The organism is Bradyrhizobium frederickii, assembly GCF_004570865.1.
GTDB classification, from domain to species: domain Bacteria; phylum Pseudomonadota; class Alphaproteobacteria; order Rhizobiales; family Xanthobacteraceae; genus Bradyrhizobium; species Bradyrhizobium frederickii.
Genome location: NZ_SPQS01000001.1, coordinates 1 through 230,686, shown reverse-complemented (window position 1 = coordinate 230,686; position 230,686 = coordinate 1). Strand labels below are relative to the sequence as shown.

Annotated in this window: 195 protein-coding genes, 1 tRNA gene and 11 pseudogenes (1 of these 207 cut by a window edge); 57 read left to right on the top strand and 150 right to left on the bottom strand. The window is 61.8% G+C overall.

Annotation, left to right across the window (positions count from 1 at the left end):
• From E4K64_RS01020 to E4K64_RS00935, 18 genes and pseudogenes are all read right to left on the bottom strand, one after another.
• A pseudogene (locus E4K64_RS01020) lies at positions 1–1,514 on the bottom strand (xanthine dehydrogenase family protein molybdopterin-binding subunit) (it extends 795 nt beyond the left edge of the window).
• 2 nt (positions 1,515–1,516) lie between these two features.
• A complete protein-coding gene (locus E4K64_RS01015) occupies positions 1,517–2,008 on the bottom strand; it encodes a (2Fe-2S)-binding protein (protein WP_209311924.1) in 492 nt (163 codons plus the stop codon).
• 21 nt (positions 2,009–2,029) lie between these two features.
• Positions 2,030–3,136 (bottom strand): ABC transporter ATP-binding protein, encoded by a 1,107-nt coding sequence (locus tag E4K64_RS01010; protein WP_135161754.1) that lies wholly within the window; start codon positions 3,134–3,136, stop codon positions 2,030–2,032.
• A 2-nt stretch (positions 3,137–3,138) separates the two neighbouring features.
• Positions 3,139–4,044 carry an ABC transporter permease gene (locus E4K64_RS01005; protein WP_135161753.1) on the bottom strand — a complete coding sequence of 302 codons (906 nt, stop codon included), beginning with the start codon at positions 4,042–4,044 and terminating at the stop codon, positions 3,139–3,141.
• Positions 4,041–4,919, bottom strand: a complete 879-nt coding sequence (locus tag E4K64_RS01000; protein ID WP_135161752.1) for an ABC transporter permease — start codon at positions 4,917–4,919, stop codon at positions 4,041–4,043. Before E4K64_RS01000 ends, E4K64_RS01005 begins: the two co-directional genes overlap by 4 nt.
• 83 nt (positions 4,920–5,002) lie before the next feature.
• Complete coding sequence (locus tag E4K64_RS00995) at positions 5,003–6,352, bottom strand: ABC transporter substrate-binding protein (RefSeq protein ID WP_135161751.1); 1,350 nt, start codon at positions 6,350–6,352, stop codon at positions 5,003–5,005.
• 466 nt (positions 6,353–6,818) lie between these two features.
• Positions 6,819–7,853, bottom strand: coding sequence for a Gfo/Idh/MocA family protein (locus E4K64_RS00990; RefSeq protein ID WP_135161750.1), 1,035 nt, complete (start codon positions 7,851–7,853; stop codon positions 6,819–6,821).
• A gap of 6 nt (positions 7,854–7,859) precedes the next feature.
• Positions 7,860–8,309 (bottom strand): type II 3-dehydroquinate dehydratase, encoded by a 450-nt coding sequence (gene aroQ, locus E4K64_RS00985; RefSeq protein ID WP_135161749.1) that lies wholly within the window; start codon positions 8,307–8,309, stop codon positions 7,860–7,862.
• Between the two features lie 13 nt (positions 8,310–8,322).
• Positions 8,323–9,069 (bottom strand): amino acid ABC transporter ATP-binding protein, encoded by a 747-nt coding sequence (locus tag E4K64_RS00980; protein WP_135161748.1) that lies wholly within the window; start codon positions 9,067–9,069, stop codon positions 8,323–8,325.
• A gap of 57 nt (positions 9,070–9,126) precedes the next feature.
• On the bottom strand, positions 9,127–9,954 hold the full coding sequence (locus tag E4K64_RS00975) for a transporter substrate-binding domain-containing protein (RefSeq protein ID WP_135161747.1): 828 nt from the start codon (positions 9,952–9,954) through the stop codon (positions 9,127–9,129).
• Positions 9,955–10,006: 52 nt separating this feature from the next.
• Complete coding sequence (locus E4K64_RS00970) at positions 10,007–10,663, bottom strand: amino acid ABC transporter permease (protein ID WP_135161746.1); 657 nt, start codon at positions 10,661–10,663, stop codon at positions 10,007–10,009.
• A gap of 10 nt (positions 10,664–10,673) precedes the next feature.
• Positions 10,674–11,342 carry an amino acid ABC transporter permease gene (locus tag E4K64_RS00965; RefSeq protein ID WP_135161745.1) on the bottom strand — a complete coding sequence of 223 codons (669 nt, stop codon included), beginning with the start codon at positions 11,340–11,342 and terminating at the stop codon, positions 10,674–10,676.
• Between the two features lie 51 nt (positions 11,343–11,393).
• On the bottom strand, positions 11,394–12,248 hold the full coding sequence (locus E4K64_RS00960; protein ID WP_135162063.1) for a shikimate dehydrogenase: 855 nt from the start codon (positions 12,246–12,248) through the stop codon (positions 11,394–11,396).
• A 12-nt stretch (positions 12,249–12,260) separates the two neighbouring features.
• On the bottom strand, positions 12,261–13,088 hold the full coding sequence (gene aroE / locus E4K64_RS00955) for a shikimate dehydrogenase (protein ID WP_135161744.1): 828 nt from the start codon (positions 13,086–13,088) through the stop codon (positions 12,261–12,263).
• Between the two features lie 3 nt (positions 13,089–13,091).
• Complete coding sequence (locus E4K64_RS00950; protein WP_167771731.1) at positions 13,092–14,333, bottom strand: CaiB/BaiF CoA transferase family protein; 1,242 nt, start codon at positions 14,331–14,333, stop codon at positions 13,092–13,094.
• Positions 14,330–14,800, bottom strand: coding sequence for a MaoC family dehydratase (locus tag E4K64_RS00945; protein ID WP_135161743.1), 471 nt, complete (start codon positions 14,798–14,800; stop codon positions 14,330–14,332). The genes E4K64_RS00950 and E4K64_RS00945 overlap by 4 nt, the downstream gene beginning before the upstream one ends.
• Before the next feature lie 19 nt (positions 14,801–14,819).
• A complete protein-coding gene (locus E4K64_RS00940) occupies positions 14,820–15,206 on the bottom strand; it encodes a VOC family protein (protein ID WP_135161742.1) in 387 nt (128 codons plus the stop codon).
• Positions 15,207–15,210: 4 nt separating this feature from the next.
• A complete protein-coding gene (locus E4K64_RS00935; protein WP_135161741.1) occupies positions 15,211–16,155 on the bottom strand; it encodes a ketopantoate reductase family protein in 945 nt (314 codons plus the stop codon).
• A gap of 102 nt (positions 16,156–16,257) precedes the next feature.
• Between E4K64_RS00935 and E4K64_RS00930 the strand changes: the two genes are divergently transcribed.
• Positions 16,258–17,238: a LysR family transcriptional regulator gene (locus E4K64_RS00930; RefSeq protein ID WP_135161740.1), complete on the top strand. Its 981-nt coding sequence runs from the start codon at positions 16,258–16,260 to the stop codon at positions 17,236–17,238.
• A 136-nt stretch (positions 17,239–17,374) separates the two neighbouring features.
• Here the strand turns inward: E4K64_RS00930 and E4K64_RS00925 are convergent, their stop codons facing one another.
• Complete coding sequence (locus tag E4K64_RS00925) at positions 17,375–18,016, bottom strand: helix-turn-helix domain-containing protein (protein ID WP_235884449.1); 642 nt, start codon at positions 18,014–18,016, stop codon at positions 17,375–17,377.
• Positions 18,017–18,411: 395 nt separating this feature from the next.
• Here E4K64_RS00925 and E4K64_RS00920 point away from each other — a divergent pair, with 395 nt between their 5' ends.
• Complete coding sequence (locus E4K64_RS00920) at positions 18,412–19,470, top strand: carbonic anhydrase (protein WP_235884446.1); 1,059 nt, start codon at positions 18,412–18,414, stop codon at positions 19,468–19,470.
• 195 nt (positions 19,471–19,665) lie between these two features.
• Here the strand turns inward: E4K64_RS00920 and E4K64_RS00915 are convergent, their stop codons facing one another.
• From E4K64_RS00915 to E4K64_RS00885, 8 genes are all read right to left on the bottom strand, one after another.
• Entirely contained in the window at positions 19,666–20,418 is a 753-nt protein-coding gene (locus E4K64_RS00915; protein ID WP_135162060.1) for an outer membrane protein, read from the bottom strand.
• Positions 20,419–21,200: 782 nt separating this feature from the next.
• Complete coding sequence (locus tag E4K64_RS00910) at positions 21,201–21,710, bottom strand: Spy/CpxP family protein refolding chaperone (RefSeq protein WP_135161738.1); 510 nt, start codon at positions 21,708–21,710, stop codon at positions 21,201–21,203.
• Between the two features lie 155 nt (positions 21,711–21,865).
• Entirely contained in the window at positions 21,866–22,534 is a 669-nt protein-coding gene (locus tag E4K64_RS00905) for a helix-turn-helix domain-containing protein (RefSeq protein ID WP_135161737.1), read from the bottom strand.
• A gap of 516 nt (positions 22,535–23,050) precedes the next feature.
• Entirely contained in the window at positions 23,051–23,326 is a 276-nt protein-coding gene (locus tag E4K64_RS00900) for a hypothetical protein (RefSeq protein WP_135161736.1), read from the bottom strand.
• Between the two features lie 151 nt (positions 23,327–23,477).
• On the bottom strand, positions 23,478–23,762 hold the full coding sequence (locus E4K64_RS00895) for a hypothetical protein (protein ID WP_135161735.1): 285 nt from the start codon (positions 23,760–23,762) through the stop codon (positions 23,478–23,480).
• 293 nt (positions 23,763–24,055) lie between these two features.
• Positions 24,056–24,211, bottom strand: coding sequence for a hypothetical protein (locus E4K64_RS40125; protein ID WP_167771730.1), 156 nt, complete (start codon positions 24,209–24,211; stop codon positions 24,056–24,058).
• A gap of 111 nt (positions 24,212–24,322) precedes the next feature.
• Positions 24,323–24,985 (bottom strand): hypothetical protein, encoded by a 663-nt coding sequence (locus E4K64_RS00890; protein ID WP_135161734.1) that lies wholly within the window; start codon positions 24,983–24,985, stop codon positions 24,323–24,325.
• 97 nt (positions 24,986–25,082) lie between these two features.
• Positions 25,083–25,682 (bottom strand): DUF2252 family protein, encoded by a 600-nt coding sequence (locus tag E4K64_RS00885; RefSeq protein ID WP_235884505.1) that lies wholly within the window; start codon positions 25,680–25,682, stop codon positions 25,083–25,085.
• A gap of 213 nt (positions 25,683–25,895) precedes the next feature.
• Here E4K64_RS00885 and E4K64_RS00880 point away from each other — a divergent pair, with 213 nt between their 5' ends.
• The 4 genes from E4K64_RS00880 (at position 25,896) to E4K64_RS00860 (ending at position 30,398) form a co-directional block, all read left to right on the top strand.
• Positions 25,896–27,602, top strand: coding sequence for a SulP family inorganic anion transporter (locus E4K64_RS00880; RefSeq protein WP_135162059.1), 1,707 nt, complete (start codon positions 25,896–25,898; stop codon positions 27,600–27,602).
• 81 nt (positions 27,603–27,683) lie between these two features.
• The gene (locus E4K64_RS00875; RefSeq protein ID WP_135161733.1) at positions 27,684–28,775 is read left to right on the top strand and encodes a transporter substrate-binding domain-containing protein; all 1,092 of its coding nucleotides are present in this window, start codon (positions 27,684–27,686) and stop codon (positions 28,773–28,775) included.
• A 131-nt stretch (positions 28,776–28,906) separates the two neighbouring features.
• Positions 28,907–29,446, top strand: coding sequence for a hypothetical protein (locus E4K64_RS00870; protein ID WP_135161732.1), 540 nt, complete (start codon positions 28,907–28,909; stop codon positions 29,444–29,446).
• A gap of 514 nt (positions 29,447–29,960) precedes the next feature.
• Positions 29,961–30,398, top strand: a complete 438-nt coding sequence (locus E4K64_RS00860) for a hypothetical protein (RefSeq protein WP_135161731.1) — start codon at positions 29,961–29,963, stop codon at positions 30,396–30,398.
• Positions 30,399–30,421: 23 nt separating this feature from the next.
• Here the strand turns inward: E4K64_RS00860 and E4K64_RS00855 are convergent, their stop codons facing one another.
• Both E4K64_RS00855 and E4K64_RS00850 read right to left on the bottom strand, forming a co-directional pair.
• On the bottom strand, positions 30,422–32,524 hold the full coding sequence (locus tag E4K64_RS00855; protein WP_235884503.1) for a tetratricopeptide repeat protein: 2,103 nt from the start codon (positions 32,522–32,524) through the stop codon (positions 30,422–30,424).
• A 454-nt stretch (positions 32,525–32,978) separates the two neighbouring features.
• On the bottom strand, positions 32,979–33,347 hold the full coding sequence (locus tag E4K64_RS00850; RefSeq protein ID WP_135161729.1) for a hypothetical protein: 369 nt from the start codon (positions 33,345–33,347) through the stop codon (positions 32,979–32,981).
• Between the two features lie 177 nt (positions 33,348–33,524).
• Here E4K64_RS00850 and E4K64_RS00845 point away from each other — a divergent pair, with 177 nt between their 5' ends.
• From E4K64_RS00845 to E4K64_RS41010, 4 genes and pseudogenes are all read left to right on the top strand, one after another.
• Positions 33,525–36,026 (top strand): arylsulfatase, encoded by a 2,502-nt coding sequence (locus E4K64_RS00845; RefSeq protein ID WP_135162057.1) that lies wholly within the window; start codon positions 33,525–33,527, stop codon positions 36,024–36,026.
• Positions 36,027–36,287: 261 nt separating this feature from the next.
• On the top strand, positions 36,288–36,539 hold the full coding sequence (locus tag E4K64_RS00840) for a hypothetical protein (RefSeq protein WP_135161728.1): 252 nt from the start codon (positions 36,288–36,290) through the stop codon (positions 36,537–36,539).
• Between the two features lie 273 nt (positions 36,540–36,812).
• Positions 36,813–39,323: an arylsulfatase gene (locus E4K64_RS00835; RefSeq protein ID WP_135161727.1), complete on the top strand. Its 2,511-nt coding sequence runs from the start codon at positions 36,813–36,815 to the stop codon at positions 39,321–39,323.
• Positions 39,324–39,423: 100 nt separating this feature from the next.
• A pseudogene (locus E4K64_RS41010) lies at positions 39,424–39,555 on the top strand (phenol degradation protein meta); the annotation flags it as partial.
• 35 nt (positions 39,556–39,590) lie between these two features.
• On the opposite strand, the gene E4K64_RS00825 reads toward E4K64_RS41010, so the two are convergent.
• The 11 genes and pseudogenes from E4K64_RS00825 to E4K64_RS00775 all read right to left on the bottom strand — a co-directional run bounded on the left by E4K64_RS00825 (position 39,591) and on the right by E4K64_RS00775 (position 50,557).
• Positions 39,591–39,740 carry a hypothetical protein gene (locus E4K64_RS00825; protein ID WP_235884444.1) on the bottom strand — a complete coding sequence of 50 codons (150 nt, stop codon included), beginning with the start codon at positions 39,738–39,740 and terminating at the stop codon, positions 39,591–39,593.
• Positions 39,741–39,913: 173 nt separating this feature from the next.
• Positions 39,914–40,186 (bottom strand): annotated as a pseudogene (locus E4K64_RS41005) (Rieske (2Fe-2S) protein); the annotation flags it as partial.
• Complete coding sequence (locus tag E4K64_RS00815) at positions 40,158–40,862, bottom strand: ABC transporter ATP-binding protein (protein ID WP_167771729.1); 705 nt, start codon at positions 40,860–40,862, stop codon at positions 40,158–40,160. The gene E4K64_RS00815 and the pseudogene E4K64_RS41005, both read right to left, overlap by 29 nt.
• Positions 40,855–41,637, bottom strand: coding sequence for an ABC transporter ATP-binding protein (locus E4K64_RS00810; protein WP_167771728.1), 783 nt, complete (start codon positions 41,635–41,637; stop codon positions 40,855–40,857). Before E4K64_RS00810 ends, E4K64_RS00815 begins: the two co-directional genes overlap by 8 nt.
• Entirely contained in the window at positions 41,637–42,683 is a 1,047-nt protein-coding gene (locus E4K64_RS00805; protein WP_135161724.1) for a branched-chain amino acid ABC transporter permease, read from the bottom strand. Before E4K64_RS00805 ends, E4K64_RS00810 begins: the two co-directional genes overlap by 1 nt.
• Positions 42,680–43,552 carry a branched-chain amino acid ABC transporter permease gene (locus tag E4K64_RS00800; RefSeq protein ID WP_164718350.1) on the bottom strand — a complete coding sequence of 291 codons (873 nt, stop codon included), beginning with the start codon at positions 43,550–43,552 and terminating at the stop codon, positions 42,680–42,682. Before E4K64_RS00800 ends, E4K64_RS00805 begins: the two co-directional genes overlap by 4 nt.
• 69 nt (positions 43,553–43,621) lie before the next feature.
• Positions 43,622–44,776 carry an ABC transporter substrate-binding protein gene (locus tag E4K64_RS00795; RefSeq protein ID WP_135161723.1) on the bottom strand — a complete coding sequence of 385 codons (1,155 nt, stop codon included), beginning with the start codon at positions 44,774–44,776 and terminating at the stop codon, positions 43,622–43,624.
• A gap of 76 nt (positions 44,777–44,852) precedes the next feature.
• On the bottom strand, positions 44,853–46,049 hold the full coding sequence (locus E4K64_RS00790) for a xanthine dehydrogenase family Fe-S subunit (RefSeq protein WP_135161722.1): 1,197 nt from the start codon (positions 46,047–46,049) through the stop codon (positions 44,853–44,855).
• Entirely contained in the window at positions 46,046–46,882 is an 837-nt protein-coding gene (locus E4K64_RS00785) for an FAD binding domain-containing protein (protein WP_135161721.1), read from the bottom strand. The genes E4K64_RS00790 and E4K64_RS00785 overlap by 4 nt, the downstream gene beginning before the upstream one ends.
• Positions 46,879–49,170, bottom strand: coding sequence for a xanthine dehydrogenase family protein molybdopterin-binding subunit (locus E4K64_RS00780; RefSeq protein WP_235884442.1), 2,292 nt, complete (start codon positions 49,168–49,170; stop codon positions 46,879–46,881). The genes E4K64_RS00785 and E4K64_RS00780 overlap by 4 nt, the downstream gene beginning before the upstream one ends.
• A gap of 109 nt (positions 49,171–49,279) precedes the next feature.
• On the bottom strand, positions 49,280–50,557 hold the full coding sequence (locus E4K64_RS00775) for an amidohydrolase/deacetylase family metallohydrolase (protein WP_135161719.1): 1,278 nt from the start codon (positions 50,555–50,557) through the stop codon (positions 49,280–49,282).
• 156 nt (positions 50,558–50,713) lie between these two features.
• Here E4K64_RS00775 and E4K64_RS00770 point away from each other — a divergent pair, with 156 nt between their 5' ends.
• Entirely contained in the window at positions 50,714–51,208 is a 495-nt protein-coding gene (locus E4K64_RS00770; protein WP_235884440.1) for a MarR family winged helix-turn-helix transcriptional regulator, read from the top strand.
• A gap of 244 nt (positions 51,209–51,452) precedes the next feature.
• Complete coding sequence (locus E4K64_RS00765) at positions 51,453–52,871, top strand: cytosine permease (RefSeq protein WP_167771727.1); 1,419 nt, start codon at positions 51,453–51,455, stop codon at positions 52,869–52,871.
• Between the two features lie 85 nt (positions 52,872–52,956).
• Here the strand turns inward: E4K64_RS00765 and nikE are convergent, their stop codons facing one another.
• From nikE to hydA, 8 genes are all read right to left on the bottom strand, one after another.
• Positions 52,957–54,627 carry a nickel ABC transporter ATP-binding protein NikE gene (nikE, locus tag E4K64_RS00760; protein ID WP_135161718.1) on the bottom strand — a complete coding sequence of 557 codons (1,671 nt, stop codon included), beginning with the start codon at positions 54,625–54,627 and terminating at the stop codon, positions 52,957–52,959.
• Entirely contained in the window at positions 54,624–55,472 is an 849-nt protein-coding gene (locus tag E4K64_RS00755; RefSeq protein ID WP_135161717.1) for an ABC transporter permease, read from the bottom strand. The genes nikE and E4K64_RS00755 overlap by 4 nt, the downstream gene beginning before the upstream one ends.
• The gene (locus E4K64_RS00750) at positions 55,469–56,503 is read right to left on the bottom strand and encodes an ABC transporter permease (protein WP_135162055.1); all 1,035 of its coding nucleotides are present in this window, start codon (positions 56,501–56,503) and stop codon (positions 55,469–55,471) included. Before E4K64_RS00750 ends, E4K64_RS00755 begins: the two co-directional genes overlap by 4 nt.
• A 27-nt stretch (positions 56,504–56,530) precedes the next feature.
• Positions 56,531–58,150 carry an ABC transporter substrate-binding protein gene (locus E4K64_RS00745; RefSeq protein WP_135161716.1) on the bottom strand — a complete coding sequence of 540 codons (1,620 nt, stop codon included), beginning with the start codon at positions 58,148–58,150 and terminating at the stop codon, positions 56,531–56,533.
• Positions 58,151–58,269: 119 nt separating this feature from the next.
• Positions 58,270–59,706: an NAD(P)-binding domain-containing protein gene (locus tag E4K64_RS00740; RefSeq protein WP_135161715.1), complete on the bottom strand. Its 1,437-nt coding sequence runs from the start codon at positions 59,704–59,706 to the stop codon at positions 58,270–58,272.
• A complete protein-coding gene (locus E4K64_RS00735; protein WP_135161714.1) occupies positions 59,703–60,452 on the bottom strand; it encodes an SDR family oxidoreductase in 750 nt (249 codons plus the stop codon). The genes E4K64_RS00740 and E4K64_RS00735 overlap by 4 nt, the downstream gene beginning before the upstream one ends.
• Position 60,453: 1 nt before the next feature.
• The gene (locus E4K64_RS00730) at positions 60,454–61,428 is read right to left on the bottom strand and encodes an NAD-dependent epimerase/dehydratase family protein (protein ID WP_135161713.1); all 975 of its coding nucleotides are present in this window, start codon (positions 61,426–61,428) and stop codon (positions 60,454–60,456) included.
• 16 nt (positions 61,429–61,444) lie between these two features.
• A complete protein-coding gene (gene hydA / locus E4K64_RS00725; RefSeq protein ID WP_135161712.1) occupies positions 61,445–62,914 on the bottom strand; it encodes a dihydropyrimidinase in 1,470 nt (489 codons plus the stop codon).
• Positions 62,915–62,970: 56 nt separating this feature from the next.
• Between hydA and E4K64_RS00720 the strand changes: the two genes are divergently transcribed.
• Complete coding sequence (locus E4K64_RS00720; protein ID WP_135161711.1) at positions 62,971–63,633, top strand: aspartate/glutamate racemase family protein; 663 nt, start codon at positions 62,971–62,973, stop codon at positions 63,631–63,633.
• Here E4K64_RS00720 and E4K64_RS00715 read toward each other — a convergent pair.
• From E4K64_RS00715 to E4K64_RS00650, 15 genes and pseudogenes are all read right to left on the bottom strand, one after another.
• On the bottom strand, positions 63,630–64,289 hold the full coding sequence (locus E4K64_RS00715) for a flavin reductase family protein (RefSeq protein WP_209311922.1): 660 nt from the start codon (positions 64,287–64,289) through the stop codon (positions 63,630–63,632). The two genes, E4K64_RS00720 and E4K64_RS00715, sit on opposite strands and share 4 nt — an antisense overlap.
• A gap of 5 nt (positions 64,290–64,294) precedes the next feature.
• Complete coding sequence (locus tag E4K64_RS00710) at positions 64,295–65,227, bottom strand: N-carbamoyl-D-amino-acid hydrolase (protein ID WP_135161709.1); 933 nt, start codon at positions 65,225–65,227, stop codon at positions 64,295–64,297.
• A 103-nt stretch (positions 65,228–65,330) separates the two neighbouring features.
• Positions 65,331–67,013, bottom strand: a complete 1,683-nt coding sequence (locus E4K64_RS00705) for a long-chain-fatty-acid--CoA ligase (protein ID WP_135161708.1) — start codon at positions 67,011–67,013, stop codon at positions 65,331–65,333.
• On the bottom strand, positions 67,010–68,305 hold the full coding sequence (locus E4K64_RS00700) for a class-III pyridoxal-phosphate-dependent aminotransferase (RefSeq protein WP_135161707.1): 1,296 nt from the start codon (positions 68,303–68,305) through the stop codon (positions 67,010–67,012). The genes E4K64_RS00705 and E4K64_RS00700 overlap by 4 nt, the downstream gene beginning before the upstream one ends.
• A gap of 10 nt (positions 68,306–68,315) precedes the next feature.
• The gene (locus tag E4K64_RS00695; protein WP_135161706.1) at positions 68,316–69,896 is read right to left on the bottom strand and encodes a hydantoinase B/oxoprolinase family protein; all 1,581 of its coding nucleotides are present in this window, start codon (positions 69,894–69,896) and stop codon (positions 68,316–68,318) included.
• Complete coding sequence (locus E4K64_RS00690; protein ID WP_135161705.1) at positions 69,893–71,902, bottom strand: hydantoinase/oxoprolinase family protein; 2,010 nt, start codon at positions 71,900–71,902, stop codon at positions 69,893–69,895. The genes E4K64_RS00695 and E4K64_RS00690 overlap by 4 nt, the downstream gene beginning before the upstream one ends.
• A 426-nt stretch (positions 71,903–72,328) precedes the next feature.
• Positions 72,329–73,804, bottom strand: a complete 1,476-nt coding sequence (pdxR, locus tag E4K64_RS00685; RefSeq protein WP_235884429.1) for a MocR-like pyridoxine biosynthesis transcription factor PdxR — start codon at positions 73,802–73,804, stop codon at positions 72,329–72,331.
• A gap of 1,190 nt (positions 73,805–74,994) precedes the next feature.
• Positions 74,995–75,123 (bottom strand): annotated as a pseudogene (locus E4K64_RS00680) (carboxyl transferase domain-containing protein); the annotation flags it as partial.
• A 104-nt stretch (positions 75,124–75,227) separates the two neighbouring features.
• The gene (locus E4K64_RS00675; RefSeq protein WP_135161703.1) at positions 75,228–76,019 is read right to left on the bottom strand and encodes a class II aldolase/adducin family protein; all 792 of its coding nucleotides are present in this window, start codon (positions 76,017–76,019) and stop codon (positions 75,228–75,230) included.
• A 293-nt stretch (positions 76,020–76,312) separates the two neighbouring features.
• Positions 76,313–76,441: a hypothetical protein gene (locus E4K64_RS41575; RefSeq protein WP_283812301.1), complete on the bottom strand. Its 129-nt coding sequence runs from the start codon at positions 76,439–76,441 to the stop codon at positions 76,313–76,315.
• Between the two features lie 116 nt (positions 76,442–76,557).
• Entirely contained in the window at positions 76,558–77,907 is a 1,350-nt protein-coding gene (fahA, locus tag E4K64_RS00670) for a fumarylacetoacetase (RefSeq protein WP_135161702.1), read from the bottom strand.
• Positions 77,904–79,594: pseudogene (gene actP / locus E4K64_RS00665) on the bottom strand (cation/acetate symporter ActP). Before actP ends, fahA begins: the two are co-directional and overlap by 4 nt.
• Complete coding sequence (locus E4K64_RS00660) at positions 79,594–79,914, bottom strand: DUF485 domain-containing protein (RefSeq protein WP_167771726.1); 321 nt, start codon at positions 79,912–79,914, stop codon at positions 79,594–79,596. Before E4K64_RS00660 ends, actP begins: the two are co-directional and overlap by 1 nt.
• Positions 79,915–79,956: 42 nt before the next feature.
• Complete coding sequence (locus E4K64_RS00655; RefSeq protein WP_135161700.1) at positions 79,957–81,249, bottom strand: CaiB/BaiF CoA transferase family protein; 1,293 nt, start codon at positions 81,247–81,249, stop codon at positions 79,957–79,959.
• A gap of 11 nt (positions 81,250–81,260) precedes the next feature.
• Positions 81,261–82,106 (bottom strand): enoyl-CoA hydratase/isomerase family protein, encoded by an 846-nt coding sequence (locus E4K64_RS00650; protein WP_235884427.1) that lies wholly within the window; start codon positions 82,104–82,106, stop codon positions 81,261–81,263.
• 70 nt (positions 82,107–82,176) lie between these two features.
• Here E4K64_RS00650 and E4K64_RS00645 point away from each other — a divergent pair, with 70 nt between their 5' ends.
• Positions 82,177–82,848, top strand: coding sequence for a GntR family transcriptional regulator (locus E4K64_RS00645; RefSeq protein ID WP_167771725.1), 672 nt, complete (start codon positions 82,177–82,179; stop codon positions 82,846–82,848).
• A 45-nt stretch (positions 82,849–82,893) separates the two neighbouring features.
• On the opposite strand, the gene E4K64_RS00640 is transcribed toward E4K64_RS00645, so the two are convergent.
• Both E4K64_RS00640 and E4K64_RS00635 read right to left on the bottom strand, forming a co-directional pair.
• Entirely contained in the window at positions 82,894–84,456 is a 1,563-nt protein-coding gene (locus tag E4K64_RS00640; protein WP_135161698.1) for a fatty acid--CoA ligase, read from the bottom strand.
• Between the two features lie 164 nt (positions 84,457–84,620).
• Positions 84,621–85,568 carry a LysR family transcriptional regulator gene (locus E4K64_RS00635; RefSeq protein ID WP_135161697.1) on the bottom strand — a complete coding sequence of 316 codons (948 nt, stop codon included), beginning with the start codon at positions 85,566–85,568 and terminating at the stop codon, positions 84,621–84,623.
• Between the two features lie 197 nt (positions 85,569–85,765).
• Between E4K64_RS00635 and E4K64_RS00630 the strand changes: the two genes are divergently transcribed.
• The gene (locus E4K64_RS00630) at positions 85,766–86,224 is read left to right on the top strand and encodes a MaoC family dehydratase (RefSeq protein WP_135161696.1); all 459 of its coding nucleotides are present in this window, start codon (positions 85,766–85,768) and stop codon (positions 86,222–86,224) included.
• 58 nt (positions 86,225–86,282) lie between these two features.
• Here the strand turns inward: E4K64_RS00630 and E4K64_RS00625 are convergent, their stop codons facing one another.
• From E4K64_RS00625 to E4K64_RS00580, 10 genes are all read right to left on the bottom strand, one after another.
• Positions 86,283–87,074, bottom strand: coding sequence for an SDR family oxidoreductase (locus tag E4K64_RS00625; protein ID WP_135161695.1), 792 nt, complete (start codon positions 87,072–87,074; stop codon positions 86,283–86,285).
• Between the two features lie 53 nt (positions 87,075–87,127).
• The gene (locus E4K64_RS00620) at positions 87,128–87,919 is read right to left on the bottom strand and encodes a crotonase/enoyl-CoA hydratase family protein (protein WP_135161694.1); all 792 of its coding nucleotides are present in this window, start codon (positions 87,917–87,919) and stop codon (positions 87,128–87,130) included.
• A 180-nt stretch (positions 87,920–88,099) separates the two neighbouring features.
• A complete protein-coding gene (locus E4K64_RS00615; RefSeq protein WP_135161693.1) occupies positions 88,100–89,200 on the bottom strand; it encodes an NADH:flavin oxidoreductase in 1,101 nt (366 codons plus the stop codon).
• Between the two features lie 69 nt (positions 89,201–89,269).
• The gene (locus tag E4K64_RS00610) at positions 89,270–90,469 is read right to left on the bottom strand and encodes an ABC transporter substrate-binding protein (protein ID WP_167771724.1); all 1,200 of its coding nucleotides are present in this window, start codon (positions 90,467–90,469) and stop codon (positions 89,270–89,272) included.
• Positions 90,470–90,548: 79 nt separating this feature from the next.
• Positions 90,549–92,141, bottom strand: a complete 1,593-nt coding sequence (locus E4K64_RS00605) for a class I adenylate-forming enzyme family protein (RefSeq protein ID WP_135161692.1) — start codon at positions 92,139–92,141, stop codon at positions 90,549–90,551.
• 232 nt (positions 92,142–92,373) lie between these two features.
• Positions 92,374–93,153, bottom strand: coding sequence for an SDR family oxidoreductase (locus E4K64_RS00600; protein WP_135161691.1), 780 nt, complete (start codon positions 93,151–93,153; stop codon positions 92,374–92,376).
• A gap of 92 nt (positions 93,154–93,245) precedes the next feature.
• Positions 93,246–94,337 (bottom strand): alkene reductase, encoded by a 1,092-nt coding sequence (locus E4K64_RS00595; protein WP_135161690.1) that lies wholly within the window; start codon positions 94,335–94,337, stop codon positions 93,246–93,248.
• Positions 94,338–94,374: 37 nt separating this feature from the next.
• Positions 94,375–95,163, bottom strand: coding sequence for an SDR family NAD(P)-dependent oxidoreductase (locus tag E4K64_RS00590; protein WP_135161689.1), 789 nt, complete (start codon positions 95,161–95,163; stop codon positions 94,375–94,377).
• Positions 95,164–95,231: 68 nt separating this feature from the next.
• Positions 95,232–96,236, bottom strand: coding sequence for an NADP-dependent oxidoreductase (locus E4K64_RS00585; protein WP_135161688.1), 1,005 nt, complete (start codon positions 96,234–96,236; stop codon positions 95,232–95,234).
• A gap of 34 nt (positions 96,237–96,270) precedes the next feature.
• Positions 96,271–97,101, bottom strand: coding sequence for an alpha/beta fold hydrolase (locus E4K64_RS00580; protein WP_209311930.1), 831 nt, complete (start codon positions 97,099–97,101; stop codon positions 96,271–96,273).
• A 192-nt stretch (positions 97,102–97,293) separates the two neighbouring features.
• On the opposite strand from E4K64_RS00580, the gene E4K64_RS00575 reads away from it, so the two are divergent.
• On the top strand, positions 97,294–97,725 hold the full coding sequence (locus tag E4K64_RS00575; protein WP_135161687.1) for a winged helix-turn-helix transcriptional regulator: 432 nt from the start codon (positions 97,294–97,296) through the stop codon (positions 97,723–97,725).
• 75 nt (positions 97,726–97,800) lie between these two features.
• Here the strand turns inward: E4K64_RS00575 and E4K64_RS00570 are convergent, their stop codons facing one another.
• From E4K64_RS00570 to E4K64_RS00555, 4 genes are all read right to left on the bottom strand, one after another.
• Entirely contained in the window at positions 97,801–98,622 is an 822-nt protein-coding gene (locus tag E4K64_RS00570) for an enoyl-CoA hydratase-related protein (protein WP_135161686.1), read from the bottom strand.
• Between the two features lie 70 nt (positions 98,623–98,692).
• Positions 98,693–99,397, bottom strand: coding sequence for an SDR family NAD(P)-dependent oxidoreductase (locus E4K64_RS00565; protein WP_135161685.1), 705 nt, complete (start codon positions 99,395–99,397; stop codon positions 98,693–98,695).
• A gap of 16 nt (positions 99,398–99,413) precedes the next feature.
• Positions 99,414–101,735 (bottom strand): molybdopterin-dependent oxidoreductase, encoded by a 2,322-nt coding sequence (locus E4K64_RS00560; protein ID WP_135161684.1) that lies wholly within the window; start codon positions 101,733–101,735, stop codon positions 99,414–99,416.
• Between the two features lie 14 nt (positions 101,736–101,749).
• Positions 101,750–102,373 (bottom strand): TetR/AcrR family transcriptional regulator, encoded by a 624-nt coding sequence (locus E4K64_RS00555; RefSeq protein WP_135161683.1) that lies wholly within the window; start codon positions 102,371–102,373, stop codon positions 101,750–101,752.
• A 162-nt stretch (positions 102,374–102,535) separates the two neighbouring features.
• Here E4K64_RS00555 and E4K64_RS00550 point away from each other — a divergent pair, with 162 nt between their 5' ends.
• Together E4K64_RS00550 and E4K64_RS00545 are read left to right on the top strand one after the other, a co-directional pair.
• Positions 102,536–103,732, top strand: a complete 1,197-nt coding sequence (locus E4K64_RS00550) for an acetyl-CoA C-acyltransferase (RefSeq protein WP_135161682.1) — start codon at positions 102,536–102,538, stop codon at positions 103,730–103,732.
• A 95-nt stretch (positions 103,733–103,827) separates the two neighbouring features.
• On the top strand, positions 103,828–105,030 hold the full coding sequence (locus tag E4K64_RS00545) for a multidrug effflux MFS transporter (RefSeq protein WP_235884425.1): 1,203 nt from the start codon (positions 103,828–103,830) through the stop codon (positions 105,028–105,030).
• Between the two features lie 125 nt (positions 105,031–105,155).
• On the opposite strand, the gene E4K64_RS00540 is transcribed toward E4K64_RS00545, so the two are convergent.
• The 7 genes from E4K64_RS00540 to E4K64_RS00510 form a co-directional block, all read right to left on the bottom strand.
• Positions 105,156–105,809 carry a flavin reductase family protein gene (locus E4K64_RS00540; protein ID WP_135161681.1) on the bottom strand — a complete coding sequence of 218 codons (654 nt, stop codon included), beginning with the start codon at positions 105,807–105,809 and terminating at the stop codon, positions 105,156–105,158.
• Positions 105,810–105,934: 125 nt separating this feature from the next.
• The gene (locus E4K64_RS00535) at positions 105,935–106,948 is read right to left on the bottom strand and encodes an NAD(P)H-dependent flavin oxidoreductase (RefSeq protein ID WP_135161680.1); all 1,014 of its coding nucleotides are present in this window, start codon (positions 106,946–106,948) and stop codon (positions 105,935–105,937) included.
• 22 nt (positions 106,949–106,970) lie between these two features.
• Positions 106,971–108,158, bottom strand: a complete 1,188-nt coding sequence (locus E4K64_RS00530) for an acetyl-CoA C-acyltransferase (RefSeq protein WP_135161679.1) — start codon at positions 108,156–108,158, stop codon at positions 106,971–106,973.
• Positions 108,159–108,173: 15 nt separating this feature from the next.
• Positions 108,174–109,304, bottom strand: a complete 1,131-nt coding sequence (locus E4K64_RS00525) for an acyl-CoA dehydrogenase family protein (protein ID WP_135161678.1) — start codon at positions 109,302–109,304, stop codon at positions 108,174–108,176.
• 23 nt (positions 109,305–109,327) lie between these two features.
• Positions 109,328–110,509, bottom strand: coding sequence for an acyl-CoA dehydrogenase family protein (locus E4K64_RS00520; protein ID WP_135161677.1), 1,182 nt, complete (start codon positions 110,507–110,509; stop codon positions 109,328–109,330).
• Positions 110,510–110,523: 14 nt separating this feature from the next.
• Complete coding sequence (locus E4K64_RS00515) at positions 110,524–111,261, bottom strand: SDR family oxidoreductase (RefSeq protein ID WP_135161676.1); 738 nt, start codon at positions 111,259–111,261, stop codon at positions 110,524–110,526.
• A 17-nt stretch (positions 111,262–111,278) separates the two neighbouring features.
• Entirely contained in the window at positions 111,279–112,883 is a 1,605-nt protein-coding gene (locus E4K64_RS00510; RefSeq protein WP_135161675.1) for a class I adenylate-forming enzyme family protein, read from the bottom strand.
• A 235-nt stretch (positions 112,884–113,118) separates the two neighbouring features.
• On the opposite strand from E4K64_RS00510, the gene E4K64_RS00505 reads away from it, so the two are divergent.
• Together E4K64_RS00505 and E4K64_RS00500 are read left to right on the top strand one after the other, a co-directional pair.
• Positions 113,119–113,862, top strand: a complete 744-nt coding sequence (locus tag E4K64_RS00505) for an SDR family NAD(P)-dependent oxidoreductase (protein ID WP_135161674.1) — start codon at positions 113,119–113,121, stop codon at positions 113,860–113,862.
• Position 113,863: 1 nt separating this feature from the next.
• Entirely contained in the window at positions 113,864–114,541 is a 678-nt protein-coding gene (locus E4K64_RS00500; protein WP_135161673.1) for a glutathione S-transferase family protein, read from the top strand.
• A 25-nt stretch (positions 114,542–114,566) separates the two neighbouring features.
• On the opposite strand, the gene E4K64_RS00495 is transcribed toward E4K64_RS00500, so the two are convergent.
• Both E4K64_RS00495 and E4K64_RS00490 read right to left on the bottom strand, forming a co-directional pair.
• The gene (locus E4K64_RS00495) at positions 114,567–115,766 is read right to left on the bottom strand and encodes a CaiB/BaiF CoA transferase family protein (RefSeq protein WP_135161672.1); all 1,200 of its coding nucleotides are present in this window, start codon (positions 115,764–115,766) and stop codon (positions 114,567–114,569) included.
• A 100-nt stretch (positions 115,767–115,866) separates the two neighbouring features.
• Positions 115,867–116,499, bottom strand: a complete 633-nt coding sequence (locus tag E4K64_RS00490) for a 2-hydroxychromene-2-carboxylate isomerase (RefSeq protein ID WP_135161671.1) — start codon at positions 116,497–116,499, stop codon at positions 115,867–115,869.
• Positions 116,500–116,741: 242 nt separating this feature from the next.
• Here E4K64_RS00490 and E4K64_RS00485 point away from each other — a divergent pair, with 242 nt between their 5' ends.
• Positions 116,742–117,257, top strand: a complete 516-nt coding sequence (locus E4K64_RS00485) for a winged helix-turn-helix transcriptional regulator (protein ID WP_060735362.1) — start codon at positions 116,742–116,744, stop codon at positions 117,255–117,257.
• A gap of 174 nt (positions 117,258–117,431) precedes the next feature.
• Here the strand turns inward: E4K64_RS00485 and E4K64_RS41000 are convergent.
• Positions 117,432–117,613: pseudogene (locus tag E4K64_RS41000) on the bottom strand (helix-turn-helix domain-containing protein); the annotation flags it as partial.
• 83 nt (positions 117,614–117,696) lie between these two features.
• Between E4K64_RS41000 and E4K64_RS40850 the strand changes: the two are divergent.
• The 3 genes and pseudogenes from E4K64_RS40850 (at position 117,697) to E4K64_RS00460 (ending at position 119,857) form a co-directional block, all read left to right on the top strand.
• Positions 117,697–117,930: a hypothetical protein gene (locus E4K64_RS40850; protein WP_209311921.1), complete on the top strand. Its 234-nt coding sequence runs from the start codon at positions 117,697–117,699 to the stop codon at positions 117,928–117,930.
• A 513-nt stretch (positions 117,931–118,443) separates the two neighbouring features.
• Positions 118,444–119,013, top strand: a pseudogene (locus E4K64_RS00470) (SDR family oxidoreductase); the annotation flags it as partial.
• Between the two features lie 535 nt (positions 119,014–119,548).
• Entirely contained in the window at positions 119,549–119,857 is a 309-nt protein-coding gene (locus E4K64_RS00460) for a site-specific integrase (protein ID WP_235884423.1), read from the top strand.
• A 35-nt stretch (positions 119,858–119,892) separates the two neighbouring features.
• Here the strand turns inward: E4K64_RS00460 and E4K64_RS00455 are convergent, their stop codons facing one another.
• Positions 119,893–120,795: a LysR substrate-binding domain-containing protein gene (locus E4K64_RS00455; RefSeq protein ID WP_135161670.1), complete on the bottom strand. Its 903-nt coding sequence runs from the start codon at positions 120,793–120,795 to the stop codon at positions 119,893–119,895.
• 757 nt (positions 120,796–121,552) lie between these two features.
• Here E4K64_RS00455 and E4K64_RS00450 point away from each other — a divergent pair.
• A complete protein-coding gene (locus E4K64_RS00450; RefSeq protein WP_167771723.1) occupies positions 121,553–122,959 on the top strand; it encodes a sugar ABC transporter ATP-binding protein in 1,407 nt (468 codons plus the stop codon).
• Between the two features lie 41 nt (positions 122,960–123,000).
• Positions 123,001–123,642: a cyclase family protein gene (locus E4K64_RS00445; protein WP_235884422.1), complete on the top strand. Its 642-nt coding sequence runs from the start codon at positions 123,001–123,003 to the stop codon at positions 123,640–123,642.
• 47 nt (positions 123,643–123,689) lie between these two features.
• Here E4K64_RS00445 and E4K64_RS00440 read toward each other — a convergent pair whose 3' ends face one another.
• Entirely contained in the window at positions 123,690–124,589 is a 900-nt protein-coding gene (locus E4K64_RS00440; RefSeq protein WP_135161667.1) for an AraC family transcriptional regulator, read from the bottom strand.
• A gap of 171 nt (positions 124,590–124,760) precedes the next feature.
• Between E4K64_RS00440 and E4K64_RS00435 the strand changes: the two genes are divergently transcribed.
• The 3 genes from E4K64_RS00435 to E4K64_RS00425 all read left to right on the top strand — a co-directional run bounded on the left by E4K64_RS00435 (position 124,761) and on the right by E4K64_RS00425 (position 127,739).
• Positions 124,761–125,435 (top strand): glutathione S-transferase family protein, encoded by a 675-nt coding sequence (locus E4K64_RS00435; protein ID WP_135162049.1) that lies wholly within the window; start codon positions 124,761–124,763, stop codon positions 125,433–125,435.
• 3 nt (positions 125,436–125,438) lie between these two features.
• Positions 125,439–126,053, top strand: a complete 615-nt coding sequence (locus E4K64_RS00430; RefSeq protein ID WP_135161666.1) for a cysteine hydrolase family protein — start codon at positions 125,439–125,441, stop codon at positions 126,051–126,053.
• 933 nt (positions 126,054–126,986) lie between these two features.
• Entirely contained in the window at positions 126,987–127,739 is a 753-nt protein-coding gene (locus tag E4K64_RS00425) for an SDR family oxidoreductase (RefSeq protein WP_135162048.1), read from the top strand.
• Between the two features lie 251 nt (positions 127,740–127,990).
• Here the strand turns inward: E4K64_RS00425 and E4K64_RS00420 are convergent, their stop codons facing one another.
• The 15 genes from E4K64_RS00420 to E4K64_RS00350 form a co-directional block, all read right to left on the bottom strand.
• Positions 127,991–129,007, bottom strand: a complete 1,017-nt coding sequence (locus E4K64_RS00420) for a TRAP transporter substrate-binding protein (protein ID WP_135161665.1) — start codon at positions 129,005–129,007, stop codon at positions 127,991–127,993.
• Positions 129,008–129,051: 44 nt separating this feature from the next.
• Positions 129,052–129,837 (bottom strand): SDR family NAD(P)-dependent oxidoreductase, encoded by a 786-nt coding sequence (locus E4K64_RS00415; protein ID WP_135161664.1) that lies wholly within the window; start codon positions 129,835–129,837, stop codon positions 129,052–129,054.
• A 19-nt stretch (positions 129,838–129,856) separates the two neighbouring features.
• Entirely contained in the window at positions 129,857–131,239 is a 1,383-nt protein-coding gene (locus E4K64_RS00410) for a four-carbon acid sugar kinase family protein (RefSeq protein ID WP_135161663.1), read from the bottom strand.
• The gene (locus E4K64_RS00405) at positions 131,236–132,495 is read right to left on the bottom strand and encodes a ribulose-bisphosphate carboxylase large subunit family protein (protein WP_135161662.1); all 1,260 of its coding nucleotides are present in this window, start codon (positions 132,493–132,495) and stop codon (positions 131,236–131,238) included. Before E4K64_RS00405 ends, E4K64_RS00410 begins: the two co-directional genes overlap by 4 nt.
• A gap of 113 nt (positions 132,496–132,608) precedes the next feature.
• Positions 132,609–134,489: a TRAP transporter large permease gene (locus tag E4K64_RS00400; protein ID WP_135161661.1), complete on the bottom strand. Its 1,881-nt coding sequence runs from the start codon at positions 134,487–134,489 to the stop codon at positions 132,609–132,611.
• Positions 134,490–135,171: 682 nt separating this feature from the next.
• Positions 135,172–135,804, bottom strand: coding sequence for a 2-hydroxychromene-2-carboxylate isomerase (locus tag E4K64_RS00395; RefSeq protein ID WP_135161660.1), 633 nt, complete (start codon positions 135,802–135,804; stop codon positions 135,172–135,174).
• An 85-nt stretch (positions 135,805–135,889) separates the two neighbouring features.
• On the bottom strand, positions 135,890–136,585 hold the full coding sequence (locus E4K64_RS00390; RefSeq protein ID WP_135161659.1) for a glutathione binding-like protein: 696 nt from the start codon (positions 136,583–136,585) through the stop codon (positions 135,890–135,892).
• A gap of 10 nt (positions 136,586–136,595) precedes the next feature.
• Positions 136,596–138,932: a N,N-dimethylformamidase beta subunit family domain-containing protein gene (locus E4K64_RS00385; RefSeq protein ID WP_135161658.1), complete on the bottom strand. Its 2,337-nt coding sequence runs from the start codon at positions 138,930–138,932 to the stop codon at positions 136,596–136,598.
• A gap of 59 nt (positions 138,933–138,991) precedes the next feature.
• Positions 138,992–139,357, bottom strand: coding sequence for a N,N-dimethylformamidase alpha subunit family protein (locus E4K64_RS00380; protein ID WP_135161657.1), 366 nt, complete (start codon positions 139,355–139,357; stop codon positions 138,992–138,994).
• A 77-nt stretch (positions 139,358–139,434) separates the two neighbouring features.
• Positions 139,435–141,756 (bottom strand): N,N-dimethylformamidase beta subunit family domain-containing protein, encoded by a 2,322-nt coding sequence (locus E4K64_RS00375; protein WP_135161656.1) that lies wholly within the window; start codon positions 141,754–141,756, stop codon positions 139,435–139,437.
• 63 nt (positions 141,757–141,819) lie between these two features.
• Positions 141,820–143,469 carry a branched-chain amino acid ABC transporter permease gene (locus tag E4K64_RS00370; protein ID WP_135161655.1) on the bottom strand — a complete coding sequence of 550 codons (1,650 nt, stop codon included), beginning with the start codon at positions 143,467–143,469 and terminating at the stop codon, positions 141,820–141,822.
• A 3-nt stretch (positions 143,470–143,472) separates the two neighbouring features.
• Positions 143,473–144,354, bottom strand: a complete 882-nt coding sequence (locus tag E4K64_RS00365) for a branched-chain amino acid ABC transporter permease (protein WP_135161654.1) — start codon at positions 144,352–144,354, stop codon at positions 143,473–143,475.
• Between the two features lie 2 nt (positions 144,355–144,356).
• Positions 144,357–145,124, bottom strand: a complete 768-nt coding sequence (locus E4K64_RS00360; protein ID WP_135161653.1) for an ABC transporter ATP-binding protein — start codon at positions 145,122–145,124, stop codon at positions 144,357–144,359.
• Positions 145,121–145,897 carry an ABC transporter ATP-binding protein gene (locus tag E4K64_RS00355; protein ID WP_135161652.1) on the bottom strand — a complete coding sequence of 259 codons (777 nt, stop codon included), beginning with the start codon at positions 145,895–145,897 and terminating at the stop codon, positions 145,121–145,123. Before E4K64_RS00355 ends, E4K64_RS00360 begins: the two co-directional genes overlap by 4 nt.
• Positions 145,897–147,276: an ABC transporter substrate-binding protein gene (locus E4K64_RS00350; protein ID WP_235884420.1), complete on the bottom strand. Its 1,380-nt coding sequence runs from the start codon at positions 147,274–147,276 to the stop codon at positions 145,897–145,899. Before E4K64_RS00350 ends, E4K64_RS00355 begins: the two co-directional genes overlap by 1 nt.
• 549 nt (positions 147,277–147,825) lie before the next feature.
• On the opposite strand from E4K64_RS00350, the gene E4K64_RS00345 reads away from it, so the two are divergent.
• On the top strand, positions 147,826–148,863 hold the full coding sequence (locus E4K64_RS00345; protein WP_135161651.1) for a response regulator transcription factor: 1,038 nt from the start codon (positions 147,826–147,828) through the stop codon (positions 148,861–148,863).
• Positions 148,864–148,878: 15 nt separating this feature from the next.
• Here the strand turns inward: E4K64_RS00345 and E4K64_RS00340 are convergent, their stop codons facing one another.
• Positions 148,879–149,769, bottom strand: a complete 891-nt coding sequence (locus E4K64_RS00340) for an MFS transporter (RefSeq protein ID WP_347338617.1) — start codon at positions 149,767–149,769, stop codon at positions 148,879–148,881.
• Positions 149,770–150,149: 380 nt separating this feature from the next.
• Positions 150,150–152,108 (bottom strand): primary-amine oxidase, encoded by a 1,959-nt coding sequence (locus E4K64_RS00335; protein WP_135161649.1) that lies wholly within the window; start codon positions 152,106–152,108, stop codon positions 150,150–150,152.
• A 304-nt stretch (positions 152,109–152,412) separates the two neighbouring features.
• Between E4K64_RS00335 and E4K64_RS00330 the strand changes: the two genes are divergently transcribed.
• Together E4K64_RS00330 and E4K64_RS00325 are read left to right on the top strand one after the other, a co-directional pair.
• Positions 152,413–154,062 carry an acyl-CoA synthetase gene (locus E4K64_RS00330; RefSeq protein WP_135161648.1) on the top strand — a complete coding sequence of 550 codons (1,650 nt, stop codon included), beginning with the start codon at positions 152,413–152,415 and terminating at the stop codon, positions 154,060–154,062.
• A gap of 110 nt (positions 154,063–154,172) precedes the next feature.
• Positions 154,173–155,123 carry an autoinducer binding domain-containing protein gene (locus tag E4K64_RS00325; protein ID WP_347338620.1) on the top strand — a complete coding sequence of 317 codons (951 nt, stop codon included), beginning with the start codon at positions 154,173–154,175 and terminating at the stop codon, positions 155,121–155,123.
• An 825-nt stretch (positions 155,124–155,948) separates the two neighbouring features.
• On the opposite strand, the gene E4K64_RS00320 is transcribed toward E4K64_RS00325, so the two are convergent.
• A complete protein-coding gene (locus tag E4K64_RS00320; RefSeq protein WP_235884508.1) occupies positions 155,949–156,659 on the bottom strand; it encodes a sulfotransferase in 711 nt (236 codons plus the stop codon).
• Between the two features lie 799 nt (positions 156,660–157,458).
• Between E4K64_RS00320 and E4K64_RS00315 the strand changes: the two genes are divergently transcribed.
• Both E4K64_RS00315 and E4K64_RS00310 read left to right on the top strand, forming a co-directional pair.
• Positions 157,459–159,762: a hypothetical protein gene (locus tag E4K64_RS00315; RefSeq protein ID WP_135161647.1), complete on the top strand. Its 2,304-nt coding sequence runs from the start codon at positions 157,459–157,461 to the stop codon at positions 159,760–159,762.
• Between the two features lie 3 nt (positions 159,763–159,765).
• Positions 159,766–161,277: an MBOAT family O-acyltransferase gene (locus tag E4K64_RS00310; protein ID WP_135161646.1), complete on the top strand. Its 1,512-nt coding sequence runs from the start codon at positions 159,766–159,768 to the stop codon at positions 161,275–161,277.
• Between the two features lie 35 nt (positions 161,278–161,312).
• On the opposite strand, the gene E4K64_RS00305 is transcribed toward E4K64_RS00310, so the two are convergent.
• From E4K64_RS00305 to E4K64_RS00275, 7 genes are all read right to left on the bottom strand, one after another.
• Positions 161,313–162,080, bottom strand: a complete 768-nt coding sequence (locus E4K64_RS00305) for an ABC transporter ATP-binding protein (RefSeq protein WP_235884416.1) — start codon at positions 162,078–162,080, stop codon at positions 161,313–161,315.
• Positions 162,081–162,142: 62 nt separating this feature from the next.
• On the bottom strand, positions 162,143–162,916 hold the full coding sequence (locus tag E4K64_RS00300) for an ABC transporter permease (RefSeq protein WP_164718347.1): 774 nt from the start codon (positions 162,914–162,916) through the stop codon (positions 162,143–162,145).
• 168 nt (positions 162,917–163,084) lie between these two features.
• Entirely contained in the window at positions 163,085–164,053 is a 969-nt protein-coding gene (locus tag E4K64_RS00295; protein ID WP_135161644.1) for an aldo/keto reductase, read from the bottom strand.
• Positions 164,054–164,074: 21 nt separating this feature from the next.
• Complete coding sequence (locus tag E4K64_RS00290; protein WP_126255411.1) at positions 164,075–166,057, bottom strand: B12-binding domain-containing radical SAM protein; 1,983 nt, start codon at positions 166,055–166,057, stop codon at positions 164,075–164,077.
• A 2-nt stretch (positions 166,058–166,059) separates the two neighbouring features.
• Positions 166,060–166,653, bottom strand: coding sequence for an NUDIX hydrolase (locus E4K64_RS00285; protein ID WP_135161643.1), 594 nt, complete (start codon positions 166,651–166,653; stop codon positions 166,060–166,062).
• 265 nt (positions 166,654–166,918) lie between these two features.
• Positions 166,919–167,893, bottom strand: coding sequence for a GDP-mannose 4,6-dehydratase (locus tag E4K64_RS00280; protein WP_126255409.1), 975 nt, complete (start codon positions 167,891–167,893; stop codon positions 166,919–166,921).
• A 4-nt stretch (positions 167,894–167,897) separates the two neighbouring features.
• Positions 167,898–168,428, bottom strand: a complete 531-nt coding sequence (locus tag E4K64_RS00275) for a dTDP-4-dehydrorhamnose 3,5-epimerase family protein (RefSeq protein ID WP_135161642.1) — start codon at positions 168,426–168,428, stop codon at positions 167,898–167,900.
• A 314-nt stretch (positions 168,429–168,742) separates the two neighbouring features.
• Between E4K64_RS00275 and E4K64_RS00270 the strand changes: the two genes are divergently transcribed.
• The 5 genes from E4K64_RS00270 (at position 168,743) to E4K64_RS00250 (ending at position 173,196) form a co-directional block, all read left to right on the top strand.
• The gene (locus E4K64_RS00270) at positions 168,743–169,594 is read left to right on the top strand and encodes an NAD-dependent epimerase/dehydratase family protein (protein ID WP_164718346.1); all 852 of its coding nucleotides are present in this window, start codon (positions 168,743–168,745) and stop codon (positions 169,592–169,594) included.
• A gap of 170 nt (positions 169,595–169,764) precedes the next feature.
• A complete protein-coding gene (locus tag E4K64_RS00265) occupies positions 169,765–170,529 on the top strand; it encodes a class I SAM-dependent methyltransferase (protein WP_135161640.1) in 765 nt (254 codons plus the stop codon).
• On the top strand, positions 170,529–171,311 hold the full coding sequence (locus E4K64_RS00260) for a transketolase (protein WP_135161639.1): 783 nt from the start codon (positions 170,529–170,531) through the stop codon (positions 171,309–171,311). Before E4K64_RS00265 ends, E4K64_RS00260 begins: the two co-directional genes overlap by 1 nt.
• A complete protein-coding gene (locus E4K64_RS00255) occupies positions 171,295–172,185 on the top strand; it encodes a transketolase family protein (RefSeq protein ID WP_135161638.1) in 891 nt (296 codons plus the stop codon). The genes E4K64_RS00260 and E4K64_RS00255 overlap by 17 nt, the downstream gene beginning before the upstream one ends.
• Positions 172,186–172,269: 84 nt before the next feature.
• Entirely contained in the window at positions 172,270–173,196 is a 927-nt protein-coding gene (locus tag E4K64_RS00250) for an NAD-dependent epimerase/dehydratase family protein (protein ID WP_167771722.1), read from the top strand.
• Positions 173,197–173,213: 17 nt separating this feature from the next.
• On the opposite strand, the gene E4K64_RS00245 is transcribed toward E4K64_RS00250, so the two are convergent.
• The 4 genes and pseudogenes from E4K64_RS00245 to cysD form a co-directional block, all read right to left on the bottom strand.
• A complete protein-coding gene (locus tag E4K64_RS00245; protein WP_126255403.1) occupies positions 173,214–174,002 on the bottom strand; it encodes a class I SAM-dependent methyltransferase in 789 nt (262 codons plus the stop codon).
• A 161-nt stretch (positions 174,003–174,163) separates the two neighbouring features.
• A pseudogene (locus E4K64_RS41570) lies at positions 174,164–174,315 on the bottom strand (DUF5989 family protein).
• A 540-nt stretch (positions 174,316–174,855) separates the two neighbouring features.
• Complete coding sequence (gene cysC / locus E4K64_RS00240; RefSeq protein ID WP_430642456.1) at positions 174,856–176,685, bottom strand: adenylyl-sulfate kinase; 1,830 nt, start codon at positions 176,683–176,685, stop codon at positions 174,856–174,858.
• A gap of 52 nt (positions 176,686–176,737) precedes the next feature.
• Complete coding sequence (gene cysD / locus E4K64_RS00235; protein WP_135161636.1) at positions 176,738–177,643, bottom strand: sulfate adenylyltransferase subunit CysD; 906 nt, start codon at positions 177,641–177,643, stop codon at positions 176,738–176,740.
• A gap of 234 nt (positions 177,644–177,877) precedes the next feature.
• Here cysD and E4K64_RS00230 point away from each other — a divergent pair, with 234 nt between their 5' ends.
• On the top strand, positions 177,878–179,725 hold the full coding sequence (locus E4K64_RS00230) for a hypothetical protein (protein ID WP_135161635.1): 1,848 nt from the start codon (positions 177,878–177,880) through the stop codon (positions 179,723–179,725).
• On the opposite strand, the gene E4K64_RS00225 is transcribed toward E4K64_RS00230, so the two are convergent.
• From E4K64_RS00225 to E4K64_RS00200, 6 genes are all read right to left on the bottom strand, one after another.
• Positions 179,712–180,644, bottom strand: a complete 933-nt coding sequence (locus E4K64_RS00225; protein ID WP_167771721.1) for a glycosyltransferase family 2 protein — start codon at positions 180,642–180,644, stop codon at positions 179,712–179,714. The genes E4K64_RS00230 and E4K64_RS00225 overlap by 14 nt on opposite strands.
• Positions 180,645–180,709: 65 nt before the next feature.
• Positions 180,710–182,161 (bottom strand): sulfotransferase family 2 domain-containing protein, encoded by a 1,452-nt coding sequence (locus E4K64_RS00220; RefSeq protein ID WP_135161633.1) that lies wholly within the window; start codon positions 182,159–182,161, stop codon positions 180,710–180,712.
• A gap of 52 nt (positions 182,162–182,213) precedes the next feature.
• Positions 182,214–183,788 (bottom strand): coiled-coil domain-containing protein, encoded by a 1,575-nt coding sequence (locus tag E4K64_RS00215; protein ID WP_135161632.1) that lies wholly within the window; start codon positions 183,786–183,788, stop codon positions 182,214–182,216.
• A gap of 96 nt (positions 183,789–183,884) precedes the next feature.
• The gene (locus tag E4K64_RS00210; protein ID WP_135161631.1) at positions 183,885–186,644 is read right to left on the bottom strand and encodes a hypothetical protein; all 2,760 of its coding nucleotides are present in this window, start codon (positions 186,642–186,644) and stop codon (positions 183,885–183,887) included.
• Between the two features lie 3 nt (positions 186,645–186,647).
• Positions 186,648–187,592 carry a glycosyltransferase gene (locus tag E4K64_RS00205; RefSeq protein WP_135161630.1) on the bottom strand — a complete coding sequence of 315 codons (945 nt, stop codon included), beginning with the start codon at positions 187,590–187,592 and terminating at the stop codon, positions 186,648–186,650.
• Positions 187,593–187,673: 81 nt separating this feature from the next.
• On the bottom strand, positions 187,674–189,014 hold the full coding sequence (locus tag E4K64_RS00200) for an O-antigen ligase family protein (RefSeq protein ID WP_167771720.1): 1,341 nt from the start codon (positions 189,012–189,014) through the stop codon (positions 187,674–187,676).
• Between the two features lie 237 nt (positions 189,015–189,251).
• Here E4K64_RS00200 and E4K64_RS00195 point away from each other — a divergent pair, with 237 nt between their 5' ends.
• From E4K64_RS00195 to E4K64_RS00180, 5 genes are all read left to right on the top strand, one after another.
• Positions 189,252–190,508 carry a glycosyltransferase gene (locus E4K64_RS00195; RefSeq protein WP_135161628.1) on the top strand — a complete coding sequence of 419 codons (1,257 nt, stop codon included), beginning with the start codon at positions 189,252–189,254 and terminating at the stop codon, positions 190,506–190,508.
• A gap of 319 nt (positions 190,509–190,827) precedes the next feature.
• Positions 190,828–191,253: an SxtJ family membrane protein gene (locus E4K64_RS00190; RefSeq protein ID WP_135161627.1), complete on the top strand. Its 426-nt coding sequence runs from the start codon at positions 190,828–190,830 to the stop codon at positions 191,251–191,253.
• A 74-nt stretch (positions 191,254–191,327) separates the two neighbouring features.
• Positions 191,328–193,157: a carbamoyltransferase family protein gene (locus tag E4K64_RS00185; protein WP_135161626.1), complete on the top strand. Its 1,830-nt coding sequence runs from the start codon at positions 191,328–191,330 to the stop codon at positions 193,155–193,157.
• Positions 193,158–193,279: 122 nt separating this feature from the next.
• Positions 193,280–193,567, top strand: coding sequence for an AraC family transcriptional regulator N-terminal domain-containing protein (locus tag E4K64_RS41840; RefSeq protein WP_430642455.1), 288 nt, complete (start codon positions 193,280–193,282; stop codon positions 193,565–193,567).
• On the top strand, positions 193,479–193,961 hold the full coding sequence (locus E4K64_RS00180) for a helix-turn-helix domain-containing protein (protein ID WP_167771719.1): 483 nt from the start codon (positions 193,479–193,481) through the stop codon (positions 193,959–193,961). The genes E4K64_RS41840 and E4K64_RS00180 overlap by 89 nt, the downstream gene beginning before the upstream one ends.
• A gap of 128 nt (positions 193,962–194,089) precedes the next feature.
• Here E4K64_RS00180 and E4K64_RS00175 read toward each other — a convergent pair.
• From E4K64_RS00175 to E4K64_RS40995, 3 genes and pseudogenes are all read right to left on the bottom strand, one after another.
• Positions 194,090–194,311 (bottom strand): annotated as a pseudogene (locus E4K64_RS00175) (6-aminohexanoate hydrolase); the annotation flags it as partial.
• A gap of 13 nt (positions 194,312–194,324) precedes the next feature.
• Entirely contained in the window at positions 194,325–196,097 is a 1,773-nt protein-coding gene (locus E4K64_RS00170; RefSeq protein WP_135161624.1) for an SGNH/GDSL hydrolase family protein, read from the bottom strand.
• A gap of 171 nt (positions 196,098–196,268) precedes the next feature.
• Positions 196,269–196,448: pseudogene (locus E4K64_RS40995) on the bottom strand (carbamoyltransferase C-terminal domain-containing protein); the annotation flags it as partial.
• 271 nt (positions 196,449–196,719) lie between these two features.
• Here E4K64_RS40995 and E4K64_RS00160 point away from each other — a divergent pair.
• Complete coding sequence (locus tag E4K64_RS00160; protein WP_135161622.1) at positions 196,720–199,245, top strand: fused MFS/spermidine synthase; 2,526 nt, start codon at positions 196,720–196,722, stop codon at positions 199,243–199,245.
• Positions 199,246–199,272: 27 nt separating this feature from the next.
• Here the strand turns inward: E4K64_RS00160 and E4K64_RS00155 are convergent, their stop codons facing one another.
• The 3 genes from E4K64_RS00155 to E4K64_RS41835 all read right to left on the bottom strand — a co-directional run bounded on the left by E4K64_RS00155 (position 199,273) and on the right by E4K64_RS41835 (position 200,887).
• Complete coding sequence (locus E4K64_RS00155; RefSeq protein WP_167771717.1) at positions 199,273–200,205, bottom strand: SGNH/GDSL hydrolase family protein; 933 nt, start codon at positions 200,203–200,205, stop codon at positions 199,273–199,275.
• Between the two features lie 95 nt (positions 200,206–200,300).
• Positions 200,301–200,453 carry a DUF5989 family protein gene (locus E4K64_RS40115; RefSeq protein WP_164718342.1) on the bottom strand — a complete coding sequence of 51 codons (153 nt, stop codon included), beginning with the start codon at positions 200,451–200,453 and terminating at the stop codon, positions 200,301–200,303.
• 281 nt (positions 200,454–200,734) lie between these two features.
• A complete protein-coding gene (locus tag E4K64_RS41835; RefSeq protein ID WP_135161620.1) occupies positions 200,735–200,887 on the bottom strand; it encodes an HlyC/CorC family transporter associated domain-containing protein in 153 nt (50 codons plus the stop codon).
• 40 nt (positions 200,888–200,927) lie between these two features.
• Between E4K64_RS41835 and E4K64_RS00145 the strand changes: the two genes are divergently transcribed.
• Together E4K64_RS00145 and E4K64_RS41830 are read left to right on the top strand one after the other, a co-directional pair.
• Positions 200,928–201,548, top strand: coding sequence for a site-specific integrase (locus tag E4K64_RS00145; RefSeq protein WP_135161619.1), 621 nt, complete (start codon positions 200,928–200,930; stop codon positions 201,546–201,548).
• Positions 201,505–201,783 carry a tyrosine-type recombinase/integrase gene (locus E4K64_RS41830; RefSeq protein ID WP_135161618.1) on the top strand — a complete coding sequence of 93 codons (279 nt, stop codon included), beginning with the start codon at positions 201,505–201,507 and terminating at the stop codon, positions 201,781–201,783. The genes E4K64_RS00145 and E4K64_RS41830 overlap by 44 nt, the downstream gene beginning before the upstream one ends.
• A 234-nt stretch (positions 201,784–202,017) precedes the next feature.
• Here the strand turns inward: E4K64_RS41830 and E4K64_RS00135 are convergent.
• The 5 genes from E4K64_RS00135 to E4K64_RS00115 all read right to left on the bottom strand — a co-directional run bounded on the left by E4K64_RS00135 (position 202,018) and on the right by E4K64_RS00115 (position 206,605).
• Positions 202,018–202,093, bottom strand: a tRNA-Lys gene (locus E4K64_RS00135).
• Between the two features lie 180 nt (positions 202,094–202,273).
• On the bottom strand, positions 202,274–202,879 hold the full coding sequence (locus E4K64_RS00130; protein WP_135161617.1) for a Spy/CpxP family protein refolding chaperone: 606 nt from the start codon (positions 202,877–202,879) through the stop codon (positions 202,274–202,276).
• Positions 202,880–203,068: 189 nt separating this feature from the next.
• Positions 203,069–204,073 (bottom strand): TRAP transporter substrate-binding protein, encoded by a 1,005-nt coding sequence (locus E4K64_RS00125; RefSeq protein ID WP_135161616.1) that lies wholly within the window; start codon positions 204,071–204,073, stop codon positions 203,069–203,071.
• 280 nt (positions 204,074–204,353) lie between these two features.
• The gene (locus tag E4K64_RS00120; protein ID WP_135161615.1) at positions 204,354–205,916 is read right to left on the bottom strand and encodes a 2-isopropylmalate synthase; all 1,563 of its coding nucleotides are present in this window, start codon (positions 205,914–205,916) and stop codon (positions 204,354–204,356) included.
• A gap of 425 nt (positions 205,917–206,341) precedes the next feature.
• Positions 206,342–206,605, bottom strand: a complete 264-nt coding sequence (locus E4K64_RS00115) for a hypothetical protein (RefSeq protein WP_126255383.1) — start codon at positions 206,603–206,605, stop codon at positions 206,342–206,344.
• Between the two features lie 322 nt (positions 206,606–206,927).
• On the opposite strand from E4K64_RS00115, the gene E4K64_RS00110 reads away from it, so the two are divergent.
• From E4K64_RS00110 to E4K64_RS00095, 4 genes are all read left to right on the top strand, one after another.
• Positions 206,928–208,145, top strand: coding sequence for an SMP-30/gluconolactonase/LRE family protein (locus tag E4K64_RS00110; protein ID WP_135161614.1), 1,218 nt, complete (start codon positions 206,928–206,930; stop codon positions 208,143–208,145).
• Between the two features lie 270 nt (positions 208,146–208,415).
• On the top strand, positions 208,416–209,546 hold the full coding sequence (locus E4K64_RS00105) for a calcium-binding protein (RefSeq protein ID WP_347338616.1): 1,131 nt from the start codon (positions 208,416–208,418) through the stop codon (positions 209,544–209,546).
• Between the two features lie 153 nt (positions 209,547–209,699).
• Entirely contained in the window at positions 209,700–212,207 is a 2,508-nt protein-coding gene (gene uvrA, locus E4K64_RS00100) for an excinuclease ABC subunit UvrA (protein WP_135161613.1), read from the top strand.
• A 155-nt stretch (positions 212,208–212,362) separates the two neighbouring features.
• On the top strand, positions 212,363–213,673 hold the full coding sequence (locus tag E4K64_RS00095) for an ABC transporter substrate-binding protein (protein ID WP_135161612.1): 1,311 nt from the start codon (positions 212,363–212,365) through the stop codon (positions 213,671–213,673).
• Positions 213,674–213,830: 157 nt separating this feature from the next.
• On the opposite strand, the gene E4K64_RS00090 is transcribed toward E4K64_RS00095, so the two are convergent.
• The 9 genes from E4K64_RS00090 to E4K64_RS00050 all read right to left on the bottom strand — a co-directional run bounded on the left by E4K64_RS00090 (position 213,831) and on the right by E4K64_RS00050 (position 222,764).
• Positions 213,831–215,000: a Gfo/Idh/MocA family protein gene (locus tag E4K64_RS00090; RefSeq protein WP_135161611.1), complete on the bottom strand. Its 1,170-nt coding sequence runs from the start codon at positions 214,998–215,000 to the stop codon at positions 213,831–213,833.
• A gap of 45 nt (positions 215,001–215,045) precedes the next feature.
• Complete coding sequence (locus tag E4K64_RS00085; RefSeq protein WP_135161610.1) at positions 215,046–215,360, bottom strand: septal ring lytic transglycosylase RlpA family protein; 315 nt, start codon at positions 215,358–215,360, stop codon at positions 215,046–215,048.
• Between the two features lie 101 nt (positions 215,361–215,461).
• Positions 215,462–216,307, bottom strand: coding sequence for a CmcJ/NvfI family oxidoreductase (locus E4K64_RS00080; RefSeq protein ID WP_135161609.1), 846 nt, complete (start codon positions 216,305–216,307; stop codon positions 215,462–215,464).
• Positions 216,308–216,655: 348 nt separating this feature from the next.
• The gene (locus E4K64_RS00075) at positions 216,656–217,594 is read right to left on the bottom strand and encodes an ABC transporter substrate-binding protein (protein ID WP_135161608.1); all 939 of its coding nucleotides are present in this window, start codon (positions 217,592–217,594) and stop codon (positions 216,656–216,658) included.
• A complete protein-coding gene (locus E4K64_RS00070; RefSeq protein ID WP_135161607.1) occupies positions 217,591–218,691 on the bottom strand; it encodes an LLM class flavin-dependent oxidoreductase in 1,101 nt (366 codons plus the stop codon). The genes E4K64_RS00075 and E4K64_RS00070 overlap by 4 nt, the downstream gene beginning before the upstream one ends.
• Positions 218,692–218,712: 21 nt before the next feature.
• The gene (locus E4K64_RS00065; RefSeq protein ID WP_135161606.1) at positions 218,713–219,885 is read right to left on the bottom strand and encodes an acyl-CoA dehydrogenase family protein; all 1,173 of its coding nucleotides are present in this window, start codon (positions 219,883–219,885) and stop codon (positions 218,713–218,715) included.
• On the bottom strand, positions 219,879–220,670 hold the full coding sequence (locus tag E4K64_RS00060; protein ID WP_135161605.1) for an ABC transporter ATP-binding protein: 792 nt from the start codon (positions 220,668–220,670) through the stop codon (positions 219,879–219,881). Before E4K64_RS00060 ends, E4K64_RS00065 begins: the two co-directional genes overlap by 7 nt.
• Entirely contained in the window at positions 220,664–221,686 is a 1,023-nt protein-coding gene (locus E4K64_RS00055) for an ABC transporter permease (RefSeq protein WP_135161604.1), read from the bottom strand. The genes E4K64_RS00060 and E4K64_RS00055 overlap by 7 nt, the downstream gene beginning before the upstream one ends.
• A complete protein-coding gene (locus E4K64_RS00050) occupies positions 221,664–222,764 on the bottom strand; it encodes an ABC transporter substrate-binding protein (protein WP_135161603.1) in 1,101 nt (366 codons plus the stop codon). The genes E4K64_RS00055 and E4K64_RS00050 overlap by 23 nt, the downstream gene beginning before the upstream one ends.
• A 477-nt stretch (positions 222,765–223,241) precedes the next feature.
• Here E4K64_RS00050 and E4K64_RS00045 point away from each other — a divergent pair, with 477 nt between their 5' ends.
• Positions 223,242–224,219, top strand: coding sequence for an ABC transporter substrate-binding protein (locus tag E4K64_RS00045; protein WP_135161602.1), 978 nt, complete (start codon positions 223,242–223,244; stop codon positions 224,217–224,219).
• Positions 224,220–224,346: 127 nt separating this feature from the next.
• On the opposite strand, the gene E4K64_RS00040 is transcribed toward E4K64_RS00045, so the two are convergent.
• Entirely contained in the window at positions 224,347–224,766 is a 420-nt protein-coding gene (locus E4K64_RS00040; protein WP_135161601.1) for a hypothetical protein, read from the bottom strand.
• Positions 224,767–225,097: 331 nt separating this feature from the next.
• Between E4K64_RS00040 and glgC the strand changes: the two genes are divergently transcribed.
• From glgC to E4K64_RS00025, 3 genes are read left to right on the top strand one after another with little or no spacing between them, the layout of a single operon-like run.
• Positions 225,098–226,360 carry a glucose-1-phosphate adenylyltransferase gene (glgC, locus tag E4K64_RS00035; RefSeq protein ID WP_135161600.1) on the top strand — a complete coding sequence of 421 codons (1,263 nt, stop codon included), beginning with the start codon at positions 225,098–225,100 and terminating at the stop codon, positions 226,358–226,360.
• A complete protein-coding gene (glgA, locus tag E4K64_RS00030) occupies positions 226,357–227,811 on the top strand; it encodes a glycogen synthase GlgA (RefSeq protein WP_135161599.1) in 1,455 nt (484 codons plus the stop codon). The genes glgC and glgA overlap by 4 nt, the downstream gene beginning before the upstream one ends.
• Before the next feature lie 36 nt (positions 227,812–227,847).
• Positions 227,848–228,108 carry a SemiSWEET transporter gene (locus E4K64_RS00025; protein ID WP_126255374.1) on the top strand — a complete coding sequence of 87 codons (261 nt, stop codon included), beginning with the start codon at positions 227,848–227,850 and terminating at the stop codon, positions 228,106–228,108.
• 97 nt (positions 228,109–228,205) lie between these two features.
• Here E4K64_RS00025 and E4K64_RS00020 read toward each other — a convergent pair whose 3' ends face one another.
• Positions 228,206–229,000: a DODA-type extradiol aromatic ring-opening family dioxygenase gene (locus E4K64_RS00020; RefSeq protein ID WP_135161598.1), complete on the bottom strand. Its 795-nt coding sequence runs from the start codon at positions 228,998–229,000 to the stop codon at positions 228,206–228,208.
• Between the two features lie 155 nt (positions 229,001–229,155).
• Here E4K64_RS00020 and E4K64_RS00015 point away from each other — a divergent pair, with 155 nt between their 5' ends.
• Complete coding sequence (locus tag E4K64_RS00015) at positions 229,156–229,335, top strand: hypothetical protein (protein WP_126255372.1); 180 nt, start codon at positions 229,156–229,158, stop codon at positions 229,333–229,335.
• A 20-nt stretch (positions 229,336–229,355) separates the two neighbouring features.
• Here the strand turns inward: E4K64_RS00015 and E4K64_RS00010 are convergent.
• A pseudogene (locus tag E4K64_RS00010) lies at positions 229,356–230,399 on the bottom strand (carboxylesterase family protein); the annotation flags it as partial.
• 52 nt (positions 230,400–230,451) lie between these two features.
• The coding region (locus tag E4K64_RS00005; RefSeq protein ID WP_135161597.1) for an integrase core domain-containing protein at positions 230,452–230,686 on the bottom strand (235 nt) is incomplete at its 5' end.

The window sequence follows — 230,686 nt, the reverse complement described above, 5'->3', positions numbered from 1 at the left end:
GACATTCTCGAAGGCGACGCCAAGCTTCTCCGAGACGATCTGCGCGAAGGTCGTCTCGTGCCCCTGGCCGTGATTGTGGGTGCCGATCATGACCGTGACCTGGCCGGTCGGATGCACGCGCACCGTGGCGCTCTCGTAGAGGCCGCCACGCGCGCCGAGCCTCCCTGCGAAGCGCGAGGGCGCAAGGCCGCAGGCCTCGACATAGGTGGAATAGCCGAGCCCGCGGAACTTGCCCTTGCTGGCCGAGGCCGCCTTGCGCACGCCGAAATTCTTGACATCGGCCGCCACCAGCGCGCCGTCGAGGCAGCCCATGGGATCGCCGGAATCGTACTGCACCAATACCGGCGTCTGGTACGGATAGGCTTCCTTCGGGATCATGTTGCGGCGGCGGATCTCGACGCGGTCGATGCCCATCTCGCTGGCTGCGACATCGACGATGCGCTCCAGCACGAAGGTTGCCTCGGGCCGGCCCGCGCCGCGATAAGCGTCGACCGGCACGGTGTTGGTGAAAACGACCTTCACATTGCAGTAGATCGCTGGCGTGGTGTAGACGCCGCCGAGCAAGGGACCATAGAGATTGGTCGGGATGTTCGGTCCGAAGGTCGAGAGATAGCCGCCCATATTGGCGAGCGTGTTCACGCGGAAGGCGAGGAATTTACCGGTCTCATCCAGCGCCAGCTCGGCCTCAGTGACGTGGTCGCGGCCGTGACGGTCGGAAACGTAGCCCTCCGAGCGGCTCGCCACCCATTTCACCGGCCGTCTGACGCGCTTGGCGGCCCATGTGATCACGGCCTCCTCGCCGTAATGGAACTGCTTGACGCCGAACCCGCCGCCGACATCGGGCGCCACCACCCGCAGCTTGTGCTGCGGAATGTTCAGCACCAGCGCGCCCATCAGGAAGCGCACCACGTGCGGAAACTGGCTGGTGGTCCACAGCGTGAAGCGATCGGTGCCCGGCTCGTATTCGGCAATGGCCGCGCGCGGTTCCATGGGGTTGCCGATCAGGCGGTTATTGACCAGGCTGAGCTTGGCGACATGCGCAGCCTTCTTGAACGCGGTCTCGACCGCGGCCTTGTCGCCGAGCTCCCAGTCGCAACAGATGTTGTTCGGAACATCGTCGAAAAGCTGCGGCGCATTCGGCCTGACAGCCTCGAGCAGGCCGACCACCGAGGGCAACACCTCGTAGTCGACCTTCAACAGCTCGGCCCCGACATTCGCCTGCTCCGGCGTCTCGGCGACGACGAAGGCCACCATGTCGCCGACGAAGCGCACCTTGCCCTGCGCCAGCATCGGGAACGGCGGCTCCTTCATCGGAACACCCTTGGCGTCCGAGATGCCCCAGCCGCAGGGTAACGAGCCAAGCGCAGGACCGCATGCCCGTGCGGCGAGCGCACGAAGACGCCTGCGGCCATGCCGGGGCGCTTGATGTCGGAGACGTAATTGCCGCGGCCAGTGAGAAAGCGCTGGTCCTCTTTCCGCTTCGGCGCGGCGCCAATGCCGATCACATTGCCCATGGTCACTCTCCCTTGGCGGCGTTCATGGCGGCAGCGCCGGCCATCACGGAAACCACGATGTTCTGGTAGCCGGTGCAGCGGCAGATATTGCCTTCGAGGCCGTGACGGACCTCGGCCTCGGTCAAATCAGGCTTCTCGGCAGCCAGCGCGACCGCCGTCATCAGCATGCCCGGCGTACAGAAGCCGCATTGCAGGCCGTGATGCTCGCGAAACGCCTCCTGCATCGGATGCATCAGGTTCGAGCCCGGCGCGCCTTGCAGGCCTTCGATGGTCAGCAGCGTCGCGCCGTCGAGCGCGGGCGCCAGCAGCGTGCAGCTCTTCACCGGCAGGCCGTCGAGATGCACCACGCAGGCGCCACATTGGCTGGTGTCGCAGCCGATATGGGTGCCGGTCAGGTTGAGCTGCTCGCGCAGCAGCTCGGCGACGAGCGTCGCCGGTTCGACATCCACGGTGGTGGGGCGGCCGTTGAGGGTAAAGGATATCTGCACGGTCATGCTCCTGTGCGCGACGGGTCTTCAGGCGAGTGGCAACGCGCTGCCGGTGGCCCATGTGGCCATCACGACATCGCCTACGGCGAAGGGATCTGCGAAGAAGGTCTTTTCCGGCACGTAGGCGACGAACTCGTCGTCCGGCACCGTGTCGAGCATGACCTTGACGAAATAGCCCTGGTATTCGATCGCGAGCACGCGGCTCGGCAGCGAGGTTGTGCAACCCGGAGGCAAGTCTCTGCCGGGCCGGACCAGCGCGACGTCGTCGCGGCGCACCGCGATATCGACCTTGTCGCCGACGCTGACGGCCGAGCGTGGCCGCAACGGCACCTCGATGCCATCAGGTGCGGCCCGCGCGAGCGTGAAGCTCGCGCCGTTGACCTTCTCGACGCGGCCCGACAACACGTTCTGCCCGCCCATGAACTCGGCGACATAGCGATCGTGCGGATGCGCGTAGACCTCGCGCGCCGGGCCCGCCTGCTTGATCTTGCCCTGCTCCATCACGACGACGAGGTCGGCCAGCGCAATCGCCTCGAGCTGGGTATGGGTGACGTGGATGAAGGTGATGCCGAGCTCCTGCTGCATCCGCCGCAGCTCCTGGCGCATCTGGACACGGAGCTGCTCGTCGAGCGCTGACAGCGGCTCGTCGAGCAGCAGCACGCGCGGCTCGGTGATCGCGGCCCGCGCCAGCGCCACACGCTGCTGCTGGCCGCCGGAAAGCTGGGCCGGCAAGCGGTCGGCGAACTGCGTCAGCCTGACCTTCTCGATCATGGCATCCGCTGCGCGCAGCCGATCGGACTTGGACTGGCCGCGCACGCGAAGTGCAAAGGCGATGTTCTCCCGCACGGTCAGATGCGGGAACAGCGCGTAAGACTGAAACATCATCGCGGTGCGCCGTTGCACCGGCGCAAGCCCGACGACGTTCTGGCCGCCGATCACGATCTCGCCGGCGGTCGGGTCGTCATGGCCGGCGATCATGCGCAGGATCGTGGTCTTGCCACAGCCGGACGGGCCGATAAAGCAGCAATAGGCGCCGTCCGCGATCTTCAGATTGACGCCGTCGACCACGTAGGTCGCGCCGTCAAAGCTCTTGCAGACGCCCGCCAGTTCGATATCGCCGCGATCGCTCTTCATTCCTAACCCTTTGTCGCGCTGCCGCGCCTTTTCTGGATCAGCACGATGGTACCGAGGCTCGCACCGATGACGACGAAGGAGACGATGGTGGTCACCGTGCCGAGCGCGTAGAGCGAGGGCGAGGTGACGTTCAGCGTCATGCTCCAAATTTCCAGCGGCAAGGTGTTCATCGAACCCGCGGTCTGGAGGCTGCGCGCGAACTCGTCATAGGACAGCGTGAAGCCGAACAGCGCCACCGCGACGAGGCCTGGCGCCAGCACCGGGATCATCACCAGCCGGATCGACTGCCAGCGGCTGGCGCCGAGATCGTAGGCCGCCTCCTCCCAGACATGGTTGAAGCGCGACATCACCGCGAACATCACGAGCACGCCGAACGGCAGCGTCCAGGAGAGCTGTGCGCCAAGTGCCGAGGTGTACCAGCTTGCGTTCAGCCCGAGGGCCTGAAACAGAAGACCCGTGCCGAGGCCGAGCACGAGACCTGGCGCGACGAGGCTGCCGATCATCATGTAGAAAACAAAGGTGTCGCCGCGAAAGCGCTTGCGGAAGCCGAGGCCAGCGAGGAACGAGACCACGACGGTGATGATGGTGACGATGATTGCGAGCTTGATCGAGCGGTCGAACGAGCCCTTGACGTCGCCGGTCCGCACCTGAGTGAAGAGATCGACGAACCAGTGCAGCGAGTGGCCTTTCATCGGGAAGACGAGACCGCCGCGGATATCCTGGAACGACAGGATGTAGATACAGAACATCGGGCCGTAGAGCGCGATCACGTATGCAGCGAACAGCGTCGCCAGCACGTAGAACGTCCAGGGACGGCCGCCCATGCTGGGCGCGATAGCCTTGGTCGTCGCGGGCGCGACCGTCTTGGACATATCGCCTTTCGGCATGTCGGCGAGAACCGCGCTCATCGCGTAATCTCCTGCCTGATGTCGACGGTGCGCAGGATCAGCGAGACGATCGCGACCAGCACCAGCGTCAGCAGCACGGCGCTCGCCGCCGCGGTCGGATATTGCAGCACGCCGACGTCCTCGTAGAAGGCACTGACCACCGAGGCCGAGCCACCGCCGGACATCACTTTCACCACGAAGAAATCGCCCATCACGATCGAGACCACGAAGATGGTGCCGAGCGCGATGCCGCTCTTGGACATCGGCACCACGATCAGGCGCATGATGTCGAAACGGCTGGCGCCGGCGTCTATCGCGGCCTCGATCAGCTTCTTGTCGATCCGCGCCATGGAATTGAAGATCGGCACGACCATGAAGATCGTGAGCTGGTGGACATAGGCGATGACGACAGCAAGATCAGAGAACAGCAGCACTTCCAGGGGCTGACGGATCACGCCCATTCCAAGCAGCGCCTGGTTGATCAGACCCTCTTTTCCGAGCAGCGGGATCCAGGAAATCATGCGGATAATGTTCGAGGTCCAGAACGGCACGGTGCACAAGAGGAACAGGCCGATCGCGAGCAGCTGGTTGCGGACGTGAAACACCAGAAAGTAGGCGACGAAGAAGCCGATGATCAGCGTGCAGATCCAGGTCAACACGGTGAACTTGATGGTCGCCAGATACAGTTTCAGCGTCAGCGCTGAGTGCAGCACCTCGACGTAGCTTGCGAGCGTGAAGCCGGGTGTCAGCCCGCCAAAGCCATCGGTGGCGAAGAAGCTCGCGGCTAGCACGACCAGGATCGGCGCTACGAAGAACGGCACGAGCACCAGGACCAGCGGCGCGACATAGAACCAGCCGGCGAGATTTGCGCGTGGCGGAGTTTGACTGGACTGCATAGCGGCAAACGCCTCGAAGTCGGTCTTCTCGCACCGGCGCGTGACGGCGCCGGTGCATCGCTTCAGGTCAGGGAAAGCAGATTTCAGGCCACCTTGAAGTCGTTCCAGCGCTTGTTCATGTAGGCGGCCTCGTCCATCAGCGTGTTCCAGCACGAAATGTTCTTGACGCGGTCGAGGAACGAGCCGCCGTCACGCTTGGTGCCGGCCTTCTCCATCGCGACACCGTAGGGATCGTTGACAACCTCGGGCGCGGGCTGGCCCTCGTACCAGAACGCCCATTCCGCCGGCGTCAGGAATTTCTTCGCGGTCGAGGGCACCGGGCTGTAATAGCCGTAGCGCGCGACGAAGCCGCCCTGCCAGCCCGAGAGATACCAGTTGAGATATTCATAGGCCGCGTCGAGCTTCTTGCCGGACAGATGCTTCATCAGGCCCATGCCGTTGCACCAGCCGCGATAGCCTTCCTTGCCGTTTTTGACGTTCACAGGCGCGTAGACGCAGGGGATTTCCTTGACGCGGACGGCCGCAACCGCCGGCGACCACATCGACTGGATGACCACTTCCCCCGCCGCCATCAGCTGCACCGACTGGTCAAAGGTGGTCCAGGTCGCGCGGAACTGACCCTGCTTCTTCAGCTCGATCAGCTTGTTGCAGGTGAAGTCGATCTCCTCCTTGGTCATGTTGCCCTTGTTTCCGTACTTGATCAGCCCGGCGCTTTCGAAGCAGAGGGCGGCGTCCATGATGCCGATCGCGGGCACGTCGAGGATCGCGGCCTTACCCTTGAACTTGGGATCGATCAGATCCTTCCACTCGGTCACTTCATGGCCGACCAGGTCGGGCCGATAGCCGATGGAGTCGGCGTTGTAGACCTGCGGCAGGAAGGTCGCCCATTCCGTGACGCCGTCGTGCAGATCGGTGGCGTCGGGCTTGGAGATGTACATGGCCTCATAGGGCGAGATGCCCTGACGCGGAATCTTGTGGCCGTCGATCTCGCCCTTGGTGAAGATCGGCAGGATGTTGTCGAACTCCTTGATCTTCTTGACCTCGATGCCCTGGATCACGCCGCGCTTGGCCGCGAGCTTGGCTTGCCAGCCCTCGAGATCGGCGATGTCGACCGTATTAGGCTGGCTTATGAAGCGATTGATGGCCGCGGAGGTGTCGAGGTTCTGCATCGTCACCTTGAAGCCGAGATCCTTGGCGGCCTGGTCGCCGATCGCCTTCACCACCGAGTAGGAGACGCCGACATGGCGCAGCTCGATATCCTTGATCTCCTGCGCCCAGATGGTCGGGAAACCGCGGATCACGTCCGATCCCGCTGCTGCGCCTGCAACGGCCGCCGCGCCCTTCAACAGCGTGCGCCGGCTCGGCTTTTTCACAGATCTCGCTTCCGTTCCCGCCGGATCGGAAGTGGATGTCTCCTTAATCCTGTCAGACATGGCAACCCTCATTGGTTACGATGAACGTTCGCCCCGATCGCCATTGACCGGCTGCGGATGTGATCAGTTGTGCGTGAGGCTAAGGGCGGGATTTTGCGAAGTAAAATTGGAAGTGAAAATTTGCGACATAAACGAGATTAATGGTCTGCTCGAATGCATCTTGCTTCAGCACAGCGCATAAGACGGCGGCAGTGTCGTGCTCGCCAGCGCTCCAAAAACAATCCGTCGCGTCGATATTGGGATCGGAGACGAAGATCGGGACTCCGCTGATTAAGAGACAGCCACGGGTAAAGAACAATCAATGGCTTATTCGTCGTACCACCGGGCTTCTCTGACCGAAATGGGCATTCGTCGCGCGATCATAGTGCTTGGTTGCACTTCCTATTGGCGGGGCCTTGATCGTCCGCCAATGTCGAGTGCGCGATAATCTCGATGCTCCGACGTTGATGCCTGTACTTTCCGGATATCAAACCGACACGAACTCTCCAGTTTCCGCCGCGCGTTTGACGGCGTCGATCACTCTGAGGGTTTTCAGCCCCTCGCGCCCGCTCACCACAGGCGCGGCCGTACCGCGGATAATCCCACAGAAATTGGCGATCTGCAGGCCAAGCGGGTCTCCCATCTCGTACCTCAACCGCTCCCGCTCAATCGGTGCCCACCAGCTGGGCTCGCTTGGGTGATGCCACAGATCGAGTTGCGGAATAGCCAGCGATGCCCTCGTGCCGCCGATCTGGTAGCAGGTCTCCTGCGTATGACTGTACGCCGGGTTCTCACCAGCCGTGAATTCCCAGCTCCAAGGCGACTGGATGGTATCGGAGACATTGACCGTTCCCAACGCGCCGGAAGCGAAGTGCAGGATGATCACCGCGGTCTCTTCGACCGCATTTCCACGCAGCCGATTGGATTGGGCAGCCTGTACTGCGACGATATCCCCGCACAGATACCGCAACAGGTCGACATCGTGGATGAGATTCAGGAAAATGGGCCCCGCTCCTTTCTCGCGGCGCCAGGCCACATCGAAATAATCGTCCGGCTTGATCAGCCAGAACATGCCATGCACCGATACGATTTGACCGAGCTTGCCGCTGTCGATCTCCGCCTTGGCGCGCTGGATCATCGGGTTGTGGCGGCGATGATGGCCGGTGAGCAGCGGCACGCCCACACGCTCGGAGGCTTCGACCAACGCCTGTGCAGCCACGACGTCATCCGCTAACGGCTTCTCGATCAGCGCCGGGATGCCTGCAGCGATACAATCCATGCCGTTGGCCACGTGCATCTGGTTGGGGGTCGCCACAACCACCCCCTCCGGCCGGTTTCCGGAGAGCATGTCCTGAAAGGACGGAAACCAGTTCACGTTCAGCGAAAGCGCCAGCTCGCGTGCCGCCGGAGCCGGATCGACGATCGACGACAGTACCGCCTCCGGCCGCGCGAGAATGTGCTCGATGTGTCGCCTGCCGATGAGACCTGCTCCCATCACCGACAGGCGGACGGGTGCACTCATAGGATGCTATCCCTTTTTCTCGTCAAGCAGCTTGGCCACACGACGCAGACCGAGCAGATAGCCCTGTGTGCCGAACCCGGCGATGACCCCGTCAGCCCGTTTGGACACGAACGAGTGGTGGCGGAATTCCTCGCGCTTGTGCACGTTGGAAATGTGCACCTCGATCACCGTCCCCTCGAACGTGTTCAGAGCGTCCAGGATGGCGACCGACGTATGGGTGAAGGCGGCGGGATTCATCACGATGCCGGCCGCAGTCTCGCGCGCCTCGTGGATCCAGTCGATCAGCTCGTATTCCTTGTTCGACTGGTGAAAGCGTAGCTCCAGTGCGAGCTCCTTGGCCAGCGCCCGGCAATCCCGCTCCACGTCCGCAAGCGTCTCGTGACCGTAGATGTGGGGCTGGCGCTTGCCAAGCAGATTGAGATTTGGCCCGTTGAGGACGTAGACGAGACGACTCATAGAAGAACTCCGTTCAGTGATGGGCGAGGATTTCGCCAAGGAACTGCTTGGTGCGGGCGTGCTGTGGATTGCGGAAGAACGCTTCGGGCGCGCCTTCCTCGATGATCTGCCCTTCAGCCATGAAGATGACGCGATCGGCAACCTGGCGAGCAAAGCCCATCTCGTGGGTGACGCAAATCATGGTCATGCCGTCATTGGCGAGGCCTATCATCGTATCGAGCACCTCCTTGACCATCTCAGGGTCAAGAGCCGAGGTCGGCTCGTCAAACAGCATCACCTTGGGCTGCATGCAGAGCGCACGCGCGATCGCGACGCGCTGTTGCTGACCGCCCGAAAGCTGAGCCGGATATTTCTCGGCCTGATCACCGATGCGCACGCGCTCGAGATATTTTCGCGCGGTCGCCTCCGCCTCGGTTTTGCTGATGCGGCGCGCGCGGATAGGCGCGAGCATGCAATTCTGCAAGACCGTCATATGTGGGAAAAGGTTGAAGCTCTGAAAGACCATCCCGACATCCTGACGTACGACATCGATTGCCTTGATGCTGTCGTCCAGCCGATGGCCGTTCACCACGATACTGCCCTGCTGGATCGCCTCCAGGCGGTTGATACAGCGGATCAGCGTCGACTTGCCCGAACCGGACGGACCGCAGAGCACGATCTTTTCACCTCTGCGCACGGTTAGATCGACGTCGCGGAGAGCCTGGTACCCGCCGTACCACTTCTGCACGCCCTTCATTTCGATCAGGATCTGGTCCTGCATGCTGGTCTCCCCCGTTGGGCGGCGGCCAACGCAGATCGCGTCGGCCGCTCGCAGTGACTACTGGACGGTGAAGGGAACGCCGGGAACGGAGTCGGGGAAGACCGGCACCGGGACCTTCATCCATTTGGCGTAGAAAGTGGCCAACTTGCCGTTCGACTTGATCTGGTCGATGAATGTGTTGACCGTCTCGTTCCACTCCTTGTCGCCTAGGCGCGTGCAGGCCCCGTTGTACAATGCGGTGAAGTGAAGCTTGGGCCCGAAGCCAAGTTCCGGCTTTGCGGCGTTGAGACGCTGGGGATAAAACAAGTTCGCACCGACGGCCTGGACCTGGCCGGAAAGCAGCGCCTGGATCGTGGCCGCGTCATCGTCGAACCTGCGGATCTCGGTCCCGGGCGGGGCGTTGTTGGTCACCTGAGTATCCTGCGTGGAAGACCTGGGAACGCCGATGACGAATTTGCCCATGTCGGTATTGCTGTTGATCGGGGTCGCCTGGGCGGCGACAAGCGTGATCTCGTTGGCGACATAGGGCTTGGAATACTGCACCGCCTTTGCGCGCTCGGGCAGCATGGCCATGGTTGCGAACAGGATGTCGACGCGGCCTGTGGTCAGCGCCGGAATGCGATTGGCCACGGCCAGCGGGACGAACTCGGCCTTGACACCGAGATATTCAGCGAAGGCGCGGCCCATGTCGGCATCGATGCCATCCTGCTTTCCCGAGCTATCGACATAGCCCCAGGGCGGATTGTCGCCCTGAATGCCGATGACGACGACGCCCTTTTTCTTGACATCTTCCAGCGTGCCCGCCTGCGATTTACCTGCGACGGCGATGGCCACCAGCATCAACAGCGCAATGCCGAACTGGCGACGGTTGAGTGAAAACAACATGAACTTCCTCCTCCTGGTGATGGCTGTGTTTGATTGGGCAGGTGCGCCGTTCCTACCTTTGACCGGCCATGGCGAGCCGGGCCTCCATCCGACTGCCCCACCACGACAGTGGCCAGCAGAGGATGAAATACATTGCGCCGACCACGCCGAAGACGAGCAGCGGCTGGAAGGTCTGGTTCGAAACGATCTGACCGGCGCGGGCGAGCTCGATGAAGCCGACGATGGCGGCGAGCGAGGTGCCCTTGATGAGCTGAACGAGATAGCCGATGGTCGCCGGCAGCGAGATGCGGATCGCCTGCGGCAGCACGATGTCGCGCATCCGCGACGAATAGTGCAGTCCGAGCGCCATCGCCGCCTCGGTCTGGCCGCGCGGCACGGCCTGGATCGCGCCGCGCCAGATCTCGCCGAGAAAGGCTGAGGCGTTCACGGTGAAACCGATCGCGACCGCGACGAAAGCGTCGAGCTTCAGCCCGGTCAGCGCCAATCCGTAATACACGACGAAAAGTTGCAGCAGCAGCGGAGTGCCCTGGAATATCCCGATGTAAATGCGAGTGATCCATTCCACGCTCCTGTGACCACAGGTGCGCAGCAACGCGACAGCCAGCCCCGCCGTGCAGCCGCCCGCAAACGCGACCAGCGTCAGCAGCACCGTCCATTGCAGCCCACGCAACAGGAAGCCGAACTCGGGAAGGCCAAAATGCGGCGTCATGATCTCCCCCTCAGCGTGTCGGATATGAGAAGAAGCGGTGAGAGACGAGCGCGAAGCCCAGCATCAACATCCAGGAGATCGCGAGGTAGAGGAAGGTGACGGAGAAGTAGACCTCGAAGCTGCGGAACGTGTCGCTTTCGATGCGCTGTGCGACCGACGTCAATTCGTAAGCCGATACGGCCGAACAGATCGACGAGGTCAGAGTCAGCATGATGAACTGCCCCGTGAGCGAGGGGTAGATCGCGCGAAGCGCGGGCTTGAGCACAATGAACCGGAATACCTGTCCTTTGTGCAGGCCGAGCGCGTAGCCGGCCTCCACCTGTCCCTTGTGAATGGACTGCACCCCGCCGCGGATGATCTCGATGGCATAGGCGCCGCCATTGACGCCGAGCGCGATGATCGCCGTGGCGGTCGGATTGAGCTTCAATCCGATCAGCGGCAGGGCGAAGAACAGAAAGAAGATCTGCACCAGGAAGGGCGTATTGCGCACGATCTCGACGAAGCCGATCACGAGGGCGCGCAACCAGGCCGCCTTCGAATCGCGTGCCGCAACGCCGGCAACGCCGATGATCATCGCGAGCGTCATTCCGGCAAGCGCGAGGCTCAACGTACCCACGCAGCCCCACAGCAGCGCAGGCATTGCATGCCAAACCACCGAGAAATCGAGCGTGTAGCCCATCTTGCGTTTCCTCTCGGGCGTTGTGCGTGCCGCTCGCCCATCGGCCGGGTGTCACCCTCCCAGGGATGCAAAAGTCGCGAAGAAGACGTCTGGATCAGGTGAGATGCCCGTGAACAGGCGGAATGCTTCCGTGCCCTGGAAGATCGCCATGCCACCGCCATCGACGGTACGGCAGCCGAGGCTACGTGCCGCGCGCAGCAGTGCGGTTTCCAGCGGGAAGTAGACGATTTCGGCGACCCACAGATTGGGCCGCAGCAAGGCCACCGGCAGCGGCGTGCCCGGATACTTATCCATCCCGATCGGCGTTGCGTTGACAATTCCGTCCGCGGCAGCCACGGCCGCCGCGACATCCTGGCCGGCCCTCAAGCGTCCCTCTGCAAACCGAGGCGACAGGCTATCCACCAAGCTCTGCGCCTTGGCCGCGTCGACGTCGATAATGGTCAGGTCCTGCACGCCGAGCTTCATGAGCGCGAAAGCGACCGCCGAGCCTGCGCCGCCCGCACCGAATTGGACGACGCGACCAAGTGATGCACCTTGCATGTTACGGCGAAAGTTCTCGGCGAAGCCGAACCAGTCCGTGTTGTGGCCGGTCATTCGACCGTTCCTGATGACCACGGTGTTCACCGCGCCAAGCGCCTCCACGTCAGGCGAAAGCTCGTCCAAGAGCGGAAGGATCGCCTGCTTGCAGGGATGGGTCACGTTCAACCCGTCAAAGCCCATCCGCCTTGCTGCCGTGAGCAATTCGGGCAACGCCTCCGCACCGAGTTTCAACTCTGCCAGATCGATCTTCTTGTAGAGATAGCGGATGCCGACGGCGTCAGCGGCCGCTTCGTGCATCGGCGGGGTGCGCGACGCAGCGATGCCGCTGCCGATCAGGCCGACGAGAAAGCTGGGTTTTGGATGCATGCTCGGCATCGGTCAGTTCAAGGGGACGGTCAGCTCGGCGATGACCCGGGCCGTGCCCGGTCGAACGCCGCGCCACCAGTCAAAAGCTTCGGCCGCCTGCTCGACCAGCATGCCGACGCCGTCGGCCAGCTTGGTGACGCCTTCGGCGCGGGCTGCTTGCAGAAAGGGAGTCAATCCCTTGCCATAGGCGAGTTCATAGGCCAGCTCCGCACCGCGGAAGACATTGCCCGGAAGCGGCGGCATTTCACCGCGCAAACTGGCGGACGTCGCGTTGACTACGACGTCGTAGCCCTCGGCAAGATCGGCGAGTTCAGCGTAGCCGCTGACGATCAGGGGACCACAGCCGGCAAACTCTTCGGCCAGCGCCACCGCTTTCGACAGCGTTCGGTTGACGAGAACCAGCTCAGACGGCTCCTGGCGCAGGAACGGCAGCAGCGCTCCACGCGCTGCTCCCCCAGCGCCGAGCATCAGGACGCGCCGGCCGGCCATCTTGACGCCGAGATTGAAGGTGATGTCACGCACTAGGCCGATGCCGTCGAAATTCTCGGCAATGATCCGATCGCCCTCGAACTTCAGGCAGTTTGCGGCGCCTGCGCGTTTGGCGCTCTCCGAAAGCTCGTTTGCATAGGCGAAGGCATCGAGCTTGAACGGGGCGGTGATGTTCAGCCCCTTGGCGCCCGCCGTCCGGAATTGATCGACCCGTTCGTTGAAGCCATTGAGGGGTGCCTCGATGGCCTCGTACACGAGGTCCTGTCCCGTCATCTTGGCGAACGTGCCATGGATAAGGGGTGATTTGCTGAAGCCGATCGGATTGCCTATCACTGCATAACGATCGCTCATGGCTCACTCCTGCACGGCGGCTTCGTTGTAGAGCACGCCATCGCGCACCATCACCTCGACGAGCTCGGCCGACAGACCCAGCGAGGCGGCGATGCGACGATTGTCCTGGCCGAGCAGTGGCGCCGGCGTCCGCACCGTGGTGTCGCAGTCGGAGAAGCGGAAAGGCAGGTTCGGCAACGTCACCTTGCCCAGCACGGGATGCTGCTGCTCGACCAGCATGCCGCGCGCGTGGATCTGCGGATCCTTCACGACCTCTTCGATGGTCTGCACGGGAGCGGACGGCACACCCGCTTCCTCGAGTGCGGCAAGGCAGGCATCCCGCGACGGCTGCGACAGCGTCCAGTTGCGCACGATGTCCATCGCTTCGGCATAATGGGCGTTGCGCGCGGCAGGCGCGGCGAAGCGTTCGTCGGATGCCAGGCTGCTTCCTCCGATCAGCATCGCCAATCGCCGCCACGCGTCATCGACTTGCGCGGCAATGACAAGATTGCCGTCCCTGGCCGGAAAGACGCCATAGACGGTCGAATCCGGCTGGCCGCTGCCGGTCTGCTTCGGCAGGTCGGTACCGCCGGAGAGGAAGTAGCGCTGCACCGCATAGTCGTGCATCGAGACCATGCAGTCGTACAGCGCCAGATCGATATGCTGGCCGCGCCCGGACGACACGCGGCCGACCAGCGCCGCATTGATGGCAGCCACACCGTGAATGCCGGTGTACATGTCGGCCAATGGCATCCGCAGCAGCGGCGGCGCTTCGCCTGGAGAGCCCAGTTGCGCCAGGGCGCCCGACATCGCCTCTGCGATCAGGCCGAAGCCCGGACGGTCGGCATAGGGACCGGTGTGGCCATAGGCGGAGACCGAGCAGTAGATCAGTTTGGGATTCCGCGCCGACAGCGCCTTGTAGCCGAGCCCGAGGCGATCGAGCGCGCCGGGGCGGTAATTCTCGATGAAGACGTCTGCTGTGTCGATGAGCTTCATCATCATGTCGAGACCGCGCTGATCGCGCAGGTCGATGCACAATCCCTGCTTTCCCATGTTCTGCTGCAGGAAGTAGCCGGATTGTCCGTCCTTGAAGTAGCCGTGGGCGCGGCCGGCATCGCCAGCTTTCGGACGCTCCACCTTGATGACCTCAGCGCCCATCGCAGCTAGGCAGCGGCCCATGAACGGGCCTGCCAGGAAATGGCTGTAGTCGATGACGCGAATGCCTCTCAGCGGCAAATCCTGGAGCGGCAGATCTTGCGCGGTCATGCCTGCTCTCCTGCGGCGTTGGTCTTCGGGCGCATCGGAATCATCAGCCGATGCTCACCGAGTTGCACCACTTCGCCGCGCTGATTGATCAGCTCCGAGGGCAGCACCACGATGCCCCACCCATCACGCTTGGTGGTGCGCATCGACCCGACGCGGAACTTCACGTGCACGGTGTCGCCGAGCTTGATCGGCAGCTTGAAATCCCAGGTCCAGCCCAGCGACATTCCCGGCAGGAAGCGGTAGTCGGCACGGGTCTTCAAACCGTCGGCCAGCGACAGGCCAAACAGCCCGTGCGCGACGCGCGTGCCGAACGGTGTGGTTTTGGCGTATTCCTCGTCGACATGAACAGGCGTGAAATCCCCCGTCAGTTCGGCATAGGCATTCACCATCGCTTCGGTGACCGTCATCGAGGGGGTGACGCATTCGTCACCGACCTTGGCATCGTCCCAGTAGCGCTCATCGGTCATGTCGCGTCTTCCTCTCACTCTAGGCGCGGGGATTGATCGCCAGGGCGGCTTCCACGGCGCCTGCGCTGGCTTGCAGGATCTCGACGTTCAGGCCGCCCGGAAGCTCGAGCCAGTTCGGCCCGGCGGGCAATGCCTTGGCGCCCCAGGCGGCGGCACGGGCGAGCACGCCTTCGTAATCATCGACCATGATGCCGAGATGGGCGAGACGCCCTTCCGGTCCGGCAAAATGCGGATCCTCGATCAGTTGCACGCTTCCGAGCACCCATACCTGACGCGGGCGCGCGCCGTCGGCGGGTTGCTCGTCGCGAACGGCAAGACCGAGCACCTCACGAAAAAAGCCAACGTGATGATCGACATCAGGCACGCGGATCGCGACGTGTTCGACGTAAGCGCGGGGCAACGACATCGTGTCAGGCCTTTCCCGGATAATCGTTGCGGGCGTATTCGAGGCCCTTGACCAGCGCGACGAGGGTCGCGTTGACGGGGGTCGGCACGTTGAGCTTGGCGCCCCAGCGCACGACCGAGCCGTGGATGTAATCGACCTCGGTCAGATTGCCGGATTGCAGGCTCTGCAACATCGAGGTCTTGAACTCGGGCGGGAGTCCGGCAGAGGCCATGGTCCAGGCCCGGCGCGGATCGGCGATCGAGATCTTCACGCCGGCCGCCTGAGCGACCGCGATGCCCTCCGAGATCGCGGCCAGCGCGCAATCTTCCAGGATCGGCAGCGAATAGAGCCCGCCATAGGTCAGCCCGGTGACCGCGGTAATCCCTCCTCCGGCGACGTTGATGAACAACTTGTCCCACATCGTGCCCAGGATGTTGTCGCTGAGCAGCGTCAGAATGCCGGCACGATTGAAAGTCTCGGAAATTCGCTGTGCGCGTTCCGTCAAGCGTCCATCGAGCTCGCCGATGATGGTTTCCTTGCCGACGACCCCGGAGCGGACATGGCCGGGACCGAGCAGCACGCCGCCGACATAGGTCTTGCCTGCCATGACCCGGTCACGCCCGACTTCCTCGGACAGGATGTCCTCGTGACCAAGACCGTTCTGAAGCGACATCACAACCGTCTGCGGCCCGATGATCGGCGCGGCCGCCCGGATCGCATCGCGCGTGTGATAGGATTTGACGAGGACGATGACGAGGTCCGCCACGATGCCAACCTGGCCCGCGGAGGTGCAGGCAGAGACCCTCACGACGGTCTCGGCGTCACCTTCGAGCATCCGCAGACCACCGGCGTTGATCGCGTCGACATGAGCCTGGAACGGATCGATCAACCAGACCTCGGCACCACCACGCGCCAGCGTGCCGCCGATGGTCGAGCCCAGGGCTCCTGCTCCGATAAAGCAGATCCTCATCCGAACGCTTCTCCCTCGCCCATTTTGGCGTTGGAGGAGTGCTAGCAGGCCACCCTGTATTTGGATATGCTATGATCCTTATAACCATTATTGCGAATCGCAATGAAGCACCCGGACCTCTCCGAGACGAACCTGCTGGAGCCCCGCCTGCTCCGGCTGTTTGACGCATTGTTCGCCACCGGCAGCGTCACCAAGGCAGCCGAGAAGCTCGGTCAAAGCCAGCCGACCATTTCGATCTGGCTGGCGCGCCTGCGAAAGGAGCTGGACGATCCGCTCTTCATCCGGTCGGCGGAGGGAATGCTGCCGACCCCCCGGGCCGAGGCGCTCATCGGCACGGTCAGGCAGGCGTTGGAGATGCTGCGGAGGCTGGCGGAGCTTCGTTCCGAGTTTGATCCGGCGACTGCGAAGCGCCGCTTCGTCATCTGCATGACGGATGCAAGCCACATCACGCTGCTTCCGGCCATCCTCGCCCACGTTCGCCGCGTTGCGCCGGGCATCCGCATCGAGGCGGCGCGGATCGGCGGCGATACCCCACGAATGCTGCAGGCCGGCGAGGCCGATCTGGCGCTCGGCTACATCACCGATCTCGACGCTGGACACTTCCAACAGGCACTCTTTCCGCAGGATTGGGTCTGCCTGGCAAACCCAAAACACGCTCGGATCCGTGACCGCATCACCGCAAAGGATTTCAAGCGCGAGGCGCACGTCCTCATTCGTTCCGGCACCGGACATCAATTGCTCGCGGATGCGCTGAGGGAGCAGCAGATCGTCCTTGATGTCGCACTCGAGCTGCCCGGCTTCCTGGGGCTACCCGCAATCGTCGGAACGACTGACCTGATCGCCACCCTTCCGAGGCACATCGGCGAAACGCTGGCCCACTATTACGGATTGCGCGTGCTCGACTGCCCACTCGCGATCGCCGGCTTTACGGTGAAGCAATATTGGCACGCCCGCTTCCATCACGACCCCGCAAACCAATGGTTGCGTGACGTCTGCGGGGAACTCTTTCAACAGCAGGAAGTGCGGGGTCTACATCGTTCCGGTCGGCCAAAGAAACGAAGGCCACGCGATTTGACGTCGTAGTCGAGCGTCTGATAATGCGGAAGCTAAACGTTCGGTTTGCGCAAAATGGCTGCCGATGTCGTGTGTCCGGGCCTCGAAGCCTTGGTTGGTGAGTGATCGCGTGCCGACGCAGACCCTCCATCAGCGAGGAAGGTCATCAGGCGAGCTGCGCAAGCCCGCCCCGGTCCAGCAACACCAGCTGTCGCTGGGTTTGTCCATCGAACCGTAGCATCTTATCATCACGCAGGATCGAAAACGCGCGCGACACGGTTTCGAGTGTCAATCCAAGATAATCAGCGATGTCGCGGCGATTCATCGGCAAGCTTATGACGTTCGGATGAGCAAGCCGCTCGTCCATTTCGAGGAGGAATGCGGCTAACTTCTCGAGCGCCGTCTTTCGTCCGAGGAGAAGCATGTGGTTCTCGGCGTGCTGAAGATTGCGCGTGACGAGGCTGAGAAGGCTTGCCTGGCCCTGTTCCTGGTGCGCGATGGTATCGAGCAGGCTGCTTCGGCTCGTGATGCGAACGTTGGCATGAGTCACCGCTTCGGCAGTGAAGCGGTGACTTGTCCCGTTCTCCAGCCCGAACATATCGCCCGCGAGATGGAACAAGTTGATTTGTCGGCGGCCGTCGGAGAGCATCTTATAGGTCCGGATCGCACCGGAGACGATCTGGTAAACGTAATCGGCCTCCTCTCCCTCACCAAATACTTCCGTCCCTCTGCGATAGGTGAACTCGCTGCAGGTGATCTGCTCGCCGGCAAGGGCTGCCAATTGCCCATCAACCGCGGGGCGGCTCATCGTGGTAGTCCTGATCAACATTGCAGAACTCCGTACAAAATGGACAGGCAATGAATTCGGGAACTTTAGGCAATGGGCGCATGAGCGCACTTGATCTGGCGCAATTTCAAGGCAGCCTACGTCGTTGCCGCAGTCGTGGGCTCAGCAACGGATATCTGATGCTCGAAAAGACGAAGTTCGCTCCCCTTTGCCCGGAATGCAGAGCGGCTGGCCACACCGGGCGCCATGACACCGCCGCGAACTGCATGTTGACCAGCCTCAGTGCCCACTGAGCACCTTACGAATGCCTATCTTCATGGGAGACGTCGAACCGGCCTTGCGCAGCCCGGTTCAAGGCCATTGTGGTGCTCTCATCACGTTCGCGGACCGTTGAGTTTCGCAAGGTGCTCTGCGTGATGGACGCCTCGACCACGCATTTGCTGCCGCAATTGCGGTCTCAGGCCTCGTTGACACAGATCAATAGGTGCAAGGCGATTTGTCGGGAGCATGCCCGGTGTCGGCCTGCCGATACGATGCTCTCCGGCGGGCGGATTTCTTTGGATCACGTCGCAAGTCATGCGCAAGGCAGTTCGGCCAACGGAGTCAAATTGAAAAAGGTCGATATAACCTACCGCTACGAGGCACGAGACGATCAGCCCAGGCTCCTGCCCCCGGATAGCACCGCGGCACTAGTTCGCTTGGACGGCGGAAACCGGGAGTTCGCCGCGCTTCTCGACCAGGTCACCGACGAGACCGGTGCGATACAGCGGGTCATCCCAGTCGATCCACGAGACTTAGGTCTCCTACAGGACAGCGGTGCGACACCAAGACAAACTCCGTTCGCCGCCGTAGTCGGCTGCTCGGATGCGCGAGTGCCGGTCGAACTCATATTCAATCAGGGCCCCAATGATCTCTTCGTGATACGCGTAGCCGGCAATGGCTTGGGTCCAGATGTGCTGGGAAGCCTGAAATACGCAACCGAGAACCTCGGCGGCAGCCTCAGGCTTATTGTTGTCCTGGGGCACAGCGGATGCGGCGCGCTGACAGCGGCGGTCGATGTGTTCCTGAATCCAGTCGACTACCTTCCGCTCGCCACCAAATCCTCACTCCGGAATATTCTCGACCGGCTGCTGATCGTAGTACAAACGTCAGCAAAGAGACTACTCGCTGCCTTCGGTCCCGATATTGCGCAACGACCCGGCTATAGACAGGCACTTATTGAGACCTCAATTGTCACCAATGCAGCACTCGCGGCGCACTCGATAAGCGAGTTCGCCCCCAACGATCCTTCAAGATTGAAGGCCGCGTACGGTGTCTATCTGCTCGAAACCCGCGAGGTATGGGCTCCACGTCCTGGCGAGCTCAAGGGAACGGGGCTGGCCGAGGCGCCTCGCGACCTCGCCGGATTTGTCGAGCTTGGCGATGCACTTGTTCAATCGGAGCGAATCATTTCCTTCCTGAAATCGCAGAAATAGCTTTCCCGCGGAAAGAGGAATCCGCATGCAGACATTTTCACTTCCTGTCAGCATGGGACCGCCTAGATCTCGCGCCTCGAAATCTCCCTGACGTCGAAAGAGTCGGTCCACGTAAAAAGCGCAGAAGGCAACTCGTGCTCCCAGGCCGGCATTCCTGCCGGCCTGGGTCATGGAGAAAGCACAAGCTCGGTGGGATCAGTACCTCGCGACAACCGGCTGGCCGACCGGGCCGAAGCGGTAGTTGAAGCGCAGGGTGAGCATGTCCACGTCCTGACTGACCCGATTGAGAGCGCCCGCGACGATTGGATTTGCGACCGAGAAGGAGTTGTTGGCGTCACCCATGAACAAGTGATCGTATTCGATGCCTGCCGACCAATTCGGCGTGAAGCCATATTCAAATCCAACGCCCACGACCCCACCCCAACGGGTTGAGCTCGCCGAGGCCAGGGTAGTACCCCCAGCTGTGGTGAATATGTCGAACTTATTGCTCGTGACGGCAGCGCCGCCCTTCACATACAGCAGCGCGGCGTTCCAAGCATATCCGATCTGGCCGGTGAAAAGGCCTATGCCATCGGTCTTGACGCGTGTCGAGAACGCTGGCGCGATCACGCTAACGCGTGAGCTGTTGAGATCAGCCCAATCGCCCTGTCCTTCCAGGCCGAAAACGAATTGGCCGGCTTGCCAACGATAGCCAAGCTGTCCGCCGATGATGCCTCCGGACCGATCCCGGCAGCCGTCTGCAACGACTCCCCCAGGCGTAACGAAATCCCAGCAATTGTGGCTTTGACCCCAACCACCATTGCCGCCGATATAGAAGCCTGTCCAGTTGTAGATCGGAGCCATAACGGGGAGCGGTGCGGCCTTGACGGCCATATCGGCCGCGGAGGCGGGAGCTGCCACACCCAGCAATGCGACCAGAGCGACAGTAGCCAGCAGAAACTTTTTCATTTCAGTCTTCTCCATGCTGGCCGCCTTACGATACGGCGACCGATTATTTTTTCGCAGTGCGCTTGATTCCAATTCCGCCTCAACCCTAGGACGCGCGACTCCCATCCCCCGTGCCCAAATGGCAACAGCCGGGAAGATTCGGCAAAGCAATGGTAAGTAATACGTACCCTTTTGGATGAGGAGCGGCTGTGGCTGCGCCGGCACCAGATCCGCAAAAGCGTCGTCACCGAACGTCGCTGCCTATCGCGCAAAAGGCAAATATTCGGTCTAACGGGGCCACTCAGGAGTTCAACAACGCCTGCGGGCGCGCCTCGCTTCTTCTTGATGATCCACCCTGGTCGGGGGCATGAAGGCAGGCTTCGATGCCGCCGACATCAAGCTTGAACTCAATGTCTCGGAGAGGCGAAAGGCGGTGCGGGAGTTCGGCGGCACGGCTCGGGCCGCCGAGTTGGTCGGGGTCTCGCCTAGGTCAAGCCGACGGCCCGAACATGATGATTGCTTTTTGCCAAGGCGGACTCGACCGCGTCAGATGGCAATTCCAGGAACAGCCCTTCACTGCTGCTATCGTCGAACGTCTTCCGACGCCAGGGCTCGATCTGGGCAAGGCCTTCCGCTTCGTCAGCAGCGCAGGAAGGAAGCCGAGGCAGCTGTGGCCAGGGCTTTAGCCGACAAGCAGGCCGCCGAGAAGGCGCTCGCCAACAAGATTGCGAACGACAAGGCGGCGGCCGAGCTTGGCGCAAAACAGGCAACCGACCGCGAGGTACGAATCGAACTACTTCGCCTCAATCCTCGTCCTCGGACTGCGCACGGCGCCGGTCTACCGCATCACTCATATCGTGGAGTACCAAGACCGCGATGGCTGCCATGCGCTGCCTCTGTTCGGGACTAAGACTTTTGTAGAGTGGCTGCCACGCCTCGGCGAGTTTATCCAAATCGGCTGATCGTTGAGCCAATGCTTCCGAGCGTCGCTGCAAGAAGGTGATGGGGTCACGATTGCGCAGGGCTTCGACACGGTTTTCGTCGGCCCGTCTACCCACTGTTTCTCCGATTTTTGCAAGACGGGCTTTCCGATCCTCCGCCCTGGCACGAATGGCGCTCTCCACAGCCGGCCAGTACTTTTCCTGGTCAGGTGTCAGCTGCAACGCGGCCTTTACCAGATCAATCCTCATGTCCGTCAGCGTATTCCGGTCGGCTGCATTTAGCCGCTCCGGAGTCGAAGAGGTTTGCGCGTGGGCAATCGGAGATGCAGTAAGGAAGAGTGCGGTTGTTCCAGCAACTACTATTTTCAACATCGGCGATCTCCTAGGTAAGTTGCCCCCGCACCGCATAATGGTGACGCACTGCGAGGTCACCATTGACCTGAGTCAACGAACCAGTGGCACACCGGAAGAGGTTGGCGCCGCCGCCGAATGACGCGACTGCCCGGACCAGTCGCGCCAAATTCCGTTTAATGATCGAACTCGGCCAGTCTTGCTCGATCACGCAGTATGATTTGTCGATGGGATCGCCCGGTGAAGGTGAGGACATCACGTTCCCTAAGCTGTGACAGAGCGCGTGACACGGTCTCCAGCGTCAGCCCAAGATAGTCGGCGACATCGCGACGGTTCATCGGGAGATTCAATACTCCCGCCGCACTCAAACGGGCGTCCATTTCGACAAGGAACGCTGCGACCTTCTCAATTGCTGTTTTCCGCCCGAGTAACAGCATGTGAGTTTCGGCATGTTGAAGGTTGCTCGTGACAAGTCTCAGTACATTGTTGGTTCCGGCCGCGCGGCCACCCTCTTCGCCGACAACATTCAGCCGATCGGTCAGGCTGACGGTCGTTTCGACAATCGCTTCGGCGGTAAATCGGTGAACTCCACCGTTCTCAACGCCGAAGATGTCGCCCACCAGATGAAAGGCCATGATCTGCCGCCGACCATCAGCCAACATTTTATAGCATCGAACCGCTCCGCTCTTGACTTGGTAGAGGTAATCGACCGGCTCCGCCTCTCCAAAGATTTCGGTACCGCGCTGATATTTGAATTCGCTGCAAGAGACAGCGTGACCGGCGAGCGCATTCAACCCGCTTGAGCCCGACCTTTGGGGCGCCTTTTCTTGCGTCATTACGAGCATTCGTCCCTCCGCCCTGGCCATGGAAACCAACGAAGGTAGGGAGACGTCGCCAAGTCCGATCGAGGGAGATCGCACTGCGCTTTCGGGCGTCCCTTGTATCCGGGAAACTCAAACACGCAGAAGTCATCGCCTGAGAACACTCCTGCCGCCATTGCGAAGCGGCACCACAGCTCGACAGGCTGAACTTGCTGGACTGAATTTCCGACTTGATGTGTCACAACACTCTCAGTCACAAATGACTGCCGACAATAAGAGCGGTAATCGGAATATTATGCCGCAGGGCGATTGCGAGCGTATGTTCAAAATTGCTCACCGGCGCAGACTTAAGAAACGTGCCACAGCATGGGACGGCATCACTCGTCACAATGTAGCCTTTTGGCCCAACTCGGACCTGGGGTGAGGTGCGCCACCGCGCCGCTATCATGGCCAGAGCGGGCCTCTTACGAAGTGCAGCGCTGATTTATAATTACACGCCGTTAGCCTGCCGTCGTAGACATCAACAGCCGCTCTCGCCTGCTACGACTTGAACACCTTGGTGGTGTCTGGATCGGCGAATTCCCGATCTTTCTCGTTCTCAAGCCAATGCAGGATGCCTCCAGAAGCAATCAGTCGTCTCGGCGAAGCTGGGTTGATAGTGCCGGCATAGACCACCAGCCCCTCGTCGAGTTTGGCTTGCGCAAAATTCTTGGCCTGCGCTTCTGTCTCAAACGTTCTGGTCTCTCGAGGGCTTCGCCTTCTGGGGAAGACACCTCGTTTGTGAGCTTCAAACGTAACGTACCAAGTGAAGACCATCTAAAGCGCCAGGATGCGATCTTTGCTATTGCGGCGCAAGCTGCCGCTACATCAACCTGCCCGGAGGGAAGGTCCCCAGATTGATACGCATCAATGGTCAGGGCCGTTGCCATGATGATGACCGGAATTGTCGAAAGAATGAGCATACTGGTCATGACCTCGGGACCGCGACATCGCTCCTGCGGGATATGCCCAAACCCTGACGATCCTCCACTCTTGCCGTCGCGCGATCCTGAGGATCAAAGGTGGAGCGATCAATGCTCGAATCCAGGTGCTGCAGATAGACACCCACCAGTTCCGCGCGATCGCCGTCGACAAACTGTGCCAGCTCGCCCAATGCCGCACGGAGCCGCCGAATAACCTGTGCGAGGCTACCCGCGATGGCGGATACTTCAAAAACGGAGAAGACCGCCACTTGGGGGATGGCGGTCTCCAATCCGACGCACCGGGGGGTAGGTGCGCCTTCTCTGGCAGGGGGGGCCAGAGTTTCAGAACCTTCGGGCAACGCGCCAAATGAAGTGTTGACCCATATCAAACTCCGAAGCTGCTGATGCAAAAGGATTGCTTCGCGATCAGCGACAGTCGCGGCCGCAAACTCTCGCGGGCTGCGGCAAAGCGCTCGCTAGAACTTGCATCTCGCATACTTCAACGTCATTCCCGGGATCTCCGGAAACGCCCGCGATATGTTATCGTCGTCGATGATTGTCAGGCTGAAATGGAGGTCCTGGGTCATGATGCTCGGATGGTCAGAAAGACGATGCCAAGCATCACCACGCTCGCAATGGTGAATACCACCATGATATTGAAGAGCACGTCGGTATTGCCCGGCGCAGTGACGAAGAAGGGAAGGTGTTCGGTCGCCACCGGATTCGGTGCAGCGGTCATAGAGGTCACTCTCCCTTACAAGCGCGCGACGCCGAAAATTCCAAGGTGAGACGATTCCGGCGTGCCTTGTTGATGCAAATCAAGCTCGCCAAACAGGGAAACGGGCTGCCGCTAGGCCCGCTTTTGGCGCAGATTGTCCGTCAAGATATAGATGCTGATCAGGGCGACCCAGGCGGGCAATATCGCAAAACTCCAGCTGATGTAGTAGCTGCCGATCAGAAGTATCGCAGCCAGCAGGTATCCGATAAAGGCGATCCAGCGCGGCGCGATGCCGGTGTAGATCACAACGGTCGACATGGAGATCATGAAGACCGCCGCCATCTTGATCGCATACACATTCATGACGATGTAGGTGGAGGCGCGGGCGAAGCGGAAGGTGGCCGATTTGATCAGTTCATTCGGTTCGGAAGTAGCGGCTACCAGGATGACTGCACCTGTTACCGCAGCCGCAACGAACAGCATGGCCAGGAACAACAAGGCACTCCCGAAAAACACCGAGGCAAAGAAGCGATCCTCCTGCACGCCAAGACGGTCACGCAGCACCCCGATGAACCACAAGAAGGCAACGCCGGCAAACGGGACAAGATTGAGCGCCAGTGCAATTCTTCTCGCGTCGGTGGCAAGCCATGCTCCGGACTCCAGCGGATCGGCGGGAATCGATCGCCAAAGCAGCCAGAAGATCGCGAACATGAGAACGGAAAAGGCAATTCCCGCTATGGCGGCAGCCTTCGGTGTTTTCAGCCGCGCGTGCGCAAGTGCGGCGTCCTCCAACATTGCGGTCGGTCCTTGTCGCATCGGTACAGTTGACGACGTAGGCTCAGCCTCGACTGGCTGAGGTCACACGCCTGCTATGGCAGCGCCAAACGCCCGGCTAGGATTCTTGATAGACCTTTATCTTGCCCTTCCTCACGGCAGCTTTCATTGCCGTATAATCGCGTTCCGCCTGGTCTGCATAGGCCAAGGCGAATCTGCCCATCGCCTTGTCGAAGACATCACTCGAGCCGAGATAGCCACTGATCGTCGAGGATAGCTCGCTGACCTTCGAATGCGCGCGCGCAAGCACCCAACCACAGATCATTCCATAGATATCCAGCACTTCGGCGTCGAATGTTTCGACCATTGGCTTGATCTTGGCGTCACGCAACTGCCGCACATAGAGCGATTGCCCCGTCCGACCCGTCACCCAGCCCAGGAAAATATCCGAAGCCGGCTGCATCATGCGCTGCCCTACGACCACGCGCTGACCATGATGCTTGTAGACGCTCTTGCCTGCGCAAGGCTCGAGCACGGACTCTCCCGCTTCCTTGCATTGAAGAAATAGCGGATCGTTCGCCTCGGACATCAGCAAGACAATCGAACACATTCGGCCGACGCTGCCCACGCCGACCACCTTGATGACGACATCTACCAACCTGTACCGATCGAGCAGCATGCGCCGATCATCAGCCAACGTCTCACGATAGGCCTGCAGGACTTTTTCGAGTCCGGCGGGACGATATGGACGGTGCTGACGGGAATCGGGGGTCTGGAAATCTTGTTCGCGCGCTTCACGGCGATCCCCCTACAGGGTTTGCACCGCAAAAGCTTTGATCAGGAAACATCAAATGCATTGATGCACATCAATCTAACCGACTCGACGGCCGATATTTGTGGTGGCGGCGATCGGCTGACCAGGCGGTGCCCAATGTCGGATTTAACGAGGGACAGGGAAGAACCGATCGAGCTGAAGAATTGGCTTTGGTGGTTTCCGCCGTCCCGCTGGCTGGCTGAGTACCGCGCTGCCTGGCTGCCTGGCGACATCGTCGCGGGCGTGACTTTGGCGGCCTACGCCATCCCAGTCTCGCTCGCCTATGCAGGCCTTGCAGGTCTCCCGCCGCAGGTGGGGATCTATGGTTACATGCTGGGTGGGCTCGGCTATGCCCTGCTAGGCTCCTCGCGCCAACTTGCCGTCGGGCCGACATCCGCGATCTCGCTGATGATCGCGGGGACGGTGGGGGCAATGGCCGCCGGAGACGTGCAACGCTATGCGCAGATTGCCAGTCTCGCGGCCTTCACGGTAGCGATACTCAGCCTTCTCGCATGGATCCTGCGGCTAAGCGTGCTGGTGAAGCTGATCAGCGACAGCATCCTCGTCGGTTTCAAGGCTGGCGCCGGCCTGACCATCGCCATGACTCAGCTGCCGAGTCTGTTCGGCGTCAAAGGCGGCGGCCACAACTTCTTCGAGCGGGCTTTCCTGCTGGCCGGGCAGCTCGGTCAGATGCAGCTCCTGGTTCTCGCAGTCGGGCTCGTCGCGATCGCGCTGATCGTGTTCGGCGAGCGTCTGCTGCCGGGAAAACCGGTTGCGCTCGGCGTCGTCGTGCTGGCGATCGTTGCCGCCACCCTGTTGGGGCTTCCTGCGCAAGGGGTGCCAATAACGGGAGAAATTCCACCTGGCCTGCCCACCCTATCAGGTCCCGCACTAAGGATCGTCGATATCGAGGGAATAGTCCCTCTCGCGGCCGGCTGCCTTCTGCTGGCCTATATCGAGGGCGTCTCGGCGGCTCGCACCTTCGCGGCGAAGCACGGTTATCCGCTCGATCCCAGACAGGAACTGCTCGGCATCGGGGCGGCCAATCTCGCGGCGGCACTCGGGCACGGCTACCCGGTTGCCGGGGGACTGTCGCAGTCGGCGGTAAACGACAAGGCTGGGGCACGCACCCCGCTGGCGCTCGTCTTTGCTTCGATCACGCTGGCGCTCTGCCTGCTGTTCCTGACCGGCCTGCTCGAAAATCTGCCCAAAGCCGTGTTGGCCGCCGTGGTCTTGACCGCGGTATATGGCCTGCTGGACTTTCCTGCGCTGCTCCGCATGTGGCGCGTAAGTACGCTGGATTTCCTCGCCGCGTCGATCGCTCTCATCGGCGTGCTGCTTCTTGGCATCCTTCAGGGCATCCTGCTCGCAGCGCTGGCCTCCGTTGTGCTGCTGCTCATCCGCGCCTCGCGCCCGAACGTCGCGTTCCTCGGTCGCATTCCCGGTACCAACAGCTATTCTGATATCGATCGCCATCCCGAGAATGAGACGTTGCCTGGTGTGATCATATTTCGTCCCGAGGCATCCGTAATCTACGTCAATGCCGACACCGTGCTGGAAGCCGTAGTCAACCGCCTTCGCGTAGCAGCCAGCCCTGCCATACGTCTGGCCATCTGCGATCTATCCGCCGCACCCTACATCGATCTCGCCGGATCGCGCATGCTGCACGAACTGCATGCTGAACTCGCCAGTCGCGGCATCAACCTGCGCATCATCGGGGCCCACGGAACGGCGCGCGATTTATTGCGAGCCGACGGCGTCGAGGAAAAGGTCGGGGGTCTCGACCGCGCTGCGACACTCGATGGTGTGCTTCGCGCTTTGTGAGCCACTCCTATCGCAAAGCTCTGCTGAAGGATCACAACTCGATCTGCACTGTGTCGCTGGCGCACTTCGAAATGGATCACCATGATCGTCGCCATTCGATCTTACGCTGCCGTGCTGTTGGCGACATTTGTTTTCGTTACTCCTGCGCTGTCGCAGACCGTACCGGCCAAACTCCGCGTGGGGACGTTCGTTTCACCGCCCTTCGTCATTCAACAAGACGGCAAGCTGACCGGATTTAGCATCGATCTCTGGGAAGAGGTTGCTGCGCGTCTGAGGACAACGGTGGACTATCAGATCGCACCTGAGGTAGCCGCCGGCTTCGATGCCCTGCGGTTCAAGAAGGTCGATTTCATCGTCTCTGCCGTCCTCATAACCCCGGAACGCGACAAGGAGTTTGATTTCTCCTACGCGATACTGGAAGCAGGCCAGCAGGTCATGGTGCGGGATGCCGGTGCTTCCTTTGTGCCAAACCCACTACTGGATCTGCTCGGTCTGCTGCTGACGACGACAACCCTGTTGTGGCTCGGGATCGCAGCGCTGATCATGCTGATCCCCGCTCATCTCGTCTGGCTTCTCGAGCGGAGGTACAAGGACGGCATCATTCCAACCGAGAACTACATCCCGGGCATATTTCATGCGATGCACTGGTCGGCGGCAACTCTCTTGACGCAGGCCGAGCAAGCTCCACGCCAGCCATTGGCGCGCGTCGTCTCATTCGTATGGATGTTCGTGGGCATAGTCTTCGTTGCGCTCTATACCGCGCAGCTGACCGCAAACCTGACCGTTCATCAGATCCGCGGTGCCATTAATGGTCCCGAGGACCTGCCGGGAAAGCAGGTCGGGACGGTCAAGGGAGCCAGTATTCCCATCAACTATCTTCGCGGGCATAACGCAAGGGTTCAGGAGTTTTCGAAAGTCGACGAGATGTTTCAAGCCTTGCTCGACAAGGAAGTAAGCGCAGTGCTCTTTCCCGCGCCAGTGCTTCGCTATTATGCGGCGCACGAAGGCAAAGGGCTGGTAAGGCTCGTGGGCACCGAGTTCGACAAACGGGAGGCTGGCTTCGCCTTTCCGGAAGGAAGCCCGTTACGCAGGCCGATCAACGGTGCGCTGGTCGCAATCCGCGAAGACGGCACCTATCAGCGAATCTACGAAAAGTGGTTTGGAAGTCAGTAATATGGCTGGTGACCGTCATCGCCGGGCACAAAGCGGACGTCAGCCGCGTGTGTCTCGTCGCAGAGCTTTGACAGCGCGCATCGGGCTGTTATCGTAGAACTAAGCGACCACATGATCTGCGGAGGACTGCGATGGGCCTCGTTCGAAGAAAGGTGCCAAGTCATCTGATCCGGATCCATCCGCATAACGTCACGAGCAAGGACTGGGTCATCGTGCTCGAGGCGGGCACGATTATCGGGCCCTCACCTGAAAGGCTTCGTGTCGCCCGAGCGACGCAAGAACGAAAAATAGCAAAAAGATTCAATATCTGGCTTCGAGCGGAGCACTTCCTTGTCGTGGAAGGATATGATCCGCGAATTCACGCCGTATTCTTTTGCCCTCAGCTTTATAAATATGATGCTGAGAAGAAGCTTGTGCCTCTGCAAGGCGACGAGATTGGCAGGTTGATCGCGAACGCCCTTGAGAGCGGAATTGTAGACCGGCGGCCATGGTATGAGCCGGCGGAGAAGCTGCCTGATCAGCCGGTCATCAGTTCGCCATTGCAGACCGAGTATGACTCGCTTGTTGTTGAGATGCCCGCGAGGAATTCCAGCACACCCGGCTTGAAGGACGGGAAAGCCAACCGTCCATCGAAGCTCGATCGCGGCGCGTCATCGGCTGATAACGCCTGACCACAATCAGTCTCGCTCATTGTTCTAGATCAATTCGAACCTGCACTTGAGGACTACCGTGAACAATTGATCAACCTTGGAAAGGAGATCAATTATGTCACGGAGAACCATTATCACTCTTACTGCATCTGCCATTATTGGAATGGGCTGTTTCGCGATGGTTTCAACTGACGCGCTGGCGCGCGCTGGTCGGGGCGCCGCGGGCGTCGGTCGCCCCGGAGTTGGTGTCGGGGCTCCTGGTGTGGGCGTCGCCCGAGCACCGGTACGCCGCGGAGTGGCGGTGGGCGTCGGGGCAGCTGCCGTCGGAGCCGCAGCGACAGGAGCCTATGGACGCTGCGGATATGCTCCCTACCCGCCGTGCTACTAGGATATTGCAGCGGGCCGGTCTCCGGTTGAGGGGGACCGGGCTGCAGTTGGCACCGCGATACTCGTCGCGATTGAGATATCGGCATCACCGCTCGATCGACGCGCAGATGACAATGTCGTCAGCCTAGGCGGGGATGAAAGAGCCAAGATGCCGTTGGCACGATATTTTCTCGTTGTCGGCGCAGCGTTGTATGCGCTGTTGCTCATTTCCAGCGCATATCTGGCAAAGTCGCAAGGCGCCAGAAACGCAGAGAACGAAACGTCCATCATCCGCATTCATTCCGATCGGCAATGGCCGGAGCGCATCGTTTTTGATACCCCCGCCCCGACAATCATTCCTCCGCAAGTCGCGCGTACGGAGCCCACCGTCGCCGCACCGATTGACATAGTTCCCGCCAAAGCGCCGGAGCGCGAGGCAATGGCGCAGTTGCGGTCGTCTGACACTTTCGAGCTACAATCGACCACGCCAAGGCATCGAGAGCTGCAGCCGGAACGCCACAAGCTTGCGAAAAGACACGCGATGCCACGCACGTTTCGAGTCGCGCGACAATCGAGATTTGATTGGTTCGGCAGGGGCGTCTGGTAGCCTTGCTGGCCGCGCATGCAAGGTCATGGTTTTCTCGCCTGGAGGATCGCGAGCTGCTCCGCATAGCCGGCTGCCGCTGTTTCATCTCCTGCCATCCGGCTGAACGAGACGAGAGCTTCAAGGACTTCGCGGTTACTGGGATGGGTGCGCAGCGCTTCCCTTAAAACGGCCATGGCTTCGCTTCGGCGGCCTCCGGAATGCAGGGCGACGGCATAGACATAGGCATACCGCGGCGAGCCCGGCTCCAGCTCGGTCGCTCGACGCAACTCATCGAGCGCGTCCTCCGCACGCTTCAACCTCGTGAGCGTCAGGCCGAGCGCATGATGGAGGGCTGCATCGCGCGGTGAAGCCGCAATCGCGGTACGAAGGGTAGCTTCACCTTCGTCATCCCGGCTGGTTTGCCGATAGAGATCGGCCAAGTTTATCGCAGCCGTCGCATATTGCGGACTGAGTCGGAGGGCAGCTTCGTATTCGGCCTCGGCCCGTTGTATCTGTCCGCGCAGGGCGAGAAAGTTCCCGAGCGCGGCGTGCGCTTCCGGCCGCTCGGCGTTGGCGCGCTGCGCGGCGATGAACTCGGCTGCTGCCCGATCAAAGGACGCGCGGTCCTGTGGAGGCTGACTTGCCGTTGGCATCGCCGCCAGCAGCGAGGCGGCCCTGATGCGGACGCCGCGAACGGGATCGGATAACAGCGGAGATACGACGGGCCATGTCTGATCGGCAGGCAAGTTCTCCAGCATGTCGAGCGCGCCGATCCGCACCATCGGATCGGGATCGGCAAGGGCGATGCGCGCCGTCGGGATATGGGCGGGAGCCACGCGCGAGGCGAGCTCGCCGAGCGCGCTGGCGCGCGCCACCTCCGGTGCTCGTCGATCCGACGCAAGAAGGGAAAGAAGCGCGGCGGCATCGGCTCGATCGGTGCGGGCGGCGTCAAATGCCGGCCCATAGGTCTGAAGACCCTTTCGGGCAGGCCCGAACCATTCCTCGATCGCCTTGACCGCCCATTGTGATGGTTTGTCGCGGTGGCAGTCGTTGCAGGCGTTAGGCGTTGCCAATGTGGATGAAAGATCGGGCCTCGGGACTCGAAAGGCATGGTCATGCCGGCTATCGACCACCATGTAGGTTCGCTCCTGCATATGGCACGACATGCAAGTCGGCGCCCGATCGACGCCTGCATGGTGGCGATGCCGCACATCGGCATACTTTTCCCCCGCGTGGCATTGCAGGCAAACGCCTTCCCCCGGGCTGCGCAGTTTTGCGCTATGCGGTTCGTGGCAGTCGCTACAGCTAACGCCGGCCGCAAACATCCTGCCCTGCTTGAACGGCGTATAATTATATGGCTCCTCGACATCGCGGATCTGACCGTCGGCGTAATAGGTGTGGCGCGCCAGCGCTTCGACTGCATGGGTCTGCGACAACGACTGTCCCGGTATCCAGTCTTCATGGAACGCCTCACGCCGCGCGTGGCAGAGGCCGCAGGTCTCGACTTCCTTGCGTAGCAAGGCTGGTGCCGCGGAGCGTTGGGCATTTCCCGTCCTGGGATCGACCGGCCAGGTGACGCCTCGGCGTTCGTCAAAACGCACCAGCAAGCCCTTGCTGTCATCTTCGCGACGGCCAAAGGGCCACCAGCTCTGTTGATCGCGCGCCCAGGTGGTGTGGCGTGAGCCTTGACCGTGACAGGCCTCGCAGCCGACGCTGATTTCCGCCCATGTCGTCGCAAAGCGATCAGCCTTGGCATCGTAGTTCTTGCGCAGGCCGGTCGAGTGGCATTCCGCGCACATGAAATTCCAGTTCTGGTTCAGCTTCGTCCAATGAAGGATATCGTCGTGCCTGATCTCTTCATTGGGCGAGAGATGAAACCAGCGCTGGCCGCCCCTCTCTGCTGGCCGGCTGTCCCACGCGAGCGACAACGCTTGAATCCGGCCGTCGGGAAATTCCACAAGGTATTGTTGCAGCGGATCGACGCCAAATGTGTACTTCACCTCGAACACGGCAAGCTTGCCGTCGGCGCCATCGGTCTCGACCAAGAACCTGCCGTCCTTGCGGAAGAAGCGGGACCTTACGCCATAATAGTCGAAGCCTGCGTCGTCGAAATTTCCGAGCACGGTCTTGTCGTTGGCGTGCTGCATTGCCGCCTTGTGCTGCGAGGAATTCCACAGCTTTGCTTCGGCTTGATGGCAGCCAGCGCAAGTCTCGCTGCCGACGAAGCTTACCGCGGACGAGGGCCGCGCCGTCGGGGCTGATGGGCTGCGATTGAGGAACTGAAAGGCGAGACCAAAGGCAAAGACGGCGATCCCCATGATCGAGGCCATCGCCCAGAGCCGACGCTTCGACAGCGATGCGGCTTCCACCTTGCGGTTGGCAGGCTCCTGTGGGGACATAACTTGCGGAATGCCATCCGCGGAATCCCTCCGTGGCCTGGCCTTGCTGCCGGATTTCCGTCGCCTGCGTGCCAACGGTCGCCCCTCAGCGCTGAAATCGCCGAACCATAATCGAGCGAGCCTCGATCGGGGCGATCGTGCGCATCATCGGCTTGACTCCCATCAAGTCAAGTGCAGCCCGCCGGTAGCAGCCGTGATGAGACTAATTGTTGCGGTTCTTGCTCGCGCCTCTCAGCTTGGGCGCGGTCGAAGACGATTTTGCCCAATCGGCCATCTGTATGCAGGTGAGCAGGTCAACGTAACTGTCGCTCCCACCCGCAGTCGCCTCGCCTTCGCATCTGTTTTTGAGTTCGGCCGAATTCGAGAGCCAGATGGTGCCGAGTTGCTGCTGAGCGGCGCTCTCGTCGCGCATGCAATCATCGAAGCTCTGGGAAAGGTTCAGCCCCATCGCCTTGTCGGTTGCGACCGTCGCCTTGCATGTCGCTTCGACATTCAGCTGGGGCACGCGATCGCCGATGGGGATCACCAGTTGACTTCCAAGCATTGCCATCGATAGCAGCGCGATCTTCATTGGGAAGCTCCCCGTGAACGGCCTCTCGTGGAATTCAACTCCTGATCTTCAGCGCAGTCCGACGTTGGGAGATTGAGGCCTCCCCTCCGGAGTACGTTGACATGGATCAACGAGAGACCTGCTCGATGCCGACAGGCTGGCGGTTTCCAGTGCGTACCATCCCACCGGGAGTTCGCCATGAAAGCAATTTGCAGCGCACTCGCGGGTGCATGTTTGATCGCCTTGAATTGTGTCACGGCATCGGCTCAGCAGGTTACCGGCACCCCCGGTTCGGCCGGCGCCACCACCACGATCGACGGAAAGCAGCTCCCGCCGCCCGATCCGAAATTCGGTGGCGTGATCAAGGAGAAAGCCTCGGAGTCGAAGCCCTGGTGGGCCCCGCGCGTCGTGCCGCCGAAGGGCGCACCGAACGTGCTGTTGATCATGACGGACGACCAGGGTTTCGGTGCACCGAGCACGTTCGGCGGCGTTATCCCGACGCCTGCCATGGATCGCATCGCAAAAGCTGGTTTGCGCTTCACGAATTTTCACTCGACTGCACTCTGCTCACCGACGCGGGCGGCACTCATCACGGGACGCAACCATCATTCGGTAGGCTTCGGAGTGGTCGGCGAAATCGCGACGGGATTCCCGGGGTACGACTCGATCATCCCAATCGAGAAGGGCACGGTCGGTACGGTCCTGAAGGCGAACGGGTACGCGACCTCATGGTTCGGCAAGAACCACAACACACCTTCTTACCAGTCGAGCCAGGCCGGGCCATTCACTCAATGGCCCAACGGCATGGGGTTCGATTATTTCTACGGCTTTGTCGGCGGTGACGCCAGCCAGTGGCAGCCGAACCTGTTCCGCAACACGACGGCCATCTATCCGTTCGAGGGTAACCCCAAGTGGAATCTCGAGACGGCGATGGCGGACGACGCGATCCAGCACATGAAGCAGCTCAAGGAGATCGCACCGGACAAGCCGTTCTTCGTTTACTACGTCCCGGGGGCAACCCACGCGCCTCATCATCCAACGCCAGAGTGGATCAAGAAGATCAGCGACATGCACCTGTTCGATGACGGATGGAACAAAGTGCGTGAGACCATCTTCGCCAACCAGAAGCGATTGGGCATCATGCCCGAGATCGCCAATCTGACGCCATGGCCGAAAGAGCTGCCGCAGTGGGACACCCTCGGCCTCGAAGAGAAGAAGCTCTTCATCAAGCAAGCTGATGTGTACGGCGCTTACCTCGCCTACGCCGACCATGAGATCGGACGGGTTATCCAGGCCGTCGAAGACCTCGGCGAGCTCAACAACACCTTGATCATCTATATCGGCGGCGACAACGGCGCGAGCGCCGAAGGTATGCTCAACGGCACACCGAACGAGTTCACGACATTCAATGGCATTCCCGTGCCGGTCAAGGATCAGTTCCTCTGGTATCCGTTCTGGGGATCGGAACGGACATTCCCGCACTTTGCGGCGCCGTGGGCCTGGGCGATGGGCACGCCATTCAAGTGGGTCAAGCAGGTGCCATCGCACTTCGGCGGCACATCGCAGGGCATGGTCATGTCCTGGCCCGGCCACATCAACGATTTGGGCGGCATCCGCCGCCAATTCCATCACGTGATTGACATCGTGCCGACCATTCTCGAGGCAACCGGCATTCCGCAACCCGACACGATCAACGGCATCAAGCAGATCCCCATCGAGGGGGGCAGCATGATGTACACGTGGGACAAGGCAAACGCCAACGCGCCGACCAGGCACACGACGCAATATTTCGAAATGCTCGGCAATCGGGCGATCTACCAGGACGGGTGGGTGGCGGCGACGACGCCGGCGACGCTCCCCTGGGAGCTCAGCTCGGCCACGCCGCCGGATGTGATCAGCGGCTACAGCTGGGAGCTCTACAACGTCGACCAGGACCCGACCCAGTCCAACGACCTGGCGGCCAAGATGCCAGACAAGCTCAAGCAGATGCAGGCTCTCTTCTATTCGGAGGCCGCCAAATATAACGTGCTGCCGCTCGACAACTCGTCGCTCGCGCGCTGGAATACGCCGCGCCCGAGCCTCACGGCGGGACGGACGCTGTTCACCTATTCGGGCGAACTGAGTGGCGTGCCCGCAAGTGCGGCTCCGAGCATCCTGGGCAAGTCCTACACCATCACCGCCGAGGTGACGATTCCCGACGGCGGTGCCGAGGGCATGATCGTCACGGAAGGCGGGCGCTTCGGCGGCTACGGCCTGTTCCTGAGCAAGGGCGACTTCGGCATCGGCCGCGGCAAGGTGGTGTTCCTCTACAACCTGCTCGACCTCAAGCGCACGATATGGGAAGGCCCCGAGCTGGCAGCCGGCAAGCACACCGTCGTCTTCGATTTCAAATCCGACGGCCCGGGTTTGGGAAAAGGCGGGACGGGTATCCTCTCTGTGGACGGAAAGGAAGTGGCCAGGAATTCGATGGAGCACACCATCCCGGTCACCTTCCCGGAGGACGAGACCTTTGACGTCGGCCTGGACACGCGAACCGGCGTCGCAATGGTCGAGTATCGCTACGAGCCTCCGTTCAAGTTCACCGGAAAGATCGACAAGCTGACCGTCAAGCTCGAACCCTTTACACCGGAGCAGGAGGCGAAGGCAGCAGCGGCCGACCAACCAGTAGGGCCCGCCCCATCGGTAGGGAAGGCGAAATGACGTGGAGGGCCGTCGACATCGTCCACGACCTGGAATGAGCAATTGGCCGTCCTGATCGATAGGAGACTTCGATGACTACGAAGGACAACCCCAGCGCATTGCTGCGTCGGCGAGACGTTTGCGTTGGTACGCTGAGGGATTGGCGAGCGGAGCCGGGGTGCCGAATGCCTACACGACGCTCCGACCGCGATGCATGATCCATATCAACGTGAGGGGCGCGATTGAGCATAGCGTCGCAACCTAACAAAGGGAGGAAATGAGATGAAAATGTCGATCGCAATGTCGGCGCTTCTGACCACCGGGCTCGTCGCTGGCTTCGTTGCCATGAGCACTGAAAAAGCGGCCGCGATAGTTTACTGCCAGTATGTCGAATATCCCGTCGGATGCGTCGCCCGAGCCGGCGTCGTCCTGCGGCCCCGGCCGGTGGCGCGCGCCGTCGCAACGCCCGGCGTCGGCGCCGCCGGAACGCCGATGAATCGAGGCGGCCCGGTCAATCGCGCTGGCAGGCGCTAACTGTATTCCTTTCATCGATATTCGCCACACAGAGCAGAAGCCAATGACAATTATCCTGGCGCTCTAGTTCTCATGGTGTCGCTTCGCTGACATTGTTCTCAACTTTGGAAGGGGGGACCAAATGGCGAAGTTCGAGCCGGAAATTGAAGACGTGATCAGTGATGTTGGTCAATCGCGTGCCCCCCGCAACGGCGGCGGAAGTAGATTTTTCGCGTGGAATGAGTCGCACGTTTTCTTAAGTTGCCGATCGCAGCAACGCCAGGGAGTGTCTCCATGAAAGCGCATTTGTCAGCCTTGATTGTCTCAAGCGCCGCGTTGCTGGTTTCGGTTTCTGCGCCCGCTCAGCAGGTCAATGGCGTCCTCGGTTCTCCCAGCGCCAGCTCCACCATCAATGGAAAGCAACTCCCGCCGCCCGACCCGAAATTCGGCGGCGTCATCAAGGATGATTCACTGCAGTCGAAGCCCTGGTGGGCCCCGCGGGTCGTGCCGCCGAAGGGTGCGCCCAACGTATTGCTCATCATTACCGATGACGCTGGCTTCGGCGTTCCCAGCACTTTCGGCGGCGTGATCCCGACCCCGACGATGGATCGTCTTGCGAGCGAGGGCTTGCGCTATAACCGGACGTTCTCCACCGCGCTGTGCTCGCCGACGCGGGCAGCCTTGATCACCGGGCGCAATCATCATTCCGCGGGCTTCGGCGTCATTTCGGAGCAATCGACAGGCTACCCCGGCTACAGCAGCATTCTCGAAAAGGACAAGGCCACGATCGGCCGTATCCTGCTCGACAACGGCTACGCGACGTCGTGGTTCGGCAAGGACCACAATGTGCCGGCCTTCGCGGCCAGCCAGGCCGGGCCCTTCGACAAGTGGCCAAACGGCATGGGATTCGAATACTTCTATGGCTTCATCGGTGGCGACGCCAACCAATGGCAGCCGAACCTGTTCCGCAACACGACCCAGATTTATCCGTTCGAGGGCAAGGAGGCGGGAAGCTGGAACCTGGTGACGGCGATGGCCGACGATGCCATCGACTACATGACGCGAATGCACCAGATCCAGCCGGACAAGCCCATCTTCATCAAGTATGCGCCCGGTGCCACGCACGCGCCGCATCACCCGACGAAGGAGTGGGTCGACAAGATCAGCAAGTTGAAGCTGTTCGACGAAGGCTGGAACAAGGTGCGCGAGCGCATCTTCGACAACCAGAAGCGGCTCGGCGTGATTTCAATGGACACCAAGCTGGCGCCGTGGCCGAAGGACGTCCTGAAGGAATGGGATCAGCTGACCGCAGATGAAAAGAAGCTGTTCATTCGACAGGCTGAAATCTTCGCCGCCTACGCTGCCTATAGTGACCATGAGATCGGGCGCGTCATCAAGGGATTCGACGATCTCGGCAGGCTCGATAACACGCTGATCATCTATATCAACGGCGACAACGGCACCAGTGCCGAGGGGGGCCCGATGGGTACGCCGAACGAGGTGGCCTTCTTCAACGGCCTCAACGAGTTGCCGATCGATGCGCAGATGAAATTCTACGACGTTTGGGGTACCGACCTGACCTACAACCACATGTCGGCCGGCTGGTCGTGGGCGTTTGATGCACCGTTCCGCTGGTTCAAGCAGAACGCCTCGGCGCTCGGCGGTATCAACCAGAACATGGTGGTGTCGTGGCCGGCGCGGATCAAGGACAAGGGCGGCCTGCGCGAGCAGTTCGTCCACGTGATCGACGTTGTGCCGACGATCCTCGAAGCCGCGGGCATCAGCGCGCCTGACGTCGTCGACGGCATCAAGCAGAAGCCGATCGAGGGTATCAGCTTCGCCTACACTTTCGACGCCAAGAATGCGAAGGTGCCAACTCGGCACAAGACGCAGTATTTCGAGATGATGGGCCAGTGGGCCTTGTATGACGACGGCTGGTTCCTGAGCACCAAGGTCAATCGCGCGCCCTGGGAGGCGTTCGGCCCTGCCAACACCGATCCCCTGAATAATCAGACGCTTGAACTCTTCAACCTGAACAAGGATTTCAGCCAGACCGACGACCTCGCGGCGAAGAACCCGGAGAAGGTCAAGGAGATGAAACAGAAGTTCATCGCGGAAGCCAGGAAGTACCAGGTGTTCCCGATGGATGCCTCTGTGGCGGCTCGAGTCATTGCGCCGCGGCCCAATATCACCGCCGGACGCAGCGAGTTCGTCTACAAGCGGCCGATGGTGGGTCTGCCACAAGGCGATTCGCCACTGCTTCTGAACACGTCCTACACGATCACTGCCGATATCGAGGTGCCCAATGGCGGCGCCGAGGGCATGATCCTGACGTCAGGCGGACGGTTCGCGGGCTACGGCTTCTATCTGCTGAAGGGCAAGCCTGTATTCCTTTGGAATATGGTCGATCTCGAACGCATCAAGTGGGAAGGCGCGGACGCGTTATCACCGGGTCGTCACACCGTCGAATTCGACTTCAGATATGAGGGTATCGGGGTCGGCACGCTTCAATACAACAACTTCAGCGGCCTCGGCCAACCCGGCACCGGTACCCTGAAGGTGGACGGCAAGGAGGTCGCGACCAAGCGCATGCCGAAGACGCTGCCCATGATCCTGCAATGGGACGAAAGCTTCGACATCGGCTCCGACACCCTGACCGGCGTCAACGACGCCGATTACACGCCGCCGTTTATGCTCACTGCCAAGCTCAACAAGCTGACGGTCAAGGTGGATCGCCCGCAACTGTCGCCCGCCGACATCAAGAAGCTGCAGGCGGCGATGAACGCAAAGGCAAAAGCCGATTGATTGCGGCCTCAGTGCAAAAGTTCAGGGCTGAAGAAGCAGGCTGAGTGCAGCGCCTTGCATGACGGGATATTTGGGAGGGGCGGATGGCTCGAGATAGAGCCTGGCATTCTTGCCTCAGATATCCAGCGCCGACGAAAGCGGCATATCATTCTGGCTATCCGGACTGTACGGCAGTCTCGCCGCAACGCCGGGCACACCGGGCTGGTCGATTGCTGCGATCTACTATCATACGATCGGCCGATATCTCCGAGTGCAACTCCTGTCAGTTCATTGCGCCGGCTGCTCCTCTTCACCATGCTGTCGAAAGAGCTCGAGCAAACGCTTGCGCATGATCATGCCGGGGCAGTCGGACGGCATATGCATCTCGATCTTGCGACCCATATCGACGATGGCGTCCGGATCCGTCGATTCCAGCATGTCGCGATCCTCGGCGATGATGGCGGCGTCCCAGTCTGACCCGTCGGGCAAACCAGGGGCATGATGCCATCATCGCGGCGCTTGCCGCTCCCGGGCCTCCACGCAGATTTGCTGGCCGTGATCCGTATGGCGTAAAGTCGCAACGGCGGGCTCGACCATCCCGGATTGATTGCCCCGTCGCGCAAATCGAACGATGCCGCGTGACGCGGACAGAACAGCCGGCCTGCTCTCACCTCTCCGAGAGCCAGATCAGCTTGTTCATGCGGACAGGCGCGGTCGCATGCGACGACATCGCCATCGTTCCAGATCACGAGCAGGTCGAGGCCTGCGACGTTGACGCGAACGATCGTCTCGGCTTTCAGGCGGTCGAGATTGCAAACCGGCGTCCAGCCCAAGCCAGCTGAACCGGCGGCATCATCATCCACCGAGATAGGCCTTTCGCACATGCTCGTTCGCGATCAACTCGGCACCGGCGCCGGACAGCACGATGCGGCCACTCTCCAGCAGATAGGCGTAGTCACACATCTCCAGCGCGGCGAACGCATTCTGCTCGACCAGCAGCACCGTGGTTCCGGCATCGCGGATTCCGCGGATGATCGCAAAAGTCCGCTCGACGATGTTGGGCGCGAGCCCGAGCGAGGGTTCGTCGAACATGATCAACCGCGGCCGCGACATCAGCGCCCGGCCGATCGCGAGCATCTGCTGCTCGCCACCCGACAGGGTACCCGCGGCTTGCCGGCGCCGCTCTGCGAGCCGCGGAAATTCCGCGTAGATGCGGTCGCGGTCGGCCGCGATCTCACCCGAACCACGACGAAGGTAAGCTCCCATGTCGAGATTTTCTTCGACGCTCATGTGCGGAAACACGCGCCGGCCTTCCGGACAATGTGCAATTCCGCTGGCGAGCACGCGCGGAGGTCTTGCCCCGGTGATGTCGATTCCCTCGAAACGCATTTGCCCTGCGCGCGGTGGCACGAGCCCGGAAATTGCGCGCAGGGTCGTGCTCTTGCCAGCGCCGTTCGCGCCGATCAGCGCGACGAGCTGCCCGGCCTTCACGTCGATCGAGATGCCGCGCAGCGCGGTGACGCCGCCATAGCCACACACCATGTCCCGTATCTCAAGCACGGGCAGCTCCATGTCCGAGATAGGCCTCGATCACCGCGGGATCGTTGCGGATCACGTCCGGCGTCCCTTCGGCGATGATGCGGCCGTAATTGAGCACCACGATGCGGTCCGAGACGGTCATCACCATCGGCATGTCGTGCTCGACCAGGAGAATCGTGATGCCTCGGTCGCGGATGCTGCGGATCAGTTCGACGAAGCGGTGGGTCTCCGAGGCGTTCATGCCCGAGACGGGCTCGTCGAGCAGCAGCATCGACGGTTCAGCCGCGAGCGCCAGCGCGACGCCGACCAGCCGCTGCTCCCCGTAGGACAACGAGCCGGCCGCGTCATGGGCGCGGCGTTCGAGCCCGACCCATTCGATCAATTCGCTCGCGCGCTGCCGCAGCATCCGCTCCGAGGCACGCGCGCTTGGCAAACCGAGGAGGGAGTCGATCAGCCGAACCCGGCCCTGTCGATGCAGGCCGATCAGGAGATTGTCGTGGACGGTGTCATTCGGGAATACGCTGGTGCGCTGGAAGGTCCGGACCAGGCCGAGATCGGCAATCTCATGCGGCTTCAGGCCAGCGAGCGCAGTGTTGCGGTAAGTCACGCGGCCCGCGCTCGGCGTCAGGAAGCCGGTCATGACATTGAAGGCCGTCGTCTTCCCGGCCCCGTTCGGCCCGATCAGGCTGACGATCTCGCCCTCGCCCACGGTGAAGCTCATGTCTGAGATCGCGACCAGACCGCCGAAGCAAACCGCGACCTGGTCGATGGTCATGGCAACGCTGCGCGCCGTCATCACGCCGGCTCCTTGGCAGCTGTCTCCGTGAGAGCCACCGGGGCCCGCGCCGACGTTCTGCCCAGCCGACGGCCAAGTCGCTGCGTGAGCGACGGCACGATTCCGCGCGGCAGCAAGAACAGAATCGCAATCAGCACGCCGCCATAGGCGATCCATTGCGCTTCCGGCGCCATGACCGGACGGAGCGCAACCGGCAGAAGCCCGAAAATCAAGCCACCGACGACCGGCCCAGCCAGCGAGCCCTTGCCGCCGCTGATCACCATGATCACCATGGTGACGGTGTTGATGAAGGCGAAAACCTCGGGGTCAATGATCCTGATGTAATGGGCATAGAGGCTGCCGGCCGCACCCGCGATCGCAGCCGAGATCACCGCGGCGATCGTCAGAGTCCTGGTGACGTCGATCCCGACCGAGATCGCGAGCGTCTCGTTTTCCATCAGCCCCCGCATCGCACGGCCGAAATGGGAATGAACGAGGCGCGCGATCAGAAGATAGGCGATGAGTGCCACCACCAGCACGAGGTAGTAGTTGTGCATCTTGGTGCGAAGGGTGAATTCACCAAAGCCGGGCAAAGGCAACGCGATAGACGGGATGTTGGTCAGCGCCAGGGGGCCCTGAGTCAGCTCGACCCAGTTCAGCGCAACCAGCCGGACCACCTCGGCAAACGAGATCGTCACGATGACGAAATAGGCGCCCCGGACGCGGAACGAGAGCAGCCCGACGAAATAGCCGCACAAGCCGGCGACCACGACCCCCAGCACGAAGCCGGCGATCGGCGGCCAGGGCGCATGGACCAGACGGAAGTCTCCGGGCAGGCCTACATCGAAGCCGAGCGAGGTCAGTGCGCTGACATAGGCGCCGATGCCGAAGAAGGCAATGTGGCCCAGACTGAGCTGGCCGGTGAACCCGAGCAGCAAGTTCAGGCTCATCGCACCGATAATGAAGATTCCGGTCGTGATCAGCGCGTTGAGAAGGTAGGGATCGCGCAGCCAGAGCGGGACCGAGGCAAGCGCCGCGACGGCGACAATGGTGCTGATTGCTCTCATCCGACGCGCTCCGCCCGCGCGAACAGTCCGGTCGGCCGAAAAATCAACACCGCGATGATGATCAGAAAACCCATGGCGTCGCGGTAGCCGGAGGAGACATACCCGGCTCCGAGCTCCTCGGCGAGCGCCAGGATGAAGCCGCCGATCACCGCCCCGGTAATGTTGCCGAGCCCGCCCAGGATGACGATGGCGAAGGCCTTGACGGCGGCGAGGTCGCCCATCTGCGGGAAGATCACGTAGACCGGCCCGAGCAGAGCGCCCGCGGCGGCGGCAAGGCTGGAGCCGATCGCGAATGTAGATGTGTAGATCATGTCGACGTTGACGCCCATCAGCGAGGCCGTGTCGTGATCCTGGAATGTCGCGCGCATCGCGCGGCCGAGACTCGTTCTGTTGATGAGGAGGTAGGTCACCAGGATCAACAGCGCTGCGGCGATGAGAACGAACAGGCGCAGCCAGGACACCGACACGGGCCCGAGCACCAGGGGCGCCTCGGGGAATGGCGTGGCGACCGCTTTTGCGACGCCGCCCCAGATCCACAGCGTGCCCGACTGCATCGCGATCCAGGCGCCGATCATGACTAGCATCGTTGTGTCGATGTCGGAGCCGCGTAACGGCCGCAGCAGGGTCAGCTCGATTGCCGCGCCAAGCAGCCATCCCGCCAGCACGGCAACCGGCAATGCGAGGAAGAAGTTGAGCCCGAGCTGTTGCACCACCATGAACATGACGTAAGCGCCGAACGTGTACAGCACGCCGTGCGTGAAGTTCACGACGTTCATGATGCCAAAGATCAGCGTCAGCCCGATGCCGAGCAGCGCATAGGTGCCGCCGAGCACGAGCATGTTGACGAGATGCTGGAGAAATTCGCTCAAGGCTGTTCCCGCGGGTTTTGGACCTCGCGAGGGCCGCGATGTGCCGCCCTCGCCCGGAATTGACGAAGGCTAGAGCGTCTTCATCTCGATCTTTCCGTCGTTGATCTCGATGAGATAGACGTTCGGCTGGCTCTGTCCGCTCTCTTTGCCCTCGGGACCGGACTTGCGGAACACGATGTCCCCGTTGAGCCCCTTGACCTTGATGTCCCAGAACGCTGCCTTGATCGCCGCCGGCTCGGCCTTTCCGGCCTTCTCGATCGCGGCGACCACGGTGCGGATGCCGTCATACCCGCGAAAACTCTCGGTGCAGCCGGCGAAGTCGAAACCGCGCTTCTTCCATTCGGAGACGAAATAGTTGGTCGCTTCCGGATTCGGGGTCTTTTCGGGGAACCACGGCAGGAACGTGGTCAGATGCATGGTGCCGTTGGCGGCAGCTCCCGCCTGGGCGATGATCTGGTCGGGATTTTGCGAGCCGCCTGTGGTGATGATGCGCTTCTTCAAGCCCAGCGCTGCAGCCTGCTTGAAGATCAGCGTCAATTGATCGACCGCGGTGGTGACGATGACCGTCTCGGAATCCGACCCCTTGATCTTGGACAGCTGTGCGCTCATGTCCTGCGCGCCCTGGTCCATGGTTTCGACGAGGCCGACGGCGATCCCCTTCTCTTTCATCATCTTGCTGAAGTCCTCGGCGGTGCCGCGGCCCCAATCATTGTTGATCACGAGGAAATCGACCTTCTTCAGGGCGAGCTTGTCGACGATGCCCTTGAACGCCGCGGCCTCGATTGCCGAGGGCGGCGAGATGCGGAAGATGAAGGGATTCCCTGTCGTCGTGATCTTGCCCGAGGACGAGGTCTCGACCACCATCGGCGTCTCGTACTCCATCAGCTTCGGCATCACAGCCAGCGTCAGACTGGAGCCCCAGGCGCCCATCAGCACCGGCACCTTGTCGCTGGTAATGAGCTTTTCGGCGACGGCGGCGGCTTCCGTCGGGTTGCTCTTGTTGTCTTCGATCACAAGCTCGATCTTCTTGCCGAGGATGCCGCCCTTGGCGTTGATCTCGTCGGCGGCGATCTTGGCGCCATTGACGACGTAGGTACCAGACGCTGCAAAAGCGCCGGTGAGCGGCTCGTTGACGCCGATCTTGATGGTCTGCGCCTGTGCGGCGGCGCCAGCCAAGGCCACTGCCAGCGTGATGGTCGAAACCAGTCCGAGTGCTCGTGTCATATCATCTCTCCAAATCCAACGCTGTTGATCGTCATGGCAGTCCAGACTTCGTCACTCCGCGGCGCCGGCGCGCCGATCATTCCGCGCCTTTCGTCTTGCTGATGCGGCTAAACATGCGCGCGAGCCGGGCTCGCAAGACGTCCGATGCAATCGACCAGAAGCTGAGCTCCGCCGGACGTGGCCGCCCCGGCGACCCGCCGGACATGTGGCGGTCGAGATTTGCGGCGAACTCCGCAACCAGGCGTTTGGCGAGATCCCTGACGAGGCCTGGACGGCCGACTTGCGCGAACATCCCGGTGAGGGTGTAGCCGATCGAAAGTTCGACGGCGGTCACTGCTCCGCCCTCGAGCGGCAGCAGGCGATAGCGGATTTCGCCCTGCGTCGCCGAATGGCTGCGCTGATCGTTGCCAATGCCGACAATGCGGCCGGACAGCGTCGCAGGATCGCGTTCGACGCGTGCCGCTCCCTGGAACGCTGCCGCGATCGGCCCGAGCCTGACACGAAATCCGCCTTCGACACGTTCGGGGCTTGGTGTCCCCCTCAGCGACACGCCCGGGAGGCAGGATGCAACACCCGCGATGTCGTCGAACATCGCGAAGACCTTGGCCGGCGGGTGCGCCAGCGTGAAACTCTGGGCGAGGACCACCGCGGGGGTGAAGTCTTGAATGATGTCGCGCGCAACGCTGTCAGGCGCCGGAGCCAACGCCATCCGCGCAGCTGATGGCTCACTTCGGCCGGGCGCAGCGCGCCCCGAGCCGGCGGGGCCAAGAATGGTTCGGCCGCCGTCGGCCAGCGCCGCGATATTGCGCGCCCGTCTTGCTTCGATCACGAACTGCACCGCCCGCACGATCCCGACATAGCCGGTGCAGCGGCAGAGATTGCCGCTCAAGCCGACACGAATCCGACGCTCGTCGGCGTCCGGCAGGCGCAGCACCAGGTCGCGCGCGGACACCAGCATTCCCGGCGTGCAATAGCCGCACTGCAAGGCGTGCTCCCGGGTGAACGCTGCTCGCAGCTCAGCCGTGATCTCGTCCTCGTCGAGACCCTCGATGGTGGTGACGTCGGCGCCTTCGCATGCCACCGCATAGGTGATGCAGGAACGCGCCGGCACGCCATCGAGCAGCACGGTGCAGGCGCCGCAGACGCCGTGCTCGCAGCCGAGATGGGTGCCGGTCAGGTCGAGCCTGTCGCGCACGAAATCGGCGAGGCTGGTCCGCGGCTCGGCCACCACCTCCACCGCGCGCCGGTTGACGCTGAGCGCGATCGTGGTCATGCCGCGGCCTCCTGAACGGCGCGCCTCAGCACGCCGACATGAATGTGGCGCTGCGCGGTGTCGTCGATGCCGGCTTTGACGAGAAGAGCATCGGCGACGCGGACATCGAACCGCTGCTTGTAGTCCGCGGTAATCCGTCCGCCGAACAGCTCGGCCGCATCGCTCACCACGATGGGTGCCGCATCGATGGCGCCGATCACGATGCGTGCCGAACCGGCGGCCGGATCGATCAGAGCCGCGCCGATCGCATGCGCGAACTCGCCGGTCTTGCGGCAGCTCTTGGCATAGCCCCAATGCGCCGAGGCAGCGCGGGCCGGCACATGGATCGCCTCGACGATCTCGCCGGCGTGAAGGGCCGATTCCAGCGCACCTGTGACGAACGCCTCGATGGCCATCGCGCGGGTCCCGGAAAAGCTGCGTAGTGTGAGCCGCGCGCCCAGGGCAGACAGCGCCGAAATCCAGTCCGCGGCGGGATCGGCATGGCTGAGCGAGCCGCCGATCGTCCCGCGATTGCGCACGGCGCGATAGGCGATGTTGGCGGCGACGGCGCGCATGGCACCGCGCGTCACGTCGGCGATGCGCCCGTCCTCGATATCGGCATGGGTGACCAGAGCGCCGAGCACGAGTTCGTTGCCGGAGACCTCGGCGCGCTTGAGTTCGGCAATTCCGGAAATATCCACGATCAGCTCCGGCTGAACCAGCCGCAAATTGAGCATGGGGCCGAGCGACTGTCCGCCGGCGATGATCTTGGCCGATCCGCTGCCGGCCGCCAGCATCGAGAGTGCCACATTGAGATCGCGCGGGCGCTCGTAAGCAAAGGGAGCGGGCTTCATGCCGCGCTCCTTTCCGCCGCACGCGCGGCCAGCACGGCGGCGACGACGCGATGCGGCGTGATCGGCGACTGCATCAGCTCGACGCCCAGCGGGCGCAGGGCATCGTTGACGGCGTTGGCGATCGCGGCAGGCGGCGCAATCGCTCCGCCCTCCCCGATGCCCTTGACGCCGAACTGCGTATAAGGCGACGGCGTCTCCATGTGATCGAGACGGGCCGCAGGAACCTCGGTTGCCCCAGGAAGCAGGTAGTCCGCAAGCGTCGTCGCCAGTGGCTGCCCGGACGCGTCGAACGGCATCTCCTCGTAAAGTGCGGTGCCGATGCCTTGGGCGAGACCGCCATAGATCTGGCCGTCCACGACGAGCGGATTGACCAGCACACCGCCGTCCTCGACGATCACATAGTCGAGGATCTCCACCTCACCGAGATCGGGATCGACCGCCACGACAGCCGCATGCGCCGCATAGCTGAAGGTACCGCTGTCACGCACGGGCTTGTAGCCTTGCGTGACCTCCAGCCCGCCCGGATCGACATCGGCCGGCAGGTCCTGCGGACGGCGATACCAGGTGTAGGCGATCGCCTTCAGTCCGACGCTGCCATTGACGCCGCGCACCTCGCCATTTTGCAGGACAACGGAGGCCGGATCGTGCTGTAGGAGCTTCGCGCCGATCCGCCGGGCGCGTTCGCCGAGCTCGCGGCAGGCGGTGGCCACCGCGCCGCCCGCCATCACCATGGAGCGCGAACCCCAGGTGCCGGTCGAATAAGGCGTCATCGCGGTATCGCCGAGGACGATGCGAATGTTCGCGACATCGATGCCGAGGATCTCATGCGCGACCTGGGCGAGCGTCGTTTCCATGCCCTGACCGTGGGAATGCACGCCGACGCGCAATTCGAGGCCGCCGTCCGGCGTGAGGCGCGCCGATGCCTGCTCGTGGCCCGGCACCATCGGGATGCCCCAGCCGGAATAGACGGACGTGCCGTGCGCGGCCTGCTCGCAATAGATTGAGACCCCGACGCCAACCCGCCGGCCGGCGGCGTCGCCTTGGCGCTGGCGCGCGCGAATGGCATCGATATTGATCGCAGCGAGCGCGCGTCGCATCGCCTCGGGATAATCGCCGCTGTCAAAATGCTTCTTGGTGATGTTGTCGAACGGCATCTGTTCCGGCCGCACCAGATTACGCAGCCGCACCTCGCCCGGTTCGAGACCTGCCTCTTCCGCGACGAGATCCAGCATCAATTCCAGTGCAAAGCACACGCCGGTGCGCGCCACGCCGCGGTAAGGCAGGATTGGGCATTTGTTGGTAGCCACCGAGAAGGTGCGGCAGCGGTAGGCCGGCATCTTGTAGGGACCGGGCAAAATACTCGCGACTTGCGCGGCCTCGAGGCAGGCCGAGAACGGATAGGACGAGTATGCGCCGGAATCCACCGTCGCCTCGCAATCGATGCCACGCAAGGTGCCGTCGCGGTCGGCATAGACCGTGATCTTGTAGTGATGCTCGCGGCAATTCGAGCTGGCCACGAGATGCTCGCGGCGGTCCTCGGTCCAGCGCACGGGATAACCGCATTGCATCGTCAGCCAGGACAGGCAGACTTCTTCCGGCAGCAGAATGCCCTTGTGGCCAAAGCCGCCGCCGACATCCGGCGAGATGACGCGGATCTGGCCTTCCTCCATATTCAGGCATTCGGCGAGGCCGCTGCGCGTGATATGCGGCATCTGCGCCGCGGAATGCAGCGTGAGCTGATCGAGGCGGCGGTCGAAGGTCGCGACCACGCCACGGCCCTCGAGCGGCGACATGCATTGCCGCGCGGTCGAGATCTCGCGCGTCACCTTGATCGGCGCGTCGAGCGCGGCGGAGATGTCGACCTCGTAATTGGTCTCAAGGAAGACATTGTCACCCCAATGCTCATGCACCAGGGTCGAGCCGGGCTGGCGCGCCTTCAGCATGTCGTATACGGCGGGGAGTTCCTCGAGATCGAGCATCACCGAGGCCGCGATGTCCTCGGCTTCGGCGCGCGTCGGTGCAACACACATCGCAACGAGTTCGCCGACCTGGCGTACCTTGCCGGTCGCCAGCACCGGCTGCTCCGAGATCTTGAAGCCCGGCAGCCCCGAGACCGCGCGGATCGGCTTGACGCCGACGAGATCGGCTGCCGTGAAGACGCTGCTACGATAGCGTTCAGGCACGTGGATGCTGCGGATGCGCGCATGCGCCAGCGGGCTGCGCACGAAAGCGACGTCGCGGAGGCCAGCGAGGCGGATGTCGGCGACGTACTGGCCGCGGCCGCGCATCAGGCGGTCATCCTCCTTCCGCGGAAGCCGTGCGCCCACACCCTGCCCGGATCTGCCGGAAGGAAATTCTCGCTCGTTGCGCACGCCGGCGTCCTCCTTCACCGCAGCCCTACGCCGCAACGGCCTGGGGCAGGATCGGCGCGACCGCGTCGAAGCGCGTGCCGGCGCGCAGGCAGAACACCGGTTGCAGCAGACGCTCGGCGATCACCTCGTTGTTCTCGTTGTCCCTCAGGACAAACCGGCCGCTCTGCTCCGTGAGCACGGAGACGTCGGCGTCCATGCCGACCTTGAGGGCGCCGATCTCCCCGCTCCGGCCGAGCATTTTGGCGGGATTGGAGGTAACCATCGGCACCACCTGCTCGAGCGACAGGCCCAGCGCCATCATCGAGCTCATCGCCTGGACCAGGCTGAACTTGGCCTGACCGGCAAAGGGATGATTCTCATCATCCTCGTGCTGGTCGGGCGTTCCGGCCGGCGCGGGCACATGAGTGTTGTAACCGTGGATGTCGGCGCCCAGCGTGGTCGGGATGATGCCGGCCGCGATCGCCTTCTTCGCCAGCCGATAGGAGAAATGGCTGCCGTGGCCGACATCGACCTTCAGGCCGCGATCGAGCGCGGCCTGGATCACCGGATGCACCTCGCCCTCGCGGTTGACGAAGCCGCCGGGATGGCGCGTGAAGGGATGGGCGAGGACATCGCCCTCGCGCAGCAGCGGGATCACGCGCGTGAGGATCGTGTCGGCATCTTCGCCATTGGCACCGCTCTCGGGCAGACCCCAGAGCTGGCCGAAATGCACATAGACCGGCAGATCGGCACGCTTGCCGATCTCGGCCGCCATCTCGATGACGCGGATGCCCCAGCGCGCGAAACCGCCGATCTCAGCATGGGCCTTGATGCCGCGCACGATGTCGAGATTGGCCGTCGCCGCCTTCACCGTTGCATCGATGTCGACGCCGTCGGGACTATAGAGCTGCGGATAATAATGCCCCTCGAGGCCGCCGACGAGATAGGCAGAAAGGAACGCGTAGACCCGCGAAGCCGAAGGCTCCACGATGAACTGACGGAAACCGGGCAGCGTCATGCAGGACGGGCCACCCTGATCCACCAGCGTCGTCACACCCGACTGCACACCGACCATGTCGGGATTCATGCCGAAGCGGCCGGTGACATATTGATAGACGTGGGCGTGGGTGTCGATCAGCCCGGGCAGCACCAGCTTGCCGCCGACGTCGACGACCTCTCTCGCGCTGGTCGGAAGGATGTCGGACGCGACCGCCGCGATCTTGCCGTTGCGCACGGCGATATCCCTGATGCCGTCCACGCCCGAGGCCGGGCAGATCACGCGGCCGCCTCTCAGCAGAAGGTCAAAGCTAGCACTGACGGACATGGCGCTCTCCTCAATCGCGTGCGGGCGGTTGCACGCCCTTGAATTACGAAGCATGCTTCGTATTTGACCGAAGCAAGCTCCGTGCCATGATCTGGAGGTGGCGAGCGGGTTCGAATCGAGCTAAGCGCGGCAGGATTTCAAATAGGAGAGTGTGCATTGCGACAGGCGAAGACACGTCGCGGCGGGAGCAGGCACCGCCCCTGGCCTTTGTCGCAACGACCCGGATACCTGATCCGCCGGCTGCACCAGATTCACGTCGCACTGTTCCAGGAAGCCTGCGGCGCGTTCGAGGTCACGCCGCTGCAGTACAGCCTCCTTTCGGCGCTAGCTGTGCGCGAAACCGCCGATCAGACCACTCTGGCGGCCGATATCGCCCTCGATCGCACCACGACGACCGGCGCATTGAAGCGTCTCGCGGCACGAAACCTGGTCGAGCGCGCGGTCAACAAGGACGATCGCCGGGCGCGTCTGTGCCGATTGACGCCCGCGGGTGCAGCCCTGCTGGTCAAGATCGAGGGCGCGGCGCGACGGGCGCATCGCGCGACATTGGGGGATCTCAGCGAGCGGGAGCAGGCGCAGTTCATCGAAATGATGCAGCGCATCGTGGCCGGTAATCCCAGTCGCGACAGTGCCGCTGCCCTATTCGACTAGACGCAGCTGCTGCGCTTTTGAGTTGGCCTGCTCAACTTATCATCGTAGCTGTGCCCGCCGATGCACGCCGCCTGGCTCTCGCCGGCAAGTCAGATGCGCCGGCGCGCATGACCTGCGCGCGCTTGAAAACCCAGCGGCAATCTGCCGCGAGGCATGCCGCGCCAGCCTCGGCGCACGACCTTCCAGGGGAATGGCACGATTTATGCTGCGATGATGCGAAGCGTGCTTCGTATTGGGGGATGCCATGACGGATTCCGAACTTCGCGCTGATATTCACAGCATCGAGCCGATTCCCGATGCGGACCGGGACTCGACCGGGCCGCAGCAGATGTGGATCTGGGCCGGCGCCAACATCGCGCCGGTGAACTGGGCCCTCGGCGCGCTCGGCATCATCCTCAAGCTTGGCCTGATGGAGACGATCGCGGTCATCGTGCTCGGCAACATCGTCGGCTGCGCGATCTTCGCGACCTTCACGGTGATGGGGCATAAGACCGGCGTCAACCAGATGGTGTTGAGCCGGTCCGCGTTCGGCGTACGCGGCGCCTATCTGCCGAGCATTCTCATGTTCCTGATGACGCTGGGCTGGATCGGGGTCAACACCTACTTCCCGGTCAAGGTCTCGATGGGCATCCTCGGACAGTTCGGCGTTCCCGACACCTGGCCGGTCGAGCTGGTCGTCATTACGCTGGTGATGGCCGTGCAGGTGCTGATCGGAATCTACGGCTTCTATGCAATACGCACCTTCGAAAAGTACACGGTGCCGCCCACCATCGCCGTCATGGTGCTGATGAGCATTTTGGCGTGGACGCGCCCTGGTGTCGTCAACTGGAACCTGACTACCTCGCTCGCTCCCGGTGCGCATCTGGCGATGCTGACACTGCTTACCACCGCGATCGGGGTCGGCTGGGGCATTTCCTGGGTGACCTGGGCCTCCGACTATTCTCGCTTCGTGCCCAGAAGCGTGCCGTCGAAATCCGTGTTCTGGTACAGCTATGTCGGCATGTTCGTGCCGACGGTCTGGCTCGGCATTCTCGGCGCAACCATCGCCTCGACGACCCTGGATACCGACCCTGCCAAGATGGTCAGCGCGGTGTTTGGAGGTCCCGTCAGCATCCTGGTTCTCCTGATGGTGCTGCATGGCCCGATCGCCACCAACATCCTCAACGTCTATTCGGCGACGTTGGCGGCGCTGAGTGCGGGACTGAGATTGTCGCGCTTCTGGCTCACCGTCATCGTCGGCATCGCCGGCTACCTGGTTACGCTGTACTTCATCTTCGCGCCATCTTTCGCGAAAGCGTTCGACAACTGGATGATCAGCCTGTTGCTGTGGATGAGCTCGTGGGCCGGAGTGGTGCTGGCCGACTTCTTCATCAAGAGGAAGAGCAGGATCGACGTCGCCGAGCTTTACCGCTCGCCGCAGACCAGCGCCTATGGTGACATCAACTGGGTCGGCATGGTTGCGTTCTTTGCGGGCCTGGCCGCCGGATGGCTGGTGCAAGACGGCTTGGTCGGCGCGCTTCAGGGGCCGATCTCGATCAACCTGCTCGGCGGCGCCGATCTGAGTTGGCTGTTCGGCATCGGTGTTGCGGGGCTCGTCTATCTCGGGCTCGACAAGCTCGTGACGTCGCCCTCCTCCATCGTTGCGAGCGGCGCAGGGCGATAGCGACCTCGCCAATCCCGCATGCCGCAGCGAACGTGAGGTTCAAGCCTTGCCCGGTTAGACGCTGGCCCACGTCGGCCTGCAGGGCCTAGAGGGCCGCCGCGAGCACCTCGCCCGTCTCGATATGCGGAATCGCCTCGACCAACTTGCGGGTGTAATCGGTCTTCGGATTATCGAACAGCGACCGGCTTTCCCCCTGCTCCACGATGCCGCCATTGCGCAGCACGATGGTGCGGTCGCACAGCATCCGCACCACGTTGAGATCGTGGCTGACGAACAGCAGCGCGATGTCATCGTCGCGCCTGAGGCGATCGAGCAGTTGCAACACCACCGCCTGCACCGAGACGTCGAGCGCAGCGGTCGGCTCGTCCAGCACGAGGAGCCGCGGCCGGCAGGCGACGGCACGGGCAATGCCGACGCGGGCCTTCTGGCCGCCGGAGAGCTGATGGGGGAAACGCGGCAAGAGATCGAGCGGCAGCCCCACGCGCTCGGCGCATTCCTCGACGCGCTTGCGCAGCGCGTCGCCTGCCCGCATGCCATCGAGCCGCATCAGGGGGTGGGCGATGCAGTCGAACGCGGTGAAGCGCGGATTGAGGCTCTCATTCGGGTCCTGAAAGACCATCTGGATGTCCTTGCGCAATGGCGAGCGGTGAAAGTCACGCGACGCCACATGGCCGATCGACTGCCCATCGAACACGATGTCCCCTTCACTCGGGTCGATCAGGCGGCAGATCATGCGCGAGGTCGTACTCTTGCCCGACCCGGATTCGCCGACAAGCCCGACACTCTCGCCCCCGGCCATCGTCATGGAGAAGTCGGCGACCGCCGCAGAGCCCTGGTCGAAACGTTTCGCGAGCTTGCGCACCTCCAGCAACGGCGGCGTCCCGTGTGCGGGCTCCTGCCTGGGCCTGCTGACCACAGTCGCGTAACGCTCCCGCTCCTCCCTGGTCACGAGATCCTCGATCCGGGACGTCGCGGTCGGCGAGGCCGCGACGAGGCGCTTCGTATAGGAATGCTTCGGCGCGCTGAAGAGCGTCCTCGGGCTCGCCTCCTCGACGATGCGGCCGCGCTCCATCACCGCGATGCGGCGGCAATAGCGCGCCGCGAGTCCCAGATCATGCGTGATCAGGATCGTCGCCATGCCGCGTGCGGCGGCGATGTCCGCCAGGAGATCCATCACCACCTTCTGCGTGGTGACGTCGAGACCGGTGGTCGGCTCGTCCGCAATCAGGAGCGCCGGATTGCAGGAGATCGCGATCGCGATCATGACGCGCTGGCACATGCCGCCCGACAGTTCGTGCGGGTAGGCGTTCATTCGCGCTTCTGGATCGCGAATCTGGACCGCGCGCAACAGTTCCAGCGCCTCGGCACGCGCAGCCTCTTTCGAAATGCGCTTGTGCGTGAGGATCGCATCCGCGATCTGCAATCCGATCGCGCGGATCGGATTCAGCGCCGACCGCGGGTTCTGAAAGATCATCGACATCGCGGCGCCCTGGAGCTGACGGAGATCATCGCCGCGGAGCTTCGTCACGTCCCGGCCGCGAAACAGGATCTTGCCGCCGGTGACGCGCCCGGCGGCATCGAGCAGGCGCGTCGTAGCAAAGCCGGTCACCGACTTGCCCGAGCCGCTCTCCCCGACGAGACCGAGCATTTCGCCGGCCTGCACCGTCAGGGTCACGCCGCGCACGGCCTCGACCATGCCGCGCCGCGTCGAGAACGCGACGTGGAGGTCGTCGATCCTGAGCAGTTCCTCGCTCACGTGCGCATACGGGGATCGAGAATATCCCGCATCCCATCCCCGAGGAGATTGAAGCACAGCACGGCCAGCATCAGTGCGAGGCCCGGAAAGGCCACCAGCCACCACCGACCCGTCGAGATGAAGCGCGCACCCTCCGCCACCATGATGCCCCATTCCGGCGTCGGCGGTTTGACGCCAAGGCCGATGAAGGACAGGCCGGCCGCGTTCAATATGGCCCAGCCGAGATTGAGCGAGATCTGCACCGCCATCGCAGGCAGGATGTTCGGCAGCAGGAAACGGAGCACCACCGAGAAATGACTCTCGCCGCAGGCGCGCGCGGCCTCGACCCAGCCGACATTGCGGCGGACGTTCACTTCGGCGCGCGCGAAGCGGATGTAGAAGGGAAGATTGATGATCGCGGTTGCGATCACGATGTTCTCGACGCGGTTGCCGAGGGCCGCGACCATCGCCATTGCCAGCACGAACAACGGAAAGGCCATCATCACGTCGACAAAGCGGCCGACGGTGCGATCGAGCCGGCCACCGGCGTAGCCGCAGAATGAGCCGACGACGGCGCCGATCACGAAGGAGATGCCGACCGCAGACACCGCAATGGCAAGATCAAGCCGCGCCGCGATGATGAGGCGGCTGAACACGTCGCGCCCGAGCTGGTCGGTGCCGGCGAGATGGGCCGCGCTCGGCGGCTGCAACGCTTCGGACACGTTGGAGGCCACGGGATCATAAGGCACGATCCAGGGGCCGAAGATCGCAAGCAGGACGAACAGCGTCACCCCGGCCGCGGCCACCGCCGTGAGCGGATTGCCGCGCAAAATCCAGACCGAATGGCGGAGGGTTGCACTGGTCATCCGATGGAAACCCTGGGATCGGCGATTCCGTAGCAGATATCGACCACGAGGTTGACCAGCACGAACAGGCTCGCCATCAGCAGCACGAAGCCCTGTACCGGCGCATAGTCTGACGAGAGCAGCGCATCGAGTGCATAGGAGGCGACGCCAGGCCAGGAGAACACCTTCTCCACCAGCACATTGGCGCCGAGCATGGTCGAGAACACGATGCCGGCGATGGTGATGACGGGAAGGATCGCATTCCTCAATGCATACGTGACGACCACCTTGCCCCAAGACAATCCGACCGATCGCGCGGTACGTACGAAATCGCTCCCAAGCGACACCAGCATCGAGGCGCGGGTGATCCGCGCGAGCGGCGCGATGACGAACAGGGCCATACTCACTGCCGGCAGAGCCAGCTGCTTGCAGGCCGCCCACCAACCCTCGAAATCTCCAGCCAGCAGGAAATCGATCGAGAGAAAGCCGGTTCGTTGCGGCGGCAGCGAGGTGAACACGTCGATCCGACCGGTCGGATCAGGCGCAAGCCCGAGCAGGTAATAAAAAACGTAGATCAGCAGCAGGCCCGAGACGAAGGTCGGGACGCAGACGCCGAGGGCGCAGAACAGCCGGACGCCATGATCGATGATCGATCCCGGCCGCAGCGCCGCGACCACGCCGAGCGGAACCGCCGCGATCAGCGCGATCAGGAGCGCGGTCAAGGTGAGCTCCAGGGACGCCGGCAGACGCTCGCGCAGGTCCTTCAGTACCGGCTGCCCCGTCATCATGGAGCGGCCAAGATTGCCGCGACCGATGTCGGAGAGATAGAACACGAGCTGCTCCGGCACCGATTTGTTGAGCCCCATCTGTTTGCGAATCTGCTCGATCTCCTCCTTGCCGGCATTGGGGCCCGAGGCGAAGAACACCGCGGGGTCGCCGGGCAACACGCGCATCAGCAGAAAGGTGAAGACCAGCACGCCGAACAGCGCCGGCAGCGACGACAAGAGCCGCCTGCCCGCCCGCACCATCGTTGCACCAAGACCGGTCATCACCATTCAGCGCTCTCGTTGATCACGATGTCACTTCCGGCTGACATCGCGATAGTCCACCTGGCGATGGAACTCGTAGGTGTAGCCTTCGATCGACGGCGCCATGACCGCGTCCTGGTTCGGTTGCCACAGCATGATCTGCGGCATCAGATCGAAGTGCATCGCATTGAGCTTGCGGCCTGCTGCCTCATACTTGGCCTTGTCCGGCTCGAAGCGGGCTTCCTGCGCAATCGCGGCAAGCTCCGGGTTGTTGATCGAGCTGTAATTCCAGCGCTGGGTGCCTGTGTAGAAGTTGCGGTAGAAATAATCAGTCGACGGCAGCCAGGCGACGATGCCCTCCGTGAAGAAAGGCAGCTTCTTCTCGTTGATCTGCGTCGACATCTGCGCGTCCGGCAGCTTCTGAATGTCGACCTTGATGCCGATCTTGGCAAGCGACTCCTTGACAAGGGCAGCCATCGGCTCCGCCGTCGCGGACTGGCCGACATTGAAGCTGAACGTTGTCGAGAAGCCTTCCGGCAGACCGGCCGCCTTCAGATATTCCCTGGCCTTGTCGAGATCCATCTTCACCGGCTGCTGGAACGGATAAATGCCATTCAACGGATTGCCATCCGGCCATGTCGCGCCGAACAGCGGCGCGCCCCGGCCGAACAGGGCAGCCTTGAACATGTCGTCATAGGGCAGCGCGTAAGCGATAGCGCGGCGCACATTCACGTTGTCAAAGGGCGGCAGCTGGTTGTTCATCGAAACGTAGGTGATCGCATTGTATTGCGGCGTCGAGATCACCTTGAGCTTGCCCTTGGCCTCCAGCGACTGCACATCGCTGGCCTGGAGATCGACAACGAGATCGGCATCCCCGCGTTCGACCAGATTGGCGCGGGTTGCCGGTTCCGGAACCGATTGCACGATGACGCGCTTGAAGAAAGCCGGCTTGTTGGCCGAGCCGCGGTTCCAGTTCTCGTCCCGCTTGAGGATCACCTGCTCGCCGGGCTTGAAGTTCTCGACCACGTAGGCGCCGCTGCCTGCGGTGTGCTCCTTCAGCCATGCAGTGGCCCAGGGATCATCCGGCGTCGCGTGTGCCTTGGCGACCTTCGAGTTGATGATCATGGGATAGACCGTGGCCAGGTTCGGCAGCGCGAGCTTGTCGGGCTTGGGCAGCGTCACCTCGATGGTGAGAGGGTCGATCACCTTGAACTGATCGGCCGAGGTCAGCGAGCCCGTCAGCAATTGCGCCTTGCCGAGGATCGGCGCGGTGACGCAGCGATCGAGCGACCATTTCACGTCCTCGGCGGTCACGGGCGAGCCGTCCTGGAATTTTGCGTCCTTGCGCAGACGGAACGTGAGCTTCAAACCGTCGGGGCTGACGTCATAGGATTCGGCCAGCTCGCCGGTGATCGTGTCGAGATCGAACACCCATTTGCCATTGAGCTGCTTGCGGCCAAATGCCACCAGCCGGTCATAGGTGCTCATGCTCAGCGCGAAAGATTCGCGCGTCGAGCCCGGGATGTTTGGATCGAGCGTGTTGACGGAGGCGCCGGTGACATAGCGTAATGTCTCCGCCCTGGTTTGCGCCTGCGACGGCGCGGTGGCGATCGACAACAGCGCAGTGGTGGCGAGAACTGAGGCCGCAGACCTGAAAGACACAAAACGCATTGGTTTTCCTTGAATTTCCGAAGAGGAAGGCCGGCTAGACTGGTCAAGAAAGAAGCAAGTTGCGCGCCAGTCTCACGGCGTGCTGGTGGGGACGCCTCGTCGCGGCGGCGCATGGATGATCATCGCGTTTCCCCGATTTTTCGCGCCGGCCTCGTAACCACGGCCTGCGGCACGTCATAGGCGCAGAGCGAAGTCCAGTGCCGCTCGACATCGGCGCGAAACAGGCCGCGTGTCAGGCCGTTCACGAGCTTTGGAACGGCCGTCGTCATCGCATTGATCGACGATCCAGACGGGCCAAAGCTCATGGTTGAGGCGATGGCGAAGAGATGGATGTCGGAAATCCACGGCGTCTCGCCGGCTACGCGCTCGGTGAAAGCGTAATCGTCGGCGAGGTAGGGAAAGCGGCCGAGCCGATCGTTGCGCTCGCTCTCCGGCGGTTGATAGCGGTCGGCCCAGGTCGCGATGTTGGCAGCGAATGCGGAGAGCTCGCCACGACTGGAAAAGTTCATGTCGATGCCGGTGCCGCAAATGAGGAAATCCGTCGCGATGGCGCCACGCGGCGTCTGCAATTCGATGCCCCTGTCGGTTTCGCGGGCCGTCTCGACCGGTGCGCCCTCGTGCAATGTGAAATTGACGTAGCGCGCGCAGCGATCATAAGTCGGTTGCGGAAAGCCTTCCCGCATTTCGAGGATCGCCCTCATGAAGCGCCAGCGCCATGCATCGTCGAGATCGCTGAGGTGGCGCAGGAAGCCGCGAAAGGTCAGCCAACGATAGGGCTGGATCACCTGGATCTGCGACCGGCGACACAGCAGATGCACCTCTGCCGCGCCCGCCTCCAGCGCGGTCGCCGCATTGTCGAAGGCGGATGCACCGGCACCGATCACGGCCACGCGCTTGCCACGAAGCTTCTCGAAGTCGATGTCGTCGGCGACGGTCGCGACCGAACTCGCCGGCAGATGCGCTAGCTGCTCCGGGACCATCCAATCGCCCATGCCCTCCTGCCCCGTCGCGAGCACGATCTTGCGGGCGTAAAGCGTCCCGATCTCGCCTGCCCGTTTCACGCGCGCGACCAGTAGGCCGTCGGATGCAGGCACGATCTCCAGAAGCTCGGAATTGTTGCGCACGGGCAAGCCGATCGTGCGCCGCAGCCACAGCAGATACTCCGCCCAATGGCAACGTTCGATCAGGCCGAGCTGTTGCCAGCTTTCCTTGCCGAACCGGGCTTCGTGCCAGGACTGGTAGGTGAGGCTCGGGATGTCGAGATCGGGGCCGGTATAATCCTTCGGGCTGCGCAGCGTCGGCATGCGGGCATAGGTTAGCCACGGGCCTTCCTTGCCATCTTCCGACTTGTCGATCAGCAGGATGTTGCTGACGCGCGAGCGCATCAGGCCGAAGCCGATGGCGAGGCCGGACTGGCCCGCGCCGACGATGAGGACATCCAGCGCCGGTCTGCCATCGGGTCCCGTCTTCGGTTCGAGCCATGCGGCATGAGGATGCGCGATCTTCGCGAGATCGGCGCGCACGTTCGTTTCGAGCGTCGTCAGCCCATCACTCATGCCGCGAGCCAGCCTCCGTCAACCACCATCACGGTGCCGGTCGTGAATGAGGATGCATCGCTGGCGAGATGCAGCGCTGTCTGCGCGATCTCCTGCGCCTCGCCAAACCGCTTCATGGCATGGCGGTTGCGCGAGGCCTCACGCACCTCGTCCGAATTGGCGTGACGGGCGAAGCTGCGGCGAAGCATCGGCGTATCGATCGCGCCCGGCGCAATCGCGTTGACGCGAATGCCGTCGGTGGCGAAATCCACCGCCATGGTGCGCGTCAGGCTGACGATGGCGCCCTTGGCGGCGATATAGGCGCTGTTGCCCTTGCCGCCGGCCATCGCGAGCTGCGAAGCCAAGGTGATGATGGAGCCGCTGTTCTGCCGCTGCATGTGAGGCACGGCGGCCCGCGCCCACAGCCAGGTGCCGCCGACATTGGTGCGAAACACCGCGTCCCAGTCGTCCAGGCTCGTCGTCAACACCGTGCCGCCGCAGGAGAAGCCGGCCGCCGTCATCAGGATGTCGAGGCGACCGTGGCGCGCGACGACCTCGCCGACGACGGTCTCGGCGAAACCGGCATCGCCGACGTCGCCGACGTGAGTCGTAGCCTCGCCGACCAGGCTCACCGTCTCCTTTAGGCCGGCGGCATCGCGATCGACCAAGGCAAGGCGCGCGCCCTCCTCCACGAACAGCTTTGCGCTGGCGCGGCCGATCCCCGAGCCTGCTCCCGTGATGATCGCCGTGCGCCCCTGCAGCCGCATCTCAGATCGTCTCCTTGTGCTGCATCCACCAAGCGCTCATCGCGGCCGCCGACTCCGCGCAACCGAACCGGGCGCGCCAGCCGAATTCATCGGCCATCCGCGCAACCGACATCGGCGCACGATCGCCGCCGTGGAGCTTGATCTCGGTTTTCTCTCCCGGCGCTGCGAGCCGGCATTGCAAGCCCCGATGCAGCGCCGCAAACGCCTCACCCCATTGCAGCGCCGACCAGGCTGTCCCGCTGGAGATGTTGTAGAGACGATGGCGTGGCCGTTCAGCCTCGATCAGCTTCGCCACGGCTTCGGCGGCGTCCGGCGCGTAGGTCCAGTCTTTCACTCCGGCATCCGGCAAGATCGCCGGCTCTCCGCGCGCGAAGGCGGCCAGAATCTGGAACTGGAGGCTTGGCGTATCGCGCACCGCCCCGGGCCGCTCCCATGGACCGAATACGGCGCTCAGCCGCACGCTCAGGAAATCGCCGCCAAAGAGCTCGGCATGGCGCGCCACCGATCGCTCGGACGTGAACTTGCTGACGGCGTAGAACGAGACGGGATCGCAAGGCGTCTCCTCGTCCAGGACGTCGAACCTCGTCCCCGATGCGCCATAGGCCGATGCAGACGACAGATTGACGACCCGCCGAACACGATGGCGGATCGCCGCAAGCAGAATGGGAATCTGCGCCATCACGTTGATTTCGAGCACGCGCGCAGTCGATGCCCGCTCGAGCTCCTCCCCAGCCGTAATCGCCGCGCCGAGCACGATCGCATCGTATCCACCGGCAATCAGGCCCTCGATGCCTTCCGCGTCGGTAATGTCGCCCTGGACGACCTTGAGCCGCTCCCGATAATTGGGCAGCGACCGCTGTGCCGCCGGCGCAAGAGGCGCGCAATCATACAGCGTCACGTCATGGTCACGCGCGAGCAGCACCTCGGCGAGATTGAGGCCGATAAAGCCGGTGCCGCCGAAGATGATGATCTTCATCGCGTGCAATCCATCATCACAGCAATTTTGCTCCGAAATTCCGTTCCGGATCCATGTCGGCCACGAGCCTGCCGGTCGGCTTTGCCGCCTCGCCGCCGCTGCGCGCGAGGAACTTTCCGCTGCCCGGCTTCCCGAAACATTTGTTGCCGTCGATGATCATCCGGCCGCGCGAGAGCACCGAAACCGGCCAGCCCTTCAGCTTGCGGCCTGCGAACGGCGTATAGCCGGCGAGATCGTGCATCATCTCGTCGGCGATCGTGACCTCGCGGTCGGGATCCCAAATCGCGATATCGGCGTCGGCTCCGACCGCAATCGAGCCCTTGCGCGGATGCAGATTGTAGATCTTTGCCGGCGCGGTCGCGGTCAACTCGACGAATTTTTCGAGGCCCAGCCGACCCTTCGACACCATCGCATCGAACAGCAGCGGCAGCCGCAGCTCCAGTCCGGGCAGGCCGTTGGCGACCTGCTTGAAATTCGGATTGGGACCGGCGCGCAGCTTGCCTGTCTCGTCGTAGCGATAAGGCGCGTGGTCCGACGAGATGGTCTGGAGATCGCCCAGCGAGAGCGCCTGCCAGAGTGCCTCCTGGTCTGCATGCGTCCGCGGCGGCGGGCTGCACATCCATTTGGCACCTTCCGAACCGGGCTTGTCGAGATCGTCCGCAGTGAGGAACAGATATTGCGGGCAGGTCTCGGCGAAGACCTTGAGGCCTTGCCCGCGCGCGTCGCGGATCACCTTGGCGCCCTCGGCGGTCGAGACGTGGAAGATCATGATCGGCTGGTCAATCAGCGCCGCCATGCCGATCAACCGCGTGAACGCCTCGGCCTCCGAGACGCGGGCGTGGCTGACGGCATGATATTTCGGCAAGGTGTAGCCGCGCGCGAGCAGGCGCTTGACCATCCAGGCGATGATGCCGTGGTTCTCGGCATGGGCGCACAGCATCGCGCCAGACTGGCGCGCGGCGAGGAGGATGTCGAGCAGCGGCTCGTCGTCGACCTTGAGCCTGTCATAGGTCATGAAGATCTTGATCGACGCATGGCCCTGCTTCACCAGCGCCGGGATGTGCTCCTCGACCGCCTCCTTGGTCGCATCCGCGATGATCATGTGAAAGGCGTAGTCGATCACCGCACCCTTCCTAGCCAGGGCATGATAATCCTCGACGACCTGCGTCAGCTTCATGCCGACATGCTGGGCGGCAAACGGGATCACCGTGGTGGTGCCGCCGAAAGCGGCAGAGACCGTCGCGCTCTCGAACGTATCGGCATTCATGATGCCGGCAGCGGACAGCTGCTCGATATGAGCGTGGCTGTCGACACCGCCGGGCAGCACCAGCTTGCCGCGCGCGTCGATCTCGCGTTTGGCCGCGGGCAGGCCCTTGCCGACAGCTGCGATGGTCTCGCCGGAAATTGCGACATCGGCCTCGAACACGTCAGTCGTCGTGGCAACGCGCCCGCCGCGAATGATCAGATCGTAAACTGGTTCAGTCATGAGGCACTCCATGATATGCCTGAAACGAGTGATCGCCATTTTGCAGGAAGACCATCATGTCCCGGCCGCGCATTCTCGTCATCAACCCCAATTCCAATCACAACGTCACGCAAGGGCTGGAGGATGCGCTGAAGCCGCTCGACTTCGAGGGCGGACCGGAAGTGATCTGCCAGACGCTGGCTGACGGCCCCTTCGGGATCGAGAGCCAAGCCGACGTTGACAGCGTCGCGATGCCGCTGCGCCGCCTGGTCGAAAGCGACAACAGCTCGGCCGCCTTCATCATCGCCTGCTACAGCGATCCCGGGCTTCAGGTCTGTCGTGAAGGCACCGACCGTCCCGTGTTCGGCATTGCCGAGTGCGGCGTGCTCACGGCGCTTGCCCGTGCCGAGACCTTTGGCGTCATCGCGATCGCCCAGCGCTCGATCCCGCGACACATGCGTTATCTCAGACAGATGGGGCTGACCGACCGCCTCGCCGGCGAGCGGCCGCTGAACATGAGCGTTGCGGAGACGGCGTCCGGCGAAGGGACGCTCGCCAAGATGATCGAGGTCGGCCGCGCGCTGCGCGACGAGGACGGCGCCCGCGCCATTGTGATGGGCTGCGCCGGTATGGCGCGCCACCGCCGCCCGCTGGAGGACGCGCTGCGCATTCCCGTGATCGATCCGACACAGGCGGCCGTCACCATGGCGCTGGGCACGGTGCAGTTCTCGGCTCACTAGGCGTCCTTCAACTCTTTCTTGTCCTGACGAGCGAGCCATTGCGCATGGCTCTCGCGGACAAGCGCGAACGTATCCCGCTGCGTCGTATAGAGATTGCCGAACATGCGCCCGATCGGCCGGTACGCATCGAAATCGACATACATATTGCCGGCATCGACGAGGCCCTCACGGGCGTGGACCCTGAGCACCTCGCCGATCAACAGCTCGCGATCCGGCGAGAAGTTCAGCACGACGTGGCGCCGGCATTCCAGCGCAAAAGGCGCCGCGGCGAGGCGCGGCACCTTCACGTCCACCGATGAAAGCGTGGCAAGGCCGGTCGCGGCGACCTCGCTGTCGCCGGAGGGAAAATCGATCGCGCAGTCGTTCATTGCCGTCGACAGCGCCTCGTCGACCATGTGAACCACGAACTCGCCGTCGCGATGGATGTTACGGGTCGTGTCCTTTGGCGAATGATCCGGCTTGTGCTGCAGCCCGAGTACGATCAGCGCAGGGCTCTCCGAGAAGACGTTGAAGAAGCTGAAGGGCGCGGCATTGACAGCTCCGTTCTCGTCCAGCGTCGTCACCAGCGCGATCGGCCGCGGCACCACAACGCCGCAGAGCAGCTTGTAGCGGTCACGCGCGTCAAGCTCGCGCAGGGAGATGCCCTTGTCAGCCATCGGCGTCACGTCTCCGGCGGCGGCACCGCGCCGGTCTGGCTGGTGATCAGGCCGTAATGCTCGATGCGGCGATGCCGGGCGAAATCGAAGATCGTGGTCTTGCCGAAGGTGGTGGCATCGAGGTCGCAGGGATGGACCAGGACCTCGTCTTCCTCCGTCTTCGCTTCGGCCACGATCTCGCCGTTGGGATCGACGATCAGGCTGCCGCCGAACAGCGGGTGGCCGTCCTCGATGCCGGCCTTTGCCACCGCGACCACCCAGGTCGCGTTCTGGTAGGCGCCAGCCTGCACCGAGAGGCGATTGTGGAACAGGCGCTTTTCGACGCCCTCTTCGCTCTTCTCGGCATTCACGGATGGCGTGTTGTAGCCGATCAGCACCATCTCCACGCCCTGCAAGCCCATGACGCGATAGGTCTCGGGCCAGCGGCGGTCGTTGCAGATCGCCATGCCGATGATGCCGCCCAGCGTACGCCAGACCTTGAAGCCGAGATCGCCCGGCTCGAAATAGCGCTTCTCCAGATGCTGGTGCGAGCGTTTGGTGTCGTATTCCACATGGCCCGGCAGGTGAACCTTGCGGTATTTGCCGACGATCTTGCCGGACTTGTCGGTGAGAACCGCGGTGTTGAAATGATGGCCGTCCGGCGTCAGCTCCGCATAGCCGAAGTTCATCGCCATTCCGTGCTGCGCGGCACGCTCGAACAGCGGCCTTGTCGCCGCGTTCGGCATCTCCCGCTCGAACCAGACGTCGAACTCGGCCCGGTCCTCGACATACCAGCGCGGGAAGAACGTCGTCAACGCCAATTCGGGATAGACGATCAAGTCGGCGCCTTTGCTCTTGGCCTCGTCCATCAGCGCGATCATGCGCTTGACCACGGCCTCGCGGCTGTCGGCTTTCTGGATCGGGCCCATCTGGGCGGCGGCGACATTGACGATTCGCATCAGCGAGTTCCTGGTGATCTCTCGGGGGAAGCAGCGGCTTCAAGGTTGTTCCGGCGCACGCAGCATAACGTAGCCCAGCGCCGATTTCCCAGCCAAGCAGCTTTCATGCCGTCCGTCCCCATTCGGCGTCCTGCAAAAGCCGCCAGTTGACCTTGTTGCTTGCAGTGCGCGGCAGGGACTCGACGAAGACGACGGCTCGCGGCGCCTTGTAGCTCGCCATCGCGCCCCGCGCCCAGCCAATGATGTCGTCGGGCGATGTCGTTGCGCGCGCGGTCTCGTCCAGAACCACCAGTGCCTTGACGGTCTCGCCGCGGTAGCCGTCCGGCGCCGAGACGATGCAGCATTCCCGGATAGCGCCGTTCTGATACATCGCTGCCTCGACCTCGGCTGGCCAGACCTTGAAGCCGCTGACATTGATCATCCGCTTCAGGCGGTCGACCGCGAAGAAATAGCCTTCGGCATCTCGGTAGCCGAGATCGCCCGTCCGGAGGAACCGCTTGCCGCCAAGATCGATGAAGGCCTCGGCATTCGCCTGGGGTCTATTCCAATATCCTTGCGACACCTGCGGCCCGTGCACGACGATCTCGCCGACGACATTGTCGTCGAGCTCGACCAAGCTCTCGGGATCGATGATCCGCGCATGCGTCTCGTGCACCGCGATGCCGAGGCATTGCCGCTTCGGCGCGGCCATCGGGTTGAGGTGCGTCGGCGACATCGTCTCGGTCATGCCGTAGCCCTCGACGAAATCGAGGCCGAAGCGCCCCTTCAGCCGCTCAGCGACCGCCGTCGGCATCGCCGCGCCGCCGCCGGTCAGCACCTTGAGTTTGGCAAAACATTCGTCGCGAAAGCCGGCGCTGGCGAGCACATCCACGATCATGGTGGGCGCGGCGTTCCAGAACGTCACGCCATGGCTTTCGAACAGGTCCGGGAGCAGATCCTTGTCCCAGCGCGCCATCAAGAGCAGCGTGGCTCCAGTGACGATCGCCGCATTCATCGATCCCTGCATGCCCGCCACGTGGAACAGTGGCATGAACCCGGTCATCACGGCGCTGCGGTCCAGCTTGTACCAGCGCGCTTGCAGGACAGCCGTAAACAGCGCGCTGCGATGCGTATGCATGCACGCTTTGGGCTTGCCCGTGGTGCCAGACGTGTAGGGCAGGATCATGAGATCGTCCGGACCTGCCTCCATTGTACCCGGTTGTAGGCGCCGTTCGATCGCAGAGGACCAGGAATGCCAGCCCGGCAGCGCCGGCATCTCCGACGGGGCTTCGGTCACGCATGACGGCAGCGTATAAGGCGTCGCCAGCGGGACCTCGTCGCGATATTGGGCAACAACCGCATTGCTGATTGCTGTGCCCACGAGGGGAGCGAACACGGAGATCAGCTCGCTTCCAATGATCGCGACCTGAGCGCCGCTATCCGCGGCGAGATAGGCGACCTCGGCCGACTTGTTCATGGGATTGACGGGCACGATTACGGCATCTGCGCGCATCACCGCGTAATAGGCGATGATATATTGCGGCGAGTTCTGAAGTGCGATCATGACGCGATCGCCGCGCTTCACGCCGCAGGCGCGCTGCAGGAAGCCGGCCATGGCATCGACGCGGTCGCGCAGCTCGGCGTAGCCCATGCCAGCGCCGTAAAACACCGTCGCCGGATGCGACGGGCGTTCGCGTGCAGCACGCGCCAGCGCGTCGTAAAGCGTTCCCTCCGGCATCGCAAGATGCCAGGGCTCATCCGCCGGCCAGGCCGGCGAAGGGCGGAGTGTTGTTTGGTCCGCGCTCACCCGTGCTCCTCGTCGGCAGTATCGAGGCCGTGGTCAAGCGCGTCCAGAAGATGGTCAGCCTCGCGCTCGGAAATGACCAGCGGCGGCGCCAGGAACAGCGAGGTCTGCTCGCCGCTGGTGCCGATCACCGCACCGGCTTCCAGCGCCCGCTCCGCGACGCGCGAGGCGATCGGCACCTCCGTGGTGTCGGCATGCCAGGTGCGCCAATCCGGCCCGTGCAGCTCCACCGTCCAGTGCAGCCCCTGCCCCGCGACGCGCTGCACGCTCGGATGCTTCTGCGCGATCGCGAGCAGGCGGCGGATGAACAGCTTCTCGAGCTGCTGCACACGCTCCAGAATCCCGTCCTCGGTGACAACCTTCAGATAGGCGCTGACGGCCGCCATGCTGATGGGATGACCGCGCAGCGTGCCGTAGTTCTGCCAGCTCGTCCCCTTGAGCCGCTCGACGATGTCCTTGGACACCACGACCGCCGCCACCGCCGCCGCGCCGCCGCCGAGCGACTTGCCCAGCGTGACGATGTCCGGGCGGCTTTTCGCCCCCTGGAATGCGAACCAGCGGCCCGCGCGCCCCGCGCCGGTCACGACCTCGTCCGCGATCCAGTAGGAGCCCGCCTGCCGCGCGCAGCGCGCCACTTCGTCCTGATATTCGCCGTCGTAATAGATGCCGCCCTGGGTGTAGTCGATGATGGTTGCCGCCGTGTCCGAGAGCAGCCGCGTGGCATCCGCGAGATACTCAGCTGGCGGCGTATTGTTGGCCGGTGCACCGTAGATCGCGCCATCCGGCGCCGGCAGGATCCGCACCGGCGCCATCGGCGCCGGCAGCTTCGAACCACCGGCATGCACCGCGAGCCCGCCATGCCATTGCGGCTGCACCGTCATGCTGCGCGACAGGCCGGTGATGCCGTGATAGGCACGTTCGCGCGTCGCCAATGCGGACCGCTGCGTCAGCGCCTGACAGAGCGACAGCGCCATGTCGTTGGCCTCGCTGCCGCTGATGCAGAAGCGCACCGCGCCGACCCAGTCCTCCTCGCCTTTGAAAGCGGTCGCCATCAGATCGTCCGCGGCCTGTTCGCGGCCCACCCAGGTCCAGCCCTCGTTGACGACGGGCGTATCCGCCGCGCGGCGGATCGCCTCCACCATTGCGGGGTGGCGATGGCCGAGACCGCCGCCGGTGTTGCTGCCGTCGATCAGCTTGCGGCCATCGGACAGGTGGAAGTAGACGCCCTCGCCGCCGACCACGGCCATCGGCGCGGCGTCGCCCGCATTCAGCCCGGTTCGCAACAATCTGCTCATCGCAATCCCCTCACTCTACAGCTGCAGCGCCATAACCGCCGCCGCCGCACATCTCGATCGTGACGAGATCATCTTGCTGCAACACCAGGTTCGACTTGCCGTCGATCGCGACGTTCGCGCCATGCCTGACCAGCGAGATACGACAAGCCTTGCCGGCCTCGCCGCCCTGCATGCCCCACGGCGGAAGCACCATCCGTTCGATGCAGGTCGTCAGGTGCATCGAGGGTGCGAGGATGCGATAGGTCCGAACCGAACCGTCGCCGCCGCGATACGCTCCCGCTCCGCCGGAGTTCCGGCGGATAGCCTGCTGCTCGAGGCGGATCGCGTAATTCGCCTCGATCACCTCGACCGGCGTGTTCGACGTGTTGGAAAGATGTACACGGGTCGCGGACGTTCCGTCCCGATCGTGACGGGCGCCTTCGCCGCCGCCATGGACCTCGTAAAGCATCTTCCAGGCGCCGTTCGGCCGCGGCTCGGCGAAGAACAGAACACCTGCCGTGGTGGCGCCGCCGGCCGACAGGCGCTCGGGAATGGTGTCCTGCATCGCACGGAAGATCGCGTCGACGATACGCATGGACGTCTCATGGTTGCCTGCGGCAACCGATGCGGTCCAGCCCGGCTCGAGGATCGAGCCCGGGCGCGTGATGATGGTCAGTGGTCGCAGCGCGCCGGCATTCTGCTGCATGTCCCGTCCGCTCATGATGCGCGCGGCATAGGCCACCGCAGAGCGCGCCATGAACGGCGTCGTGTTGCAGAAATTGGACACCCGGTCGCAGCTTCCGGAGAGGTCGAAGGTCGCTTCGTCGCCGCGAATGGTGATCTTCACATGGATGCGCGCCGGCGCGTTGTTGTCGCTGCCGTCGTCGAGGTGGTCCTCGCCCTCATAGACGCCGTCCGGAAGGCTGCGAAGCGCCTCGCGCATCTCGATTTCGGACAGATCGTGCAGGCGCAACTGCGCCGCGATGAAGACCACCTTGCCGTGTTCGCGGCACAGCTCAAGGATGCGCTTCTCACCGGCTTTGGTCGCGGCGATTTGCGCCAGGAGATCGCCCTCGCAGGATTCGGCATCGCGAACATTGGCCTTCAGCAGTTGCACGATCGCCGTGTTGATGCCGGCCGCAGTCGCGATCAGCACCGGCGGAATCCGCATCGCCTCCTGGAAGGTGTCGATCGCCTTGGCAAAATAGCTGCCGGGCCAGGTGCCGCCGATGTCCGGCCAGTGCGCCAGGCTGACCGCGAACGCCACGATCTCGTCCTCGAAGAAGACGGGCCGCACGACCTTGACGTCGTTGAGATGATTGCCGCCGAGCGCGCCGACATTGTAGATCAGCACATCCCCGTCGTTCAGGCGCTCGCGTGGCATCACCTTCAGCAATTCGAGGATGGTGTAGGCCATCGCGCCGAGATGGATCGGAATGTCGCGGCCCTGCCCAACCAAGCCCCCATGACCATCGGTGATCGCCGACGACAGGTCCCCAGCCTCGCGCAACAGCGGCGACCGCGCCGAACGCGTCATGACAAGGCTCATCTCCTCGGCCGCGGCGGAGAGCCCGTGCCTGATGACCTCGACGATAAACGGGTCGAGCTTCATGCCGACCTCCGCGTCAGGAACAGGTTGCCTGACAGATCAGGTCTTGCCTGCCAGTCTGGTGGCAAAACGACGGTCGACCACGCGTCCTCGATGATCGCAGGGCCATTGACGACGTCGGTCAGCAAAGTGCGGTCGATGATTGCCGTCTCGGTCTCATGCAGACCGTCGAATGAGCAGGTGCGCTTGCCTGACGATACCGCCCTCACTGCAGCCGCCGGAGGGCTCACGACCGTCGTAGACGGACGACGGGCCTGGACACGCACGGATTCGATCACACAGGGTTCGTCGGTTGCATAACCGAACAGCTCGTGATGCCGCGTCAGGAAGTCCTGCTCGAGCTTGGCGACGTCCAGCGGCACGGCGAAGGGAATAGGAATGGCATCGTTCTGCGCCGCATAGCGCATCAGCGCCACCAGCTCGACCTGAATCTCCGCCCTCGCAACGCCATTGGCAAGCAGCGGCGCGGACGCATCGGCCATCAAGGTTCCGATCCGCTCCGATACGCGTGCGAGATCGATACCGTCGAGGGCGGCGCGAAGAGTCTGCTGCTGGAGGAAGCTGAAATCGGCCGTGAGGCAGCCCAGCGCCGAGAACGCGCTCGATGCGCTGGGCACGACGACCTCTGTGATTCCATAGAGATCGGCAAGGCCCGCAGCATGCATCGGGCCGCCGCCGCCGAAGGCAAGCAGCGTACAGTCGCGCCCGTCGATGCCGCGCTCGACCGTGACGCGGCGGAGCGCGCGGGCCATGGTCGCATTCGCGACCTTGATGATTCCTAGCGCCGTTTCGGTGAGGTCGAGTTCGAGCGCGCGCGCGACCGGTTCGATCACGCGCTTCGCGGCCTCGATGTCGAGGCCGATACGGTCGCCGAGTTTCGTCTCGGGATTGAGATAGCCGAGCACGGCATTGGCATCGGTGATCGTCGGCTCACGACCGCCGCGGCCATAGCACGCCGGTCCCGGCTCGGAGCCGGCACTCTGCGGGCCGACCGTGAGGCCGCCGGGGCCGCTGCGGACGATTGATCCACCGCCCGCGCCGATCGAATGCACCGCGAGCATCGGCTGGCGCAACGGCTTGTCGCCCAGCATGCGACCGTCCGTCATCTCGGCCTGGCCGTCCACGATCAGGCAAACATCCGTCGTGGTGCCGCCCATGTCGAAGGTCAGCATGCGCGAGGCGCCGAGCTGGCGCGCGATGGCGACGGAAGCGGAGACGCCGGCCGCAGGCCCCGACATCGCCATCACCAGCGGCCGGCGTTTCACCGCCGAAATCGGGATCATGGCGCCGGCGGAATGAAACACCTGGAGGCCGGGGCCGATCGGCAGCCGCTGCTCCAGCTCGCTGAGATATTCCACCGCGATCGGCATCGCGGCCGCGTTGAACACGGTTGCCGAGGTCCGCTCATATTCGCGCGCCTCGGGATTGACCTCGTGCGACAGCGAGACATGTGCGACGACTTCCTTGAGTCGCTCGCCGAGCATTTTTTCGTGCACCGGATTGGCATAGGCGTGAAGCAAGGCCACGGCGACGCTCTGCACGCCGGTACGCTTGAGCCAGGCCACCAGACGCTCGATCTCCGCTTCCTCCAGCGCTTTCAGCACCCGGCCCTCGTGGTCGAGGCGTTCGGCGAGCCCAAAGCATCGTTCCGGCGGCACCAGGGGCGGCGATTTCGGCGGGATAGCGAGGCGATAGAGATCGCGGCGGCGGTAGCGCGCGATCTCCAGCACGTCGGCAAAACCCGCGGTCGCGACCAGCGCCACCTTCGGCAACCGGCCCTCGACGATAGCGTTGGTGACACGCGTGGTGCCGTGAACGAAGCGTTTGACCTCGCTCTTGCGCAGGCCAACCGCGTCGATGGCCTCCAGCATCGCCTGAACGGGTGCGTCGGGCCGCGACGGCACCTTGGCGGTCCGCACTTCCGCGGAATCGCTCCGGATCGCGACGATGTCGGTGAAGGTGCCACCGATATCAGTGCCGACCTCCCAGTGATTGCCGGAATCGCTCATCTGCACAGTCAGCTACGCGTCCGGTCCAGACCAGACGCCGGTTGCTTCCGACCCATCGCAAAGTCCAATGCCAAACCGAGAGCGCTCATTATGCATCCCCTGTCATGCCACCGACCGGAAGCGTGCGACAGAGCGATAGGCGGGGGATAGAGCCAGAGTTGTCCCAATCCGCTAGACCAGCACGCGACGTTAGCCGCGCGCCGCGCCGGCTGCTGCACGTTTTGATGCAGCGCTGCCCGCGGCGACGGCAGGCGAGCGCGGACCGGTCCACGCGGGAAAAGTGCAGCGTGCCAGAGATTTCTCCGCGCAAATCGCGGGATCCGCTGCCGCGCAATCCGAACGCGTCAAATCCTCTGTCTAATTTGCAGGCGACCGACCGGCCCGGCGGGATGTTCGCCTGCCCCGGAGCTATGCATGGCGATCGGCTCAGCCTCTCTTTATTGCAGCAGCAAGGGAAGAGATTGGCGGTTTGGATGGTGCATTGCGCGAGTCGCTGCCGATGCAAGCCACCACTCTCGCAAGCAGCGGCGAGGCGTCCTCGACGCGCAGACGTCCGTAGCCGAACACGAGGCCCTGTCGCGTCGGTTGCTCCAGAAAATTCTGCGAGAGCGGCTGGACGTGGATGCCGGCCTGTTTCACGGCAGCCGCCGCTTCGCGATCACTCATCCGCGCTTGCATCGCCTCGGTGAAAAGCGCGACGAGATGCAGCCCGGTGACGGCGGAGGACACGATCAGATCATCCGGCGCCTGGGCCGTGATCGCCTCGATCAGAGCCTTTCGCCTGCTCGCATAGACCCGGCGCATCGCACGGAGATGTCGCAGCAGGTGCCCTTCCCGCATGAACTCGGCCAAAGCGAGCTGTCCGATGCCGGAAGTGTGCACGTCGATCCGCGCGCGACCCTTGGAAAATCCGGCGATGAAATGCCTGTTGGCGACCATGTAGCCGAGCCGCAGATTAGGCATCATCATCTTGGAGAAGGTGCCGAAATAGATCACCCGTCCCTCGCGATCGAGCGAACGCAAAGAGGCGATCATGCTGTCCTGATGTCTGAATTCCGAATTGTAGTCGTCCTCGATCACCCAGACGTCGTTCCTGCTGGCCCAGTCGAGCAACTCGAGACGCCGCTCCAGGCCCATGCTGACGCCGAGCGGATATTGGTGCGACGGCGTGACCACGATCAGCTTCGCGCGCGGTGCACGCCCGATGCCCTCCGAAACGACGAGGCCCTTGTCATCGACGGGAATTGGAACGAGCTTCGCGCCGGCTGCCGTCAGTGCCCCTCGGGCCTCGATGAAGCCGGGCTCCTCGACCCAGACCTCGTCTCCGGGATCGAGGATCATCCGGCTGCAGAAATCCAGCGCACCCGACGTACCGGGCGTGACAACGACCTCTTCCGGCGAGCAGACCAGCCCTCGCACCGAGCCGAGAAAATTCGCGATCTCGCTCCGCAGCCGCGGGTGACCTTCGGCAGGAAGGTCGAGGCACTCCTGTTCCCTCGGATTTTGCCAAGTCTGGCGCAGCAGGCGTGACCATTCCTTGAAGGGAAATGTCGAGATGTCGGGCGCGCCAGGCGCGAACACGGACGGCCAATTGGTCTCGTAATCCAGACCAAGCAGCGATCGCCAGCGCTTCGACATATTGGCGGGCCCAGCCCAGGGCGACGCAGTAGGCGGCGGTTCTGCACACGGCATCGCGACGGACGCCACCAGCACGCTGCCGCGTGGCGTCGATTCCAGATACCCCTCGGCGTAAAGCAGATCCCACGCGGTCAGCACCACCGTGCGCGAGCAGCCCAATTCCCGCGCGATCTCCCGCGAGCCCAGGAACTGCGTTCCAGCCGGAAAGACACCGCGTAAAATGCAGCCGCGGATGTGGGCCGCAATCTGCAAATGCAGTGGCACGCCCGACGTCCGGTCGATATGCATTCCTGCAAGGGATACTCGCTTGCCCGGGTGACGATCTCTGTCCATCGCGTGGAGACTGCTGTTGGAACGGCCGGCGATGGCCGCCAGCGTTCCCTCAGGATGGGCCAGAAGCGGATCCGGGTCCAGCCTTGACGGAAGCAGTCACTCCCATGATGGGCGTGGCCGAACTAATGATCAGATTGTACTTCGGCGCAGATTGCGGATGCACCACCACAAGTGAGAATGTCCGTGCACCGGACTCAAGACGCGACGATTGAAGGACACGCTAAAGAATCTTCTGAATTGATCGCAACGTAAATTGAAGCGCTACCACTTCGAGACGCCGTCGACGCGGTCCCGTTCGAGTTCATGCCGCAGTACACCTTTGGCGCCGAAGTGTCCGGCCGGATCGGCGAGCGCGGATGAATCCGTCGGGCTCTCTACCGGCCTCTGCAGCTCGGCCGATCGTGGCGATAACCTCGCGCGGTGAGAGGTAGGGCGCACAACCAGGAAGACCCGATTTTGCGTGGCTTTCTCGAAGCCGCTTTATTATGGATTATGGCGGAGAGGGAGGAATTCTCATCCTCACTAGTCGCAAGGCCGATCGCTTCGGACGAGCGCGAGCTTGCCAAGGATCACCTTAAGCAGAATGTCCTCACGAAGCGGATCTACCTCAACGCACCGGCTTCTGCGACCTACGACCATTAAAAGCGTCGCACGAGACCCGGTTTGTTCTGCCTAGGAATTTAAAAAAGCCCTTGCGGCCAATATCTTAGGGTGGTTGGCGCACCAGGGCTCGAACCTGGGACCCGCTGATTAAGAGACAGCGACGGGGTGAGAGCAATCAATGACTTACCGGTCGCACCGCTGGGCTTAACCGACCGACAATGGGCATTCGTCGCACGAGATCAAAGAGCGCTCACTCGAAATCTTCGGGGACGAAAAGCCGGACACGTTGAGCGAAAGGTCGGGATCGGGCTTCGGCCATTCATTGATGCGGCGCGCCGCTTCGAGGCGGAGACAATTATGCTGGCGCAGCAAACCCCATCAAGGGGTATTCACTGTAGCTCAGAACGACCGTAGGAACGGGCTGCGGCGTTGGTGCCGCAAGCAGCACAAACCTAGCAAAGACGCGCCGCGCTCGGTCCCAACTGCGCTTGCTGAGCGGCAGCACGCCGAACGCGCCGCTCGTACTCGCGGCCGACCATGAAACCGGTAATGTTCTGCAGGAACAGCAGCGGCGTACGATTCGTGTCGCAGAGCTGAATGAAATGGGCGCCCTTCAATGCGCTATCGCTGAACAAGACACTCCCAGATGTAGCCGCTGCCGCCATGGATCTGCACCGCCTTGATCAGGTGGAACGCTTGGTCCGGCCACCATTCCTCACGGTCCATTCAGCGAACCGCGCCGGTACCGCTCTTAGTCCCTGTAACGCGAACCCTTTGCGTCCAATGCGCGCCGATAAGCTTCGAACGAATCTTGCCCAAAGGCAGTCTTCTCGTCGAAGCCCTTCGCAACCTCGCTCTGCAGCTGACGCGTCGTACGGCGCAGAATCTCTTCGGGCAAAGGCCGCCAGCCTTTCCCGAACGTTGCAGCTGCGAGCTGCACCTCGCATGCGCGTTGCAAGACCGTCATGCGGAACAGCGCCTCCGCAGCAGTCCTTCCGCAGGTTAGTAGCCCATGATGTCTCAGGATCATGTAGTTCTTGTTGCCGAGCGATTTGACGAGGCGCTCGCGCTCGCCCAGATCCGTCGAAATGCCCTCGAAATCGTGATATGCGATTTGCTCGTAAAGCATCGCGCCGTAGAAGCTGTGATGCGAGAGCCCCTCATCCGTGCAAGCAACGGCCACACCGGCTGTCGTGTGCGTGTGGGCGATGAAATGGGCGTCATCGCGCGCGGCATGAACCGAAGAGTGGATCGTGAACCCCGGCGCATTGACACGACCCGGAACGTCCACAACTTTATTCCCATCAAGATCGATCTTGATGAGATTGGAAGCCGTGACTTCGTTGTACGCCAGCCCGAACGAATTGATCAGAAAGTGCTTCTCGGGACCCGGGACGCGAGCCGTGATGTGATTGTAGATGTGTTCGCACCAGCCTAGATCAAAAAACACATGATACAGCGCAGCGAGGTCCTCACGGACCAGCCGCTCTCCGGCGGCCAGAGCGTTCTGGCTGACTTCTCCAGGGGAAGTTTGGACGTTCATGCGATCCTCCGAACAAGATTATTGCTGGCCGGCACCTCAGTTGAGCAGATCCGGCTGTTCTTTTATGACCTTCGAATACAGGGTCTGGAATTGCACCACCCTGCTTAGGCGGGAAGTTCGTTGACCTTGCGCGACTATAATCATCTCGCCGATCCATTCCTGATGGTCGGAATAAACCAGGCAAGCATAGGCTGTGCTTCAGTAGCGCCCCGCGGGCCGCAATTTATCCTCCTACACTCGCTTGCCGAGTTTTGCATGCGCCCTGCGGCGATATCGACCGCATCATGAGGGGCTCAGAAGACAAACGCAGCCAAGCGGCCCACCACGGCGACCGATAAGGCTACGATAACGACGAGAAGTTGTCCAAACTGGACCTCTTCCATGTCGATGTCCGGCATCGTGATCATTGCGTATGCGATCATGTGGCAATTTTCCATGGCAGTCCCTCTCCCAGCTATTGTTCTGCCGTCTTCCGGGCAGTACCAACCCGCTCGAAGCGGATCGCTCGAGGGGCGACTCTTCGCCTAACACGCGCGGATCAGGCCGCCCTGCTTTCAAGCTCCGTCTGATGAGATGCCGCAATCGTTCCGACGCACACTCCGAAGCCGATGGATGCAAAACCCTCACGAGTGCAGCGCCCCTCAAATCGGATCTCGTCACCGTCGTGTAGAAAGCCGCGACGCTCTCCGTTGGGAAGCGTAATGGGGCGGGTTCCGGCAGAAGTTAATTCGAGCATGCTGCTCAATTCAGCGTCGGTAGGTCCGGAGATCGTGCCGGTGCCGATCAGGTCCCCCGGCAGAAGGTTGCATCCATTGATCGTGTGGTGCGCAACCATCTGCGCCGGCGTCCAATATAGATATTTGGCGTTCGAGCTGAGAATTTCGACCGGAACGTCCCTTGCGGCCCGCATCTTTTCGGTCGTGAGAAAAACCTTCAGGCTTATGTCCAGCCCGCCACTTTTCTGATCATCGTCGTCGAGCAGATATTTCAACGGCTGGGGGTCCCCGTGAGGACGAACCATCGCCGGAATGCGGAATGGCGCCAATGCGTCCGCAGTGACAACCCACGGCGAGACAGACGTTGCGAAACTCTTGCTGAGGAATGGTCCGAGTGGGTACATCTCCCAGCGCTGGACGTCCCTCGCCGACCAATCGTTGAGAAGTGAATAGCCGACAATCTGTTCGCTTGCGCGCGCAACCGGGATCGGACTTCCGAGCTCGTTGCCGCCGCTGAGATAGAAACCCATCTCCAATTCGAAATCGAGCCGGTCGCACGGACCGAAGCCAGGACTGCCTCCGTCGACCGACGGCGGCCGCTGTCCAATCGGTCGGCGAACAACACCCTGCCCGACTTGCACCGAAGACGCCCGTCCGTGATAGGCAATCGGCACCCATTTGTAGTTGGCGGGCAGCGGATTCTCAGGCGTGAGAAGTGCGCCCGCCGCCTTCGCGTGATGTATGCCGGCATAAAAATCCGTGTAGTTCGGCACCGCGGTCGGACGATACATCGTGCAGGCGCCCATTGGGGCCAGCAGGTCCGACGCCCGGTGGCGCGCAGCCTCACCGCTTGAACCCGCGTCAAGCGCGGCACTGATTGCCTTTCGTAAGGTGCGCAACGCGCGAGGTCCCAACGCAAACAGCGAGTTGAGCGAGGAGTCGGCGACGGTCCACTCGGGAATTTCTGCCGGGAGGAGACCGGCCCTGTGCGCCGCATGAAGATCGAGGATCTGGTCGCCGATCCCAATCCCCGCGGATCGCTTTCCGTCCTTGCCACGGCTGAAGACACCGAGCGGCAGGTTCTGGATGGGGAAGTCGCCGGAGGGATCGTTGGCGGACGACACAAAACTGCGGCGCGCCGGATCGTGGGTCTCGTCGATGTTGGCGTTCATCGTGCAACTCCCGCCAGCGCGTTGTTGCCTTCAGAGAGGCCGATGCCGATCTCCGATTGCACAAACTGAGCATCAAACGCGCGCCGCTCGGCCGCGGCACGGGCAGTTCGGTCACTCAGCGAACCGAGCCAAATCACCAGAAATGCCAGGGGCATCGAGAAGAGCGCCGGTTATCGTATGGAAACAACGGCGCCGCGAAATGGAACACCGCGACCCAGACTGTTTTGCTCAGCACGACAAACACGAGTGAGCTGAATAGGCCGACTAGGCCGCCGGCAACCGCGCCGCGCGTAGTAGTACCGCGCCAGAGGATCGCCATCGCCAGCACAGGAAAATTGCAGCTTGCCGCGACCGAAAGCGCCAGCCCCGCCATGAACGCGACATTCTGGTTCTCGAAAATGATGGCAAGGCCAACCGCGACGATGCCGATTGCGACCGCGGCGATCTTAGCAACCATGACCTCACGTGCCTCCGGCGCGTCACCCTTCGCAATCACCTGCCCATAAATATCGTGGCTCACCGCGGAGGCGCCGGCGAGCGTCAATCCGGCTACCACGGCGAGTATGGTGGCAAACGCGACGGCAGAGATAAACCCAAGCAGGATTGGTCCGCCGAGAGCGCCCGCCAGGTGCACCGCCGCCATATTGGGACCGCCGATCAGATCGGTAATCTTGTTGAATTGACCGCCCGCGCCGACGTTGAAGAAACTCGCGTCCGGCATAAGGACCACCATCGCGGCAAAGCCGAACAGCGGGATGACCAGGCAGAAATAAGCCACGCAAGTCGTCGCGTAGAAAACCGACTTCCTTGCGCCTGCGGAATCGCTGACGGTGAAGAACCGCATCAGGATATGCGGCAATCCCGCGGTACCGAACACCAGCGCGAGTCCAAGCGAGATCGCGGAAACCGGCTCAGCGAACAGCCCACCGGGAGAGAGAACTGCGGCCCCCTTGGGGTGCACCCGGCTCGCCTCGGCAAATAGACGTCCAAGACTGAAATCGAAGCGCCACAGCACCACCAGCGCCATCAATGTGCCGCCGATCAGCAGCAGCAGCGCCTTGGTGATCTGAACCCAGGTGGTAGCCTGCATGCCGCCGACAGCGACATAGACGATCATCAGAAGTCCGACGCCAACGACTGCGAACAGATAGTTCACGCCGAACAGAAGCTGAATAACCTTGCCGGCGCCGATCATCTGCGCGATCAGGTAAAACAGCACGACCACGAGACTGCCCGTGGCGGCAACCAACCGGACTGAGGTCCGATCAAGGCGAAACGACGCTGCGTCGGCGAACGTGTAACTGCCGAGGTTACGCAATCGCTCCGACATCATGAACAGCACGATGGGCCAACCCGTCAAGAAGCCTAACGCATAGACGAGGCCATCAAAGCCGGTCGCATAGATCAGCGCCGAGATACCAAGGAAAGCCGCGGCCGAGAGGAAATCCCCCGCAATCGCCAGGCCGTTCTGGAGCGGCGTGATCTCATGTCCCGCCGTATAGAAGTCGGCCTTCGATTTGGTTCGACCAGCCGATCGATAGGTAATGAGGAGCGTGACGGCGACGATCAACAGGAACATGCCGATGGCAATCCAATTGAGATCCCGCCCCGCTACAACAGCGGTCGCCTGCGCATGTGCGGAAAAGGAAACTGTCGCCGCGATGGCCGCCAGTAGAATTCGCATCATCATCGGCCACACTCCCGGCGAACGAGCTGTGTCAGGCCGTCGAAGTACGTGTTGGAACGGCGTACATAGTAACCAGTCAGGGCGACGACCATGGCGATCATGCCAAGCGCGATCGACATGCCCAACGGAACGGCTCCGCCTGCCATGCTCTTCCCGAGCGCTGACGACGCCGCTGAGATCAGCCCGATGAAGCCGAAGAACATTAGCAACGTGACGATCGAGAGCCCCCACCGCAACCGTGCCCGTGCGGCGGTCAGCTCACGAAAAGATGGATTAGACAGAATTTTTCGCATTTGTTCCGAAGACAGCGACAACGACATGATTTTCTCCCGCATTTTTTTTGCTAGTTGGCTGCGGCGCAGCTAGGACGCCTGCTTCAGGACATCGTCACTATCGGGCGGGGCGGATGCTTCTATCGACGACGAGGGTCGCGGCGGAATGTTCGTCAACAGCACGCCCGAATTGGTAAGGGCAGCAATCTCCTGATCGGAGTAGCCGTATTCCTTCATCACTTCGACGTTGTGTTCGCCGCGAAAGGCAGCTTCGCGCGCAGCGGCCAGCGGCGTCTTTGAGAAGTGCCAGGGCTTGCCGGGGATTCTGACAGCTTTGCCGCGGCGGTCGGTAACCTCTTCTATCGCGCCCCACCATTTGACCCACTCCGAACCGGCGAAGTCCTTGACCGAGCGGACCACGCCAAACGCCAGCTTCACCTCGTCGAGCTGGGCATCGAGTTCGCCGGCCGTGGCAAAGGAAAGAATCCACTGCTGGATGATCTGGTAAAGGGCGGTGAGATTCTTCCGGCGCGCCGCCGGCGTGGCGAATCTGGGATCTGAAGCGAGATCGGGGCGACGCATCGCCGCGATGTAATTCGGAAACGTCAGACTGCTGACGACACTGGTCGCGATTGTGATGACGTCACCGTAGCTTGTCTTGAAGAACGGCGAGTCAGCAGGTCCGAGCGCCGCCGGTTCGGCGCCGAGATCCACGTCGGAGAGATCGGCGTGCACCCGCTCATTGACGGCAAGCATGGTGGCGGCCATCGCAATATCGACATATTGGCCCTCGCCTGTTTGGTCGCGGTGATGCAGTGCTGCCAGAATGCCGATGATCGCTTCGAGGCCCGTATAGACGTCAGCATGCGAATAGGCATCGTGCCGCTTGACCGTGAGATCCTCGCCGAGATGGTCGATCATCCCGCCGACAAAGCCGGATTCGGCATGGACGGTCGGCGCGTAGGCGCTGCGGTGTGACAGCGCGCTGCCTTGGCCGTAGCCGCTGATTGAGGCGTAAATCACTTTCGGGTTGCGCGCGGCGACGGATTCATAATCGAGGCCGAAGAATTTCAATGTGCCGGCGCGAAAATTCTCAACGATGATGTCGGCGCTGTCGCACATCTTGCGCACGACTTCTCTTCCTTCGGGGAAGTTAAGGTCGATGCTGATGTTCCGTTTCCCGACGTTCTGTTGGATATAGTAGTAGGACATGCTCGCGGTCTCGTCGCCAGGCAGTGCGTATCGAGAGATGTCTCCGCGCGGCGGCTCGATCTTGATCACGTCGGCGCCGAGGTCCGACAGGGCCCTGGTGCAGTGGGGACCAGCAAGGACGCGCGAGAAGTCGACGACCTTGATTCCGGCAAGGGGTGTACGATTTGTCATGACAACGTCCCTCAGCGGCCCGAGAAAATGGCGTGACCAGGCCCGGACTCGCGGAAGGCCTTGAGGCCGACGACGAGATCGTTGCTCTGGAAGATTGGACGCTGCGCGTCAGACATTGCGCGGTCGGCTTTCACGACGGTCTCGTCCATGTATTCCCGGATCAGCCGTTTGGTGGCGCCATGCGCCACTGTCGGGCCCACCGCAAGCTCGAGCGCGAGGATCCGCGTCGTTTCTTCAAGCTGGGCTTCGGGCACGACGCGATTGACGATATTCCAGCGCTCCAGCGTCGCCGCATCATAGCGACGCCCGAACAGAGCCATCTCCTTGGCCCGCGCCACGCCGGCGCGCGATGCCACACGTTGTATGGCGCCCATCAGCGGATGCAGGCCCAGCGTCACTTCGACCATGCCGGCCTTCGCGGAGTCCGCGGCAACGATGATGTCGCAGGCCAGCGCCAGCTCGAATCCGCCACCGAGGGCCAATCCGTGCATGCTCGCGATGATCGGCACCGGGACCTGTTCGAGCGCATCCAGGCAGGCGCACACATCAATTTCGGGCAGCCGTTCGCCGCGATTGTCGAATAGTTCTATTTCAGCACCGGCGGAGAAGTGTCGCAACCCGCTGCGAAGGATAATGGCGCGCGCGCCTTCCTTGTGAGCCTTTTCGACTGCGTCCAGGAGCGCAGTCAGCAGCGGCTTTGCCACGAGATTATAGGGGGCGAAAGTCATCGTCAGGGTAACGAGATCGCCCTCCCGACTGACGGTAACCAACTCGTTTGGTGTGGTCATTGAATTCCTCCGGATTTTTTTTGAGTCAGTCGTTGGGTTCGATAATGGAACGGTACCTGAAAAACTCATACGGTCAATATAAAAAAGATATTATTGGATTTATCTTGTATTCCTCCGAATCCTTGTGAAAATGGGCAGGATGCCCCAGGACGCGACCAGCCTTACCGTTTCAGCCTATGTTCGACTTCGCTCGGACATCTTGGCCGGCCGCTTGCCGGCCGACGGAAAGCTGAAAATTCAAGATCTGGCTCAATATCTTGGGGTCAGCCCGAGCGTTGTACGGGAGGCTCTTTCGCGTCTCTCCGCCGAGGCACTGGTCATGGCGGAGCCCCAGCGGGGTTTCCGGGTGGCGCCCATCAATGCCGCCGACGTTTCGGATCTGACGGCCGTCAGAATCGACATCGAACTGAAATGCATGCACCGCGCGATGAAACTCGGCGGTCTCAAATGGGAGGCTGCTATTGTCGCGGCCGATCATGAACTCTCGCATACGCCCCATGACATTCACGACTTGGGCGACGACTGGATGATCGCGCACGCGAAATTCCATGCCGCCCTGGTGGCGGCCTGCGACAGCCCCTGGCTGCTGCGAATCCGCGAACAACTCTTCGTCCAGGGCGAACGCTATCGCCGCATCAATGCGCGAATGTCGCGCGCGGATCGTGATCTGCGCGCCGAACATTCGGCACTGGCCCAGGCCATTCTTGGCCGGAATGTGAAACTCGCCACCGATTTGATGACGGAACATCTGCGCTTGACCGAGGTGCTGACGCTTCAGTCGCTCAAGTTGCAGGACGCAGCGGTCGCCTAGCAAAAGCGTCTCACGGTCCGATACATTCAATTCGGCCAACCGCGCTCAATTGACCATCCGCTCGTATCCTTCCCAGTAGCGCTCTCGCAGCAGCCGCTTCAGGATTTTTCCGGATGGATTGCGGGGAAGCTCGCGCACGAATTCGATCGACTTAGGGATCTTGAACCCCGCCAGCCTTCCTCGCGCGAAATGCAGTATGCCCGCCGGGTCCGCCAAACGATCCGGCTTCAACACGATGAGGGCCTTGACCGCTTCACCCCACCGGTCGTCAGGCACGCCGATGACGGCGACGTCGGCGATATCCGCATGTCCATACAAGGCACTTTCGATCTCGGCGGGATAGACGTTCTCTCCGCCGGAAACGATCATGTCTTTCAAACGATCATGAATGTACAAGTAGCCGTTTTCATCAAGGAATCCGGCGTCGCCTGTATGCAGCCACCCGTCCCTGAGGGTCCTCGCGGTGTCGTCCATCCGATTCCAATACCCCCGCATATTTTGTGATGATCGACACACGACCTCACCGACCTGTCGAGCCGGCAGCGATTGTCCCGAAGCGTCGATGATCCGCAACTCGACGCCTTCGATAGGGCGGCCACACGACCTCAAGAGTTCGCCATCGCCAACGCAGTGGTCCGCGTCTCCCAAAACTGTGATGACGCCAGCCGTCTCGGTTAGACCGTAGACCTGGAAGAACCCCGTTTGCCTGAACACCCGGAGCGACTTCCTGAGGAGCTCGAGCGGGATCGGCGACGCTCCGTAAAGAATTTGCCTCAGCGAGGAGAGATCGCATGTCTCGACGTTACGTTCGGCCAGCATCGCCAATAACATTGCCGGAACGAGGAACGTGACCGTAACCCGATCGCGCTGTATCGTTTCAAGCGCCGCCGATGGAGCGAACTCGCGAAGCACGATCGTCTTGAGGCCGGCGACCAGACCGAACACGCCGGTACCCACCCCTGCGATGTGGAACAACGGCATTGCGAGCAACATGACGTCGTCGGACGACCACGCCTTCCAGTCGTCAAGCGCGTGTAGCGGGAAATTTGCGTGAGAAAGCTGCACGCCCTTCGGATAGCCGGTCGTGCCACTTGTGTAGAGTTGCAGGCAAACGTCATCGGACTTGACTGGCAGTCTCGTCTCACTCGGCGGGTGGGCATCGCGCCACTTCAGGTAACGAGAGTCCAGCACAATGATTTGGTAAACAGTGTCGAGCTGATCCTGGATTTCAGTGATGAGTTTCTCGAACGATTCCCCGACGAAGAGAATCTCGGCTTTGGCATCGTTGACCGCGAAAACGATCTCGGGAGGTGCCAACCTTGCATTGATGGGGACCAGGACGGCGCGGGCCTTGGCTGCCCCGAGAAGCACTTGAAAAAAAATATCCGAATTCTTGTCGAGAATCGCAATTCGGCTGCCCGGTCGCACACCCCCAGCCACGAGCCCATTGGCGACTTGATTGGATAATTCGTCCAGGACCCGATAGCTTGTCTCGCGCCCCTCGAAGCTCACGGCGACGGCGTCGGGAGCGATCGCCGCGTAACGTCGCGGAACGTCGGCGATCGTCCGGATCGGGGTTGACAGCAAGGCCCGTTCCGATTTGGACATCCATCCCTCCCATGATGACTTTTGGGATCTAGGATGACCGGCACCGCGCCCGGCAAGTATCTAAATTCTGAACTACCGCTATTCAGCGCAGAATGACCAGCGGCCTCTTCGCGCGTCTTACCGTGATATTTCCAGACGCGGCGGAGGCAGCATGTGAGACGGCCTCAGGCCTTGCGCTTGGTCACTCTCGCATTTCGAGGGCTCCCCGCGAGCCATTCCCTGGAAGCAGCGAATTCTGCTTCCAGGAATCGCCTGACTTCACGAGTTAGTTTTCTCAGGTCGCTCTCGCGCCTGCGCAGCAGCCATACGTTCATCGTAACTGTCTCTTGCGGCAAGACCTGAACCAGTCCCTCGGCTTGCGCGAATGGTACAGCAAGAAGCGCAAGCCCGAGACCGGAACCGGCGGCGGCGAAATGGTTAGCAACCGGGTTGACCCGAACAACGCTGCGGATGCCCGCCGCTTCCGAGAAATACTCCAACAAATGTCTCTGATTGGGCCGAACGTTGCGGAACGAGACAAAATCGGCAGTATGGCCGATGATGTCGTGATCCCTCAGCTCTGACAATGACCGAGGCGCGGGGCGTCCGGTAAGGTACTGCTCGGAGGCAAAAATCCCCATCGGTACGTCCGCGACCCGCTTTCCAATGAGATCGTTCTCGCCGGGATCTCCCATCCTGATGACGTAGTCCAGATCGCTCGTTGCCAAGCTCTGCTGGTTCACCGTGGAGATGATTTCCAGGTAGATTCGACTATCGCGCCGTCGCAGCTCCGCAACCCGCGGGAGAAGCCAGTGCTTGGTCATGCCTTCGGTCGCCGATATCCTGACCACTGACGATCGTTGCCCGACGCGCGAACGCAGATCGCGATGAAACGACTCAAATGCGAGCATCATATCGCCGGCCGAGCGCTGCAGGTCCTCGCCTTCCCGCGTCAGCTTCACCCCGGACGAGGCGCGGAAGAACAGGGGAGCGGCCACGTAGCGCTCGAGCTCCTTCAGACGCCTGCTCAATGTCGGTTGGCTCATTCCGAGTTCGTGTGCGGCACGGTTAACGCTTCCAGTTCTCGCAACCACGGAAAACAAGCGAAACAAATCCCAGCTTGCCTCGGTCATGCTCTCGTCCTTAGCGCAAACGCTTTTGGCTCTTGATCGCCGAGTACGAACGACGTCGCAGGGCCCGGAAACACGAACGAAAAAGCCGTCAAAGCCTGGTCGCTATTCAATATTGCGTTCTCCGTTTAACAAAATCGACATGGCCTTCCTCGCAATTTGGGGAAATAAGCGAAACAGTTGAACCAACGGACACGGCGATGGCAAAGATCAAGCTCGAGGCGATCAGGGATTTCGTAGGCCAAAATCTCGGAACATCCGACTGGATCACCATCGACCAGCCCATGATCGACCAGTTCGCGGCCTGTACTGGGGACAGGCAGTGGATCCACGTGGATGCGGACCGCGCGAGCAAGGAAAGTCCTGTAGGCGGCACCATTGCCCACGGCTTCCTGAGCCTGTCGTTGATTGCGCCACTTGGCATGGACCTGGGACTCGCTCCGGTCGACGCATCTGCCGTCTTCAACTATGGTCTGGACAAGGTCAGGTTCCTGACACCGGTAAGATCGGGTAACCGCGTTCGCCTTCAGCTTTCCATGACAAGTGTCGAACCGAAGGACAACGGGCGTATGCTGATCAAGGGCAACGCGGTACTTGAGATCGAGAATAGTCAAACGCCGGCTCTGGTTGCCGAGACGCTCACATTGGTGGTCCCTTAACCCTCCACCGCCCACGAAGGATATCCCCACAGGACGTAAGGCGATTGCACAGAAGCGTTCAGGAGGACGATAGCACCGAAGTCAGACCGCCATCCACGGCAAGGATTTGTCCGGTAATGTGCTTGCCGGCGTCGCTGGCGAAGAGAACCGCGGCCCCTTTCAGATCGTCCTCGTCACCGATGCGGCGCAGCGGCGCGCCGGCGGCGAGCTTCTCGACCCCGACAGCTTCGATCGTGCCCTTCGTCATCCTCGATGGGAAGAATCCGGGCGCCAGAGCATTGGTCGTAATTCCGTAGCGCCCCCAACTCCCCGCCAGCGCCCGCGTGAAGTTGACCACCGCGCCCTTGCTCGTATTGTAGGCGACAGTCTGCATATCCCCGGAGCTTCCGAACAGGCCGGCGACCGAAGCGAGATTGATGATGCGGCCATATTTGTTGGGAATCATCGAGCCCTTCGCAATCTGTTGGCTGAGCAGGAACAGCGAGCGGATGTTCAAGTTCATCACCTTGTCCCACGCTTCGATCGGGTGATCTTCCGTCGGCGCGCCCCAAGTTGCGCCCGCGTTGTTCACCAGTATGTCCACCCGCCCGAGCTTCTTGATCGTTTCGTCGGCGAGCCGCTTGACGTCTTCGTCCCTGGAATTATCCGCAGCGATCCACTCCGCCTTGACGCCGAGCCCGGCAAGATGCGCCTGGGCCTTTTCCAGGTCTGGCGCCTTGCGAGAGGAGATCACGATCCGTGCTCCTTGCTCACCCAGCGCCTCGGCTATCTGCAACCCAAGGCCACGGGAGCCTCCCGTAACAAGGGCGTTCCTGCCGGTGAGATCGAATGCCTTCTTGATGCTTCCCATGGTCAAATCCTCTGGCTCGTGAGCGAAGTCCTACTGTGCGGTCCGCCGGATTCCTATTTCCCGCGGAACACGGCCGAGCGACGTTCCACGAAAGACTGGATGCCTTCCTTCATGTCTTGGCTGCTGAAGACGCGATCTTTGATCTTGGGGATGTAATCGATCGCGGCTCTCTCGGCGGCCTCGATGTATTTCAACGCGGCCTCCTTCGTCACCTGAATGCCGATCGGCGCGTTCTTGGCGATCAGATTCGCAATCTCCATTGCGCGCGCAATCTGCTCGCCGGGTGCAACGACTTCCTGAACGAAGCCGATCTTGTGAGCCCGGGCTGCGCCGAACTCGTCACATAGGAACAGGTGATACATCGCGTCTCCCCAGCCAGCCCGCGTCAAATACCGGAAATGGGCACCACCAAGGGGCGCGATCCCGCGCTTGGATTCCATCTGACAGAACCGGGCGTCGTCGGCGGCCACGACGATGTCGCCAGCCAGCATCATTTCGATGCCAATCGTGAAGCAGATCCCCTGCACTGCCGTCACAATCGGCTTGCGGCACCGGCTCTTCAAGGCGAACGCATCGATGTTGCCGGGCTTGATATCGGTATTCTCGGCCTTGGGTCCGAAGAACTTCGGCATATCCAATCCAGCCGTGAAATCCGGACCCTCGGCGCAGAGTACCCCGACCCAATAATCGTCGGTGCGATCGAGAAGGGTCATCGCATCCGACATCTGCGCCATCATCTGCGGACTGAATGAGTTCTTCTTCGCCACGTTGTCGATGATGATCTTGAACACATGCCCGTGCACCTCGGTGCGGATCTGGCCGACTTGGGTCTTGGTGTCGCTCATTGTTCGTCTCCAAATTGCTTCCAGGCGACTGCGCAATGACGCGCATGCCCCTCCCGTCGAACGGCGTGCGCCGATCTTCTTTAGCAGCCAGCTTGGACAGATCGCCAAAATACCGGCCACCAAATATTTGGATAACCTTTATTCAGTGGCGACGCACCCGGCCTCGCAACCCTTCATCGCTCAACTCAGCGCAGCGAATGCAGTCCGTTCGAAGGCCATCAATTCCTCCGTCCGGCCGTCACGGACCTTCAGCAGCCACTGCGGATCCTGAAGCAGAGCCCGACCGACCGCGACAAGATCGAACTCCTCGCGATCGAGGCGGCGGATCAGTTCGTCGAGGGACGCCGGACGGGAGCTCTCCCCGCCATATGCCGCGATGAACTCGCCGGTCAGGCCAACCGACCCGACCGAGATCGTCGGCACTCCCGTCACCTTTTTGGCCCATCCGGCGAAGTTCAAATCGGAGCTCTCGAACTCCGGCTCCCAGAAGCGCCGTTGTGAGCAGTGCAGAATGTCGACCCCCGCGTCGACCAGAGGTTTGAGCCAGGCTTCCAGCGCGCGAGGCGTATCGGCCAGCTTCACTTCGTAGTCCTGCTGTTTCCACTGGCTGATGCGGAGCAATATCGGAAAGTCGGGTCCGACCGACTTGCGCACGGCGTGAACGATATCAGCGGCAAACCGCGCCCGACCCGGCAGGTCCTTGCCTCCATAGGCATCCTCGCGGCGATTGGTGCCTTCCCAGAAGAATTGATCGATCAGATAGCCGTGCGCCCCGTGCAATTCGACGGCGTCAAACCCCAAGCGCTTCGCGGCAAGCGCCGCATCGGCGAAAGCGCGAATGGCGTCTGCGATGTCCTCTTCGCTCATCGGCTCGCCGAATTTCTTCTCCGGTCGCGACAGACCAGACGGACTGTCGTAGGCGCCAGGAGGAGACCAATCCTGGGCGCGGGTGCGAACGGCTCCAACGTGCCATAGCTGCGGTGCCATCAGGCCACCCGCGGCATGCACCTCGTCGACCACGCGCCGCCAGCCGGCCAGTTCCTTCTCTCCGTGAAAACGGGGAACATTCGGATCGTTCAGGGATGCCGGACGATCCACGCCCGTGCCCTCGGAGATAATGAGACCGACGGCTCCTTCGGCACGCCGACCGTAATACCGCGCGACGTCTTCGGTTGGGATTCCGCCCGGAGAGAATGAGCGCGTCATCGGCGCCATTACGACCCGGTTCGGCAGGGTCAGCCCTTTCAGCTTGAAAGGGCGGAAAAGAACGTCGCTGGACATCCATGCTCCAATGTTAAGGGGCGTATTGCGGGCTCAAATCATTTGCGTTGCACCTTGAGAAGGTACAATTCACTTTCCGTCGGCGCTGAGTACGCTACCGAATTGCTCCCACGTGGTCCCGTTCCAGCGCTGAAGCTGTAGCTGCGTGTACGCCATGCTGCCTTCCGGGCCCGTGTTGATCACAACACCCGGTACGAGAGTGGGAAGAGACAGCCCGCGTATGCTCCGCGATTGCCTGACGATGTTCTCGCGCGAGAGATCGTTGCCGCACTGCTTGAGTACCTGCTCCAGGATCTGTCCCTGCTGGGTGCCGAACAGATAATTGGCATCGCCGATATCGGCGCCGGGCAGGTATTTGGCAAAGTAGTCGCGGTACCATTTGATGCCGGGATCGTCGGCCCACTTCTTGTCGTTTGGATCTTTGGTGATCGTCGCGGCCACGATGCCGACAGCCTTCTCGGGTCCCGCGGGGACAATGGTGGACGACACGGAACTCGAGACGAAGTTGATCAGGAACAGTGGCTTCCAACCGATCTCATCGACTTTCTTAATCGCTTGCGCTGCGAACTTTGGCGTGCCGGCCACCAAAAACGCCTCTGCGCCGGACGACTTCAGCGATACGACGTGGGAATCAATGGTCGGCTCGCTCACCTCATAGGAGGACACGACGACTTTCTTGTCGAAATCGTCCTTCAGGTAGGCCTTGAATGCATTGACGAAGTCCTTACCGAGATCGTCGTTCTGATAGAGGATCGCGATCTTCGCGTCCGGACGGGTCTGAGTGATGTATTTCGCGTAGATGCGTCCCTCGGTATCGTAGCTCGGCAATCCCGTCGTGGTCATGGGGAATTCAGCGAAGTTCGTGAACTTGCTGACTCCGCTCACGACAAACAGATGCGGCACTTTCTTCGCATTGACGTACTTGATGGTGGCGCTGATGCCGGGTGTACCTAATGGGCCGAACAGGAACGCCACCTCGTCGCTCTCGATGAGTTTCCTGGTCTGCTCCACCGTCTTGGGAGGACTGTAGGCATCGTCGTAGGTGATGAGGTTGATCTTCCGCCCGTTGATGCCGCCACGCTCGTTAATCGAATTGACGTAGGCGATCATGCCCTTTCCGGTATTGCTGAGCGGCGAAGCAGGGCCGCTAAACGGGAACGTCGCCCCTATCTTCACCTCGGATTCGGTGACCCCAGGCGTTTCCGCGCGGGCCTGCGCGTTTGCCATCGATACCGCGAGCGCCGCAACAATCATGGTCCTCTTAAGCATATGCCATCTCCCTTCGGCGACAATTCCGTCGCTCACCATTCTTCCTTGATCGAACGTAATTCGATTTCGGGCGCCTCCGTCAGCCCGCGGCTGCGTTGGACATCCCTGCGCTTGCGCGCGCGTTGGCCATCTCGCGCAGCTGGTGCTTGAGGATCTTGCCGGTTGAGGCCGAGGGCAGAGCGTCGAGCACGATCAATTCGGTCGGACGCTTGTACGACGTGAGCAGTTGAGCCGTAAACGCCTTCAGCTCTTCGGCGCTGACGCTGGCGCCAGGGAGAAGCTGAACGAACGCGACGACCTCCTCGTTGCTCTCGACCTTCCGTCCGACGACGGCCGACTGGACGACCTGGTCGTGCGCATTCAGGACCGCCTCCACCTCGGCGGGATAAACGTTGAAGCCGGAGCGGATGATCAGCTCTTTGGTGCGACCGGCGATGTAGACATGCCCCTGGCCGTTGACCCGGGCGAGATCCCCCGTATTGAACCATCCCTGGTGATCGATCGCCCCCGCCGTCAGATCGGGCGCGCGATAGTAGCCGAGCATGATGTTTGGACCACGAACGTGCAATTCGCCCACTTCGCCGGTCGCGACCTGCTTTCCCTGCCCGTCCACGATCCGGTGCTCGATGCCCGGAAGAAACGGGCCGACCGACTCATCCGCGACAGGCTGTTCCGAACGGACCCCCGTGAGTCCGGGTGAGCATTCCGTTATGCCGTAATTGTTCAGCAGCGGGATTCCAAACTCGTCCTCGATCCGCTTCTTGAGATCGAGGTCGAGCGGAGCGCCGGCGACGGCCATGATCCGCAGCCTGCCCCGCTCGAGCCGTTGGAGGCCCTTGACCGCCTTGTGTTCGAGCAGACGCTGATATGTGGCGGGCACGCCGAACAGGCTCGTGATCCCCTCCTCGGCGATGGCATGAGCCAGCGCAGCGGGATCGGCCTTGGCTACGACATGCAACGTGCCGCCGTGCATCAGCGTAGAGATCAGCAGGATCGCATACCCGACGATGTGCGACATCGGCAGCACGCCGTAGACACGGTCGTCTGGACTGCTCCGGCGAAGGATTCCCGACGTCCTTGCGGTGAAGAGGAGGTTGCGATGGCTCAGCATGACCCCCTTAGGTGCGCCGGTCGTGCCCGAGGTGTACAAAAGCCCCGCGACCTGGCGGGCGCCATCCTTTTCGACCGGCTCCACTTGCGCATCCGCATTGAGCGGACCGACGCCGATTCCACCAAACGGCCCCACGGCGCCGATTGTCGCACCGAGCCGGGTGGCATGGTCGGCCGCTTCCTTCGATAGAGCCGAGTTGAACAGCACGCGTCTGGCGGCACTGTGCGTTCCGATGAGATCGATTTCCCTGGGCGAAAGGCGAGGATTGACCGGAATGCCCCAAGCATCGAGCTTGCTTGCCGCGAAGAGCATCGCTCCCAGCGCCACGCTGTTCTCGCTGGCAACGATCAGGCGATCACCAGGCCTGATGCCCAAACCGGCGAGATTCTTTGCCGCGGCGTCGACTGCGTCCGAGAACTGCCGGTAGCTCCAGGCACGCCCGCCTTCCATAAAGGCCGGATGATCCGGAATATCCCGCACGAACGGCGCGTAGACCTCGTGCACTCTGGACGGCAGGCCGTCCAACAATTCGGCTGCGGTGAGCTCGTCCACGCTCCTCATGCCATCCTCCCTCGCGCCTTGTTTTCGGCAGCGTGCGCGGCCCCCTTCAACCGGGAGGTCCGCACCCCTTCATTCCACTGGCCGACGGAGTAAAGCGTTCTAAAATAGAACTGTCAAGACGCACGGACGACAACGAATCAGCAAACGCTGCAATTATCGGTGCGAAATCCGCGTTCCAATTTGGAATTGTAAGCTGCCGCGCGATTTGTTCGGAGGGATCAGCTTAGCGCGATTACCATTTCTCAACCCACGGCCGCAGTACGACTTCAAAAGCCCAGGTCGACCGATGCTGGCGGTGCAGTTGCAGATAGGTTTCCGCGATATGGACAGGGTCGGCCATGTTGTCGTCGACAGTCGTTCCCGCCAGCCGGTGGGCGCGGGTCCCGTCCTCCTGAGTCCAACCGATCGCGGCATCGATCGGCACATTCGCCACATGGATTCCCTGCGGCATCAATTCTCTCGCCATGCTTTGCGCGAGTCCGGACTTGGCATGGCACGCCATCGCAAATGCACCACTTGATGGAAAGCCCTTGAGCGCCGCGCTGGCGTTCGTAAAGATGATCGTTCCTCTCGCACCATTGACGTCGGGTTCGTTTCCGAGCATGAGCCGGGCTGCCTGTTGACCTACCAGAAACGCGCTGAATGCCGAGTTTCGGATTGTTTCGAGCGCCATCGTCGGGTCGGCTTCGAGAATGCCCTTACGGAAAATGCCGGGAACGCGGCCATCGATGTTATGCACGACAAGCCTCGGCGTTCCGATCTCTCGAGCGACATTCGCGAACAACTGTGCCACGGCCGCCGGTTCGCTTGCATCGCAGGCGTACCGACGCACGCCGTGCATCTTTTCGAGAGTCTCAAGGACGGCTTTTTCCGGATTCCTGGCTGCGACGGCGACACGCATCCCGTTTTCCGCGAACAGCCTGGCGCAGCTCGAACTGATGCCCGGGCCACCGCCCACTATAAGCGCAACCTCCTGTGTAGAAGTCTGGGTGCCGGGGCTGGACTGGGTCATGTTACTTCCTCCGATGCGTTTGATGGCTTCAGGATCTTCTCTCCGATCGTACACGCGAGGAATGGGGCCGCGCCTGCGCGACCCCATGATCGTCAGCGGGCGGCTCCAGCCATGATGGGGTAGTCGGTGTAGCCCGCCGAGCCACCCCCGTAGAGAGTCGCCGGATTGAAGCTGGCGAGCGGCGCACCCGCCTTCAGGCGCTCGACAAGATCCGGGTTGGCGATGAACGGCCTGCCGAAGGCAAACAAATCAGCCTGGCCCTGCTTTAGTCTAGCTGTCGCGAGGTCCAGATCGTAACCGTTGTTGGCGAGGTAGGTGTTCTTGAACTTGCGCCGAAGCGCCGCGAAGTCGAACGATGCATTATCGCGCGGCCCGCCCGTCGCGCCTTCGACGACGTGGAGATAGGCAATATCGAGCTGATCGAGCTTCTCGACGATGTAGTTGAACTGTGCCTGCGGATCGGTTGCGGACACCCCGTTTGCCGGCGACACTGGAGAAATCCGAACCCCGGTTCGGTCGGCGCCGACTTCCCCGGCAACCGCAGCGGTCACCTCGAGCGTCAGCCGGGCACGGTTTTCGATCGAGCCGCCGTAGGCGTCGATGCGGGTATTGGCTCCGTCCTTGGAGAACTGGTCGAGCAGGTAGCCGTTCGCGCCGTGAACCTCGACGCCATCGAACCCGGCGGCAATCGCATTGGCGGCGCCGCGACGGAAATCATCGACGATTCCTGCGATCTCGTTCAGTTCGAGCGCCCGAGGGACCGACACGTCCACGAAAGCATTGTTCACGAAAGTCTTGGTTTCGGCCTTCACGGCCGAAGGCGCTACGGGGGCCTGCCCATTCGGCTGCAGGTCGACATGCGACACTCTGCCAACGTGCCAGAGCTGCAGGAAGATATGACCGCCCTTGGCGTGAACGGCATTTGTCACCTTTCGCCAACCGTCGATCTGCGCCTGGCTGTAGATGCCCGGCGTATCCTGATAGCCCTGCCCCTGCCGCGAGATCTGGGTCGCCTCCGAGATGATCAGGCCTGCCGAGGCACGTTGTGCGTAGTATTCCCCAGCCAGATCGCCGGGCACAAACCCGCCGCCCGCTCTGTTGCGCGTCAACGGAGCCATGACGATCCGGTTAGACAGCGTGAGAGCACCGAGTACGTAGGGTTCAAAGAGTGTCTTGTTGGTCATTTGTCGCTTTCACCAAGGGTTGCAGCTTCGAAGGTAATCAGAGCGACGACTGATAGCGGGCAGCCGCGCGTTCCTGCCGGAGGTCGGGGAGCATCGCTTGCCGCGCAGCCTGATAGGTGTCCCACTGCCCAGCGTCGTGGAGCGGCGGGATGCTGATCGGCTCGCGGCGATCGAAGCCGACCAGTGCAGCGTCCACCAGCTCTGCCACGTCCATCACCACGGGAAGCGTGTTGACGTCGACGCCGGCGCGCTCCCAAATCTCGGTGCGCGTCGCGGCGGGAAGCACGGCCTGGACATAGACGCCCTTGGGCCCGAGCTCGAGACTGAGCCCCTGGGAGAGGAAGGTCACGAAAGCCTTGGTCGCGCCATACACCGACATGCCGAACTCCGGCGCGAGCCCGACCACCGATGAAATATTGACGATCGCGCCTTCACCGGCCTCTGCAAACCGCGGCGCCACGGCACTCGCGAGACGAACGACGGCGGTCGAGTTCAGAGCGACAAGACGACCGACATCCTCGACCGCTTGCGCCACGAAGGACCCGCCCAGGGCCGCCCCTGCATTGTTGATGAGGACCCCAATGCGACGATCGTCACGCAGCCGCTTTTCGACGGCCGCAAGGTCGCCGGGGTTGGTCAGATCGGCCTGCAGGATGTCGATCGCAACACCCGTCTCGTCGCGAAGCCGCGCAGCAAGAGCCTCCATTCGCGCCTTGTCGCGGGCCACCAGCACGAGATCATTTCCGCGGCGGGCGAAACGGTCTGCATAAGTTGCTCCGATGCCAGAGGAGGCTCCGGTAATAAGGACGGCAGGATTTTTGGCCATGATCTTGTTCTTTCTCGAGGTGCTCAATTAGGCAGGATCGTCATTTCCGATTTGGCCCGCCGTGGATGCTAGTCTGCCACCCTGATCACGACCTTGCCCTTTGCGCGCCCGGTCTCGACATAGGCGAGCGCGTCCCCGGTTTTTTCGAACGGAAAGACCTTGTCGACGACCGGACGGATTACGCCGGATTCGATCAGGGACGTGATTTCGCTCAGCTGCTGCCCCTGCGCGCGCATGAACAGGAATGAGAAGCGCACACCAAGGCTCCTGGCCTTCTTCCGCACACTGCGGCTCAGCAAGCGCATCACCAATTTCAGGAAGAGGTTCATGCCCTGCTCCCTGGCGAATTCGGGGTCCGGCGGCCCGGAGATCGAGATGAGCAGGCCGCCCGGCTTGAGCACGCGCAGAGATTTTTCAAGCGTCTTGGCATCCTGGCTGTGCAGGACCAGATCGTAGCCCGACAGGACCTTCTCGAAATCCTGCGTCTTGTAGTCGATGACCAGGTCCGCGCCGAGACTCTTGACCAGCTCGACATTCTTCGCGCTCGTCGTCGTCGCCACGACCGCACCGAGATGCTTGGCGAGCTGGATGGCGAAAGTCCCCACGCCACCGGAGCCAGCCTGGATGAAGACCTTCTGGCCAGGCTTCAGCTTGCCCACCTCGACCAGCGCCTGCCAGGCGGTCAGTCCCACCAGCGGGATGGAGGCGGCTTCTTCCATGCTGATGTTCGCAGGCTTCGGCGCCACGTCGGCTTCGTTCATCGCAATGAATTCGGCGAATGTTCCGATCCGATGATCGCGCGGCCGTGCGTAGACCTCGTCGCCCGCCTTGAACCGCCTGACATTGCGGCCAACCCTGACGACTGTCCCGGCAACATCGTGGCCCAGAGTGAAAGGCGGACGATACGGCAGGATGAGCTTGAATTCCCCACCCCTGATCTTGGAGTCGAGAACGTTCACGGCTGTTGCGTGGATCCGAACCAGGACATCGTCGTCCCGCACCTCCGGCTCCGGCATGGTTGCCAGGCGAACAGCGCCTTTCTTCTCGTATTTGTCGACGACGAATGCCTTCATGATGTCATCTCCAATCTGGAACCTGGTTGCGGCGTCAGGCGTCGAGGAACGACAGCGCCTTCGGCACGAAATCGGCGTGGTACTGGGAAATCCCGCCATGCCCGGCATCTTCGTAGATGACCAGTTGTGCGCCCGGGATACGTCGTGCCATGTCGGTGCTGTTCGCAGTCGGCACCATGATGTCGTTATCGCCATTCGCGATGAGGACAGGGATGCGGAGGCTGCCGAGATCCTGAGGCGCCTGCTGGCCCCAGCCCTTAATCGCCTTGAGTTGCCGCAACAGGGCCTCTGGCGTGGCTCCTTTGTCCCGATCTGCCTTGCGCTCCTTCAACCTTGCCAGAAAGGCCTTTGCGGCCCGGCGGCCATTGGCCGTGGAGGTGAAGAACAGGTAGAATTTCGGGTCTCGCAAGGTGAGCAAGCCCTTGATCATCAGCGGCCAGGACACCGGCCCAACCTTCTCGATACCTTTGCCACCTGCCGGGCCCGTGCCGGTCAGAATCAGCTTTCGCACGAGACCCGGCGCCTTCAGCGCGATGTCCTGGGCCACGAAGCCGCCGAGGGAAAAGCCGAGCAGATCGACTTTTTCGAAGCCCAGCGCGGTGATCAGAGCAATCGTATCCTGCGCCATTTCGCCAACGCTAACGGGCGCTTTCCCACCTGAAGCGCCGATACCCCGGTAGTCGATCGCGATGACGCGATGCCTGGTGGCGAGCCCATCGACGATTGGCGGATCGAAATTGTCGAGAACCGCGCCCCAATGATTGAGAAGGATCAATGGCACGCCGGTGCGCGGACCGATGTCGCGATAGGCAAAGGTCGTTCCCGCAGCACTGATCGAAAGATTCGGCGCATCGACATAGCGCATGACCGATGTCGGGTGGCTGACATAGTTTGACATCACTTGCTCCATCGTTCGGCTGGCACCGGAAGCACCCGGAATCAGCGCAATTCCCCGTTCTGTCTTGCTCATTCCGGCCTTCTCAATTTGCTCTGGAACATCGACGAGCGATCTGTTACTATCAATTTAGTACTAAGTCACTACCAAAATGAGACTTACATGAAGAAGCTTTCGGACCAGCCTTGCCTGATCGCCCGGAGCCTGGCGCTGGTCGGGGACGCATGGAGCATGCTGATCATGCGCGATGCCCATGCGGGGCTGACCCGCTTCGACGATTTTCGCAGGAGTCTCGGTATCGCGCCGACGATGCTGACGGGGCGGCTTTCAGCCCTGGTTGACGAGGGATTGCTGGAGAAGCGCCGCTATTCAGACCGTCCGCCACGGGACGAATATGTGCTGACAGAAGCCGGGCGCGACTTTTTGCCGGTGCTCTTCGCGATTGGCGCGTGGGGACGCAAGCATCGCAGCGGAGGCAAGGTGACCCAGTTCTTTGATGCCGAGAATGGAACGGAGATCGATCCCCTCACCATCGACCGCGCGACCGGCGCTCCGATCGGAACGCGTCCCATTCGTATCGCCGCAGTCGAATGAGCAATTGGCTTGGCAGCTCCAGCTTGTGCGGTTGCGGGTGCCGGCCAGTCCTTCGAAGCAATGAACTGAAGAGTTTCACCTGTAGGTCGGCGGACGCTTCTCAATAAATGCCCGGACGGCTTCGGCGTGCTGCGCCGTGCCCGCCGCGAGGACCATCCTCTCGGCCTCCTGATCCAGTGACGTCAAGAAGTCGGCCGACAGCGCAAGGTCGAGATTGTCCTTCATGGAGGCATAGGCGCTCGCCGGGCCATTCGCCAATGCTCTCGCCATTTCGAATGCTTCGCTCTGCAGTTCGGAATCAGGCACCACGCGATTGATAAGGCCCAATGCTTCGCAGCGCCGTGCAGTGATCCGTTCAGACAGAAACATCAGTTCGCGAGCACGTGCCGTCCCGGCAAGCCGGGTCAACAGCCACGAAATGCCGTAATCGCCGGTGAGTGCAATCCTGGCGTAGCCAGTCGTCATGATGGCGGATTCGGCTGCAACACGAAGGTCGCAAGCGAGTGCGATCGCAAGCCCGGCACCAGCCGCTGGTCCCGGCAAAGCCGCGATGGTGGGCTTCCGCACCGAAACAAGTACGCCGGTCAGGGTCCGCTGACGTTCCCGCAACCGCGCAACCTTGTCGCTGAATGACATCGCGGGCGCGGCAGAGTTGCCGCCCATCCCCTTGACATCGCCGCCCGAACAGAACGCAGTGCCTGCACCGGTAATCAGGAGGGCTCCGACCTCAGGATCATCTCCATTCTGTTTGATCATCCGGCGCAACGCCGGCGTAAGATGATCGGACAACGAATTTCGGGCTTCGGGTCGGTTCAAGGTAATCACCGCGACGCGATCCCGGATCGCGCACAGCAGTTCGTCCGTCCCCGTATCAACCGAGATGGGTCCATCAGTCATGTTTCTGACCTTTCAAGTCCCGCGGAGAGCTCTCCAAAGTGACCCAGCGCGCCGTGTCCGTGTTCGAGCATCACCAATTTTCGTTGAATGGCCGCAGTTCCGTGAGAAACGACCAGGCCGAGCGGTCCTGACCGTAGAGATGCAATAATTCGTCGGCGATCGCCGCCGGCTTGATGAAGAATTCATCCGGTTTGTCGCTCATCCGTGCGCGCATCCGGGGCGTATCGATAACGGCGTCGATGAGAACGTAGGAGACGTGCACACCAAGAGGTCCCAAGTCACGTGCGATCGACTCGGCCAAAATACGCTGCGCCGCTTTCGTCGGCGCGAAGCCGGCGAAATTGGCTTTGCCTCGGATCGAAGAGGTGTTGCCGGTCACCAGGATTGCGCCCTTGCCCCGATCGATCATGTCAGGCGCCACTTCGCGCGACAGGTACAACAGGCCCATCACATTGACTTCGAAGTTGCCCTTCAACATCTTCGGCTCGATCTCGCGAAAATTCCCCCAGCCCCCGCCTACCGCGTTGTGGATGAGAACGTCAGCCGGGCCGAAACGCCGCTTTACGTCGGCGATTACGGTCCGTACTTGGCTTTCGTCCGAGACGTCGCAGGTCATCGCGTGCACGTCGGGAAGCTCTTGCGCAAGGCGATTGATGAGCTCCGCAGAGCGAGCAAGCGCGATGATACGGAAACCACCGGCAGAGAAGCGCTTGACGATGGCAGCTCCCGTGCCGGGGCCCACCCCCGTCACGATCGCGATTGGCTTCTCGGTCATTTGACGCTCCCTTCGACTATTGTCCGGCCGCTCTCTTGTGAATTCGCTCGGATTGCGACTGATGGGCGGCAGCTTCGTGCCCGGACACCAAGGACAAGCGCACCGGAACGTTCTTGTGGTAGGGCGTGCCCGCAATGGGATCGCGGTTGCCGCTCTCGGTGAGCCGATTGATGCGCGGTCCGTTGATCAGGCGTTCACCATCCGGCGAGGGATAAGCCTGGCCGTAACCGTGCGGCAGCGCCAGCTGGCCCTTGCGCATGGCGTCATCGACTTTGGAGCGGACAACGAGCCGCCCGACCGACGACTCGACGGCGATCCAGTCGCCATCCTTCGCACCCAGCTCGCTCAGGTCGCTCGAATTGATCAACAGGGCGCCGTCCGGGTCGTCGCGACGCCACGCGGGATCGCGAAATATCTGGTTGGCATTGAACATGCGGCGGCCACCAGCCGCGAGCACGAACGGGAACTCCTTTCGCGCGCCGGCGGCTTGCGGATCGAGACGCGCCAGCCATTCCAGCATCTGCGGGACGATCAGCCGAACCTTGCGATCCGAATGGCCGATCAGCGACCAGACCTCGTCGTACTCGTGCCGGGTCACTGCCGTGCCCTGCCGGGCGGCCACGATGGTATCGAACAGGAGATCCCCGAGCTGCTGGTCCGTCACCTGATCGGATGCACCGATCGCCCGCCGCACCGCTTGCGGCGATCGCTTCGCGCAAGCCAGTGCCGCGCTCCACAACGGAGCCGCGGCCGCCGTGCCATCCGGAAGCGTCTGCCCCAGCGTATGGTAAAGCATCAGGGCAGGCACTGCCGCCGGGTTTTCCGCGATGAAAGCGCGGAAGGCAGCGGCGAATTCAGCTCGCGAGCGCCGTGCTGTTTCGCGTAGTGGCGCGAGCACATTGTCACCCGGCAGAAGCCCCAGGGCGATCGCCAGCCGCGTATAGATCTCGGGCTCTGGCAGCGTGCCGGCGAGCGGCGGCAAGACGCCAGCGCGCACGTGAAAATAGTTTGTCGGGAATTCGTAGTTAAAGAGAGTGAATTCCGTCTTCTCGTATTGTGTGGACGCCGGAAGAACGTAATGCGCGAGCCTAGCGGTTTCGGTCATGGCAACGTCCACGACGACGCATAGTTCGAGCGATTTCAGCGCGCGTTCCACCGCCTCCGTGTTTGCGGCGGTGTTGGCGGGATTGGAGCTGTCGATCCAGGCGCAGCGCAACCGGTCTGGATGGTCCTTGAGAACCGCTTCGGGGAAAATGTTGGGCGGCAACAAGCCGCCAATGATGGCGTCGCCGGTTGGCGCGAATGTCTGGTTCGGAGAATTTCCCCATAGCGGCTGAAGCCAGCTATGCAATTGGTTGGTACCTTCACGGCCGAAATTGCCGGAGAGCATGATCAAGAGCTTCTCGAGATAGGAGTTGAGAGTCGAGTTGACGCCTTGCTGGATGCCGAGTTCAACCCGAACCACCATGGCCTTCGCGGCCGCGATCATCGCCGCGCAGCGCTCCAGCTCCGTGATCGAGATATCGGCGGCGGCCGCCCATTCCTGAACCGGGACGTTCAATAGCGCTTGCCTCACTTCCGCGAAGCCGAGCGTGTGCTCTTCAATGAACGCATGGTCGATCCGGTCGGACCGGACGAGCGTGGCCAGCAGCGCGCCGAGGAGAAACGTATCGGCGCCGGGGCGAACCGCAAGATGCAGATCCGCCATCTCTGCGGTTTCGGTCCGCCGGGGGTCGATGACGATCAGCTTACGTGCGGGATCCTTGCGGATCTGATTGAGATGGTCACGCGCGTTGGGGAAGCCGTGCGCGATCCAGGGATTTGCCCCGATGACAAGCAAGAGATCGCAATGATGCACGTCCTCCGAGGTGTGGCAGGTTTGGCTGCCGAACATGTGCCCATTGACCCAGAAGTCTCCCGTTTTCTCCTGCGAAAGAGCGTTGAAGACGCTGCGCGAGCCCAGCGCACGCAACAAGCCACTGGCGTAGGCGCCGCCAGCGTGGTTGCCCTGCCCGCCGCCTCCATAAAGGGCGATACTCTTGCCGCCATACCTGTCAACGATGTGCCGCAGCCGCTGTGCGATTTCTGCGATCGCGACGTCCCACTCGATTTCATCAAAGCCGCCATCGGCGCGACGACGCAGCGGGGTCGTGAGCCGATCCCTGTGATGCGCATAATAGGGAATGCGCGACGCCTTGTTGCACAGATAGCCTTGCGACTTCGGGTTTGAGCGATCGCCTCGTACCTTCTCGAGGCGCCCCTCATTCACCCAGACCTCGATGCCGCAATTTACGTAACACAGGTTGCAGGCTGTCTTGAGCCACTTGCCGGCCGTCATGGGCACCTCCCAAATTATGGTTTGTCGCAGCTCGTTGCCTTTGCCGTCCTGCGCTGCCGGTTGTGAGGCCGGCCGCAGACAGTCATCCGTCCGGCGTCGAGAATATCGTCGGAAAGCTTCCCGGCGCCGACGGCACGCGACAGCACGATAGATCCAACCATGGTCGCAATGGCGCCCGCCGCGATTTGGCGTGCCTGTTGGGGACCATCTGCGGGAAGAACTTCAACCAGGATGTCGATCATCTTCTCGAGCTTGGAAGCAAGCGCCCGTTGCTCGCTCGGGCTCGATCGGGCGACATCAGCGGCCAGGGCTGGAAGCGCACAACCGTGTCTGGGATTGTCGCGGTGACGGGAACTAAGATAATCGGCTATCAACGTCTCGAAGCGATCCCCGCTGGCCTTCCGGTTCGCCAGCTTTTTCCACCGCTCGACCATTTGATCCATTGCAAACGCGATTGCCTCGCCGACGAGTGCGGCACGCGACTCGAAATGGTTATAAAAGCCGCCGTGCGTCAGGCCCGCGAGCTTCATCAACTCGACGACGCTAAGTCCTTCGGCACCGTTTTGACGCAAGCCGTAGGAGGCATTCTCAACGATCCGACTGTGGGTCTGGCGCCTATGGTCTCCTACGTAACGCATCTCCCCTCCGTGCAAGCTGCTCGGTGACCGGCTGTTCGACCGTTCCCATCCACCAGCGCTTCTGGACCGCGCTTTTGAAGCGACGGCAATATTTCATTGCATTGCCGGCCATGTTATATGATTATCGTCATATAACAACAGCGATCAACAGGAGAATTCGCCATGGCCGCCGCTTCCGATCCCGTCGTCATCCTCTCCGCAGCCCGTACGCCGCTCGGCCGCTTCATGGGCGAGCTCTCGCCGCTCAGCGCACACAGGCTCGGCTCTCACGTGATTGGAGCAGCTTTGGAACGGGCCAAGTTGACACCCGAACGGATCGACGAGGTCTTCATGGGCAACGTGCTGCCGGCCGGACAAGGCCAGGCGCCGGCACGCCAGGCCGCGCGCGACGCCAAATTGCCAGATGCCACCGGCGCCACCACCATCAACAAGGTCTGCGGCTCCGGCATGAAGGCCACCATGCTGGCTCACGACATCATCAATGCGGGCTCCGCCGAGATCGTTCTGTCCGGCGGCATGGAGAGCATGAGCAACGCGCCCTATTTGCTGGCCAAGGCGCGTGGCGGCTATCGCGCAGGCCACGACCGCATCATCGACCACATGTTGATGGACGGGCTGGAAGATGCCTACGAGACCGGACGCTCGATGGGCGATTTCGGCGAAGCCACCGCGGAAGCCTATCAATTCACCCGCAAGGACCAGGACGAGTATGCGATCGAGACCTTGACCCGCGCCCGCAAGGCGGTTGAGGGCGGCGCGTTCAAGGCTGAGATTGCTCCGATCACGCTGACCGAGAAAGCCGGGCCCCGGATCATCTCCAATGACGAACATCCGCTCAAGGTCGATCCCGCCAAAATCCCGGGGCTTAAGCCAGCGTTCCGCGCCAACGGCACCATCACGCCCGCCGCCTCATCCGCCAATGCTGACGGCGCTGCAGCGCTCATCTTGGCGAAACGCTCGCTGGCCGATCGCGACGGCCTCCCGGTGCTCGCCGAGATCAAGGGCCACGCCACCCACAGTCAGGAGCCACAATGGTTCACCACAGCCCCCATCCCGGCCATTCGCAAGCTTTTGGACAAGGTCGGCTGGAGCGTTGGCGACGTCGATCTGTTCGAGATCAATGAGGCATTTGCCGTCGTGGCAATGGCAGCGCAGAAGGATCTCGGCATCCCCAGAGAGAAGCTGAACGTCAATGGCGGCGCCTGCGCGCTCGGTCATCCCATCGGCGCCACCGGCGCGCGGCTGATCGTGACGCTGTTGCACGCGCTCGAAACGCGGAACCTCAAGCGCGGGGTCGCGTCACTCTGCATCGGCGGCGGCGAAGCCACGGCCATCGCGATCGAGCGCGTCGTCCGCTGATATTGCGGCTAGGCGACAAGAACGGAATCGGCGAGCGGCGCGAACCGCGTCATTCGCCGCCTTGATCTACCTATCCCTGTCACGCGAAAGATCCCATGGCTGACCTGATCAACACCGCGCCGCGTGACATTCCCACCTCCAGCGCCCTGCCTATCGCGGTCCTTTCCGTCCTGGCCGCGATGGGAACGCTCGCGACTAACATCTTGCTGCCGTCTCTGCCGCAGATTGCGATCTCATTGAATGTCACGACTGCAGAGGTCACGTCCGCCATCACCGTGTTTCTTGCAGTGTTCGGGTTAGGCCAGCTCCTGGTCGGACCGCTTTCGGATCGCTACGGAAGACGTTGGCCGGTCCTGATCGGATTTGCGGTGTTCTTCGTCGGCAGCGTTTGGTGCGGTCTGGCAACCGACCTGCCCAATCTCCTCATCGGCCGCGTCGTGCAGGCAACAGGTGCTTGCGCGACATCAGTGCTGTCTCGCGCCATCGCCCGCGACATGTTCAGTGGCGCGGCACTGGCGCGCGCGATGGCGCTCATCATGATCGTAATGTCCGCAGCGCCCGGGTTCTCGCCGCTGCTTGGCGGCGCCCTCGACCACAGCCTGGGCTGGCGCGCCGAATTCGCGCTGGTCGCTGCCTTTGCCGCCGTCAGCGCCGTTGCCTACGCCATCGTTCTTGGCGAAACCCACAATTCGATCCGCACGCCGTTCAATCCAGTTGTCGTTGGCAGGACCTATGCCGGTCTGATTGGAGACCGTCGCTTCGCTACCCCCGCGGCCGCCTCGAGCCTCACTATGGGCGGCTTGTTCTCGATGTTTTCCGCTGCGCCGCGCCTATTCATCGAAGCGTTGCACTTCACGCCGATCCAGCTCGGGCTCTTCTTTGCCGGCACCGTCTTCATCGTATTCGCCGCGGGTATGCTTGCCACAAGATTGGCACCACGCTACGGGCTCGATGGTCCGATCCGGGCAGGTTTGTGCGCGACAGCCGCCAGCAGCCTTGCGATCCTGCTCATCTCGATGATCAGCCCGACCTTCCTGCCGTTTCTGGGCGCGATGAGCGTATATCTCCTCGGCATGGGCATCGTCAGTCCGTTGTCCACAGCGCGCGCGCTCTCTCCATTCGGCGAGAAAGCCGGCGCGGCCTCGGCGCTACTTGGTTTCTTGCAGATGATGGTCGCCGCGATTGGAGTATGGCTTGCTGCCACAGTGTCACATGAAGCAATGTTTGCTCTGGGCGTCGTGATGAGCGTGTTTTCCCTGCTGGCTCTTGGCCTGTACGCGCGGGGCTCGGGGTCTTGATGGGCGCATGACTCCGGACGCGTTTCCGTTCAGTCACTCATCGGCTTTGCGAGGTCGGGCTTAGGCCTCGGGCAATACGCGGCAAGGCTTGGCCGGCCCGACAATTGAGCCTGCTTCCAGCGCAATCAGGTCCCGTGGAATTCCGGCTTGCTGCTGCCCGCTGGGCGCTTCATCTCGAACATGTTCTCGGTCCTGACCTCGAGATAATCTCCACCCCGGCCGGCGCGCAGAATGGGACGTGCAAGTGCCGTGTTGTAGACGCCGTCCTCGATCAACGTTTTGTCGATGTAGACCGCGACGACCTCACCAAGTACGAACCACCCCTCCACCTTCTCACCACGCGCATTCGCCAGTTGAGAGACGTCGACGACCTTGCATTCCATTGCGGCCCTGCTCTCGCCTACTCTCGGCACAGCTACGTGGCGTCCGGGTATCGGCGTCAATCCGGCTGCTTCGAACTCGCTCACGCCGTGATCGAGCGGCGTCGCTGTCACGTTCATGCGCTCGCCGAGATCCATGGTGACCAGATTCCAGACGAATTCGCGGGTCTCGCTGACGTTCTTGACGGTGTCCTTCCACGAAATCGAGGAGAACCCGATGATCGGAGGATCGTAGAGGAACGCGTTGAAAAAACTGTACGGCGCGAGGTTCAATTGACCGGCCGCATTGCGCGATGAAATCCAGCCGATTGGACGCGGCGCGATAATCGCATTGAACGGGTTATGCCGGAGCCCGTGGCCTTTCGAAGGCTCGTAGTAGTGGAAGTCGGCCTGGTCCATAAATGCCCCCGAAGCTGCCGAAGGCCGTCGATTTGGCCGTTGAGCTTCAACAAAGATCGACGCACGCATGACCATGTGTGCGCATAGCCTCCGTCAGAACGTCCGGAAGCGGTATGTCCTTCCGGCTAAGCCATCGCCCGAGCCGCAGCCGGCCGCTGCCCGGTGCCGTCGAGGAAGCCAGTCAGGCGCTGCCGGATGAGCCTTTCGGCATCCGCCATGATGCGGTCGATCAACTCCTTCACGGTCGGAATGTCGTGAATGAGCCCGACGACCATGCCGCAGCTCCAGGCGCCCGCGTCCATGTCGCCGTCGATCATCACCTTGGGATAGACACCCGCCACCTGGTCGTGGATGTCCTCGATCTTGAGGCTCTTGCCCTTCTCGCGCTCGGTCTCGAGCAGCTGCTCGACACCCTTGTTATTCAGAACCCGCTCGGTGTTGCGCAGCGCCCGCATAACGAGCCTGGTGTCGAGCTCCGTCGCCGCGACCAGCGCCTTCTTGACGTTCTCGTGCACCGGCGCTTCCTTGGTGGCGATGAAGCGCGTGCCCATGTTCATGCCCGCAGCGCCCATCGCCAGCGCCGCAACCAGGCTGCGCGCGTCCGCCATTCCGCCCGAGGCAACGAACGGGATCTTCAGTTCCTCGGCCGCGCGCGGCAACAGAATCATGTTCGGCATGTCATCCTCGCCGGGATGGCCGCCGCACTCGAAGCCGTCGACGCTGACAGCATCGCAGCCGATCTGCTCGGCCTTCAGCGAGTGCCGGACGGAGGTGCATTTGTGGATCACCTTGATGCCGCCCGCCTTCAGGGCCGACATGTACTGCTCGGGGCTGCGCCCGGCGGTTTCGACGATCTTGACGCCGCCCTCCCTGATGGCCGCGATGTATTCCGGATACGGAGGTGCACTGAAGGTCGGCAGGAATGTGAGATTCACGCCGAACGGCTTGTCGGTCATGTCGCGGCAGCGCGCGATCTCCTTGGCCAGCAGCTCCGGCGTTCTCTGCGTCAGGCCCGTGATCAAGCCGAGCCCGCCGGCGTTGGACACGGCCGCTGCCATTTCGGCGAAGCCGACATAGTGCATTCCGCCCTGGATGATCGGGTGCTCGATGCCGAACAGTTCAGTGATCGCTGTCTTCACGAATGATCTCCCGCGTTGCCGTTCAGTGGATGATTTCGAACAGGCCCGCCGCGCCCATGCCGCCACCGATGCACATGGTCACCACACCGTACTTCGCCTTGCGCCGCCGGCCCTCGATCAGGAGATGGCCGGTGAGCCGCGACCCGGTCATGCCGTAGGGATGGCCGATCGCGATCGAGCCGCCGTTGACGTTGAGCTTGTCCGGATCGATCCCGAGCTTGTCGCGGCAGTAGATCACCTGCACCGCATAGGCCTCGTTGAGCTCCCAGAGATCGATGTCATCGATCTTCAGATTATGGCGCTTGAGCAGCCGCGGAATTGCTGCGACCGGGCCGACACCCATCTCGTCCGGCTCAACGCCCGCCGCGACGAAGCCGCGGAAGATGCCGAGCGGCTTTAGGCCCTTCCTGGCTGCAATCTTGTCGCTCATGATCACGCAGGCCGAGGCACCATCCGAAAGCTGGCTGGCATTTCCCGCGCTGATGGTCTTGCCCTCGAACACCGGCTTGATCTTGGCGAGGCCTTCGGCGGTAGTTTCCGGACGCGGGCCTTCGTCCTTTGTGAGCGTCATCTGCTCGTAGGTGACCTCCTTGGTGTCCTTGTTGACCAGCGCCATCCTGGTCGTGAACGGCACGATTTCGTCGTTGAAGCGGCCGGCCTGCAACGCGGCGCCGACGCGACGTTGGCACTCGAGGCTGTATTCGTCCTGCTTGTCGCGGCCGATCTTGTAGCGCTCGGCGACGACCTCCGCCGTGTCGAGCATCGACATGTACATTTCGGGCTTCATCGCCATCAGTTCGTCGTCGACGGCGTGGAATTTGTTCATATGCTCGTTCTGCACGAGACTGATCGACTCGATGCCGCCGCCGATCGCGACCTCGACGCCGTCGAGCATCACCGAGCGCGCGGCCACCGCGATGGCCTGCAAGCCGGAGGCGCATTGCCGGTCGATGGTCGTGCCGGCGACCGTCACCGGCAGGCCGGCGCGGATCGCGCCCTTGCGCGCCACGTTCATCACCATCGTGCCTTGCTGCATCGCGCAGCCCATCACCACGTCTTCCACTTCCCCGGGTGCGACGCCGGCGCGTCTCACGGCCTCGGCCATCACGTGTCCCGCCATGGTCGGGCCGTCCGTGTTGTTGAGCGCGCCGCGATAGGCTTTGCCCACCGCCGTCCGGGCGGTGGAAACGATGACTGCTTCAGTCGTCATGCTGACCTCTTCTCTTTACGCGGCCGCATCCAGCTGTGCGTAACGCAGCACGTGGAAGGCGGGATCGCCGAACTGGATGTTGACGGAGGAGATTCGCTTGAAATAGTGCCCGACGTTGAGCTCGTCGGTCATTCCCATGCCGCCGTGAAGCTGCACCGCCTGGTCGGCGACGAACTTGCCGGCATAGCCGACCTTCGACTTGGCACCGGAGGCAAGCCGCGACAGGCCGGCATCGCCGGTGCCGAGGCTGAGGCTCAGATGCTGCATCAGGGAGAGCGCCTCCTGATGGGCGATGAACATGTCGACCATGCGATGCTGCAACACCTGGAAGGAGCCGATCGTGGTGCCGAACTGCTTGCGGGTCTTGGAATAGTCCAGCGTCGCAGAATTCAGCTCACCGATCGCGCCGACCGTCTCCGCGCACAGCGCGCCGATGGCGCGGTCGCGACAGGCCTCCAGTGCGGCAACGCCCTCGCCTTCTCGCCCGAGCAACTGGCCGCGGACCTCGCGCAGGCCGATCTCGGCGGCCCGGCGGCCGTCGATGGTCTTGAAGCTCTGGAGATCGAGGCCGGTGGCGCGGCGATCGACCACGAACAGGCTGACGCCGCTGCGGTCGCGACCGTCGCCGGAGGTCCGCGCCGAGACGATAAGGTTATCGGCCCAGGGTGCCGCGATCACCATGGTCTTCGCCCCGGTCAGAACGTAGTCGCTGCCGTCGCGCCGCGCCCTCGTCGTGACATTGGCAAAGTCGAAGCGGGAGCTCTTCTCCGCCCAGGCCAGTGCCCAGATCCTGGAGCCGTCGATGATGCCGGGAACGAAGGCCTGCTGCTGCTCCGTCGTGCCGACGTGCTCGATCAGGCCGCCGGCCAGCACCACCGTCTCGACGAAAGGCTCGACCACGAGGTGACGGCCGAACTCATGCATGATGATCATGGTCGACAGCGGACCGCCGCCGAGACCGCCCGCGCCTTCCGAGAGCGGTGCAGCGAGCAGGCCAAGCTCGGCGAATGCGCCCCACTGCGTCCGGCTAAAACCCTCCTCGCTCGCCACGATCTTGCGCCGCGCCTCGAAGTCGTATTGGTCGCGCAGCAGGCGCTGGACGCTGGATCGCAGCAATTCCTGCTCTTCCGTGAACTGAATATCCATCCGATCCTCCCGATCCGTCGCGGCTAGAGCCCGAGCACGGCTTTGGCGATGATGTTTCGCTGGATCTCGTTGGATCCGCCGTAGATGCTGAGCTTGCGCGCGTTCAGATATTTCTCCGATGCGGTGTGGCCGTATTCGGGGCCAGGCATGAAGCGGTTGGCGCTGACCGGATGCTCGCGGATGGCCAGGCCGTAATTGCCGATCGCGCGATGGGTGAGTTCGGTGATATCCTGGAATATTTCGGTGCCGCGGATCTTGAACAGCGAGGCCGCCGGCCCTGGATCGATGCCGCGCGCCATCTGGGCGACGACGCGCAGCTCCGTCGCCTCCAGCGCCAGCACGTCGAGCTCAATGCGGGCAATGTCTCGCAGGAATTCGAGATGCGCCGGATCGTCGGCCGGTATCTCGGACTTCACGATCTGCTTCAGCTTGCTGATGTAGCGGGTGGAGCGGCCGATGCCGGCCATGCTGGTGCGCTCGTTGCCGAGCAGGAACTTGGCGTAGGTCCAGCCCTTGTTCTCCTCGCCGACCAGGTTCTCGACGGGCACGCGGACGTTTTCGAGGAAGACGTCGTTGACCTCGTGGCTGCCATCGATCGTGATGATCGGCCGCACGGTGACGCCGGGCGACTTCATGTCGATCAGCAGGAACGAGATGCCGGATTGCGGCTTCGCGCTCGGATCGGTGCGCACGAGGCAGAAGATCCAGTCGGCATGCTGCGCCAGCGTGGTCCAGGTCTTGTGACCGTTGACGATGTAGTGGTCGCCGTTGCGCACGGCCTTGGTTCTGACGGTTGCGAGGTCCGAGCCGGAGCCCGGCTCCGAATAGCCCTGGCACCACCAATCCTCGCCGGAGAGAATCTGCGGCAGAAATTTCTGCTTCTGCGCCTCGTTGCCGAAGGTGTAGATCACCGGCCCGACCATGGTGACGCTGAAGGCGAGCGGCGGCAGCGTGCCGGCGCGCGAGGTCTCCTGCTCGAAGATGAAGCGCTGTGTGACGGACCAGCCCGGGCCGCCATACTCCTTGGGCCAGAGCGGCGCGATCCAGCCTTTCTTGTAGAGGATCCGGTGCCAGAGCAGCGACTGCTCCTTGGTCAGGTCGGTCTCCGGATTGGGAACGTGCATCTCCGGCGGATAGTTCTCCGCAATGAAAGTGCGCACCTCGTCGCGAAACGCGGCGTCCTCGCGGGAAAGCTTGAGCTCCATCGTGGCAGGCTCCGCTACCACTTCTCGCCGAAGGGACGAATCTCCATCTCGAATGTCCATGCGCTTTTCGGCTGCTGGTAGAGCTGCCAATACGATGCAGCAACGGAGGACGGCGGCATCAACGCATCCGGATCATCCAGCGCGTTCGGCCCGAGAGCCTCCAGCCGGCGTTGCCGAACCCACTCGGTATCCACGCCGGAATCGATGATGAGATGCGCGACATGGATATTTTTCGGGCCGAGCTCGCGGGCCATGGCCTGCGCGACCGCACGAAGGCCGAATTTGGCGCTTGCGAAAGCGGCATACCCGCTGCCGCCGCGGAGCGAGGCAGTCGCCCCGGTAAAGAAGATGTTGCCACCCCCGCGCGGAAGCATGAGGCGGGCCGCCTCGCGACCGGCCAGAAAACCGGAATAGCAGGCCATTTCCCAGACCTTGCGGAAAACGCGTTCTGTGGTTTCCAGAATTGGGAAATTGACGTTCGCCCCGATGTTAAAGATGCAGACTTCCAGCGGCGCATGCTTGTCTGCATCGTTGAGGAAGGAGATGATCTCGTCCTCCTTGCGAGCATCAAGCGAGCGTGCGTGAATCTCTCCGCCGGCAGCCTCGATATCCCTGACGAGGGGAGCCAATTTTTCGCCGTTACGACGGCCGGCGAAGACCGTGAAGCCTTCTGCGGCGAACTTTTTGGCGATCTCGCCGCCGATGAAGTCTCCGACGCCGATGACGGCCACGGTCGCGTTTCTCTTTTGCAAGATGTCCTCCCGGTAAGTTAGATGTGTTGCCTGCGGAATTCGGGCGTCTGCACCGCAGGGGCTGCGCCGCCTTCGCGCAAGCTCTCCGCGAGCTTGTGCTTGAGTATCTTGCCGGTCGACGTCGCCGGCAAGGCGTCGAGGATGACAATTTCGGACGGCCGCTTGTAAGAAGTAAGCTGAGACCGGACAAAATGCATCAGGGTCTCTGGTGTCGTGCAAGATCCTGGCAGCAACTGCACAAAGGCCACGATCTCCTCATTGCCGTCCGCGGCACGACCGACCACAGCGGATTGCACGACGTCCTTGTGTGAACTGAGGACTGCTTCGACCTCCGCGGGATAGACGTTGAAACCGGAACGAATGATCATTTCCTTGGTGCGGCCGACAATGTACAGACAATCGCCGTCGAAACGCGCGAGATCGCCGGTATTGAACCAGCCCTCGCTATCAATCACCTTCGCGGTGAGCTCTGGGGCACGATAGTACCCCAGCATCACGTTGCGCCCGCGAACATGCAGCTCGCCGACTTCACCTGACACCGTGGGAAATCCTTCGATGGTTCGCACCCGCGCCTCCACGCCTGGCAGCAGCGTGCCAACCGCCTGATCCGAACGTGGCCTATCGAAACGTACCCCTGATATTCCCGGCGAGCATTCGGTGATTCCGTAGCCGTTGAGCAAGGGAAGCCCGAACTCCTTCTCCACGCGCACCTTCAGGTTCAAATCCAGCGGCGCGCCGGCGACGGCAATCAAGCGCAACGAGCCTCGGGGGAGTTGCTCCACGCCTGATACGCTCTTGTACTCCAGCAGGCGCTGATAGGTGGCAGGCACGCCATTGAGGATGGTGACACCCTCCTCCGCGATGGCCTTTGCAGTCGCGGCAGGATCGTATTTGCTGACCATCCGCACCGTGCCACCAACCATCAGCGTCATGATCAGGAGCGAGATGCCGACGATATGCGAGATCGGCAACACAAGATAGATCTTGTCCTTCTCGTTCATCCTGCGGAAGTACGCGGTGGTCTTTGCGCTGATCAGAAGGTTGTCATGGGAGAGCATCACGCCCTTGGGAGTCCCCGTCGTCCCTGACGTGTAGATCAAAACCGCGACTTGCCTTGCTGGATCGGCTTCCACCGGCTGGACCACCGCGCTTTCGTTGCGCGGGCCAACACCAATTTCCGGCAGCGCGCCAATTCGCCGGTTCTCGGCGCCGTAGCGAGAGGCGTGGGCAGCGGCCTCCTTCGAAATACCCGACGTGAAAAACGTCCGTCGGGCGCCGCTGTGGTCGCGGATCTGGTCCAGTTCGCGCGCCGACAAGCGCGGGTTGGCGACAATCGCCCAGGCGTCGAGCCGGCTCGCCGCCAGCAACAAAGCGGCAAGCGCAATACAGTTCTCGCTGACAATGATCATCCGATCGCCGGCTCTGATCCCCAGCGATGAGAGCATGGTGGCGATCTCGCCAACGCGCTGCTCCAGATCTCGATAACTCCAGGAAGCTCCGTCCTCGACCAGCGCAATCCGGTCGGGCGCCCTGGCAACCGGCCCTGCCGTGACTTCATGGATTCGGTTCGGCAAGCCGGCCGCAATCTCGTCGACACTGATCGTCTCTGAAAGCTCCGCCACGACTGACCTCCCGACCGACCATGCCGACGTTGCAATGCGGCACAATTGGCCTCGACTTATAGTTCTTTTTTAGAACTCGTCAATCAATATATCGTCGTCAGCCTTTTCCCGGAGTCGAATAGACAATCATCTGCGAGCATGAACTTCTGCGCGGCTCCTAAAAACCTCCGTTTACAACGCAGCATCTCGCAGTTAGGCTATAGTATCAAATAAGAACTTGATGGGAGGATCGAGGATGGCGGCGAGCCGCGGTGTAGCGATACTTGTTGGCGCAGGCGATGCCATTGGCGCGGCGGTCGCCCGGCGTTTTGCCCAAGGCGGCTATACGGTCTGCATCTGCAGACGCGATGCGTCCAAATCGCAGGGACTCGTGGCCGAACTGAGGGCTGTGGGGCATGACGTTCACGCATTCAGCGTGGATGCGCGTCAGGAGGCGGAAGTCCAAGGCATTTTCGCGCGGGTCGAGAAAGAGCACGGGCCTATCGAGGTTTGCCTCTACAATGCCGGCTCGAACGTCAACAAGCCTCTGCTCGACACCACGGAGAAGCTCTTCTTCAAGGCCTGGGAACTCGCCTGCTATGGTGGTTTCCTGGTTGGACGTGAGGCCGCCCGCGTGATGTTGTCGCGCGGACGCGGCACCATCTTCTTTACGGGTGCGACGGCAAGCGTGCGTGGCGGCCCGGGATTTGCAGCATTTTCATCAGCGAAGTTCGGCCTTCGTGCAGTGGCCCAGGCGATGGCGCGCGAGCTTGGACCGAAGAACATCCACGTCGTGCATCTCCTGATCGACGCCGGCGTGGATAGCGAGGCGATTCACCAACGCATGAAGGCAGCGAAGGGCATCGAAGCAAGCGACATTCCGCCCGATAGCCTGACCAAGACGTCTTCCATTGCCGAAGCTTATTGGTTCACCCACCAGCAGAGCAAAGATGGCTGGACCCACGAGCTCGATCTCCGTCCGTCCGTGGAGAAATGGTAATATGAATGCGACACCAGACCTGACCCTGTGGGGCGTTGGAACGAGTCGCACCATTCGTCCGCACTGGGCCATGCACGAACTGGGCTTGGCCTACAAGACAAGGCCCATTGGCCCACGAACCGGCGAAACCAAGACCGCAGAATACTCGAAGCTCAATCCGCGCCAGAAGATCCCGCTGCTTCAAGATGGCGATTTCTGCATCGGCGAGAGCGCAGCGATCGTTGCCTACCTGTCGCGCATGTATTCCACGCCGGAACGATCGCTGATCCCGGACGCCCCGCGCGAGTATGCCGCGTGGCTGGAATGGTGCTTCTTCATCGTCGCGGAGCTGGATTCCACCAGCCTTTACGTGATGCGCCGCCATCGGGCTGACGCGCTCGGACCGATCTACGGCATCGCACCCGAGGTCGTTGCCCAGGCCGGCGAGTATTTCCGCCAGCAGTTGCACCATGTTGAAGTCGCGCTCGGAGACGGCCGGAAATTCCTGATGGGCGACCGTTTTACGAGCGCAGACATCCTGCTCACGACGTGCCTCGAGTGGGCCATCGCCTATGGCGTCGGCATTTGCGACAACGCTCAGCCCTATCTCGAGCGCATCCGGAAACGCGAAGCCTTTCGGCGAGCCGTTGCAGCGAATGTTCCGATGGCGCCGATCACGCCGGCGCCGACGAAGGCCTAGAAGACGTCGCCAACGGGTTTCGCGGTTAGACCGCGACGCGCACGCTGCGCTCGGCGACCATCTTGTCGATGGCGCCGTCGTCGTAGCCCAGCTCGTGTAGGACGTCCCGGGAGTGCTCGCCGACCCTGGGAGCAGGCCCGCCGATCGTGGCCTCGTTGACCGAAAAACGCGCCGCCGGCTTCGGCTGCCGCACCCGCCCGACCTTCGGCTGGTCGAACTCGGCAATGATATCGCGGGCGACCACCTGTTCATTGTGAATGATCTCGCCCCGCCGCAGGATCGGCGAACAGGGGACGTCGGCGGCGTCCAGACGCTCCAGCCATTCGGCGGTGGTGTGCTGGCTGATATACTCCGCCATCTTGTTGATGCGTGCCGTGGCGTTGACGGAGCGCGCCGCCGGCGTCGAGAAACGGGGATCCTTGGCAAGCTCCGGATCGCCGGACGCCTGGCAAAAACCCTGCCATTCGGAATCGGAAATGGTACCGGCGGTGATGTAGCCGTCGCTGGTCTTGAACACGAGATCCGGCCGATCGTTGGGATCTGCAGCAGTGGCCTCGGCACCCACCACCGTGTATTGCATCATGCCTTCCGGCCACAAATACGAGATCATCGCGTCCAGCATGGCGACCTGGATGTGATCACCCTGCCCTGTCTTCTCGCGCGCGTAGAGGGCTGCCGCGACCGCCTGGGCGGTGAACACGGCGGTGGTCTTGTCGCAGACGATAGTCCGGATCATCTGCGGACGGTTCGTGACCGGCTGCGACTGGATATCGGCAAAGCCCGACAGGCCCTGAATGATCGGGTCGTAAACACGCTTCTTCACATAGGGTCCGCTGTCGCCAACACCGCTGATCGAAACATAGATCAGGCGCGGATGGTGCTGGCGCAACTCTTCGACGCCGAGACCGAGACGCTCCATGGTGCCCGGCCGGAAATTCTGCACCAGGACATCGGTTTGCGCGACCAGTTTGGCGAGAACCTCACGGCCGGCTGCGCTTTTGACATCGATGGCGAGCGAGCGCTTGCCGCGATTCGACGAAATGAACAGTGCCGAAAACTCGCCATCCTTGTCGATGGTGGCGCGGCTGCGCCGGGTAATATCACCGCCGATCGGCTCGATCTTCAGGACGTCGGCGCCCTGATCCGCCAGGAACATGGTCGCGAACGGGCCCGACACCACGCCTGTCAGATCGAGGACGCGAACGCCGTTGAGTGGACCTGGCATGACATTCTCCCTGAATTGACTTGTTATAAGGCCGACTGAGCTTTCGTCATGCAGGCGCGCGGACGTCTGCCCGGCTCTGCAAAAGCTCCAGGTTCTGGCCTCAGGCCGTCTTCGAAACGGGCTGGCCGATCTGCTCGACGATCGACTCCTCCACATCGCGAAGCTGGTCCTTGCCGAAAAACATCTCCTTTCCAACGAAGAAGGTCGGCGAGCCGAATGCGCCGCGGTTGACGGCGTCGGTGGTTCGATCGATCAGCCCTTTCTTGACGTCGTCCTGCTGCGCACGTGCAAGCAACCGATCGATATCGACGCCTGAGGAGATGAACGCTGCTCGGAAGGTTTCGAGGTCATCCATCTTCTTCGGCTCCTCCCACATGTGGTGGTAGGCCGCGCGGAAATAGGGTTCGAACACGCCTTCGAACTGCGCCGCGACGGCGCCGCGCATCAACATCAGCGTATTGACCGGAAAGAACGGATTGGAACGGAATTTCGTCACGTTATGCCGACGAATGAAGCGCTGCGTCTCCAGCGCCTGGTATTCGGGTTTGTTCTTGATGCCATGAAGCGACTCGAACGGAGACATGTTGCCCGTCGCCTTGAAGATGCCGCCGAGCAGGATAGGGACATATTCGAATTTCACGCCGGTGCGCCGTTCGATTCCGGGAAGGGCAAGTTCCGCGAGGTAAGCGTTCGGGCTGCCGAAATCGAACAGGAATTCAACTTTCAGGGACATGTCAGCTCCTCCCGCAGAGCGCGATGTTTATTGGGCTTGGCGTGATCTTATAGGCCGAACGCAGGCTGCCCCTCCTTCTATAGTTCTAAAATTGAACTGTCAAATCTACTTTGAATTCCGTTGGTTTGAGACGACCGGCAGGGTATTGTATCCACTTTAGTGCCTATCTAGAATGGTGGAGGTGGCGCCTGCCGCTCCCCCTGATTCGAGCGGAACAGGCGCCGGTCGACCGGAGAGCAGGAATGAAATGGGATGAACTTGAGGAAGAGCCGTGTTCGATGGCTCGCACCATCGGTGTGATTGGCGACCGCTGGACTCTTCTGATTCTCCGCGAATGCTTCCTGCGCACGCGCCGCTTCGAGGGGTTCCAGTCAGCGCTTGGAATCACCCGCCATCTGCTCGCAGAGCGACTGAAAAAGCTGGTTCGGCTGGGCGTCCTGCGCCGCATTCCTTACCAGGAGTCGCCTAAACGCCACGAGTATATCCTGACGCAAAAGGGCCTCGATCTCTATCCGATCATGATGGCGCTCGTGCATTGGGGCGACACCCACATGGTCGACGAACGCGGACGCCCCTTGCTGCACGAGCATCGCAAGTGCGGCAAGATGTTCGACCCCGTCATGGTGTGCTCCGAATGCGGAGAGCCGCTTTCGGCCAAGGAAGTTCATGTCCATCCTGGTCCAGGCGCGCGCCCGGCTCCGGAGAGAGTCTTGCTCGACAAAAAGGCAAAGCCGAAGCCCCGCAAGAAAGCGGCGTAAGGACCCCAAGCCGCGTTTCCGCGCAATGGCCGCAGGCGAGTTCATTAGCGTCGCTTCTCGTGAAAAACCTTGCCAGGTCGCAGGCAACGTCACTGGTGGCAGCAATCCGCTCCCTGCGGACGCTTGGGGAAGGCCGCGCGTGTAAACTGCTTTTCGCGCCACGTCTTGAAGGCTTTACGTGATCGCTGGAATCGCGATCGCCTGCCGTATCTGGCGAGCGTCGCGCGCCGGCGGCGCACCGAATGCCGAACGTACTCTCGGCTGAATTGGGACGCGCTCTCATAGCCCACCGCGAACGCCACGTCGGACGCAGTATGCTCGCCGGCAAGCAAAAGTTGGCGCGCCCTCGCCCGTCTTCAATTACCCCTACGCCCGCACGCGGGAGGCTCTGGAGAAGATGCGGCGCTCCGGGCAGTGGGACCCATGCCACGGGCTCAAGATGCGTTACGTCAATCCTGTTACGGTCGTCCTGGATCATGAAGCGCGTCTCTGGATCAATGGCGACATTCGAGTTGAGTGCCTGGACGACCCGAACGATCGCCTCGCGCCTGCGATTATTCAGCACGAGAAACTTCAGAAACTCCGGCAGGAGAAAGATCGCGAGGACCGCAGCCGCAATCGGGATCACGCCGCCAATGAGAAACAGGACCTGCCACCCGTGCTGCGGCACTAGCGTTGCGGAGATAAGGCCCGGAAGCGCGCCGAGACAAGCTTGATCGTGACCTGCCCGACCGCCGCAGGATGCAAAGCCACGGATCGCCGAGCTGAGGCGAGAGCGGTTGCGCGTCGAGGCGGAGCTGGCGGCCCTTGGAGAGCCCCTACCCCATCTCTTTGCATCTGGCAACGCTGGGAGGCTACATTCGAGACCGTCAATGCGCTTGCTACACGAACGAGCCACGCAAGGGCGGAGGACGACTGCGGCCCGTTGGTCGCCGATTGCGGGTCGCCTGTGCACAGCGTCGAGCAACGCGGCCGTCATCTTCATTGGCATCGTTGGGCAAGCGGCGCGGGCCACGCCCGGTGATGGGTCGAGTATTCGGCGAGCCTCAGCTCGGTCTCACGAGCGTTTCACACGCTTTGCGCGGCACGCAAGACATCCGTGTCAACCGCGTAGGCAATACGCACGTATGGGGACATACCGAATGCGGCCCCGTGAACGACGCCGACACCCGCTTCGTTGAGCCAAGCGCGCGTCGGGCAGATCGAGGCTGAACTCGGCCCAGTCGACATCCTCGTCAACAATACGGGCGGTCCACCGCCAACACAGGCCTCTGGCCAGCCGAGCGACCTCTGGGCCAAGCACTTCCAGTCGATGGTGCTGTCAGTTATCGCTCTTACGGATCGGGTGCTGCCCGGCATGCGGGCGCGCAAATGGGGGCGGATTATCACCTCGACCTCGTCGGGTGTGGAGGCGCCGATCCCCAATCTAGGCATCTCGAATGCACTCAGACTCTCGCTGGTCGGTTGGTCGAAAACCCTTGCGCGCGAGGTCGGTGGTGACGGCGTGACAACCAACATCGTGCTGCCCGGGCGGATCGCGACGGCGCGCATCGGCTTCCTGGACGAGCAAAAGGCCAAGCGCGAAAAACGTAGCGTCGAAGCCGTTGCGGCCGAGAGCACCGGGTCGATCCCCCTCGGTCGCTATGGGAGGCCGGAGGAATACGGAGACGTCGTCGCATTCCTGGCGAGCGAACGGGCGTCCTACCTCACGGGGAGTGTCATTCGCGTCGACGGTGGCTTGATCGCCAGCATTTGACAATCGAGGTGGCGTCGCAGTCGTCTCTCAGCCATCTCGCACGCGTTACCTTTGGCATCGACGCGCGGGTCCCGCGCATTCGCGAGTGGTACAGTATACTCCGAGGCGATGAACTCTGCCGCTCGCGGCTGAGCTATCCGCTCCCAAGCCCGCATCCTTCCCCCCGAGCGCGTCCTCGCCCCGTGCTGCTGGGGGCTCCCTTTAAGTCGCACGTGCACTAGTTCGACATGTTGGTGTCAAGGAGCGCCAGAAGTGACTGTACCACTCCCGGTCGCCGACGTCCGATTGTTGTCGTGACGATACGGCCAGCTCCTATCAACTCGTACAGCTTCGTGCGTCGCAAGCCGGTCACTTCGCATGCCTCGTCAATCGTGCAGGTGAGCCGCTGCGCGAATGGCGTGCTCGGTTCTACGACATTCGGTAGTGGACAGACTGACTTGTGACTGTTATCGGCCAGTTTTCTCTCGTCGATTGCATCTCACGTGGTTCTCCCAAAGCTCACAGACAAGCTTTGATTGTGCGACGAGCATCGTCAATGCGAGGTGCTTTTGCCCGCAATGGCCGGGCGGCCAAGCCAGCAAGTCCCTGGAAGACCATTCGCGAGCGCGCCGGTATGCTGGATGTGATTCCCTATGCTTTGCGGCACTTGAGCATCGCGCGCGGTCTCCGAAAGGGTTTGCCCATCCAACAGGTCGCTAAACTGCACAACACCTCGGTCAAAATGATTGAGCGGCACTACGCGAAATACATTGCAACCGCCTTGGAAGACCTCGCCAGGGCCGCAGTCGTGTCCCCGGTGCCGCGGAGTGATGGAACCGTGGTGCCGATTGGAAAACGCGCGTAAATGTTCTCTTCTATTTTAGGGTGGAAGGCGCGGACCTAACGGCCGAAAAGCGACGCGCGCTTCAACCCTTCCCGCAGCTCTTGCGAAAGCCACCTCTCTAGTGTCTTGAGGTCGCTCCTCGAGGCAAGGTGCGGCGCGATCCAAAGCGAGAGCTGACGTTTTCCAGGCGCAAAGCCAAACGGGGCAATCAGCCGGCCGGATTCCAAGTCGTCTATAGCGAGCATATGTGGGACAACGGCGATCCCCAGTCCGAAAGTCGCGGCCTGGATCATCAAATAGAAATGATCAAACCTTTGATGCACTTGCGGTGCCCTCTCCTCTTCTCCGACAGCTGCGAGCCAATCAGTCCAGGCGTTTGGGCGCGTCGTAGTCGCGAGCAATCTGGCGTTCGACAAATCTTTGCGCTTCTTCAGCGAGATAGACTTGAGATAGGCCGGAGAACACACCGGACCGATCCACTCAGTGCCCAGTGGACGAATAACCGCCGATTTCGGCGGTTCGAACGTGTTGTTGCGAATAGCTACGCTGATGTTGTCACGCGTGAAATCCACTCGGTCGTAGTTCATGTCGAGCTTGATTTCCATGTTGGGGTGCTTGGCGTACAAACCGGGCATCCTCGGAATAAGCCAGCACATGGTTATCGACGCCGAGCAGGACAGTGTTAACGGTCCAGGTTTCAAACGCTCAATCGTCGCGTGAATGAGGTTGAACGCCGTCGACAACCCGTCAACGAGTTGCTCGCCCTCCCGGGTTGGCACCGATTCCCTGGTGCCGCGCTTGAGGAGCGACACACCCATGACCTCCTCGAGCGCCTTGATTTGGCGACTAACGGCGCCATGTGTCACACCCAGCTCGACGGCGGCACGGCTGATGCTGCGATGTCTAGCCGTTGCTTCAAATGCGCGGAGTGCGTTCAAAGAAGGCAACGATGTGGACATCCGATCCTCCGACGTATGTGACATCTTCTCATATCAGGCCCGTCCAGCCGATTGTCTTTTTGAGCCGCGGTTTATTCGGAGGCAACCGGTTTTTTGCGCCGTGGCCGGCCCTGTCCGGAGCGACCACGGCATCAGGTTGGCGGCACCGACATCCGCAGGGACGAATGCAGATACGAGAAAAACTTACATGCGCTGTTCGGCCGCCTTCGAGGCGCAACGCAATAGGTGAAATTGCTGCCTGATCTGTTGAAGCGGGAATCGAGGAGACGCTGCCACCGCCGTCGCGATGTAGCGGCGTGCCCCGAGGGCAAGATTGGTTGCCCAGGCAAAACGGTGCGCTCGTCGGCTGCAGGCGTTACAAAAACTCATATACGGCTGAGAATTTCTACAGTCCCGCCCCGGAAGCGAATGTTTAGTGTTGGCGGACTGGCTGCACGCATGCTCGAACCCACAGCACGATAGGTGCGTATCACACAAGGTGGGGGACTGCGGCGAAATCAGCGACACCAAGAGCCGACACTGGCTCGGATAAACAACAGGAAGTTAGGGATGAAACCGATCGCCGTCAGCTCGCGCTCAGGCTTATGGTAGCTGAGCGGCTGTTTCAGGAAGTATCTCAGCATCGCAACTCCGACTGAAATCGTTCAGTAGCCGCCCCTATCGAACATGAGCCTTTACCTGGAAAAAACACGATCCCATTCTCAGTGGCGCTCGCTCGTCGCGCCCCATGTGCGCAAGGAAACGAGAAGCCGCGGCCATGAGTGCTGACATCGCCAGTTCATGCGCAGCCGAACTTAGCGCCGCTAAGGTTGTCGGCATCGACAAAAGGTTTGGCGGCGCGCACGCGCTGCGCGGCGTGTCGATCACATTCGAGAAGGGCGACGTGCATGCCATTGCTGGCGAGAACGGCGCCGGCAAGTCGACGTTGGTGAAGATCCTGTCAGGCGTCATCGGCGATTACGCCGGCGCAATCGAAATAGACGGTGTTGGCCGCCGCTTCGACAGCATCCGCGATGCCGAGCGACATGGAGTGTTCCTGGTCCCGCAGGAACTCAGCGTCGTGCCGGAGTTGCGGGTTGGCGAATATCTGTTTCTCAACCGCGAGCCCCAGCGCTGGGGGATGGTAGACACGAGGAGGCTGTGGGCCGATGCCGCGCATTGGCTCGACGTCTTCAGGCTCGATGCCTCGCCGCTGGAGCAGATGGGCAATCTAAGCACCCACCAGCAGCAGTTGGTCAGTATTGCCCGCGCGATGACGCAAGGCGTGAAGCTGCTCATCCTCGACGAACCAACGTCGAGCCTCACAGAGCGCGAGACCGAGCTCATGTTCGCCCGGATCGCGGACCTGCACCGGCATGGTGTCACCACCATCTACATATCCCATCGGCTGCGCGAGTTGGAGCGCGTCGCCAATGTGGTGTCGGTGATGCGGGACGGCAGAGTCGTCGACCATTTTAGGCTTCCGGGCCAAGGCGACACGCCCCGTCGGATTGTTCAAGCCATGGTGGGGCGGGACATCATCGAGATGTATCCAAAGGTGGCTGCTAAGGTCGGCGAACCGATCCTCTCGGTCCGCGACTGGACCGTAGAAAGCACGGGAGCCGGCCGGGTCCCTGCTATCAAAAACATCCACCTGGATGTCCGATCAGGAGAGATCTTAGGAGTTTTTGGCCTGCTCGGCTCCGGGGCCTTCGATTTGGCCCGGTCGCTGTTTGGCGCTCATGCGGGACGCGTGAGCGGTTCGATGCAGATCCGCGGACGGGTCATCTCGGTTAGGACGCCGCGCGACGCGATCCGCAACAGCATCGCCTATGTTCCGGCCGAACGAAAGCGCGACGGCTTGATCGAAGCTCATTCGATCGAAAGCAACATGACGCTTGCTGCGCTCAACCGCTTCAATCGCTACGGTATCCTCGACCGGTACGGCGAACTCCGGCGTGTACAGCAATATGTCGCGAGCCTGAAGGTAAAGTGTGGCTCGGTTGAGCAGCCCATGTCGCAGCTCTCCGGCGGCAACCAGCAGAAGGTCGTGGCCGCGAAATGGCTTCTTTCCGAGCCGGAGATCGATGACGGCAGCGGCGATCACGTGGCGCTCTCCAATTTCACGGCCTTTGACCGCTGTCGAGACGTGCCACGAGGACCAGGCCCGCCATGCGAGTGGTAGACCTGTCGCCTACTCTGGAGCGAGGCATCCCGAATTGGCCAATGCATCCGCCGCTGGTGATCGATAAGGCGCGACTGAGTGCACGCGACGGATACTATTGCCAGTTTCTGATGATCTCCGAGCATACCGGCACTCACGTAGATGCGCCGGTGCATTTCCATGAGCACCTACTGCACATGTCGATAGATACGTTTCCAGCCGACATTCTGATCGCACCAGCGGTACTTTACGACTTTTCCGACAAGCACATGCAACCCGGCGATCTGGTGACCTTGAATATGGTGAAAGCCTATGAGGCCGAGAGGGGAGTCCAGCTCGGCGAAGGTGAAATCCCACTGATAAACTTTGGCTGGATGCAGCGCTTTTGGCGGACCGACGACGAAAGTACCTGGTTCGTAAAGAATGCTCCAGGCATTCGCGAAGATGCCATCATCTACTTCAAGGAGCGGGGCATTCGCGCGATCGGTTGCGATACCGTGGCCTGCGACATGGCCGTCATCGACGGTGTCGGGCAGGAAACCACCGGACATACCACCCACTGGTTACCGAACGGAATCCTAATTATCGAGATGTTGACCAATCTGCATAAGCTTTCATTGCGCAGCCTATTCGTCGCCACCCCGCTCAAAATCAAGGAAGGATCGGGCTCGCCCATTCGCCCACTTGCCTTTTGCGAGGATTGAGCCAGCCATGGCGCGAAGGTGGGGGCAAAAGGCTTGCGACGTGACAATCAGTGCATTGCCGGACTCCCGACCGCCTGCCTAAGCTGACGCACGTCGCGGACGGGCGGTGCGCCGAACTGCCGAAGATATTCTCGACTGAATTGCGAGGCGCTTTCGTAACCTACTGCGAAGGCTACATCTGAAGCGGTTCGCTCACCGGAGAGCAGCAGTTGTCGCGCCTCCTGCAAGCGGATTTGCTTCTGATACTGGATCGGGCTGAGCCCGGTGAGCGCGACGAAGTGGCGATGCAGGCTGGCACGGCTCATGCCGCTTGCTTCGCACAAGGCCTCGATCCGCAGCCGCGTGTTGTGGTTTTCGCGGATCCATTCGACCGCACGCCGGATCCGGCCAAGCGCTCCCTCGGGCCGGGCGATATGGCGCAACAGGCGCCCCTGAGGTCCCTGCAAGAGACGATAGAGCAACTCGCGTTCAACCATTGGGGCCAGGACTGGGACGTCGCTCGGCGTGTCGAGCAGCGCAAGAAGGCGCAGCAACGTGTCGCGAAGCGGGGGCGTCATTGGGTTGATCGCGATACCGCTGCCCGGCGCATCGGCGTCGCGTATCAGCGGCATGGTGGACGCAATCTGCGCAAGCAGTGCAGGATCGAGGACGAGTGAGACTGCGACATACGGCCGGCCGTGGCCTGCATCATGGATCTGGCCGCTCAGCGGCAAGTCCAGAGCGCTGACGAGATATTGCTCAGCATCGTAGCGGAGCAGATTGTCGTGGATCGTCACGTCCTTCGAGCCTTGCAGGATGAAGCAGATCATCGAGCGGTAGAGGCAGGGCGACGTGCCGGAGGTCGTCTGACCGACGCCGATCTCGAGGCGGGGGATCGGCGTCACGGTCATCCCCGATCGCGCGTGACGCAGGGCGAGGTCGAGATGTGGCTGAAGATGGTCGGTCATGCCCCCTATATGGCATCGTTTGTTCTCCAAGGCAAAGCTCTTGAGACAATTGGGCAACAAGTTGAGAGTATCGGGCGAGCGTACGACGCGTGCGGGATCTATCTGGCTGGTATCGGACTGGCACCGCAGCGGCGGCGCCTCCGGCTGGATCATCTCGACGAAGGGCCGCCCATGACCGACACGAGCCTCACCCTCATCAGCCACCCGCTCTGCCCGTTCGTCCAACGCGCCGCGATCACCCTTCTGGAAAAGGGGGTCCCGTTCGAACGGATCAACGTCGATCTGTCAGCCAAGCCTGACTGGTTCCTGGCGCTGTCGCCGACCGGCAAGGTGCCGGTGCTCAAGTTGCGCCAGCCCGACGGAGAGGATGCGGTCCTCTTCGAGAGCATGGTGATCTGCGAATATCTGAACGAAACGCAGGACGGTGCCTCGATGTACCCACAGGATCCGCTCGCCCGCGCCCGGCACCGCGCATGGATCGAGTTCTCGACCCAGACCCTGACAGACGGCTGGCAGTTCCTCCACGCCGTCGACGCTCCGACCGCCGACGCCCGGCGCACCGCGTTCCGCGACAAGCTGCATAAGTTGGAGGTGGAGCTGGGCGTAGGGCCGTATTTCGCCGGTACCGATTTCGGCATGGTCGATGCGGTCTATGCCCCGCTCTTCCGCTATTTCGGGATCATCAATCCGGCGGTGTCGCAGGCGGTCTTCGAGGGCCTGCCGCGCGTCTCAGCGTGGCGCGCAGCCCTGGCGGCGCGGCCGAGCGTCCAAGACGCCGTGGTGCCCGACTATGCCGACCGCTTCCGCAACCATCTGCGCCAGAACGGGGCGCTCGCCGCCGCCTGACGCCTGTCGCCTGTCGCCAGGTGCGGGACCGCGCCTGGCTATTCTTTTCCGACAGAGGACAAAACCTATGACCGACATCGCACCGGCGGCATCAACGGCCAGTTCCAGGACCGAGAGCCGTTCGACACCGCCGTCGCCAATTCCAGGACAGTCCTCGCAGAAGCCCGCCACCGCGACGACATGGACGTAATCCACGTCTCTCTTCGGTTCGAGCCGACGTTCAAGGTGCTGGGCGAGGGCAAGTACAGCCTGCGCAAGCTGATACCCGTCTACGGCTCGTTTCTCGGCGAGCAGGCCGATTTCTTTCCCGGTTTCGAACCGCAGGACGGCGAATTTGTCGTAGGCGAGCGTCCCGGCGGCAGCAGCGCCTTCGCCGGGACGACGCTCGACAGCTACCTGCGCAACAACCGCATTTTCGACACCTACGTGACGGGCTTCGCGCTCAGGCAGTGCGTGGAGTCGACGGTGCGCAACGCGCATGACCTCGGCTACCACACCAACGTCATTTGCGACGCGTCGGCGGCTTTCACCAGCGACCAGCAGATCGCGTTCCTGAGCGACATCGCGCCGTTCTACGCCAACGCGATCACCACGCAGGATTTCCTGACGCACGCGTGACGCCCCTCATGCCCGGCACCACGACGGCAGTGCCGGCGATCGCGAGAGCGGGAGCTGGTTGACCGACGAGATCGCGCGCTAGCTCCGGACGGGGCATGCGCCCGGTCGCGGCGCGCCAGCGGATCGATGGCGGAGGTCGTGAGCCTGCCGCTGAGTAAGCTGACGCCGGGGATCTGTGCGCGATCGCGGTTTACCGCCGTTCGGTGCCGCCAAGGTTCTCCGACGCCGGCGCCAGGATCGACCCCACGCGGCCCGCACTCGCCGCCTCGACGCTCTACAGCCCGCCACCGGCCGAGGCACGAGGCGGGATCTAGGGGCCTGCGGCTCTACGAGGGCGCCTGTGCGAGCAGCCACGGCTGGAACGGCGAGGTTATCCAGACCACATCCCTCCGCAGCGCGGGGACGGTCAACTACCCGGAGGCCACCAACCTCATCCAGGTGATCCTGCGCGGCTCGAGGATCCAGGCGTTCGAAGGGCAGCTGGCGATGCCGGCATTCGGCGCGTCCTAAACCGATACCGGGGTGGCGAGATCCCAACCGCGTGTTCGCGCACTTCGGCAACAAGCGGCCGAGCGTCACGCCGGCCAAGATCGCGAAAGCGCGCAATGCCAGTCCGTGGCGTCACTCACCGCGTTGCAGTCACATCTCTGAAGTGGCACTGACGGCCTCACTGTCGCGCCCGCCGTCTACCCGACATCAGCGAACCGACCGACATGACGCAGCGTGGACGAACGCGTCGCGTCTTGGCCACTCACGAGCAGCGCCTGCCCCGTCGTCGACCGGAAAGATGAGACGATCGGGCAAGAAGTTGAGCGTATCCGGCGTGCTGACAGTCTGCGCGGCGCCTATTTACCGGATACCCGACGGGCTTGGCCGCGACCATGGCCGGCCCTGTGGGTCGTAGCAAAGATATCAATCACAAGGACGATATACATGACGCGGCTCAATAGAAAGCGCACCCTCATCACGGGCGGCACAACGGGGATCGGCCTCGAAGCCGCCAAACAATTCCTGAACGAGGGCGCGCGCGTCATCGTGACGGGCAACAACCCTGATACAATCGCGCAGGCCAAGTCGGTCCTCGGCTCCGAGGTTCCCGTCATCAAGGCCGACAGCGCGAGCGTCCAAGAGCAGCAGGCGCTTGCCGCCGCGGTGAAGGAGCGTTACGGCCAGTTGGACGTCGCCTTCCTCAACGCCGGCATCTCGATCTGGCAGCCGATCGAATCGTGGAATCCGGAGGTATTCGATCGGATCTTCGCGATCAATGTGAAGGGGCCGTACTTCCTGATTCAGGCGCTGCTGCCCGTCTTCGCCAATCCGGCGTCGGTCGTACTCAACACCTCGATCAGCGCGCATGTCGGCGCCGCCACCTCGTCGGTCTATGGGGCGACCAAGGCGGCCTTCCTCAACCTGTCGAAGACGCTGTCCGCCGAACTCCTGCAGCGCGGTATCCGGTTCAACGCGGTCAGCCCGGGCCCGATAGACACGCCCCTCTACGATAAGCTCGGCGTTCCCGATGCTTATCGCGAGCAGATCAACAAGGACATCATCGCAGGGATCCCGGCCGGTCGTTTCGGCAGCGCAGCGGAAGTCGCCAAGGCGGTTGTCTATCTCGCGTCCGACGACTCGGCATGGACGGTCGGCAGCGAGATCGTGGTCGACGGCGGGCGCATGCTGAACATGTGAACGAGCCGGTTGCACCTGCAACCGGCCAAGCCCAGCACCGGCGGGACAGCAGCGATCCTGCCGACCCCGGTGCCGGGAGCTTTCCAAATTGCCGTAAGTCTTCGCCCTACGAAGCTATCTTAAACTTTGCGATACGCGATAATTGCGGCCGAACACGGGGACTTTCGCCAGTCTCTCAGGTTAATGGCGTGCCGCAATCAACCAACTCTGATCCTCTAAGATAGATCGGATTTGGCCTGTTCGAGCAAGACTCATTCGAGCTTGCCCGTCGATTCTTCAAGAAGAGCCCAAGCCTCTTCGCCAAAGTTCCTCCGCCACTTTTTATAGAAGCCGAACTTTGTCAAGGTTTCGCGGAATGGCGCAGGGTCAACGTCGTTGAAGACGAGGCCTTTAGCTGCGAGATCACCCCTCAGCGCCAAGTTCTGCTTCGCGACCTCCTCACGTTCAACCATGGCGTTCTTGTTGACGATAGTCGCGACCTTGTCCCGGATATCTGCCGGAACGCTCTGCCAAGCACGACGATTGATCAGCCACCACCAGCCATCCCACATATGATTTGTGAGCGAACAATATTTCTGAACTTCGTACAATTTGGCGGCGGCGATGATGGCTGGTGGGTTTTCCTGTCCGTCCACCACCTTAGTCTGAAGCGCTGAGTATACTTCGGCGAAATTGATCCCCGTCGGCGACGCGCCGAGCGCTTCGAAAAGCGAGGTCCACAGCGCGCTCACAGGAACTCGCATCTTTAGCCCGTGCAGATCCGCCGGCGTGACAATCGGTCGGACGCTGTTCGTGATCTGGCGGAAGCCGTTGTCCCAAATCTTCTCCATTACGTCCAGGCCCGATTTGTTGATCTGGCCGCGCAGATGCTCACCAAGCTTGCCGTCGAGTGCGTTCCACAGGGTCGGATAGTCTTTCCAGGCAAATCCAACGCCGTAAATGGCCGAGGACGGTATAAGCATCGATAAGATATTCACACCGGAGAGCGCGAAAAACTCCAGAGCACCGGAACGCAATTGCGAAAACATATCCGTATCGCCGCCGAGCTGATTGCTCGCGAAGACTTGCAATTCGAACCGGCCATCCGTCGCTTGCTTGATCTCGTCGGCTGCTTTGCGCGCATACACATTCAGCGGGTGCGTATCCGGCACATTGGTGCCGAGCTTGAACGTGAATTCGGCGGCCCTTGCGTATCGAAGCGGCACGGCTGCGGCGATCGTGGCCGATGCTCCGAGAATAGCGAAGCTTCGGCGAGAAATCGATTGCATAACTTTCCTCCCAACAATTGTGTTTTCTGAACAAGTCGCTCTGATCAACTGTGTGGAACCTCTTTACCGGGACCGAACATCAGGCCGGCGGATTGAAATCCGCCATCGACATTCAATGTATGGCCATGCACGTATCGCGCCTCGTCCGAGCAGAGAAAAACGGCGGCATCGGCGATTTCTTCCGGCGTGCCATACCTTGTCATCGGGATGAGATAATTGTACGCCGCGCGTGTCGCTTGATCGTGCGCGAACTTGGCCATTTCGGTTTCGATTGCGCCCGGCGCTATTGCATTTACGTTGATGTTGTACGGCGCCAATTCAACGGCCATTACCTTTGTCAGCAGCTCGAGACCGGCCTTCGCCGAGCCATAGGCCGCGCGGCCGTTGCCTCCTCGTTGTCCCGAGAGCGACGCGATGTTCACGATCTTTCCACCGCCACCTTTCACCATCTGACGTGCAGCTGCCTGCGCCACAAGGAATGCCCCAGTGAGATTGATGGAAATGATGCGATTCCAATCCTCGAGCTTGGTGTCGAGAAACGGCGTATTGCCGCCGACACCGGCGTTATTCATGAGGATGTCCACGCGACCGAAAGTCTTAAGGGTCTCCTCCATCATCGCATTCACCGACGCCTGATCGGCGACGTCGACCCCCACGCCGAGAGAACGCACTTCTACCGAAGTGATCAATTGCGCAGCGGCTTTCGCGCCCTCCACGTTGACGTCAGCGATGACGACGGTCGCACCTTCACGCGCGTAGGCTTGCGCAACGCACAGCCCAATGCCTCGGGCGCCGCCGGTGACGATGGCGACTTTATCTTTGAGCCTCATGTATTCGCTCCCTGTTCGACTAAGAATTGCCCTTGTATGCACCGCCGGACTTCGCTCTCACGAAGAAGTCGGCCGCTCCGACCTGCCCACCCTTGAGCGCGATCTCGAGACCATCGCGATCGGCGCGTCGTGCATGCGCCTTGCAAAGCGGTGCGCCTGGCGCCAACGGCGCGATCGCCGTAAGCGCATCGATGCCCAGGAGCGAGGCCGCCCGTCCCGACGTGTCCCCCCCGGAAATGATTACGCGTGACAGGCGTACGTCGAGAAGCAGGCGGTCGAGAATCGTTCCGAGCCCTTCGCCGACACGCTCATTCATCTTCTCGATTGATGCGCCCGCCGTTTGAACGGCGGATCTAAACCCGGCAACGGCCGGATCGTCTGGCCCAGCAGCGCTATGGATCAGGACATCACGTCCCGTGCTTAGATGGTGGATTGCCGCCGACGTGGTGCGTTCAATTTCACCTAACCAGGCCCTCTCATCGACCGCACATGCGGTATCTATCGGAATAGTCGCAAAACCAGCGGCGCGCGCACACTCGATCTGCGTGGCAGTAACCGGGGAGACTGATCCGGAAACGCACGCGATGCGGTCCACCGGTTTGGCGGCAGGGACGGTGGGAGTCGATGGAATAAGATTGGCATGCCGCCAATAGGCCGCCAGAGCTGCCTCGACGCCCTGAGACCCGACACAGAATCGGTGCGGCATTCCGTGCTCCCACACCAGGCGTCCGGCGGCAATCAGAGTCTCGTCGTCAAGCACGTCAAGGGAGACGATTTCCGCCCCTGCCTGTATTTCCGCCGCCAATCGTGCGTCGGCGTGGCCTCGCTTCATCGCAACGAAATCCACCAAACCGACCGTCCTGCTAGTTTGTTTGGCAAGGTGGCGAGCTAGGTCGGCCTCATTCATGGGGGTGACCGGATGCCGCGACATGACGGGATGACGGTCCAACCGATAGATCGCCCCATGCGCGGCGGCGAACAGATTGCCAAGCGTTTGATAGCGCCCCATGTTCGGATCGGCGACAATCATCGGTGTCCAACCAGAGAAGCGCGCTTTCGCGATATCGATCGCGCGGCCGATGGAGCCGATCTCTGGCGACGAGTCGAAAGTCGAGCAAACCTTGTAATGGATGATGGGTGCGCCTGTCGCGGCCAGCAACTCGAAGATCTGCGGCAAGGTTTCGTCCATCCAATGCGGGGATTGAGCCCGCGCGATCCCCGCCACGCCAATAACGCGGTAACCGGTGAAAGCGGCGAGACGCTCCGGCGTCGGCGGCGTCAAGAACAGAACGGTCTCAATGCCGGCGAACGCTGCCGCCTCCATCGACGCCGACGAGCCCGTGAAGTCGTCACCGTAATATGCGATGAGCGGACCTGAAGGCAGTGGGCGGGGCGACGTCACGCAGCCATCTCCAGAGCGTGGCGCAAATTTGGGCGGGTACGTGCGAAATCGTCGAGCGGGACGCCCGCCACAGCGGCTTGCCACGCTTGCTGCATAGCCTCGACTCCCGCGGCGGCACCCTTGGGATGAGCCAGTATGCCGCCTCCTGCGGTCACGATGAGGTCGGTCGAGCCGAGCCCTTGATAGGTCGCTGGCGCGGATCGTGGCGCTTGCGCAGAAGAGAAGACTGGCATGACGACGCAAGGCTTTTCGGCGAACATCGGCGCGAGGCAGGCCCGGGCCGAAGCGAGGCAGCTTGAGTCCTCCTCCGCGAATTTGTTGCCAATACCGTTGACGTGCATGTGATCCGCGCCGGCAAGTCGCCAAATCTTTTGCCAGGCGATGTAGGACCATCCGAGCATTGGATGACGCGAGAGATAGCCCCACCCGTTCCGGTGCGCGTGGATGGGCAATTGTCCGAAACGCGCCAGTTCGATCATCCCGACGAGGCCAACGGAGTTGAGGCTTGCCATCATGCAAGTCGCGCCATGCCTCAAAAGCGTGTCATGGCGCCGGCGCATCTGATCGAGATCCCCGGTCAAGTTGAAAGCGAACATGACCTTCTTTCCGCTGCGCTGAGCATGGGTATCAATCACGCGCATGACTTTCTCGACGCGCAGGTGGAACGGGCACGCTGGTCCGTCGGACTGCAGTTCGTCATCCTTGATGAAGTCGATACCGGCAGAGCAGAGCTCGTTGACGAGGGAGGCCGTCTCGTCCGGCCCAAGTCCTACGCTCGGCTTGATGATCGTGCCGATGATCGGTCGCGCTTCCACGCCGGCAAGGCGGCGGGTACCCTGCACGCCGAACTGCGGCCCGGGATAAGCAGCGGCGAATGCATCCGGCAAGCGGATGTCTAGAAGACGAAGGCCCGTTACAGAGCCGAGTTCGAAAAGATTGCCGGCAATGGTCGCCAGCAGGTTCGGAAGCGACGGGCCAAGCGTGTCTAAAGGCCAGGACAGGGTGATAAAGGCGCGCTTGAACCGCGCTTCCGACTCGACCTTGACTCGGGTCGGCAGCGACGGCCCCTCCACAGCGTGGTCGAGGATTTCCAGCCGCGTGACCTGCGCTGCCACCCTCTCCTTGAGCTCCGGCGTTTCGCCCGGGATCGCGACGAATGTGCCACTCGATTGCTCGCCCGCCATGAATTCGGCGACGCGCTGGACCTCCCCGTGCGTTTCCAGGAGGTAGTCAACTTCGATGCGGGTGCTGACCATGTCTTATGAAACTCCAGCGGATCGTCGCGTCGCACGGCAGATCTCCGCGAGCCGTGAACGAGGGCGAGGCGAGGTCGGCCAATTCAACGTGAGACGCCTATCTTCAGCCTGCATTACAGGAATCCTATCGATATCCACGGAATGGCGATCACAAAAGCCAGGCCGACCAACATGGCGACGATGTAGCCTCCGATCGGCTTGATACCTGCATCCGGATGGATCTGACTTATTGCGCATGCCGAATAGTAGCCAACGCCGAAAGGTGGCGCGAAAAGGCCGATGCCCATGGAGAGAATCACAACCATCGCGTAGTGAACCTCATGGACGCCGACCTGCCGCGCGATCGGAAACATCAAAGGTCCGAACAGCACAATTGCTGGAATTCCTTCGAGGACGGAGCCGAGCACGATGAACGCGATCGCCGACACAATTAGGAACGTCGGTGCACCGCCTGGCAGACTCTTGAACGTTGCCGCCAGCGTTGCCGAAAATCCGGACTGCGTCAGCGCCCACGCCATGCCGGTAGCTGCGCCGATGATGAGGAGGATGGCGCCGGATAGCGCAGCTGTCGTAACCAACATCGGGTACATGCGCGCCAGCGGAAACTGCCTATAGAACAGCAAACCGATTATGACGGCATAGAAGATGCCTATGGTCGATACTTCCGTCGCTGTCGCTACGCCTTCCACCACTGCCGCGCGGATGACAAAGGGTAGCGCAAGAGCCGGAAGGGCAAAGCCTAGCGATCGTAAGATCTCTTTGCGAGCCGGCCGCGTTACGGCGCTGAGATCTTCGCGCCGATAACGCCACCAGACGAGCAAACAGAGCATGACACCAAGCACCGCTCCGGGAAGCATTCCGCCCGTAAAGAGCGCGGATATGGATACGCCGGTAACAGAACCGATCGTAATCAGCACAATTGAGGGCGGGATCGTTTCGGTCTGTGCGCCTGTCGCGGACAAGAGAGCAACAAGTTCACCGTCCTTTGCGCCGCGCGATCGCATTTCAGGGAAGAGCACAGGCGCAACAGCTGCCATGTCTGCAGCTTTGGAACCTGAGATTCCCGACATGAGATACATCGCGCCGACGAGCACATAAGACAAGCCACCGCGTACGTGTCCGAGCAGATTGGCCAGAAAGCCGACCATTGCCCGCGCCATGCCTGTCATCTCGATCAGCAGGCCAAGAAAGACAAACAAGGGAACAGCCAGAAGGATCAGATGGCTCATCCCCTCGTCCATCCGACCAATAACCACAAGGGTCGGAAGCCGCGTCGTGAGCGCGATGTATCCAAACGTCGCAAGCCCAAATGCAAATGCGATTGGCACACCAGCCAATACGAGAGCGCCAACAAGCCCGACGAAGAACAGGAGAAGATTGTAGTTCCCCAACTTCGGAAGCGTCCCGCTAGAGCTATAAAATGCGCCCGCCACCAGAGCGACAACTAAGATCGCAACCATACTGGCCATACGGCTCGGCGAGCGGAGCATGGAGATAACTCCAGTGATCAGCATCAGACCGAGGCCAACTGGCAGCGCGCTGGCGCGCCAGGCGCTCGAAATCTGGAGCGCCGGCGTCGTGATTACGATTTCCTCATGCGCGAACTCGAGCGCCGGTCCCAGCGTCATTAGGATGAAGGCAAGACTCGCTGCGAGCGCAACACTTTCGAACAGTGGCCATAGCTGTGGGCCGCTCAGCGACACCACTGCGGTCATGCGCATATGGCTGCCGTTGCGAAATGCGACTGCAGCACCAAGCATAGCCAGCCAGAGAAAGAGAAAGGACCCTAATTCGTCGGTCCAGAGGATCGGACTATGGAACACATAACGACTGACCACACCCGCAAACAGAACGACGATTTCCGCCGCGACCAACAAGGCGGCACACGCCTCAACGCTTGCTCCGATGGCGCGATCGACGAGCATTAAACCGTTGCTTAGGCCTGCCCGGCTATCGAAAGTGCCTGTGATGGAGCCTTGCGGAACGGCGCTCATGACGCCCCCCTTTGGCCTAAGCTGCAATGCAGCAGCATGTTCGCTCCCTGTCTCATTTTGCTCGTTGGACTGAACACTAATTGCGAATGGCCGCCGCGGGGATCGGAAAAGTGCGCAGGAACGTGTGAGAAAAACTCACGACCAAGAGACTTGCCTGCCTGCGAGCTCTTGGGCTCGCCTGAGAAGATCAACGGCGCTTCAAAGCTGTTCGCCGTTGAATGCCTGTCGACACGGCGGCATGAGCGAACTTGAGGAAGCCGACTGACGGACGACCAAGGTCGTGCTCTCTCGGGCCACAAGACCGCACAGGCTTATCGCGGCTGTGCCAATGAAGCGATGATGCGAGCGTTGGTCGGCGGAGGGATCTTTCTGGAGGCCCACCAAAATAGTAGGTCCGCCTGTTTTCTCTCCGGAGAGCAGCCTAACTCGCAACGCTGGGTCTCGATGGTCCGCCAAAAAGCGCCGTTTGCGCGACCCTCACCGCCAAGGCGATCGGCGAGTAGATTCAAATCGGGAAGATGAAACCACCAGTACCGACATTCAATTCGCCTTGCGATCTAACCATCGGTTTTCGGCTTTCGTGGCCGAAGTCAAGCATCTGGAGCTGATAAAGCATTTTTGGCCTTCTTGGGCCGAAACCCACCATTCGAGCTACAGCCGAAAACTGGCGGTTCGCCCCTAGCTAGCTTAGGGCAATATTGCCGACCGACCGGTACCGGTTGCGGCGCTCCAACACCTCGCGAATCAAGGGCAGACGATCGTTGCCAAAATACATATCGGTTCTGTCAATGAAGATTGTTGGCGATCCGAATCCCCCGCGCGCGATTACCTCGTCAGTGTTTGATCTAAGCTGGTTCTTGACTGCCGCTTCGTTGACGCCTCGGAAAAACTCTCCAGGATCGACACTCACCTTCTTGCAGATGTCCGTCAGCACAGAATCCTGGGAGATGTCTTTGTCCTCACCCCAATAGGCTTCGAACACGGCAGTTGCGAACGGGACCATCCCGTCGCTGCCGAGCCAGACGCAGCCCCGCATCGCCCTTACGCTGTTCACCGGAAAGACCGTCGGTGGCATCCTGATCACAAGATCGGCCGAACGAGCCCAATCGGCGAGATCTTTCAGCATGTACTGCGCTTTCGGCGCAATCGGATTTTGGCGCGAGGCATAAATGCTCGGATTGACCGCATTGAAGATGCCGCCAGCCAGCACAGGCCGCCACGAAAGCGGCTCGTCAAACTCCATCGCCAATTTTTGAATGTTGTGGAAGGCGAGGTAGGTCCACGGACTTGAGCAGTCGAAGAAAAACTCGATCATCGATCGTTACACTCTCCATCTCTCCGGTACGCGATGCTGCGAGCCAGCATCTCCATTTTCAATCGCCAGAGGCCTCCATCACCATTCATTCAGCGACGACCCTGGATGCGCCGAACATGATTCGCTCTGCTTCGTCGGAAAACGGCTCCTTCACGAATTTGCCGACCGCAAGGCCGGCTTGCACCTGCGGCCGTTCGCGAACTTCCGCATACCAGCGCTTGACGTTCGGATAGTCCTCGAGTGTGAAACCCTGCGCTTTATGAGTCATCGTCCACGGGAAGCAGGCCATGTCGGCTATCGTGTATTCGTCGCCAGCAACAAAGCGCCCGGTCTTGCCCAATTGAACGTCAAGCACACCATATAGTCGCGTCGCCTCACGCTGATAGCGGTCAATCGCATACGGGATCTTCTCCGGCGCATAGAGACGAAAATGACCGTGCTGACCAAGCATCGGTCCAAGACCGCCCATCTGCCACATCACCCATTGTAAAACCCGGCTACGACCACGCACATCCACTGGCAGAAAGCGTCCCGTCTTCTCGGCCAGGTAGATCAGGATGGCACCCGTCTCGAATACAGAGATAGGCTCGCCGCGGTCGGCCGGCGCGCGATCAACGATCGCTGGAATGCGATTGTTCGGGCTGATAGCGAGAAACTCTGGCCTGAACTGTTCACCGGCGCGAATATCGATTGGGACGACGCTATACGTTAGCCCGAGTTCCTCCAGCAGAATCGAGATCTTCCAACCATTGGGGGTTGGCGCGTAGTGCAAGTCAATCATTGGGACCTTCCTAGGGAGCGACTCGTTCGAGCCCTGCTGTAGTTTCCCTAGTTCTGTTCGAGCCGGGCAACGGACCCGGCTTGACGAACGCGTTCACCACGTTGCTCAGGAGCTGCGAGACGTTGTTCTCGAAGCCGTTGATAGGAAGGGCGCTTCCGAATGCGATGGATCCGGTTGCAAACACCGCACCGTTATTCGGCGCCTCGAAGTACACCATATCGGCCCTCAGCATGTAGTTGTGCGTCCCGCTGAAACCCTGATGCGCGTGCGCACCCTCCTCGTCATGGGCGATGTAGTTGTCGGGGTGACCACCCGAGGATGCGATGATCTTGGTGTTGGGTGGCGTGCCGAACCCCAGCTTGTAGCAGTCGATCTCGATGCCCGCCGCTCCACCATTGCCGAGGCCGAAATCACCAATGATCTCGCCCTCGATCCCCTCGGTGATCCAGGCCAGCGCCGGATCGTAGCTGTCGGGCATCCGCCGGTAAGGCTGGCTATGGGCGAACCCCTCGCCCGCAAACGTGTTACCGACCAGCTTCTGCCCCCAGCGCTGAAAGCCGGTCCAGATTCCACCCATCTGGCCCGTCGTGGCGAGGTAGTATTCGCCCGGCCGTGCCGCCCAGGCGATCCAGTGTCCACCTGTCTTGCGGCACTCCATGATCCACGGTTCGTCATCGCGAAACGCCACATTGCAGCAGAAGCTGTTCGCGCCCATGCAGATAAAGCGCCCACCGCTGGCGATGTAATCCTCGTGCGCGTTGAGCATGCGCTCGGAATGATATTCCGGATGCGTGGAATTCAGAATGCATGCGTAGGGCGCCATCGCTGCGACGCCCTCCAGATGTACATCTTCGTCGGTCAGTACGTCGTAGTCGTACCCCTTGTGCTCAAGCCACGCCAGGATCGAGAGGTCTGCCGGAAAATTCCACGGCAAGTCGAATGCGGCGATCCGGTATTTCGGCCGCATGTTCACCATCGGGCGACGGTAGCTCGTGTAGCAGACGCCAGCGCCATCCGCATGCGTGTCGTAGCAGCCCGCACCGAACTCCGGATTTTCGTAGATTTCGATATCGACCTCAGAGATCGTCGGCGGCTGGCCCGCCATTGGCTGCACGATCTGGCCGTCTGTCGCGAAGCGCTCATTGGCATAGGCCAGATAGGTCGCGGTGGAAAACAACAGAGCAATTCGTGCCGTCGGCACGCGGGGCCGGACGAAGAAAACGATGTACTCCTCCGCAAGACCCTTGCCGTCGCCGCCGCGGACCCTCATCGCGTAGGCGCCGCTGCGCAGGGTCTCGGGCAGCTCGAGCGTCTTTGTGACCCTCCAGTTGCTGTCGATCATCGCGTCGGCATGGAACTCGATGCCGCCGTATTGATGCGGGGCTAGCCGGAAGCAGTCGTTGCGGCCGTTCCAGTTGTAGCCGGTCTGCGCACGCACCGGCCTGTTATAGCCCTTCGCATCGAGCCGGTTTGGTCCGATGTCGACTACGACATCGCCGATCCCGCAATCGCTATACCCTTTCGTGGTGTCCCAATATGCGACCATGCCGTCCGATGAGGGTTGCCCGCCCGAGCGGATCGCGTCGAGCTCCTCGCGGCCCAAAGGGCGATCGAACACACCGCAACGATCGATCTTGCCGCAGTAGAGCTGCGACACGAAATGTCCGCGCAGCGCGTGCCAATCGCGCGAACCCGCCACGAGGAATGGCGTATCAGGCAGGTTGTTCTGCCTGAACCGAAACATCTCCGACACATGCGAGCGGTACTCGACCGGCGCGACTTTGCTGAGAAGGCCGTTGTAGCGGTTCACGACTCCCTCCTGGTAGAGGGTGGCGCGACCGCTCCGCGCGTCGAATGTGGCCGCGACGAAATACCAGGCCTGCTTCTGCAGCGGCAGCTCAGCCTGGAGATAGTCGATCTCGTTTCCGCAACCGACCCAGAACTCCAGCCTGCCGCTTGGATTGATGCCAAGACCATAGCCGTGATTCCTGTCGTTGTCCCAGCGGCCCAGGAGGCACTGCCGATGCCCGACATCGGGCCATGTCGGCCAGATGAATGCGCAGAGCGTGATGCTGCCGTCGAGCGCGAGCTTGCGATTGGGGTCGGTCACCTCGAGGAAGGCACCAACCTGCGTGAACTGCTTCTCGACCTGCCAAGTGCCGTTGGCGACGCAGTCGATTTCTTCCTCGATGAATCCCGGACCATGGGGATGCTCGTCGCCATGGATCAGGCGCACGAGATGGGCTTCAGCCGTCGACGTGCCATCGGCACTGACATGAAATTGGATGGTGTCGCCCGGCTTCACCGAGATCTTGTCTGCGTAGCCGAATATCTTGATCTGCGCCATGGTGCGGAGTTTCCCATCGAGAAGCCGGACAAGGTGCCCTGCCCGGTCGGCGTGTTGCTCTAGGTTTCGAGAAGGTCGCGGATGCAGCGCAGGAACAGGCCGTGACAGGCATCGTTCGCCGATGTGTAGATGGCATCATCGACCACGCGCGGGGGAACTCCCCGGCGTCCTGACAGCCTGACGACCTGATACCGCCGGAACGGGTCGACGGCCCTGACCGCATATCTTTGCTCGAGCGGGCGTTGACGGAAATAGATCAAAAGTCGCTCGAGCCTTTCGCTGTGCTGTCCCAAAGGCGACCGCCGGTGCTCTTCGATGACCTCGGGGGTGACCAGCGTTCGCAGAAACTCACGGCGGAAGCCGTCGAAACGATCCCGGACGATGATGTCGCGGTCCTCGGACCTGTCGTATTCAAGAGGCAGCATCCTCAGCTCTCCATGTGCAAATGTTCGACGTGACCATGGCCCGGCACGTACCGAAGCGAGCTTCCCTGACCGATCCATCAGGCCCACTGCTTTTCCTCATTGACCCAGGCGAACCCGGGCAACCTGGCGGCGCCGGCGAATGCCTCCACGACATTCGCCAGCACACGGGCTGCGCTGTTCCTGAAATTGTTCACCGGCAGGGACTGCGCGAACGCGACCGAGCCGCACGCGAACACGGCGCCGCCATGGGGGGCGGTGAAGTAGGTCATGTCGGCATGAACACGCCAGTCATATGACCCATAGAGACCAAGGTAGGAATAGAGGACGAGTTGCTGGTTCACGACGTAGCTGTCGGTGTGGCCGCCCGACGATGCGATCACCCTGGTGTGCGGCGGGGTGCCCAAAGCGCGATCGTAATAGTCGAGCGCCAGCCCCGCGGCGCCATCATTGACAAGACCGGCGTTACCGATGATCTCGCCATCGACGCCCTTGGTGATCCAGGACACGGTGCGGTGATAGCTGTCCGGCATCCTCCGGTATGGTTCGCTTCGTCCCCCGCCCGAGCTGCTCAGGCCTACGCCAACCAGCTTCTGAGTCGCCCGTCCGAGCACCTTCCAGGGACCACCACGCATCCCGTCCGTTGCCATGTAGTGCTCGCCGTAGCGGGACACCCATGGCTTGTACCCATCGTCGCGACGCCGACACTCCATGATCCATGGCTCGCCGTCACGGATTCCGGCCGTGGCGTTGAATCCGTTGCCGCCTGCATAGATGTAGCGGCCGCCGGCCGCGATGTAATCCTCGGTCGCATCCAGCATTCGCTCGGTGTAGTACTCCGGGCGCGAGCCGCTGATAACGCAGGCGTACGGCGACAACGCCTCCGACCCGTCGCGATGCAGGTCCTCGTCGGTCAGGACCTCGTACTCGAAGTCGCTCTGGTCCAGCCATGCGATGATGGATAGATCCGCAGCCAATCCCGAAGCCACATCGAGGCTCGGCATCCTGTATCTCGGCCGCATGTTCATGATCGGACGGTGATAGGAGCTGTAGCACACGCCGCTGCCGTCGGCGTGCATGTCGTAAGTCGACAGTCCGCAATCGGCTCGCATATACATCTCGATGTCGATGTCGGACAGCACGGCCGGCTGACCCGTCAAGGCCTCACGCTCCGGGTGATCGAAGCTCAAGCGCTCGTTCGCAAAGGCAAGATAGGTGAGCGTCGGAAACAGAAATGCAATACGCGCCCGCGGCCTTTCCGGCCGCACGAAGAAGACGACATGCTCCTCGCTCACGCTCTTTCCCCAGCCGGATCGCAGCCTCATGGCATAACAGCCACTCTTGAGACCGCGCGGCAGGGCAACGATCTTTGTCGCCTTCCAGTTGCAGTCCGTCAGCGCATCGGCATGAAACTCGATCCCGCCGAATTCGTGCGGAGCCAGGCGGAAGCAGTCGGTGAAGCCGTCCCAGTTCCAGCCGGTCTGGCCGCGGACAGGCCGATTGTATCCTCGGGCATTCAGCTTGTGCCGACCAACGTCGACCACGAGATCGCCGATGCCGCGGTCGGTGTATCCAGCGCTCGTATCCCAGTACGCGACCAGGCTGTCCATCGCGGGGACGAGCCCGCTCCTGATCGTGTCGAGCTCGGCCGGCTGTAGAGCCTGGTCAAATGCGCCACACCGGTCGATCTTACCCCAATAGAGCTCCGACACGCACGCCCGCTGTTGCGCGTCGCGGCTAAGCGAGCCTGCCATCAGGAACGGAGTTGAGGCCAGGTTGCCGGGCTTGCTCCGGAAGATCGCAGACGTGCGAGACTCGTAATCCACCAGCGCGACCTTGCCCAACAGGCCGTTGTACCTGTTGCCGACCCCGATCTGGTGCAAGGTCGCATTCCGGGTCTCGGCATCGAAGGTCGCGGCCACGAAATACCACATCTGTACTTGCAGCGGCGCGTTGGCGGTCAGGCGCTCGATCTCTTCGCCGCATCCGATCCAGAACTGCAGACAGCCCTTCTCGTCGATGCCGATCCCGTAACCCTGCTTTCTGTCGTCGTCCCATCGGCCGACAATAGTTTGGCGTTTTCCGGACGCGGGCCATGTCGGGTGGATGAAGGCGAACAGGGTGAAGCTGCTTGCGAAGGCCAACCGGCCCTCGGAGTCTTCGACCTCTAGGAACGATCCTACCTGAGTGAATTGCGGCTCGACCCGCCACCTGCCGTTTGCGGTGCACGCCACCTCTTCTTCGACGAAGCCTGGCCCTGCCGGGTTCTGATCGCCGTGGATCAGGCGCACCAATTGCGCCTCAGCCGTATCCGTCCCCTCGGCGCTGACATGAAACTGAATGGTCTCGCCCGGCTTGACCGAGATCCTGTCCGTATATCCAAAAAGTCTGACCGGTGTCACCACCAACTCCCTCGTTTACGAGCACAATGTCCGCCGCGCAGATCGGACACGCTCCATCCGTGATCAGGACTCCAGCAGATCCTGCACGCGCCGCATGAAGACGCCATGGCAGGCCCCATCGGGCGTTGCGTAGATCCTGTCCTCCACCACACGCGGCGCTACGCCGCGATGTCCGGATAGAGCGACGATGCGATAGCCCTCGAAGCGTTCCACGGCCATGATGGCGTACTTCTCCACCTGAGGACGGGTGCGGAAGTAGATCAGCAGCCGTTCGAGCGCCTCACTGTGCTGCCCGTTGAGTGAGTGGCGATGTTCCTCGATGATCTCCGGCGACACCAGCGTCTTGAGATGGTCGCGGGTCATCTTGTCGTGGCGCCGCTGGTAGATGACGCTCTTGTCGTCGGTCTCGGTCGCCTCCTCGGGCAGCATCTCGCCGCCCTTCTCCGCCCGCGTCGATCGCCGCTCGCTCTTCTTCTTGTCGCGCCAGGCACGGAACTGCGCCTTGATGCCGAACAGCCCGTTGCGCAGGTAGAGCACGACCAGGAGCATGATGAGCCCGATGATCATGAAGCGAGCCGGTCCCCACGTATTCAGCACCTGGTCGAAGAACACGACGATGAGGGTTCCGACCACCGCGCCTTCCGCACGTCCAACGCCGCCGATCACCAGCATGGCGAGCCCGAGCAGCACGGTATCGAAGTTGAAGATCGAGAACGCCACGCCGCCGAAATTCGAAGTGTAGAATCCGCCGATGAAGCCCAGCGCCGCCGACGAGATAAGGAACACCCAGACGCGCGCCTGACGAAAGTTGACCCCTGTCGCCTCGGCGAAGGCCTCGCGCTTTTCGGGCGCCATGCGAAGGATTCGTCCGAGACGGCGGCCGTTGACGAACCGGTAGAGCAGCAAAGCCAGCAGCATCAGGCCGAAACAGGCGTAATACGCCAGGAGCAGCTGGCCCAATTGCGACCAGTCTTCCGGGATATAGGTCCTGGCGCCGTACAGGCCGCCATTCGCCGACCCGAACTCCTTCGACGTCACGAAGTAGACCCGGCAGAGCTCGTTGAGCCCGAGGGTGAGAAGCGCATAGTAGAATCCGTCGAGCCGCGTGGCCGGTAGCGCAATGATCCCGCCGAAGACGAGCCCCACCAACGCGCCGATCGGCGGCAACAACCACCAGGGCAATGCGAACTTGACCGCCAGCAATGCCGTGACGAACGCAGCCGTCCCGACGACGGCATAGGTCGCGAGCGAGAAGACGCCCGCAGTGCCCATGATCAGCATCCAGCACAGACTGATGGCGGAATAGATGCCGAAGGTGGCTCCCGCCGTCAGTAGCGTGTTCTGCAGATCGCCGGGCGTGAACAGAGGAGCGATCGCCAGCGCAAGAAGCCCCAACATCCACCAGATCGGCCGCTTGTCGACGATCGTCTTCTCCGCCCGCAAGGTCTTGGGGTTGTATTCCCCGCGGAGGCGGAGCACGCGGCGGCGCGTCGGCCAGTAGCGAGGACGATTCCACATCGTTCCACCGTGACCCGGCCATTTGTAGTAGTAGCGCAGACGGCCGACGGGATTCAGCTTCGTCGCCGATTGACGAGTTCTTTCCCAGACCTCCTGATGGCTGTGGAACGGAATCGTCGGGAGCTCTTCGACATCGCTCTTCCCGCCCCAGACGAAGAGCGGATTGCGCCATTTGTGATCGCCAGCAATGGACATGAATCAGGCCTCCCTCGCCTTGTCGAGCAGTCCGGCGATGCCGCGCGGGCGGACCAAGAGGATGACGATGATCACGACGAACTGGGTGATGAGAACGTAGCGTCCGCCGATCGATATGCCCGTCAGCGCCTCGTTGAGGCCGAGCACGATCGCAGCGATGACGGCGCCGCGCACACTGCCGAGCCCGCCGCAAAGCGCAATGCTGACACCCTTGATCATCGGCATCAATCCGCCGAACGGCGAGATATAGTAGGTCTGGGAGAGGAGAACGGCCGCGAGGCCCGCCAACCCGCCGGTGATGCCCATGACGTAGAACGAGGTTCGCCGAACGCCGATGCCGACGATCGATGCCGCATGCGGATTCATCATCATGGCACGGATTTCGAGGCCACGGCGGCTCGACTGCATCCACCTCAGAACGACCGTCAATATCAGAACGGATGTCACCACGTTCCCGACCTTGTCCGCCGTGAAGACAACCCCCGGCAAGGACACCGACCAGTTGCCGAAGATATCCGGCAGGCTCTTCGAGCGCGGGCCGAACCACCAGAGCAGGAATTGCGTGCCGATCAGATTGATCGCGAGTGTCGCAATCAAACCCCGAATGGTGAAGTTGGGCTTGTCGTGGATCGGTATGAACCCGATCGCACAGATGATCACTCCCCCGAGCGCGCCTGCGAGGATACCCGCGGCCAGCACTGCAGGCCCCGATGTGGAGACATGCTGGGCAAACAGCCAGGCGCCATAGCCCGCGAGTGCGAATATGAAGCCGTAAGCGAGGTTGAGCAGACCGAGGCTCGACCACGTGATCGAAATTCCGATCGCAAGCGTGCCGTATATGCACGCAAGGACGATGGTGTTGCTGACGATGAACCAGATATCCACGTTTAAGCCTTTCGAAAAACGTTCAACGCGAGGGCCGCGGAGGCCTCTCCCTTGAGCTTGCCGACATGCATGCCGATGACGCGATCGACCCGTCCCTCGAGCAGCGCAACGTTCTGCTCCGCAATGATCATCGCGGCATTCCCGAGCTCGACGGCCATCAGTGCATTGATCACGCTCTTGCCGATCTTTGGCGCCAGCCCGAGCGATGGCTCGTCGACGAGGAAGAGCGACGCATCCGTCATCAGGCCGCGGCCGATCGACACCATGCGTCGTTCGCCGCCCGACAGGCGCCCCACGGGTACGCCCATGAGCTTCCGCAACGGTGGAAATATCTCCAAGATGCGGAGCTTGCGTGCGGCGCGATCGCGCCAGGCCACCGCGGTGTAGGCCCCGGAATCGAGATGTTCCTCGACGGTCAGGCCATGGAATATCTCGTCGCCTTGCGGAATCAACGCCAATCCTGCGCGCACGATCTCGTGGGTGTAGCGCCCCGGCCCCTGGCTTCGCGTGCGACCGACCTCCCTGCTGTTCAGCTTGATCGAGCCGCGCTGCCAGCCGGTAAGCCCGGCGATTGCATAGAACAGGGTCGACTTGCCGTGTCCATTCAGGCCGACGATGCCGATCCGCTCCCCACACTGAACGACGAGATCTAGATCGTGGATGACGCGAACCGGCCCATAGCCCGCGGACAGTCCCTTGACGTTCAGGACCTCGCGCTGCGGCTGACGCGCCGGAGCGCCCGGCAAATGGCTGCTCACGGAGATATTCATGCATCGGCCTCTTCGCTGAAGTCCTCGAAGTAAGCCGCGTGGACCTTCGGATCCGCCATGACGTCGTCCATCAGCCCCTCGGAAATGACCTCCCCGGCATCCATCACCAGAATGCGGTCGGCGATCGTCCCGAGGAGCTCGATGCGGTGCTCGACGATGAGGATCGCAATGTTCATTTCCTTGGCGAGGATCCGCAGCAGCGTATCGATCTCGTCGACCTCCGAATTGATCAGGCCGGCCGCCGGCTCATCCAGCAGCAGCAACGAGGGCCGGCGCATCAGCAGGCAGGCCAGCAGCAATTTGCGCCGGTTGAAGGTCTCAAGCTGCGTGGCGGGCGTGTCATCACTGATCTTCAGGCCGACGAGGTCGGCGCCGTATTCGGCATCGAACCTGGTGAGAAATGGACGATGAGCCTGACGCGCCGCCTTGAACGTCTCGCCGACGGTCAACTCGTCAGGGACCACCGGCGTCTGGAACGTGCGGCCGATCCCCCGGCGCGAGCGGGAATACAACGGCAAGCCCGTAACATTCTCGCCCTTGAACCACACTGATCCGCTCTTTGGCGGCATCCGGCCGGAGAGGATTTCAAACAGGCTGGTCTTGCCCGCACCGTTCGGTCCGATGATGCCCAGCACTTCCCCGGCCTCGACATGCAGGTTGATGTCGCGGAGGATCTCGCGACCGCCGAGATCGAGCGAGATGCCGCTGCAGGAGAACAGGGCGGCCTTTCCGTCCTGTTCAGCCGCACCGTTTCGGGAGATCTGCTTGAGCATCAGGTCCACCACGGCGCAGAGATCAGCTTCGTTTCCGAGACCGGACCGGGGTAGACGATCTTGTGCTCGCCACCCTGGATCTGGACATAGAGCTGCGCGACGCCGGCCTCGAGCTTCCCCGCCTGCAATGCGTCGCCGCCATTGTCCGGGAAATGGCGTGCTTCCTGATATGGGTTGCCCATATCGACGTAGCCGCAGACGCCGCGCTGCGGGTTGGCCCGGATCCAGTCGCAGACCTCCTTGAACTTCCGGGGATCGCCGACCGCTTCCCAGGCCTTCTTGAGGTAGTAGGTCTGATCGTAGGCAATGCCGGTATACGCAAGCCCGGCAATGCCGGGGAAACGCTTCTTGTACTTCTGCCTGTAGGCGAGCCCCCTTTCGTCACCATAGATGCCCATGGTGGTGCCCCAGACGAAGCCATTCGCCGCCGAACCAGCTAGCTCGAGGAATTCCGGCTGCGAGGGGCCGTACTGGAGATAGACGAGCGAATCGCGCACCGGGCTTGCCACAAACTGCTTGCAGAAAGCGGCGTATTCAGCAGCCACCCAATGGTCCACCATGATCGCGGCGGCATCGACCTCCTTCATCTCGCGAATGACCGGTGCCCAGTCCTGCACGGGATACTGGATATCCGTAATGCGGGCGACTTCGAACTTGCCGCGCCGCTTGATCGCTTCCTGGGCCGCACGCGATATCGTTTGGCAGTAGCCGATCTGCTCCTGAATGATATGAACCTTGCGGTTCTTCGGCTTCCAGACGCCCCCCTGCTCCTGGTCTTCCAGCCAGAGAGCATAGCTCCATCCGTAATTCACCTCAGACGGACAGAACTGGAAGATGTGGCTGTATTTGCCCGGCTGCTCCTTGACGGCAGAGGTGCCGGCGCGTTGCGCGTTGCCGTTGATGTAGGGACATTTGTACTTCACCGTCGCGTCCATTGCCGGCAGCGGGACGAGCGTGAAAGCAAAAGAGATCGCGTCGACCTTGGCATCGACGCAGGCGGCCAGCGCCTGCTTGGAGGATTCCGGCGAGAGGACGTTCATGTCCGTCGTGAACAGCTTCAGCGGTCTGCCGAGGATGCCGCCTGCGGCATTGATCTCCTCCATCGCGAGCGTCGTCCCGTTCAGAAAGTCCTGATGATCCGCGACACCCGCTGCAGCCGTCTGGCAGTAGGGAACGCCGAGAACGATCGGCTGGGCGGCAAGCGCCGTCCGTCCCACGAACGGTGCGGCCATAGCAGCGCCGATGCCCGCGGTCACTGAACGCCTGGTGAGTTTGGAAACCATCCGAGCAACCTCTCCTGCAATCGCGCGCGGGTCCTCGGCATCGCGACCGAGACCAGGCCGGATTTCTGTTAATGCTAAGACGATGCGATCACGCACCGTCGAGTGATAGCCGCCGATCCGTACCCCACGGACTGACATGGTGGTTTCGGTCGAACCGCCTGGATCAGAGCCTCGGTCTTCTGCCGATTTTCAGCAATACGTCAGCTGACCGATTTTGAAGCCTGCTCTGGACGGCCCCGATGTGATCCAGGACCGACGCTGCGGGTGCGAACAAGGCTCAGGGTGACGACTTGGGCAGCAAGCCACGCCCAGATTTTCATCACTCGACAGCGCTGAAGGTCCTCTTGCGTCAGAATTGCTGGCCTTGAATGAGGTGAAGTGTGACACTGCTTTGACTAACGTACTGACCGCCTCTAACATGCAATTGCAGCTTTCAGCTCGGCGTCTCGGCTCGATCCGGGCCGGTCGAGATCAGCAGAGCGAATGGCCACAACGTCATGTGGCAGCTCGCATTGGTTGGCGCGGTCCTTGCTCTGAGGACGCGAAGCATTACGCAGTGCCGCCGGTCTAACGGATCATTAGCGGCCAAGAAGAAGATTCGATCACGAACCGTTGGCAAGATCTTTCACGAGCTGGAGGCTCACAGTGAAATCGGCAGCGATCGACCATGCGATGTCGGCTACGGTGCGGCTCGATGCACCGGCGGCAGCCCTGAATGATCAGATCATCGATCAAGCGACGCAGGTGACTCGCCTGTTGCGCGAGTTCGTGAAGAGTGCGGCGATTGCCCTGGTCGCGATGGATCCGATATCTCGAACCCATCGCACTCTGGCCGCCGACGGGTACACGGACAGAACAATGTCCTACGTGCTCGACGGCTTCCCTAACTCGTGCCCGGCCTACGCCATCGCGCGCGAGAAGGACACGCACTCGATGCGCTGGCGAGACTTCAAGCGCAACTGGAATCTCTATCTGCCGGATACGTTCACCGCTCAGGAATACCTGATCCCGGATGGATTCAAGGAAGGCTCGACGATGTGCTTGCGCGTCGCGGATGGCCGCTACATCGGGGCAATCCACATGAGCTGGTCCAAGGAGGCGCACGCAAAGGACGAGCACCGCGAGATGACGGAGCGCTTCCGCCCGATTCTGCTGAACATCTGTGATCAGCTCAGGACACCACAGCTGCTGGCCGATGAGCTGGCGCCAGGCGCCTATGCCATCGCCGTCTCCCCGAACGGTTTTGCGTTTCACCTCCCCAACCGTAATCCTGGACCGTATCTCGGCGAGGGCGGAGAGCTTCGCCGGCTCGTGCTGGAGAAGGCGAAGTCCCCCAGCGCTCAACGCTTCGTCTGGCCGGACGAGGCCGGCCGCTGTCATCAGGTCACGATCACGCCATGCCGCGGAAACATCCTTTTGATCACGGAGCAGTGCATTCGCTGGCCGTACAATCTCTCGCTCCGGGAGATTCAGATCCTGCATCTCGTGACCAGCGGCGCGTCAAATCCCAACATCGCCGAGCAGCTCTTCGTGTCGCCCCGCACGGTCTCCACTCACATCGAGCATATCCTCGCAAAGATGAGCTGCGACTCGCGCACGCGACTGGCGGCGCTTGCGGTGTCCGAAGGACTGCTGCTGGCGGAGTCCCCTTCCCGACGGTCGCGGAACTTCGCTGGCCATTGATCGGCCGCGATTATTTCAGCCGGATGGCGCGGCTTGCACCGGCACGTCCTTCAGAAGCACCACGAGACCCGCAGCCACGAGGCAGGCAAGGCCAACGCCGGCGAATCCGACCGCATAGGCTGCGAGGCCGAGGGCGCCGATCCCGCCAGACGCGATAGCGCCTCCTGCCAGGTGCATCACCGTCATCCAGCCCATCGCTCTGCCGACGCGGCGCGTGCCCAGATTTCCGGACATCAGCCTGACCAGCGCAGGGAACGTCAGTGCCGCATCAAGGCCATAGAGCGCGCCGAACTGGGCCAATTCGACGACGCTGAAGCCGGTGAAGGGAAGCCAGAGCAAGAGGAGCCCACGGACGACGAAGTAGAGTGCTAGCAGCGTTCGCGCGGGACAACGGTCCGCGAGATAGCCGCTCACCACGCTCCCGATCGCGCCGCCGAGCACGACGATCGCCATGACGTCGGCGCTCGATGTGAGGCCGAGACCCGCGCCCATGCAGAGCATACCGAGCTGGCCGTCGATCAGGCCGGATGTCGACGCGCCGCAGATGCAGAAAATCGTGGCAAGAACCAAGAATTGCCGGGTCTTCTCCCTTGGAAGCGCTGACCCGTGCCGGTTGGACTTGGGCCCTCGCGGTAAAGCTCCTCGTCGGGATATAGGAACAAGGACAACGGCGAACGCCGTGGCGAGCACGCCGACGGCAGCGGCCTGGAACACGAAGCACCAATCGAGCGCATTAGCCGCACGCGATGCCAGCAGCAGTCCCGCCGCCGATCCCAGCGGCTGCATCGACGCCAGGACACCGAAGCGTGTCCCGCAATGCGCCGCGCCGCCACGGCTGCCGATCATCGCGCCTAGAAGGGAGGCGCTCAAAGAGCCACTGAAACCAACACCCAGCCCCCAGGCCACAGTGAGATGCCATGGCGAGGCCGCGCGCGTCGTCGATGCAAGCGATAGCGCAAGGAGAGCCAGACTAGCGACCAACGGCGCGCGACCCCCCCCAGCGCTCGAGGCTGTACGCCGCGAACGGCGATGCGCAGGCAGAGACTGCAATGCCGAGCGTTATCGGCCAGGCGACGTCGGAGGGCTGCCACCCCAGATCCTGCTGGATGGTGACGGCCAGCAACGTAGGGAGCACGCGTGCGGCCGCGCCTGCAAAGATCGCGAAAGCGACGATCGGGGAGGCCATCGACCTGGAGCACGCTACGTTTCCAACGAAGGATGCAAGACAGGCCGACGACGCCGGTCGGACGAGCTGGAATGCGACGGGTCCGTTGGCGAGCCGCGCGCTACTCAGCGGCCTGCGCATGACAACTCGCGACGTTCCTGTCGGGCGCGAGATCGATGCCAGGATTGCGATCGAAGAAGCCGCTGGGCATCAGCTTGAAGCCGGTGAAGATGCAGGGTTGAACGGGAAAGTCCTCAGGGCGGACCTGATGATGAAGACCGAAGACGTGCCAGAGCACGATATCTGTGTTCTCGATATTCCGGTTCTTCCTGACGAAATCGGAGACACCTCCCGTTCCATCCGAGTGGTTCATGTGTTCGCCAGCCGGATATCGCTCTTCGGGATCGAAGGCCGTTACCCAGAGCTGATTCTTGATGAAGGACGACCGCCTGCCCGACGGCGACTCCGCATGGATGAACGGTGTCACGGCGTGACTAGCCTCGAGCTTGTACCCTGTCGGCATGCCAACCCAGTTCTTGCGATTGGGGTTGATAACTTTCCAGGCCCGATGCGTCGCGGGGTTCACCTGGCGGCACCCGCCAAGCTCGGTCTTGAGAACCGTCTCCTCCTCGTAGAAGCCGTTGCCGTAGGCATTATCCGGCCCCCAAGGATCGGCCTTGGTGTTGAGCTCGACGACACTGTTGTCGTCACCGTCGATATTCATGTCGAGCCGCGCGCAAAAGATGTGCTGGTGAATGTGACCGACGACGCCGGGGGCGACCTCCTTGCCGTACTTGCCAGGCTGGCCCGGATGGCAGGCGGCCGTGTTGATGATGCCGGTCGCCTTCAGCTCGAACTGGATCGAGCCGTCCGTATGGAAGTACCAGAACAGGCCATATTCGTAGTTGGCGACCGTTGCGATGCAGGAGACCACCAGCCTGCGGGCGCGGCGCGATTCGACGTTGTTGGAGCGGAAGTCCCAATGCTTCCATAGTAAGCCGGCATCCTCCTCATGGATGCAGATCGCGTTTTCTATGGTGACGACGTTGCCGTCCATCGTCGCGAGATGTGCGTCGAGATAGGCGATGGCACCGAGGCAATCACAGCCGAGCTTCAGCGAATTGGCCAGCTTGCCGATGCCGTACTCGCCGATGTCGAAGACGTTCTTTCGGAAATGCCCCTTGTCTGTCGTGCCGTACGGGACCACCATTTCCACCAGCGACGCGCGGTGCGCGACCGGCCGCCCGTCATAACTGATGTCGTGCAAAGTCAGGCCTTCGCGGGAATTGAAACCGACGAGCACCGACCAGCGGTCCCATTCCAGCCGATGTCCATCGAGCCTGAACGAAACGCCCTCGGGCTGAACGACATTGAGCGGCTTGTAGGGGGTGCGCGGCTTATCGATGAATTCCGCCTCGTAGTTCACCTCCGTCTTCGGAATCGGGATGATCTCGTGGTCATCGACGCGGATGATCTCGTAGGTCTTGATGTCGACCACGGCGTTCAGTCCGCCGATCGGGTGCGCATAGAGATTGTCGTTCTCTCGTAGACGGATCCAGGCGAACACGTGGGCGAGGTAGCGACCGTCCTCGCCCGGAATGTCAAAATTTCCCGCCGACCACGGATCGATGCAGACGAGCGACATGTCCTCGATGCCGCGCTTCTTGCAGGCGGCGATGAACTCGGGAGCCGCGCGGACGGCGTCTTCGATGGCCGTGAACTGCTCGAGCTGGATCATCGGCTTGGCTGACGGGAGATAGCTGGAGGTGAGGATCTTCTGCTCGGTCAGCGAGACAGTTACCCGCCAGATACCGTCCTGCCTGATTTGAAACAGATTAACGCGTGCAGTTCTGTCGATCTGCTCTCCGGACCTGTAGTGGCGAACGATTGCCTTCGCCGGTTCGAGAAGCTCGATCGTCTCAAACAGAAAATCGGCACCATATTGTGGATCTTTGCGAACGATCTCAATGACAGCTCGAATTTCGGCAGCGGTCAGGGGATCAAGAGGATGCTTCACTTCATCCGCACGTTGGTCATCCGACGAACAGCTGCAGGACGATGGAGCAACGACCGTATCCATTATCTACCTCCTTCTTGGCGCGACTAACGCAAGCCCAATCCGTGAATTGCAGGCCCGCCTTCGTCTGCAACATCCAACCACCTCAGCAACACCTTTGCTGGATCCAACCATGCTCGCTCGTATCCAAGCGACGGACGGCGTGCGGTTCGCAACCAGCTAGTCGCGGAGCTTCCGCTGCGCGTCATTCTCCGACAATACGTCAGTCGACCGATTCTGCAGGTTCGGGCGTGCTGCTATCAGATGGACTACTAACTTGCGATCAGGCGGCGCCGTAATCGCCTGATGCCCAGGGAGGGAGCGATTGGTGAGTGAAAAGCACAACCCCTATGACGTAGGTCTGGATAAGTGTCCGGCTAATCTCTTGCCTTTGACGCCACTGAGCTTTCTATCGCGCACGGCAGCCGTCTATCCCGATCTCACCAGCACCATTTACGGAGACCGCAGCTTCACATGGGCGCAGATTCATGAACGGTGCAAACGGTTTGCATCGTACCTCCGGCGGCGTGGCGTCGGTGTCGGTGATACGCTAGCAGCCATGCTCCCGAACGTTCCGGCCATGAACGAGCTTCACTTCTCGGTGCCGATGGCCGGCGCGGTGCTCAACGCGCTCAACGTCCGCCTCGACGCGCCCTCCATCGCGTTTCAGCTCGACCATGGCGGCGCGAAAATCATCCTGGTCGACCCCGAGTTCTCCGGCGTCATCACTGACGCGCTGGCGCAGATGAGCGGACCAAAGCCGTTCGTGATCGACGTCGACGATGTCGCCTTCAAGGGCAGCAGCCGCATCGGCGAGATCGAATACGAGGCGGCGGTCGCGCAAGGCGACCCGAACTTCGCCGCGATTCCGCCCAAGGACGAATGGGATGCGATCGCGCTGAGCTACACCTCGGGTACGACGGGCAATCCCAAGGGCGTCGTCACCCATCATCGCGGCGCGTATCTGAACGCCGTCAGCAACATCCTCGCGGGCAACCTCGGCCAGCATCCGGTCTATCTGTGGACGCTGCCGATGTTCCACTGCAACGGCTGGTGCTTTCCCTGGACCATCGCGGCCGCCGCCGGCGTCAATGTCTGCCTGCGCAAGGTCGAGCCGACCAGAATCTTCGAGCTGATCAAGAGCCACGGCGTCACCCACATGTGCGGCGCGCCGATCGTCTACAACACGCTGATCAACGCACCGGATGCGCCCAAGGGTACTGCCGCCCGCCGCGTCGTCGGCCTCATCGCCGGCGCGGCGCCGCCGGTCGCGGTGCTGGAAGGCGCCGAAAGTATCGGCATCAAGCTGACGCATGTCTATGGCCTGACCGAGGTCTACGGCCCCGCCTCCGTCTGCGCCGAGCAGCCCGGCTGGGACGAGCTTCCGCCCGCCGAGCGCGCCCGCATGAAGCGCCGGCAGGGCGTGCCCTACCCGCTTCAGGAAAGCGTCACCGTGATCAATCCGCAGACCATGAGGCAAGTGCCGCGCGATGGTGAGACCATCGGCGAGGTCATGTTCCGCGGCAACATCGTGATGAAGGGTTACCTGAAGAACGAAAAGGCGACCAAGGAAGCGTTCGAAGGCGGCTGGTTTCACACCGGCGATCTCGGCGTGCTCGACGAGCACGGCTACGTCATCATCAAGGACCGCTCCAAGGACATCATCATCTCAGGCGGCGAGAACATCTCCTCGGTCGAGGTCGAGGACATCCTCTACAAGCACCCCGCCGTGCTGTTCGCCGCCGTGGTCGCAAAGCCCGATCCGAAATGGGGCGAAGTGCCTTGCGCCTTCGTCGAGCTGAAGGACGGCGCAAGCGCGAGCGAGGCCGACATCATCGCCTTCTGCCGTTCGCACATGAGCGGTTTCAAGACGCCGAAAGTCGTGGTGTTCGGGCCGATTCCCAAGACCTCGACCGGGAAGATCCAGAAATTTCTGCTGCGCAATCAGGTGGACTCGGCGAAGGCGATTTCGGCCTGAGCCCAGACGCATCGGGGAAACGGTTCCGCGCGCCGCCAGCGGGTTAAGACATAGTAAATGGCGGCAGGCGCTCCGCTTAGCGCTCCTTCACTCCACTGCCCGCAGCGTAGATACCGGTCACCGGTGGTGCAGCCACCGAACTGCGATCCCTTCTAAATCGGCGCGCGAGTGCGACACTCGTTGCAGCCGCAAGCGAACTCGATATCGATGCATCGCATCTTTCAGAGTTTATCGATCTATTAGCTGTCGCAGAAAGCCCGGCCGAATTTAGCCTGGCTATCGCAGCCATTGCGGAGGCGCTGGATCTTTCGTCCTTTGCTTACCTAGCCCTTCCACGTTCGCCGCTGGCTAAGCCAGTTTTGATCTCGACATATCCGCTAGGGTGGACGTCGCACTATTTGCAGAACAACTATCAGGAGATTGACCCAGTGATCCTGGAAGCGCTCCGTAGTCCAGAGCCGTTCAGTTGGGAAATTGGTGTGGATGCGAGACCACATTCAACAGTCCAGCAGAAACTCCCACTCGTGGTCAACGAGGACAATGGTGAGCCTTACGACGAGAGTACCTATCGCCATTGGGTGTCGACCGCCCGAGCCGCCGCAATCTTCGGCTTTCTTGCGTGCGACAACGCGCGCCAGGCAATTGTCCGCGCAGAGCGACTGAACGCCGAACTGATTAAGAACGTCGACAAGCTGTTCGCCCTCTTTCCTCTCGATGAGGAGAATAAGGCGCAGCGCGCTCGAGCGGTCGATCAGCGCAAGCGCGCATTGGCGGAATGGCTGGATGCGCAGACCGCTCGCGACAGCAATGGCCATGAGACAGCATGGCTTCTCAAGCCTTGCCCGACGCTGATGTTCGTCAACGGCGCCGGCGAACTCGACCAAAAGCACGACCAAGACCTACGTGATACCTGCGTTATGCTTCTCGATCGGGCTGGCTGCGACTTGCTGACGATCTGCGACATCACTGGGCATTCATACCGAAGCGCGCAGACTATCGTGAAGCACTACCGCGCCCGCAATGCGGCTCGCGCCGATTCTGGTATCGACAGGCTTGAATAGCAGGTGCGGAAGGAAGGCATGAGGAGCTGAACGCAGACCAGTAGGTCTCATTTGGCTGCGCGCTTCAGCGGTGGATGGGCTTCGGCTCTAAATATCCGACTCGTCGCACGGCGTGCGACGTACGACCATCAAAAGCGTCGCACGAGACCCGGTATGTTCTACCGCGGAATTTAAAAAAGCCCTTGCGGGCCAACCTCTTGAGGGTGGTGGGCGCACCAGGGCTCGAACCTGGGACCCGCTGATTAAGAGACACGCTACCACCGTTGATTTCTCGAGAGAATTTTTCCAACCAAGCCAAAATCCCATCAATACAGATCAGTAGCTTACAGCGAGAAATCCAACCGCGAGTAAGCAACGTGCCAGCTTGCTAAGCGGCCATCCGAGTTCCGGGTTCGAGTCTCTGGTCCGCTACGTCGCTAGATCACTATTTCAGAAGCCCCATTTTTCATTGGGACCCAAGGCGGTCAGGATCTGGATCAGGCGCCACACCTCGCAACGTCGTGCCTACACCTAGGGTGCGATCAAGGTCCCGGCGAGCTCCGGACCGACTACGTTCATCTCATCGCCCGTCCCCTTCTTCTGGCCTCAAAGCCCGCTGCGATCGTGGTGGCGTTCACCGGGACAAAAGCAGAAAATAGGGCGTTGAGGCAAGTTCTGTCGACGAGTTACCGCCGGGCGTGGCTGCAGCAAGAGGCGGCTATCCGACCGGAGCCACGCGTGCGAAGCGGCGCTCGATTGAGAACCGATCCACCGCTGCAACACCTGCTTATCGTCGCAGGGTTATCAGCGGTGTCTTTGAAAAGCCCGCAGACGCTCCTGATCGTCTCATTCACCCTTAAACTGGCGTCTTCCATATCCTTGAGAATGACGTTGAAAGCCAACCATGCCGTTGGGAGCGGCCAACCCTTCGACACGCGAATACACCGTGCCACTCAGCTCGAAATTGAAGATGCCCGACGGCTGATACTTCTTCTTGCGAATGAGCGCTCGACCGAATCCAATATCCAGGGAATGTGGCGCACGCAGCAGATCACCTTGGCGCGCGGAAACAGCTCGGTGATAAGCGGCAGCCGCGCGCCACCAATTGCGGTTGGTGTCGAACGCCACATGCTCTTTCGGCAGGTCGGCGTAGTAGGTCGAGAAGGTCGCCTTGATGAGGTCCCGGCGCTGCTTGTCGGTGATGAAGATCGCGCTCTCGTTGCTCATGCTCATGTTGCGCAGCATGCCGTCGACCAGCGAGTCGACCGGTCCGGTCATCCCGGCGCGAAAGCGCGGGTTCCGCCGCAAAACGGCCGACAGCAGCGTCGAGCCCGCACGCGGAAGTCCGGAAATGAATATCGCCTGAAGTTTCAGGAGACGAATTCCCTCACCGACAAGACGATTGCATGCGTTCATCCGCCAGGCGGACAGACCGCTCTGCGAGAGCTGGACGACCGGATGTGGGCGGACGGTGAGCCCATCGCCCCCTCGCCAACCGTCGACCAAGCAATCAAAGGTGGATTTCCCTGGCTTGAACTCCGACCCTGCTGTCGTCATCAGGCTCGCTTCTCGGGTGGGCCCTCCCCGTGGACCAGAGACCGACAATCTGATGCTACGCGGGTTCGGCTCAGCTCGGCTGACGTCGGCATCGCTCCGACGTTCTCATGCACAGTACCTCGGGTCATCACGAGAGAACTCAATCTGGTGCTGGTGTCCTCACCACGCGCACGCTAGGCGCGACTGAAAGCATGATCTTGGGAAGCTCGAGGCCTTCTCGGCTGCCAATACCGAAGCGCTACGATTGGCGAGCCCGGCCGATATCGCGATCTCGAACAGCGACAAGGCGCTCGCGCAATCATCAGCTGCTTGGCTGCTTCTACGAGCTGGCGGAAAAAGCCGCCGGTAGCGCCCGCCGCCGCGCCGCAGAACGGCGGGCAATCTCCATTCTCGATCGAGTCGCGGCACATGATCCGTCGGAACCCGCCCTGCCGGCCGATTTCGGCGTCCGCCTCTCAGGCAAGAACATCCGTATCTCGCGCAACCAAGCGGAAATCAGGGATCGGGCGGCCATCAACTCCTTGGTTGTCGATGCAGATTTCTGCCGCAGACCTTGACCCGAAAGCTCAGCAGCGTCAGGCGCAAGCAACGTGCCGGTGGCTTGCTCCTGTTGCGTTCGTGCCCATTTGACCCTCCCAGAGTCCTTCGATACGTTGCACTCAACCTCCGCAGTCAACTCAAGTGAGTCACGACCAAGGTGAGCGCATTCGTCTCTGCGACCAGCAAAGCTGCCGATCCCCCATCGCCAACCCGCTCCAGTTTTCGACGCTTTACTGTCGGGTTCATTGGATTTGTAGCGATGCCTCCGCTCGCCCTCTCCGCGCTCATCGTATTGGTCGATCCCTACTACGTGTTTGGGACCCCTGACATTCCGGGGATCAATGTCGTGCGGCCGCGATACGAAAATCACGTTCCCGCTGTGAAGCCGTATCAGGTGCGACGGATCAAGCCCGAGGCGATCATATTAGGTAGTTCCCGCGCCGAGGTCGCTCTCGATCCGCAGCATCCCGGATGGAGCGGCAAGAACGTCTTCAACTTCGGCCAGCCTTCGGCCACGAGCTATGAGGTCATGCTGGCGTTTCTCCACGCACAATCAGTCGCACCGCTCAAGCAAGCCGTGATCGGCCTGGATTTCTTCGGCTTCAATATCTTCTTTCCGCGTGACCAGGCATATCTGGAGAGCCGTTTTTCAGGCGACGGAGTTCGGGACTTCGCTGATTTTCTGGCAGCCGAGCTTGCGAAGCGCCGGCCCGACAGCAACGAGAAGCCTTCCGCCTCCGTTGGCACACCTACACCCGGCGAAGTGGCCCGCTCGGAGGCTCAACTGGCACCTCGAACGGAAGTCACCGCCGATCCTGCCTGCAAAGATGCCGGACCCGAGAAATGCACGCCAGCCGGGATGGTGGAGGGCAGCCCCCCTATCGACTGGAACGAGGCGCTCTATTTGCGACTCTACCCGGACGTCGCCGCCGAAGTGCGGCGTGGCACGTTCACCAGCGGCTATCATCACTATCTCGCCGCCGGGCGCGCCGAAGGGCGGCAGAACGGCACGCCGCCACCTGGCTGGAATGAGGCGCAATATCTTCGAATCTATCCTGATGTCGCCGCCGAAGTTCGGCGGGGCACCTTCGTCAGCGGCTATCACCACTATCTTGCCGCCGGGCGCGCCGAAGGCCGGCAGGACGGCACGCCGCCGCGCGACTGGAACGAAGAGCTCTATCTGCGCATCAGTCCCGACGTGAGAGACGAAGTCGCCCGCGGCACCTTCATCAGCGGCTATCACCACTATCTCGCCGCCGGGCGCGCCGAAGGCCGGCAGGACGGCACGCCGCCGCGCGACTGGAACGAAGAGCTCTATCTGCGCATCAATCCTGACGTGAGAGACGAAGTCGCCCGCGGCACCTTCATCAGCGGCTATCACCACTATCTCGCCGCCGGCAAACTGGAACATCGCGAAGGTGGCTTCACGCCGAAGGCCTGGAGCGAGACGAGATATCTTCAAGTCAACCGCGACGTTGAATATCAGGTCTCGCAAGGTTCTTTTCTGAGCGGTTATCACCACTATCTGGCGGCCGGACGTGAGGAAAAGCGGATGGGCGGCTTCCTCCCCGACGGTTGGAACGAAGTGAACTATCTGTCCAAAAACCCCGTTGCTCGTGTCAGATTGGCGCTTGGCGAATACAGCGACGGCTATTCGCACTACGCGGCAGTCGGTCAAAAGCAGGGACTGACGGGTGGATTTCCGCCCGCCGATTTTTTGGACGCGCTATTGTCACGTTGGCAAACGCTGGGAAGAGCTGCGTTTCAGATCGGGGAGCTCTTCCGCCTGGTTCTTTCGACAACCGCCGTGCACGATACACTCGCGACACTTCGCGGACAATCGGAGCCCGTCTCCTTCAACAGCCGTGGCATGCGCATTTGGGATTGGCAGGACAACAGCATTCGCAAGAACGGCGGAAATGGCCACGTTTTCCGCAATAACATCCTGGGCTGGCGGTGGTACATCTGGCTCATGCCGCCGCGATATATGTATTGCTTCAACAACCCCGCCACCGGAATGAGCAGTTTCGAGGCCTTCCGCTTCCTCGTTCGGCGGGCCCATGAACAGGAAACCGATCTGCGGCTCTTCATGACGCCGCTACATACATCGGTTCGGCAGTTATTCGTCGCACTCGGCCTCTCCGACCGGTACGAATTCTGGCAGGGAGAATTGGTCCGAATTAATGAAGAGGAGGCAGCGCGTGCCGGTCGCAAACCGTTTCCCCTGTGGGACTTCAGCGACGCCAGTTCCGTCACGCGTGAAATCGTTCCGGAACGCACCGATCTGACGCCGATGCGCTGGTTCTGGGAGTTTTCGCATTACCGCCATATGGCCGGAAATCTCATCCTCGATCGCATCTTCGGACATGATCGTCCGGAATCCGCGCTGCCCGCCGATTTTGGCGTCCGCCTCACGAGTGGCAACATCAGTGCGCACCTCGCGCACAGCCGGGCCGGAATTGCCGATTGGGCGGCTACCAATTCTGGATTTGCAACGCAGATCGCCGCCGCAACCCAAGGCTCCAAAGTTCAGAATCGTCAAAGCAAAGCGACTTGTTGGTAATCCTTGCTGTTCAACTCGCCCATCTTCCTGTTCATCTTCCTGCCGATCACACTCGGTGGCTTTTACCTGCTCGGTTGGTGGCGGGGGCGGAATGCGGCGTTGCTGTTCCTGCTCGCGGCATGCCTGGTGTTCTATGCCTATTCGAGCCTGTTCAACTTCAGCCTGTTCCTCGTTTCGGTGGTCGTGAATTTCCTCTTCGGCTACGCGATTGCGCACTTCCGCCCGAATTCGCGAGCCTGGCTGATCGGCGGCATTGCGCTCAATCTCGCCCTGATCGGCTACTTCAAATACACCGGCCTGATCATTTCCAGCATCAACCAACTGTTCTCGGCCTCGTTCATCATCCCGATCATTGCGCTGCCGGTCGGCATCTCCTTCTACACTTTCGAACAGATCAGCTATCTCATCGAGACCCGGCAACAGAAGGCTGAACCGTCGCTGGCGCGCTATTCGTTGTTCGTCAGCTTCTTTCCTCATCTGATCGCCGGGCCCATCATCCGCCCGCATCAGCTATTGCCGCAGTTCTCCGCCCCGACTTTCGCGCATTTCTCCTGGCAGAACTTCGCGCTCGGCATCAGCTTCCTGCTGTTCGGCCTGTTCAAGAAAACGATTATCGCCGATAGCATGGCGGCCTACGCGTCGCCGGTATTCGCCTCCGCGGCAAGCGGCGGAACGCCCGGCTTCGTCAACGCCTGGGGAGCCGCCCTGGCCTACACCTTCCAGATCTATTTCGACTTCTCCGGCTATTCCGACATGGCAATCGGGCTTGGCCTGATGTTCGGCGTCGTTCTCCCCTTCAATTTCAACTCACCCTACAAGGCGACGAGTATTATCGACTTCTGGCGTCGCTGGCACATCACGCTGTCCATGTTCCTCCGCGACTATGTTTACATCCCGCTGGGCGGCAACCGATCCGGCCCGGCCCGGCGCTATATCAACGTCATGCTTACCATGCTGATCGGCGGCCTCTGGCACGGCGCCAATTGGACGTTCGTCGCATGGGGCGGACTGCATGGCCTGTTCCTGCTCGTCAATCACGCCTGGCGGGCTCTTCGCGGCGAGCGCGAGGTCACTGTCGTCAGGCAATGGATTGCGCAGATTGGCACGTTTTTCCTGGTCGTGCTCGCCTGGGTCTTCTTTCGGGCCGAGAGCTTCGACGCGGCGCAACGCATTCTCGATGGAATGAGAGGTCTGCACGGCTGGCTCCACGGCCCTCTTCTCGATCCTGCGCCGGGATTCTCGGAGATGCTGAAGGTGATAGGGCTTACTGTTGGAGACGACTGGCTCGCTGGAGGTTCGCTACTCAGCTGGTTCGTCGCCGCATTGGCGATCGTTTGGGGGCTGCCGAACACCCAGCAATTCCTGCTCGGCGAAGGCCGTCCGAAAAATGCCCGGCTCGCCTGGCGTCCGACACTTGGCTGGGCGGCCACGCTTGGCCTGCTGTTCGGAGTCGCCTTCACCTACAATCTGGTTGCGGCCAACCGGGTGAGCGAATTCATCTACTTCACTTTCTGAAGCAACATGGCCTCGAACCGCATGATCACGGCGGCTCAGCCCAGCTGCTCATAAAAGGCGAAGCCTTCGTCGACATCGCCAAAGAAGACGCTCTCGCCCCTGGACAACACCAACGCCTTGGTGCACATCGACCGGCACAGGTCTTTCGAGTGCGACGCCAACAGCAAAATCCGCGCGCGGCTGATGAATTGATTCACCCGCGCGCGCGCCTTCTCCTGGAAGTGCGCGTCGCCGGCGCCGATGCCTTCATCGATCAATAGGATGTCGGGGTTCTGGGCGGTCGCAAGCGCGAACGCGAGCCGCGCCTGCATGCCCGCCGAGTAGATGCGCGTCGGTAACGACAGATAAACGCCGAGCTCGGTGAAATCCTCGATGTCACGCACCAGATCCTGATACTTGTCGCTGCGCCAATTGTAGAGGTTTGCGATCAGCTTGATGTTCTCGTAACCGGTAGCATCGGCATTCAACGCGATGCTGCCGCTTAGCAGCGTGAATGCGCTTCCCTTCACGTCCACCGAGCCTGTCGACGTTGGGTAGATTCCGGCAACCAGCCGCAACAGAGTGGTCTTGCCCGCGCCATTGTGGCCAATCAGGCAGACGCGATCGCCCTCTTCCAGTTCGAGCGAGAGATTCTTCAAGGCATGAATGACGATGACGCCGTTGGTGCGGCTGGCCGAGTCGGAGCCGACCCGGACATTGCTGAACGACGGCAAGCGGATCAGCCGGAGCGCATGGCTGTCGTAGATCGGTATGCTGACGTTGACATTCTTCAGACGCACATGAGTCATGATCAGCCATTCCACAAGGCAATCTTGTTCGAGCATGATCTTGTCGGAAGACCGGTCCCCACTTTTCCGACTATGCTCTAGACGCAGAACGCGAGTTGACCGCGCATCCGGCGGTAAACGAAGAAGGCGAGGCCATAACCGGCCACGGTGACCCCTAGAACCGTCAAATAGTGTGCGAGCGGCGGAACCTCACCGAGCAGTGGATTGCGGATGATCTCGATGAAATAGAACATCACGTTGTACTCGACGAGAAATTGCCTGTTGCTGGCGATTTGCCGATAATTCCAGAATATTGGCGTCACGAAAAAAGCAAGTTGCATCAAGTTGCGCACGATCAGTTCGACATCCCGGTACCGCGCGCAAATGAAGCCGAGCACCATCACGATCCAGAAGCCATTGACGAACAGCAGGATAATCCCGGGGAGCGCGAGCAGGCCGGTCCAACTCAATGGTACGAGCGCAAAGACGAGGCCCATCGCGTAGATTATCGCGTGATGGCCGAAGGTGATCATGATCTTGAAAACGGTTCGCCCGACATAGAGACCAAGACCGAGGGTCGAATTGCTGAGATATCCCGCATTCCTGACGAAGACGCCGCCCCCTTCGATGACCAGCGCCGATATGGCCGACCAGACGATGATGCCGACGCCGACATAGGCGATGATATCGGAGACGCTACTGCCGAAGATTGCCGAAGAAATGACGCTCAGGCCGAGCAGCATCACGAGAACGTTGAGGGTCTCCCACAGGGGACCGATCCTCGACCGCCGATACTGGCAAACCGTATCGAGCCACGCCCAGCTCAGGGCGTTCGACAACGTATTCAAGCCCCCGCGGATCGCTGACGCCACGGGATGCGGTTCTGATATCGGCTTTACAACGGTTGAGACCAAGACCACTCCCGACTTCGTGCAACACTCCGCGGCAAGCCTCGGGTCCTGAATATCGCACCCGACAGACAGACCAGACAAGAAGTCCGCGCGAGTGAACTTGCGATGCGCCGCAAGTTGCCCCTGGCGTCAAGCCCCCAACCGGGCTTCGTAACGGCGGTAGACGCCTTCGATGCTCAGCATGACATCTCGCCCAAGCGGCCCCCGTTCGCAAGCCGCGACGCTGGCCAGAACCTCTCTACGCGTTAGCATGCCTGGAATCACCGTGGCAACACCGTCCACCGAAAGACAAAACCGCAATGCCAACGCAGCGCGATTCTCGGGCGTGTCGGCCAGATTGACGCTGCCGACGACCGCTTGGGCGGCATCGATCCAGGTGACGATTCGATCTCGTGGCCATTTGCTGCGGTGGTCATTGGCAGGAAACATGGTGTCCTTGCCGATGCCTCCGGCCAGAAATCCCGAGGCGAGCGGCGTGCGGGCGATCACGCCGATGCCCCGGGATGCCGCCGCCCCCGGCAATCCGGCGTCGATCGCACGCCAGTCCAGAATGTTGCAGTTGACCTGAAAGCACCCGACGCCGGCCACATCGATCAGCGCGAGCGCGTCATCCGGCGAGAGCGTCGAGATGCCCCAGCACCTGACCTTACCCTCGGCCACGAAGCGCTGCATCAACTCCACGAGCTCGGAGCTGCCCATGACGGTGTCCGGAGTGCCGTTGTGGAGCTGGAGCACGTCGACGTAATCGGTCCGCATCCGGCGCAGACTGTCTTCGAGCGACGTCCGCAACGCCGCAGGGTGGAAGTCATATCCACGATAGGACGCCGTGATGCCGGCCTTGGTCGCGATGATGACATCGCTTCGGCGGCCCGCAAAGCACGCGCCGATCAGCTCTTCGCTGTGACCGTCCCCGTAAACGTTCGACGTATCGTAAAAGGTGATCCCGTGATCGAACGCCGCGTTGAGGGCACGAAGCGATTCCTGATCGTCGGTCTCACCGTAAGACGTGGCGCCTGGCGTGCAGCCCCCGATCCCCCAGGCCCCGAATCCGATGGCAGAAACCATAATTCCGGTTGAGCCGAGCGGCCGATAGCGCAAGGGCTTGGCTCGCTACAAGGGTCAATAATGTCCGGCGAGCTGCGGCTCGGCCGGGATACTGCGGTTGATATAGAGATAGGCGCCCTTCTTGTTGCCCCACCACACGACTTCACGGCACCAGTCAAGGATATCGGAATAGCGGGATTTGCTGCGCTCGATCAACACCTCCGACGGTGCCTCACGCAATGCCGCCGGCGCGCCTTTGCGAACATTATCGCAGAATTCGAGGACGTTGTAGCGCGTGGACATCCGAAGATCGTCCAGCACGAATGGTTGCGAGATCAAGGCCGCGTTGAGCTTGATCGCCTCCTTCACCGCGCCTTCGAGCAGCGGCCAGGATTGATCGACCATCGACTTTGCGAGCAGATCCGGCAGCAGGCGCTCCGCCTCCGCGTAGAACGTCTGCAGCCGACCTTCTGCAGTCAGCTTGATGAACGCGTATTCGTCAGCCGGCCAATAGATCCCGAGCCATTCCTTCGAATAGACGTATTCCGGCCCGCCGTGCTGCATCGACAGTGCCTCGCTGTCAAAGAACTCGCGTATGCCGTGAATGACGGGATATTCTTCCTTCGAAGCCGCCAGGAACGCATCGATGATGTCGCGATAGGCGAGCCCGCCGAGCTCGCATGCCACCATCATCGGCAGTTGCAGCAGCTTGTCGAAATGCAGGAAGGCCGCCATCCAGCCGAACACCCGCGTCTTGCGCCAATCCTCCGGTGGCAACGAATAGGTCGAGATCACGAGGTCCTGCACCTCGGGCACATCGTCGGGCATCTCTTCGCGCGTGCCGTGGATGTTGATGATCTCGGACTGCACCGTCACCATCCCGAACTTCTCGAGATAGTCGGGGTTGCCCATTTCCGCGTTGGGCAGAATGGTGAGATTGTTGAACTGCACGCGGTTGTGCTGACCAAGCCGGATCAGCTTGTCGACGCCGTTCCGGAACGTGTCATAGGTCTCGCCGGGCAGCCCGAGGATAATATCGCTATAGGTCTCGACCTTGTCGGCCGTGAAGCGCCGCGCCAGCTCGAAATAGGTCTCCAGCGAGATGTTATCGCGCTTGATGTTCTTGAGCGTGGTCGGATCTAGACTCTGCATCGACAACGCGACGCCCTTGTTCAGCTTCGCGTCCGCCAGAATCTTCTGGGTCTGGTAGGCGCGCTCCGTGGCGTTCTTGGTGTTCTGCACCGAGAACCCATGCGGAAATCCCGTGCGCTCACGGATGGCGGCCACCGCCTCCGCGATCTCGACGTCGCGCTTCTGAATGCCGAAATTGGCGTCGCAGACGAAGATATATTTGACCTCGTGCGCGGCGAACCAATCGAGCTCACGATGCAGACGATCGAATTCGAACTTCGTCACCTTGCCGGCAGTCGCCGAGCCCCAGTCGCAGAACGTGCACTGGAACGGACAGCCGCGATTGGTCTCCCACAGACCGATCCACTGCTCGTCCGGGTTGCGGGCGATCAGATCATCGAAGATACCGTTCAGGAACGGCGACGGCAGCTCTTCCAGCTCGCGCATCCGCTCGACGGGCGCGGCGCGCACGAAGTTACCGGCCGCGTCGATGTAACTGATGCCGCGAATTCCGCTCCAGTCGCGCTCCGGAAGCCGGCTCAGCAGCTCGACGAAGGTCTTCTCGCCCTCGTTGTGAACGACGAGATCGATGAACGGATTGCTGCGCAGAAAGCTTTCGGCATGATCGGGCACGTGCGGCCCGCCAAAGATCACCAACCGGTTCGGGTGGAGCTGTTTGATGCGGCGCGCCGCCTCCAGCGATATTCTGGCGTTCCACACATAGGCACTGAAGCCGACGACGTCGGCACCTTCCACCCGGTCCACGATCTCCGACACCGGAATCCGCTTGTAGATCATCGGGAGGAATTCGAACTTCCCGGGCGGCAGCCGGCGCTCAGCGTAGGATTGCAGGCAAGCAATCGAATACGGCAGGTAATTCTGACCGGAAAAGCTATTGTTGATCTGGACGAGCCCGATCCGAACCATCGTCAGTTCCCAGGATCCCCACCCGCTGAAGTAGCCATGGCCGATTGGATACACGCCAGATCGGCCGTCAACAAGTCAATACCAAATAACTTCTCGGCCACATAGAGCCCGCCGAGGGCCGCGGTCTGGTCAAAACGGTGGGATTTCACCAGGTCGAGCAGCTCGGATCGTGGCAGGAACTGTACGGTTCCACGTTCCGTCCGTTGGAATCCCTCCGCTTCATGGGCTCCCAGGCCCACGAAAAAATGGTCGACCACGTCCTCCCGCTGAAGGGCCAGGCGGCACGGAGCTATCAAGTGCCAATGCTCGCAGACCAGCCCGGTCTCTTCCAGAACCTCTCGCGCAACGGCGGTCTCGAGCGTCTCCCCCGCATCCACCGATCCCGCCGGCATCTCCAGAGTCACCCGACCAAGCGGCGGGCGGTACTGCTCGACCAGGACGACTGCTCCCTCGCGATCGAGCACGAAGGCAATGACGCCACTCGGACGGACCACGACATAGTAGGGCTCCGTAGTTCCGCTCGGCTCCTCGCCCGGGTCAACGGTTCTGATCTCAAACCAGGGGGTTCGAAAGACCGTCTTGAACTCAGCCGTCATATGGCAAAATCACGTTGTTCGATTGATGGACCGTGCGCACGCCTTCGCGCTGCAGTGAGAATGACACATCGACGCATCGAGGAGTCAGGGCATCGATCACCGCGGCTTAGTAATCCCTGCACGTACAGCAGGACAAAGCCCGTCCCACCCACGCCGACAAGCTTACCGCACCGCACCCGGCTCGTCACGATACCACTCTGGATAGCCGCTGCCGCCTCCGAAGGAGGAGGCCCGGAACGGAGCCGGCCATACGATCATCGACATCTCAGCAAGCACCCTCCGCGCGAATTGCCTCGCGCTGATAGTCGAGCAGATCGCTCAACGTCTGCCGCGCCGGAATTTGCGGCTTCCAGTTCGTCGCCTTGTGGAATTTTCCGGAATCGGGAATCTGCAACGTGACATCCGACGGACGCAACCGTTTCGGATCCACCTTGTGCTCGATCGGCACGCGTGCCAGCGATTTCAGAGTCTCCAGGATGTCGCCGACCGTCATCGTCTCGCTGCCGCCGATGTTGTAGACTTCGCCGCCTGGACAGTGGTCGAGCAGCAGCTTGTAGGCCCGCACCGCATCCCGCACATCCGCGAGCGTGCGTACGCTATCGAGATTTCCGACCAACACCGGGCCGCTCCTCTTGCGTGCCTCGATCTCTGCAATCTGCCGAGCAAACGAGCTTTCCGCAAAGACATCGCCGCGACGGGGACCGGTGTGGGTGAACATGCGGGTTCGCACCAGGTCGAGCTTATATGATAGCCCATACTGACAGGCGATCATGTCCTCGCCGACCTTGGAGACGGCATACGGGCTTGCAGGGCGAAGCGGCGCCTGCTCGGTGATCGGAACTTCCTCAGGCCTCACCTGCCCATAGACTTCGGACGACGAGCAGATATGGACCCGCGGATTGATTCCGACGATCCGAACCGCATCCAGCAGATTGCACGTGCCGATGATGTTGCTATTCAGGGTGTCCGCAGGCGCGACAAAGCTCATATCGACGTAGGACTGCGCCGCCAGATGGTGGATGCGATCAGGCTTTACACTGCGCAACATCACGACCAGGGAGTTCAGATCGCGCAAATCGCCCTGATGAAGCTTGATCTGCGGCAAAATTCCCTTGATGTTTTGCAGTGGACTCCGCCACCGCACCAGCCCGTGGACCTCGATCTCGGGAAACGTCGACAGGAAGTATTCCGCCAGATGGCTTCCCACCATCCCCGTAATGCCCGTGATCAGGACTTTCATGATCTCATGCGGAAATTCCGCCGTCCCTTTGCGAGATGATGGGATTGTGGATGGGCCACCAGATTTTCAGCTTAGGATCGTTCCATAGCAACGTGAATTGCGAGGAGCGGTCATAGGTTGTGGTCTGCTTATAATGAAACATCGCGGATTCGGTCAGCACGACATGACCGTTGCCAAATCCGGGTGGAACCAGAACCTGCTCGCGCTTCCGGTCCGACAGCGAAAAGGCGGTCCACTGCCGATACTGCGGCGACTCCGGAATATTGTTGACCACCACCAGATAAAATGCCCCGTGGAGGCACGAAACCAGCTTGGCCGTCTTTCGGTCGCCGTGAATGCCCCTCAAGACGTGCCGCCGCGAAACCGAAATATCGTCCTGAATGAACTCATAGGCGATGCCGGCCGCCTTGTATGCCGGATCATTGTAGAGTTCGACATATTCACCGCGAAAGTCCTCGAATGCAGTGAGCGGCTCCACGACCAGCACGCCGTCCAGCGGAGTTTTTCGCGTCCTGGGCGGCAAATCAGCCGTCATATCAAACACCCTATTGGACGTGGGGCAAATACCATTATTGATTGTACCCCCAATTATAGCTACGTTTCCGCACCACGCAAACTCGAACTTGCTTTGCAACCACAGGTGAAATCATGGCCCGCAAAGCCGGCGGGTCCACAACGCACTTTGCCGCGACGAGCTAGATCCGGTGTCGCACCGCTTCGCGCGAGCAGGCAACATTTCCAATTGGCTGCGCGTCGGAAGCTCACGGTCGGCGAGTCGAGTTCGTTGCGTCGATGCGGGAACTCTGCAAGTCACCGTGCGGCTCAGCTCTTTATCGATGGCCTGACAGAATGAACGACATCGTCGCGGCAACTCTCCCTTCGAGCGCCACCAGACCCACGCGCAATGTGCTGGTCACCGGCGCGCGCAGCGGCCTCGGACACTCCGTGCATCGCGCGCTCGGAGGAATTGCCTTCGTGCGAGGGACATCGATCGACGACCCCGCGATCCGCGCCGCGGCGCCGTTCGACGCCATCATCCATTGCGCCGTCAACGCCGCAAAGGACGTCTCCATGAAGACGGCCTATGGCTACATGGCCGACAACTTCCTGCTGACGCAGAAACTGGTCGACATTCCGCATCGCAAGTTCATTTTCGTGTCGACGCTGGCCGTCTATCCGCCGACCGGCCGCGCTGTCCGCGAAGACGAAGACATTGACCTGCTGCCGCTCGCCGGCCCCTATGCTTTCACGAAACTGTTCTCCGACCTCTATGTGCAGGAGCACGCGACCGCGCCCCTGATCCTGCGCACGACCACCCTGCTCGGTCCCTCCATTCGCGCCAGCACGGTCCACCGGGCGCTGACCCAGCGGGATTGTCAGCTCTTCCTGGCGCCGACCGCGCGCTACAATTTCGTGATGCACGACGAGATCATCGAATTCATGATTCAGGCCATGGATCGCGGCCACACCGGTGCGTTCAATCTGGGATCAGAGGGCCTGGTCCATTTGTCCAGCATCGTCGATCAGCTCGGCCTGTCCGTGCGCTACGGCGAGTATCCGTATGACATCGGTCCGGTGGACAGCGGCAAAGCTGGCGCGCTCCACTCCGCCTTTGCCCGGCCCTCCTGGCAGACGTTGAACAGGTATATCGATTGGCTTGGCCCCGCCTATATCGGCACCGGTCGACTGCGGGGACCCTGATGCCCGAAGACGTGCGGAAATGTGAGATGCCGCCTGTATTTCGCGGCAACTTCACGTAGGTGTCCGCGATCTCAGGCACTCACTAGACGCGCCCCTGATCCGCAGTGTAGATAAAACCAGCTGCGAAACATGGCTAACCTCTCATCCGCGACACCCCCAGGGCGAGCATCATGGCGGACATCAAGACACAAAAGCACGATGCAATCGTGCTTTCGAGCCAAAGCGAGAAGGACCTGCAGCTCAAATTCATTGAGATGCTCAAGCAGGCACCGTTGCCGGAGGACGAACTCCTCGCCAATCTCGGCCTGTTTCTATCCTCGAAATCGCTTTCGCGAATTCTGTTTTTCTATGAGATCTACCGCAAGATCATCAACACTCATGGCGTGGTGATGGAGTTCGGCGTCCGCTGGGGCCAGACGCTCTCTCTGCTGTCGGCGCTGCGCGGAATTTTCGAGCCGTTCAACCGTCACCGCAAGATCATCGGTTTCGACACCTTCGCCGGCTTCAAGGGCATGAGCGACAAGGACGGCAAGTTGTGCAAGACCACGGACGGATCGTTCTCGGTCAGCGAAAACTATCAGCAATATCTCGGAGAAATACTCGCGCTGCAGGAAGCGCTCAATCCGATCTCGCATCTGAAGAAATTCGAGTTGGTGCAGGGCGACGCGACGGAAACAGTCCCGGCTTATCTGAAGCGCCAGCCGGAAACGCTGGTGTCGCTCGCGATCTTCGATTTCGACATTTACCAGCCTACCAAGGTGGCGCTCGAAGCGATCAAGCCACACCTGTTCAAGGGCAGCGTGCTGGTGTTCGATGAACTCGCTGACGATATCTTCCCCGGCGAGACGATTGCGCTCCGCGAGGTGTTCGACGTCACCAATCTCAAGGTCGAGCGGATGCCGATGACGGCGCGTGTTTCCTACGTGGTGCTTTGATGGACGATATCTGCAGGAAGATCCGGTCGGAAATTCTCAACGTTTCGAACAAGAGCGGGCACGGCCATATACCCACGTCGTTCTCGATCGTGGAGATGCTGACCGCCGTCTACCAAACCATGCGGCACGATCCCAAGCGGCCCGACATGCCGGAGCGCGATCTGTTCGTCCTGAGCAAGGGGCATGCGTCGCTCGGCTTCTATTGCACCCTTGCCGCACACGGCTACTTCAGCTTCGAGGACGTCTATGCCTTCGGCGGGTTCGACTCCCGCTTCGGCTGCCACCCCGACCGTACCAAGGTTCCCGGTGTGGAGGCCTCGACCGGTTCGCTAGGCCACGGCATCGGCATCGCGGTCGGCATGGCGCTCGCCGCCAAGATCGCGAGCACGAAGCGCAAGGTCTACACCCTGATCGGCGATGGCGAATCCAACGAGGGCAGTGTCTGGGAAGCGGTCATGGTCGCGGTCAACACCAAGCTCGATAATCTCACGGTGTTATACGACAACAACCAGTCGCAGGGACGCTGCCTGCCGATCGGCAATCCGGCCGAACGCTTCGCCGCCTTCGGCTGCGACGTATCGGAGATGCAGGGCCACGATCTGGCGGCCATCAAGCAAGCGCTTGCAAAGCCGACCGACCGGGTTCGCGTCCTCGTGTGCAACACCGTGAAGGGGTATGGCTGCGCAACCCTTTCCGAGAACGTCTATGAATGGCATCGCCGTGCGCCGAAGCCGGACGAACTGACCAAGCTTCAAGGGGAGCTCCATGCGGGCGCAATTTAAGAATACCGTCTCGGAGCTGGCCGCGCACGACGACAGCATCGTCATCGTGCTCGGCGACATCAGCGTCTACATGTTCAAGGACTTTTGGGAGAAGCACCCCAACCGGTTCTACAACATGGGCATCTGTGAGAACACGCTGGTCAGCGTCACCGCGGGTCTGAGCTCGCAGGGTTTCAACCCATTCGTGCATACGATCTGCCCGTTCCTGACCGATCGCAGCCTCGAGCAGATCAAGCTCGACATGTGCTATAACAATTTCGCCGGCAACATCGTGACCTGCGGCGCGACCTTCGATTACGCCTGGGACGGCGCAACCCACCATGCCTATACCGACCTGGCCTCGTTGCGCATGTTGCCGAACATGGAAGTCCTCCATCTCGGCTCCAAGCGGGAGGTCGACGCGCTGATCCGGTCGCAGTACAACAGCCCTCGGCCGACCTATTACCGGCTGTCGGATCATCCGCATACGATCGAGACCAATACCGAGTTCGGCAAGGGCACGGTACTGAAGAACGAAGGTGCACCGCTGACCGTGATGACCGCTGGCCCGATCCTCACCAATGTGATGGAGGCGTGCCGCGACTTACCAGTCAACCTTGTCTATTTCCATACCCTCAAGCCGATCGACAAGGCGCTGATCGAACAGTTCCGCGACACCGAGATCCTGGTCGTCCACGACGCCTACGGACTCTACGAGGCGATTTCCGAAGTGCCGGCCCTGCGCATGCGTTATCATGGGCTGCCGGACGCATTCTGCGGCTGGTACGGGACCGTGCAAGACATCCGCAAACGCATCGGCCTGGATCCGGCCTCGATACGTGGTGCCGTACAGACGCGGCTCGCGGACCGCTCCCAGGGCGCCCGAGTGCGCTGAACGCCGACGGAGCATCCCCCTCGCGCCTGGTCGCGCTGAACGATATCTGGGCCGCTGATGTTTTTTCAACGCCGCCTTTCTCTGGTGACCGGCGGTGCCGGTTTTATCGGCACCCACCTTGCCCAGGCGCTCCTGAACGCGGGCGGCCGGGTGCGGCTTGCCCTTCACGAGCGCGCACCGATCATTTCCGATTCCCGTGTCGAGATCGTCCGTGGCGACCTTACCGACCCCCAGGATTGCCTCAGAGCAATGCAGGGCGTGCAGCTTGTCTTTCACGCGGCAGGCGCCGTGTCGGGCGCCGGCGGCTCCTCCGAAGACGCCATGGCCGGAATCGTCAAGAACCTGAATTTGACGGCGCAGGTGCTGCACGCTGCTTGGGCGGCCAAAGTCGAACGTATCCTGATCTTCAGCAGCAGCACGATCTATCCCGCAACAGACCACCCGATCCGGGAAGACGAGTTGGGCGAGCAACAGCCGCATCCGTCCTATCTCGGCTATGGCCGGATGCGTCGCTATTTCGAACATCTGGCCGAGTTCGTCGCCAGCTGCTCGACCGTCAAGATCGCGCTGGTCCGGCCGACCGCCGTCTACGGCCCGTATGACGATTTCGAACCGAGCCGCAGCCACGTCATTCCCGCGCTGGTGCGCAGGGCCGTCGAAAAGGCAGACCCGTTCGAGGTGTGGGGAAGCGGCAGCGAAATGCGCGATTTCCTCCATGTCGAGGATTTCGTGCGCGGTTGCCTGCTCGCGATCGAGAAGCATGCGACCTGCGATCCAATCAATATCGGATACGGATCGGCCATTTCGATACGTCAAGTGGTCGAGACCATCCTCAAGGCGGCAGGACACGACGTTTCGCCGCGCTTCGATGCATCAAAGCCGACAACGATCCCGATCCGGACCGTCGATACATCAAAGGCTCGACGGATCCTCGGCTTCGAGCCGCAGATTTCGATCGAGGCCGGACTGGGCGACCTCGTCCGCTGGTATGCCACCCGGACGGTAAGCTAGCAGGCCGCTACTGCCGCTCAGACCGGTCGCCAGATCGTCTGCGAATAACCTTCGTGCAAGAGGCTGCCGAACTCCACGCGGTGTTCCTTGACGATTTGGATGCGCCCTTCTGCCTGCAAGGCGTGGAGCGCGCGCGGCATCCCGTGCAGGAAGTTACGGATCGCATGCCCGCGCATGGCCAGATGATCGATGAAATTGGCGGGATCGTACCACTCGTAGATCGGCTCGACGAAAACGCATAATTTGGGGCGCTTCGCCAGCAGGAAGTCGACGAAGGCGCCGAATGAATCCGATACCTGCTCGAGTGCGGCAAACGTATAGACGACGCTGTTGCGTGGAATCTCGATATCGTAGTCGGGCTTGTAGAAATCGAACAGGCGCCCTTCTGTGTTCCAGCCGCGCAATTTCTTCATGTTGTTGATGATCTCGCAGGACGGCTCGGCCCAGTCGAGACCCGTGATTTTCTTGTCCGGAAACATCTGCGCGAGCACACTGACGTGGCCACCTGAACCGCATCCGAACTCAAATATCTGTTCGCTGTCCACCATATAGGTTCGGAACAGCCATTCCTGATACACTTTGCGCCAGTTCTGCTCGAAGTTCGGCTCGACCGGCTGGGCATACCGCCGGTAAAGCCGGACCGGCATGTTCGGACGAACATATTTCGGCGCCAGCGCGTCGACATCGCCCTTGCTGGTCACGAAATCAGCGAGGTTCTCGCCCCATCCCTTGATCCAGCGCGACTTGTCGCCGGGGACGACAATCGAAAACTCCTTGCGGCGGATGCGTTCGAGCAGGCCGGTCACGACATCATCGAGTTGCTCCCCTTCGATCCAGTCATATCGCCAGTCGCGTCGCGCGATCTCGGCAAGGCAGCCTGGCGGCAACTGATCCGCGGGATGTCCCAGCAGGCGCGCGAAGTCTTTCGTCTCGAGGGAATGACTCGTCATGTGCTGATGCTGTCCATTTAGAAACTCGCGTAAATAAAAGGCGCGACCGCAGAGCCTTTCGACAATACCAGCAGTGAGCCGAATAGCAGCGTCATGATGAGATCGGCAATAGCCAGAACTTCTTCCGGACCCGTAGGAACATCCAGAATTCGCTCAGAAACGAGAGCATGTCCGACCTCGGAAGCGGCGATGCATCGAGTCCGGGCGGGACGCCAACGGCTTTTCGCGCATGATTCAACAAGCTTCCGCGAACTATTGCATGTCCCAGATCGATCGGGAATAGATTTTAGCGACGCTGGGTAGCAACCTCCGGCAATGGAAGGCTCCGCGGGGCCGAAACGCTAATGGAAGGATGGAAGTCCCAGCGCAATATTCCGCAGCCATCACTGCCGCGGCAACGTCCGGATTTGCTGCCAGATAGGTCTCCTCGATCCACCGCATCGGCATCCCCTTGCGACCCCTTCCGCCGGTCCCTGCTTGACGTAGTGCTCATATCCGCTGACGAAGGCGCGTGAGCCGATAAAGGCGGCGACATCAGGATTGTCGTCGAGATACGCCTTCTTGTTCCAGCTCGGAAACCCGCTGTGGCGAATGCTTCAAGAGACCCTCGCCGAACCGCAAAACCGTTCGATCGTCCAGCACAAGCATATCGTTGATTCCCGTTTCGAGTTCTAGCGCCGGACAATGACGTTGAGGGTTGGCTGCCCAATCAATTCAGTACGCCGCGCCTCCGCAGAAATTGCATCACCTCGTCGGCGAGATGTTCGGCGCTCTCGGTTGCCGTGTCGAGGGTCAAGTCCGGATGCTCCGGGGACTCATAGGGCGAGTCGATGCCGGTGAAATTGCGAAACTCTCCGCGCCTTGCCTTGCGGTAGAGTCCCTTCGGATCGCGCTGCTCGCAGATTTCGACCGGCGTATCGACGAATATCTCGATGAATTCGTCTGCGGCGACGATTGCGCGCGCCATCCGTCGTTCAGCGCGGAACGGCGAGATCAATGCAACCAGCGTGATCAGGCCGGCATCGACGAAAAGCTTGGCCGTCTCGGCGACGCGGCGAACGTTCTCGACCCGGTCCGCTTCCGTGAAGCCGAGGTCGCGGTTCAATCCTTGGCGGACATTGTCGCCATCGAGCAGGTAAGTTCGCTTGCCTAATGCGTATAGCTTCCGTTCGAGCAAATTCGCGATTGTCGATTTTCCCGCGCCCGACAACCCCGTGAACCAGATGATGATCGGGCGCTGACCGTTCAACTGCGCACGTGCGGCCTTGGTGACGTCGAAATCGGCGTGGTGAATGTTGGCGGCGCGGTTGAGGCCGAAGCGGATCATGCCGGCCCCGACGGTCTCGTTGGTCAACCGGTCGATCAGGATGAAGCCGCCGGTCGTCCGGTTCTCCTGGTAAGGATCGACCGCGATCGGCTCGACGGTCGCGATATTGACGTAGGCGATATCGTTGCGCGCAAGTTGCCGCGCCGCCAAGTGCGCATAATTCGTCACGTCGACGCGGTACTTCAGAGTCGTGATCGTGGCCCCGACGGTCCGGCTGCCGCACTTCAACAAATAGCTGCGCCCCGGCAACAAGGGGGCCTCCGACATCCAGACGAGATCGCAAGCGAACGCATCGGCAATCTGCGGCGGCTTGTTCGGACTGGCGAGCAGGTCTCCGCGCGAAACGTCGATATCGTCGGCCAGCAGCACCGTGACGGCATCGCCCGCACCGGCCCGCGCCAGGTCGCCGTCCATCGACACGATCCGCTCAATTCGTGTCCGAACGTTGGTCCGCGCAATCAGGACCTCGTCGCCCGGATGCAATTCGCCGGACGCCACCGTCCCGGCATAACCGCGAAATGACGCATCCGGCCGATTGACCCATTGCACGGGCATTCGGAACTGCGGCGCCGCATCGGCGTGGATCTCGACGATTTCGAGTTGCTCCAGCAACGTCGGTCCGTGATACCAGGCCATGCGGTCGCTGCGCCGTGTGACATTGTCGCCCAGCACGGCGGATGTCGGAATCGCCACAACGCTCCGAAAATGAAGGGAGCTGGAGAATCCGGCAAAGGCATCGCGGATCCCATTGAAGATGCTTTCTTCGAAATCGACGAGATCCATCTTGTTGACGGCGAGGACGACGTCCCGGATGCCGAGCAGCGCGCAGATGAAGCTGTGCCGCTGAGTCTGCTCCAGCATGTCTTGGCTGGCGTCTACCAGCAGAACGGCCAGGTCCGCGTTCGATGCTCCCGTCACCATGTTGCGGGTGTAGTGCACATGGCCGGGCGTATCCGCCACGATGAAACGCCGGCGCGGCGTCGCAAAGTGATGATAGCCGACATCGATTGTGATGCCCTGCTCACGTTCGGCCTGCAGCCCATCGAGTAGCAGCGCGGCATCGGGTGCGTCGCCGGTTGTCCCGACGGCCTTCGAATCCCGCTGCAGCGCCTGCCGGCGGTCCTCAAACACTGCGCCGCAATCAAGTAACAAGCGCCCGATCAATGTCGACTTGCCGTCGTCGACCGATCCGCAGGTGATGAGGCGCAGCAAGTCGCGCTGGACCGCTCCTCCCTCCCGGCCTGATGGCGCTTTCACCTTTGGATCAGAAATAGCCTTCACGCTTCTTTCTTTCCATCGATCCGGTTTGATCGAAATCGATCAGTCGGCCCTCTCGCTCGGAAGTCGAGGCCGTCTCCAGCTCACGCACGATATCGATGACCGTCACTGCGCTCGACTCGATCGCAGCGGTCAGCGGATAGCAGCCCAGCGTCCGGAAGCGGATGGCAAGATTCTGCACGACCTCGTCGGCGCCGATCGGAAGCCGCGCGTCATCGACCATGATGAGGTTTCCGCCACGCCTCACCACCGGCCGTCGTGCCGCAAAGTACAGCGGGACGACCCGAATGTTCTCATGCTCGATATAGCGCCAGACATCGAGCTCGGTCCAATTGGAGAGTGGAAAGACACGAATGGATTCGCCCGGCGCGATGCGGCAATTGAAGACATTCCACAGCTCCGGACGCTGGTTTCTCGGATCCCAGACGTGGTTTTTTGAACGGAACGAGAACACCCGCTCCTTGGACCGGCTCAGTTCCTCGTCACGACGTGCTCCGCCGAACGCAGCATCGAAGCCATGTGCAGTCAGCGCCTGTTTCAGTGCGTCGGTCTTCATCACGCCGGTGTAGGCGGCGGAGCCGTGCTGAATCGGATTGATGCCCTGCTCGAGCCCTGCGCGATTGACGTGGACGATTAGATCGAGCCCGAGACACTCCGCGGTTTCATCACGAAACCGGATCATGTCGCGGAATTTCCAAGTGGTGTCGATGTGCAGCAGCGGGAATGGCAGATTCGCTGGATGGAATGCCTTGCGCGCCAAATGCAGCATGACCGAGGAGTCCTTGCCGATCGAATAGAGCATGACCGGCTTGCGGCATTCGGCGACGACTTCACGGAAGATGAAGATCGCTTCCGCTTCCAGGCGACGCAGATCGTCGGGCAGATGATTCATTGCCGACGCTGCCCTTTGTCGGGGTCGGCGCATTCGGGGCGTTCATCTCGCGCAAGGCATACCGGGAGCATGTCAAAACTTGCCATACGATCGCGAAGCAGACCAGCCCGTTTACTAGTGGATTTCGAGGCGTCTCAGCATGGGGCCTGACACTAAGCTCCAGCCGCCACACCGCTTGTTCGATCCAGTGCGGACTGGTTATAGTCGGAGCACGCAATTGATCGGGACGTCAGCTTGACGCTTATTTGGCAACCGGGCGATGTCCCATTCGGGACCGAGGCGTCGAAACCGCAGACCGACTATCGCCGATTTGCATTTGCCGTATTGGCATTCCTGCTGCTTCCCCCGGTTGCCTTCGCCGGCTTCACGATAGCGGTCGATCCTTATTACATTTGGGGGGCGCCGAGTTGGCCCGGCATCAACGTCGTGCGCCCCGCCTACGAGCCGAAGGTGGTCATCGCCAAGCCGTACCAGGTTGCCCGCCTGCACCCTAGCGCCGTTTCACTGGGGAGCTCGAGGGTCGAGGTCGGCATCGATCCCCGGCACAAGGGCTGGGCACCAGGTACCGTCTTCAACTTCGCCCTTCCCTCGTCCAATTCCTACGCCGTGATGCTCGCATTCCTGCACGCGCAGAAGTACGGCGCTCCGCTGAAACAGGCCGTCGTCGGTCTCGATTTCTTTGCTTTCAATATCAACTTCCCGCTCGCTTCTACATTGCAGGAACAGCGCTTTGATGAGGACGCCGTTCGGGAATTTGCCCAGTATCTCGACGGCGCGCTTCGCGACCGCCCCAAATCCGCGGTGAAACCGGCGGCCACTACGGGTGACTGGAACGAAACGCTTTATCTTGCCGTCAATGCGGACGTGAAAGCGGCCGTCCTTCGCAAGGAATTCAAGTCCGGCCGGGAGCACTTCGAGCTCGCCGGCCGGACCGAGGGCCGCGAGGGGGCCGCAGTGCCTGCCGATTGGGATGAAGCAGGTTACCTCCAGGTCAATCCCGACGTTGCCGCCGCCGTCAAGGACGGGCCTTTCGTAAACGGCTATCATCATTGGCTCGCAGCGGGGCGGGTCGAAGGACGACTGGGCGGTTTCAGGCCGGCAAATTGGGATGAAGCGCGATATCTCGCCGCCAACCCCTTCGTACGAATTCGAATAGCGCGCGGGGAATATCGCGACGGCTACCTGCACTACGCCGCGACGGGCCGCAAGCAGGGCCTCCGTGGGGCTATCCCTCCCACAAACATGCTCAACAGCCTGATGGTACGGTACCCCTCGTTGAGCGAGGCGGACTATGCGGCCAGGGATCGGTTCAGTCTGCTGTTCACGACGACCACTCTTCGCGACGCCATCGTGACTCTTCGCGGGCAGTCCGAGCCCGCCACTTTCGATTCCCTGGGCATGCGCGTCTGGCACGGTCAGGAAGCCGTTTTGGATCGCGTCGGCGGCGCAACCGCGGTCATTCACCGGCTGCTGAAGAGCTGGAATCCCATCTTGGTTGCGCCGAGTATGCAATACTGTTTCACGAATCCCGAAACGGGAATGACGACATTCGATCCGTTTCGTTTCATGATCAGGAAGGCCTACGCCGATGGAACTGATCTCCGGCTGTTTGTGACACCGCTTCATGCCGTGGTACGCGCCACAATCGAAGCTCTGGGGCTCGGACAGCGTTACGCATTCTGGCTCCATGAACTGGTTCGGATCAACGAAGAAGAGGCATCAAGAGCCGGACGCCAGCCCTTCCCCCTTTGGGACTTCAGCGCGCCCAACTCCATTACCACCGAACCGATACCAAAGCTCGGCGACCGTTCGCCGATGCGATGGTTTTGGGAGCGGTCGCACTATCGAAAGCAAACAGGCGATCTCATTCTCGACCGGATATTCGACTATAGCGTTCCCGATCGTGCGATTCCTGCGGATTTTGGTACGCGCCTGACATCGGCAAACATCGATGCGCACCTGACCGGCGCAGCGACCAGTCTGGCGAATTGGAGCACAGAGTCGGATCTGGCATCGCAAATTGCCCGTGAGGCCGGCAAGCCAGGCAAATTTAACCGGCAGTCTGAAGCTACCTGCTGGTAGACAATTCGCGCTTGCGCTCGCTGACATCGCCGGCTGGCCTGATGTCGGGCGGGGGCGCCTCAAAACGCCAAAAGCGCGACAAATGCAAGGTGGTTCGGGGGACCTGACCTAACGACCATCCCAGATAAAACAACAAGCCCAGCCAGCGCCCTTGGGTCAAACAGAACGCGGCGCGTTCGATGTTCAAATAGGCGCTGAGGCGGCGCGCGAGCTTGCCAGAAAGACGATCCGGGCTCCCTTTCGCAAGATACTTGCGGTTCAAGCGCGCGATCGCTTGCGTCAAATGGAGGCCGGGAAATTGCGATTCGTCCGCGATGAGCGCCGTTGGCTTATCCCAGACCTTCAGGCTGCCGCCGTGGAGTGCCAGCCGCAGGAACCAGTCCAGATCCTCAAGACGACGCAATTCGGCATCGTAGGGCCCGATGCGATCAAACGCCTCCTTCCGTGCCAATAGCGTCGAACCGGGCGCGAACCAGCAGGCGCTCGCGAAATCCAGGGAATCGTCACTTTCGCGAGGTATGCGCGTCTCGAGCCGCTTCGCAAACGAACTTTCCAGGATGAAACCCGCGGCGTGGACCGCCAGTGGATTGCGGTCGACAGCGAAATCCACCTCGGCCCTTTCCAGCCGGGGCGCCAATGTGCCCGGAAGCCAATAATCATCCGAATCCAAGAATGCGATCCAGTCGGCACCGGCCGAGCCTATGCCGGTATTCCTTGCGGAAGCCGCGCCAAGATTGACAGGCTGACGGAGAAGTCTGATCGATTCATTCGAGCGGAGGTCACTCGGAATCTCGAATGGCGGCTCGGACCCATCGTCGACCACGACGATCTCGGTTTGCGACACGGATTGGGCCGCAGCGCTCCTCAACGCTCGCTCTCCAAGCTCCTGCCGATTGCGAACCGGAATGATGATGGTCAATCTCGGAATGGGAGGCGACCGCACTGACATCTCGCTACAACTCTCATCGGAAAGATGCCAGGCAACTATGAATAGAACCTGGTCCAGGGATGTTCGGCGATCAGCTTCGGCATTCGCGTCAGGCGTTCGCGGTAGATTTCGACTGCTCGATCGTAAAATGCGATGTCATCCGCGAACAGCGACTGAAGCTCGGAAACTTGGTCCTGCGTTACGCCGGCAGCGCCGGGCGTCGTCATATTCAGCATCTTATAGGGATTGACGGGAAGCCCAAGTAGACGACCCAAGGCCTCGACATATTGCCCGAACTCCGATTGAAGCCCGAAAAACGAGACCTCCTCCGCCAAACGCCGCAGCGCGACATCGACGCTGCCGTCGGGCGCGAACACCTCATATTGCTTACGGACCGTGCCAGCGAATTTGCGACAATAATCGACGATCGAAAGACCCTCGTCCCGAATGGCATCTTGGAATACGCTCGGCTGGGTCGAATTGAATCGATAATGCGAGATGACTCGCTCGATCGGATCGCGCAGCAACGTGATGGCAACATACCTGACCGGCATAGAGCGGAAGATTTCATTGTCGAGATTGATATGCCCGGTAAAAAACACTGGTCGAGTCCGGTCATCCTCCGACCTCGGTACGCTTGCCAAGTCTACCAGCTCTCGCGGCGTATAACGCGCAAAAAAGCTGTCACCCCTGCTATCAGCACGGAACTTGTAACTCTTCATAAGGAGGCTATTGAGCGTTGATCCAGCGGCCTTGGGAATGTGAAGGAATATCAGCGGCGGTGCCGGAGATTCCTGCCGTTGCAGCAGATCGTCAAAACGATATACAGTCCCCTTGCCTCCACCCAGCTCCAAGAGTTCTTGTTCCAGGCTGTCGGGGATCGTGGCCGGAGGGACGGCTGGTGCTTCTGGCTGATTGTTGCGATTCCCGCCCTCCGCACCAATGACCGCCGCCGGCTTGTTTCCGGCCCCCGAGCTCATTTGCCGAACCAGATCGTTGAGTGCCGCAAGCTGCGTCTGCTGCGCGAAGACAGTGGAGTTCAAGGCTCCGAGCTGAAGCTGCTGTCCATGAAGCGCGGCCTCGAGATTCGCCCGTTGGGCCGGCGGCAAATGCTGCGAGACTTCAGCCAAAGCAGCGCTGTGGCCTTCGCTCGCCGCGGTCAACTCGCGAAGCTGCGCGGGCAGTGCGTCGATCTGCGCTTGCTGCGCTCGCAGGACTTCAGCCGTCGCCGCCTGCGCCTGCTCAAGCAGCACACCGATTTGCGTTCGCTGACTATGGACCGCATCTCCAATAGAGGCTATTCGCGCCCTCTGTCTTGCAAACCTGGTCATCGCCTCCTGCACCTGGTCATGCTGACGGACCTGGCTTGCAATCATTTCCTCCCAATGATGGCCGAGAGTATCAAGCAGCGACTGCTGCTTTTCGATCGCGGCCTCCACATTGGCCAAACGCGACATCACGCGCCGCACGGCCGGCACCTTCATCAGGACTCGCACCACACGTTCCATCTAGCGAGTCCTTACACCGATCATCACATCAGCTTGCATAGAAAGGCTCGAATCACCGAACGGGCCGGAATGTGCGAAGACCTGGGTCCATCGGATCGTCCAACGTCAAAACCTTGCTCACCATTTCTCGACTCGACTTAACCAGCGGCAGCACCTGCGCCATAACGGCTTGCAGGCGCGGATCGCTCATGCGCCTCTCATACTCCTTGACTGCCTGCTGATAGAACCAGATATCGTCCTTGAGCGCTGTCGTGAGGGCGTCTCGTTCTTGATCGGTCAAGTCGGTCTTCGGCGGGTAACCGAGATCTTCGGTTTCCTTCGTGACGTTCATCGGCGGCAAAGCCAAGATCCTCGCGCGCCCGGTAACATAACCGGTCGTCACGGCGAATTCGTCGAAGCGATCGGTCAGTCCGTAGTAGCTGACCTTGTTGAGCAGATTGTCGAAGCACGCCTGAGCCGTTGCCGTTCCGGTCCGGGCGAATGTCCCCTGGCCGGTGTCGTCAAAAAAGCTGTATTGCGGGCCGATGGCTTCAAGCATTCTTGCCGAAAATTCGACGAACGACATACCCCCCTTAACGACTTCGTCATGCCAGGGATTGGCGGGTCGGCGCAGCATGAAATTGTAGTTGGAAATCATTCGCTCAATCGGATCGCGCAACACCGTCACCACGACATGTTGCATCCAAAGCCGACGAAAGATCGGCTGATCAAGACGCATATGCCCTGTCAGCAGATACGGATGGCGCTGCGGAGGAGCCGCGTAGTTCTTAAGCCAAATCTCCTCCCGAAACGAACCGAAGAAGTCGTTAGTGTTCATGTCGAGCGAAAGTGGAACGAATCCCATCTGGCGGAACAGCGCGTTGACGGTGTGGCCTCCGGTCTTTGGAACATGGATATTCAGGACGAGGTCCGGTCCAAATCTCTCCACTTGCCGGCTCAGGAGTTGCTCGAACGAATAGGGCCTGACGACAGGCCGCCCCGCTTGAATCCTGGCCGCAACCAGGGCAACCGGCTCGCTGGTCTGCACAGCGTTTGTCGCGGCGTTCCCGCCAGGAGCAGCAGTGACCGGAGGGACGCTTGCCGCCGCCGCCGTGATCTGGCGGACAATGTCGTTGAGCGCCGCAAGCTGCATCTGCTGCGCGGTGATCGTCGAGTTCAACGCCCCGAGTTGAAGCTGCTGACCGTGGAGCGTAGCCTCCAGATTCATGCGGTGCGCCGGCGGCAGGTGCTGCGAGACCTCGGTCAGCCCGGCACCGAGCTTTTCGCCATCGGCCCGCAACCTGTCCACCTGCGCAATCAGGGCATCAATCTGGGCTTGCACGGCTTGAATGGCGTGACGCGTAGCCGGCTGCAAGTGTGGCGCGATCAGCTCATCGAGCTTGTCATGCTCGGCCTGAACCAGCGATTCGATCTTCGCCTGCTCCGCATTCAGTTGCCCATGATGAGCTTCAAGCGCATCGAGCGTGGCCTGCTGCCTCGCGATCGCTTCCCCCACATTCGTCCGATGGAGCTCGAGGGCATTGAGCGTGGCCTGCTGTTTCGCAATCGCCTCTTCAACATTCCACAGTCTCACCATCACGCGCCGTACGGCCGGAATCTTCATCAGGATTCGAACGCCACGCCCCATTTAGCCCCCCTCACCACCGCCTCGATCCTGAGCGACGATCGCCCCCAGAGCAATCCCCGTGTCTGCCGAATCCACCTTAGAATCGGTACGCGCCGGTCACTCGCGCCGCACAGGGTTCCTGCCCAGCCGCGTCAGCCACGTCCGCAACGAGGAGATCCCCCATCTTCGTGGTTGCGGACGTGCGTTCAAGCCTTCGCCCTTGGACCATTTGCTGACTGCCGACCATCTTTGGGTACGGAGCATCGCTTGCTTGAAGTCACCGCGCCATCCGAGGCGTACCGCCTTCTTGAGGTAGATCCATCGCACGTCGCCCGGGGCGCGCAGCCAGATCTTTGTCGCACGCATGAGGCTGGAAAACACCACGCGATCCTGCCCGTAACCGCTCTCGGCCAGCAAGCGGGCGATCTGGTCGTCTGCCTGAGCCCTTGCAGACCTGAGCGACCGCCATTTTCGTCCTCTCTCAGGGGACTCGTTGATCCGCGCGACTTCGATCATGCGCCGTTCGAGCTGGGTCAGATCCTGAACGGACTCCCTGTCCCAGAGCGCCTCGTCGATCCGGTCCAGCAGCGACTTGGGAAGCAGGGAGCGATGTTTCCAGAGCAATCCGTACAACGCCAGTTGATGCGCCTCGTCGTCGATCCGGAGTTTATGGACGATGTTGGCGAGCTGGTGCCACCCTGCCAGCACCTCTCGCGCCGCCTGACGCTCGCCGTTCTCGGCAAGGATCGGAACAATGGTGTAGACATGGGTGAGCAGGATCGACGGATTGACATTAGCGACCGCAATGAAAGCCTCGGCCAGATCTGACGCCAGCATTGCCGGAAGCTTCGGAACCTTCGCCGCCAGCCGAAGCAACGTGTCGAAATAGAGACGCAACATCGGCAGCCCCTGCGGATAGAGCTCCGTGCCACGCCGCAACCAGGCGACACCACCTTCATTGTCGTTGCGTTTGAGCTTCGCCCAGCCGACATAGCCATGACACGCGGCGATGATGATGTCGCGCGTGCTGTAAGGCAGCTGCTTTCGACCACGAAGCTCGGGCGTACTTTCCAGGGTCAGTTCGCTGGTCGCAACGTCGGCATATTCGTAACAGGGAAACACCTCGTCATTGCCATGCAACGTGTAGGCGAAGGCGACGTCCGCGCCGCGCGGATCGAAGACGAGCTCGGCCTTCCGATCGATGATAGCAAGGAATTTCTTTTCGGCTGCCCGAAAATCCGCGCCGGGCTTGAAGAAGCTCCAATGCGCCTCATTGAACAGCAGCAATAGCGAATTCGGAAAGCGCGCCAGCCCTTCCCTAAAATACTCATCGGCACGCGCCGCCCATTTTCCGGCGATCCGGTTTTCATGGAATGTGAACACCGCCTGAGCATGCAAATGCGCCGCGTTGTTGTAATCGGTCTCGTCGGACAGATCGTCCGGTCCGATCCCGTCGCAAAAGTTCGCAATCTGCTCGCGGACGTGATCGGTGCCAAAGCAACCGCAATCGACCGCCGGCGTCAGCCAGACCAGTCTCCGCTGGCGCTGTCGCTTGGGGACCGGAGTCGCGTGGCGCCAAACAAGTCCCATGAACAGCGCATATTTCAGCAGCCGCTGATAGCTCTCCTCACGCGGCTCGCGATGGATCGCAAACCGCTCGTTCACCACAGGTACGACGGTCGCAAATTCGTAGTCCGGATGGCCTGCTGCGCAGCGATCGAGATGCGCAGCGATGTCGGCCGTCATGGTCTCCGCGCGGAACGGATAGCAGCCAGGCGCGATCTCGTCGTAGAACGAACCTTCCGGAAACAGCAGAAACGCGCCGTTGGACAGCGCGTCCCGCCAGCGCGGCGACGGCGAACCGGCATAACGATTGACGACGGGGAGGAATTTCGCGTGCGAGACGACTTCGAAATAATCCCTCTCCGGCATGTGCCCTTCGATCACCTTCACCTTGTAACGGGGAGCAAGGCTTGAAAGGTTGAACAGGAAGCGGGGCTTTTCGGAATGGAATGGCGCCAATGCGGAGCCGGTGAAGATGATGTCGACGAGCTTTTCGCGATGCGGCGATGCCTCGGGAAACGGTGTCGCGATCGGGTGCAATAGCAGATTAGCTGCACAATAGAGACCCGGCGTGCCCTGGCTGAGCTCAAAATGTTCCTGCGAACAGTTGCAGATCGCGACATCGTAGAGCGCATAATTGTCGGCGTTGCGGTATTGAAAGGCGTCGGAATCATGACACCAGATCACCTTGGGAACGGTGACCTTGTGGAAGTCCTTTGGCACCAGCCATTGCGGGCTCAACGAGAAAATCAGGTCCGGCCGCTCGCCCTCGGGCAGACTGTCGATGAATTCGCTGAGCGAGTGCGTCGGCGAATAGTCGTAGGCATTGCTGGCCAGTTGACTTCCGACGTACTTGACCGTGATCGATCCATATTTGTAGGCCGGCGCAATGAAGCTCTCGGAGTAATGTTCCGGAAATACGGACAGGATCGCGCCGGGCACGAAGATGGTCACGTCGTCGCGCTTGATCAGGCTGCGGAAGGTCGCCGCTGCCGACATGAACTCCGCACTGCCAACTTTCGCCAGTTCCGCGTCCGCGTCCGCATCGCGCTTCAGCGACCAGAACGCCAGTGCCCTGCACAGCCTCGCCCGATCGCCGATTGTTGTCAGGCCATCGAGCAGCGCCAGGCCCTGCTCCAGCAGGCCACCGAGGATCAATGCGCAGCCCCGCAGCTCCGAATTCGCGGGCGCTATCTGCGCCACGTTCAGAAAATCGCCGCGCGCGAAGGCAGTGTCCGCCGAACCATAGGCATGGCGGATGTCTTCGGCGGTGAATCGGAACGAGAACTCGGGGGCGATCTTTCGAGAGCACATGCCTCACTTCGTTTCGGTCAGGCGGAGGCGGTCGACTGCCTTCGCGTTGTAGAGCCTGTGCCGGAGCCGGCGCGCCTCTACGATGGTCAAGGCGCGAAAGATCCACAAGGGGTCGGCCAATTCTTCGCGAAAGAATGCCCGTGCCGCCTCCGCCCATTGCCGGGCGCGGCCCTGATAGACAATGAGCCTCGCCATCTCGCGCGCCCGCCAGTTTCGCAGAAAGCGCCGGACTTCGGCGGAAATATCTTTACGGGCCAACCATTGGTCGGCGATGTGCACATGCTCCTCCAGGTAGGGTGGCGTAAATCCCTTGCGGAAGTGCATGGTGCGCGATTCGTCGTGCACTCTCATTTCGGACACGACGACGTTCAGCGAACCTTCCCGCACACCGGCGATGGTCGCCCGCAGCAGGAATTCGCGGTCGCTGCTCTCTGAGAACATCGGATCGAAATTGCCGATCTGGGAAAATACCGAACGATGGCAGAACCGTGCCGACAACAGAGGCATATCATCGCAGACGTTCTCGAGCGACAACCGGGTCATGTCTTCGCCAACCATCCGACGCACGACGAGCTCCTCGCCGTCAGGGAGCGTGCAGAACATCTGCGCGCCGCCAGTCCAGATCCTCACGTCGGGACGAGCGGCCGCCTCGCTTGCCAATCGGCCAAGCACACCCGGACGAATCCGGTCGTCGCTGTGAACAAGCAAGATGAAATCGCCGGTCGAAGCCTGGACGCCGAGCGCCGCCGCAGCGGTGGCGCCGGTCCCGTTGCCACCGACGAATTTGATGTGTGGGTATTTCTGCGCCAGGCGCCGGGTAAAGCCGTCGGCGCCGTCGTGGACGACGATGTGCTCAAGTTCGTAAGGCCCCTGATGCTCGATGCTGCCAATGGCCTCATCGACATAGTCCGACGAATCAATGGTCAGCGTAATGATTGAAATTCGCATTCAGCTTCTGCGATCAGAACTGGCGCTCTTAGGTTGCTGGATTGGAGCTCCCACCCTCATTAGACGAACTGGGATCGGTTTTCAAAGCCGAGAACGGCCAGGCACACCGGCAACGGCAGACACGTTGCCGAGCGGCGCGCCCTGAGATTCTCCACGGCGTCGTTGTGCTCCAAGCTTCATGCCGCCCGCAACTCCCACGCCCAGCACGTACATCCACCCTTCGACAAAATCGAACAGGTGAGCATTGAAAAGGGAACTCACCAGATTTTGGACGACAACCAATAGCCCGATCCAGTTCGCAAGACCTTGGCCGCGGAATAGTTGCAGATGCGCTATCCACATCGCGTACAGAACTGCTACTCCCACAATGCCCCATTGGACCGCGACGGCGAGCGTCTGATTGTGCGGATTCCTGGTGATTTCGCCGGCAAGCCCGGATTGTCCGACCGCGGCCAGCTCGAACAAATGTCGCGTCGAACCAGTTCCATGGCCGATCAACGGCGCATCCACAAAGAAGCCGAGCGACTTTTGCCAATATTCGATTCGCCGGCCGGTCGATGCGGCAATGTTCTGCTGATAGTCGTGATACTCCAGCGCAAACGCGCCGATGCGTGCCTGCAGATAGGGCGACGCGAACCACACCGTGGCCACCACAACGACGACACCTGCGAACAGCAGCGTCGCCGCCCGACGATCCAGATGCGAGAAGGCAAACACGGCGACCAGCACCGGGACATAGATCAGCGCCGCGCGGGCCGACACCACGAAGGCCATATTGGCGAAGAAGCCCAGCACCAGAGCCGCGCAGGCCAATGCGGCCACATATCTGCCTTGCTTCCAGAAATCGAGAATGAATGGCGTCAGCGCCACCATGCACAACGCGAATTCCTGGCTCTGGTCGATATAGTTCTTCACGGGTACGCCGGGGCTCCTGCCCGACGCCAACGCCAGGTCCGGAACGAACCACACGATCCAGGACAGCCCCATCAGAATCGCGCAGGAGATCAGAAACCCGCCAAAAACCCAGGCGCTGCGGGGCCAGAGGGAGAAATGGTAGAACAGGAGCGGAAGGGCCAGCAGCTTGGCAAGGGGACTGAAGCCTTGAAGCCGATCCTGCCACGAAACATCGACCCACAGCATTCCAACGAAGCCGAGTGTGACCAAGGCGAGCGGCCACCGGCATATCGGACTGGCGAGCGAGTGCAGGAACGCGCGGTAGTCGAAGGTGGGTAACAGCCGCACCAACGTTAACAGCCAGAATCCGAATAATATCGACACAGCGCTCGTCGACCAGGGCAAAGCCACCGCCGCGAGAACCACGAGGAGATTGGCCTCCAGAGACAGCACGCCCCAGCGGCACTTGGAGGCAACCGCGGCGGCCCAACCGAAAACTCCCGCACTGCGACGCATCGCCTCAGTCATGTTCGTCCCTCGAACAATTCGGGGGCGAAGCGTGGGTTCCAAAGGGCTGCCCGGCGCGCTGTCGCGCACCTGATTGAATCTCTCATTCATAACAACCGCATGCTGGACTCGAACAAGAGATGCGCTTCCCGGTCCGTTGATCGGCCTTTGCGCCTCATTTTTTCAGTGAATGCGATATTTGGGTAGCGCTTTGCGCCGGAACCGTCCACCCTTCGAGAGAAGGCCTCGAAAGACAACATGATCCAGAGTGGGCAAATGGGCGGGCCGAATTCCGAGCGTCAAAGAAACCCGACGAGGGAATTCGAGCGCCTAAGATATTGCGGATCCGGATATCGGGTTCTCGTGATCTGCAACGATGGCGCCTACTTTCTTCGCCATCGGCTGTCGGTCGTCACCCATCTCGCGTCCCTCGGCGTCGATGTGACGGTTATCGCTGGCGGTGATCCAATTCGTGCCGAAAGCATTCAAGGCTGGAATTATATCCATGTACCGATCGAGCGCTTCAGATTCGATCCATTTGGCGATGCCAGGCTGATGCTTCGGACGGCGCGGACGATCCGCGCGTTCAAGCCACATGCCGTCCATCTAGTGACGCTCAAGCCCGCCATTTTTTCGGGATTTGTGTCAATCGTCTCGCATTTTCTCCATGCTTACCCGGAACAAGTTCTGATCACGCTGCCCGGTTTGGGCCGGATGATGTCGCCAAAGGCTCCCGGCCAACGGCGCTACCAGATCGCAAGTGCGCTTACGTTGTTGGCATTTCGAGTGTTGTCGCGACGGGATTATGTGCACTTTACTTTCGAGACCCGGCATGATCGCGAGTTTTGGAAAGGCAGGGGCATTGCCAGCGAGAAGAATTCATCACTCATCGAGGGCGCTGGCGTGGACCCCAATCTGTTCTATCCGCTGGAAAACGCGCGAAGTGGCAGCACGACAAAAGTCCTGTTCGCTTCCCGGCTCTTGAAGTCGAAAGGCTTGAGTACTTTTCTGACGGTCGCGCATGAGCTGGCACATCGCAGCGATGTGGAGTTCATCGTCGCCGGCATCCCGGACGATCACGATCCCGACGCGATACCGCACCGCGATCTCGAACAACTGACGGAGATCCGTTTTCTCGGCCACGTCACGGATATGCCGAATCTGCTCCGGCAATGCGACATCGTTTGCCTGCCGACAAGGTACGGCGAGGGAATCCCCCGCATCCTGATCGAGGCTGCCGCAACCGGCCTTGCGTCGATCGCCTCCGACCACCCCGGATGCCGTGAGGCCGTCGAGGATGGCGTGACCGGGCAAATCCTGTCGGCGAAGTCAGACACCGAAATGAGGAGAGAGCTATCCGCTGCAATCGTCGGATATCTCGAGAATCCCGACCTGCTGAAGAAACACAAACGGGCGGCCAATCAGCACTTCCTGTCGCGGCCGTTCAATCAGCCTGCGATTGCCGACCGTTTCACGGAACTCCTAGGGGTGCTTGCGGCGCCGTGGTCGGATTGATCGGCGCGGCGGGCGCGACATCGTCAGACCTTTCGCCCTCGGCGCATAAGGTTCTATATACCGCTATCGCGGGGTGCCTAAGTGATTGATTTTGCGGGGGTCGCCTACTGTGCATGGGGTTGTTTTTCCAAAAATGGATCCCTCTGGGTTCCTACGGCTCGCCTGAGACGCGCCTCGGATGGGATTGGTTCTTAGCCGGATTGACTCGGCTCGCGTTGCGGTGGCATGCAATCAGAAGTGTTGGAAGCGAAGCCGAGCCAAACGAGATGACTGCCGCGATGCACCATTTTTTGGCTTCTGATGCGGGCTCGGACTAAGGGTGGAACAGAACACTCACGAGCTTTTCTCCCGAGAGGAGCCAGTGGTTGTCGGCTCCGACCGGACGTTTGGCTGGGTGATGGCTGCCGCGTTTGCGCTCATCACCCTCTTCAACGGCTGGCATTCCGGCCGCCTGTGGCCATGGACGGCAGTCCTTGCCGCGATGTTCGCGGTGGTCGCCGCAAGCCGTCCCGCCGCACTGAATCCACTGAACCGTGCCTGGACGAAGCTTGGTCTGCTTCTGCACAAAGTCACCAATCCTGTTCTGATGGGACTGATCTTCTACGGCACGATCCTGCCAACCGGCCTCGTCATGCGCTTGAGCGGCAAAGATGCGCTGCGGCTGAAGCGTGACGCTCGCACCGAGAGCTATTGGATTCGCCGCACGCCCGGTCCTGCGCCCGAAACCATGCGAGATCAGTTCTGATGATCGATCTACTGCCCGACAACCGGCGCTTCCTTCGCGCGGCCGCACCACTCATTTGCACGCAGCCTTGAGACATGCGCGTTCTCGGCATCTCAGCCTTCTATCATGACAGCGCGGCAGCCCTGATTGAAGACGGTCGCGTGATCGCTGCGGCACAAGAGGAACGCTTCACCCGGAAAAAGCACGACGCATCGTTTCCACACCACGCCATCGCGTTCTGTCTGGAGGCCGTCGGCGCGAAGCTTTCCGGCATCGATCAGGTCGCGTTCTACGACAAGCCGTTCCTCAAGTTCGAGCGGCTGCTCGAGACCTATGTTGCCCTCGCACCGCGCGGTTTCCGCTCCTTCAAGATGGCTATGCCGCTCTGGCTGAAGGAGAAGCTGTTCCAGAAAAGCCTGCTGCAGAAACATCTGGCCAAATTTGACGCTGACTTCGCAGTCGACCGGCTCCTGTTCACCGAGCACCATCTGAGCCACGCAGCCAGTGCGTTCTTTCCGTCCCCTTTCGAGAAGGCGGCCGTGCTCACGATGGACGGCGTCGGCGAATGGGCGACGACCTCAGCGGCGATGGGAGATGGCAACCGTCTCGAGATATTTCAAGAAATCCATTTTCCCCACTCGCTCGGCCTGCTGTACTCCGCCTTCACGTACTACACCGGCTTTAAGGTCAATTCCGGCGAATACAAACTGATGGGGCTCGCTCCCTATGGCGAACCGAAATACGCGCAGCTCATCCTCGATTCGCTGATCGATCTGAAAGCGGACGGCTCGTTTCGCCTCGACATGTCGTATTTTAACTATTGCACCGGGCTGACGATGACCAATGACCGGTTTGCCAAACTGTTTGGGCGGCCGGTGCGTACGCCAGACGAATTGCTCACGCCTTTCCACATGGATATTGCCGCCTCCATCCAGGCAGTCCTGGAGGAGGCGGTACTCCGTTTGACCCGCAGCCTTGCGGCTCAGACCGGCGCCCGCAACCTGTGTCTTGCAGGCGGTGTTGCGCTCAATTGCGTCGCTAATGGCAAGGTGTTGCAGGACGGCAGATTCGATTCGATCTGGATTCAGCCGGCCTCCGGCGACGCCGGCGGCGCCGTCGGGGCGGCACTCGCTGCCTACCATCAGTTCAGACAACAACCGCGCGATGTCGCGGTCGGCGACGGCATGTCCGGCGCTTTCCTCGGACCTGAATTCTCGCAAGAGGAAATCGAACAGCGGCTGCGCGCCACAGGCGCCCGCTTCGACGTCCTCAGCGAAGATGCCATGATCGAGACGACCGCGGTGGCCCTGGCCGACCAGCTCGCGGCCGGCTGGTTTCAGGGCAAGATGGAGTTCGGCCCGCGCTCGCTCGGCGCGCGCTCGATTCTAGGCGATCCGCGCTCGCCCTCCATGCAGAAGAACCTCAATCTCAAGGTGAAGTTTCGCGAAAGCTTCCGGCCATTTGCCCCGGCGGTTGCACGCGAGGACGTTGCCGACTGGTTCGAACTCGACGGCGACAGCCCGTACATGCTCCTGGTTGCCGGCGTCAGGAGCGACCGGCGCCACATGATGAGCCCGGACGAGCAAGCATTGTTCGGCATCGACAAGCTCAACGTGGTGCGCTCGACGATCCCCGCGGTGACGCATGTCGACTATTCCGCCCGAATCCAAACGGTCAGCGCCGACACCAATCCGCTTTTCCATCGCTTGCTGTCTCGTTTCAAGGCGCTCACGGGATGCCCGGTGCTGGTCAACACCAGCTTCAACGTTCGCGGCGAACCGATCGTCTGCACACCAGAGGATGCCTTCCGCTGCTTCATGGGTAACGAGCTCGACATGCTGGTCATCGGCAACTGCATCCTAAGAAAAGAGCACCAGGATTCCGCGCTCAAACGTGACTACAGTGCCGCCTTCACGCTCGACTGAATTGCCGGCATAGCGTCTTGGCTCGAATTGCCGAGTTCGAGAGGGACACTTATCCGAGCCGTCCCCCTCCGGCAGACTAACTTCTTGGATCAAGAAGCAAGTGATCCGCGGTCTATGAAAGCATGGAGGCGCCGCCCGCTCCGGCCTCCGACGAGTATGCCGCCGCCTTCGTTATGGATCTCAACGAGGCGATCCTCGGCTGCGCCACGCGCGCCGTCAGCCTGCTTGACGAGCCGCAGGCAATCCCGCTGCTCTATCCAGGCGTCAAGCGCGAACTCTGCTACCGCCTGCCGGCCGGCCACATGGCGCTGTCTTGCCCGCATGGTCGTCGGTGCGGAGCGAAACTGGCGTCTGGTCGAAGCGATCCACGCATTGCGGGGCAATTTCGACAAGCAGGTGCGCGTCCATGATCTTGCCGCGCTCGCCGGCCTGAGCCCGACAGCCTTCCATCGTCAGTTCAAGGCAATGACCGCGATGACACCGGTGCAGTTTCAAAAGCAGATCCGCCTGATGGAGGCGCGCCGGCTGATGCTGTCGCGCGAAATGTCGGCCGAAACGGTCGCCTTTGAGGTGGGCTATGCCAGCCCCTCACAGTTGAGCCGGGAATATGCCCGGCTGTTCGGGGCTCCGCCACGCCGAGACATATCGGAAAGCTTCTGTCGGCCTGACGGTTTCAGCGCGCACACTGAAACCGGGGCCGACAAATCTTTGCGTCGTTCGAACGCCGATGGTCCGGCCGAATATATACCCTCGAAAGCACTGTGGGTCTCGCCCGGCTACGCCGCCATATGGGGTTTTGCCTAGTCGCCAATAATGCCGCGTGCATCACCGCTTGGGAAAGAGCTGGTCGCCGCCCTCAAACGGGCTGCCGCTGCAGCGTGAGTTGATGAGACGCGGCCTGAAGCATCTATGCGGGCTTCCACGCGACGGCGTCAGCCGCCCGCCATCAAATCCTTCGCCAGCGTCATGTAAGCCAGCAGCGTCACAGGGTCGTTGCCGGCGACCGGATGCGAGGCGTAGCGTGCGATCACCATATCGGCCTTGGGATCAATATAGATGCCCTGGCCATCAACGCCCCGCGCCATGTAGGAGCCGTGGGCATTGTGCGTCACCCACCACTGGTTCCGGTAGGAGGCGCCGGGCAAGGTGGTGTACCGACCTCGCCTATCAATAAAACGAGGTGAGGCCCAACGCAATTTGCCTCTTCTCCATGGCGCCAGCTCGCAGATAGTGTTCACATCCCGAACGAAACATCTTGCCGATTACCGCATTTCGAACATCTCCGTACGGGACGAGGTAGCCCTCCTCGTCCCAGCCAGAAAAGCCGCCCCTCCGATTTTCAACCGCGCCGATCTTCATGAAGTGGTCTTCGCCATTCTTGAATTCTCCGGCAGCCACGGCCGCGGCGACGTCGGGATTCGCTGCCAGATAAGTTTCCTCGATCCAGCGCATCGGCAGACCCGAGCGGCGCCCTTCCGCCTTCCCGTGTTTGACATAGTGCTCGTATCCGCTGGCGAAGACCCCTTCCCGAATCAGGGAAACGAGATCCGGGTTCGCCGCCAGATACGCCTCCTCATCCCAGCGGGGAAAACCGCTGTGGCGAAATTCCAAGAACCCGACCGACCGATAGTGCTCAAAACCATTTGGAAATTTTCCCTCGGCGATCAATGCGGATACATCTGGATTGGCCGCCAGATAGGTCTGCTCGTTCCAGTCGTGGGGGGCTCCCTTGACATGGGTTTCGCGCCAGTTCGGCAGGCTCTTTCCGGCGTATAGAGCTCGCACGATTTCCTCGGCCATTCGGGCCGCCACCATGTCGTACCCGAGGCTCTTCTCCAGCGACTCGTATTTCACGTGAGCGAGATCGGCGAAAACCTGCTCATCGGTGAACATCAGGCTCAGGTCGACATAGTTGAAAGAAGCGTGGTCGGCGGCGGCCTTTTGCAACTTGGTACGCAGAATGGGATGCACGTCGTCTAACCAGGTCAGCAACGCGTGGTCCTGCGCCTTGATTGCGGCCCTGTCGCCATCGCCTAGGACCTTGTGTCTAAGCGACAGGTATGGTGATAGGAATCCAACGAACTTCGCGCCCGATCCCTCGGCGAGATAAGACATGGCCAGCTGGTTGTTGACGTAGGTGTCCAGACGCTCTGGATCAGAAGTGGAATAGCCCGAGCTGGTCGGCGGCGGTGCGACGGGCGGCCCTTTGGCGGAGGCATGAGCACGCATCCCCGCGATCAACGGCGATTTCGATACGACCTCAAAGAGCGCAGACTTGCTGGCGACCTGATCCAGAAGTCCGGGCCGTTGCACTACTCCAGTCCGCGCGTCGAAGATCCTGTCCATGTCAAGCTGGGTGGTGTGATAAATCGAATGCTTGAACAGCCCCACACCCATCCTGAGCATCGTGCGTTCATCGAGCACGAGGACGTCGTTGATCCCGTTGAGAGTCGTGACCACGTCAGGCAGGAATTGCATGCCATCGTGCGCCAAAGTGCCCAAAGAAATACTCGAGAACCCGGCTGGTACGGAGGCGTTGATCACCTCCCACTCCTCGCCGGTCCGAAGCTCGAGCGCCCGCTTGAGGATTCCTCCGAGGGAAGCCTCCTCGCGACAGCCCCAACAGGAAAATGCCACACTGTCGCCGAGCAGCATCGCACGCCTGACGGACTTGCTGCGCGCGATCGTCGGCTCCGCTCCGCGCCAGCCCCAGCTATTGACGACGACCGGCACCCAATTCCCGAGCTCATAGCGGAACCCTGGCGTGTTCCGATACCCGGACCAGGGCTGATAGGCGGCGTGCTGATTTAGAACGGTAATGGCCTTCGTCTCCGGCTTGGGAGGCGCAATGGACCTAGCCCACCATTCGCCGATCACCAGGCCCAGAACGATCAGGATGAAGGCGTTTCCCACGATCAGCGATACCGCCCGCAGGAACATCCCTAGCATCGTCAAATATCGCATCCCCGCTGCCTTTTGCAATTCAAGGATAAAAGCGGAGTAAGGATCGCAAATCCCGGCATGTCAACCAGGGCGCACTGCCGGCAAGATCACTGCCGGTGCTCAGCGCACAAGTGGCATCGGGCAAATCGCTCAGCCAGCGATCTTGGACTAATCCGCTTCAAATCGGTTCTTATCGTCGAGCTTCAGAGCTGGATTCTGTTCGGTTTTCTCGAGCATGCAGTTGCCGATCACCATAAGATCGATTTCCGATCCCATGAAGCAGCGAAATGCATCCACAGACGTGCACACGATCGGCTCGCCGCGAACGTTGAGGCTGGTATTGACGAGGCGAAGCCCGCGACGAGTCCAAGCATGATCGCTGCCGCGCACTTGCGACGCGAAACGAACACAGCCAGTAAGCTTGTTCTGTCCATCTCGATCATGGACAAATGAGGAGCTGACACATTTCGAACAGCCCCCAAATTCCAACATCGACAGAAAGGAGCCAGCCGAAATTTGCTAGCGGCGGACCCTCGCATTGCGGTCGCACCATCGCCCCATTGGGCTCCGAACTTGACGCTTTCAACCCGATGCACCTAATAGTAGTGTTCGAGTCCTCATGCAAATGGTCTTGGTGACAGCTGTGAGCGAGGCATTCAGAAGGGCCCGGTGGCGTACTTCCACCGGGCTCGTGTCTCTATTTTGCTTGTTGTTCTTTTTTTCCGGCACCACTTCCTTGATCTACCAAGTGGCGTGGGTACGATCCTTGTCTCTGTTCTTCGGCAGCGACGTGTATTCCGCCACCATTACGTTGGCCGTATTCATGGGCGGCTTGGCTCTGGGGAGCTGGCTGGCGAGCCACTTCGTGGACACGTGGACACGTCCGATCGCCATTTATGGACTGTTCGAAATCGCGATCGGACTCGCAGCATTGGCAGTCGCGTCGATGCTCGACTGGTTTCACGACTCCTATCGGCTCATCTACAACCAGCATTTCGAGAGCGCTCCCTGGGTCTACAATGGATTCCGGATGGTAGTCGCGACATCGTCGCTCATCGTTCCCACGACTCTGATGGGAGCGACGCTGCCCTTGCTCGTTCGGTACTTTGTTCGTCAAGCCGACCAGTTGGGTCAGCGCGCCGGTACATTCTACGCGATGAACACGTTGGGGGCGTTTTGCGGAACGCTCGTCGGCGGCTTCGTCCTCTTGCCAATGTTCGGTGTTTCCCGAACCGTGGCTCTCGCTGCGTCGCTCAATTTCGCGATCGGTGTCGTAGCGTTGTTCATGGGCGTGAAACGGACATCTGCATCGGGACTTTCCGGAAATGCGATCGCGGCATCCCCCGGACCGGCCGTTCACAAGATTTCCAAGCTTGAACGGCGTGCTGTTTTGGCTGCGATGGCCTTGTCCGGGCTGGCGGCATTGGCGCTTGAAGTTGTGTGGATGAGAGTCCTGGTCCAGTCGTTCTCCGCGACGGTATACGCCTTTGCCATCATGCTCGCCTGTTTCCTGTTTGGCATCTACTACGGGAGCTTCAAGGCGTCGCGTTGCGCCGACCGATCGCCATTGCCGGCAAAGACACTCAGTGGGCTGTTGATCGGTTTGGCAGTCGCAAGCACCTTTCTCGCGGTGTGCACCTATCTGGTACCGCATCTATTTGGGATGCTGGTATGGAGCTTGACCGCCATTTTGAAGGACGCATTCGGTACGGCGAGTGTCGTGGCGCAATTCATCGTCGCGAGCTTGGTCATCCTTGGGCCAACGATCATGTTGGGCGCAACTTTTCCATTCGCGGTGAAAGCCGTGACCTCCGATTTAGAACGACGTGGCTCTGACACGGGCAGAGTGTATGCCGTCAGCACGACCGGAGGGATCATTGGCTCGTTGTTGGCAGGCTTCGTCTTTCTCCCATTCCTTGGAGCCCGCCTCAGTTTGCTGATCATCGGCGGACTATTCGCCTTTGCCGGACTATTGCTGTCGCATGCTCTAAGATCGGGAGCGATGCCGACCACCCTTAGACTCCCGTTCGTGATCGCTGGGCTCGGGGCAATGGCGGTTTTCAGCGCCATCTCTGTCGCGCTGCCCTCGCAGACGGTCGCGAATTACGGCCTGCAGCGATCCACGCAGCCACAAGTCCTCCATCACAGGGAGGGCGTTGCTCATACGGTCTCCGTGGTCCGCAACGACAGCGGCACCATCATCATGATGGTCAATGGCAACGTCGAGGCGGACACTTCGCTCATCCAGCGTCGCCACTTCGTGCTGAAAGCCCACCTGCCGCTCCTTCTCCATCCCAATCCCGAGCAGATAGGCGTTGTCGGACTCGGTCTCGGCATCACGCTTCGGTCCACGACGCGCTACCCGACGGTAAGGCGCGTTCGATTAATCGAGCTCACATCCGATATGGTGGAAGCACATCAACACTTGAAAGAGATCACCGACGACGTCATGCGCAATCCGAAGATTCATCTGCGTATTGACGACGGTCGCAACTTCATGGCGATGTCCGACGAGCAATTCGACCTGATCACAGCTGATCCGATTCATCCACGGATCACCGGCGTTGGCTTTCTATATACGCGAGAATATTACGAAGTCATCAAGGCCAGGCTTCGCCCGGGCGGGATCGTGACGCAGTGGATGCCCATGTACAGTATCTCGCCGCGATCTTTCGACGCGGCATTCCGAACCTTCGCACAGGCGTTCCCGAACGCATCATTCTGGTACGTGCGTGGCCACGGCCTGTTCGTCGCGACGATCGAGCCGATGTCAGTCGACTGTCGAAACCTTGCGGCCGAATTCGCAAATCCGTTGGTCAGAGAGGATTTCAGTTCAATACAAATTAACTCGCCGGCCCAGTTCCTTGGCCATTTGCTCATGGACAGTGACCATATCCGCAGCTACCTGGCGCGTAGCGCGAATGATGAGGTCAATACCGACGACAATGCCTACCTCGAATATCGAACCCCCTTTGAGTTCCTTGGTCGCACCGATGCCATCATACCCGACCTCATTCGTCACGCCGGGTGGAGCCCCGAGCGGATCATGCGCAATTGCAGCGCTGAACAAGCGGCCGCGGCTTCTGACGAGTTCCAGAAGCGGCTCGGGCGAATTCCCGTCGAGTTAACAGAGCCGCTGCAGTGAAGGCCAGGGTGTCGGACCTCGAACCCGTCAATTTCCGTGGTTGGTCGTCCGAAGCAGATTGCGGGCACGGAGGAAATCGAAGATAGCCGCGGCGAACCGCTCATCGGCGAGGATGTTCGGGTGCGGATCGGTCGGCGTCACCCAGAGCCGGCCCGGTTCGAGATCGTCGACCGCGGGTAGGAGATCGAGATACGGAAGGTCCAAGCGGTTGGCCAGGGCCTGCACCATCGTCCTTTCCCGCTCGAACGGGTATGGCTTCAACTGCCTGAGCTCGGGCAGATTTGTCACGAGGACCATCGTCCCTCGCGCCCGGCAGAATTCCGCCAGGCGGGCGACGGCCGCTTCAACTTCGGCCCAGCCGCTGGTCGGCGATGATGAGTCATAGAGGTCCCTTAAGTAGTCATACCATGGCCGACGGCTGCCCAGCCCGAGCATCCGCGCGGCAACATCGATCCGCGACGCGAAATAGATGTAAGCCGCAGAAGTGCGTTCGAGCCGATGAGAGTCGTACCGCGGCGTCCGCTCCGCGTCGTTGATGAAGTAGTTCAGCACCAAGATATCCGGCCGGAAGCGATGGCCTTCGGAAAGATAGGCGGCAACTTCCATGCTGGTGTTGTAGTTTCCGACGCCCGCGTTGATGACCTCCGCCTGAACGCCGGTCGCGTGGATCATCGCTTCCAGGCGCTTCACGAACGTCTTGTCGTTCGGTACCCCCCAGCCGAAGGTGAGCGAGTCACCAAGCATCATGATTCGCAAGCTGTCGGGTGTACGTTCGAAGCCAATTTCGCGATCACGGAACTTGTGGCTATTAATGGCAACATCGACACCCATCAAATGGGCAGTTGCGCTGGGGCGATGCTCGTGCCCGATCCGCGGGTCCGCCGACACGCGCTTGACCTCGCGCGCATACTTCCACATTTCCAAATCGAACTGCATGCCGTCGTCGACCGCCAGCCGCACGAACGCTTCAAGTGCAAGCGCGACAAGCAGTATCGTGGCCGCAACGACTAGACCAGTGAAGAGACGCTCCCGTGACATCGCGAATGGGACGACAATCAAAACAGCGCATAGATAAAGGGCGCTACTGTGCTGCCCTGAGTCAGTATCATGAGACTGCCGAAGAACAGCATGGCCAGCACGATGGGTACCAGCCAATACTTCTTGCGGCTACGCATGAATTCGTAGAACTCAAACAGAAAGCTCTGCATCAGCACCTGCCCGTGCAACCGCGCGCGTGTTGGTAGTCGATGCCATTGAGCGTCGCATCGGTCAGCATCCGCAGCTCTCCGAAAGAAATGCCGTCAGGTCCCTTTGGATCGTCTACGACTGATCTTCTTCTCGATTCTCTGACGCCTAAAGTCCAAAAATACCGTCACACAACTACCAAGCGTGACGGTATTCCGATTTTCCTTGGGAGGCAAGCACGACGCATACCGTCGCATGTCAGAACTCGGATCGTAATAGAGCATCCTTGTAAGCGTCGGGCAGGTCACTGAAATAGAGGTCTCCGTCGAGGAATAAGCCGCAACTTTCGGATCGCTCCTTGGTCAACACTGACCAACTCAATTCGCATCCCAGGAAGATCGAGCAACTCTCCTTCTCGCGGAAGCCGTCGCAAGCGGTCGATGACTAGGCCGGCCATCGTCTTGTACGCACCAAAGAAGGCCGAGACGTTTAGCTCATTGATCGACTATTTCAAGGACTGCAGCGAGTACAAAGATCTCGGCGAGAAAAGTAAGCGCGCTTATGACGGATACCTCAAACTCATCGAGGCTAAGTTTGGCTCAATGCCGATTGGCGCTCTCGAAGACAAACGCGCGCGCGGGGACTTCAAGGAATTTCGTGATTCATTTTCTGATAAGCCGCGCAAGGCGGACTACGTATGGACGACCATCGCTCGAGTTCTGTCGGTTGCGAAGGATCGGGGCAAGATCGCCGTAAACGTTTGTGAGGGCGGCGGCCGACTCTATGAATCTGATCGATCAGAAATAATCTGGACCTCAGAAGACATCCGCGCCTTCTGCTCGGTTGCCTCCGTCGAATTGCAAGCCGCTCTCCTGCTTGCGTTATGGACGGTCCAGCGCCAGGGCGACCTGCTGCGGCTCACCTGGAAGGATTACGATGGCACGTACACAAGGATGCGTCAGTCAAAGGGGCGTGGGAGCAAGGGAAGGCGCCGAGTGAGCATCCCGGTCGGACCACCGCTGAAGGCCGCGCTGGACGCTACGCTGAAAGAGGAGCGCTCGGCCGTCACCATTTTTGGTCAATTCATTTGGCCAGCCCTGGACAGAAGACGGCTTTAGAACGAGTTGGGACAAGGCATTCAGAAGGACTTCGCTGGAGGATTTGCGCTTCCACGACCTGCGGGGGACCGCCGTTACGCGCCTTGCGCTATCGAATTGCTCAGTTCCTGAAATTTCGGCGATCACCGGCCATTCAATGAAGACGGTTCAGGGGATCTTGGATGCGCACTATCTAGGTGGTCGGCTCGAGCTTGCGGACTCCGCGATCAAGAAGTTGAGCGAAACCTACGGCTAGAACAGGTGTGAGTTCGAGATGTGGACGGATCCAGGTGAAGGCGCTCTCGGTCGCCAAGGCATCTCGCGTGGGAGAAGAACTCCACACCGCCGGAAACGAGCTAACCGCTGTGGTAACGCGCAGCCATCCCACCAATTCACAACTGAGAGTACGGAGGACGAACAAATTTCTCAGACTGGACGTCAAACTGAACAGTCCGTTCTGAGATGCACCGCTGTAAGTGCTTGATTTATATGGTGGGCGCACCAGGGCTCGAACCTGGGACCCGCTGATTAAGAGTCAGCTGCTCTACCAACTGAGCTATGCGCCCGAAAGGCCGGTCAAAGCCCTTGCGAGGCCGGTCGTTTAGCAAAGCGATCCGGGTCTGGCAAGCGATCGGTCGCAAGTTTTCCAAGGTTCTTCCACAGCTCCGGAAAAGCGAAAAGCCGCTGGATTCCAGCGGCTTCGCCAAGGTTAATCCCGGGGCTGACCCCGGCAAGACCCGCCTCGTTCAGAGCCGGCCCTCGCGGTCGCGGCCTTCGCCGCCGTCGCGGTCGAAACGGTCATGGTGGTCCATGCCGTGCCCCATCATGCGGTCCATGCCGCGCTCCATGAAGTGGCGGTGCCGCGGGCCGTCCTCGCCGCCGCCGAACGGGCCGCGGTGGCGGGTCAGCACGGCGAGGCGCCGCTTCTGGCCCTCGTCCAGGGTCTTGTAGAGCGGATCGGCGGCGTCGGCGATCTTCTTCAGGGCCGCCGACGTCGCGCCCAGGTCCTCGGCACGCTGGCGCAGACGGGCGACCGGATCTTCCGGCCTGTCGGCGTCCTTGCCGGCATCGCCGGGGCCGGCATTCATCCGCGCATTGGCGCGGTCGATGCGCAGCTTGGCGAAGTCGCGCACGGCAGCCTCGACCGGCGGCCACAGCTTCTCCTGATCGGCGTTGAGCTTCAGCCCGGCATGGACGGCGGCGATCCGCGCGTCGACGAAGGCGGCGCGATCCTCGGGGTTCATCCGCATGTGGCGGACGTGCTCCATCCACGGGCGATGGTATTGGGCGTAGACCGCGCCTGAGCCGGCGATGCTGAGCACGGCGATGGCGGCGATGGTGAACTTCTTCATCCGAACCTCCTCTGGAAGGATGTCCGTGAAGATGGGCGCGGTGCGGCTGACGCGCAACTTACAAGTTGGACAGGGAGCGCGTCCTTACCAAGATGTAACGCGCGATTTTACCGCCGCAATCGGAATCGTTCGCAACAAAAAGGCTTCCGTGCAGACCGCACGGAAGCCTTGGTTCATCGTCCGGATCGATCAGTTCGTCGCGCTCTTGGCCTCTTTGAGGAATTCGTCGATCAGCGGCTGACCGATGCGGCTCGCGGCATCCTTGTAGACCGGCTCCATGGCCTTGCGCATCACCTCGTTCTGCTCCGCCGTGAGCTTGATGATCTCGCTCTTGCCGCTCTTCTTGATTTCGGCGAGCGCGTCGTCGTTCTCCTTCTGCGACTGCGTGTTGCCGAATTCGGTTGCTTCCTTCATCGCCTTGGTGAGCTGGTCGCGGATATCGGCCGGCAGATCGTCCCAGAACTTCTTGTTCACGATCACGACGTAGCCGATATAGCCGTGATTGGTCTCGGTGATGTACTTCTGCACCTCGTGCATCTTCTGGGTATAGATGTTCGACCAGGTGTTCTCCTGGCCGTCGACCACGCCGGTCTGCAGCGCCTGATAGACTTCCGAGAACGCCATCACCTGCGGCAGCGAGCCGAGCGCCTTGAACTGGGCCTGGATCACGCGAGAGGATTGGATGCGGAATTTGACGCCCTGATAGTCGGCGGGCGTGATCAGCTTCTTGTTCGCGCTCATCTGCTTGAAGCCGTTGTCCCAATAGGCAAGGCCGGTGATGCCCTTGGCATCCAGCAGCTTCAGCAGCTTCGTGCCGAGCGGCCCTTCCGTCACCTTCCGCAGCGTCTTGATGTCGGGCAGGATGTAGGGCAGATCGAACACTTCGAACTCGCGGATGCCGAGCGGTCCGAACTTGGAGTTGGACGGCGCCAGCATCTGCACGCTGCCGAGCTGGAGCGCCTCGAGCTCTTCCTTGTCCTTGTACAGCGTCGAGTTCGGGTAGACCTCGACCTTGACCTTGCCGGCGGTGTATTTCTCGGCCAGCTCCTTGAACTTCTCCGCCCCCTTGCCCTTCGGCGTGTCGGTGGCGACGACGTGGCTGAACTTGATGATGATCGGCGATTGGGCCGATGCCGGCCCGGCCAGCCCGAGTGCCAATGCCGCGATGGACGCGGCGATCGCGAAGCTGCGCATAATCTCTCCCTGGTGTTATTTGGGCCGCCCGGCGTGCGGGGCGGCCGAACCTCATGCCCGGCTGCATCAATACAGGCCGCCGGCTTACGCCGCTATTGGCCCTTAGCAGGGCAGGTATTCATGGTGAATGCCGCAGGCAAGCCTGCGCTCCCTCTCCCGCTTCGGGAGAGGGTTGGGGAGAGGGTGTTTCGGCAACGGGACATCCCCCGTGGAGAAAGAACCCTCACCCGCCACGCTTGGCGTGTCGGCCTCTCCCGCAAGCGGGAGAGGCGAAGAAACGTCAGCTCGCCGCGGCCGTCGTCACATTGTCGCGCTGACGCTTCATGACGATCTTGTTGAGCGCACCGAGATAGGCCTTGGCCGAGGCCACCAGGGTATCGGGGTCCGCCGCGCGCGCCGTCATCGAGCGGCCGTCATGCGACAAGCGCACCGACACTTCCGCCTGCGCGTCCGTGCCCTCGGTGACGGCATGGACCTGATACAGCTCCAGCTTGGCCTCGTGCGGCACCAGGCGCTTGATGCAGTTGAACACCGCGTCCACCGGACCGTTGCCCTCGGCCTCCTCGATCTTGATCTGGCCGTCGACGTCGAGCTTCATGGTCGCGCGCTGCGGGCCATGGGTGCCGGCGATCACGGTCAGCGAGGTCAGCTTGATGCGGTCGTGGGACGCCGCCATCTCCTCGTCGACCAGCGCCTCGATGTCCTCGTCGTAGATGTCCTTCTTGCGGTCGGCCAGCGCCTTCATCCGCGTGAACGCATCCTCGAGCTGGTTCGGGCCGAGCTTGTAGCCCATCTCCTCCAGCTTGTGCACGAAGGCGTGGCGGCCGGAGTGCTTGCCGAGCACCAGCGAGGACTGCTTCAGGCCGACCATCTCCGGCCGCATGATCTCGTAGGTGGAGGCGTCCTTCAGCACGCCGTCCTGATGGATGCCGCTCTCATGCGCGAACGCGTTCCGGCCGACGATCGCCTTGTTGTACTGGACGGGAAACGAGGTTGCCGCCGAGACCACCTTCGAGGCGCGGGTGAGCTGGGTGGTGTCGATCTTGTTCCAGTAGGGGAATTTGTCGTTGCGCACGTTGATCGCCATCACGATCTCCTCGAGCGCGGCGTTGCCGGCGCGCTCGCCGATGCCGTTGATGGTGCACTCGACCTGGCGCGCGCCGCCGACGATGCCGGCCAGCGAGTTCGCGACCGCCATGCCGAGATCGTTGTGGCAGTGCACGGAGAACACCGCCTTGTCCGAGTTCGGCACGCGCTCGATCAGCGTCTTCATGAAGTGGGTGTATTCCTCCGGCACCGTGTAGCCGACGGTGTCGGGGATGTTCACCGTGGTGGCGCCGGCCTTGATCACGGCCTCGACGATGCGGCACAGGAAATCCATCTCGCTGCGGGTGCCGTCCTCGGCCGACCATTCGACGTCGTCGATCTGGTTGCGGGCGCGCGCGACCATGGCGACCGAGGTCTCGATCACCTGCTCCGGGGTCTTGTTCAGCTTCACCCGCATATGCAGCGGCGAGGTCGCTATCACGGTGTGGACGCGGCCGCGCTTGGCGAACTTCACCGCCTCGGCGCAGCGATCGATGTCGGCGGGATGGGCGCGCGACAGGCCGGCGATCACGGCATTCTTGGAGCGGCGGGCGATTTCGCTGACGGCCTGGAAGTCGCCTTCGGAGGTGATGGGGAAGCCGGCTTCGATGACGTCGACGCCCATATCGTCCAGGAGCTCGGCGACCTCGAGCTTTTCCTCGAAGGTCATGGTGGCGCCGGGGCACTGCTCGCCGTCGCGCAGCGTGGTGTCGAAAATGATGACGCGGTCCTTGTCGGACTTGTTCTGGGTGGCCATTACGAAATTTCCTTTTGAGCGTTTGCGCCGTTCAGACCGATTTGTCCCCTGGCGCTTGAGGTGTCCGGTGATCTCGACCAACCCCTGAGCGCCCAGGCGCGTGGCGCCCAGCCGGCCCTCAGGGGCAAGTAAGAAGAAGGCCGCCAAGAAGGAGGGTGGGCAGCAGCGCGGCCGGGATCGTGGCGGCGGCCAGAGCCACCTCCCCCGAAATCCCTTCGATTTGGCCGCGAATCAGCATTGCCGGACCCTTTTGAGCCCTCAAATCCTCGGTCAAAACCGTTGACGGTTGGTTGCCGGGAGGCTCAGTGGCCCGTTTCTAGACGAGAAATGGCCGCAACTGCAACGCCAAAAGATGGTCAAGAGGACTGACCTGATTGGGGCACGAGAGCGGAATGGCGGCGCCCGCTCTCTCCCGCCGATCTCCCCTACCCTGCGCGGCGGGCGCGGGCCCTCGTCTCCCAGCGGTTCAGCATCTGGCCGAGCTCGCCGTTGACCACGGGTACGGCCGTGATGGCGCTCGCGATCTCGTTGGTGTTGGCGGGCGCGTTGGCGGACAGCCAATCCGGCTCGGTGTATTCGCGCCAGCGGCGGGCTTCCGCACGCCGCTTGTTGGAGATGTGGTCACGCGTGAAATAGCCGGCCGCGAATGCGATCCCCAGCAACACGATCAATACGATGACGCCAGCCACGTTCAACTCCGTTCATCGCCCCCGGACGGTGTCTGCGGGGCAATGCGCGCAAAATCATGGCTTGAACCGGGCCGAATGCGTTGCATGCCGCGCTTTGTCGCAAGCAAATTTTTGCTCAAGGCTGCGGAACATTTTCGAGCCCTGCAAACGGCGCAAGGCGGACGCGAAGCGCGTCCCTTTCGAGCGCATTCGAATATGACGGGATTGCGGCCGCCACATCGCGCGAATCCAATTTCCGCCCTCGCAACCGACTCCAGACCGCATTAACCTCCGGTTGCTCGACCGGATCAACCGGTCAGCCGAACATCACTGGGAGGACGCGATGACACGCCAAGAACAGCGTGAGCAGGACGCTGCGCTTTCACGACGAACACTTGTCCGGGGGCTTGCGCTTGGTGCTGCGGCCACCGTCGCCGGCCCTGCGCTGGCCCAGACCGGACCCGCCGCACCGCCGACCACCATCACCACCCCGCCGCGCGATTTCGGCCCCAACGGTGCACCGACGACCTATTTCTGGGACCCCGACATCATTGCGGTCGATCCCTCCTTCAACGATCTCGCGCAGCCCAACACCGCGATCAAGCGCCTTTACACCGGCTTGCTTTGGGCCGAAGGCCCGGCATGGAGCGCGCAAGGACGATATCTGCTCTGGAGCGACATTCCCAACAACCGGCAGATGCGCTGGAGCGAGGACGACGGCCGCGTCAGCGTGTTTCGCACGCCGTCCAACAATTCCAACGGCAACTCCTTCGACTTCCAGGGCCGCCAGCTCTCCTGCGAGCATCTGACCCGCCGGGTGACGCGCTACGAGCATGACGGCACCGCCACGGTGCTGGCCGACTCCTATCAGGGCAAGAAGCTGAACTCGCCGAACGACGTCGTCGCGCATCCCGACGGCAGCTATTGGTTCACCGATCCGCCCTATGGCGGCCAGCTCTATGAAGGCGAGCCTGACGTCGCGGGCGGCCCGAGCAATGCGGGCGGCAAGCTCAATCCGCGGATCGGACAGCCGGCCGGCTTCACGCCGGGCAAGCGCGAGCTGCCGACCAATTGCTATCGCATCGACCCTTCGGGCCGCATCGACCTCGTCGTCACCGAGGAGCAGGTGCCAGATCCGAACGGCCTCTGCTTCTCGCCCGACTACAAGAAGCTCTACATTGCCTCCACCGGCAAGGGACCGGGCGATACCGGACCCGGCGGCAAGGGCGAGATCTTCGTGTTCGACGTCGGCAGCGACAACAAGCTCTCCAACCTCAAGAAGTTCAGCGATTGCGTGGTCGATGGCGTGAAGTGCGGGCCGGACGGCCTGCGCTGCGACGTCAACGGCAATTTATGGGCCTCCAGCAATGCCGGCCGCGCCGTCGGCTATAGCGGCGTGACGGTATGGTCGCCGGAGGGCAAGCTGCTCGGCCGCATCCGCCTGCCGGAGGTGTGCGGCAACGTCTGCTTCGGCGGCCCCAAGCGCAACCGCCTGTTCATGGCCGCGAGCCAGTCGCTCTACGCGGTGTTCACGGCGACGCAAGGCGCGGGGCCGGGCTGAGCGGCACAATCCACAGCACGCGCCGGCGTGAAGCGCCGGCGCGGAGTGAACGCGCCTTTCGTGACAGCACCACGACACATTGGTCGCAGTTCCCTGCTCGTCGGGCAAATCTCCGCCATCAATTCAACGAAGATTGGTCGCGCAGCAGAATCGTGGCGCGGCGTGGAAGCATGACGCTCTCTCCGGCCGCGCTCGAGCATCAATTGGAGTTGCGCGATGCGCCGTATGCCAAACGATACAATCATCGTCAGCGTTGGAAGCGAGGAACTCGTGATCGAGTTCGGAGACTCCGGCCTGCCGGTCGACGGCCGTGGCGGTAACGACACCATGATCGCAACGATCGGTGACGGGCCCAGCAGCCTGCTGTTCGTCGGTGACGAGTCAACCCTGGAGGGCCGATCGCATGGCGGCAACGACCTTCTCGTCGCGACTGTCCAGGGGCGCTTGACCTATACGTCCCTTGACGGGGACGCGCAGATCATGTCCGACCAAGCCCGCGGCGGCAATGACGTGCTGCATGTCGAGGCATCGCGCGCGGTCTATGCGAGCGTCTATCTCTCGGGCGACGCCGACATCGCCATGACCGGCGACGCCGAGGGCGGCAATGACCTTGTGACGGCGGCGATGGGCGACAGATCGTATGGTGCATTCAGCGGCGATTCCGGATCACTCATGAGCGGCAACGCCCAAGGCGGCAACGACGTCATCAGCGTGGTCCAGGCCGGCCTCTCGGGTAACGTGAGCATGTCCGGTGATGCCGTGGGGTCCATGATCGGCAACGCACGCGGCGGCAATGACCTCCTCATTTATACACTCGGCGTCGATGCGCGGTCCGGCGGCGCAACGGTCCTCGGCGATGGCGGTGACCTCAATGACAATGCCCGGGGCGGGGATGACATCCTGATCGCCACCGTCGACGGCAATCCTGATTCGACCAACATCGCGCTCATCGGCGATGCCTCGCAAATGTCCAACAACGCCCAGGGCGGCAACGATATCCTCTACGGGAGCGATCGCGACGATCAGCTGTATGGCGATGCACGGATCTACGCCCCAGCCGTGGACGGCTCGATCACCGGCGGCCGCGACCTCCTGAACGGCGGGGGCGGCAATGATCAGCTCTGGGGCGGGCCGAATAACGATTTGTTCGTGTTCAACGCCGGCTCGGGTCAGGACGTGATCGGCGATTTCGATCAGGGCAACAAGGCCGGAGGCAGCGCGGCACCCGAATCCGATCTGATCGATGTGCGCGCCTACGGATTCGCGGACTGGACCACACTGAAGAGCCTGATCAGCGACGACAGCTCCGGCAATGCGGTCATCCATCTGACGGCCAACGACACGATCAAGCTGGACGGCATCCATGCCGCCGACCTCCAGGCCGGGGATTTCATCGTCTGAGGCGCGGCTTGCTGCCCACCAAACGCTTATTGCAAGGCCCTCGCTGTCGCCGCGAGGGGCTTCGCGCCGTGCAGAACGCAACCAGGCGCACTGGCGCCGAGGGACCCATCCGGCGATCCTGCCGTTAGTCCCGACGCGGCCCGGAGCATCCAGATGGACGATCGACCCAGAAAAAACGACAGCCTGATGCAGGACGATGGCTTCGTCCGGGTGCGAGGCGCGCGCGAGCACAACCTCAAAAACGTCGACGTCCGCATTCCCCGCAACGCCCTCGTCGTGTTCACGGGCGTGTCGGGCTCGGGAAAATCCTCGCTCGCCTTTGGAACCATCTATGCCGAGGCGCAGCGGCGGTATCTGGAATCGGTGTCGCCCTACGCGCGACGTCTCTTCCACCAGATGCAGATTCCGGAGGTCAACGACATCGAAGGCCTGCCGCCCGCGGTCGCGCTCCAGCAGCAGCGTGGAGCGCCGACAACGCGGTCGTCGGTCGGCAGCGTCACCACGATCTCGAACCTTCTGCGAATGCTCTATTCCCGCGCCGGCGACTATCCGCGGGGACAAGCGATGCTCTATGCCGAGGCGTTCTCGCCAAACACGCCGGAGGGCGCCTGCCCGACCTGCCACGGTATCGGCCGGATGCTCGATGTGACCGAGAAGTCGATGGTGCCCGACGACACCAAGACGATCCGCGAGCGCGCCGTCGCGGCCTGGCCGAGCGCTTGGCAGGGACAGAACCTCCGGGACATCCTGACGACGCTCGGCTACGACGTCGACAAGCCCTGGCGCGAGCTGCCGAAGAAGGACCGCGACTGGATCCTGTTCACGGAGGAGCAGCCGACCGTTCCGGTCTATGCCGGCTACGATGCCGCCGAGGTCAGACGCGCCCTGCGCCGCAAGGAGGAGCCGAGCTATCAGGGCACCTTCACCGGCGCCAAACGCTACGTGATGCAGACCTACGCCAAGTCCGAGAGCGCGATGATGAAGCGCCGCGTCGCGCAATTCATGATCACGCGCGACTGCCCGACCTGCCATGGTACAAGGCTGAAGCCCGAGGCCCTCAAGGTCAGGTTCGCCGGGCTCAACATCGCCGAGATGTCGCACCTGCCGCTCACGCAGCTGCATCAGCTCATCAAGGCGTTTGCAACAGCATCGGCGGACAGGTCGGAGAAGGCTGTTGTCGCCCGGCGCATCTGCGAGGATCTGTCGGCCCGGCTCGCCGTCTTGCTCGACCTCGGCCTCGGCTATCTCGCCTGCGAACGCAGCACGCCGACGCTGTCGCCGGGCGAACTGCAGCGGTTGCGTCTGGCGACGCAGGTCCGCTCCAACCTGTTCGGCGTCGTCTACGTGCTCGACGAGCCGTCCGCGGGCCTGCATCCCGCCGACACCGAGGCGCTGCTGCGGGCGCTGGACCGGCTGAAGCACGCCGGCAACTCGATCTTCGTGGTCGAGCACGAGATCGAGGTCATCAGGCACGCCGACTGGCTGGTGGACGTCGGCCCCGATGCCGGCGAAGGCGGCGGGCTCATCCTCTACAGCGGGCCGCCGGCAGGACTCGACGACATCGAGCAATCGCGAACCGCCCATTATCTCTCGCGACCAAGAAAGCCGCTGCCGGCTGTTCGTCGCGAGCCACAGGGGCATCTGAAGATCAGGGGTGTGGTCCGCAACAATCTTCGCGGCCTCGACGTCGACATTCCCTTAGGCGTCATCGCCAGCATCACCGGCGTGTCCGGCTCCGGCAAATCGAGCCTGATCAGCCAATTTCTCGTCGACACCGTGGCCGCGCATCTCGGCCACACGCTCGCCACTGATGACGACGACAGCCTGGCTCCGACGGTCGAGACCTTGGGCGGCAGGATCGTTGCCGGCCTCGACCGGGTGAGCCGGCTCGTCGTGGTCGATCAGAAGCCGATCGGCCGCACGCCGCGGTCCAACCTTGCGACCTATACCGGCCTGTTCGACCATGTGCGGCGGCTGTTCGCGGCAACGCCGCAGGCAAAGTCCCGCCGCTACGATGCCGGACGCTTCTCCTTCAACGTCGCCAAGGGCCGATGTGCGACCTGCGAGGGCGAGGGCTTCGTCTGCGTCGAGCTTCTGTTCCTGCCCAGCGTCTACGCGCCCTGCCCGACCTGCAAGGGTGCGCGTTACAACGACAAGACGCTCGAGGTGAAGATCCGCGGCAAATCCATCGCAGACGTGCTGGCAATGCGCGTCGACGACGCCTTCGATTTCTTCGAGGGCGATGCCACGCTGAACCGGTCGCTCTCGGTCGTACGCGAGGTCGGCCTCGGCTATATCCGCCTCGGCCAGTCCGCCACCGAATTGTCCGGCGGCGAAGCTCAGCGCATCAAGCTCGCGACCGAGCTGATGCGTCCGCAGCGCGGTCACACGCTCTATGTCCTGGACGAACCCACCACCGGCCTGCACCCGCGCGACGTCGAACGGCTGATCGCCCAGCTCGCGCGGATCGTCGACGCCGGCAGCAGCGTGATCGTGGTCGAGCATGACATGGACGTCGTGGCCCACAGCGACTGGATCATCGATCTCGGCCCCGGCGCCGGTGACGAGGGCGGCCGCATCGTCGCGGCCGGAACGCCCGAACAGGTCGCCAAAGCCGGCGGCAAGACCGCGCGCTATCTGGCCCGGCGCATGACCCGGTGACCAGACATCATCGCCCGCCTCGCCGTCATTTCGCATTTGCGTTCCATGCCGCGGCCGACTGACCTCGACTTTCGCGATGTTGACTTTCCGTTGTCGCGCTCCCCATACTTCGCAAGAGATAACAAGATCATACGACGGCTTTGAGGGAGGATAGGATGCCGACTTCACGCAGGCAGCTGCTGAAGGGTACGGCGGCTGCCGCCGCCACGCTCAGCCTCGATTGGACCAGGGCCCAGGCGCAAGCCGAGAATTTGCGCATCGGCCTGATCTACGACCTCACCGGCCCGTTCGCCGCCGGCGGCTCGGTCGCCTCCTCGATCGGCGCGCAGATCGCCATCGACCTCGTCAACGAGAAGGGCGGTGTCGGCGGCAAATACAAGGTCGCTCCCGTCGCCGCGGATTCCCAGAGCAAGCCCGACGTCGCGATCAACGAAGCGGAACGTCTGATCAGCCAGGAGAAGATCGACATCCTCAACGGCGTCTATGCGAGCTCGCATGCGGTGCCGCTCGCGGCCAAGGTCGAGCAGCAGAAGAAGATCCTCTGGATCACGACCGCGGTCTCCACCGCCGTGTTCAAGGACAAGAACCTTCAATACGTGTTTCGCGCGCAGATCCATTCCGACCAATACGGCCAGGCCTTCGCCGGCTTCCTCGCCGAGCACGCCAAGGCCAAGCTCGGCATCGATCCGAAGGAGGTCAAGGTCGCGCTGATCCACGAGGACGGCCCGTACGGCGTCGGTGTCGCCGCCGCCGACGAGGCCTACGCCAAGCAGGCCGGCATCCAGGTCGTGCTGCGTGAAGGCTATTCGGCTTCCGCGCCCGACCTTTCGGTGCTGGTCACCAAGATCAAGCGCGCCAAGGCCGACGTGATCTCGCACGCCGGCTACAATCCCGACATCACCCTGTTCCTGCGCCAGGCCCGCGAGAGCGGATTGCGCTTCAAGATGCTGTTCGGCGCCGGCGCCGGCTACAGCCAACTCGACAAGCTGCGCGCGACGTTTGGCGCCGACATCGACAATTTCTGCAACATCGATCCGGTGCCCGCGCAGCTGCTCGACCCCGCCAAGCTCGCGCCGGGCATGGGCGAGCTGATCAAGACCATGGTCTCGCGCTATCAGGCCAAGACCGGCGCCACCGACGTGCCGCCGCACTGCTCGATGGGCTTCAACCAGACCTGGGTGCTGCTCAACAACGTGCTGCCGGTCGCCAAGGAGAAGTACGGCAGCTTCGAGCCCGAGGCCATTCGCAAGGCCGCGCTCGACGTCGACATTCCCGCCGGCGGCACCATTCAGGGCTACGGCGTGAAATTCTTCCCGCCGGGCACGCCGCTCTCCGGCCAGAACGAACGCTCGACCCCGGTGGTGATGCAGAATGCCGGCGAGCACATCTCGGTGGTGTGGCCGACCAACATCCGGACCCAGGACCCGGTATTCCCGCTGCCGAAGGGCTCGACCTACGGGGCGTGACCTGCGGGCGACGGCGACGCTGCTGCGCTCCCTCGCCCCGCTTGCGGGGAGAGGGTTGGGGTGAGGGGGAGTCTCCCTCACCCGGAATTCAAGCTTCGCTTGAATTCCGACCTCTCCCCGCAAGCGGGACGAGGTGACATTGCCGCTCCGCCGGTGTTTACAACACCACCCGTCGTCCCTCCTCCGCGGCCCAATAGCCGGCGTAGTTCACCTTGATCGTCTCATAGGCCAGCGCGAGATCCGACAGCGGCTGGCGGCCGGTCGCCACGCATTCCATGAAGTCCTGGATCTCCTGCAGATAGCCGCGCGTCCATTCCTCCTCGAGGCAGACATATTGCCAGCCGGTTTTGCGGTCGACCTTCTCGGTGATGTAGACCGAGGCAAGCTTGTCCTCGCTGGTCTGGTAGCTCATCAGATGATTGTTGGGGGTGATGTTGGCGAACAGCGAGCCGCCGGACGTGTAGGTCTCGATCAGGTTGCGCACGCCGCCCATGATCATGTCGCCGGAGAACACGGTGGCCTTGGTGCCGTCGGAGAACGTGGCGGTGAGCGTGCCCCAGTCCTCGACGTCGACGGGATTGGCCTTGATGTAGGTGCGCTCCTCGGGCTTGAGGCCGGCGGTGACGTTGCCGACATCACAGGTGACGCTGGCGACGCGAATGGTCTCGCCGCGCGCCCTGGCCTCGACCTGCTTCAGATAAAGCACGGCCGAGAGCGGATGGCAGCCCATGCGGATCAGCGAGCCGCCGCCGGTCATCGCCCATTGCGCGGCGTGCGCTGCATGCGAGCCGGAATGGCTCTCCTCGCCCTTCATGAACAGGATCTTGTCCTTGGTCGCCCGGATGATCTCGGCGGTCTTGGTCACCGCCGGCGCGTAGACCCAGTCCTCGGCATACATGAAGAGCTTGCCGGTGCGCTCGATCGCCGCGCGCGTCTTGTCCATCTCCTCGATCACGCGCTCGTACATCAGCGCCTTCGGCACCTGCTTGCCGATCGGCTGCGCATCGCCGTCGCGACCGAAATAGCCGGCGAAAGGCTTTTCGCAGATCACGTGCTTGCCGGCCTGCATGGCGCCGACGATCATCTCGGCATGAAGGTTTGGCGGGGTGCAGATGTCGACGACGTCGAGCTCGCGGTCGGCGATCAGATCAGTGAAGCTGCGGTAGACGCGCGGGATAGTGTGGTGCTGCGCGAACGCGATGACCTTGTCGCCACGCGCGGCGACCGCCGCGACCTCGACATCCACGCCATAGACGCGCCGGAAGGCATACATGTGCAGCTCCGACACGAAGCCGCAGCCGACGAGTCCCACCCTTAGTCTTGCCATCGTGCTCCCCAATGCTTTGGGCAGCACTATAGCGTGCGGGCCGGCCTATTCCACGGAGACTCGCACCACGCCGGCGCTCATCATGCCGAGTGCACGGGCGGCCGGCACCGAGAGATCGACGATCCGGCCGCGGATGAAGGGGCCGCGATCGTTGACACGGCACTGGATCGTGCGCCCGCTCCAGGACACCCTGAGCACGCTGCCGAACGGGCGCGTGCGGTGCGCGCAGGTCAGCTCGCCGCCCTTGCCGGCTTTTGCATAGCTGTAATACGAGGCAAGCCCACTTTCGGCATTTGCAGCAGACATGAAGGCAAAGGATGAAGTTAGGAGACCAAGCAATAATGTTGGCTGCGCGCGCACGGCACCGCTCCGGGTTGGCCCTCCAGCGCTGCAAACGTCGCGTTGTTCCTTCAAGTTCCCGGAACCCTGCCGGGAGAGCCCGGCAGGGTCATCACAGTTTGTTACGACCGGTGAAAGACCAGCGTTCGGACCTCGATGCTTTCGCGCGGCGCCGCATCGGCCGGCGTGGTGGGATCGACGAACGCCGTGTGCGGTCCGAAACGCGTGTGGCCGTCGGTTGCTGAATCGTAGCACTTTAGCAGCAGCGCCTCATCCGGCGTCATCTCGGGGAAATAGAACCAGCGATGGTTGGGATTGTACTTCACCGAATAGGTCTCGCCGCGGCGGTTGGGATAGATCAGGTCGGAGGCGACGAGATCGTCAGGCGCCACCGTGGTGCCGTCGGCCATCGCCAGCGGCGAATCCCGCAAGGGCCCGCGAATCGGCCGCCACAGGTTGATCACCTGCACGCGGCCCTTGAGCAGCTCCTCGGCCTCGTCAGGCAAATGCTCGCGCACGCGGTTGGCGCCGGAGACGTCGGTCTGGTCCACGTGCACGCGCGTCGCCGGTTGTCGCGGGCCGCCGCCGCGGATGTCAGGCGCGCCTTCGACACGCTTGCGCACGGTGTGGTCGAAGATCACGACGCGATCGGCCTTCAGCGTCGCGCGCAGGAACGCCTCGACGGCGGGATAGTAGACCGCCCTCACCTCAGCATCGTCATAGAAATCCTTCACCTGCGTTGGATGGCGCACCAGCGCAAAGCCCTCGCGATCGAGCGAGACATTGTTCGCGATCAGCCGCGCATCGAAGATCGGCACCCGATGCGGCTCGGCCAGCGCCGTGCTTTTCGGCTCGCCCGGCGGCGGATCGAAGGCGTAGGTGCGCGGCTTGCCCGCAACAGGCGCGAGATAGTTGAGCTCGGCAGTGACGAAGGGTAGCGATTCGATTTTTGTTTCTTGCAGGCCCATGGCCGGTCTCCCGATGTGGTCGTTGGATTGATTTCTGCGGGCGTGCACCGTGCCGCAAGAGCTGCGGTGCAAATAGCAATGAGGGTGCTGCCGGGCGGAGAGAATGCAGAAGGAATGTTTCGAAGAAGGCGATTGCGCTGGAACGTGCTCGTCCCGCTTCACGAATGCTTGAGTGACTCGTGAGCTCTCACACCCACAGTCGTCATTCCGGGGCGCCCGAAGGGCGAGCCCGGAATCCATCGAGCCGCAATGTCTGTCGATGAATGGATTCCGGGCTCGCGACTTCGTCGCGCCCCGGAATGACGACGGACCTGCAGCGCGTCCGGGACACGAGAGCGTGCCTTGGAGCTACAAACCCGCTTTCGCAATCGCGTCCGTGAACGAGCGATCGACGATCTCCGCGGCGTCCAGCTTCTGCTTGATCAGGCCCCAGCGGAAATAGAGATCGATCGTGCTCTGCTCGTCCGCGATCACGCCATCGTCGATCGGCGCAATGCGAATTCTTGCACGGGAGAGCCAGTTCAGCGGCACGGCAGTCGGGATGTTCATCAGCCTGCTCCAGGTCGCGGCATAGCTGTCGATATTGTTCAGCGACCATGCCCGTGCCGCAGTGAGGCGGCGGATGAAGTCGGTGAGCTCGGCGCGCTTGTCGCGGATCGCGTCGGGCCGCGCGACCTGGAAGCTCAGGCCTGGCGTCAGCCCTTCCGAGGTGATGATGCGGCGCGACTTGAACAGCACCTCTTCCTGGCTCACATAGGGCTCCCAGGTCGACCAGGCGTCCACGGAGCCTTGCGTGTAGGCGATCTTGGCATCCGACGGCGCCAGGAACGCCATCTGCACGTCGCCCGCGCTCCAGCCGTTCTTCTCGAGCGCGGCGAGGATCAGTTGATGGCCGATCGAGCCGCGGCCGGTCGCGATCTTCTTCCCGCGCAGATCGGCGAAGCTCTTGATCGGCGAAGTCTCCGGCACAAGGATGGCGAGGCCCTCGCGGGTCTGGCGGATGGCGGCGATCGCCTTGACCGGCGCGCCGGACGCGGCGGCGAAGGTGAAGGGTGCGTCGCCGACGAGCCCGGTCTCGATCGCGCCGGCGCCGAGCGCCTCCAGCAAAGGAGCTGCCGCCGGAAACTCCTTCCACTCGATCTTGTACGGCACATCCTTGAGCACACCGGCCGCTTCCATCACGGCCTGCGCATTGCCCTTCTGGTCGCCGACGCGCAAGGTGGTTTGCGCCGCCGCGGGCTCGAAAGAGGCAAACAGCAGCGCGCCTGCCAGCATGAGGCGGATCATTCGGCGGCCTCCCCGCGAACGGCCTGCCGCCTGGCGACGAGTTCGCGCGTCAGTGGAATCAGCTCGCGCCCATATTCGATCGCATCGATCAGGGGATCGAAGCCGCGGATCAGGAAATGGCTGATGCCGAGGTCGTAATAATCGCCGAAGACTTCGGCGACCTGCTCGGGCGTGCCGACCAGCGCGGTGGTGTTGCTGTTGGCGCCGGTGAGCTTTGCGATCTCGGTCCACAGCCGCTTGTCGATGCGGCTGCCCTGGTCGGCAAGCGCGAGCAGCCGGCGCGCACCGGCCGTGGCGTGACCGTCGGCGGGCTTGCGGTAGCCGGTCTTGTCCTGGAGCGCCGTGGCGCGCGCCAGAATCTCCTCGGCTTTCTCCCAGGCCTGCTTCTCAGTGGGGGCGATGATCGGGCGCACCGACAGGCTGAAGCGCGGCGTTGGCCGGCCCTGCCGGACCGCGGCGTTGTGCACGCGGGAGGTGACGTCGCGCACCTGGGCGTAGGATTCGCCCCACAGCGCAAACGTGTCAGCATGCTTGCCGGCGACATCGATCGCCGCATCCGAGGCGCCACCGAAATAGATGCGAATGCCGTCGGGACGATAGGGCCTCACCTGCGAGAACGCGTTCTCGACCTGGTAGTACCTGCCTTTGTAGGTGAAGGGCTTGTCGCTGGTCCATTCCAGCTTGAGCACGTCGAGGAATTCGGAAGTGCGGGCGTAGCGCTCGTCCTTGTCATCGAGTGTGTTGCCGTCCTGCCGCAGCTCGGCGGCGTTGCCGCCGGTAATGACATGCAGGGCGACCCTGCCGCGCGAAAACTGGTCGAGCACGGCGAACTGGCGCGCCAGCAGCGTCGGGGCGGTGAAGCCCGGTCGCTGTGCGATCAGCACGTTGAGATGGGAAGTCGTGTTGAGCACGTGTTGAGCCACCTGGAGCGCGTCGGGTGACGTCGAATGGAACGCCAGCAGCGCACGGTCGAAGCCGGCGTTCTCGTGCGCCTTCGCCACAGTCTCGATGTGGGTTGGGTTGAGGGCCGGCCCTTCACGGACGATGGTCTCGGACGAATGGTTGTTGCTGATGAAGCCGATGAACTCGATCGACATAATCGTCTCCCTGTTGATGTCCTAGAATCCCAGCGCGGCGCGGCCGAGGCCGATGCGCGTGGAATCGTCCTGAGGCGTGTGCACGCGTCCGCACAGAACGTCGCGATAGTGCCGTTCCAGCGCATTGGCGCGGGACAGGCCGTGATTGCCGGCGAGCGACAGCGCGTCCTCCACCGCGGCAACGGCGTTGTTGGTCACGGTGAGCTTGACGACGTTGGACTCGCTCGCGGAGAGCTGCACGCCATCATCGAAATCACGCGCAAACGTGTCGATCAGCCGCGCATTGACGGCGAGCCGCGCCTCGATGGCGCCGAGGATCTCCTGCCCCCGCGGCAGGCTGGCCAGCGGCGCGCCGAGGCTGGCGGGAACGCGCTGCTTCAGAAACGTGATCAACCAGTCGCGCGCGGCACGGGCCACGCCGTCATAGATCGCAGCCACGAACACCGTGTGGACGGTCGCCTGCGTCGCATCGGGTCCGCGCCAGTCGGCGGGCTTGCGCACATCGATTTCGGCATCGAGCGGGATCACGACGTCGTCGAAGATGACGTCGTGGCTGCCGCTGGCACGGAGGCCGTGATGGTCCCAGGTCTCGACGATGCGCGTGCCCGGCAGGCCCGCCGGAACCAGGAACTGCCCGACGCGTGGCTCGGCTTCGTCGGTCCGCGCCCAAACGAGATACCATTTCAGGATCGGCGATCCCGTCGAATAGATCTTGTGGCCGGTGAGGCGCCAGCCGGTCTCGGTGCGCCGCGCGACCGTCGCAGGCAGGCCGCCGCGGGCGGGTGAGCCGAGCTCCGGCTCGACGCGCAGCGCGTTGACGAGGGCGAGGCCCTCGACGCTCTCACGCGCGAGCTTGCGCGACAGCCGGGCCGGCCAGGTCGGGCTGCGCGTCATCACGAGGTGATTGATATAGTGCATCGCCAGCACCAGCGCGGTCGAGGGATCGGCCTTGCCGATGATGCCGATCACGCGGGCGGCGTATAGTGCCCCGGCGCCGGACCCACCATGGGCCGCCGGTACGGTCAACGACAACAGGCCGGCTTCCGATAATTCTCGAAAATTCTCGAACGGGAAGCTGCCGGTGCGGTCATGCTCGGCCGCGCGGGCGGCGAAGCCCGTCGCCAGCGCCTCGGCGCGCGCGATGAAATCAGGCTCGCCGTAGGGCACGCGCCCTTTGGCAACGGGAGTCACCATGTTGCATCCAATCCCAGGAGGCCGAGAATTTGACGACGCAGATCGGCCAGATACGGATCGCCGCGATGCCTTGGATAGGGCCGGTCGACGCGGATGTCGGCCTTCACCCGCGCCGGGCGGTCGCTGAAGACGATGACGCGGTTGGCGAGCACCAGCGCTTCCTCGGCGTCATGCGTCACCAACAGCGTGGTAAAGCCCTTGCGCTGCCAGAGCGCGACGAGTTCGGCCTGCATGGTGATGCGGGTCAGCGAGTCCAGTTTGCCCAGGGGCTCGTCGAGAATCAGGATTTTGGGATCGTTGACCAGCGCCCGCGCCAGCGCGACGCGCTGCGCCATGCCGCCGGAGAGCTGGTGCGGATAGGCATTGCGGAAAGAGGACAGGCCGACCAGATCGAGCGCGGCATCGACGCGGTGACGCTGGCTTTTCAAAATGCCCTGGGCCTCGAGGCCCAGGGCGACGTTGTCCCAGACCGACCGCCAGGGAAACAGGGTCGGATCCTGGAACACGACGACGCGTGAAGGATGCGGCCGGGTGATGCGAGCCTCGTCCTCCCGCAGCGTCCCCGCCTTGGGCCTGTCGAGGCCGGCAACCAGCCGCAGCAAGGTCGACTTGCCGCAGCCTGAGGGGCCGAGCAGAGCGACGAACTCGCCGGGCTCGACCGAGATGCTGACATCGCTCAGCACCGGCAATTCGGTCCCATCGATGTCGAAGGCATGGCCGACCTGCTCGATATCGAGCGCGGCGCCAGCGGCAGGATGCGTGATCGCTTCGGCGAGAGCTACCATTTCACGGTCCCCTTCTGCCAGACCAGCAGCCGATCGCGGATTGAAAACAGCAGTGTGATCGCGCCGGAGCAGAGCAGCGACATCACGATCAACGCCGCGTACATGTTGGCGTAGGCGGCCCAGCCCTGCGCCCATTGCAGGTACCAGCCGAGCCCGGCTTTGACGCCGATCATCTCGGCGACGACGAGCACGGCAAAGGACGAGCCGAGCCCCATGAACAGGCCGACGAACACATGCGGCAGCGCCGCGGGGATCGCGACTTTCAGCACCAGGAAGGACGGCTTGGCGCCGAGCGTGCGCGCGACATCGTAATAGGCGTTGCTGACACTCGCGACGCCCGACCAGGTCAGCACGGTCACGGGGAAACCGGTCGCCAGCGCGATCAGGAAGGTCGAGGCGCTCCAGCTCGACGGGAAGGTGAAAAAGGCGATCGGCAGCCAGGCGGTTGCCGGCAACGGGCCGATGAACCGCAGCACCGGATGCACCCAATAGCCGACCGCGCGTGACCAACCGATCGAGACGCCGGTCAGGAAGCCGACGGTCGCGCCGATCAGATAACCGCCGAGTTGCAGCTTCACCGACGCGAAGACGCTGTCGAGCAGTTTTGGCAGGTCGTCGGTATAGACCTCGATGATCGCCTGCGGTGGCGGGAAGAACGGCAGCGGCAGCCAGGCGAACTTTGCCGTCGCAACCTCCCACACGCACAGGAACATGCCGAGCGCAACCAGCCATGGCGCGCGCTTGTGCAACGCCTTGCCGGCCGAACCGAGATAGTCGGCGCCGACGGTTCCGAACAGCGCGATGGCTGCGATGACCAACGCGGCAATGCCGAGCGAGTGCGTGCGCGACCAGTCGCCGACATCCGCCCACCACAGGCAAGACAGGCCGAAGGCGATCCAGGCGACGCTGGCGAGGATTCCGGCGCCGGATACCCGAATCCAACTTGCAAGCAACGGTGCACGGGAGAGGCGCGGCGCGCCGGAGGCGAGGCCGTCAGACAGCGAATACGTCGACATAGATGCGCTCCGCGAATTTGGCCGTGTCGGTGCTCTGCTTGAAGACCTGCACGCTCTTGAGATCGTCGGCATAGGCTTTCAGCTCGCGCTTGAGCACGTCGCCGACAGGATGATGATGGTGGGTGTGGTAGCGCACCATGCCCTCGAGATCGGCCAGCGAAGCCGCCTTCGGCGCATAGGGCTGGAACGATTTTGCTGCGAGCGCCGCATTCTGCGAACTGAACATCGCGGCATCGAGCAGCGCCTGGGTGATGGCGCGCGCGACCTGAGGTTCCTCGCGTACGAGGCTGCCGCGCAGGCCCAGGATGCAGCAGCTCTTCTCGCGGAATTCGCCGTCGAGGTTGGAGGCGATTTCCTTATACTGGCTGTCCTTGAGCCAGAGATAGGCGAGCGGATCGGACGACAGGAACGCCTGCACCTCACCCTTCTCCACGGCGACGTTGAGAAGATTGCCGGGATAGGCCCGCCAGTCGACGTCCTTGATCGGATCGATGCCGAGTTTTGCCAGTTGGATGGAGAAGAAGTTCTTGTCGGGACCGGCGAGATCGCCGACCGCGACGATCTTGCCCTTGAGGTCGGCGAGCCTGCCAACGCCGGAATCGGTGCGCGAGAGCACGCGCATGCAGCCGCCATGGGTGCCGGCGGCGATCTTGACGTCAAAGCCCTGCTCCAACGGCTTCAGCCAGCGCAGCGCCATGCCGAGACCGGCATCGCTCTTGCCCGTCGCGATCGCCTCGAGCAGTTGGTCGGTCGAGCCGGAATAGTTGACGAGCTCTACGTCGAGATTGTGCTTCTGGAAGAAGCCGTGCTCGATAGCGACCGGAACCGGCGCCAGGCAGACCGCACCAGCATTCCACGACAGTTTCAGCTTGCGCGGCGCGCCGGCGAGCGCCGGCGCATCCGATGCCGTGCGGCACAGCGGGAATTCCGAGAAGTCGACGCCGGGCGCGATGGCGCGCGGTGCAAGGGCCTGCGCGCCCAATGCGCCGAGCGGCGCGGCGAAGGCGGCGGCAAGCCCCGCCTTTAGCAAATGGCGGCGGTCGAGTGTCGATCCGCTGCGCTCGTTCTCGTTGTTCATCGGCCCCTGGCTCCTGCGCTGGCACGGCTCCGCCATGTACGCAACGGTTCACGTTGCGCATGTTCCGTGCGGAGCTGCGTTGAGAGAATGTTTTCCCGCCGCGCCTTTCGCGCGGTGTTGATGCGATGCGCAAATCATGCGGCGCGCGCGCTGCATCGTCAATGAAATGGAATTTCGAATGTGACGCGAAGCGAAGTCATTCTCTCCATCGGCACATGCGGTAGCGATGAAAGGATTTTCGGCATGCGAGGTGAACCGCGACTCCTTCGCTCGCTGCATTCATGAGTATCTTCGGCAGCGCACAGTGCGCATTCTCGAAATCGACGCTTCGCTGAAACGTCATTGCTGATCGCGCGCGCAATACGGTTGGCCATTTCATTGACTGCGCATCGCTCGGTCATAGACTTGATCGTCTCGCTACATCGCTCGCTCACGCGTCGTGAGCCAAAGTCACAAGCAAGCACCAAGACAGGCTACATGAGCATCAACTCTCACGATCATTCCATCACGCGCCGGCTCGCCGCATCGCTGCTCGCCGCCGCCATCACGCTGTCGACCGCGCCTGCATCGCTTGCCGCCGACAGCGTCGTGCTGCGCGTCGGCGACCAGAAGGGCGGCAACCGCTCGCTGCTCGAAATTTCCGGCTACGCAAAGGACCTGCCCTACAAGATCGAATGGTCGGAATTCCCGGCGGCCGCTCCGATCCTCGAAGCGCTCAACGCCGGTGCGCTCGACGTCGGCTATACCGGCGACCTCTCCTTCCTCTCGGTCTATGCGGCCGGTGCGCCGATCAAGGCGATCGGCGGCACGCGCTCGGATGCCAGGACGCAGGCGATCCTCGTGCGTCAGGATTCGCCGATCAGGTCGGCCGCCGACCTCAAAGGCAAGCGCCTCGCCGGCACCCGCGGCGGCTGGGGCCAGTTCCTGATCGACGCGACGCTGGAGAAGGCGCAGATCAAGCTGGAGGATGCGACCTTCGCGCCGCTCGGCCCGGTCGACGCCAAGATCGCGCTGGTCGCCGGTTCGATCGACGCCTGGGCGGTGTGGGAGCCCTACGTGTCGTTCGCCACGCTGAAGGACAAGGCACGGGTGATCGCTGACGGCGAAGGACTGACGCCCACCATCACCTTCATCGTCGCCTCCGACAACGCCATCGCCACCAAGCGCGCGGCGGTGCAAGACCTGGTGCAGCGCTTGAACAAGGCGCGGCTATGGTCGCTGGATCATCTTGCCGAGTACGCCAAAAACACGGCTGAACTGACCAAGCTGCCGGAAGACGTACTGCTGTCGGCCTACACCGCGCAGCGCACCAGTCCGATCGCAATCGACGAAAACGTCGTCAAGGAGGTGCAGGAAGCGTCCGACCGCTCGACCCGCTACGGCATCCTGCCGAAGAAGCTCGACGTCAGCAAAGCCGTCGACCGCAGCTTCACAGCCGCGGCCGGATCGAACTAGGCGGAGGCGGCGGGATGCCCAGGATTGGCCCCAAAGCCGCTCCGCTGCTTCTCGCCGCGATCGTGCTCATGCAGTTCGCCTGCATGAGCCTGATCGTCTGGCTCTCGCTCTAACCGCGCGCGGGCGCTCACCAATATCGGCGGTAATAGTGTCGGTGATAGACCCGGTAGGGCCGGTAATAGCCATAGCTGTAATACGGACGATAGGGCCGATAATAGCGCGGGTAGGCATAGACCGGCGCGTAGCCGTAGCCGCCGTAATAGGCGGGGGCATAACCATAGCCGTAGCCGCCGTAATACGGTGCGCCATAATAACCATAGGGTGAGCCGCCGGCGATGGCGCCGCCGATGATTGCGCCGGCCGCGAGGCCGCCAAGGGCAAGTCCCCAGCCGCCGCCGCGCCAATGCACCGGCGTGACGTCGTCGCCGACCGCGGCCTTCATGGTCGCGACGTTGGTCGGCAGCGGGGCTGCCGCCGCCTGCTGGATCTGGCCGGCGATGACCACACCGGCCAGCGAACAGGCAATTGCCGTTTTCCAGAACCTCATCGTCTTAACTCCTGTTGACGTTTCGCTTGGAAAAGGATCGCAGCGTCATGATCGGGCATCGTTGCGTTAAGTCAAAGCCCGGATTTGCGTGCGGCGCACAAGTCTCCTTCCTGCCTCGAGGGCCGCCGGCACGCGAAGCGCCCGAACACCCGCCGCCGCCGCCGCGATGCCGAAGCTCGGCGCCGAAGGCAAAGCATTAAGCTTCCCGCCTTCGCAACCAACAACCTACTTCACGATTTACTATGCGTACCGTTACTATCGGTTCCAAGGGCGCGGGGGCTTCTCGCGACAAATGGCCTCGGCCTGCGCCGGGCGTGAGTGGGAGGATGACATGAGTGCCGTGGGTAGTGAACCGCTCGCCCGTCAGGCGCTGGCGTTCGTCCTCGCTGGCGGACGCGGCAGCCGGCTCCTGGAACTGACTGACCGGCGCGCCAAGCCCGCCGTCTATTTCGGCGGCAAGTCCCGCATCATCGATTTCGCGCTGTCGAATGCCGTCAATTCAGGCATCCGCCGCATCGCGGTCGCCACCCAGTACAAGGCACACAGCCTGATCCGGCATCTTCAGATGGGCTGGAACTTCTTCCGCCCCGAGCGCAACGAGAGCTTCGACATCCTCCCCGCAAGCCAGCGCGTCTCCGAGAACATGTGGTATGTCGGCACGGCGGACGCGGTCTACCAGAATATCGACATCATCGAATCCCACGCCTGCCGCTTCATCGTGGTGCTGGCCGGCGACCATATCTATAAGATGGATTACGAGGTGATGCTGCGCCAGCACGTTGAGAGCGGCGCCGACGTCACCGTCGGCTGCCTGGAGATGCCGCGCACGGAATCTTCGGGCTTCGGCATCATGCATATCGACGAGAACGGCTGGATCCAGGAGTTTCTGGAAAAGCCGAAAGATCCGCCCCCGATGCCGGGCAAGCCGGACGTCTCGCTCGCCAGCATGGGCATCTACGTCTTCAACGCAAAATTCCTGTTCGACCAGCTCAGGCGCGACGCCGAGGACCCGGACTCCAACCACGATTTCGGCAAGGACATCATTCCCTACCTCGTCAAGAACGGCCGCGCGATCGCGCACCAGTTCTCGACCTCCTGCGTCCGCTCCAGCCGCAACAACGGCGCCTATTGGCGTGACGTCGGCACCGTCGACGCCTACTGGTCCGCCAATATCGATCTCACCGACGTGGTGCCGGAGCTCGATTTGTTCGACCGCGCCTGGCCGATATGGTCCTACGCCGAGATCACGCCGCCCGCCAAATTCGTCCATGACGAGGAGAGCCGGCGCGGCCAGGCGGTGAGCTCGCTGGTCTCCGGCGGCTGCATCATCTCCGGCGCCTCGCTGCGCCGCTCGCTGCTGTTTACCGGCGTGCGCATCAACTCCTACGCCAATGTCGAGAACGCGGTTATCATGCCCTATGTGAATGTCGGCCGCGGGGCTCGCTTGAAGAACGTCGTGATCGACCGTGGCGTCGAGATCCCCGAAGGCCTCGTCGTCGGCGAGGATCCCGAGTTCGACGCAAAGCGCTTCCGCACCACTGAACAGGGTATCTCGCTGATCACCCAGCCGATGATCGACGGGCTCAATAGATGATGCCTGTTCGCGTCCTCGCGGTCGCCTCGGAAGTCTATCCCATCGTCAAGACCGGCGGCCTCGCCGATGTCGCCGGCGCGCTGCCAATCGCGCTGAAGGCGCACGGCGTCGAGATGCGCACCTTGATGCCGGGCTATCCCGACGTGATGCGACTGGTCTCCGGCGCCGCGGAGATCCGCAGCTGGCCGGATTATTTCGGCGGTCCCGGACGGCTGCTCGCGGGCTTCCACGAGGGGCTCGACCTGTTCGTGCTCGACGTGCCGCACCTCTACGCGCGGCTGGGCAATCCTTACGTCACCACTGAAGGCGTCGACTGGCCCGACAACGGCGTGCGCTTCGCGGCGCTGTCGCGCGTCGCGGCCGACATCGGCCACGGCCTCGTGCCCGCGTTCGTGCCCGATATCGTGCACGCCCACGACTGGCAGGCAGGGCTCGCTCCGGCCTATCTGCATTATGACAATCGCCCGCGGCCCGCCACCGTGATGACCATCCACAACATGGCCTATCAGGGCAAGTTCGCGCCCGAGCTGATCGGATCGATCGGCTTGCCCTGGCACACCTTCAACGTCAATGAGCTCGAATATTTCGGCGGCATCAGCTTCCTCAAGGCCGGCCTGCAATTCGCCGACCGCATCACCACGGTATCGCCGACCTACGCGCGGGAGATCCAGAGCGACGAAGGCGGCATGGGATTCGGCGGCCTGTTGCGCGCACGCAGCGACGTGCTGAGCGGCATCCTCAACGGCATCGACATCTCGGTGTGGAATCCGCAGGAGGATCCCCACATCGCCTACCGCTACGGCGCCGAGGATCTCACGTTCCGGGCCGCGAACAAGGCGGTGCTGCAGCAGCAATTCAACCTCGATTCCTCGGACGAGGCGCCGCTGCTCGGCGTCATCAGCCGGCTGTCGTGGCAGAAGGGACTCGATCTCCTGCTCGAGGCGATCCCGACCATCTTGCGCGAAGGCATGCAGCTCGCGCTGCTCGGCAGCGGCGACCGCGATCTCCAGGACCGCTATCAGGCCGCGGCCCGCGCCAATCCCGGCCGCATCGGCGTCGCGATCGGCTATGACGAAATCCTGGCGCACCTGCTCCAGGCCGGCTCGGACGCGCTGATCGTGCCCTCGCGCTTCGAGCCTTGCGGCCTCACCCAGCTCTGCGCGCTGCGCTATGGCGCCGTCCCGATCGTCTCGCGCGTCGGCGGGCTCGAGGACACCATCGTCGATATCGGCGAGGCCGACGCCTCCGGCCGCAACGCCACTGGTTTCAAGTTCGCTCCCGTGACCGCGGATGCCCTCGCCGGCAGCTTGCGCAAGGCCAACGCCGCCTTCCACGACAAGCAGACCTGGCGCCGGCTGCAACGAAACGGCCTTGCGACCGACGTCTCCTGGCGTGGCCGCGCCGGCGACTATGCCGCACTGTATCGTGATCTGATGGCGGCGCGCGCCTGAAGATGACCATCGGCGAATCCATGTTATAGAGCCGGCATGGACCCCTTCGTCATCAAGCTGATCGGCTTTGCCGCCGCTACCTGCACCACCGTGGCCTACGCGCCGCAGGCCATCAAGGTGTGGAAGACCCGCTCCACCGGCGACATCTCGCTCGGCATGTTCCTGGTCATGGTGCTGGGCCTCGCGCTCTGGCTGATCTACGGCCTGCTCTCGGGCGACGCCCCGCTGGTCGCCGCCAACGCCGTCACCATGGTGCTCGCCGGCGGCATTCTGGTGATGAAGCTGAGATACGGGTGAGGTTGTTGCTGCGTAGGGTGGATGAGCCGAAGGCGTAATCCGCCACCTTAATTGCGGCCCGATGGTGGATTACGCTTCGCTAATCCACCCTACGAAATCACCCAAACACATACGACGCCATCGCCACACCCGCGACTTCGTCGACGAAGACGCGCCTGCCGACATCGCTGCCGGCGGCGCCGGCGGCCACCATCAGCGGCAGCAGATGGTCTTCGCGCGGATGCGCCAGGCGCGCACTCGGTGCACTCTCCCAATCGACCAGCATGGCGTTGCGGCGGGCCGGCTCCGGATTGCTGATCGCCTCGTTCAGATAGGCCTCGAAATCGTAGGAGACGGGCTTGGACTCCGGCCGGTTGAAGCCGCGCATGTTGTGATAGGTCAGGCCGCTGCCGACGATCAGAATGCCTTCGTCACGGAGCGAGGCGATCGCCTCGCCGGCCTTGATGTGCTCGGCCGCATCGTACGCAGACTTCAGCGAGAGCAGCACGATCGGCATGTCGGCGTTCGGATACATCAAGCCGAGCGGCACGAAGGTACCGTGATCAAAACCCTGATTGGGATCTTCCCGGCAATCGAGGCCGGCACGCGTCAGCTGCGCCTTCACTTGCGCGGCGAGCTCGGGCCTGCCCGGAGCCGGATATTTGAGATGATAGGTATGCTCGGGGAAACCGTAATAATCGTACACCATCGGCGGGTGCGCCGAGGTCGACACGGTGAAGGCGTCGGCTTCCCAATGGCCGGTGATGACGAGCACGGCCTTCGGCCTTTCGGGGAGCAGCTGCGGCAGCCGGCCGAACTCCGCGGCGGTCTTGGCATATTGCACCCGCCTGTCCTCCATGAACGGCCAGGGACCGCCGCCATGCGAGAGGAAGAGCGTCGGAAATCGCGTCATGGGCTCGTCTCATCGGCAAGAATGCGCGCGCCAGTGCCCGCGCGACCGGCGGCGAGCATAGGCAAACCGGCATGGTTAGCAAGTCGTTAACGATTTGCCGCCCAAAATCCCAGGCGGGGCCGAAGCAGTCGGCCTGAAGACAAGTGAGACGTGAGATGAGGAAGTTTGCGCTGGGGGACGTCGTCAACAGCGACAAGGGCCGCCGCGGCATCGTGCGCGCCGCCTTCAAGTCGCGGGAAGGCCAGCAATTCTACGCCGTCGAGAAGGACGGCGCGATGGATTATCTGGAGGAAGACCGGCTGACGCCCGCCCCGCGCGTCGAGCTCGCGGCTTAAGTCCACTTCATTTTATCGCGCTAGCGCGCGAGCCGGTCCAGACGCTCCGCCAAGGGATCGTCGCCGCTCGCGACGCCGTCGTTCGTCATCAGCAACAGGCGATCGCGACCGGCCTCCGCGTCCCAATGCGGCAGATCTGGACCGTTGGGATCGCCGCTCCTGGCGAAGTTGATCCAATAGGATCGCATGCGGCTTGCGAGCTTGCGATCGCCCCGCGAGAAGATGCCCGCCCCGGGCACGCCCTCCGCACCGAAAATGAACTGCAACTCGCGCCCGTGTCCGCCTTCGGGACTGGCGCGCCGCGCCTCCGGCACATAGGCGAAGCGATAGCGAAAGGTGGCTGCGCCGCCTGCGGCATGCAGGCGGGCCAGCAATCGTGCGGGCTCGGAAAAGACCTTGTCGGTATAGAACCTTGCCGCATGCTCTGACGGCCCGGCGAGGCCGGGATAGAGCTCGCGCAGTTCGTCGCTGGTGATGCCTGACGATGCGACCTCCTCCTTGATGTCGAGCTCGCTGTCGAAACCCGTCTCGTCGTCGTTCGAGCCGATGATCAGGGGAATACGGCTTTGATGCCCGGCCGCAAAGCCGGCGGCAATGTCCTCGGTCACCAGACTTCCATCCCTCATCGGCGCGAAGCCGCGCCGCGAGGTCTGCAACAGACGGCTTTGGGCGGCCAGCAGGCGTCGCGGTTCGACGCCGCGCAAATCCGCCTGCGATCCGAGCGCAGTCACGAACTGCCGGCCGACAGCCTCCGCCTCCTGCACCGAGCGCAGATGCGCGCGGGCGGGGATCGATTGCAAAATGGCCTTCTGGAACAGACCGCGCGCTTGCGCAGACAACATCAGGAGCGCGATCGACGTCGCACCGGTGCCGCTGCCGAACAAGGTGACGTTGTCAGGATCGCCGCCGAAGGCCGCGATGTTGTCGTGAACCCAATGCAGCGCGGCGATCTGGTCCATCAGGCCGTAATTGCCCGAACCACCTTCCGACGACGCGGGATCGACGAGCCAGCCGAGCGCGCCGAGGCGATAATTGGCGGTCACGACGATGAGGCCTGAGCTGGCCCCGGTTGTCTGAACAGAATATCCGCGTCGATAAGTGGAGCCTCTGCCGGGGTTAGGCTGCCGTGCGGAGCGGCAGCGGGGTGAAGTAGGCTTGATCCGGTGTGCTGCCGTCAAGGCTCGAATGTGGACGGCGGCAATTGTAGAAGTCCAGATAGCGGCCAATCGAGGCGCGAGCGTCGCTGACGCTGTCGTAGGCCCGCAGATACACCTCCTCGTATTTGACGCTGCGCCACAGCCGCTCAACGAACACGTTGTCCCGCCAGGCGCCCCGGCCGTCCATACTGATG

What these genes read in the sequence shown, in the direction of transcription:
- E4K64_RS01015 (WP_209311924.1), bottom strand. Translation starts at nt 2,008, where the DNA reads ATGACCGTGCAGATATCCTTTACCCTCAACGGCCGCCCCACCACCGTG.
- E4K64_RS01010 (WP_135161754.1), bottom strand. Translation starts at nt 3,136, where the DNA reads ATGAAGAGCGATCGCGGCGATATCGAACTGGCGGGCGTCTGCAAGAGC.
- E4K64_RS01005 (WP_135161753.1), bottom strand. Translation starts at nt 4,044, where the DNA reads ATGAGCGCGGTTCTCGCCGACATGCCGAAAGGCGATATGTCCAAGACG.
- E4K64_RS01000 (WP_135161752.1), bottom strand. Translation starts at nt 4,919, where the DNA reads ATGCAGTCCAGTCAAACTCCGCCACGCGCAAATCTCGCCGGCTGGTTC.
- E4K64_RS00995 (WP_135161751.1), bottom strand. Translation starts at nt 6,352, where the DNA reads ATGTCTGACAGGATTAAGGAGACATCCACTTCCGATCCGGCGGGAACG.
- E4K64_RS00990 (WP_135161750.1), bottom strand. Translation starts at nt 7,853, where the DNA reads ATGAGTGCACCCGTCCGCCTGTCGGTGATGGGAGCAGGTCTCATCGGC.
- aroQ (WP_135161749.1), bottom strand. Translation starts at nt 8,309, where the DNA reads ATGAGTCGTCTCGTCTACGTCCTCAACGGGCCAAATCTCAATCTGCTT.
- E4K64_RS00980 (WP_135161748.1), bottom strand. Translation starts at nt 9,069, where the DNA reads ATGCAGGACCAGATCCTGATCGAAATGAAGGGCGTGCAGAAGTGGTAC.
- E4K64_RS00975 (WP_135161747.1), bottom strand. Translation starts at nt 9,954, where the DNA reads ATGTTGTTTTCACTCAACCGTCGCCAGTTCGGCATTGCGCTGTTGATG.
- E4K64_RS00970 (WP_135161746.1), bottom strand. Translation starts at nt 10,663, where the DNA reads ATGACGCCGCATTTTGGCCTTCCCGAGTTCGGCTTCCTGTTGCGTGGG.
- E4K64_RS00965 (WP_135161745.1), bottom strand. Translation starts at nt 11,342, where the DNA reads ATGGGCTACACGCTCGATTTCTCGGTGGTTTGGCATGCAATGCCTGCG.
- E4K64_RS00960 (WP_135162063.1), bottom strand. Translation starts at nt 12,248, where the DNA reads ATGCATCCAAAACCCAGCTTTCTCGTCGGCCTGATCGGCAGCGGCATC.
- aroE (WP_135161744.1), bottom strand. Translation starts at nt 13,088, where the DNA reads ATGAGCGATCGTTATGCAGTGATAGGCAATCCGATCGGCTTCAGCAAA.
- E4K64_RS00950 (WP_167771731.1), bottom strand. Translation starts at nt 14,333, where the DNA reads ATGACCGCGCAAGATCTGCCGCTCCAGGATTTGCCGCTGAGAGGCATT.
- E4K64_RS00945 (WP_135161743.1), bottom strand. Translation starts at nt 14,800, where the DNA reads ATGACCGATGAGCGCTACTGGGACGATGCCAAGGTCGGTGACGAATGC.
- E4K64_RS00940 (WP_135161742.1), bottom strand. Translation starts at nt 15,206, where the DNA reads ATGTCGTTGCCCCGCGCTTACGTCGAACACGTCGCGATCCGCGTGCCT.
- E4K64_RS00935 (WP_135161741.1), bottom strand. Translation starts at nt 16,155, where the DNA reads ATGAGGATCTGCTTTATCGGAGCAGGAGCCCTGGGCTCGACCATCGGC.
- E4K64_RS00930 (WP_135161740.1), top strand. Translation starts at nt 16,258, where the DNA reads ATGAAGCACCCGGACCTCTCCGAGACGAACCTGCTGGAGCCCCGCCTG.
- E4K64_RS00925 (WP_235884449.1), bottom strand. Translation starts at nt 18,016, where the DNA reads ATGAGCCGCCCCGCGGTTGATGGGCAATTGGCAGCCCTTGCCGGCGAG.
- E4K64_RS00920 (WP_235884446.1), top strand. Translation starts at nt 18,412, where the DNA reads ATGGACGCCTCGACCACGCATTTGCTGCCGCAATTGCGGTCTCAGGCC.
- E4K64_RS00915 (WP_135162060.1), bottom strand. Translation starts at nt 20,418, where the DNA reads ATGAAAAAGTTTCTGCTGGCTACTGTCGCTCTGGTCGCATTGCTGGGT.
- E4K64_RS00910 (WP_135161738.1), bottom strand. Translation starts at nt 21,710, where the DNA reads ATGTTGAAAATAGTAGTTGCTGGAACAACCGCACTCTTCCTTACTGCA.
- E4K64_RS00905 (WP_135161737.1), bottom strand. Translation starts at nt 22,534, where the DNA reads ATGCTCGTAATGACGCAAGAAAAGGCGCCCCAAAGGTCGGGCTCAAGC.
- E4K64_RS00900 (WP_135161736.1), bottom strand. Translation starts at nt 23,326, where the DNA reads ATGGTCTTCACTTGGTACGTTACGTTTGAAGCTCACAAACGAGGTGTC.
- E4K64_RS40125 (WP_167771730.1), bottom strand. Translation starts at nt 24,211, where the DNA reads ATGACCGCTGCACCGAATCCGGTGGCGACCGAACACCTTCCCTTCTTC.
- E4K64_RS00890 (WP_135161734.1), bottom strand. Translation starts at nt 24,985, where the DNA reads ATGTTGGAGGACGCCGCACTTGCGCACGCGCGGCTGAAAACACCGAAG.
- E4K64_RS00880 (WP_135162059.1), top strand. Translation starts at nt 25,896, where the DNA reads ATGTCGGATTTAACGAGGGACAGGGAAGAACCGATCGAGCTGAAGAAT.
- E4K64_RS00875 (WP_135161733.1), top strand. Translation starts at nt 27,684, where the DNA reads ATGATCGTCGCCATTCGATCTTACGCTGCCGTGCTGTTGGCGACATTT.
- E4K64_RS00870 (WP_135161732.1), top strand. Translation starts at nt 28,907, where the DNA reads ATGGGCCTCGTTCGAAGAAAGGTGCCAAGTCATCTGATCCGGATCCAT.
- E4K64_RS00860 (WP_135161731.1), top strand. Translation starts at nt 29,961, where the DNA reads ATGCCGTTGGCACGATATTTTCTCGTTGTCGGCGCAGCGTTGTATGCG.
- E4K64_RS00855 (WP_235884503.1), bottom strand. Translation starts at nt 32,524, where the DNA reads ATGCAGCACGCCAACGACAAGACCGTGCTCGGAAATTTCGACGACGCA.
- E4K64_RS00850 (WP_135161729.1), bottom strand. Translation starts at nt 33,347, where the DNA reads ATGAAGATCGCGCTGCTATCGATGGCAATGCTTGGAAGTCAACTGGTG.
- E4K64_RS00845 (WP_135162057.1), top strand. Translation starts at nt 33,525, where the DNA reads ATGAAAGCAATTTGCAGCGCACTCGCGGGTGCATGTTTGATCGCCTTG.
- E4K64_RS00840 (WP_135161728.1), top strand. Translation starts at nt 36,288, where the DNA reads ATGAAAATGTCGATCGCAATGTCGGCGCTTCTGACCACCGGGCTCGTC.
- E4K64_RS00835 (WP_135161727.1), top strand. Translation starts at nt 36,813, where the DNA reads ATGAAAGCGCATTTGTCAGCCTTGATTGTCTCAAGCGCCGCGTTGCTG.
- E4K64_RS00825 (WP_235884444.1), bottom strand. Translation starts at nt 39,740, where the DNA reads ATGCTGGAATCGACGGATCCGGACGCCATCGTCGATATGGGTCGCAAG.
- E4K64_RS00810 (WP_167771728.1), bottom strand. Translation starts at nt 41,637, where the DNA reads ATGACGGCGCGCAGCGTTGCCATGACCATCGACCAGGTCGCGGTTTGC.
- E4K64_RS00805 (WP_135161724.1), bottom strand. Translation starts at nt 42,683, where the DNA reads ATGAGAGCAATCAGCACCATTGTCGCCGTCGCGGCGCTTGCCTCGGTC.
- E4K64_RS00795 (WP_135161723.1), bottom strand. Translation starts at nt 44,776, where the DNA reads ATGACACGAGCACTCGGACTGGTTTCGACCATCACGCTGGCAGTGGCC.
- E4K64_RS00790 (WP_135161722.1), bottom strand. Translation starts at nt 46,049, where the DNA reads ATGACCACGATCGCGCTCAGCGTCAACCGGCGCGCGGTGGAGGTGGTG.
- E4K64_RS00785 (WP_135161721.1), bottom strand. Translation starts at nt 46,882, where the DNA reads ATGAAGCCCGCTCCCTTTGCTTACGAGCGCCCGCGCGATCTCAATGTG.
- E4K64_RS00780 (WP_235884442.1), bottom strand. Translation starts at nt 49,170, where the DNA reads ATGCGCGGCCGCGGCCAGTACGTCGCCGACATCCGCCTCGCTGGCCTC.
- E4K64_RS00775 (WP_135161719.1), bottom strand. Translation starts at nt 50,557, where the DNA reads ATGTCCGTCAGTGCTAGCTTTGACCTTCTGCTGAGAGGCGGCCGCGTG.
- E4K64_RS00765 (WP_167771727.1), top strand. Translation starts at nt 51,453, where the DNA reads ATGACGGATTCCGAACTTCGCGCTGATATTCACAGCATCGAGCCGATT.
- E4K64_RS00755 (WP_135161717.1), bottom strand. Translation starts at nt 55,472, where the DNA reads ATGACCAGTGCAACCCTCCGCCATTCGGTCTGGATTTTGCGCGGCAAT.
- E4K64_RS00745 (WP_135161716.1), bottom strand. Translation starts at nt 58,150, where the DNA reads ATGCGTTTTGTGTCTTTCAGGTCTGCGGCCTCAGTTCTCGCCACCACT.
- E4K64_RS00740 (WP_135161715.1), bottom strand. Translation starts at nt 59,706, where the DNA reads ATGAGTGATGGGCTGACGACGCTCGAAACGAACGTGCGCGCCGATCTC.
- E4K64_RS00735 (WP_135161714.1), bottom strand. Translation starts at nt 60,452, where the DNA reads ATGCGGCTGCAGGGGCGCACGGCGATCATCACGGGAGCAGGCTCGGGG.
- E4K64_RS00730 (WP_135161713.1), bottom strand. Translation starts at nt 61,428, where the DNA reads ATGAAGATCATCATCTTCGGCGGCACCGGCTTTATCGGCCTCAATCTC.
- hydA (WP_135161712.1), bottom strand. Translation starts at nt 62,914, where the DNA reads ATGACTGAACCAGTTTACGATCTGATCATTCGCGGCGGGCGCGTTGCC.
- E4K64_RS00720 (WP_135161711.1), top strand. Translation starts at nt 62,971, where the DNA reads ATGTCCCGGCCGCGCATTCTCGTCATCAACCCCAATTCCAATCACAAC.
- E4K64_RS00715 (WP_209311922.1), bottom strand. Translation starts at nt 64,289, where the DNA reads ATGGCTGACAAGGGCATCTCCCTGCGCGAGCTTGACGCGCGTGACCGC.
- E4K64_RS00710 (WP_135161709.1), bottom strand. Translation starts at nt 65,227, where the DNA reads ATGCGAATCGTCAATGTCGCCGCCGCCCAGATGGGCCCGATCCAGAAA.
- E4K64_RS00700 (WP_135161707.1), bottom strand. Translation starts at nt 68,305, where the DNA reads ATGAGCAGATTGTTGCGAACCGGGCTGAATGCGGGCGACGCCGCGCCG.
- E4K64_RS00695 (WP_135161706.1), bottom strand. Translation starts at nt 69,896, where the DNA reads ATGAAGCTCGACCCGTTTATCGTCGAGGTCATCAGGCACGGGCTCTCC.
- E4K64_RS00690 (WP_135161705.1), bottom strand. Translation starts at nt 71,902, where the DNA reads ATGAGCGATTCCGGCAATCACTGGGAGGTCGGCACTGATATCGGTGGC.
- E4K64_RS00675 (WP_135161703.1), bottom strand. Translation starts at nt 76,019, where the DNA reads ATGAACGTCCAAACTTCCCCTGGAGAAGTCAGCCAGAACGCTCTGGCC.
- E4K64_RS41575 (WP_283812301.1), bottom strand. Translation starts at nt 76,441, where the DNA reads ATGATCGCATACGCAATGATCACGATGCCGGACATCGACATGGAAGAG.
- fahA (WP_135161702.1), bottom strand. Translation starts at nt 77,907, where the DNA reads ATGAACGCCAACATCGACGAGACCCACGATCCGGCGCGCCGCAGTTTT.
- E4K64_RS00660 (WP_167771726.1), bottom strand. Translation starts at nt 79,914, where the DNA reads ATGTCGTTGTCGCTGTCTTCGGAACAAATGCGAAAAATTCTGTCTAAT.
- E4K64_RS00655 (WP_135161700.1), bottom strand. Translation starts at nt 81,249, where the DNA reads ATGACAAATCGTACACCCCTTGCCGGAATCAAGGTCGTCGACTTCTCG.
- E4K64_RS00650 (WP_235884427.1), bottom strand. Translation starts at nt 82,106, where the DNA reads ATGAGTTTTTCAGGTACCGTTCCATTATCGAACCCAACGACTGACTCA.
- E4K64_RS00645 (WP_167771725.1), top strand. Translation starts at nt 82,177, where the DNA reads ATGCCCCAGGACGCGACCAGCCTTACCGTTTCAGCCTATGTTCGACTT.
- E4K64_RS00640 (WP_135161698.1), bottom strand. Translation starts at nt 84,456, where the DNA reads ATGTCCAAATCGGAACGGGCCTTGCTGTCAACCCCGATCCGGACGATC.
- E4K64_RS00635 (WP_135161697.1), bottom strand. Translation starts at nt 85,568, where the DNA reads ATGACCGAGGCAAGCTGGGATTTGTTTCGCTTGTTTTCCGTGGTTGCG.
- E4K64_RS00630 (WP_135161696.1), top strand. Translation starts at nt 85,766, where the DNA reads ATGGCAAAGATCAAGCTCGAGGCGATCAGGGATTTCGTAGGCCAAAAT.
- E4K64_RS00625 (WP_135161695.1), bottom strand. Translation starts at nt 87,074, where the DNA reads ATGGGAAGCATCAAGAAGGCATTCGATCTCACCGGCAGGAACGCCCTT.
- E4K64_RS00620 (WP_135161694.1), bottom strand. Translation starts at nt 87,919, where the DNA reads ATGAGCGACACCAAGACCCAAGTCGGCCAGATCCGCACCGAGGTGCAC.
- E4K64_RS00615 (WP_135161693.1), bottom strand. Translation starts at nt 89,200, where the DNA reads ATGTCCAGCGACGTTCTTTTCCGCCCTTTCAAGCTGAAAGGGCTGACC.
- E4K64_RS00610 (WP_167771724.1), bottom strand. Translation starts at nt 90,469, where the DNA reads ATGCTTAAGAGGACCATGATTGTTGCGGCGCTCGCGGTATCGATGGCA.
- E4K64_RS00605 (WP_135161692.1), bottom strand. Translation starts at nt 92,141, where the DNA reads ATGAGGAGCGTGGACGAGCTCACCGCAGCCGAATTGTTGGACGGCCTG.
- E4K64_RS00600 (WP_135161691.1), bottom strand. Translation starts at nt 93,153, where the DNA reads ATGACCCAGTCCAGCCCCGGCACCCAGACTTCTACACAGGAGGTTGCG.
- E4K64_RS00595 (WP_135161690.1), bottom strand. Translation starts at nt 94,337, where the DNA reads ATGACCAACAAGACACTCTTTGAACCCTACGTACTCGGTGCTCTCACG.
- E4K64_RS00590 (WP_135161689.1), bottom strand. Translation starts at nt 95,163, where the DNA reads ATGGCCAAAAATCCTGCCGTCCTTATTACCGGAGCCTCCTCTGGCATC.
- E4K64_RS00585 (WP_135161688.1), bottom strand. Translation starts at nt 96,236, where the DNA reads ATGAAGGCATTCGTCGTCGACAAATACGAGAAGAAAGGCGCTGTTCGC.
- E4K64_RS00580 (WP_209311930.1), bottom strand. Translation starts at nt 97,101, where the DNA reads ATGCGCTATGTCGATGCGCCGAATCTTTCGATCAGTGCTGCGGGAACG.
- E4K64_RS00575 (WP_135161687.1), top strand. Translation starts at nt 97,294, where the DNA reads ATGAAGAAGCTTTCGGACCAGCCTTGCCTGATCGCCCGGAGCCTGGCG.
- E4K64_RS00570 (WP_135161686.1), bottom strand. Translation starts at nt 98,622, where the DNA reads ATGACTGATGGACCCATCTCGGTTGATACGGGGACGGACGAACTGCTG.
- E4K64_RS00565 (WP_135161685.1), bottom strand. Translation starts at nt 99,397, where the DNA reads ATGACCGAGAAGCCAATCGCGATCGTGACGGGGGTGGGCCCCGGCACG.
- E4K64_RS00560 (WP_135161684.1), bottom strand. Translation starts at nt 101,735, where the DNA reads ATGACGGCCGGCAAGTGGCTCAAGACAGCCTGCAACCTGTGTTACGTA.
- E4K64_RS00555 (WP_135161683.1), bottom strand. Translation starts at nt 102,373, where the DNA reads ATGCGTTACGTAGGAGACCATAGGCGCCAGACCCACAGTCGGATCGTT.
- E4K64_RS00550 (WP_135161682.1), top strand. Translation starts at nt 102,536, where the DNA reads ATGGCCGCCGCTTCCGATCCCGTCGTCATCCTCTCCGCAGCCCGTACG.
- E4K64_RS00545 (WP_235884425.1), top strand. Translation starts at nt 103,828, where the DNA reads ATGGCTGACCTGATCAACACCGCGCCGCGTGACATTCCCACCTCCAGC.
- E4K64_RS00540 (WP_135161681.1), bottom strand. Translation starts at nt 105,809, where the DNA reads ATGGACCAGGCCGACTTCCACTACTACGAGCCTTCGAAAGGCCACGGG.
- E4K64_RS00530 (WP_135161679.1), bottom strand. Translation starts at nt 108,158, where the DNA reads ATGACGACTGAAGCAGTCATCGTTTCCACCGCCCGGACGGCGGTGGGC.
- E4K64_RS00525 (WP_135161678.1), bottom strand. Translation starts at nt 109,304, where the DNA reads ATGGATATTCAGTTCACGGAAGAGCAGGAATTGCTGCGATCCAGCGTC.
- E4K64_RS00520 (WP_135161677.1), bottom strand. Translation starts at nt 110,509, where the DNA reads ATGGAGCTCAAGCTTTCCCGCGAGGACGCCGCGTTTCGCGACGAGGTG.
- E4K64_RS00505 (WP_135161674.1), top strand. Translation starts at nt 113,119, where the DNA reads ATGGCGGCGAGCCGCGGTGTAGCGATACTTGTTGGCGCAGGCGATGCC.
- E4K64_RS00500 (WP_135161673.1), top strand. Translation starts at nt 113,864, where the DNA reads ATGAATGCGACACCAGACCTGACCCTGTGGGGCGTTGGAACGAGTCGC.
- E4K64_RS00495 (WP_135161672.1), bottom strand. Translation starts at nt 115,766, where the DNA reads ATGCCAGGTCCACTCAACGGCGTTCGCGTCCTCGATCTGACAGGCGTG.
- E4K64_RS00490 (WP_135161671.1), bottom strand. Translation starts at nt 116,499, where the DNA reads ATGTCCCTGAAAGTTGAATTCCTGTTCGATTTCGGCAGCCCGAACGCT.
- E4K64_RS00485 (WP_060735362.1), top strand. Translation starts at nt 116,742, where the DNA reads ATGAAATGGGATGAACTTGAGGAAGAGCCGTGTTCGATGGCTCGCACC.
- E4K64_RS40850 (WP_209311921.1), top strand. Translation starts at nt 117,697, where the DNA reads ATGCGTTACGTCAATCCTGTTACGGTCGTCCTGGATCATGAAGCGCGT.
- E4K64_RS00460 (WP_235884423.1), top strand. Translation starts at nt 119,549, where the DNA reads ATGCGAGGTGCTTTTGCCCGCAATGGCCGGGCGGCCAAGCCAGCAAGT.
- E4K64_RS00455 (WP_135161670.1), bottom strand. Translation starts at nt 120,795, where the DNA reads ATGTCCACATCGTTGCCTTCTTTGAACGCACTCCGCGCATTTGAAGCA.
- E4K64_RS00450 (WP_167771723.1), top strand. Translation starts at nt 121,553, where the DNA reads ATGAGTGCTGACATCGCCAGTTCATGCGCAGCCGAACTTAGCGCCGCT.
- E4K64_RS00445 (WP_235884422.1), top strand. Translation starts at nt 123,001, where the DNA reads ATGCATCCGCCGCTGGTGATCGATAAGGCGCGACTGAGTGCACGCGAC.
- E4K64_RS00440 (WP_135161667.1), bottom strand. Translation starts at nt 124,589, where the DNA reads ATGACCGACCATCTTCAGCCACATCTCGACCTCGCCCTGCGTCACGCG.
- E4K64_RS00435 (WP_135162049.1), top strand. Translation starts at nt 124,761, where the DNA reads ATGACCGACACGAGCCTCACCCTCATCAGCCACCCGCTCTGCCCGTTC.
- E4K64_RS00425 (WP_135162048.1), top strand. Translation starts at nt 126,987, where the DNA reads ATGACGCGGCTCAATAGAAAGCGCACCCTCATCACGGGCGGCACAACG.
- E4K64_RS00420 (WP_135161665.1), bottom strand. Translation starts at nt 129,007, where the DNA reads ATGCAATCGATTTCTCGCCGAAGCTTCGCTATTCTCGGAGCATCGGCC.
- E4K64_RS00415 (WP_135161664.1), bottom strand. Translation starts at nt 129,837, where the DNA reads ATGAGGCTCAAAGATAAAGTCGCCATCGTCACCGGCGGCGCCCGAGGC.
- E4K64_RS00405 (WP_135161662.1), bottom strand. Translation starts at nt 132,495, where the DNA reads ATGGTCAGCACCCGCATCGAAGTTGACTACCTCCTGGAAACGCACGGG.
- E4K64_RS00400 (WP_135161661.1), bottom strand. Translation starts at nt 134,489, where the DNA reads ATGAGCGCCGTTCCGCAAGGCTCCATCACAGGCACTTTCGATAGCCGG.
- E4K64_RS00395 (WP_135161660.1), bottom strand. Translation starts at nt 135,804, where the DNA reads ATGATCGAGTTTTTCTTCGACTGCTCAAGTCCGTGGACCTACCTCGCC.
- E4K64_RS00390 (WP_135161659.1), bottom strand. Translation starts at nt 136,585, where the DNA reads ATGATTGACTTGCACTACGCGCCAACCCCCAATGGTTGGAAGATCTCG.
- E4K64_RS00385 (WP_135161658.1), bottom strand. Translation starts at nt 138,932, where the DNA reads ATGGCGCAGATCAAGATATTCGGCTACGCAGACAAGATCTCGGTGAAG.
- E4K64_RS00380 (WP_135161657.1), bottom strand. Translation starts at nt 139,357, where the DNA reads ATGCTGCCTCTTGAATACGACAGGTCCGAGGACCGCGACATCATCGTC.
- E4K64_RS00370 (WP_135161655.1), bottom strand. Translation starts at nt 143,469, where the DNA reads ATGTCCATTGCTGGCGATCACAAATGGCGCAATCCGCTCTTCGTCTGG.
- E4K64_RS00360 (WP_135161653.1), bottom strand. Translation starts at nt 145,124, where the DNA reads ATGAATATCTCCGTGAGCAGCCATTTGCCGGGCGCTCCGGCGCGTCAG.
- E4K64_RS00355 (WP_135161652.1), bottom strand. Translation starts at nt 145,897, where the DNA reads ATGCTCAAGCAGATCTCCCGAAACGGTGCGGCTGAACAGGACGGAAAG.
- E4K64_RS00335 (WP_135161649.1), bottom strand. Translation starts at nt 152,108, where the DNA reads ATGGATACGGTCGTTGCTCCATCGTCCTGCAGCTGTTCGTCGGATGAC.
- E4K64_RS00320 (WP_235884508.1), bottom strand. Translation starts at nt 156,659, where the DNA reads ATGACGACAGCAGGGTCGGAGTTCAAGCCAGGGAAATCCACCTTTGAT.
- E4K64_RS00315 (WP_135161647.1), top strand. Translation starts at nt 157,459, where the DNA reads ATGCCTCCGCTCGCCCTCTCCGCGCTCATCGTATTGGTCGATCCCTAC.
- E4K64_RS00290 (WP_126255411.1), bottom strand. Translation starts at nt 166,057, where the DNA reads ATGGTTCGGATCGGGCTCGTCCAGATCAACAATAGCTTTTCCGGTCAG.
- E4K64_RS00285 (WP_135161643.1), bottom strand. Translation starts at nt 166,653, where the DNA reads ATGACGGCTGAGTTCAAGACGGTCTTTCGAACCCCCTGGTTTGAGATC.
- E4K64_RS00280 (WP_126255409.1), bottom strand. Translation starts at nt 167,893, where the DNA reads ATGAAAGTCCTGATCACGGGCATTACGGGGATGGTGGGAAGCCATCTG.
- E4K64_RS00275 (WP_135161642.1), bottom strand. Translation starts at nt 168,428, where the DNA reads ATGACGGCTGATTTGCCGCCCAGGACGCGAAAAACTCCGCTGGACGGC.
- E4K64_RS00270 (WP_164718346.1), top strand. Translation starts at nt 168,743, where the DNA reads ATGAACGACATCGTCGCGGCAACTCTCCCTTCGAGCGCCACCAGACCC.
- E4K64_RS00265 (WP_135161640.1), top strand. Translation starts at nt 169,765, where the DNA reads ATGGCGGACATCAAGACACAAAAGCACGATGCAATCGTGCTTTCGAGC.
- E4K64_RS00260 (WP_135161639.1), top strand. Translation starts at nt 170,529, where the DNA reads ATGGACGATATCTGCAGGAAGATCCGGTCGGAAATTCTCAACGTTTCG.
- E4K64_RS00255 (WP_135161638.1), top strand. Translation starts at nt 171,295, where the DNA reads ATGCGGGCGCAATTTAAGAATACCGTCTCGGAGCTGGCCGCGCACGAC.
- cysD (WP_135161636.1), bottom strand. Translation starts at nt 177,643, where the DNA reads ATGAATCATCTGCCCGACGATCTGCGTCGCCTGGAAGCGGAAGCGATC.
- E4K64_RS00220 (WP_135161633.1), bottom strand. Translation starts at nt 182,161, where the DNA reads ATGGAACGTGTGGTGCGAGTCCTGATGAAGGTGCCGGCCGTGCGGCGC.
- E4K64_RS00215 (WP_135161632.1), bottom strand. Translation starts at nt 183,788, where the DNA reads ATGGGGCGTGGCGTTCGAATCCTGATGAAGATTCCGGCCGTACGGCGC.
- E4K64_RS00210 (WP_135161631.1), bottom strand. Translation starts at nt 186,644, where the DNA reads ATGTGCTCTCGAAAGATCGCCCCCGAGTTCTCGTTCCGATTCACCGCC.
- E4K64_RS00205 (WP_135161630.1), bottom strand. Translation starts at nt 187,592, where the DNA reads ATGCGAATTTCAATCATTACGCTGACCATTGATTCGTCGGACTATGTC.
- E4K64_RS00200 (WP_167771720.1), bottom strand. Translation starts at nt 189,014, where the DNA reads ATGACTGAGGCGATGCGTCGCAGTGCGGGAGTTTTCGGTTGGGCCGCC.
- E4K64_RS00195 (WP_135161628.1), top strand. Translation starts at nt 189,252, where the DNA reads ATGATCCAGAGTGGGCAAATGGGCGGGCCGAATTCCGAGCGTCAAAGA.
- E4K64_RS00185 (WP_135161626.1), top strand. Translation starts at nt 191,328, where the DNA reads ATGCGCGTTCTCGGCATCTCAGCCTTCTATCATGACAGCGCGGCAGCC.
- E4K64_RS41840 (WP_430642455.1), top strand. Translation starts at nt 193,280, where the DNA reads ATGGAGGCGCCGCCCGCTCCGGCCTCCGACGAGTATGCCGCCGCCTTC.
- E4K64_RS00180 (WP_167771719.1), top strand. Translation starts at nt 193,479, where the DNA reads ATGGTCGTCGGTGCGGAGCGAAACTGGCGTCTGGTCGAAGCGATCCAC.
- E4K64_RS00170 (WP_135161624.1), bottom strand. Translation starts at nt 196,097, where the DNA reads ATGTTCCTGCGGGCGGTATCGCTGATCGTGGGAAACGCCTTCATCCTG.
- E4K64_RS00160 (WP_135161622.1), top strand. Translation starts at nt 196,720, where the DNA reads ATGCAAATGGTCTTGGTGACAGCTGTGAGCGAGGCATTCAGAAGGGCC.
- E4K64_RS40115 (WP_164718342.1), bottom strand. Translation starts at nt 200,453, where the DNA reads ATGCAGAGCTTTCTGTTTGAGTTCTACGAATTCATGCGTAGCCGCAAG.
- E4K64_RS41835 (WP_135161620.1), bottom strand. Translation starts at nt 200,887, where the DNA reads ATGGCCGGCCTAGTCATCGACCGCTTGCGACGGCTTCCGCGAGAAGGA.
- E4K64_RS00130 (WP_135161617.1), bottom strand. Translation starts at nt 202,879, where the DNA reads ATGAAGAAGTTCACCATCGCCGCCATCGCCGTGCTCAGCATCGCCGGC.
- E4K64_RS00125 (WP_135161616.1), bottom strand. Translation starts at nt 204,073, where the DNA reads ATGCGCAGCTTCGCGATCGCCGCGTCCATCGCGGCATTGGCACTCGGG.
- E4K64_RS00120 (WP_135161615.1), bottom strand. Translation starts at nt 205,916, where the DNA reads ATGGCCACCCAGAACAAGTCCGACAAGGACCGCGTCATCATTTTCGAC.
- E4K64_RS00110 (WP_135161614.1), top strand. Translation starts at nt 206,928, where the DNA reads ATGACACGCCAAGAACAGCGTGAGCAGGACGCTGCGCTTTCACGACGA.
- uvrA (WP_135161613.1), top strand. Translation starts at nt 209,700, where the DNA reads ATGGACGATCGACCCAGAAAAAACGACAGCCTGATGCAGGACGATGGC.
- E4K64_RS00095 (WP_135161612.1), top strand. Translation starts at nt 212,363, where the DNA reads ATGCCGACTTCACGCAGGCAGCTGCTGAAGGGTACGGCGGCTGCCGCC.
- E4K64_RS00090 (WP_135161611.1), bottom strand. Translation starts at nt 215,000, where the DNA reads ATGGCAAGACTAAGGGTGGGACTCGTCGGCTGCGGCTTCGTGTCGGAG.
- E4K64_RS00080 (WP_135161609.1), bottom strand. Translation starts at nt 216,307, where the DNA reads ATGGGCCTGCAAGAAACAAAAATCGAATCGCTACCCTTCGTCACTGCC.
- E4K64_RS00075 (WP_135161608.1), bottom strand. Translation starts at nt 217,594, where the DNA reads ATGATCCGCCTCATGCTGGCAGGCGCGCTGCTGTTTGCCTCTTTCGAG.
- E4K64_RS00070 (WP_135161607.1), bottom strand. Translation starts at nt 218,691, where the DNA reads ATGTCGATCGAGTTCATCGGCTTCATCAGCAACAACCATTCGTCCGAG.
- E4K64_RS00065 (WP_135161606.1), bottom strand. Translation starts at nt 219,885, where the DNA reads ATGGTGACTCCCGTTGCCAAAGGGCGCGTGCCCTACGGCGAGCCTGAT.
- E4K64_RS00060 (WP_135161605.1), bottom strand. Translation starts at nt 220,670, where the DNA reads ATGGTAGCTCTCGCCGAAGCGATCACGCATCCTGCCGCTGGCGCCGCG.
- E4K64_RS00055 (WP_135161604.1), bottom strand. Translation starts at nt 221,686, where the DNA reads ATGTCGACGTATTCGCTGTCTGACGGCCTCGCCTCCGGCGCGCCGCGC.
- E4K64_RS00050 (WP_135161603.1), bottom strand. Translation starts at nt 222,764, where the DNA reads ATGAACAACGAGAACGAGCGCAGCGGATCGACACTCGACCGCCGCCAT.
- E4K64_RS00045 (WP_135161602.1), top strand. Translation starts at nt 223,242, where the DNA reads ATGAGCATCAACTCTCACGATCATTCCATCACGCGCCGGCTCGCCGCA.
- E4K64_RS00040 (WP_135161601.1), bottom strand. Translation starts at nt 224,766, where the DNA reads ATGAGGTTCTGGAAAACGGCAATTGCCTGTTCGCTGGCCGGTGTGGTC.
- glgC (WP_135161600.1), top strand. Translation starts at nt 225,098, where the DNA reads ATGAGTGCCGTGGGTAGTGAACCGCTCGCCCGTCAGGCGCTGGCGTTC.
- glgA (WP_135161599.1), top strand. Translation starts at nt 226,357, where the DNA reads ATGATGCCTGTTCGCGTCCTCGCGGTCGCCTCGGAAGTCTATCCCATC.
- E4K64_RS00025 (WP_126255374.1), top strand. Translation starts at nt 227,848, where the DNA reads ATGGACCCCTTCGTCATCAAGCTGATCGGCTTTGCCGCCGCTACCTGC.
- E4K64_RS00020 (WP_135161598.1), bottom strand. Translation starts at nt 229,000, where the DNA reads ATGACGCGATTTCCGACGCTCTTCCTCTCGCATGGCGGCGGTCCCTGG.
- E4K64_RS00015 (WP_126255372.1), top strand. Translation starts at nt 229,156, where the DNA reads ATGAGGAAGTTTGCGCTGGGGGACGTCGTCAACAGCGACAAGGGCCGC.